Source organism: Paraburkholderia steynii (assembly GCF_900100565.1).
GTDB lineage: Bacteria > Pseudomonadota > Gammaproteobacteria > Burkholderiales > Burkholderiaceae > Paraburkholderia > Paraburkholderia terrae.
Genome location: NZ_FNDI01000002.1, coordinates 1 through 227,136 on the forward strand (window position 1 = coordinate 1; position 227,136 = coordinate 227,136).

At 62.8% G+C, this 227,136-nt stretch carries 210 protein-coding genes, 6 pseudogenes and 1 riboswitch (1 of these 217 only partly in view); of the genes and pseudogenes, 105 read left to right on the forward strand and 111 right to left on the reverse strand.

The features are described 5' to 3' along the window. Both BLT65_RS03900 and BLT65_RS03905 read left to right on the forward strand, forming a co-directional pair. Positions 1 to 235: IS30 family transposase (locus BLT65_RS03900; protein ID WP_143036479.1), on the forward strand; the 235-nt coding region annotated here is incomplete at its 5' end. A gap of 284 nt (positions 236 to 519) precedes the next feature. Beyond that, on the forward strand, positions 520 to 1,446 hold the full coding sequence (locus BLT65_RS03905) for a LysR family transcriptional regulator (protein WP_167306448.1): 927 nt from the start codon (positions 520 to 522) through the stop codon (positions 1,444 to 1,446). A 224-nt stretch (positions 1,447 to 1,670) separates the two neighbouring features. Here the strand turns inward: BLT65_RS03905 and BLT65_RS03915 are convergent, their stop codons facing one another. Continuing rightward, positions 1,671 to 2,627, reverse strand: coding sequence for a LysR family transcriptional regulator (locus BLT65_RS03915; protein ID WP_091774972.1), 957 nt, complete (start codon positions 2,625 to 2,627; stop codon positions 1,671 to 1,673). An 89-nt stretch (positions 2,628 to 2,716) separates the two neighbouring features. Between BLT65_RS03915 and BLT65_RS03920 the strand changes: the two genes are divergently transcribed. The 5 genes and pseudogenes from BLT65_RS03920 to BLT65_RS03940 all read left to right on the forward strand — a co-directional run. After that, the gene (locus BLT65_RS03920; RefSeq protein ID WP_091776075.1) at positions 2,717 to 3,778 is read left to right on the forward strand and encodes a Gfo/Idh/MocA family protein; all 1,062 of its coding nucleotides are present in this window, start codon (positions 2,717 to 2,719) and stop codon (positions 3,776 to 3,778) included. Positions 3,779 to 3,807: 29 nt separating this feature from the next. Next, complete coding sequence (gene aroQ / locus BLT65_RS03925; RefSeq protein WP_042308730.1) at positions 3,808 to 4,245, forward strand: type II 3-dehydroquinate dehydratase; 438 nt, start codon at positions 3,808 to 3,810, stop codon at positions 4,243 to 4,245. A gap of 120 nt (positions 4,246 to 4,365) precedes the next feature. Beyond that, positions 4,366 to 4,527 carry a DUF1328 domain-containing protein gene (locus tag BLT65_RS03930; RefSeq protein ID WP_007578949.1) on the forward strand — a complete coding sequence of 54 codons (162 nt, stop codon included), beginning with the start codon at positions 4,366 to 4,368 and terminating at the stop codon, positions 4,525 to 4,527. Between the two features lie 464 nt (positions 4,528 to 4,991). Further along, positions 4,992 to 6,905 carry an AAA family ATPase gene (locus BLT65_RS03935; RefSeq protein ID WP_091774975.1) on the forward strand — a complete coding sequence of 638 codons (1,914 nt, stop codon included), beginning with the start codon at positions 4,992 to 4,994 and terminating at the stop codon, positions 6,903 to 6,905. Between the two features lie 141 nt (positions 6,906 to 7,046). Continuing rightward, positions 7,047 to 7,236: pseudogene (locus tag BLT65_RS03940) on the forward strand (acyltransferase family protein); the annotation flags it as partial. Positions 7,237 to 7,510: 274 nt separating this feature from the next. Here the strand turns inward: BLT65_RS03940 and BLT65_RS03950 are convergent. From BLT65_RS03950 to BLT65_RS03970, 5 genes are read right to left on the reverse strand one after another with little or no spacing between them, the layout of a single operon-like run. Further along, positions 7,511 to 8,554, reverse strand: a complete 1,044-nt coding sequence (locus BLT65_RS03950; protein WP_091774978.1) for a YncE family protein — start codon at positions 8,552 to 8,554, stop codon at positions 7,511 to 7,513. Then, positions 8,551 to 9,786 carry an MFS transporter gene (locus BLT65_RS03955; protein ID WP_091774981.1) on the reverse strand — a complete coding sequence of 412 codons (1,236 nt, stop codon included), beginning with the start codon at positions 9,784 to 9,786 and terminating at the stop codon, positions 8,551 to 8,553. Before BLT65_RS03955 ends, BLT65_RS03950 begins: the two co-directional genes overlap by 4 nt. A 30-nt stretch (positions 9,787 to 9,816) precedes the next feature. Next, positions 9,817 to 10,551 carry a superoxide dismutase gene (locus BLT65_RS03960; RefSeq protein ID WP_244186410.1) on the reverse strand — a complete coding sequence of 245 codons (735 nt, stop codon included), beginning with the start codon at positions 10,549 to 10,551 and terminating at the stop codon, positions 9,817 to 9,819. A 37-nt stretch (positions 10,552 to 10,588) separates the two neighbouring features. After that, positions 10,589 to 11,773, reverse strand: a complete 1,185-nt coding sequence (locus BLT65_RS03965; protein WP_091774984.1) for a chromate transporter — start codon at positions 11,771 to 11,773, stop codon at positions 10,589 to 10,591. Beyond that, a complete protein-coding gene (locus BLT65_RS03970) occupies positions 11,770 to 12,750 on the reverse strand; it encodes a chromate resistance protein ChrB domain-containing protein (protein ID WP_091774987.1) in 981 nt (326 codons plus the stop codon). Before BLT65_RS03970 ends, BLT65_RS03965 begins: the two co-directional genes overlap by 4 nt. Positions 12,751 to 12,854: 104 nt before the next feature. On the opposite strand from BLT65_RS03970, the pseudogene BLT65_RS47785 reads away from it, so the two are divergent. Together BLT65_RS47785 and BLT65_RS03980 are read left to right on the forward strand one after the other, a co-directional pair. Next, positions 12,855 to 13,270, forward strand: a pseudogene (locus BLT65_RS47785) (cation diffusion facilitator family transporter); the annotation flags it as partial. Positions 13,271 to 13,444: 174 nt separating this feature from the next. Then, positions 13,445 to 14,998 carry a serine hydrolase gene (locus tag BLT65_RS03980; protein WP_091774993.1) on the forward strand — a complete coding sequence of 518 codons (1,554 nt, stop codon included), beginning with the start codon at positions 13,445 to 13,447 and terminating at the stop codon, positions 14,996 to 14,998. Between the two features lie 94 nt (positions 14,999 to 15,092). Here the strand turns inward: BLT65_RS03980 and ald are convergent, their stop codons facing one another. After that, positions 15,093 to 16,211, reverse strand: coding sequence for an alanine dehydrogenase (gene ald, locus BLT65_RS03985; protein ID WP_091774996.1), 1,119 nt, complete (start codon positions 16,209 to 16,211; stop codon positions 15,093 to 15,095). 467 nt (positions 16,212 to 16,678) lie between these two features. Between ald and BLT65_RS03990 the strand changes: the two genes are divergently transcribed. Together BLT65_RS03990 and BLT65_RS04000 are read left to right on the forward strand one after the other, a co-directional pair. Further along, the gene (locus BLT65_RS03990) at positions 16,679 to 17,206 is read left to right on the forward strand and encodes a DUF3574 domain-containing protein (RefSeq protein WP_244186411.1); all 528 of its coding nucleotides are present in this window, start codon (positions 16,679 to 16,681) and stop codon (positions 17,204 to 17,206) included. 316 nt (positions 17,207 to 17,522) lie between these two features. Continuing rightward, positions 17,523 to 19,340: a DUF4153 domain-containing protein gene (locus BLT65_RS04000; protein WP_091775005.1), complete on the forward strand. Its 1,818-nt coding sequence runs from the start codon at positions 17,523 to 17,525 to the stop codon at positions 19,338 to 19,340. A 96-nt stretch (positions 19,341 to 19,436) separates the two neighbouring features. Here BLT65_RS04000 and BLT65_RS04005 read toward each other — a convergent pair whose 3' ends face one another. Next, positions 19,437 to 19,631, reverse strand: coding sequence for a helix-turn-helix domain-containing protein (locus BLT65_RS04005; protein ID WP_091775007.1), 195 nt, complete (start codon positions 19,629 to 19,631; stop codon positions 19,437 to 19,439). Positions 19,632 to 19,744: 113 nt separating this feature from the next. On the opposite strand from BLT65_RS04005, the gene BLT65_RS04010 reads away from it, so the two are divergent. Further along, positions 19,745 to 20,977 carry an ABC transporter substrate-binding protein gene (locus BLT65_RS04010; protein WP_091775010.1) on the forward strand — a complete coding sequence of 411 codons (1,233 nt, stop codon included), beginning with the start codon at positions 19,745 to 19,747 and terminating at the stop codon, positions 20,975 to 20,977. Between the two features lie 355 nt (positions 20,978 to 21,332). Here BLT65_RS04010 and BLT65_RS04015 read toward each other — a convergent pair whose 3' ends face one another. The 11 genes and pseudogenes from BLT65_RS04015 to BLT65_RS04055 form a co-directional block, all read right to left on the reverse strand. Further along, positions 21,333 to 22,238: a PoNe immunity protein domain-containing protein gene (locus BLT65_RS04015; RefSeq protein WP_091775013.1), complete on the reverse strand. Its 906-nt coding sequence runs from the start codon at positions 22,236 to 22,238 to the stop codon at positions 21,333 to 21,335. Positions 22,239 to 22,303: 65 nt separating this feature from the next. Continuing rightward, a pseudogene (locus BLT65_RS48655) lies at positions 22,304 to 22,640 on the reverse strand (hypothetical protein); the annotation flags it as partial. A gap of 39 nt (positions 22,641 to 22,679) precedes the next feature. Continuing rightward, positions 22,680 to 24,271, reverse strand: a pseudogene (tnpC, locus tag BLT65_RS04020) (IS66 family transposase). Positions 24,272 to 24,329: 58 nt separating this feature from the next. Next, positions 24,330 to 24,788, reverse strand: coding sequence for an IS66-like element accessory protein TnpA (gene tnpA / locus BLT65_RS48660; protein ID WP_425273100.1), 459 nt, complete (start codon positions 24,786 to 24,788; stop codon positions 24,330 to 24,332). Between the two features lie 148 nt (positions 24,789 to 24,936). Continuing rightward, complete coding sequence (locus BLT65_RS04030; RefSeq protein ID WP_244186412.1) at positions 24,937 to 25,959, reverse strand: helix-turn-helix domain-containing protein; 1,023 nt, start codon at positions 25,957 to 25,959, stop codon at positions 24,937 to 24,939. Between the two features lie 358 nt (positions 25,960 to 26,317). Further along, complete coding sequence (locus BLT65_RS04035; RefSeq protein WP_042308706.1) at positions 26,318 to 26,773, reverse strand: RidA family protein; 456 nt, start codon at positions 26,771 to 26,773, stop codon at positions 26,318 to 26,320. 308 nt (positions 26,774 to 27,081) lie between these two features. Then, positions 27,082 to 27,459, reverse strand: a complete 378-nt coding sequence (locus tag BLT65_RS04040; protein WP_341865823.1) for a helix-turn-helix domain-containing protein — start codon at positions 27,457 to 27,459, stop codon at positions 27,082 to 27,084. Further along, positions 27,407 to 27,541, reverse strand: coding sequence for a hypothetical protein (locus BLT65_RS48375; RefSeq protein WP_279634443.1), 135 nt, complete (start codon positions 27,539 to 27,541; stop codon positions 27,407 to 27,409). The genes BLT65_RS04040 and BLT65_RS48375 overlap by 53 nt, the downstream gene beginning before the upstream one ends. A gap of 166 nt (positions 27,542 to 27,707) precedes the next feature. Then, positions 27,708 to 28,469, reverse strand: coding sequence for an SDR family oxidoreductase (locus BLT65_RS04045; RefSeq protein ID WP_091775022.1), 762 nt, complete (start codon positions 28,467 to 28,469; stop codon positions 27,708 to 27,710). Positions 28,470 to 28,511: 42 nt separating this feature from the next. Further along, positions 28,512 to 29,312 (reverse strand): SDR family NAD(P)-dependent oxidoreductase, encoded by an 801-nt coding sequence (locus tag BLT65_RS04050; protein ID WP_091775025.1) that lies wholly within the window; start codon positions 29,310 to 29,312, stop codon positions 28,512 to 28,514. A 334-nt stretch (positions 29,313 to 29,646) separates the two neighbouring features. Beyond that, positions 29,647 to 30,618, reverse strand: a complete 972-nt coding sequence (locus BLT65_RS04055) for a GlxA family transcriptional regulator (RefSeq protein ID WP_091775028.1) — start codon at positions 30,616 to 30,618, stop codon at positions 29,647 to 29,649. Between the two features lie 490 nt (positions 30,619 to 31,108). Between BLT65_RS04055 and BLT65_RS04060 the strand changes: the two genes are divergently transcribed. The 3 genes from BLT65_RS04060 (at position 31,109) to BLT65_RS04070 (ending at position 34,705) form a co-directional block, all read left to right on the forward strand. After that, positions 31,109 to 31,450: a DUF3331 domain-containing protein gene (locus tag BLT65_RS04060; RefSeq protein ID WP_244186434.1), complete on the forward strand. Its 342-nt coding sequence runs from the start codon at positions 31,109 to 31,111 to the stop codon at positions 31,448 to 31,450. 128 nt (positions 31,451 to 31,578) lie between these two features. Beyond that, positions 31,579 to 33,228 carry an FAD-dependent oxidoreductase gene (locus BLT65_RS04065; RefSeq protein ID WP_091775031.1) on the forward strand — a complete coding sequence of 550 codons (1,650 nt, stop codon included), beginning with the start codon at positions 31,579 to 31,581 and terminating at the stop codon, positions 33,226 to 33,228. A gap of 106 nt (positions 33,229 to 33,334) precedes the next feature. After that, positions 33,335 to 34,705, forward strand: a complete 1,371-nt coding sequence (locus BLT65_RS04070; RefSeq protein WP_091775032.1) for an FAD-dependent oxidoreductase — start codon at positions 33,335 to 33,337, stop codon at positions 34,703 to 34,705. Positions 34,706 to 34,961: 256 nt separating this feature from the next. Here the strand turns inward: BLT65_RS04070 and BLT65_RS04075 are convergent, their stop codons facing one another. The 7 genes from BLT65_RS04075 to BLT65_RS04105 form a co-directional block, all read right to left on the reverse strand. After that, entirely contained in the window at positions 34,962 to 35,654 is a 693-nt protein-coding gene (locus BLT65_RS04075; protein WP_091775033.1) for a ferredoxin reductase domain-containing protein, read from the reverse strand. Between the two features lie 413 nt (positions 35,655 to 36,067). After that, positions 36,068 to 37,573, reverse strand: coding sequence for a DASS family sodium-coupled anion symporter (locus tag BLT65_RS04080; RefSeq protein WP_091775036.1), 1,506 nt, complete (start codon positions 37,571 to 37,573; stop codon positions 36,068 to 36,070). A 289-nt stretch (positions 37,574 to 37,862) separates the two neighbouring features. Next, positions 37,863 to 38,174 carry a DUF4148 domain-containing protein gene (locus BLT65_RS04085; RefSeq protein WP_091775039.1) on the reverse strand — a complete coding sequence of 104 codons (312 nt, stop codon included), beginning with the start codon at positions 38,172 to 38,174 and terminating at the stop codon, positions 37,863 to 37,865. Positions 38,175 to 38,382: 208 nt separating this feature from the next. Further along, positions 38,383 to 39,369 carry a zinc-dependent alcohol dehydrogenase family protein gene (locus tag BLT65_RS04090; RefSeq protein WP_091775042.1) on the reverse strand — a complete coding sequence of 329 codons (987 nt, stop codon included), beginning with the start codon at positions 39,367 to 39,369 and terminating at the stop codon, positions 38,383 to 38,385. A 63-nt stretch (positions 39,370 to 39,432) separates the two neighbouring features. Further along, entirely contained in the window at positions 39,433 to 39,741 is a 309-nt protein-coding gene (locus BLT65_RS04095) for a hypothetical protein (RefSeq protein ID WP_091775045.1), read from the reverse strand. 190 nt (positions 39,742 to 39,931) lie between these two features. After that, on the reverse strand, positions 39,932 to 42,382 hold the full coding sequence (locus tag BLT65_RS04100) for a carbohydrate-binding family V/XII (RefSeq protein WP_091775048.1): 2,451 nt from the start codon (positions 42,380 to 42,382) through the stop codon (positions 39,932 to 39,934). Between the two features lie 117 nt (positions 42,383 to 42,499). Continuing rightward, positions 42,500 to 43,684, reverse strand: a complete 1,185-nt coding sequence (locus BLT65_RS04105; RefSeq protein WP_042308690.1) for a porin — start codon at positions 43,682 to 43,684, stop codon at positions 42,500 to 42,502. A gap of 402 nt (positions 43,685 to 44,086) precedes the next feature. Here BLT65_RS04105 and BLT65_RS04110 point away from each other — a divergent pair, with 402 nt between their 5' ends. The 3 genes from BLT65_RS04110 to BLT65_RS04120 all read left to right on the forward strand — a co-directional run bounded on the left by BLT65_RS04110 (position 44,087) and on the right by BLT65_RS04120 (position 48,874). Then, on the forward strand, positions 44,087 to 45,028 hold the full coding sequence (locus BLT65_RS04110; protein ID WP_052426880.1) for a LysR family transcriptional regulator: 942 nt from the start codon (positions 44,087 to 44,089) through the stop codon (positions 45,026 to 45,028). A gap of 75 nt (positions 45,029 to 45,103) precedes the next feature. Continuing rightward, positions 45,104 to 45,193: riboswitch (glycine riboswitch) on the forward strand. Between the two features lie 802 nt (positions 45,194 to 45,995). Then, a complete protein-coding gene (locus BLT65_RS04115; RefSeq protein ID WP_341865824.1) occupies positions 45,996 to 47,396 on the forward strand; it encodes a trypsin-like peptidase domain-containing protein in 1,401 nt (466 codons plus the stop codon). Between the two features lie 104 nt (positions 47,397 to 47,500). Next, on the forward strand, positions 47,501 to 48,874 hold the full coding sequence (locus BLT65_RS04120; RefSeq protein WP_091775055.1) for a M14 family metallopeptidase: 1,374 nt from the start codon (positions 47,501 to 47,503) through the stop codon (positions 48,872 to 48,874). Between the two features lie 13 nt (positions 48,875 to 48,887). Here the strand turns inward: BLT65_RS04120 and BLT65_RS04125 are convergent, their stop codons facing one another. The 3 genes from BLT65_RS04125 to BLT65_RS04135 all read right to left on the reverse strand — a co-directional run bounded on the left by BLT65_RS04125 (position 48,888) and on the right by BLT65_RS04135 (position 50,542). After that, entirely contained in the window at positions 48,888 to 49,175 is a 288-nt protein-coding gene (locus BLT65_RS04125) for a DUF1330 domain-containing protein (RefSeq protein ID WP_091775058.1), read from the reverse strand. Next, positions 49,172 to 49,798 carry a flavodoxin family protein gene (locus tag BLT65_RS04130; protein ID WP_091775062.1) on the reverse strand — a complete coding sequence of 209 codons (627 nt, stop codon included), beginning with the start codon at positions 49,796 to 49,798 and terminating at the stop codon, positions 49,172 to 49,174. Before BLT65_RS04130 ends, BLT65_RS04125 begins: the two co-directional genes overlap by 4 nt. Before the next feature lie 114 nt (positions 49,799 to 49,912). Then, positions 49,913 to 50,542 (reverse strand): cysteine hydrolase family protein, encoded by a 630-nt coding sequence (locus tag BLT65_RS04135; RefSeq protein ID WP_091775066.1) that lies wholly within the window; start codon positions 50,540 to 50,542, stop codon positions 49,913 to 49,915. 14 nt (positions 50,543 to 50,556) lie between these two features. Between BLT65_RS04135 and BLT65_RS48380 the strand changes: the two genes are divergently transcribed. The 3 genes from BLT65_RS48380 to BLT65_RS04145 all read left to right on the forward strand — a co-directional run bounded on the left by BLT65_RS48380 (position 50,557) and on the right by BLT65_RS04145 (position 52,180). After that, the gene (locus BLT65_RS48380; protein ID WP_255221889.1) at positions 50,557 to 50,679 is read left to right on the forward strand and encodes a hypothetical protein; all 123 of its coding nucleotides are present in this window, start codon (positions 50,557 to 50,559) and stop codon (positions 50,677 to 50,679) included. 5 nt (positions 50,680 to 50,684) lie between these two features. Further along, on the forward strand, positions 50,685 to 51,626 hold the full coding sequence (locus BLT65_RS04140) for a LysR family transcriptional regulator (protein WP_042308676.1): 942 nt from the start codon (positions 50,685 to 50,687) through the stop codon (positions 51,624 to 51,626). 269 nt (positions 51,627 to 51,895) lie between these two features. Next, positions 51,896 to 52,180: a hypothetical protein gene (locus tag BLT65_RS04145; protein WP_229516252.1), complete on the forward strand. Its 285-nt coding sequence runs from the start codon at positions 51,896 to 51,898 to the stop codon at positions 52,178 to 52,180. Positions 52,181 to 52,237: 57 nt separating this feature from the next. Here BLT65_RS04145 and BLT65_RS04150 read toward each other — a convergent pair whose 3' ends face one another. After that, positions 52,238 to 52,897 carry a TetR/AcrR family transcriptional regulator gene (locus BLT65_RS04150; protein WP_091775069.1) on the reverse strand — a complete coding sequence of 220 codons (660 nt, stop codon included), beginning with the start codon at positions 52,895 to 52,897 and terminating at the stop codon, positions 52,238 to 52,240. A gap of 145 nt (positions 52,898 to 53,042) precedes the next feature. Here BLT65_RS04150 and BLT65_RS04155 point away from each other — a divergent pair, with 145 nt between their 5' ends. Continuing rightward, complete coding sequence (locus tag BLT65_RS04155) at positions 53,043 to 53,447, forward strand: DUF3331 domain-containing protein (RefSeq protein ID WP_091775072.1); 405 nt, start codon at positions 53,043 to 53,045, stop codon at positions 53,445 to 53,447. 229 nt (positions 53,448 to 53,676) lie between these two features. Further along, positions 53,677 to 55,143 (forward strand): HDOD domain-containing protein, encoded by a 1,467-nt coding sequence (locus BLT65_RS04160; protein WP_091775076.1) that lies wholly within the window; start codon positions 53,677 to 53,679, stop codon positions 55,141 to 55,143. A 42-nt stretch (positions 55,144 to 55,185) separates the two neighbouring features. Here BLT65_RS04160 and BLT65_RS04165 read toward each other — a convergent pair whose 3' ends face one another. Together BLT65_RS04165 and BLT65_RS04170 are read right to left on the reverse strand one after the other, a co-directional pair. After that, entirely contained in the window at positions 55,186 to 55,869 is a 684-nt protein-coding gene (locus BLT65_RS04165; RefSeq protein WP_091775081.1) for an HAD family hydrolase, read from the reverse strand. A 105-nt stretch (positions 55,870 to 55,974) separates the two neighbouring features. Continuing rightward, entirely contained in the window at positions 55,975 to 57,141 is a 1,167-nt protein-coding gene (locus tag BLT65_RS04170; protein WP_091775084.1) for a porin, read from the reverse strand. Positions 57,142 to 57,656: 515 nt separating this feature from the next. Between BLT65_RS04170 and BLT65_RS04175 the strand changes: the two genes are divergently transcribed. From BLT65_RS04175 to BLT65_RS04270, 20 genes and pseudogenes are all read left to right on the forward strand, one after another. Then, entirely contained in the window at positions 57,657 to 59,060 is a 1,404-nt protein-coding gene (locus BLT65_RS04175; protein ID WP_091775087.1) for an MFS transporter, read from the forward strand. A 56-nt stretch (positions 59,061 to 59,116) separates the two neighbouring features. After that, positions 59,117 to 59,917 carry an N-acyl homoserine lactonase family protein gene (locus tag BLT65_RS04180; RefSeq protein ID WP_091775090.1) on the forward strand — a complete coding sequence of 267 codons (801 nt, stop codon included), beginning with the start codon at positions 59,117 to 59,119 and terminating at the stop codon, positions 59,915 to 59,917. Positions 59,918 to 59,931: 14 nt separating this feature from the next. Next, positions 59,932 to 60,717 carry an SDR family oxidoreductase gene (locus BLT65_RS04185; protein ID WP_091775093.1) on the forward strand — a complete coding sequence of 262 codons (786 nt, stop codon included), beginning with the start codon at positions 59,932 to 59,934 and terminating at the stop codon, positions 60,715 to 60,717. Then, complete coding sequence (locus BLT65_RS04190) at positions 60,707 to 62,092, forward strand: MmgE/PrpD family protein (protein WP_091775097.1); 1,386 nt, start codon at positions 60,707 to 60,709, stop codon at positions 62,090 to 62,092. The genes BLT65_RS04185 and BLT65_RS04190 overlap by 11 nt, the downstream gene beginning before the upstream one ends. Positions 62,093 to 62,122: 30 nt before the next feature. Then, positions 62,123 to 63,046, forward strand: coding sequence for an NAD(P)-dependent oxidoreductase (locus BLT65_RS04195; RefSeq protein ID WP_091775101.1), 924 nt, complete (start codon positions 62,123 to 62,125; stop codon positions 63,044 to 63,046). Positions 63,047 to 63,090: 44 nt separating this feature from the next. Next, positions 63,091 to 63,417 carry an NIPSNAP family protein gene (locus BLT65_RS04200; RefSeq protein WP_035996114.1) on the forward strand — a complete coding sequence of 109 codons (327 nt, stop codon included), beginning with the start codon at positions 63,091 to 63,093 and terminating at the stop codon, positions 63,415 to 63,417. A gap of 12 nt (positions 63,418 to 63,429) precedes the next feature. Next, a complete protein-coding gene (locus BLT65_RS04205) occupies positions 63,430 to 64,317 on the forward strand; it encodes an NAD(P)-dependent oxidoreductase (protein WP_091775104.1) in 888 nt (295 codons plus the stop codon). 19 nt (positions 64,318 to 64,336) lie between these two features. After that, positions 64,337 to 65,764, forward strand: a complete 1,428-nt coding sequence (locus BLT65_RS04210; RefSeq protein ID WP_091775107.1) for an aldehyde dehydrogenase family protein — start codon at positions 64,337 to 64,339, stop codon at positions 65,762 to 65,764. 124 nt (positions 65,765 to 65,888) lie between these two features. Beyond that, complete coding sequence (locus tag BLT65_RS04215) at positions 65,889 to 66,284, forward strand: carboxymuconolactone decarboxylase family protein (RefSeq protein WP_007579377.1); 396 nt, start codon at positions 65,889 to 65,891, stop codon at positions 66,282 to 66,284. 69 nt (positions 66,285 to 66,353) lie between these two features. Next, complete coding sequence (locus BLT65_RS04220; RefSeq protein ID WP_042308653.1) at positions 66,354 to 67,703, forward strand: MFS transporter; 1,350 nt, start codon at positions 66,354 to 66,356, stop codon at positions 67,701 to 67,703. Positions 67,704 to 67,734: 31 nt separating this feature from the next. Next, complete coding sequence (locus BLT65_RS04225) at positions 67,735 to 68,655, forward strand: NAD(P)-dependent oxidoreductase (protein WP_091775110.1); 921 nt, start codon at positions 67,735 to 67,737, stop codon at positions 68,653 to 68,655. Further along, positions 68,652 to 69,047: a cupin domain-containing protein gene (locus BLT65_RS04230; protein ID WP_091775114.1), complete on the forward strand. Its 396-nt coding sequence runs from the start codon at positions 68,652 to 68,654 to the stop codon at positions 69,045 to 69,047. Before BLT65_RS04225 ends, BLT65_RS04230 begins: the two co-directional genes overlap by 4 nt. A gap of 51 nt (positions 69,048 to 69,098) precedes the next feature. Then, complete coding sequence (locus tag BLT65_RS04235) at positions 69,099 to 69,890, forward strand: carboxymuconolactone decarboxylase family protein (RefSeq protein ID WP_042308648.1); 792 nt, start codon at positions 69,099 to 69,101, stop codon at positions 69,888 to 69,890. 7 nt (positions 69,891 to 69,897) lie between these two features. Then, a complete protein-coding gene (locus BLT65_RS04240; RefSeq protein WP_244186413.1) occupies positions 69,898 to 70,086 on the forward strand; it encodes a hypothetical protein in 189 nt (62 codons plus the stop codon). Positions 70,087 to 70,196: 110 nt separating this feature from the next. Then, on the forward strand, positions 70,197 to 70,877 hold the full coding sequence (locus tag BLT65_RS04245; protein ID WP_042308644.1) for a GntR family transcriptional regulator: 681 nt from the start codon (positions 70,197 to 70,199) through the stop codon (positions 70,875 to 70,877). Between the two features lie 739 nt (positions 70,878 to 71,616). After that, positions 71,617 to 71,829, forward strand: a pseudogene (locus BLT65_RS48665) (PQQ-binding-like beta-propeller repeat protein); the annotation flags it as partial. Positions 71,830 to 71,909: 80 nt separating this feature from the next. Beyond that, positions 71,910 to 72,461 (forward strand): c-type cytochrome, encoded by a 552-nt coding sequence (locus BLT65_RS04255; protein ID WP_244186414.1) that lies wholly within the window; start codon positions 71,910 to 71,912, stop codon positions 72,459 to 72,461. Between the two features lie 16 nt (positions 72,462 to 72,477). Continuing rightward, entirely contained in the window at positions 72,478 to 72,819 is a 342-nt protein-coding gene (locus BLT65_RS04260; protein ID WP_425273101.1) for an ankyrin repeat domain-containing protein, read from the forward strand. A gap of 631 nt (positions 72,820 to 73,450) precedes the next feature. Further along, a complete protein-coding gene (locus BLT65_RS04265; protein ID WP_091775127.1) occupies positions 73,451 to 75,274 on the forward strand; it encodes a S10 family serine carboxypeptidase-like protein in 1,824 nt (607 codons plus the stop codon). 75 nt (positions 75,275 to 75,349) lie between these two features. Then, complete coding sequence (locus tag BLT65_RS04270) at positions 75,350 to 75,745, forward strand: 2-oxoglutarate dehydrogenase (RefSeq protein ID WP_091775130.1); 396 nt, start codon at positions 75,350 to 75,352, stop codon at positions 75,743 to 75,745. 70 nt (positions 75,746 to 75,815) lie between these two features. On the opposite strand, the gene BLT65_RS04275 is transcribed toward BLT65_RS04270, so the two are convergent. Both BLT65_RS04275 and BLT65_RS04280 read right to left on the reverse strand, forming a co-directional pair. Further along, positions 75,816 to 76,751, reverse strand: coding sequence for a histone deacetylase family protein (locus tag BLT65_RS04275; protein WP_091775133.1), 936 nt, complete (start codon positions 76,749 to 76,751; stop codon positions 75,816 to 75,818). A gap of 167 nt (positions 76,752 to 76,918) precedes the next feature. Beyond that, positions 76,919 to 78,016, reverse strand: a complete 1,098-nt coding sequence (locus tag BLT65_RS04280; protein WP_042308635.1) for an AraC family transcriptional regulator — start codon at positions 78,014 to 78,016, stop codon at positions 76,919 to 76,921. A gap of 293 nt (positions 78,017 to 78,309) precedes the next feature. Between BLT65_RS04280 and BLT65_RS04285 the strand changes: the two genes are divergently transcribed. Together BLT65_RS04285 and BLT65_RS04290 are read left to right on the forward strand one after the other, a co-directional pair. Further along, positions 78,310 to 79,968, forward strand: coding sequence for an AMP-binding protein (locus tag BLT65_RS04285; protein ID WP_091776081.1), 1,659 nt, complete (start codon positions 78,310 to 78,312; stop codon positions 79,966 to 79,968). A gap of 129 nt (positions 79,969 to 80,097) precedes the next feature. Next, positions 80,098 to 81,885 carry a SulP family inorganic anion transporter gene (locus BLT65_RS04290; RefSeq protein ID WP_091775135.1) on the forward strand — a complete coding sequence of 596 codons (1,788 nt, stop codon included), beginning with the start codon at positions 80,098 to 80,100 and terminating at the stop codon, positions 81,883 to 81,885. A 16-nt stretch (positions 81,886 to 81,901) separates the two neighbouring features. Here the strand turns inward: BLT65_RS04290 and BLT65_RS04295 are convergent, their stop codons facing one another. Beyond that, positions 81,902 to 83,002 carry a PAS domain-containing sensor histidine kinase gene (locus tag BLT65_RS04295; protein WP_091775138.1) on the reverse strand — a complete coding sequence of 367 codons (1,101 nt, stop codon included), beginning with the start codon at positions 83,000 to 83,002 and terminating at the stop codon, positions 81,902 to 81,904. Between the two features lie 234 nt (positions 83,003 to 83,236). On the opposite strand from BLT65_RS04295, the gene BLT65_RS04300 reads away from it, so the two are divergent. Further along, positions 83,237 to 83,554 (forward strand): hypothetical protein, encoded by a 318-nt coding sequence (locus BLT65_RS04300; RefSeq protein WP_167306451.1) that lies wholly within the window; start codon positions 83,237 to 83,239, stop codon positions 83,552 to 83,554. A 26-nt stretch (positions 83,555 to 83,580) separates the two neighbouring features. Here BLT65_RS04300 and BLT65_RS04305 read toward each other — a convergent pair whose 3' ends face one another. The 8 genes and pseudogenes from BLT65_RS04305 to BLT65_RS04340 form a co-directional block, all read right to left on the reverse strand. Further along, the gene (locus BLT65_RS04305; protein WP_086914750.1) at positions 83,581 to 83,949 is read right to left on the reverse strand and encodes a DUF3564 domain-containing protein; all 369 of its coding nucleotides are present in this window, start codon (positions 83,947 to 83,949) and stop codon (positions 83,581 to 83,583) included. Between the two features lie 118 nt (positions 83,950 to 84,067). Further along, positions 84,068 to 85,099, reverse strand: a complete 1,032-nt coding sequence (locus BLT65_RS04310) for an Acg family FMN-binding oxidoreductase (protein ID WP_091775145.1) — start codon at positions 85,097 to 85,099, stop codon at positions 84,068 to 84,070. 26 nt (positions 85,100 to 85,125) lie between these two features. Further along, complete coding sequence (gene fnr / locus BLT65_RS04315; RefSeq protein WP_091775149.1) at positions 85,126 to 85,914, reverse strand: fumarate/nitrate reduction transcriptional regulator Fnr; 789 nt, start codon at positions 85,912 to 85,914, stop codon at positions 85,126 to 85,128. A 17-nt stretch (positions 85,915 to 85,931) separates the two neighbouring features. Then, positions 85,932 to 86,336 carry a response regulator gene (locus BLT65_RS04320; protein WP_091775152.1) on the reverse strand — a complete coding sequence of 135 codons (405 nt, stop codon included), beginning with the start codon at positions 86,334 to 86,336 and terminating at the stop codon, positions 85,932 to 85,934. A 123-nt stretch (positions 86,337 to 86,459) separates the two neighbouring features. Then, on the reverse strand, positions 86,460 to 87,107 hold the full coding sequence (locus BLT65_RS04325; protein ID WP_042308623.1) for a response regulator: 648 nt from the start codon (positions 87,105 to 87,107) through the stop codon (positions 86,460 to 86,462). Then, a pseudogene (locus BLT65_RS04330) lies at positions 87,104 to 88,321 on the reverse strand (PAS domain-containing sensor histidine kinase); the annotation flags it as partial. The gene BLT65_RS04325 and the pseudogene BLT65_RS04330, both read right to left, overlap by 4 nt. Before the next feature lie 330 nt (positions 88,322 to 88,651). Then, on the reverse strand, positions 88,652 to 89,485 hold the full coding sequence (locus tag BLT65_RS04335; RefSeq protein ID WP_091775159.1) for a universal stress protein: 834 nt from the start codon (positions 89,483 to 89,485) through the stop codon (positions 88,652 to 88,654). A gap of 25 nt (positions 89,486 to 89,510) precedes the next feature. Then, the gene (locus BLT65_RS04340) at positions 89,511 to 90,350 is read right to left on the reverse strand and encodes a universal stress protein (protein WP_091775163.1); all 840 of its coding nucleotides are present in this window, start codon (positions 90,348 to 90,350) and stop codon (positions 89,511 to 89,513) included. Positions 90,351 to 90,608: 258 nt separating this feature from the next. Here BLT65_RS04340 and BLT65_RS04345 point away from each other — a divergent pair, with 258 nt between their 5' ends. After that, the gene (locus BLT65_RS04345; RefSeq protein ID WP_091776085.1) at positions 90,609 to 91,649 is read left to right on the forward strand and encodes a zinc-dependent alcohol dehydrogenase family protein; all 1,041 of its coding nucleotides are present in this window, start codon (positions 90,609 to 90,611) and stop codon (positions 91,647 to 91,649) included. A gap of 67 nt (positions 91,650 to 91,716) precedes the next feature. Then, complete coding sequence (locus BLT65_RS04350) at positions 91,717 to 92,187, forward strand: universal stress protein (protein WP_091775166.1); 471 nt, start codon at positions 91,717 to 91,719, stop codon at positions 92,185 to 92,187. A gap of 66 nt (positions 92,188 to 92,253) precedes the next feature. Here BLT65_RS04350 and BLT65_RS04355 read toward each other — a convergent pair whose 3' ends face one another. Beyond that, on the reverse strand, positions 92,254 to 92,952 hold the full coding sequence (locus tag BLT65_RS04355; RefSeq protein WP_042308617.1) for a SagB/ThcOx family dehydrogenase: 699 nt from the start codon (positions 92,950 to 92,952) through the stop codon (positions 92,254 to 92,256). Between the two features lie 154 nt (positions 92,953 to 93,106). Here BLT65_RS04355 and BLT65_RS04360 point away from each other — a divergent pair, with 154 nt between their 5' ends. Together BLT65_RS04360 and BLT65_RS04365 are read left to right on the forward strand one after the other, a co-directional pair. Next, on the forward strand, positions 93,107 to 93,802 hold the full coding sequence (locus BLT65_RS04360; protein WP_091775172.1) for a CBS domain-containing protein: 696 nt from the start codon (positions 93,107 to 93,109) through the stop codon (positions 93,800 to 93,802). Between the two features lie 283 nt (positions 93,803 to 94,085). Further along, positions 94,086 to 94,832: a glucose 1-dehydrogenase gene (locus BLT65_RS04365; protein ID WP_091775175.1), complete on the forward strand. Its 747-nt coding sequence runs from the start codon at positions 94,086 to 94,088 to the stop codon at positions 94,830 to 94,832. 18 nt (positions 94,833 to 94,850) lie between these two features. Here BLT65_RS04365 and BLT65_RS04370 read toward each other — a convergent pair whose 3' ends face one another. After that, on the reverse strand, positions 94,851 to 96,242 hold the full coding sequence (locus BLT65_RS04370) for an aminotransferase-like domain-containing protein (protein ID WP_091775178.1): 1,392 nt from the start codon (positions 96,240 to 96,242) through the stop codon (positions 94,851 to 94,853). A gap of 396 nt (positions 96,243 to 96,638) precedes the next feature. Between BLT65_RS04370 and BLT65_RS04375 the strand changes: the two genes are divergently transcribed. From BLT65_RS04375 to scpA, 10 genes are read left to right on the forward strand one after another with little or no spacing between them, the layout of a single operon-like run. Next, the gene (locus tag BLT65_RS04375; RefSeq protein ID WP_012403844.1) at positions 96,639 to 97,121 is read left to right on the forward strand and encodes an MSMEG_0572/Sll0783 family nitrogen starvation response protein; all 483 of its coding nucleotides are present in this window, start codon (positions 96,639 to 96,641) and stop codon (positions 97,119 to 97,121) included. Positions 97,122 to 97,139: 18 nt separating this feature from the next. Next, on the forward strand, positions 97,140 to 98,165 hold the full coding sequence (locus tag BLT65_RS04380; protein ID WP_091776088.1) for a Nit6803 family nitrilase: 1,026 nt from the start codon (positions 97,140 to 97,142) through the stop codon (positions 98,163 to 98,165). Beyond that, complete coding sequence (locus BLT65_RS04385; protein WP_091775182.1) at positions 98,134 to 99,267, forward strand: MSMEG_0568 family radical SAM protein; 1,134 nt, start codon at positions 98,134 to 98,136, stop codon at positions 99,265 to 99,267. Before BLT65_RS04380 ends, BLT65_RS04385 begins: the two co-directional genes overlap by 32 nt. A gap of 2 nt (positions 99,268 to 99,269) precedes the next feature. After that, positions 99,270 to 99,833: an MSMEG_0567/Sll0786 family nitrogen starvation N-acetyltransferase gene (locus BLT65_RS04390; protein WP_091775185.1), complete on the forward strand. Its 564-nt coding sequence runs from the start codon at positions 99,270 to 99,272 to the stop codon at positions 99,831 to 99,833. Next, entirely contained in the window at positions 99,830 to 100,816 is a 987-nt protein-coding gene (locus BLT65_RS04395) for a sll0787 family AIR synthase-like protein (RefSeq protein ID WP_091775189.1), read from the forward strand. The genes BLT65_RS04390 and BLT65_RS04395 overlap by 4 nt, the downstream gene beginning before the upstream one ends. Continuing rightward, positions 100,813 to 101,985 (forward strand): MSMEG_0565 family glycosyltransferase, encoded by a 1,173-nt coding sequence (locus BLT65_RS04400; protein WP_091775192.1) that lies wholly within the window; start codon positions 100,813 to 100,815, stop codon positions 101,983 to 101,985. The genes BLT65_RS04395 and BLT65_RS04400 overlap by 4 nt, the downstream gene beginning before the upstream one ends. Before the next feature lie 23 nt (positions 101,986 to 102,008). Continuing rightward, complete coding sequence (locus BLT65_RS04405; RefSeq protein ID WP_091775195.1) at positions 102,009 to 102,293, forward strand: MSMEG_0570 family nitrogen starvation response protein; 285 nt, start codon at positions 102,009 to 102,011, stop codon at positions 102,291 to 102,293. A 20-nt stretch (positions 102,294 to 102,313) separates the two neighbouring features. Next, complete coding sequence (locus BLT65_RS04410) at positions 102,314 to 103,606, forward strand: MSMEG_0569 family flavin-dependent oxidoreductase (protein WP_091775198.1); 1,293 nt, start codon at positions 102,314 to 102,316, stop codon at positions 103,604 to 103,606. Between the two features lie 2 nt (positions 103,607 to 103,608). Next, positions 103,609 to 104,424, forward strand: coding sequence for a Pnap_2097 family protein (locus BLT65_RS04415; protein ID WP_208545735.1), 816 nt, complete (start codon positions 103,609 to 103,611; stop codon positions 104,422 to 104,424). Then, positions 104,421 to 106,502 carry a methylmalonyl-CoA mutase gene (gene scpA / locus BLT65_RS04420; RefSeq protein ID WP_091775204.1) on the forward strand — a complete coding sequence of 694 codons (2,082 nt, stop codon included), beginning with the start codon at positions 104,421 to 104,423 and terminating at the stop codon, positions 106,500 to 106,502. The genes BLT65_RS04415 and scpA overlap by 4 nt, the downstream gene beginning before the upstream one ends. 40 nt (positions 106,503 to 106,542) lie before the next feature. Here scpA and BLT65_RS04425 read toward each other — a convergent pair whose 3' ends face one another. Together BLT65_RS04425 and BLT65_RS04430 are read right to left on the reverse strand one after the other, a co-directional pair. Continuing rightward, entirely contained in the window at positions 106,543 to 106,869 is a 327-nt protein-coding gene (locus BLT65_RS04425; RefSeq protein ID WP_091775207.1) for a hypothetical protein, read from the reverse strand. A gap of 123 nt (positions 106,870 to 106,992) precedes the next feature. After that, on the reverse strand, positions 106,993 to 107,706 hold the full coding sequence (locus BLT65_RS04430; RefSeq protein WP_244186415.1) for a FadR/GntR family transcriptional regulator: 714 nt from the start codon (positions 107,704 to 107,706) through the stop codon (positions 106,993 to 106,995). A gap of 178 nt (positions 107,707 to 107,884) precedes the next feature. Between BLT65_RS04430 and BLT65_RS04435 the strand changes: the two genes are divergently transcribed. Further along, complete coding sequence (locus BLT65_RS04435) at positions 107,885 to 109,411, forward strand: UxaA family hydrolase (RefSeq protein WP_042308745.1); 1,527 nt, start codon at positions 107,885 to 107,887, stop codon at positions 109,409 to 109,411. A 136-nt stretch (positions 109,412 to 109,547) separates the two neighbouring features. Then, positions 109,548 to 110,525, forward strand: coding sequence for a 2-keto-3-deoxygluconate permease (locus tag BLT65_RS04440; protein ID WP_091775211.1), 978 nt, complete (start codon positions 109,548 to 109,550; stop codon positions 110,523 to 110,525). Between the two features lie 315 nt (positions 110,526 to 110,840). Here the strand turns inward: BLT65_RS04440 and BLT65_RS04445 are convergent, their stop codons facing one another. Next, positions 110,841 to 112,244 carry an aminotransferase-like domain-containing protein gene (locus tag BLT65_RS04445; protein ID WP_244186416.1) on the reverse strand — a complete coding sequence of 468 codons (1,404 nt, stop codon included), beginning with the start codon at positions 112,242 to 112,244 and terminating at the stop codon, positions 110,841 to 110,843. 307 nt (positions 112,245 to 112,551) lie between these two features. Here BLT65_RS04445 and cyoA point away from each other — a divergent pair, with 307 nt between their 5' ends. From cyoA to cyoD, 4 genes are read left to right on the forward strand one after another with little or no spacing between them, the layout of a single operon-like run. Then, positions 112,552 to 113,412, forward strand: coding sequence for a ubiquinol oxidase subunit II (gene cyoA / locus BLT65_RS04450; protein WP_091775215.1), 861 nt, complete (start codon positions 112,552 to 112,554; stop codon positions 113,410 to 113,412). Between the two features lie 5 nt (positions 113,413 to 113,417). Beyond that, entirely contained in the window at positions 113,418 to 115,421 is a 2,004-nt protein-coding gene (gene cyoB / locus BLT65_RS04455) for a cytochrome o ubiquinol oxidase subunit I (protein WP_091775218.1), read from the forward strand. A gap of 2 nt (positions 115,422 to 115,423) precedes the next feature. Further along, entirely contained in the window at positions 115,424 to 116,047 is a 624-nt protein-coding gene (gene cyoC, locus BLT65_RS04460; RefSeq protein ID WP_091775220.1) for a cytochrome o ubiquinol oxidase subunit III, read from the forward strand. Beyond that, entirely contained in the window at positions 116,044 to 116,427 is a 384-nt protein-coding gene (gene cyoD, locus BLT65_RS04465) for a cytochrome o ubiquinol oxidase subunit IV (protein WP_091775223.1), read from the forward strand. Before cyoC ends, cyoD begins: the two co-directional genes overlap by 4 nt. 57 nt (positions 116,428 to 116,484) lie before the next feature. Here cyoD and BLT65_RS04470 read toward each other — a convergent pair whose 3' ends face one another. The 14 genes from BLT65_RS04470 to sctU all read right to left on the reverse strand — a co-directional run bounded on the left by BLT65_RS04470 (position 116,485) and on the right by sctU (position 128,786). Beyond that, on the reverse strand, positions 116,485 to 116,892 hold the full coding sequence (locus BLT65_RS04470) for a DUF934 domain-containing protein (protein WP_042308584.1): 408 nt from the start codon (positions 116,890 to 116,892) through the stop codon (positions 116,485 to 116,487). Next, positions 116,889 to 118,679, reverse strand: coding sequence for a nitrite/sulfite reductase (locus BLT65_RS04475; RefSeq protein ID WP_091775226.1), 1,791 nt, complete (start codon positions 118,677 to 118,679; stop codon positions 116,889 to 116,891). Before BLT65_RS04475 ends, BLT65_RS04470 begins: the two co-directional genes overlap by 4 nt. 234 nt (positions 118,680 to 118,913) lie before the next feature. Beyond that, positions 118,914 to 119,375, reverse strand: coding sequence for an MEKHLA domain-containing protein (locus BLT65_RS04480; RefSeq protein ID WP_091775229.1), 462 nt, complete (start codon positions 119,373 to 119,375; stop codon positions 118,914 to 118,916). Between the two features lie 64 nt (positions 119,376 to 119,439). Further along, the gene (locus BLT65_RS04485; RefSeq protein ID WP_007579462.1) at positions 119,440 to 119,895 is read right to left on the reverse strand and encodes a CesT family type III secretion system chaperone; all 456 of its coding nucleotides are present in this window, start codon (positions 119,893 to 119,895) and stop codon (positions 119,440 to 119,442) included. An 83-nt stretch (positions 119,896 to 119,978) separates the two neighbouring features. After that, entirely contained in the window at positions 119,979 to 120,200 is a 222-nt protein-coding gene (locus BLT65_RS04490) for a hypothetical protein (protein ID WP_042308577.1), read from the reverse strand. 80 nt (positions 120,201 to 120,280) lie between these two features. Next, entirely contained in the window at positions 120,281 to 120,523 is a 243-nt protein-coding gene (locus tag BLT65_RS04495) for a type III secretion protein (protein WP_091775232.1), read from the reverse strand. Between the two features lie 2 nt (positions 120,524 to 120,525). After that, positions 120,526 to 121,776 (reverse strand): type III secretion protein, encoded by a 1,251-nt coding sequence (locus BLT65_RS04500; RefSeq protein WP_091775235.1) that lies wholly within the window; start codon positions 121,774 to 121,776, stop codon positions 120,526 to 120,528. Positions 121,777 to 121,912: 136 nt separating this feature from the next. Continuing rightward, positions 121,913 to 122,887, reverse strand: coding sequence for a hypothetical protein (locus BLT65_RS04505; protein WP_091775238.1), 975 nt, complete (start codon positions 122,885 to 122,887; stop codon positions 121,913 to 121,915). Then, positions 122,884 to 123,147: a type III secretion system export apparatus subunit SctS gene (sctS, locus tag BLT65_RS04510; RefSeq protein ID WP_091775241.1), complete on the reverse strand. Its 264-nt coding sequence runs from the start codon at positions 123,145 to 123,147 to the stop codon at positions 122,884 to 122,886. Before sctS ends, BLT65_RS04505 begins: the two co-directional genes overlap by 4 nt. A 30-nt stretch (positions 123,148 to 123,177) precedes the next feature. Next, entirely contained in the window at positions 123,178 to 123,834 is a 657-nt protein-coding gene (gene sctR, locus BLT65_RS04515; RefSeq protein ID WP_007579477.1) for a type III secretion system export apparatus subunit SctR, read from the reverse strand. Next, the gene (gene sctQ / locus BLT65_RS04520; RefSeq protein ID WP_091775244.1) at positions 123,812 to 124,996 is read right to left on the reverse strand and encodes a type III secretion system cytoplasmic ring protein SctQ; all 1,185 of its coding nucleotides are present in this window, start codon (positions 124,994 to 124,996) and stop codon (positions 123,812 to 123,814) included. Before sctQ ends, sctR begins: the two co-directional genes overlap by 23 nt. An 18-nt stretch (positions 124,997 to 125,014) precedes the next feature. Continuing rightward, positions 125,015 to 125,575, reverse strand: coding sequence for a type III secretion system protein SctP (gene sctP / locus BLT65_RS04525; RefSeq protein ID WP_091775247.1), 561 nt, complete (start codon positions 125,573 to 125,575; stop codon positions 125,015 to 125,017). Between the two features lie 8 nt (positions 125,576 to 125,583). Beyond that, positions 125,584 to 127,668 (reverse strand): type III secretion system export apparatus subunit SctV, encoded by a 2,085-nt coding sequence (sctV, locus tag BLT65_RS04530; protein WP_091775250.1) that lies wholly within the window; start codon positions 127,666 to 127,668, stop codon positions 125,584 to 125,586. Positions 127,669 to 127,712: 44 nt separating this feature from the next. Then, a complete protein-coding gene (gene sctU, locus BLT65_RS04535) occupies positions 127,713 to 128,786 on the reverse strand; it encodes a type III secretion system export apparatus subunit SctU (RefSeq protein ID WP_091776091.1) in 1,074 nt (357 codons plus the stop codon). 233 nt (positions 128,787 to 129,019) lie between these two features. Between sctU and BLT65_RS04540 the strand changes: the two genes are divergently transcribed. The 10 genes from BLT65_RS04540 (at position 129,020) to sctC (ending at position 138,605) form a co-directional block, all read left to right on the forward strand. Then, a complete protein-coding gene (locus tag BLT65_RS04540) occupies positions 129,020 to 129,625 on the forward strand; it encodes an HrpB1 family type III secretion system apparatus protein (RefSeq protein WP_091775253.1) in 606 nt (201 codons plus the stop codon). Between the two features lie 15 nt (positions 129,626 to 129,640). Further along, a complete protein-coding gene (locus BLT65_RS04545; protein ID WP_091775256.1) occupies positions 129,641 to 130,033 on the forward strand; it encodes a type III secretion protein in 393 nt (130 codons plus the stop codon). Then, positions 130,033 to 130,833 (forward strand): type III secretion system inner membrane ring lipoprotein SctJ, encoded by an 801-nt coding sequence (gene sctJ, locus BLT65_RS04550; protein ID WP_091775259.1) that lies wholly within the window; start codon positions 130,033 to 130,035, stop codon positions 130,831 to 130,833. The genes BLT65_RS04545 and sctJ overlap by 1 nt, the downstream gene beginning before the upstream one ends. Beyond that, positions 130,830 to 131,570: a type III secretion protein HrpB4 gene (locus tag BLT65_RS04555; RefSeq protein WP_091775263.1), complete on the forward strand. Its 741-nt coding sequence runs from the start codon at positions 130,830 to 130,832 to the stop codon at positions 131,568 to 131,570. The genes sctJ and BLT65_RS04555 overlap by 4 nt, the downstream gene beginning before the upstream one ends. Continuing rightward, positions 131,555 to 132,319, forward strand: coding sequence for a type III secretion system stator protein SctL (gene sctL / locus BLT65_RS04560; protein WP_091775265.1), 765 nt, complete (start codon positions 131,555 to 131,557; stop codon positions 132,317 to 132,319). The genes BLT65_RS04555 and sctL overlap by 16 nt, the downstream gene beginning before the upstream one ends. Beyond that, the gene (gene sctN, locus BLT65_RS04565; RefSeq protein ID WP_091775268.1) at positions 132,319 to 133,716 is read left to right on the forward strand and encodes a type III secretion system ATPase SctN; all 1,398 of its coding nucleotides are present in this window, start codon (positions 132,319 to 132,321) and stop codon (positions 133,714 to 133,716) included. Before sctL ends, sctN begins: the two co-directional genes overlap by 1 nt. Next, positions 133,713 to 134,210 (forward strand): type III secretion protein, encoded by a 498-nt coding sequence (locus tag BLT65_RS04570; RefSeq protein WP_091775271.1) that lies wholly within the window; start codon positions 133,713 to 133,715, stop codon positions 134,208 to 134,210. The genes sctN and BLT65_RS04570 overlap by 4 nt, the downstream gene beginning before the upstream one ends. Next, positions 134,207 to 135,064, forward strand: coding sequence for a type III secretion system export apparatus subunit SctT (gene sctT / locus BLT65_RS04575; RefSeq protein WP_091775274.1), 858 nt, complete (start codon positions 134,207 to 134,209; stop codon positions 135,062 to 135,064). Before BLT65_RS04570 ends, sctT begins: the two co-directional genes overlap by 4 nt. 244 nt (positions 135,065 to 135,308) lie before the next feature. Then, a complete protein-coding gene (locus BLT65_RS04580) occupies positions 135,309 to 136,763 on the forward strand; it encodes a helix-turn-helix transcriptional regulator (RefSeq protein ID WP_091775277.1) in 1,455 nt (484 codons plus the stop codon). 51 nt (positions 136,764 to 136,814) lie between these two features. Further along, positions 136,815 to 138,605, forward strand: coding sequence for a type III secretion system outer membrane ring subunit SctC (sctC, locus tag BLT65_RS04585; RefSeq protein WP_091775280.1), 1,791 nt, complete (start codon positions 136,815 to 136,817; stop codon positions 138,603 to 138,605). An 8-nt stretch (positions 138,606 to 138,613) separates the two neighbouring features. Here the strand turns inward: sctC and BLT65_RS04590 are convergent, their stop codons facing one another. Further along, positions 138,614 to 139,858: an NAD(P)/FAD-dependent oxidoreductase gene (locus BLT65_RS04590; RefSeq protein ID WP_091775283.1), complete on the reverse strand. Its 1,245-nt coding sequence runs from the start codon at positions 139,856 to 139,858 to the stop codon at positions 138,614 to 138,616. An 839-nt stretch (positions 139,859 to 140,697) separates the two neighbouring features. On the opposite strand from BLT65_RS04590, the gene BLT65_RS04595 reads away from it, so the two are divergent. After that, positions 140,698 to 141,753 carry an acyltransferase family protein gene (locus BLT65_RS04595; RefSeq protein ID WP_091775286.1) on the forward strand — a complete coding sequence of 352 codons (1,056 nt, stop codon included), beginning with the start codon at positions 140,698 to 140,700 and terminating at the stop codon, positions 141,751 to 141,753. A gap of 38 nt (positions 141,754 to 141,791) precedes the next feature. Here BLT65_RS04595 and BLT65_RS04600 read toward each other — a convergent pair whose 3' ends face one another. Further along, entirely contained in the window at positions 141,792 to 142,271 is a 480-nt protein-coding gene (locus tag BLT65_RS04600; RefSeq protein WP_244186418.1) for a CBS domain-containing protein, read from the reverse strand. A gap of 316 nt (positions 142,272 to 142,587) precedes the next feature. Here BLT65_RS04600 and BLT65_RS04605 point away from each other — a divergent pair, with 316 nt between their 5' ends. Further along, positions 142,588 to 143,337 (forward strand): glutathione S-transferase family protein, encoded by a 750-nt coding sequence (locus tag BLT65_RS04605; protein ID WP_091775289.1) that lies wholly within the window; start codon positions 142,588 to 142,590, stop codon positions 143,335 to 143,337. A gap of 32 nt (positions 143,338 to 143,369) precedes the next feature. On the opposite strand, the gene BLT65_RS04610 is transcribed toward BLT65_RS04605, so the two are convergent. Beyond that, complete coding sequence (locus BLT65_RS04610) at positions 143,370 to 144,236, reverse strand: LysR family transcriptional regulator (protein ID WP_091775292.1); 867 nt, start codon at positions 144,234 to 144,236, stop codon at positions 143,370 to 143,372. Positions 144,237 to 144,424: 188 nt separating this feature from the next. On the opposite strand from BLT65_RS04610, the gene BLT65_RS04615 reads away from it, so the two are divergent. The 3 genes from BLT65_RS04615 (at position 144,425) to BLT65_RS04625 (ending at position 147,324) form a co-directional block, all read left to right on the forward strand. Further along, complete coding sequence (locus BLT65_RS04615; protein ID WP_091776098.1) at positions 144,425 to 145,423, forward strand: NAD(P)H-quinone oxidoreductase; 999 nt, start codon at positions 144,425 to 144,427, stop codon at positions 145,421 to 145,423. A 347-nt stretch (positions 145,424 to 145,770) separates the two neighbouring features. Then, positions 145,771 to 146,400: a glycoside hydrolase family 19 protein gene (locus BLT65_RS04620; RefSeq protein WP_091775295.1), complete on the forward strand. Its 630-nt coding sequence runs from the start codon at positions 145,771 to 145,773 to the stop codon at positions 146,398 to 146,400. A gap of 300 nt (positions 146,401 to 146,700) precedes the next feature. Next, entirely contained in the window at positions 146,701 to 147,324 is a 624-nt protein-coding gene (locus BLT65_RS04625) for a hypothetical protein (protein WP_244186419.1), read from the forward strand. Between the two features lie 173 nt (positions 147,325 to 147,497). On the opposite strand, the gene BLT65_RS04630 is transcribed toward BLT65_RS04625, so the two are convergent. From BLT65_RS04630 to BLT65_RS04645, 5 genes are all read right to left on the reverse strand, one after another. After that, positions 147,498 to 148,424, reverse strand: a complete 927-nt coding sequence (locus BLT65_RS04630) for a DUF4231 domain-containing protein (protein ID WP_091775302.1) — start codon at positions 148,422 to 148,424, stop codon at positions 147,498 to 147,500. 577 nt (positions 148,425 to 149,001) lie between these two features. Further along, positions 149,002 to 149,217: a hypothetical protein gene (locus BLT65_RS47800; RefSeq protein WP_244186420.1), complete on the reverse strand. Its 216-nt coding sequence runs from the start codon at positions 149,215 to 149,217 to the stop codon at positions 149,002 to 149,004. Beyond that, positions 149,217 to 149,582: a hypothetical protein gene (locus tag BLT65_RS47805; RefSeq protein WP_244186421.1), complete on the reverse strand. Its 366-nt coding sequence runs from the start codon at positions 149,580 to 149,582 to the stop codon at positions 149,217 to 149,219. The genes BLT65_RS47800 and BLT65_RS47805 overlap by 1 nt, the downstream gene beginning before the upstream one ends. 103 nt (positions 149,583 to 149,685) lie before the next feature. Then, positions 149,686 to 150,264, reverse strand: coding sequence for a hypothetical protein (locus BLT65_RS04640; RefSeq protein WP_091775305.1), 579 nt, complete (start codon positions 150,262 to 150,264; stop codon positions 149,686 to 149,688). A 403-nt stretch (positions 150,265 to 150,667) separates the two neighbouring features. After that, positions 150,668 to 151,627 carry a LysR family transcriptional regulator gene (locus BLT65_RS04645; protein ID WP_091775308.1) on the reverse strand — a complete coding sequence of 320 codons (960 nt, stop codon included), beginning with the start codon at positions 151,625 to 151,627 and terminating at the stop codon, positions 150,668 to 150,670. A 131-nt stretch (positions 151,628 to 151,758) separates the two neighbouring features. Here BLT65_RS04645 and BLT65_RS04650 point away from each other — a divergent pair, with 131 nt between their 5' ends. From BLT65_RS04650 to BLT65_RS04660, 3 genes are all read left to right on the forward strand, one after another. Next, positions 151,759 to 152,925 (forward strand): mandelate racemase/muconate lactonizing enzyme family protein, encoded by a 1,167-nt coding sequence (locus BLT65_RS04650; RefSeq protein ID WP_007583786.1) that lies wholly within the window; start codon positions 151,759 to 151,761, stop codon positions 152,923 to 152,925. Between the two features lie 185 nt (positions 152,926 to 153,110). After that, positions 153,111 to 154,466: a C4-dicarboxylate transporter DctA gene (gene dctA, locus BLT65_RS04655; RefSeq protein ID WP_091775312.1), complete on the forward strand. Its 1,356-nt coding sequence runs from the start codon at positions 153,111 to 153,113 to the stop codon at positions 154,464 to 154,466. A 35-nt stretch (positions 154,467 to 154,501) separates the two neighbouring features. Further along, the gene (locus tag BLT65_RS04660) at positions 154,502 to 156,799 is read left to right on the forward strand and encodes an NADP-dependent malic enzyme (protein WP_091775315.1); all 2,298 of its coding nucleotides are present in this window, start codon (positions 154,502 to 154,504) and stop codon (positions 156,797 to 156,799) included. 232 nt (positions 156,800 to 157,031) lie between these two features. Here BLT65_RS04660 and BLT65_RS04665 read toward each other — a convergent pair whose 3' ends face one another. Continuing rightward, a complete protein-coding gene (locus tag BLT65_RS04665; RefSeq protein WP_091776101.1) occupies positions 157,032 to 157,490 on the reverse strand; it encodes an HrpB1 family type III secretion system apparatus protein in 459 nt (152 codons plus the stop codon). Between the two features lie 312 nt (positions 157,491 to 157,802). On the opposite strand from BLT65_RS04665, the gene BLT65_RS04670 reads away from it, so the two are divergent. Beyond that, complete coding sequence (locus BLT65_RS04670) at positions 157,803 to 158,510, forward strand: hypothetical protein (RefSeq protein ID WP_091776104.1); 708 nt, start codon at positions 157,803 to 157,805, stop codon at positions 158,508 to 158,510. A 70-nt stretch (positions 158,511 to 158,580) separates the two neighbouring features. Here BLT65_RS04670 and BLT65_RS04675 read toward each other — a convergent pair whose 3' ends face one another. After that, positions 158,581 to 159,087: a lytic transglycosylase domain-containing protein gene (locus tag BLT65_RS04675; protein WP_091775318.1), complete on the reverse strand. Its 507-nt coding sequence runs from the start codon at positions 159,085 to 159,087 to the stop codon at positions 158,581 to 158,583. Continuing rightward, on the reverse strand, positions 159,084 to 159,407 hold the full coding sequence (locus BLT65_RS46325) for a hypothetical protein (protein WP_143036481.1): 324 nt from the start codon (positions 159,405 to 159,407) through the stop codon (positions 159,084 to 159,086). Before BLT65_RS46325 ends, BLT65_RS04675 begins: the two co-directional genes overlap by 4 nt. A gap of 260 nt (positions 159,408 to 159,667) precedes the next feature. On the opposite strand from BLT65_RS46325, the gene BLT65_RS04685 reads away from it, so the two are divergent. Together BLT65_RS04685 and BLT65_RS04690 are read left to right on the forward strand one after the other, a co-directional pair. Continuing rightward, complete coding sequence (locus tag BLT65_RS04685) at positions 159,668 to 160,669, forward strand: phage tail tip lysozyme (protein WP_091775324.1); 1,002 nt, start codon at positions 159,668 to 159,670, stop codon at positions 160,667 to 160,669. A gap of 50 nt (positions 160,670 to 160,719) precedes the next feature. After that, on the forward strand, positions 160,720 to 162,612 hold the full coding sequence (locus BLT65_RS04690) for a hypothetical protein (RefSeq protein WP_091775326.1): 1,893 nt from the start codon (positions 160,720 to 160,722) through the stop codon (positions 162,610 to 162,612). 180 nt (positions 162,613 to 162,792) lie between these two features. On the opposite strand, the gene BLT65_RS04695 is transcribed toward BLT65_RS04690, so the two are convergent. The 5 genes from BLT65_RS04695 to BLT65_RS04715 form a co-directional block, all read right to left on the reverse strand. Further along, positions 162,793 to 163,512: a winged helix-turn-helix transcriptional regulator gene (locus tag BLT65_RS04695; RefSeq protein ID WP_091775328.1), complete on the reverse strand. Its 720-nt coding sequence runs from the start codon at positions 163,510 to 163,512 to the stop codon at positions 162,793 to 162,795. A gap of 332 nt (positions 163,513 to 163,844) precedes the next feature. Continuing rightward, a complete protein-coding gene (locus BLT65_RS04700; protein ID WP_091775331.1) occupies positions 163,845 to 164,897 on the reverse strand; it encodes a catalase family peroxidase in 1,053 nt (350 codons plus the stop codon). Positions 164,898 to 164,939: 42 nt separating this feature from the next. Continuing rightward, positions 164,940 to 165,914 carry an anti-sigma factor gene (locus BLT65_RS04705; protein WP_091775333.1) on the reverse strand — a complete coding sequence of 325 codons (975 nt, stop codon included), beginning with the start codon at positions 165,912 to 165,914 and terminating at the stop codon, positions 164,940 to 164,942. Positions 165,915 to 166,070: 156 nt separating this feature from the next. Further along, positions 166,071 to 167,006: an anti-sigma factor gene (locus BLT65_RS04710; protein ID WP_091775336.1), complete on the reverse strand. Its 936-nt coding sequence runs from the start codon at positions 167,004 to 167,006 to the stop codon at positions 166,071 to 166,073. Then, positions 167,003 to 167,551, reverse strand: coding sequence for an RNA polymerase sigma factor (locus BLT65_RS04715; RefSeq protein ID WP_091775338.1), 549 nt, complete (start codon positions 167,549 to 167,551; stop codon positions 167,003 to 167,005). Before BLT65_RS04715 ends, BLT65_RS04710 begins: the two co-directional genes overlap by 4 nt. A 289-nt stretch (positions 167,552 to 167,840) precedes the next feature. Here BLT65_RS04715 and BLT65_RS04720 point away from each other — a divergent pair, with 289 nt between their 5' ends. Next, positions 167,841 to 168,173 carry a DUF2322 family protein gene (locus tag BLT65_RS04720; protein ID WP_091775341.1) on the forward strand — a complete coding sequence of 111 codons (333 nt, stop codon included), beginning with the start codon at positions 167,841 to 167,843 and terminating at the stop codon, positions 168,171 to 168,173. A 5-nt stretch (positions 168,174 to 168,178) separates the two neighbouring features. Here the strand turns inward: BLT65_RS04720 and BLT65_RS04725 are convergent, their stop codons facing one another. Next, positions 168,179 to 169,663 carry an HD domain-containing phosphohydrolase gene (locus BLT65_RS04725; RefSeq protein ID WP_091775343.1) on the reverse strand — a complete coding sequence of 495 codons (1,485 nt, stop codon included), beginning with the start codon at positions 169,661 to 169,663 and terminating at the stop codon, positions 168,179 to 168,181. A gap of 187 nt (positions 169,664 to 169,850) precedes the next feature. On the opposite strand from BLT65_RS04725, the gene BLT65_RS04730 reads away from it, so the two are divergent. Continuing rightward, positions 169,851 to 170,594, forward strand: coding sequence for an alpha/beta fold hydrolase (locus BLT65_RS04730; protein ID WP_410856054.1), 744 nt, complete (start codon positions 169,851 to 169,853; stop codon positions 170,592 to 170,594). Between the two features lie 203 nt (positions 170,595 to 170,797). On the opposite strand, the gene BLT65_RS04735 is transcribed toward BLT65_RS04730, so the two are convergent. The 3 genes from BLT65_RS04735 to BLT65_RS04745 are packed head-to-tail and all read right to left on the reverse strand — an operon-like array spanning position 170,798 to position 174,207. Beyond that, a complete protein-coding gene (locus tag BLT65_RS04735; RefSeq protein WP_091775345.1) occupies positions 170,798 to 172,147 on the reverse strand; it encodes an MFS transporter in 1,350 nt (449 codons plus the stop codon). 47 nt (positions 172,148 to 172,194) lie between these two features. Beyond that, positions 172,195 to 173,352 carry a CaiB/BaiF CoA transferase family protein gene (locus BLT65_RS04740; protein ID WP_091775348.1) on the reverse strand — a complete coding sequence of 386 codons (1,158 nt, stop codon included), beginning with the start codon at positions 173,350 to 173,352 and terminating at the stop codon, positions 172,195 to 172,197. A gap of 45 nt (positions 173,353 to 173,397) precedes the next feature. Further along, positions 173,398 to 174,207, reverse strand: coding sequence for a citryl-CoA lyase (locus BLT65_RS04745; protein WP_091775350.1), 810 nt, complete (start codon positions 174,205 to 174,207; stop codon positions 173,398 to 173,400). A 159-nt stretch (positions 174,208 to 174,366) separates the two neighbouring features. On the opposite strand from BLT65_RS04745, the gene BLT65_RS04750 reads away from it, so the two are divergent. The 6 genes from BLT65_RS04750 (at position 174,367) to BLT65_RS04775 (ending at position 183,853) form a co-directional block, all read left to right on the forward strand. Next, a complete protein-coding gene (locus tag BLT65_RS04750) occupies positions 174,367 to 175,287 on the forward strand; it encodes a LysR substrate-binding domain-containing protein (RefSeq protein WP_091775352.1) in 921 nt (306 codons plus the stop codon). Positions 175,288 to 175,468: 181 nt separating this feature from the next. Continuing rightward, positions 175,469 to 176,467 (forward strand): 2-keto-3-deoxygluconate permease, encoded by a 999-nt coding sequence (locus BLT65_RS04755; RefSeq protein WP_042304973.1) that lies wholly within the window; start codon positions 175,469 to 175,471, stop codon positions 176,465 to 176,467. Further along, positions 176,464 to 177,723, forward strand: a complete 1,260-nt coding sequence (locus tag BLT65_RS04760; RefSeq protein ID WP_091775355.1) for a four-carbon acid sugar kinase family protein — start codon at positions 176,464 to 176,466, stop codon at positions 177,721 to 177,723. The genes BLT65_RS04755 and BLT65_RS04760 overlap by 4 nt, the downstream gene beginning before the upstream one ends. Positions 177,724 to 177,762: 39 nt before the next feature. After that, entirely contained in the window at positions 177,763 to 178,761 is a 999-nt protein-coding gene (gene pdxA, locus BLT65_RS04765; protein ID WP_091775357.1) for a 4-hydroxythreonine-4-phosphate dehydrogenase PdxA, read from the forward strand. Positions 178,762 to 178,870: 109 nt separating this feature from the next. Further along, complete coding sequence (locus BLT65_RS04770) at positions 178,871 to 179,638, forward strand: DeoR/GlpR family DNA-binding transcription regulator (protein ID WP_091775359.1); 768 nt, start codon at positions 178,871 to 178,873, stop codon at positions 179,636 to 179,638. An 81-nt stretch (positions 179,639 to 179,719) separates the two neighbouring features. Further along, on the forward strand, positions 179,720 to 183,853 hold the full coding sequence (locus BLT65_RS04775; protein ID WP_244186422.1) for an ATP-binding protein: 4,134 nt from the start codon (positions 179,720 to 179,722) through the stop codon (positions 183,851 to 183,853). A 25-nt stretch (positions 183,854 to 183,878) separates the two neighbouring features. Here the strand turns inward: BLT65_RS04775 and BLT65_RS04780 are convergent, their stop codons facing one another. Next, positions 183,879 to 184,664: an aldolase gene (locus BLT65_RS04780; RefSeq protein WP_091775362.1), complete on the reverse strand. Its 786-nt coding sequence runs from the start codon at positions 184,662 to 184,664 to the stop codon at positions 183,879 to 183,881. 19 nt (positions 184,665 to 184,683) lie between these two features. Then, positions 184,684 to 185,388 (reverse strand): haloacid dehalogenase type II, encoded by a 705-nt coding sequence (locus BLT65_RS04785; protein ID WP_091775365.1) that lies wholly within the window; start codon positions 185,386 to 185,388, stop codon positions 184,684 to 184,686. Positions 185,389 to 185,504: 116 nt separating this feature from the next. Between BLT65_RS04785 and BLT65_RS04790 the strand changes: the two genes are divergently transcribed. Beyond that, positions 185,505 to 186,353: a LysR substrate-binding domain-containing protein gene (locus BLT65_RS04790; protein WP_091775367.1), complete on the forward strand. Its 849-nt coding sequence runs from the start codon at positions 185,505 to 185,507 to the stop codon at positions 186,351 to 186,353. On the opposite strand, the gene BLT65_RS04795 is transcribed toward BLT65_RS04790, so the two are convergent. Then, entirely contained in the window at positions 186,350 to 187,690 is a 1,341-nt protein-coding gene (locus BLT65_RS04795; RefSeq protein ID WP_091775371.1) for an LLM class flavin-dependent oxidoreductase, read from the reverse strand. The two genes, BLT65_RS04790 and BLT65_RS04795, sit on opposite strands and share 4 nt — an antisense overlap. A 255-nt stretch (positions 187,691 to 187,945) precedes the next feature. On the opposite strand from BLT65_RS04795, the gene tauA reads away from it, so the two are divergent. From tauA to BLT65_RS04810, 3 genes are read left to right on the forward strand one after another with little or no spacing between them, the layout of a single operon-like run. Further along, the gene (gene tauA / locus BLT65_RS04800) at positions 187,946 to 188,977 is read left to right on the forward strand and encodes a taurine ABC transporter substrate-binding protein (protein ID WP_091775374.1); all 1,032 of its coding nucleotides are present in this window, start codon (positions 187,946 to 187,948) and stop codon (positions 188,975 to 188,977) included. Continuing rightward, positions 188,974 to 189,753 carry a taurine ABC transporter ATP-binding protein gene (locus tag BLT65_RS04805; protein WP_007583840.1) on the forward strand — a complete coding sequence of 260 codons (780 nt, stop codon included), beginning with the start codon at positions 188,974 to 188,976 and terminating at the stop codon, positions 189,751 to 189,753. The genes tauA and BLT65_RS04805 overlap by 4 nt, the downstream gene beginning before the upstream one ends. Then, complete coding sequence (locus BLT65_RS04810) at positions 189,753 to 190,637, forward strand: ABC transporter permease subunit (protein WP_091775377.1); 885 nt, start codon at positions 189,753 to 189,755, stop codon at positions 190,635 to 190,637. The genes BLT65_RS04805 and BLT65_RS04810 overlap by 1 nt, the downstream gene beginning before the upstream one ends. A 15-nt stretch (positions 190,638 to 190,652) precedes the next feature. On the opposite strand, the gene speB is transcribed toward BLT65_RS04810, so the two are convergent. The 8 genes from speB to BLT65_RS04850 form a co-directional block, all read right to left on the reverse strand. Further along, the gene (speB, locus tag BLT65_RS04815) at positions 190,653 to 191,603 is read right to left on the reverse strand and encodes an agmatinase (protein WP_091775380.1); all 951 of its coding nucleotides are present in this window, start codon (positions 191,601 to 191,603) and stop codon (positions 190,653 to 190,655) included. Between the two features lie 43 nt (positions 191,604 to 191,646). After that, on the reverse strand, positions 191,647 to 192,207 hold the full coding sequence (locus tag BLT65_RS04820; protein ID WP_333783742.1) for a cupin domain-containing protein: 561 nt from the start codon (positions 192,205 to 192,207) through the stop codon (positions 191,647 to 191,649). A 189-nt stretch (positions 192,208 to 192,396) separates the two neighbouring features. Next, positions 192,397 to 193,113 carry a DUF1989 domain-containing protein gene (locus tag BLT65_RS04825; RefSeq protein WP_091775386.1) on the reverse strand — a complete coding sequence of 239 codons (717 nt, stop codon included), beginning with the start codon at positions 193,111 to 193,113 and terminating at the stop codon, positions 192,397 to 192,399. 12 nt (positions 193,114 to 193,125) lie between these two features. Further along, positions 193,126 to 194,391, reverse strand: a complete 1,266-nt coding sequence (locus tag BLT65_RS04830) for a M20 family metallo-hydrolase (RefSeq protein WP_091775390.1) — start codon at positions 194,389 to 194,391, stop codon at positions 193,126 to 193,128. Continuing rightward, on the reverse strand, positions 194,388 to 195,230 hold the full coding sequence (locus BLT65_RS04835; protein ID WP_091775392.1) for an amino acid ABC transporter ATP-binding protein: 843 nt from the start codon (positions 195,228 to 195,230) through the stop codon (positions 194,388 to 194,390). Before BLT65_RS04835 ends, BLT65_RS04830 begins: the two co-directional genes overlap by 4 nt. Then, entirely contained in the window at positions 195,227 to 195,892 is a 666-nt protein-coding gene (locus BLT65_RS04840) for an amino acid ABC transporter permease (RefSeq protein WP_091775395.1), read from the reverse strand. The genes BLT65_RS04835 and BLT65_RS04840 overlap by 4 nt, the downstream gene beginning before the upstream one ends. Before the next feature lie 15 nt (positions 195,893 to 195,907). Further along, on the reverse strand, positions 195,908 to 196,570 hold the full coding sequence (locus BLT65_RS04845; protein ID WP_091775398.1) for an amino acid ABC transporter permease: 663 nt from the start codon (positions 196,568 to 196,570) through the stop codon (positions 195,908 to 195,910). A gap of 18 nt (positions 196,571 to 196,588) precedes the next feature. Then, a complete protein-coding gene (locus BLT65_RS04850; RefSeq protein WP_091775401.1) occupies positions 196,589 to 197,446 on the reverse strand; it encodes a transporter substrate-binding domain-containing protein in 858 nt (285 codons plus the stop codon). 387 nt (positions 197,447 to 197,833) lie between these two features. Between BLT65_RS04850 and BLT65_RS04855 the strand changes: the two genes are divergently transcribed. The 3 genes from BLT65_RS04855 (at position 197,834) to BLT65_RS04870 (ending at position 201,249) form a co-directional block, all read left to right on the forward strand. Next, positions 197,834 to 199,402 carry a methyl-accepting chemotaxis protein gene (locus BLT65_RS04855; RefSeq protein WP_208545728.1) on the forward strand — a complete coding sequence of 523 codons (1,569 nt, stop codon included), beginning with the start codon at positions 197,834 to 197,836 and terminating at the stop codon, positions 199,400 to 199,402. 393 nt (positions 199,403 to 199,795) lie between these two features. Next, positions 199,796 to 200,065 carry a hypothetical protein gene (locus tag BLT65_RS04865; RefSeq protein ID WP_091775408.1) on the forward strand — a complete coding sequence of 90 codons (270 nt, stop codon included), beginning with the start codon at positions 199,796 to 199,798 and terminating at the stop codon, positions 200,063 to 200,065. Between the two features lie 206 nt (positions 200,066 to 200,271). Beyond that, complete coding sequence (locus tag BLT65_RS04870; RefSeq protein WP_042304954.1) at positions 200,272 to 201,249, forward strand: LysR family transcriptional regulator; 978 nt, start codon at positions 200,272 to 200,274, stop codon at positions 201,247 to 201,249. 9 nt (positions 201,250 to 201,258) lie between these two features. On the opposite strand, the gene BLT65_RS04875 is transcribed toward BLT65_RS04870, so the two are convergent. The 6 genes from BLT65_RS04875 to BLT65_RS04900 all read right to left on the reverse strand — a co-directional run bounded on the left by BLT65_RS04875 (position 201,259) and on the right by BLT65_RS04900 (position 207,211). Continuing rightward, positions 201,259 to 201,942, reverse strand: coding sequence for an SDR family NAD(P)-dependent oxidoreductase (locus tag BLT65_RS04875; RefSeq protein ID WP_091775411.1), 684 nt, complete (start codon positions 201,940 to 201,942; stop codon positions 201,259 to 201,261). 34 nt (positions 201,943 to 201,976) lie between these two features. Further along, positions 201,977 to 203,314: an NAD(P)/FAD-dependent oxidoreductase gene (locus tag BLT65_RS04880; protein ID WP_091775414.1), complete on the reverse strand. Its 1,338-nt coding sequence runs from the start codon at positions 203,312 to 203,314 to the stop codon at positions 201,977 to 201,979. A gap of 24 nt (positions 203,315 to 203,338) precedes the next feature. Then, complete coding sequence (locus tag BLT65_RS04885) at positions 203,339 to 204,157, reverse strand: amino acid ABC transporter permease (protein ID WP_042304951.1); 819 nt, start codon at positions 204,155 to 204,157, stop codon at positions 203,339 to 203,341. 64 nt (positions 204,158 to 204,221) lie between these two features. Then, complete coding sequence (locus tag BLT65_RS04890; protein WP_091776115.1) at positions 204,222 to 205,040, reverse strand: substrate-binding periplasmic protein; 819 nt, start codon at positions 205,038 to 205,040, stop codon at positions 204,222 to 204,224. Positions 205,041 to 205,111: 71 nt separating this feature from the next. Next, the gene (locus BLT65_RS04895) at positions 205,112 to 205,837 is read right to left on the reverse strand and encodes an amino acid ABC transporter ATP-binding protein (protein ID WP_091775417.1); all 726 of its coding nucleotides are present in this window, start codon (positions 205,835 to 205,837) and stop codon (positions 205,112 to 205,114) included. Positions 205,838 to 205,870: 33 nt separating this feature from the next. Beyond that, complete coding sequence (locus tag BLT65_RS04900) at positions 205,871 to 207,211, reverse strand: NAD(P)/FAD-dependent oxidoreductase (protein ID WP_091775421.1); 1,341 nt, start codon at positions 207,209 to 207,211, stop codon at positions 205,871 to 205,873. Between the two features lie 139 nt (positions 207,212 to 207,350). Between BLT65_RS04900 and BLT65_RS04905 the strand changes: the two genes are divergently transcribed. Continuing rightward, the gene (locus tag BLT65_RS04905) at positions 207,351 to 208,313 is read left to right on the forward strand and encodes a LysR substrate-binding domain-containing protein (protein ID WP_091775424.1); all 963 of its coding nucleotides are present in this window, start codon (positions 207,351 to 207,353) and stop codon (positions 208,311 to 208,313) included. Between the two features lie 940 nt (positions 208,314 to 209,253). Here the strand turns inward: BLT65_RS04905 and BLT65_RS04910 are convergent. The 6 genes from BLT65_RS04910 to BLT65_RS04935 all read right to left on the reverse strand — a co-directional run bounded on the left by BLT65_RS04910 (position 209,254) and on the right by BLT65_RS04935 (position 218,180). Beyond that, positions 209,254 to 211,686: a beta-galactosidase gene (locus BLT65_RS04910; RefSeq protein WP_091775427.1), complete on the reverse strand. Its 2,433-nt coding sequence runs from the start codon at positions 211,684 to 211,686 to the stop codon at positions 209,254 to 209,256. Continuing rightward, positions 211,686 to 213,659, reverse strand: a complete 1,974-nt coding sequence (locus tag BLT65_RS04915) for a beta-galactosidase (RefSeq protein WP_091775431.1) — start codon at positions 213,657 to 213,659, stop codon at positions 211,686 to 211,688. Before BLT65_RS04915 ends, BLT65_RS04910 begins: the two co-directional genes overlap by 1 nt. Positions 213,660 to 213,704: 45 nt before the next feature. Then, a complete protein-coding gene (locus BLT65_RS04920; RefSeq protein ID WP_007583881.1) occupies positions 213,705 to 214,556 on the reverse strand; it encodes a carbohydrate ABC transporter permease in 852 nt (283 codons plus the stop codon). 27 nt (positions 214,557 to 214,583) lie between these two features. After that, entirely contained in the window at positions 214,584 to 215,486 is a 903-nt protein-coding gene (locus BLT65_RS04925; RefSeq protein WP_007583882.1) for a carbohydrate ABC transporter permease, read from the reverse strand. 118 nt (positions 215,487 to 215,604) lie between these two features. Then, positions 215,605 to 216,888, reverse strand: a complete 1,284-nt coding sequence (locus tag BLT65_RS04930; protein WP_042304946.1) for an ABC transporter substrate-binding protein — start codon at positions 216,886 to 216,888, stop codon at positions 215,605 to 215,607. A gap of 140 nt (positions 216,889 to 217,028) precedes the next feature. Then, a complete protein-coding gene (locus BLT65_RS04935) occupies positions 217,029 to 218,180 on the reverse strand; it encodes an ABC transporter ATP-binding protein (protein WP_091775435.1) in 1,152 nt (383 codons plus the stop codon). Positions 218,181 to 218,397: 217 nt separating this feature from the next. Here BLT65_RS04935 and BLT65_RS04940 point away from each other — a divergent pair, with 217 nt between their 5' ends. Together BLT65_RS04940 and BLT65_RS04945 are read left to right on the forward strand one after the other, a co-directional pair. Then, positions 218,398 to 219,402, forward strand: coding sequence for a LacI family DNA-binding transcriptional regulator (locus BLT65_RS04940; protein ID WP_042304909.1), 1,005 nt, complete (start codon positions 218,398 to 218,400; stop codon positions 219,400 to 219,402). A gap of 9 nt (positions 219,403 to 219,411) precedes the next feature. Beyond that, a complete protein-coding gene (locus BLT65_RS04945; protein ID WP_042304908.1) occupies positions 219,412 to 220,323 on the forward strand; it encodes a LysR family transcriptional regulator in 912 nt (303 codons plus the stop codon). A gap of 6 nt (positions 220,324 to 220,329) precedes the next feature. Here the strand turns inward: BLT65_RS04945 and BLT65_RS04950 are convergent, their stop codons facing one another. From BLT65_RS04950 to BLT65_RS04975, 6 genes are all read right to left on the reverse strand, one after another. Next, positions 220,330 to 221,706, reverse strand: coding sequence for an MFS transporter (locus BLT65_RS04950; RefSeq protein ID WP_091775437.1), 1,377 nt, complete (start codon positions 221,704 to 221,706; stop codon positions 220,330 to 220,332). Positions 221,707 to 221,816: 110 nt separating this feature from the next. Continuing rightward, positions 221,817 to 223,547, reverse strand: a complete 1,731-nt coding sequence (locus BLT65_RS04955; RefSeq protein ID WP_091775440.1) for a GMC family oxidoreductase — start codon at positions 223,545 to 223,547, stop codon at positions 221,817 to 221,819. A gap of 51 nt (positions 223,548 to 223,598) precedes the next feature. After that, a complete protein-coding gene (locus BLT65_RS04960; RefSeq protein ID WP_042304906.1) occupies positions 223,599 to 224,405 on the reverse strand; it encodes an enoyl-CoA hydratase/isomerase family protein in 807 nt (268 codons plus the stop codon). A gap of 5 nt (positions 224,406 to 224,410) precedes the next feature. Continuing rightward, on the reverse strand, positions 224,411 to 226,012 hold the full coding sequence (locus BLT65_RS04965; RefSeq protein WP_091775443.1) for an AMP-binding protein: 1,602 nt from the start codon (positions 226,010 to 226,012) through the stop codon (positions 224,411 to 224,413). Continuing rightward, positions 226,005 to 226,541, reverse strand: coding sequence for a (2Fe-2S)-binding protein (locus tag BLT65_RS04970; RefSeq protein WP_091775446.1), 537 nt, complete (start codon positions 226,539 to 226,541; stop codon positions 226,005 to 226,007). Before BLT65_RS04970 ends, BLT65_RS04965 begins: the two co-directional genes overlap by 8 nt. Then, positions 226,538 to 227,136: the 3' portion of an FAD binding domain-containing protein gene (locus BLT65_RS04975; RefSeq protein WP_091775449.1), read on the reverse strand. The gene runs 223 nt beyond the window's last position; 599 of the gene's 822 nt are visible here — the last part of the coding sequence; the start codon falls outside the window, past its right edge; it ends in the stop codon at positions 226,538 to 226,540. Before BLT65_RS04975 ends, BLT65_RS04970 begins: the two co-directional genes overlap by 4 nt.

Consider the following 227,136-nt stretch of genomic DNA (forward strand, 5'->3'; position numbering starts at 1 on the left):
CTTCTGTGACCCTCATAGCCCCTGGCAACGTGGCACGTGCGAGAACACCAATGGTCTGCTACGCCAGTATCTGCCCAAGGGCACCAATCTCTCGGTCTACAGTCAGGATGACCTTGACGCCATTGCCGATAGCCTCAACGCTCGCCCTCGTGCCACACACGCATTTCATTCGCCGTTCGAAGTCTTCTCCACCATGCTTGCACTTGCTTCCAGCCCCGATACTTCTGTCCACTAAGCCTTGTGTTGCACTTCACGTTTGAAACCGCCCCTACTTTTCTTTGCGGCGGCAAAGAAAAGTAGGTGCCGCCCCGCACAGGGGCGACGCTTGAAGCACGACAACAAAACGCGGATGCCAGCGAAACCACAAGCAAACCACCCAGCGTGCGCCACGCAAAAGCGAATACACACCGCGACTGCCACCAACACAGATTACCCGTTGCGCCGCACTGTTTGAATAGTCGCTGACTGCAAACGTCCGTTGCGTGGAGCGCAATCGTCTTCGTGGGCATAATCGCCCGCATGGACAAACTGCTCGCGTTGAACACACTGCTCGAAGTCGCCGATGCAGGCGGTTTCGCCAAGGCCGCCCAGCGCCTCGGCGTAGCGACGTCGTCGGTGACGCGGCTGATGGACGCGCTCGAAGCATCGCTCGGCACCGCCTTGCTCACGCGCACGCCGCGCAAGGTCAGCCTGACAGACGCGGGTACCGCCTACGTCGAGCAAATCTCGAAAGTACTCGACGATCTCGCCGAGGCCGACGAGAGCATCCTCGACAGCGGCGCCGCGCCCGTCGGCGCACTACGTATCACCGTGCCGTCCGCCTACAACCGCGTGCAGCTCGCGCCGCATCTCGCCGCGTTTCTCGCCGAATATCCGCGCGTCGCGCTCGATGTCGTGGTCGCCGATCACTATGCGGACCTCGCGCTCGATCGCATCGATGTCGCCGTGCGTATCGGCATGCTGACGCGCGATCCGAATCTCGTCGTGAAGAAGCTCGCGGACAATCCGCGCTATATCGTTGCGAGCCACGACTATCTGCAACGCGCAAGCACGCCGCCGACGCCCGCCGCACTCGCCGGACACGAATGTCTGCGCATCGCGTATGGCGGCAGTTATCGCGCGCGCCAGGTGTGGACGTTTAACCGGGGCGCCGAGCATGAGCGTATCGATGTGCGCGGACGGCTCATTTCGAACAGCCTGGAGATGCTGCTCGAAGCAGTGCTCGCCGGACAAGGGCTGGCATTGTTGCCGGACTGGCTCGTCAATCTCGAGATCAACGCAGGGCGTCTGATGCGCCTCTTCGCGGATTACGACGTGACGCCGCAGAGCGGAGAGGCCGTCGTCTATGCCGCGTATCTGCCCAATCGCCGTCATTCGAGCAAGGTGAAAGCGCTGCTGCGTTTTCTCGAAGCGCGCGTCGGCGGTGCGACGGAAAACGCGGTTTGAGCGCTTCGTTGACTAGCGGTTTTTTGTTTACTGCGCGCGTGCGCAATCCCGCATTCAACGCTTCGTGCATCAGCGTGAGCATTCCGCTCTTCAGGCGCAACGACACGCCTTTGGAAACGTATGTCGAGCCGTTGCGCGCCGCGTGTGCGTCTGTTGCCGAAAGACTCGGGCCCGCGCCATGTTCGGCGGGTTGAGGCCGCAGAACGCCGCACCACACGTTTCTATCAAAACCCGCCCACGCCGCGCGTTTTCAACGCGTACGGTCCGCGCGTCAACTGTTCCTTGAGAAAGTCCACACACACGCGAATCTTCGCGGACGATGACGCGCGCGCCGACGTCACGGCCCAGACATCGGCGGGCTGCTGGTGTTGCGGCAGCACGCGCACGAGCGCGCCCGATTCGAGGCTCGATGCGACGTCCCAGATCGACGCCATGATCACGCCATAGCCTTCGAGCGCCCAGCGTTGCACGATGTCGCTGTGATTCGATGCAATCGGACCTGTGACCTTGACCGACTTCTCGCCGTCCGGCCCCGTCAGGCGCCACACGCCGAAGCGCTGGTCGCGATCGCGAAACAGCAGGCAATCGTGCTGCGCGAGATCGGCGAGCGTGCGGGGCGTCCCCGCACGCTTCAGATAGACAGGCGACGCGCACAGGATGCGCGCGCTGTCGACGATCTTGTGCGCGATCAGATGCGGCTCCTGGATGTTGCCCACCCGCACGTCGATATCGAAGTTTTCGCCGACGAGATCGACGCGCCGGTCAAGCAGTTCGAGCCAGATTTCGAGTGCGGCATAGCGCTTTCTCAACAGCATGAGAATCGGCGATACGTGGTCGCGGCCGAGGCGCAGACTCGTGCTGATGCGGATCACGCCGCGCGGGTCGCTCTTCAGCCCGGCGAAAGCGTCGGACATGCCTTGTACGTCGTCGAGGATTTTTTGCGCCCACTGGAACGCCGCTTCGCCGTCGCTCGTCACGCTGACGCGGCGGGTCGTGCGCAAGAACAGCTTCACGCCTAGACTCTTTTCGAGCAAGGCGATGCGCTTGCTCACGTGCGAAGGCGAGATGCCCATTTCGGTCGACGCGGTGATGAAGCTGGCCCGGCGGGCAACGGTGCAGAACAACTGAAGGTCGCGCAGGAAGCCGTCATTATTGGCTAATAGCGCATGATGATTTTCCATTCGGCTGCATTGTGTTGGTGATTGGCACGAGTAATCTAGTCTCAATTCACAAAGACGTCCAATCCTTGGGCGATAAACACGACGAAATCATGAGACAAATGCAGCTTGCCGTCGCCGGCGCCGGGCTTATCGGCCGACGTCACATCGAATTGATCCAGCAGAGTCCGCGTTGCCGCCTTGCCGCGATCGTCGATCCGGGTCCTGCCGCGCAGGAAGTGGCGAAACAGGCCGACGTGCCGCTCTTTCGCACGCTCGGCGAACTGTTCGCCGCGAGCCGTCCCGATGGCGTGGTGCTCGCCACGCCGAACCAGTTGCATGTCGAGCAGGCGCTCGAATGCATCGGCGCGCGTATTCCCGCACTGATCGAGAAGCCCGTCGCGCATACACTCGATGAAGGCGAACGCCTGCGCGCCTCGGCTGATGAGGCCGGCGTGCCGCTTCTGGTCGGCCATCATCGCGCGCACAGCCCGATTCTCGCGAAGGCGCGTGAGATCATCGGGGAAGGGCGGATCGGGAGGGTTGTCGGCGTGATGGGCAGCGCCGTGTTCTACAAACCCGACGAATACTTCGACGCCGCGCCGTGGCGGCGCGAGGCGGGCGGCGGCCCGATTCTCATCAACATGATTCACGAGATCGGCAATCTGCGTTCGTTGTGCGGCGAGATCGTCGCGGTGCAGGCGTTCGCGTCGAATACGGCGCGCGGGTTTGCCGTCGAAGATACGGTGGCGATCAATCTGCGCTTCGAGAACGGCGCGCTCGGCACGTTTCTGTTGTCGGACACTGCGGCGTCACCGCGCAGCTGGGAACAGACCTCGCAGGAGAACAAAAGCTATGCGTCGTATGACGACGAAGACTGTTACGTGATTGCGGGCGACATGGGTTCGTTGTCGGTGCCCACGATGCGCCTGAAGACCTACGCTACTAAAGAAGACCGCTCGTGGTGGAAGCCGTTCGACGTATCCACTGCGAGCATCGAGCGCACGGACCCGCTCGAGCGGCAACTGGATCACTTCTGCGACGTGATTGAAGGCAGCGCGCAGCCGCTCGTCACCGTACGCGATGGCCTGCAAAACCTGCGCATTACGGAAGCCATCGCGGAATCGGCCCGCACGGGCGCGATCATCGATACTCGAGTCAGCGCGACGGTCTGACGCTCTGATCTCGAACCAACGGAGGAAACATGAAAAAAGTACTGATGCTGCATGGGATCAATCACAACATGTTCGGCAAGCGCGATCCGGTGCAATACGGCACGGTGACGCTCGCGGAAATCGACGGTGCCTTGCAGGCACTGGGGCGCGAGTTGAATGTCGAGGTCGAAAGCTATCAGACCAATCATGAAGGCGACATGTGCGAACGCATTCACCAGGCATTCACTGACGGCGCGGACGCCGTGCTGATCAACGCCGGCGCATGGACGCACTACAGCTACGGGATTCGCGATGCGCTCGCGATTCTGACCGTCCCTGTCGTCGAGATTCATATGTCGAACATCCATGCGCGCGAGGCGTTTCGTCATCAATCGGTTTTCGCGGAGATCGTGAAGGGCCAGATTTGCGGGTTCGGCGTGGACAGCTATCTGCTCGGTTTGCGCGCGGCCGTTGCCGCCATTGCGTAGGTTTCCGGCTCGTATGTTCAAGGCTCCGTTGTTTGTCGTCAGGAACACGGCTTGCTCAAGTGGTTGGACGTCGCCGCGCAAGCAGCCCGGGACCATAACTCAAGCAACGGAGGTCGGAACATGCTTTATTACGCCTTGGTTTTCTTCGTCATTGCGCTGATCGCTGCTGTATTCGGCTTCGGCGGGATTGCAGCGGGAGCGGCAGGGATCGCGAAGATTCTGTTCGTCCTGTTCCTCGTCATCTTTATTGTCACGTTGCTCATGGGTGTCGTGAGACGCTGACGTTTTCGGGTACAGGCGGACCGCTTCCGGTTCGCCTGTGCCCGATCTTCGTGACCGACCCTGTCGCGGATGCAACGTCCGCGTGATGTGTCTTCGCTGCCTTGCGAAGATAAAAGTGTTTTGCCATCCAAACATCAATTGGTACTTCTTCCCGCAATGCGCCTTCTATAAGGCCAATCGGTTCGATTGCGCGAATCAGCCCTTAAATACGCCCTTTTCTACCGTTTTGGAAATGGCATAAGCCTGGGCATAATGCGATAGACACACAGCGGTCGAAAGAGGGACGCATAAGCGTGTCTTTTTTACCGACGTCATTGCACGAAAGAACTGGTCCCTTCCTCGTTCGCGGCTGCGGCCACATTCCAATCCAGTCCCGTTACGCGCATCACGCGCGCGTGCTCCGTTTTATTTTGTCCGCGCTTTCGCGCGTTGGCCACGATGTGGCCCGTTTTAGGAATCAACTGATGAAACCGGCAAAGAACACGTTCTGGTCGCGCTACGGCCGCTATGTAATGCTTGGCGTGACCGCGACGGCCTTCGCGGCGCTCGTGACGTTCCTGCATCTGCGTCACGATCAGCGTAACGTGCAAGGCTCGCCGGTACTGACGGGCGTCGCGAGCGAAATGCGCAAGGACACGTCGGCGTGGACACATCAGGAGCGCGATGCGTCGGAGATGCTGCGCGACATTCGCGAGCACAACGTCACGGCAGTCGGCGTGAGTCCGAATGCGATTCTCGTGTCGACGGGTGATGGCGCGAAGTACTACGTCACCGATCACAACGGCGCCTTCTCGAATGCGCTGCTGCTGGGCGAAATGAAAGCGGACGCGCATTCGCCGTATCAAATGGTGTACCTGCCGGACGCCGATATTCACACCGGCTCCGCGCGCTGGATGGATGCTTTCGACAAAGCTCGTGACGCGATCAGTGTGCTGTTGCCGCTGCTGTTGATCGGCGGACTCGTGTGGTTCATGCGCCGCGAAATGACGAGCGGTGCGCGTTTGCTCGAAAGAACGCCGGCGCTTTCATTCGAAGACGTGATCGGCGCAGGCGAAGCGAAGGCCGCGCTGTCCGACATTCAGGCCTATCTGACCAATCCGAAACAGTTCACGGGAATGGGCGTGCGCGCGCCGTGCGGCATCCTGATGACGGGTGGGCCGGGCGTCGGCAAGACGCGTCTCGCACAGGCGCTCGCGGGCGAGTGCGGCGCGAACTTCATTTCGATCACGGGCAGCTATTTCAGCGCAAAGTACTACGGCGTTGGCATTCAGAAGGTCAAGCATCTGTTCGAACTCGCGCGCAAGAATGCACCGACCGTCATCTTCATCGACGAGGCAGACGGTCTCGCGAAGCGTACCGATACGGGCGGCGGCCCCGTCGAGGCCGAGAGCAATCGCGTCATCAACCAGTTGCTCGCGGAGATGGACGGCTTCGAATCGAACGAGGGTGTGATTATCGTCGCGGCGACGAATCACCCGGACAATCTCGATGAAGCGTTGCGCCGTCCTGGCCGTTTCGATCGCACGGTGCAGGTGCGTCTGCCCGATCTCGAAGATCGCGCGGACATCATCCGTTTCTATGCGGAGCGGTTGACGTCGAAGGCCGCGGATATCGATTTCAATCAGCTCGCGCGTCTGACCACGGGCCTGTCGCCCGCAACGCTCGCGATGGTCGTCAATCAGGCCGGGCTCGTAGCGCGCAAGGCGGGCGACAACACAGTGGCCGCGAAGCATTTCGTCGAAGCGATCAAGATTGCACGTATCGGCGATGTGAATGGCGCGGAGCGCGCGCTCACGGAAGAAGAGCGCACCCGTATCGCTGTTCATGAAGCCGGACACGGACTCGTTGCGGCCCTGCTCGGCACGGGCATCCTCGAAGAGGTGACGATTCTGCCGCGCGGCGGCGCGTTGGGTGTCGCGCTGATCACGAAGACGCAGGACAAGCACCTGTACCGCGAAACCGAAATGCGCAACGAGATTCAGGTTTTGCTCGGCGGGCGCAATGCCGAATTGCTGATGTTCTCGGAAGCGTCGAGCGGTGCCGCGTCGGACTTGCAGGAAGCCTCGCGTATCAGTCTCGACATGGTGTCGAAGTTCGGCTTCAACGCGGACGGCAATCTGTTCAGCCTGGCCGCGCTGCCTGCGCAATACGCGGGTTTGCAGATGAAGGGCGCCATCGAGCACGCGAACATCCTGCTCAAGGATCTGAGCGACGCATGCTATGCGCTGCTGCGCGACAACGAGCCCGTGCTGCGCGCGATTGCGGACCAGTTGCTCGAATCGGAGACGGTGCCGGGTGAAACGGTTTATCGGTTGATCGACGCGCACAAGACGAGCCGCGACGGCTTGCATCTGGCGGAGCAGCCGGAAGCGGCGTAAAGCGATTCACAAAGCTATTCACGTCTGTTTCTCCGCACTACACGACGCAGGCGAAAAAAGCAGGAACTCCCGCAAAGCACGATCTGTCCACGAACCTCGCGGCCTTGAAAGGCGCAGTCACCACGCGAGGAGGACAGTCGAATGGATAACGGACGCGTTGCCGCGCTCGACGCAGGTCGGGCGCTCGCGATCGTCGGGGGCGTTGCAGTACACCTGTCGTTTCAGTTTCCTTATCTTCCATATGCCGTCACGCTCGTGGCGCGCATGGGTCAAGACGGCCTGCAGCTATTTTTCGTGATCAGCGCGATCACGATCTTCGTGGCGCTTGAATCGACCAGTCAAAGCATTTCGAAGCTTTTCGCATGCACGATGGCATTCAGGCTGCTGGGGGGAAGTTTCTTTCGCAGTTGCCTTCGCACGATCTGCGTCCGGGGCTCCCTTTCCGTCGAACACGTACAAGGTCATCCCGTGCTCGTCGACCAGCCTGCCATCGCTCACGTGCGGGGCGGCAGCCATGGCGAAGGTTGCTGCGAGTAGTACCGCCAGCATGGGGACCGCTTTCATGGCTAACCTCCTGTTGCCATCGTTTCCGGTGACACAAAAACTCACCGTGGTGCCATCACACGGAGCACTGGACGACCGTCGACGTTCTTCAGCGGGAAAAAGACATGATGTGTCGATGGGTCGACACCAACCACGTGCGCGTTAGCGCCGATGCTCCCCTCGCCAGTCTTCGACACAGTCGACGACTCAACGGCGAACATCGACACGATGCCTGCTTCACCAGCAACATAAAGCGTGCTCCGACCGGGATCGAACGCGAGTACGTCAGGGTCCTCGCCGACGTTAAACGACTGGATGACGTTTCTCGTAAGCAGGTCCAACTCCAGTAGCCTGGCGTTGTCTTCGCAGGCGATAAACGCGAGGTGGAGTTGCGGAACGATGTACAGCCCGTGGTTGCCCTTAGCGCCCGGTAAATCGATCCGCGCAACGATCGCATCATTCGTCGGATCGATTTCGACAAGTTGTCGCTGTGACTGCGCGTTCACGAAGACGTGCCGAGAAACGGCGTCGTAATATGTGTTGCCGACGGTGCCGCCCAGCTGGATCGTGTTGGTGCGACGATTGGATTGGGTGTCGATCACTGTTTCGGTCCCACCCGTCTCGTCCGACACGTAGAGTTTATGAGTGTCCGGCGCGTAGGCCATCCCGTCCGGATAGATGCCACCCGGCATGCGTGCGGTGATCTTCAGCGTACGCTCGTCAATGGCAACGACTTCATTCGAGCCAGTTGCTGACGCATAGACGCGCGACAACTCAGGCACAACGAGTACGCCATGCACTTTGGCAATGTTGCCGATGCGAGCAACCACGCGCGAGTTTTGTGTATCGACGACGACGACTTCGCTGTCGCCCAGATGCGCGATGAACAGCAGATGACGAACGGGATCGAAGCTCTCATAGTCGAGACGGGTCGAGCGCCCGGGTAAGGGCACGTCAGCGACATGCGTGAGCGGCAAGTCAGCGGTCCCCGATGAGTGGGCGGCCTGAGGAACGCGATACACGAAAACGCCTGCGCCAGCGGACAGCACGCAGAGAACGACATACAAAAGCACGGCTCTGCGGCGGGACATCGGTTTGTGCGTCATGAAGACCCTCCGTCTGGCCGAACGCGGCGGAATGAGACGAGCAACGCAAGGTCATAGGCAATCTTGAGCAGACCGCAAGCGACCAACGGAGCGCCGAGCCATCCAAAGCCGAGAAGCATCCCGGATAGCGCGGGTGCGAGCGCTGCCGCGAGGCTTCGTGGCACTGCGGTAAAGCTGGCCGCAGCGGGCCGTTCAGCCGGCGTAACGATCGACATGACGTAAGCGCTGCGAGTCGGTACGTCCATTTGCGAGAGGGCGCTACGCAGAAGGAGAAGCGCCAGGGTCAACGCGAGCGATGGCGAAAACGCTGCGGCAATTAGACATACGCTCGACGGGATGTGTGTGAACACCATCGTATTGAGCAAGCCAATCCGGCGCGATAGCGGTGCTGCGGCTAGCTGGGAACCCGCGCTGAGCAATCCCGCCCAGAAAAAGAACTGACCTGCCGCGCCGAGCGACAGTCCAAACCGCTGGATCAACCACAAGGTCAGCAGGGAGTTGACGAGGAGACCACCAGCAAAGGCATCGACGCTAAATAGCAGCGCAAGGTGCGTGACGATTCTGCGTGACGGCCCAAGCGGTACGTGCGATCTGTCAGCCGACACATGGGGCGCGGGTAGATGCCGGTAAAGTACCCAGACGATGAACCCTGTTGTCGAGTAGGCGATGAACATCGCGCGCATCGCCATGAGCGGTGGGATCCCCACGTGTGCTGCGATCCAGTCGGGCAGTCCGGCCGCGAGGGCGCCGAGTGCGGCTGACAGCGCACCGACAAGGCTATAGCGCGCGAACAGGGCGGTACGCGCATCGCCTGTCGCCGACTCCGCGAGCCGCGCGTGTTCAAGCGGAAGAAACAGGCTGACATCGCCCGAACTCGGGTTCAGCGTGCCGACGAACGCAACGATGAGCAGTGGCCATAGCGATGACAGCCCCGCGAACGCCAGACCGGTGGCGATCATGAGCACTGCCGCGAAGCGCAGCAGACCTCGCGGCGCAAAGCGATTGCCGACGAGACCCACTAGCACAGTCGCTAAAGCCGAGCCGAACAGCGTGGTCGTGCTGATAAGTCCGACAGCCAGTTGTCCAAAGCCAAGCGCCAGCAGATAGCCGGGTAGCAGCACCGCGACAAAGCCGTCGCACATGCCGCGAAGCCCACGGGCAACTAGCAGGATCAAGGCACCGCGCTCGACTCCATCGGGAAGGAGCAAGGCCGGGCGAGTCAGGATACCCATGGCGGCCGCCGAATACGCTCGGGGTACATGTCAGGCTATTTTTTGAGCGGGCATCGCCGCCCGTAGCCTCGACGCGGCATTGTCCCAGTTGATGATGCTGAAAAGCTGGTTGACGTAGTCGTTGCGCCGGTTCTGGTATTTCAGGTAGTACGCATGCTCGAACACATCGAGGACGAGGACGGGCTGGATGCCCCACGCCGTGAGTTTCTGATGGTTCTCGCATTGCAGGATCATCAGCTTGCCGGTCGCAGGGTGATAGCCGACCACACCCCAGCCCGACGCCTCAACGGCGACCGTTGCAGCGATCAGTTGCCCCTTGAACTTCGCATAGGAACCGAAGTTCCTGTCGATTGCCTTTGCGAGTTCGCCCTTCGGTTCACCGCCTTTCCCCGAGATGCTCGTCCAGTAAACCGTATGCAGGATGTGGCTGGACAGCTGGAAGGCTAGCTCCTTCTCGTAGAACTTCACGAGCGCGAAGTCGTTCGAATCCCGGGCTTTCGCAAGTCCGTCTTCTGCCTTGTTGGCGGCGACCATTGCGGGCTTGTGATGAAAGTTGTAGTGCAGTTCGACGGTGCGGGCATCGATCGCGGGTTCAAGCGCGTCGTAGGCGAAGGGCAGCGGACCGGCCACATATTTGCCGTCCGGGTCGGTCAGCCTGTCGACAAAGCCGGGCTCGTCAGCCGCGTGTGCGTTTTGCGTCTTTGTGAGCAGAACTCCGGCGCCGACGGCAGCCGTGCTGTGGAGGAATGTACGACGTGTTGCCAAGACTGCTGTCCTCGGAGGTGTACGCACGCGCAGGCAATCAGACGGCGTGCGAGTGAATGAGCGGGTACACAACAAGACCGATGAGCGCAGCGGCGATAACGATGACCGGTTCCTGCAGCTTCTTGAAACGCCAGAGCAGCAGCGCAGTCGCGAACGCCAGCAGAATCGTCGGCCAGTCGACAATGGAGCGCCGCGCGATGACGATCACCGAGCCCGTGATCGCGCCAACAGCGGCGGCCGTGATGCCGTCGACGAATGCCTTGACGGAGGGCAGCTTGCCGTACTTCTTGAAGTACGGCGCGGGTAGCACGGTAAAGAGATAGCACGGCAGGAAGGTGCCGAGCGCCGCTACGCAGGCACCCGAAAGACCTGCGACCAGATAGCCGATGAAGCCTACTGTGATCACGACTGGCCCCGGCGTAATCATCGCAACGGCGACGGCATCGACGAACTGTTTGTCATTGAGCCAGTGATGTTCGGTGACGACACCGCCGTAAAGGAACGGCACGATCGCCAGCCCGGAGCCGAACACGAAGGCACCGGCCTTCGCGAAGAACAATCCGATCTGGCCGAGTAGCGGCCAGTCAATGCCGCCAAAAATTCCGCTCGCGACGGGCAATTGCGTTGCCGCAACGACGTTCAGGCCACCCTTCGCAAGCCATCTGGGCGGAGCCACAACGAACCAGTTGATGAGGCCACCCGCAATGAACAGCCACGCGATTTCGGATTCGGTGATGACGGTCACCGCAGCGAGCGTCAGGTAGATCGCCCACAGAAGCCAGTTTCTGCCCAAGGTCCTCGTCGTGAGCTTGTAGGCGCTCATTGCGATGATTCCGACAACGGCAGCACCCACGCCATAGAAGGCCGCCTGCATCCAGGAGAGGCCCCCGAAATGCGCGTAGGCCCAGCCGAGGCCGACGACCATCAGGAACGACGGCAACACGAACGCGATGCCAGCGAGCGTCGCGCCGACGAGGTGATAATGCACGTGGCCCATGTAGATGCCGAGCTGTGCAGCCAGCGGTCCGGGCATCATCTGCGCGAGCGCCAGGCCCTCGCGGTAATCCGACTCGCTGATCCAGCCACGCTGCTCAACGAGATCGCGGTGCATGTAGCCGACGAGCGCAACAGGTCCGCCAAAACCGAGCGTGCCCAGCCTTAGCATGTAGAGCACTAGCTGCCCCAGTGTGTAGCCGGGCGCCGTTACCGTCGTCGTGCTCATGATCGACCTTCAGCGTCGCGAGTTTTCGCAGCCGACGCAAAGTGTGTGTACAGACAATCCAGTACACGGGACATTTCATCGAGCAGTTGATCGTCATCGGCCACGCGCTCCCTGGCTCCTGACATCACGGCTTCAAAGCCGATCGCTTCGGGAACGAGGGCGCCACCAACGTCGAGGGTATGGACCATCTCGCCAAGCCGAAGCAGTGCCGGGTCCTCGTCGAGACCAAAGCTTGCAATCAGTACCTCAAAGGTCACGCGCTCACCGACATGAGTGAACGCCGCACCGTCGAAGTCAAAACCAAGTGCGTGGGCCGGGCAGGTGCCAGGCGATGTGAGCCAGATGAACCGGGCATCGCGATCGATGAAGCGCCGGATCAGCCAGGCGCTCGCCACACGATCGACCCACATGTGCTGGCGCGTGGCCCAGGTGCGGCCCTGATAGTCACCGACTGACAGCCTTCGGATGGGACGTTCGGCGGAATGGGGCTCGCCCGGCGACAGCACAGTGTCGATCAGACCGATGAAGTCCTGCCACGCAGCCTCGGTGCGGGTCGAAGCGTCGCCCGGAAAATAGTCGATCGCGACGATCGCTTCGTAGTCCTTGCGCAGCTTTCGAAGCAACTTTGTCAGATCTGTCGTCGACTGGCCGGAAACCGTCTTGCGTGCGTCCTTCAGTGAGCGCATGAACCCGGCGTGATCGTCACCGCGGTCGAAAAGCGCGCGGAACTCCTGTTCCTGCGCGGCATCGAGGCTCGGTGCGCGCAGCAGATGCGCGGTGCCACCACTATCCGCGATGGCGTTCGCCAGTTCGCGGAGCATCTGCTCGCGCTCTTCGGTGTAAGGCAGCAGGTAAATGCCGTCGCGCAGCACAGCACATCCCTTTGCTTTCAGTGTTCGCCAGAAGCGCATGCGCGCTGTGGCGTTCTCGGTTGGAAGCGTGAGAACCAGCAGGGACCAGATTGTCGATACGTTCATGTAGCGTAAACTACACTCGTGTAGTGAAATCTACAAACAGTATTTTTCGACGGAGTTGCGATCGGCGGCGCATTCCCTCAAGGGGACAGCGCGTGTTCTCGCCGGTTCGGATTCACTTTAGTGAGGCGATTCCCGTTGCGGTGTTCGGGTTGCTGGTGATTGTTGGTCTCCTGCTCGCGTGGCGGTTTGGCTGGGTCTGGATGGATCCTGCGGCCGGGATCGTTGGTGCCCTCGTGATGCGAACTGGTCTTATGGGCTGCTGCGCGACACGGGCGCAATCCTGCTGGATATGAATCACGACCGACGCCTGTCTGATGACGTACGCCGAACCGTCGAGAACGCCGGTGACACAGTTCTCGATCTTCATGTCTGGCGCCTCGGTCCCGGTCACATGGGCGCGGTCTTGTCGGTTGCGACGGACAAGACGCAGCATGGGCCAGCGTTCTTTCATGCGGCATTGGCCCATTTCAAAGGTCTTTCTCATGTGACTGTTGAGGTCAATCCGTCCGGAGCGACGTGATACCTTTCTTGCCGCTGGATCGATTCGTAGTCGCAGCGCGAACCAACGCCAAAGCGACGTTGGGCTTTCAACTCCGTTCGACGATGATCTATAACTGAAAGCCGGGCGCGGCGTGTACGACAGCGGCGTCGGCACGAGCCTTCGACCGTGGCAGCAGTCATCCGGAGATGTGGCATGACCTCAGGGCAAGGACGGCGGCGCTTTCTCGGCGCCGCGATGTGCGGGGCCGTCGCCGCGTGCGGCGGCTCCAGCGATTCGGCCAGCGGCAGCAATAGCGCTAACGCGGAAGCACCCGTGCCCGGCGCGCAGATCGATGCCGCCATCGCGCAACTCGACACGCTCGCCAACAACCTGATGACGTCCACAGGCGTTCCCGGCATGTCGGTCGCCGTCGTGCGCAATCTTCAGACGGTCTACGCGAAGGGCTTCGGCACGCGGCTCCTCGGTTCGGGACTCGCCGTCGATCCCGACACGGTGTTTCAGCTCGCGTCGCTGTCGAAGCCGGTCGGCTCGATGGTGGTCGCGCATCAGATCGGCATCGGCACGGTGTCATGGGACACGCCCGTGCGCGCGCATCTGCCGTGGTTCACGCTGTCGGACGCGGATGTGAGCGCGCAAGTCTCCATCGGCGACGTGTACTCGCACCGCTCCGGCTTGCCGGATCACGCGGGCGATCTGCTGGAGGACATGGGCTACGACCAGACGACGATCTTGCGGCGCCTGCGTTATCTGCCGCTTACGCCGTTTCGCCGCTCTTACGCCTATACGAACTTCGGTCTGACAGCGGGCGCGATTTCAGTGGCGTCGGCGGCGGGCGTCGATTGGGCGACCCTGTCGGAGCAAACGCTCTATCATCCGCTCGGCATGGCGAGCACGAGCTCGCGCTACGCCGATTTCATTGCGCGCGCGAACCGGGCCACCGGCCACGTGACGCGCAACGGCCAATGGGTGGTCGGCCTCGGTTCGATGCCCGACGCGCAATCGCCTGCTGGCGGCGTCAGCTCTTCTGCAAACGACATGGCGAAGTGGCTCACCATGATGCTCGGCAACGGTGTCTTCAACGGCAATCGACTCGTCGATGCGACGGCGCTCAATGCAGCGATCAGCCCGCAATCGCAGACGGCCCCGGCGGGCAACGGGCAGAGCGCGAGCTACTACGGCTTCGGCTTCAACGTCGGCACGACGGCGGCGGGCCGTGCGAGCTATAGTCATTCGGGCGCATTCGGCGCGGGAGCAGCGACGAACTTCGTCGTGGTGCCTTCGACGGGCTGCGCAATCGTGGTGCTCACCAATGGCTGGCCGATCGGCGTTCCCGAAACGCTCACCGCGCAGTTCTTCGATCTCGTGCAGTTCGGCTCGATCCAGCGCGACTGGTTCAAGCTCTATAACGACGCGTTAGCCGGTATCGCCAGGCCAGCGGGCTCGCTCGTCGGCGTAGCGCCGCCCGTGTCGCCATTCCCGGCGCGCGCGCTTTCCACGTACACGGGCACCTACAACAACGACTACTACGGGCCAGCGCAGATCAGCGACGCGGGCGGATCACTGCTTCTGACGATCGGCGCAACGCCGTTGCGCTTGCCGCTGTCGCACTGGGACGGCGATACCTTCACGTTCACGTTCGTCAACGAAAACGCGGCACCGGGGACGATTTCGAAGGTGTCGTTCCTGAGCAATCAGGTGACGCTCGAGTACTACAACGCGGAAGGGCTGGGCACGTTTGCGCGGTGATCGTCCCTTTTTCCCGATCGATGCCCGAACGGCAGCGAACAACCGACGGCCATCGTTCGCCACCATCGTTCGATAACCGCACTCCGTCTCTGGACTATCCAGCGACGACGACGCCTGCGTCTTCACAGGCGTAGCCCAGTGCTTCGGCGACTTCAGGACAGGTCACCGCGCCGAACGCCACATTCAGGCCGCGACGGAGATGCTCGTCGTCGGTGAGCGCCTTGCGCCAGCCTTTGTCCGCGATCTGCAGGACGAAAGGCAGTGTCGCGTTGTTCAGCGCGTAGGTGGACGTGCGCGGCACGCCGCCCGGCATGTTCGCCACGCAGTAATGCACGATCTCGCCCACCTTGTACGTCGGCTCAGCGTGCGTCGTGGCGTGTGCTGTTTCGCAGCATCCGCCCTGATCGATGGCGACATCGACGATCGCCGAACCCGGACGCATCGCTTCGACCATCTTGCGCGTCACCAGCTTCGGCGCGGCCGCGCCGGGCACCAGCACACCGCCAATCACGAGGTCGGCCTCGAGCACGTGTTGTTCGATGTTGTCCTGATTCGAATACACGGTGATCACGCGCGCGCCAAGCAGGCGGTCCATGCGCCGCAACACGTCGACGTTGCGGTCGATCACGACGACCTGCGCACCCGTGCCGACGGCGATCTGCGCCGCGTTCGAGCCGACCACGCCGCCGCCGAGAATGACGATTCTCGCGGAGGGCACGCCCGCCACGCCGCCGAGCAAGATGCCCTTGCCGCCGTGAGCGCGCTCCAGGCAAAACGCTCCCGCCTGAATCGACATGCGTCCCGCGACTTCGGACATCGGCGCAAGCAGCGGCAGTCCGCCAGCGGGCTGGGTGACGGTTTCGTACGCGATGCAGACTGCGTTGCTTTTCACGAGATCGGCGCACTGTTGCGGGTCGGGTGCGAGGTGCAGGTAGGTGAAGAGAATCTGTCCGTCGCGCAGCATCGCGCGTTCGACAGCTTGCGGCTCTTTGACCTTGACGATCATGTCGGCGGCCGCGAAGACCGCCTCGGCGCCAGGCAGCACGTCTGCGCCTGCTGTTTTGTACGCATCGTCGGATGCGCCGATGCCACTGCCCGCGCCCGTCTCCACGCTGACCTTGTGTCCGTGCGCAATGATCTCCCGCACGGATGACGGCGTGAGGCCCACGCGATATTCGTGGTTCTTGATCTCCTTCGGAACGCCTATGTGCATATAGCCTCCTGTGTGAACTGCATGTCTCACGCGAAATTATTTGATTTATGCGATTCGTCAGAGGCTCACCCAAACCCCGTGAGCCGCCGGCGCGCGAGGGTTTAGCCGACGCTAACGCACGCGGGTTGCGACGGATGCATCGAACCGGATGCGTGCGGAAATCGGGGGCGGCACGCATGAGGCGCGCCGGTATGTCCGCCGGTGTATAGGGGCTGCAGGCAGCATTTCCAAGAATAATATCGATGGTCTGGCAGTGGTTGTTAATGTAATTTTGTTCGGTTTTGGTTGAAACGCCTGCGGTGACCTGTCAGCGTAGCCGAGGCGAGACGCGATTGAACGAGCGTCCGGGACAGACGCTGGACTGCGAACGCCAGCAACACGGTTCCAGCAAACTATTGCGTCCATCGGTTGAATCCGCCAGTTGCTCCGTCGGTACTTTGAACAGATCACTTCGAGAAGAAACCACCATGCAGACTTTCCGGACCCGGATGCTCGTTGCGTCGTTGTCGTTCGTTGCGCTTACCGCTTGCCAGGTGAGCGGTCATCCCACGCAGATTGGCTCGGCTGCGAACGGACCCGGCGGCGACGTTGCGACTAGCGGTGCCCCAGCAGTTGTCGGCGCATCGGATGCAGCGGGTTCGGCACAATCGCTGTGCGGCAAGATCAATGGCACGAAGGAAATCGCCGCCGACCTGTTCTTCGGCCGCGACGTGAAGGGAGGACGTCCCGTTTCCGATGCGGAGATCAGGCAGTTTCTCGCGGACGTCGTGACACCGCGCTTTCCCGGCGGCTTCACCACGTGGCGCACACAGGGTCAATGGCTGGACCGGGACACGCGTCATGTCGTGCGCGAAGATGGCTTCGTCGTGAATATCGTCGCGACCGGCACGCAGGACACGCTAGATCATCTCGGCGAGATTCGCCGCGAGTACATCAAGCGGTTCCGTCAACAGGCAGTCGGCCTCGTGCTGACCGATGCGTGCGCATCTTTTTGATGTGCATGGCGCCGCGCACGGTGAGTCCACGCGCCGTGCCGTCGATTTGTCGATGTCGGCACGACGCTCGAAGCGGGTGGCGGCTGAGGGTCCGACTTCGGCCGACCGTATCGGGCGGCAGTCGGCCCAGAAGCGGTCAGTCGATCGCAACATCCTGATCGTCGAAATGACGCGTGTGCCCATCGACGCCTGGACACTGTGGCCAGAATCGGTCGCATATAATGGCTTTGAACTCGAACACGGCGTTTGCCCCGCCCGCAGGGGGCGGTCAGGCAGGCGCGAATGAAAAAAACATAATCGGGAAAGCGGGTTGGAGATGCAAAACAATCAGCAGGAGACACCGCAGGCTGCCCAAGGTCGAGATCTCTTCGCGCCGCGGCTCCTCACCGGCATTTTCCAGGGATTAGTGCTGTATCTGCTCATGAACGCTGCGCATAATCGCAGCGGCATCACGACTATCCCGCTTCTATTCTTTCCGCTGCTTCTCGTTACCCTATTCATCCCAACGGCGTTTATCGTGGGCCTGCGACGAATGAGGGGAGCCAGGCTCGCGATGTGGGCCACCGTGTTCGCCGCAGTCGTGGCAGTGCTTGGCTGTCACGACGCGTGGCGATCGGCAGGTGCTGACATTGTCGGAATGCAATCATTCGGCCGCGTCGGGGTTTCGTTGCCTTCAATGGCAGTGACCTTCTATAGCGGCGTGATCGTGTTCATCGCTTATTGCCTCGTTCTCTCCGGCGAGGCGGCAAGGTCGTGGTTTGCCCCCTACGAGTCGTACTTCGAATTCAGCTGGAAACTTGGGCTCCAGGTCTGGCTGTCCGGGTTGTTCGTATGTGCGCTCTTTCTTGTGCTCTGGTTGGGGGCGGCGCTCTTCGCGTTGCTGAAGCTGACTTTCCTCCAGCAACTTCTGCGCGAATCGTGGTTCAACATTCCCGTGAGCGCGATGGCGTTTGCGTCGGCCCTGCACATCACCGATGTGAGGCCAGACATCATCCGGGGTTCGCGCACGCTTGTGCTGTCGCTCCTCTCGTGGCTGCTGCTGGTCCTCGTTGTGATCGTTGGCGGATTCCTCGCATCGCTGCCGCTCACCGGACTCGGATTGCTATGGGCCACGCGGTCTGCTACGTGGATCCTGCTCGGCGTCGCGGCGCTGAAAATAGTCTTCGTGAACGCCGTCTTCAAGGGCGGCCCAGGGTCTGATCTGCCACCGCGAGTGCTGCGTCTCTGTATGAGGATTTCATGCCTGATGCTTCCCGTGCTGGTGATACTTGCGACTTACGCGCTCGCCCTGCGCATCAAGCAGTATGGGCTCACGCCGCACCGCATTTTGGCCTGTGCCGGAACATTCGTGGCTTATTTCTATGCCATCGGCTATGCATGGGCGGCGCTCGCTCGCACTGACACCCTCGCGAAGATCGCGCCTGTGAACGTGATCGCGGCGTGGGTATCAGTCGCTGTCCTCGTTGCTGTATTCACGCCGCTGGCTGACCCGGCACGTCTGTCAGTGGACAACCAGGTCGACCGTCTCCTGGCGGGAAAGGTTGAGCCCGAGAAATTCGATTACAACTTCTTGCGGTACAGATCCGCGAGATACGGGCTGCAGGCGCTCGCGCGCCTGCAGGGAGAGACTAAGGCACCTAATGCCGCGACCATTCGCGAACTGAGCGCGCAGGCTGCACGTCAGCCTGGTCAAGGCATTTTGGGGGCAACCCGCCCGGATGCCGCGATGCTCGCGCTCAACATAGTGTCGCGCACTCCCGGGCAGCCAGTTCCGGCGTCATTTCTCTCGACGGACTGGAAGCGGGTCACGCAAAACTGGATGCTTCCAGCCTGCCTGAACGTTGGCTCGGTGAAATGCGACGCTTACCTCGTCGACCTAACCGGCGATCACAACTCGAACGTTGTGCTCTTCCCGAACAGCGGAAGTATTGGATTCGTGTTTGATCAGGCCAGCGATGGAGCGTGGCAACTGGTGGGCAAGTTTTCGATCGCACCGAACTGTGCTGCGCTTCGTGATGCCTTGGCGAAGGGGACGTTTCAGCTCGTTGAGCCGCGGCTGCGAGACATTCAGGTCAATGGTGAACGCATCGAAGTAGAGACGACGCCGGCGCCCGACGCAGCGTGCTCGAGATAGCAGGGCAGTTGAGTATCGGCTGCGACACTGTTAATTCTCACTTGACAACGTGTCAACCAGATCGGCCTCGACAACAAGCGACCGTTCGTTCGAAAATCAACCCCAAACCTTCGCTATCCGTAGGTGTACCCAGGGTCTGGAGGATTGATCGTGAACTGCGCGGGTGTCACGTTCGAGCATCTTGAGCCGATGGCTGGTGTTGGAACGCGTCACGCCAAGGTTTAGCGCCGCGGCGCTCATGCTGCGTGAATCGGCGATTTCTACGAAAAGCCGGAACAGATCGCGGTCCATTGGTTTGCGCGAGCGTGACGCAGTAAAAGACGTGCCCATATTGAGGGCGTTGCGAGCGTTCGCGCCCACAACGCCACGCGGTTATTGACACCCGTGATGACAGGAGAGAGACGATGTGGAAACGAGGGAAAGCGGTCTTGCTGGCGACTTGTACGGCATCAGCGGCGCTCTTGAGTGCATCGGCAGTTGCTGCGGAGGCGAAGTTGTCGGATGGCGTGGTCAAGATCGGAGTCCTGACCGACATGTCGAGCATCTATTCGACGCTCGGCGGACGCGGGGCCGTGCAAGCCGTCAAAATGGCGGCGGACGACTTCATGAAGGAAAACCCCGACATCAAGGTGGAAGTCGTCTACGCGGACCATCAGAGCAAAGCCGACATCGCGGCGAGTAAAGCGCGCGAATGGTTCGACCGTGACAACGTTGACATGGTTACCGATCTGACGAACTCGAGTGTCGCCTTTGCTGTTATCGACCTGGCCCGTCAACGAAACAAGATTGCCATCGCGACAGGCCCGGCGAGTTCAGAGATCACCAATTCGAAATGCACGCCCGTCAGCGTTCAATATGTGTATGACACGTACGCCCTGGGCCGTACGACCGCACGCGAGATGATGCGGCAAGGCGGTAAGACCTGGTACTTTGTCGCGGCCGATTACGCGTTCGGCAAAGCATTGGTCGGCGATGCGTCGAATGCCATCAAGTCGGAGGGTGGCAGCGTTCTCGGGACTGCGTGGGCCCCGATGCATACCTCCGATTTCTCGACTTACCTGATGCAGGCGCAGTCCTCCGGTGCCAAGGTGATCGGATTGGCCAATGCGGGCGGCGATTTTGTCAATGCGATGAAAGCGGCTCAGCAATTCGGGCTCACGCGTACGGGTGGGCCCCAGATGGTGGGCTTGCTGGTCTTTCTTGCGGACGTGCATGCGATCGGGTTGCAAGCAGCGCAGGGCCTCGAATTCTCCACCGCGTTTTACTGGGATCGCGATGAGGAGACGCGCAAGTGGAGCAAACGGTTCTTTGAATCGGCGAAGCGTATGCCGGAGCAGACGGACGCGGGGGACTATTCGTCGACCTTGCATTACCTGCGGGCGGTAAAGGCCGCCGGAACCGACGAAACCGGCGTGGTCATGAAGAAAATGCGCGAGTTGCCGATCAACGACTTCTTTGCGAAGAACGGAAGAATTCGCGAGGATGGCCTGATGGTGCATGACATGTATCTCGTGGAGGCCAAGAAGCCTTCCGAGTCGAAATACCCATGGGATTACTACACCGTAAAGGCGGTCATACCGGGTGAGAAGGCGTTCAGGCCGTTGGCGGAAAGTGCATGTGCGCTTGTCAAGAAATAGTGTCGCCTGATGTTCGGCGAACGGAAAACTCCCACGCCGCATGAACGCTTCCGTTCGTTGCAATGGACGATATCGCCGAACTGGGCAGCAGCATTGTCGTAAGCGTTGCCCCTGCACCGTCTAGACCGATAGTGCCAAAAGCGCCCTGCTTGCGGATCGTGTCGGGCACGTCCGGCGCGATTGCATCGATGCGAAAGCGTAGTGATTCGGTGGGAAGCACGGGAAACCCGCCGGCCTTCGGTGCAGTCGAGCTGACCCGTTCGCGATATCAGGGCTGTGAGCGCGAGTACCCCCATCCTCTTTCTGGTTTTCATGGCTTGCGCTGATGCTTGGTTCGGAGCGGCGAACGAGACCATTACTCACCGGGTTTTCCGAGTATCTTTGAAACAATTCCTTTCAGTCCTCGTGCACTCCCCCCTTTTTCCTCACTCCTGTGGGAGCGATGAGTGCTGGGCCCATCAGGGCGCAATAAATCGCCAGGATAGTACTCCCGCCCTAGACACAGTTGATCGTCCAGCTGAAATGCTTTTACAGTCGCGACCGCTTCAATACACCACCGACCGAAATACGATCCAGACTCCAACGGGACTTTCCCTTGATCTCCGAAATCGTACCAGTAGGGCCGACAACTCGGCTCCCCCGAATTTTTCGGAGTTGGACGGTTCAGTTCGGAATACCAATTCTCGACAAAATCCAGCAGTAACGCCGCCTGCGTGTCTGGAGTCGCATCGACCGCCATCATCAGTCGCGAATAAGGTTTTGGATGTAGCAGTTTCTTGCCAATTCTGCGCTGTAGACTATGTTTTGCGATAACGCGGTCGAGCAGGAGGTCTCGCTCCTCGTCACCGATCAATGCAATCAGTCTCGACCATTGCTCCGTCGTCACATCCATCGCTAAGGCCAGGCCAACTAGCCAAAAGCAGTAGTTGTAGTGGTTCAGATTGGACAGATTGAAGTCCCAATCCCGGCAAGACGGTAGCCCACGGTCCAGACAAATCTGCGCTGCAAATCGATTTGACCGTTCCCAAGCATGGAGCAAACCATCAAAATAAACTGGCAATTCGCGAATCGCATCTCCGCGACAGTACCGCCGCAAGATCAGTCGCGTATAGTCTTTCGACAAGTCCCACGCAAATTGCGCTCGATAGGCCGGATTCCCCGATGGTCGGGTCAGGGCATCTTCAACTTTGCTGATTGCCTCTTCGTTGAAACTAATCCACTTATCCCAATAGCCTCGATCACCGGCTTTGTCGCGTATCACGTTTTCGCTCCCACTCCGTTCAAACCCGGGAATAATATCTTAGATGTATCCACAGCTTTAGGCTTCGCGTACATGCCGCCGAGACCACTCACGCCGATCGATACACCGGGCGCCGAGCCGTCCCGCGCGATGGGCCTGGCGTTGAGCGTATCGTGATTGACGCTGTTCCGCGCCCGTCACGACATTCAGGTTCCTGGCGTAGATCGCGGCGTTCGCCTGCGCGGCGCGCGAAATCAGACCCACTTGGTCGACGTTGGACGCGTTCGGGCCCGCGCCCTGAATATTGATGCTGCCGCCCGTGACGTTAAAGCCCGTGAGCGAACCATCGATGATCTTCGCGGACTGGTTCGCCCCGAAGTTCGGGTTGCCGTTGATGTACCCCGCTTGCTGCGTGTCGAATAAGCGTGTCGGCAGCGACGTCTTGACTGGAGAGCGCGATCTTCAGACTGCGCTGCGGAACTGATCGGCGACGACCCACGGGGCGAGTTCGTCGATGCGGTCAATCGCATGGTCGGCGATGCGTGCTAGCACGTAGCGCAGATACGCCTCAGGATCAATGCCATTGAGTTTTGCGGTGCCAACGAGGCTGTAGATGGCAGCGGCACGTTCGCCTCCAGAGTCTGCTCCAGCAAACAGATAGTTACGCCGACCGATGGCCACCCCGCGTAGCGCGCGCTCGACTGGCAGATTGTCGATTTCGAGCTGGCCGTCATCGCAATAGCGCGTGAGCGCTTCCCACCGGTTCAGCGCATAGAGGATCGCCTGACTCGTATCCGATTTGCGCGAGAGCGTTTCCAGCGTCGTGGTGAGCCACGCATGGAACCGATCGAGCAGCGGCCGCGCATGTTCCTGGCGATGCGCACGGCGCTCGTCGGGCGGTTTGCCCCGGATCGCTTCCTCAATCCTGTATAGCGCACCGACACGTTCGAGTGCTTCAGTGTTCAACGCATTGGGGCGCGCTGCGTGTAATTCATAGAACTGTCGTCGGGCGTGCGCCCAGCAAGCCGCCTCCGTGACGCGCCCTGTTTGGTAGATAGCCTGGTAACCACCATATGCGTCGGCTTGCAGCGTACCGTTGAATGACTCGAGGTGCTGCTGCCGATGGATGCCCTTGCGATCCGGCGTTAGGCAAACCAGACCGCTGGCGGCGTCATGTCGGCCGACGCACGATCATCGCGCAAGTACACCCACAAGCGGCCGGTCTTCGTCTTGCCATTGCCCGGTGCAAGCACGGGAACCGGTGTGTCGTCCGCATGCAGTTTCGTCGCCGACATCACGTGACGACGCAGAGTTTCAACGAGCGGCTGCAGCAGCGTCGCCGCGTGCCCGACCCACTTCGCGAGCAGCGAGCGATCAAGCTCGACGCCTTCCCGCGCGTACATGACCGACTGTCGGTAAAGCGGCAAGTGATCTGCGAACTTCGAGACCAGGACATGTGCCAGCAGTCCTGGGCCGGCGAGACCGCGTTCGATGGGACGGCTCGGTGCAGGCGCCTGAGAGATGTGGTCGCAACACACGCACGCAAACTTCGGGCGCACATGACGGATGACCCGGAAGCTTGCCGGTACGTACTCAAGCTGTTCGGCGACGTCTTCGCCCAGCGACTTCATCAGGCCACCACACTGCGTGCACTTCCCGGCGGATTCGGGCAAGTGTGTCTGGATATCACGCGGCAGATGTTCGGGCAGTGGCTTGCGCGGGGCCTGTTCGACGGCCGTGCGCGGCGTCTTCGGGATTTCGACCGGTGCCGCGCCTTCGTCGGTCTCAAGCTCTTCGAGACGCAATTCGAGTTGCTCGATCTGACGGTCCAGCTTCTCCGACTTGCGACCAAATTGCATACGGCGCAGCTTGGCAATGAGCAGCTTGAGGTGTTCGACTTCCGCTGCGCGCGAAGCTAACGCGGCTTGTTGCGAGTCGACCGTTTCTTGCAGTTTGAGCACTTGTGCGTCGCGCTCGCGCAGTGCCGCTTCCTGGCTGAGCAGCATGGCCTTCAGCGTTTCGACATCGTCGGGAAGTGGGTTCGCGCGCGTCATGCACGCATGTCTGTCACACCGGCAGCCAGCCACACACGCGTGCCGACAGGAAGACCAATCACGTTTCAGCCTCCGCAGCGGCACGCAACGTACGCAACACAACACGCAGCGTGGCTGCGTCGGGCGTGCCCTCGATACGCACGCGTGCGATGCCGACGCTAATCTCAATCACACCCGCGATGATCGGTTGAGCCTTGCTCCGCGACTGAACGGGCAACACAGCCGCGTTCTCAATCGTGCGTTCCTCGTGCACCACTTCTACGGGCAACAGTGTCGCCGGTTCATACTGCCCAGCCTGATAGGCTCGACGCCATTTGAACAACAGATTCGTATTGAGCCCGTGTTCGAGAGCCAGTCGTGCGACCGAGACACCTGGTTCACAGGCCAGCTTTGCGAGTTCTCGCCGAAACTCGATGGGGTGGTTGGGGGTGCCTCTACGTGTCCGTCTCGATGCTGTCGCAATCTCAGGTGCCAAAGTAGTCTCCACCACTCGTTTGGTGGGGCCTACTGTGTCCACTTTGGCACTATCGGTCTAGACGGTGCTGGGGCAACGCTTACGCATTGTCGTCGGTCGCTCTGTTCGCTGCGTGCAATCAGCGGGGAGACAACGGACAACGGCCATTGCTTCCCCGCCGTACTCTCTGGGCAGGCGCTAGTATGCCGGGTTACGGCTGTTCGGCATGACGATATCGGTAGTCGTTCAGACGCATTTCCTGGGGCGTCATCTCGTAGGTGCGCCGAAAGGCCCGCGCAAAGTCGGATGCGCTTTTGAAGCCGACTGAATAGCCAATGTCCTTGATAGGGACCTTTGGAAACCGAACGAGATCGTCCGCGGCGGCGCGCAAACGAAGATGACGGATGTAAGCACCAAGCCCGCCTTCATGTTCGAACAGCCGATAAATCGTGCTGCGCGGAAGCCCCAACGATTCGATTACGCTCTCGGGCGATAGCCCCGACTCATGCAGGTTGGCGCGAACATGCCGTCGTGCAGCTTCGAACATCAGCGCACGGCTAATGGCTCGCTTGCTGCCGCTCAAACCAGCTTCTTCCCCGAATGCGGCCGCAATCAGTTGAACGAGGTCGGTGACCCCGCGACGAGCGTCCTCGAACAGCATGTACCGGAAGTTCTCGACAAGCATCCTGGCGCGCTGGACGATAAGCCGCGTGCCATGCTTGTTTGGTTCGAGCATGCGGCCGTGTATTGCTCCCGGGTCAGCGAATACGTGCTCCAGTTGGTTGCGGGGCACAACAAGCGTGATGTACCGGCACGCGTGGCGTGCCAGGCGTATGGGTTGATCGAGATCCGTGGCAAATACGCTGCCCCCCAACACGGTGTACTCACGCTTCGTGGCGTGCGTCATTGCCGAATGGTTTTCACCATCCAGGAAAATCGTAAAACCGATGCCACGCGCGGCATCGCGCGAAATGCGGGCGATGGTGCGCTCGATCACGACATCATCCGTATAGGTGTCGCTCATGCGGAATTCGCCGATATCGTAACGGTCGTTAATGCAGATAAAGGGCTGTCGGAGCTGCTCATGCGACGGCACTACCTCGATAACCTGGCCAAGCTGTTCCCAATAAGCCAGAAGTTGCTGCTGAAGTGGCAGCCCGGCAACATCGAATCGGTTGTAAGCGATGCCATTCGCGCGCATAAACAGTGATCCTTTGACAACGTAGGGCGACACGCATGCAGTCCGGTAACGAGAGACTGGCGGTGGCGATCTCGCGATTGATTGCCAGGCGAGCGATGAGGGGGTACCCCGGCGCCTCGCCATCCCGTCAACCCTGTCAGCGGTGAAAGATTACCTCAATATCGCCCATTTTCACCTGCGCCAATTGGCGACGTGAAGTGGCTTCCCATTGTCGCCGATTGAAGTTAGCGACGAGCGGTTGCGGTGATTCAGCGCGGTCGTCGACAATCGCGATTAAGGTTGACTCAAACTTTGCACTCCCGCGTCGGTACCCGATCTGTAAACAGGACCGACACGAATGGACGGTCCTAACTGTCACGCAGGGCGAGGTATCGCGTGAATCGGCCCATCTTCATCGTTTCAATTCGAAGATGCTGTCGATCTCAACCGGGATGCCCATCGGCAACGTATGCACGCCAAGCGCGCTTCGAGCCGGAAGCTTGTCTTGTCCAAACAATGTCAGCAAGAGGTCACTGGCGCCATTGGCTACTTGCGGATGCTGGGTGAACGACTGTTCAGCACGCACGTAGACTGTCAGTCGGCTGCATCTCTCGACGTTGTCGAGCCCGCATGCCTGATCGACGCAGGCCAGGATCATGAGCATCGTCAGACGTGCTGCGTGCTGAGCCCTTTCCAGAGACACGTCGCCGCCGACTATTCCGACGATTGGCTTGCCATCCTCGAAGGGCCCGAGACCGGAGACATAGAGTTGACTCCCCGAAACGGAGACCGTTCGATAGGAGCCGAGCGGGTCGATGGGCGGCGGCAATTTGAGGCCCGCTTGTGCAAGGCGTTCGGATACGTTCATGTTCGGCTCAAAGTGACGTGGTGAAACAATAGAGTAACTTAGTCTTAGTCAGTCCTGTTCGACGCAATGGGTTCGAAAGTCCACTATAAAGTACGTCAACTGGTAGTTCAGGGTCGACTGGTGCCCGACGCACCGATCGATGGCCGACCACGGCGGCCGTTTTACGTCAGCCCGGGTTCGGCCAGGAGCATAGGTAATTGGGTCAGCAAAGCAACATGCCACTCCTGTGTCCGGTTGACGCACGGGAGCAGCCATCGTGAATTGGGGTGAAAAGGTCCGAGTCGATCAACAACGGAGAGCCGCGCCTGCTAACCGTTGACCAAATTCTCATCAGCCGGAAGACTGCGCGCCTCACTTCTCAACGATTGCGGGGCCGTTCCAAACGCCCGAACAAAAACTTCCCGGATAGGGCGTCCGTCACGAAGTCCGACTTCTCTCGCGATAGTTTCAAGCAAATAACGGCCACGTTCGATCATGTTTCTCGCCGCTTCGAGACGGAGTCGCTCGAGTGCTTTGGCCGGAGATTCGCCCGTCTTGGAAAGAAAAATGCGTCCGAATTGTCGGGTACTTGGACAAAGTACGCGAGGCTGAGAGTGCGAAGCGCGCGTCTGGTCGGCGCGGAAAATGGCGGGTTCATTCGAATGGTTCCAGGGTTCGGGTGCGCGGCAATCCGACACCGGGCGCATACCGGACGATATCCGCCGCGAGGCGAAGCGCGCCCACGACGAAGATCAGCAAGCCGAGCGTTTGACGCAGTGTGCGTGGCATGGGCGATCAGCCGTTCGCGAGCAGCGTGTAGCTGGCCGCTTTCGTGACGTCGGTCCGCGGGTCCGAAATGGTTTTCTCCATCACGCCGACGATCATCCCCGCTAAACCGAACGTTTTGAAATCGCACCGTTTCTGGGCGAACTGGACCGGAAGGGCGGCCCGAGCCTCAGGCGACGGGGATTGGGTTGTCGCGCAGTGAGAGGTTGAACTGGTCGACAAACGCGTGCTCATTGGGGCCCGCGTTGTCGCGCAGCGGCTGCGCGACGCTGACGACCACTTCGGTCGTAGCCGTGGCGAGCTTGTCCATTGTCTCTGCGATGAACGCGTCGAGCGGCATCGCGCGCGGGTCGCCGCTCTTGTGGACGAGATCGGTATCGACCCAAGGCGGCGTGATTTCGAGCACGCGAACGCTGGTGTCGCGCAGCATGAAACGCTGCGACATCGAGTACGAATGCAGCGCGGCCTTCGTCGCCGAGTAGAGCGCAGTGGTGGCGAGCGGCACGTAGGCGAGCACCGAACTGTTGTTGATGATGTACGACTCCGGTTGTTGCTTCAGATGCTCGACGAATGCCGCGCTCAGCCGTACAGGCCCGAGCAGGTTCGTGTTGATCAGGTGGACGGCTTGCGCGTCGTCGAGTGCGCCGCCCGCATCGTCGAACGGCATGATACCGGCGTTGTTGATGACGACGTTGAGCGTCGGGTACTTCGCGATCAGCTGCCGCGCGACCTGCTGGATCTGTGCGCCATCGGCGATGTCGAGTTCGATCGTGTCGATGCCCGGATTCGCCTTTGCGACTTCGTCCAGCAAGGCCTTGCGGCGCCCCGCGATGATGACCTTGTTGCCGCGCTTGTGAAAAGCTTCTGCAAGCGAACGGCCGATGCCCGACGTGCCGCCCGTAATGAATATCGTGTTGCCCGAGAGTTTCATGCTCACAATTCCTTTGAGATGACTATGTATCCGAGGTGAATGTCAATGTGTGGCTGTGTAGCGTGGCGCCGGAACATTGGTCGACAACAGGGAAGACATCGCGCGCCGCGCGCTTTCGTATCCGTCCCATTTCACGATGTCATGTAGCGAAGGAATCGTCACAAGCTCGCCCCGATCAAACCCAACTAGCGCGGCATCGACCATGTTTTCAGCGGACATCACGATCGACTTGTCGAGATTTTCGAGCGGCAGGCCACCCGTCTGCCAGAAATCGGTCGCTGTCGCGCCCGGCAGAACGGCCTGGATATGAATGCCTTTGCTGGCTAGCTCGTGATGCAGAGACTGGCTGAATGCCAGCACGAACGCCTTGCTGCCGCCATAGACGCCATTGAGTGCTTCCGGCGCAATTGCGACGATCGACGAGATATTGATGAGGGCTCCTTTGCCGCGCGACAGAAAGCCGGGTACGGCGGCGTAGGTGAGGCGCATCAGGGCCGTCACGTTGAGATCGATCATGCGCGACATCGCATCGACGTCACTGTCCGCAAGAGGCGTGTGGGTGCCGACGCCCGCGTTATTCACCAGCAGGGTGATCGTCGCGTCCTGCTTTAGCTTCGCCTCGACGATCGAAAGGCCATCCTTGGTACCAAGGTCTGCGGCGAGAATTTCGACGCTGCGTTGCGTTTGCGTCGTGATGCGGCTGGCAAGCGCGGCGAGGCGCTCACGGTTGCGCGCAACGAGTATGAGCTCATAGCCGCGTCGCGCGAGGCGCTCGGCGTACACCGCACCGATGCCAGACGATGCGCCTGTAATCAGCGCTGTGCCCAAGTGTGCTTGCGTCATCATGTCACTCCGTGTCGAAGACAATTGTGTGGGAGTGAATTGTGGTGCCGAAGGCCACCTGCTCAAATGACGTTTAAGGTCATGTTTTAGGACATTTTTAAAGCGGAGATGGCCAGCCTCGCGTTGAATGTCAGGCGGCGCAATAACGAGCAGGTAGAAGCGCACACTGGTGGTGCGAGCTATAGAGAGAATGAATCGCGAAGTGGGAGAATGGGTGAGGCAGTCGGTCGGCTTCAATCCGAAACCGACCAGGCCGGCACGAAATCCATCTCGTTGCAACGACTATAGAAGTTACGAAAAGCCGCGGTGCCTGCGGCGATACGTCATCAATGTACTAATCGTCGATCAGGCATTCATTTTGGGTCACATTACGAGACTCTCGCCTCAACGACTGCGGAGTCATTTGATAGGCCCGGGTAAAAACGTCCCGGAGGTGACGCCTGTCACGAAACCCTGTTTCGCGAGCGATGGTTTCAAGCGAATGACGGCCACGCTCAATCAGATTTCTTGCCGCTTCGAGACGAAGACGCTCGATTGCCTTGGCGGGAGATTCCCCGGTCTCGGAAAGAAAAATACGCGTAAATTGTCGGCTGCTGAGATGTGCCGCCTTCGCAAGATCGTCGACGCGAAGGGGCTTGGATAAATTAAGGCGTGCATGTTCAAGCGCCATCTGGATTCGATCCGACTTCGGTGCAAGCGCCAACATTTCAGAGTGCTGCGACTGTCCGCCTGAGCGTCTATGAGGCATGACCATCGCACGCGCCACCCTGATCGCGAAGTCCGCACCGAGATCCTTTTCCACCAGGCCAAGCGCCAGGTCCATCGCCGCCGTCAACCCCGCTGACGTCCATATCGCACCATCGACAATAAAGATGCGGTCGGCTTCGACCTGAATGCGTGGCCAGCGTGCTTGCAAGGCGTCTGCGAACGCCCAGTGCGTGGTTGCGCGCTTGCCGTCGAGAAGCCCGGCTTCAGCCAGAACGAACGCGCCCGTACAAAGGCCTGCCGTGCGCCGCGAGCGTGCGGACGCGTCGCTGATGAACCTGATTTCTTCAGCAGTCGTGGCGCGGCCGGTTGGATTGGCCACGCCGCTAATCATCCATGTGTCCGCAGTCGCGTTCGAATCGGCCCGCTTTGTGATGACAGAGACACCAAGCGACGAGCGAATTTCTCCGCCCTGGAGCGAGTAATTCGTCACATGATAAACAGGCTCGCGCGCGACGATGTTGGCGATTTCGAATACGGTCTGGGTCCCGATGGCCATAACCTGGAAGTCATTCGTCAAGAAGTAGCCAATTCGATGCATTAATTCCGCCAGCCGTCATGTCCGAAAAGGTGAGTATAAATGTCGTTGGAAAAAAATGCGTGTGGCGTGGATGATGAGCGCCTGTGAACCGTATTCGAAAAGGTAAATGCCGATATTGCGTTATTCAGAACCGGATTTAGGCAGTGGATAACAGTTTCGAACCAGTATCGCGTGAAAATTTCGTTAATCCATGACACATCTCCAGAAATAAGTTCGTCAATCAAAAGTGCGGCGCCGGAGGAACGCAAATCAACCGGATGCACAAAGTACGCTCGCGCCAACAGAACCTTCGACATTGATCAGTTGCGGCTCCCGCGCCGTTTTCTAACGCGTTATCAACCACCGGCAGTTTTATCTTATGAACATGCCAACGTCTATTGCGGCATCACCGTCGGACGACGGCCAGATTATCGAGCGGGCGCTGCTAAGTTTGCTTTCTCCGACGCCTTTGTTCCCGACTCCGCCTGTGGAGAGCTCGTTCAAAGAAAAGATGCGTCGGGAAAGGTTGCCGGCTGCGCAAAAGAATCACCGGGCCGAATGGATCCCGCTGCCAGCCCGGATTGTCGTGCAAGAAATACTATCGGCCCATACGCTTAGTATCTACTGGAGCGATTCCCAGACCGGACATTACGCAGAGCAGATCTGGCGTCTGGGTCTGGCACGGGATGATGGTTTTTGCGCGCTCTCGGGGCGCCCCATCGTTCGGGGCGACGAAGTGTTTCGCCCTCGACGCAGCATGACGCTCGTCCCGGCGAACTGGCGTCGCATGATTCTCGCGTCGGATGTGATTGCGACATTCGCTTCTACACAGCCCGAGAGAGCCGCCGCATAACGTCATACCGCTTTGCCGTGAGTGTTGCGCCGCGCATCCGGCATGACAGCGCTCCGTGTTGATGTAAAGAACACCCCAATACATGTGCATGAACCTATGCCACCGCTTACGTAACCGCAGAAACGCAAATGACCAGCTCGACATGGCTAGCGCCAGCTACTGACCGTTATGAACAGAAGTATCCGCAGCTGACCGATGCTGAAATAGCACGAGTACGTCAATACGGCGTTGTTCGTTCGTGGACATCGGAACGGATTTTTGAAGTCGGTGCGCCAGGATTTGGGATGTGCGTGGTGTTGCGCGGGATGATCCGCGTGAGTAGCCGCGACGCATTCGGGCGTCATGCTGTCGTTAGCGAGAATGGTCCAGGACACTTCGTTGCGGAAGTTGGGCAGCTATCGGGAGGACGATCCATAGTAGACGGCGATGCTGTCGGGGACGTATCGGCAATTCATATTGTCCCTGAGCAACTCCGCGCGCTTCTGATCGCCGAAGCGGAACTGGGCGAGCGCATTATGCGGGCTCTTATCCTTCGACGGGTCGCGCTCATCGAGCGAGGCAATGGAATCGTCGTAGTAAGTCAACCGCATAACGCCCGCCTCCACGCGCTGCAAAGTTTCCTGCGACGGAACAACGTTCCCCATGCCGTCATCGGCGCCTCGTCAGAAAACGACGAGACTGCCTGTTACGTAGCAAAGTGGGTTCGCGACGACTCAGACTACCCGCTCGTGCTGCATCCGAACGGGACGATTTTACGAGCGCCTGATGAAGCCGAGCTTGCCACGGCTTTAGGCTGGCTACCCGATTTCGATCCGGAGTACGTTTATGACGTTGCAATCGTGGGAGCTGGTCCGGCGGGTCTGGCGACGGCCGTCTACGCTGCGTCCGAGGGGTTGCGAGTTATAGTGCTCGATCATAATGCGCCTGGCGGACAGGCAGGCGCCAGTGCTCGCATTGAAAATTTCTTTGGATTCCCAACAGGGATTTCCGGGCATGCGCTCACCGGGCGCGCATACGTGCAGGCACAAAAATTTGGCGCCGACGTAGCAATTCCTGCTCAGGCGGAAAGTCTTGATTGCGGCACGACGCCGTTCACGCTGCGCTTGTCCTCCGCCGTGACCATTCGGTCGAGAACTATCGTTATCGCATCAGGCGCGTCGTACCGCAAGCCAGACATTCAGGGCTTGGAACGCTTCGAGGGACGAGGGACATATTATTGGGCTTCACCCGTCGAGGCAAAGCTTTGCGCAGGGCAAGACGTATTATTGGTTGGCGGCGGAAACTCCGCGGGACAAGCCGCCGTGTACCTCGCGTCGCGTGCGCGGCGAGTTCGTATGCTGATACGAGGAAACAGTCTGAAAGCCAGTATGTCGCAGTATCTTATCGATCGTATTGCCGCGCTGGACAATGTCGATGTGACATACGGCACACAGATTACCGCGCTTAGGGGTGACAGGACGCTAGAAGAAGTAGAGCTTTTAAGCGGGACCCAACGATCGATCGTATTGGCAGAACACGTGTTCCTGTTTACGGGTGCTTCGCCCAACACGTCGTGGCTTGTCGGCTGCGTCGTCGCTGTCGACCAGAACGGCTTCGTGCGTACAGGCGATGCCGCCGGATCTGGGTTGCAGGAGCACGAAACAAGTGTGCCTGGCGTGTTCTGCGCGGGGGATGTCCGATCCGGCTCGACCAAACGGGTTGCAGCGGCGGTGGGAGACGGTGCCGCCGTCGTTGCGCAGATTCATCGTCATCTGGAGCGAGCGGTCGCTCAAGCATAAGCGTCGTGAATGGATTGGCGTGCAACGCACGCGGCGTCTATTGCCGACTTTCAAGGTGCTGCCCATACCGGGCAATTTTAATCGACGAATAAAAAGGAACTCCGCGATGGCAACGATCGAGTATTTCGAATATGTGTTTCTTGGCGGTGGCAAGGGCGGAAAGACACTGGCGATTGAACTCGCGCAGGCGGGCCGCAAGGTTGCAGTGATCGAGCGAGGCATGATCGGCGGTTCGTGCATCAACGTGGCGTGCATTCCGACCAAGACGCTGATCCAGACCGCGCGCACTGAACACCTCCTGCATCGGCATGCTGGTGCGGCCGTCGACATGGCGAAAGTCTCGGAGCGTGTGAAGGCCGTGGTAGACGGTATGGTGGAGATCAATCGCAATGCGTTTCGTGACTCTGGCCTTGAATTCGTGTTGGGCACGGGCCGCTTTGTCGGACCGCGCCGGCTCGAAGTGAAAACGAATGACGGCAATCTGCGAGTGATCGAAGGCGAACATGCATTCATCAACACGGGCACGACGGCCGCGATCCCCGATGTGCCGGGGTTGAAGGCTGCTGGACCGCTGACGCATGTCGAAGCGCTGGTGCTGACGAGGCTACCCGAGAGCCTGATCGTGCTCGGCGGGGGATATATTGGACTGGAGATGGCACAGGCATTCCGCAGACTGGGCAGCAACGTCACGTTGTTGCAGGACGCGCCACGCGTGGCGATGCGTGAAGACGAGGACGTCACTCAGGCGATCGAAGCCGCGTTGAAGGAGGAGGGCATCGATATCAGAACCGGCGCGAAACCCGTCAACGTGACGGGCAAGTCGGGACAGTCAGTGACGGTTGCGCTGCAGGACGGCAGCACGGTGAACGGCAGTCATATCCTGGTCGCAACTGGTCGCACGCCTGTCACGGCCGACATCGGTCTCGACGCCGCGGGAGTCGAAGTCGACGTGCGCGGCTTCATCAAAACGGACGAACGTCTCGCGACGACAGCCGAGCGCACATGGGCGATCGGCGAGGTGGCAGGCACACCGATGTTCACGCATGCATCATTTGACGACTACCGCGTCTTGCGCTCCCAGCTTGCTGGCGGAAACGTGACGACCCGCGACCGCTTCATTCCGTATGCGCTTTTCATCGAGCCCGAACTCGGTCGTATAGGTCTCAGTGAAGCCGATGCAAAAGCGCGGGGGATAGCGGTGCGTGTTGCGAAGCTGCCGATGGCGGCAGTGCCGCGGGCACGTACGAATGGCGCGACGAAGGGCTTTATGAAGATGCTTATCGACGCGAAGTCGGACGATATCCTTGGCTTTGCGATGCTGGGCACCAACGCAGGCGACGTGGTGACCGCGGTGCAAATGGCGATGCTCGGCGGATTGCCGTATACCGCCGTGCGCGATGCGATCATTGCGCATCCCTTGATCTCCGAGGGGCTCAATATCCTGCTGGCGAAGGTGCCGCAACGCACCGGCCAGTGAAACAGGCGCGAGAATTCTCCAATCTCGCTGATAAATTCATCGAGAAGCGCGATCGCGGCTGCTAGATTTTGCGAACGTCGTCGCGCTCTATGACGACCGCTCTGCGGTTGAAAGCCGCCGTTAGGGCCGCAGTGGTTCGGGGGACCGCTTCGCGTCGTCGTCAGGCAGCGGACGGCGGGCGGCTTGCAAGACCGATGAGCGAATGTGCATCACCTGCGGAGAACGTGCCTCAGTCACCGTGCCGTCACACTGCCGCTTAGCATGCCGTTTGGTCGCCAAGGGCAATTTTATGAACGTTCGCTGCATACACCCATTCGCGGGCCTGGCGCTCAATGAGATCCATGAAAGCAGGGGGGCCGCTGCAGTAAATCTGTGTGTTGGCATGAGTCGGACTCATTGCGTGGGAACTCTTCTGCGCAAATAGATCATCGGACAGGCCGAAATGGTGATAGACCTTACCGTGACTTCGAAGCGCGTCAAATTCTTCTCGAAGAACTGCGCGGTCGGCCGATCGGGCGAAGTTGTGTACCTCGAACCTTTGACCCGCCGATGCAAGCCGCTTCGCGATTCCCACGATCGATGCTGCGCCTATTCCGCCAGCAAACAGGATAGATCGCGCACGATCGTCCAAAATTGTCGGCGGGCTTTGGGGAGAGCCGACAAACACTTCGTCTCGTTCATTCAACGGAAACCGGGATAGCAGACTACCCGTTCTGCCATCACCATCTTGTCTCGTGCCAACCACGTAACCATCTGACAGGGACGAAACACCGAGCAAGGGATAAATCCTTTCGTTGTCCCCAGTGCTATTCAGGCAGAGTGTGACACACGACCCATCGTTAAACGGCGGAAGCGCCGATTTTGACGTCGTACGAAGTTCAACGGCATGGTACCCGTTGGCAATTTGCCATTTCCGGCTAACGATGACGGGAATCAGGTTGTCGCGCATGTCTTCTCCAATAGGACCTGCATCACAGATGGAACTCTAGCCGATACCGTGTCAGTGATGGAAAAGGAAGGCGGGTGGTAGTGAATCCGCAGTGGTAGTCGGGCATCGAAACCCCCGCGGTTAAAGGCTTAGAGCGATTAGTGCAACGCTGGTATTTTCAGAGCGTACTTTCTGTATATGCTGCTGCTTTCACACCGATCCATGCACGATCGCCAATGATTAAATCTAGTCAATGCTCTTGTAACCTGGTGTGTTGCTTTGACTCTTCAATCTGCCCCTTGATTCAGCGAGCAAGGACTCTCCGACAGGGGCAATATGCCGCCACGAACTGGCGAGCCTCGCATCACCTTCTAATTGTTCCAGACGCATCGCGTCGTCGCGGTCAGCAGGCGGAAGCAGAACGGGCTACTGCTTCACCAGAAGCCAAGCATCTTCCACCAGAGGCTGCCGACCACCGCGAAGATCAGCAACTCCACCACACACATCACAAAGCCGACGCGCCACCAGGTTCCCATCGTGACATAGCCGCTACCGAAGATGATCGGCGAGGTGCCCGTCGCATAGTGGGTCAGCGTCATCATGATCGCCGAGCCGGCCGCCATCATCAGCATGAACGGCGCCACATACTCGGGTGGTATCAGATGGACGCCGACCGTCAGGAAGGCGAGCATCATCGCACTGATGTGCGCCGTCGTGCTGGCGAACAGGTAGTGTGACAAAACGAAGGCCAGTACCAGGATCGCGGCAGTGGCGCCCCAGCCGATGCCGCTGGCAACGATCGCGCTCTTCATGGCTTCCGAGAACCAGGTGATCACGCCTTGCTTGTTCAGTTGCTCGGCGAGCATGATCAGCGCACCAAACCACACCAGCGTGTCCCAGGCGCTCTTCTCCGACAGCACATCGTCCCAGTCAATGGTGCCGGTGATGATCAGCAGGAACAGGCCGACGAAGGCGACCACTGTCGGATCCAGGATGAACGACGGACCGAACACCATCGCCGGCACGTCGGCCCACAGCAGCAGTAGCAGCGCGAAGGTCCCCAACATGACCATTTCCTTCGGCGACATGGGGCCCATCTTCGTCAGTTCGGCGCGGGCATACGCTACCGCATTGGGGGTGGCATGGAGTTGCGGCGGCGCCAGCACATAGATCACAAGTGGCATGACCAGCATGCATAGCAGGCCGGGCAGCATCATGCATAGCGCCCAGCTCGTCCAGGTCAGATGCAGGCTCTGATTGGTCGCCTTGGCGATGTAATCCACCACCAGCGGATTGGGCGCGGTGGCGGTCAAAAACATCGCCGAGGTGATCGGGTTGGCGTGATAGTTGACCATCGCCAGGTAGGTGCCGACCTTGCCCTCGGTGCCCTTGGCGGGATCCGAGTCGAAAGCGTTGGCGATCGACTTCATGATCGGATGCACGATGCCGCCACCGCGCGCGGTATTGCTCGGTGTGAACGGCGCGAGCACCAGTTCACAGACGGCCAGGCCATAGCCGATGCCTACCGTGCGCTTGCCGATCAGTGAGATGAATATCAGGCCGATGCGACTGCCCAGGCCGGTCTTCTTCAGCCCGCGGGAGATCAGGATGGCCACCACGATCAACCAGATCAGCGGACTGTCGAAGGCGGTCAGCGCATCGGCGATCGCCCCCTTGGACGAGGTCGAGGTCACCTGTGACAGCGAGAGGACGACGATCGCCATCACCGCCATGACCCCGATCGGCATGACCTTCAAAATAATCGCAACGATTGTTGTCAGAAATATCGCAACGAGGCCCCAAGCCTTGGGCTTCAGCCCCTCGGGCACAGGTAGCAGCAGCAGGGTTACCAGCACGGCCGTTGTGATCAGCGCGGGACCAAGTCGGAACGGGACAACGCTGTTGAAGTAGCGGAACGTCGCTTTTAGTCTTGTGAGCATTCTGCGATCCTTCCCGAAATAGTTGGCCGCGTCCGCTGGAACATAGTTCAGAGAGGTCCGTTTGGCAATGGGCAGCTTGCCTCTCTCCCGCACTTTCGGGAAGGCGCAGACGCTGATGTGTCGTGACGCACACGCAGCATGCATACTGTTCAACGGATGCCGGAAGGAAACGCGATGCATGCAGCGATGGGTGGCCACCGGGTCGTTGGCGGCACAGCGCTGCGCTGCAATGCGACGCACAATTGCCGCGCGCTGAGTCAGAGAAGGTCCGTAGTGACTGCGGGGCTGCTCACCCGGGTTGAAGCTGCTTGCACTCGGTTTCGAACCAATGGTCGACCAGGCGCTGCGCGGCGTGTAGGTTCTCGGGGAACTTTGGGTCGTCGTTCCACGGTGACGGGTTGTAGCCCGCTTTCCTCAGGGCCGAGAGCTCGCTTTGTTGTTGCGCCCTCGTCGGAGGCGCGTTGGTTCTAAGCGCGGCAAGGTCACGGCACTCTGTTGGGCTCAGATGTGGGCCGCTTTGTGGCGCGCCGGCGGCGGCACATCCAGTCAGCAGGAGCGCCAACGCTGCAAGCGTCGAGCGGTTTCTCAGGAGCTTTTCCATAGCGCATCTCCACGCGTCCGATTGGCGCAACGCAAGCGGCGCGATGCCGCCGGTCGCGCGTGACTTCCGCGTTTATTTTGCCTTAGTCCAGTCACCGGAAGTCGCGCGCTATACAAAGAGTAGAACGATCGGCGATCGCCCGCCGGACGAGTGGTTGACCACCTGCACAGGTCGGTCGATCTTCTGATGGCGTTCGAACACTCCGCATTCAGCGCATCATCAACACCGCCGCGCCCGACAGCCGCCCGCTGCGCAGATCGTCGAGCGCGCGGTTCGCGTCAGCGAGCAGATAGCGCGTCACTTCGATATCGAGTTGCGTGTCACCGGCGATCTTCATGAACGCTGCGCCGTCGGCGCGCGTCAGGTTCGCAACCGATACGACGCGGCGCTCGCCCCACAAGAACGCATACGGAAACGCGGGAATGTCGCTCATGTGAATGCCGCCGCACACGACGATACCGCCCTTGACGACCGCCTTCAGCGCGGCCGGCACGAGCGCGCCGACGGGCGCGAAGATCAGCGCGGCATCGAGCGGTTCGGGCGGCGCATCATCGCTGCCGCCTGCCCATGTCGCGCCGAGCCTGCGCGCGAGTTGTTGTGCAGTATCGTCGCCTGGTCTCGTGAAAGCGTACACCGCGCGGCCCTGATGACGCGCGACCTGCGCGACGATGTGCGCCGCCGCGCCGAAGCCATAGATGCCGATGCGCTTCGCGTCGCCCGCCATGCTGAGCGTCCGGTAGCCGATGAGACCGGCGCACAGCAGCGGGGCAGCTTGCGCGTCATCGTAGCGCTCGGGCAACGGCAGACAATAACGGTGATCGGCGATCACCTGCTCGGCATAGCCGCCGTCGATCGTATAGCCGGTGAAACCGGGCGCGTCGCAGAGGTTCTCGCGGCTGCTCGCACAATACGGACAGACGCCGCACGTGCTGCCGAGCCACGGTACGCCGACACGGTCGCCGATATCGAATGTCGTCACGTCGCCGCCGCGCGCCGCGACCCGGCCGACGATCTCATGCCCCGGAATCACGGGCCGTTTCGGCTCGCTCAATTCGCCATCCACGACATGCAGATCGGTCCGGCACACGCCGCATGCCAGCACGTCGATCAGCAACTCTCCCGCTGATGGCGCTCGCTGGGGCAACTCGCGTTCGGCCAGCGTGGGACTCGATCCGTCGAAAACCATTGCTCGCATGTTCGATCCTCCTCGCGTGGAATCCGCCAATGCCGCATCAGAGACGCGGCGACGCGCGACAGTTCAACCGCGCGGCGCGGATGCCGCGTCATCCGTGAGCCGCTTTTCAGCTTCCTCAGACGGCTGAGTGGGCAGAGCAATCGACGGGAGCCACGGCTGCCACGCGCGCATCCACATCGACCACATCGAGAACATCGACAGCGGCGACGCGAGGGAGAAAAGATCCGGTTGCAGAAACCACCGCGCGGCGGCTTCGACCGATGGTACGGCGGTAATGTGAATCGCGACGCTCTCTGCATTGCGGTCGGGCAGTTTGCGTCGCGTAATTTCTATATCGACGGTGGGCAGGTGGGCGGTCAGTTTCGTCTCCATGCTCGGCCTCGCAGTGACGGATCAGGTGCTGGGAGCGGGCGTGTCCGCGAAGAGACGCCCGACGGTGACGCGTTCAGCAAACTCTATCATGCGGCACTGCGTGAACCATGTCCCGACTGCTGATGCAGCGGGCGAGGCGCGTTATGCGCGCGCCCACGCCCGAAGCGCCGCAGTGCCGCCCGCGTACCGCTCAGCGCCGCCCGCCGCGGAATCCGCCGCCGCCGAAATGCGCGCCGCTGAATCCGTTACCCCCGCCTCCGAAGTGCTGACCGCCAAATCCGTCGCCTCCGCCGAATCCGCCGGCATGCTGGCTGAAGCGCTGCTCGCCCGTCGTGCGCGCGTCACGCTGCTGGTCGAGATCGCTGCCTGTCCTTTGGTCCGGTTGGGCCGATTGCCAGCCGTTAGACGTGTGCTGCTCCCACGACCCGCCGTCCGATCGACGATAGACATTGCCGTCGTGTCCCGCGTAGACGTCCCCGTTGTTCCACGCAACGGCATTGCCGCGCGACTGGTTGGTCACGATGCCTTTGCTGGCGGTCTGGTATTGCCCCGTCTGCGCGTTGCCGGAAACGCCGAACTCAGCAGCGCCAGCGCGGCCCGTGCGGGCGTTGTAACCGGCGACCTGACGGCCAGCCGCATAGTTGCCGTTGTACTGGTTGCCGACGATACCGCCGCGACCCGCGCCTTCTCGCCCGGTGACGGGATTGGCGAACGAGCCTTGCCGGCCGGCTGCATAGTTGCCCGAGTACGGATTGAACGCGGCCCCGCGCGCGCCCTGAAAGTGCGCGCCCGTGGCGGGGTTATAACCAGCGCCCGCCGTGCCCCGCCATTGCGTACCCGTCCATGCATTCCAGCCTGCCGTGTGCGTCACGGTGCCCTGGCCCCAGCGGCCGTAGAAATTCGCCTGGTTGATGTTCACGTTGTTCCAGCCGCCGCCCCAGTATCCGCCGCCCCAGTACGGTCCCCAGTAAGGCGACGCACATCCCCAGATGGCTCCCGCTGCAAAGCCGAACGCAAAGCCCTCTGCCGCGCCCAGCGCGAAACTCGCGCCGTATCCATACGTCTGCGGGTAGCCGTAGTAATACGCGCCGACATACGGCGGATACACATAACCCGTGCCATAGACGACCGTGCCTTGCGTATCGACGACGACCCCGAGATACCCCGGCGTATAGCCGACGACGACGGTATCCGGCGTCACCGAATAGATGTGGACATACGTCACGTAGTGCAGCGGCGCGCTGATGGGAATCGTGTAGATCACGGGCGGGACCTCGGTTGCGACGGTCCAGCCGCCCATCGGCGAAATCGAGACGAACCAGACGCCGTTAGCTACGGCGTAGTAATGCGTCGAGTCGACTTCGATGACGGGCGTTGCCGTATTGACCGCATACCGCAGCGGCGTGCCCGCGATCGGCTCGAAGCGCGGCGCGCCATCGTACGAAACTTTGGTGGAGGCTTTCTGACGGGATATCGAGGCCGTCTGTGGAATGGAGGCAGCGATCGCTGCCTCTCGCGCTTGAGGCGTACCCGGAACGGACACCAGCACATTGGCCTTCGGATCGTTCGGAGAAATCTTCGCGAAGTCTGCAGGAAGCTGATTGCCCGGGACGTAAGTCCAGGGGCCGTTCGTCGTCGTGGCCTCGAACCAGCGCCCCGACACGAGCACGTAGTACTGGTTCGTCGTGGGATTCACGAACACGGCGTGATCGGTATTGGTGACGGTCAGCAGTCCCGTGCCGTCGACGGGCTTCAGCTGCGCGGGACCGTCCGTCACGATCAGTTCCGCCGGACGCGTCGCGACCAGCAGGGCGGGCGCCTGTGCAGCGGGCTTGCCGCTGGCGGGCAGCATCGGGTCGGCGGCGTTTTTTGCGGACGACTGCTTCGCGGCATCCGCGAGCGTATGCGACGGCGTTGCGAGGACGCTCCATGGTCCGTTCGTATCGCGCGCGTTGAACCAGTAGCCGGCCGCATGCAGATACAGCGTGCCGTCTGCATCACGCATCAGCAGCGCGCGGCTGTTCAGCGCGCGCTGGAAGCCCGTGCGTCCGACGTTTTGCCACGCAGGCGCGCCGTCGACCAGCACGAGCACGGTAGGCTGCGTGGCGAACACGATTTGTGGCGGGTCGTTTTTCACCGGCATGCGCATCGTTTGCGACAGCTCTTGCGATGCCGCGTAGCTCGTCTGCAGTTCGTCGAGCGGCACGCTCATGCCCGTTGCCGGCAGCCGCGCGAGCAACGATCGACGAACGCTGTCAGCGAGGTTTGCGTCGGTTGGAACTTCGACGCTATTGATCTGGATAGCAGTGAGATTGACCAGCCCCGATGGCTTGTCGATATAGGCATTGGCGGAGAAATGCGCGACGCCGAAGGTCGGCGTTCCGTTTTCCTTGCCGACGGCAACTGCGGCGCGCCCCGAGATGCGATTGCCGTCCCACTTCTCGATTTGTGGCTGATACATCTCAACATGCTCGCCACTCGCCTCAAAGTTGCGTGGCCAGTCAGCCTGCGTCGTGGGCACAGGGGCAGTCGCTGCGTACGACGGCGGGAGTTCCCAGGTGAATGCGGTGAGCGTCAACACCGACGCAACGATCTGAGTCAGCCTCAACTTCGCGCCGCGCGCTTTAAAGTCTGCGTTCATCTTCGAGATACCTCATCCAGTTATCGGTTGCTTGTCCAAAAGAAAAAAAGCCGCCCCTGAAAGGGGCGGTTAAAACTGGCGGAGACCAGAGAAGACTCTTAAAGATTGGTGAATCGATCAGAAGCGGTGCCGGATGCCTGCCGAAACGACGTATTGGCTCTTGCTCGTGGAGGGTTCCGAAGTGCCGTTGACTTGCGTCACGTTCGCGCCGACCTGATTGTCTGCACCGATCTGCATGACGCTTTCAGCGTAGATGTCGGTGCGCTTCGACAGCGCGTAGTCGGCCTGCACGCCAAACTGGTTCCAGTGAGCCGAGCTGTTGCTCGTCGCAGACGTACGCGGCGTGCTGCGCAAGCCTTGCGTGTACGTGTACGCCGCGCCGAAGCTCAGCGCAGGTGTCATGCTGTAGCGGGCGTGGATTTCGTGGTTGTTGTAACGCACGGAAGAATCGCCGATGTTGTCCTGATAGCGGGTCTGTGTGAACAGCGCGCCGAGCGTGAACGGTCCAATCTCATAGTTTGAGCCAAGACCCCAGGTACGCTGATTCTGAAGACCCGGAAGGTTCGTCATCGCCAAGGTCGGAAGGTTCTGGATCGCGCCCGAACTGTTGTTGGAATTCAGCCCCTGAATCTGCAGATAGGCGGCCGCGAAATGCACGCCGGCATACTCATAGCCAGCACCGACGCTGTACGCGCGGTTGTTCGCAAAACCACTCGCCGAGTTTGAGAAACCGTACAGTGCGTTGAACGAAGCGCCAGCGTAGTTCAGGCTTTGATACTTGACCGAATTGCTGATGCTGAACGTGCTGTTCAGGTTGTCGTTATCGCCGCGGTGGGCGAAGTACGTGCCGCCCCAGGTGCCGGCCGCGGAGACCGGGCCGAGGTAATCGACGACCGAGTCGTACTGGCGGCCGAGGGTCAGCGTGCCGTAATCGATAGCAGACAGTCCGACGTACGCCTGGCGGTTGAACAGGCTGTTATTGGACGCATTGTTATTGGCCAGACTGCCATTGTTCACGTTGAAGCCGCTTTCTAGGTTGAAGACGGCTTTCAGGCCGCCGCCCAGATCTTCCACTCCGCGCATGCCCCAGCGGCTTTGCTGCACATTGCCGCTTGTCATGCCGAACACTGCCTTGCCGTCAGTCAAGCCATTCGGCGTGATGGGCGAGTTGCGCGTGGCTTCGTTGCTCACGTACGTCAGGCCCGCGTCGACGAGGCCATACAGCGTGACGCTGCTCTGCGCGTGCGCCGCACCCGCAAAGGCCGCCGAAGCAGCCGCGAAAATCAAGGTGGTTTTTTTCATGTTCGTATTCCGTACTAAGCCTGACGACTTGAATGAAATGTGCTGTCTTCCGTGTGCGAGATAGCCGCGGTGCGTAGCTTTAAAAATTCACGGCACACATCGATCACGCAGGGCGAACTATAGAGGCCGAGTCGACGTTTCGTTACGTTTAATAAGTGAAAACTATTTTTTAGTAATTCGAAATAAATCGTATATTGAATGATAAAGCGATGTATATTCAAATGAAATTCATTCCGATATTTAAGTCGTACGCGGTACTTGATTGATAATATGTTGTGACGGCGCTACATGAGGGGTTTCTGTGGGTGACAATTGTATTTTCGTTGGCTGAAACTGAAGCTTTAAATGGGTGGGTAATTTAATGTTGATATATATGTCTAATCTGTTTTATTTCTGTTGACCATGCTGAATAAGCTGCAGGCAATACGAATATTCCTAAGAGTTGCCGAGAACAACTCCTTCAGTCGCGCTGCGTCGAGTCTCAATCTGTCAAATGCTGTCGTGACGCGCTATGTGGCGCTGCTTGAGGCGCATCTCAATGCGCGCCTCGTCAATCGCACGACGCGTAGTGTTTCGCTGACGGAAGCAGGCCGCGCCTATGCAAGGGGATGCCAGCAACTGCTGGAGCTGCTGGATTCGATGGAATCGGCCGTGACGGAAGAAGCGGGCGAGCCCTCGGGCACGCTCAAGGTCGCGGCGGCGGCCTCGTTTTCACTGGCGGCGCTGGCGCCTTTGCTGCACCGCTACCGGATACGTCATCCGAAGGTGAAGCTGGACGTCACGCTGTTGCATCAGTCCGTGGATCTCGTCGAAGACGGGTTCGACGTCGGCATCGTCGCATCGTGGCAGGTGAACGGCAGTACGCTGGTGAAGCGTCCTGTGCTGTCGGTGCGGCCCATCGTGGTCGCGTCTACCGGCTATATCGAACGGCACGGCGCGCCGACCTCGCTCGAACAGCTTGCATCGCACAGTTTCCTCGCGCCTTCGCGAGATATGCATGGAACCGAGTGGTCATTCGCGAGCGCTGACGGTCGCGAGGAGACCTTGAATCTCGACTCCGTGTGCAGGGTCAATAGCATGATCATGTTGCGGCAAATGGTACTCGCCGACATGGGTCTCGCTATCCTGCCCGAGGACTACGTCGTCGGCGACATTGCGAGCGGCGCGTTGCTGCGTGTCCTTGCTGAGTATCGGGTGACCAACGGGCTCAAGGAACTGTCGCTCGTCTATCCCGGTCGGCGCCATGTGTCGGCGAAAGTGCGCACCTTCGTGGACTTCACGATCGAATACTTCCGACGAGGTTTCTCCCCGGCTGCGCCGCGCGCCGACTTGACGGCGGACTGAACCCACGGCGGATCGTTGCCCGGAAGATGGGGGCTTGCCAGTTTCTTTATGCTTCGGCAAGGTCGCATAGTTCCACCGCGCAGCACGGGAGAGATCGTCCCCAGCGACGACGCCGACGGAGCAACCGCCCGGGAAACTCTCAGGCAAAAGGACGGTGCAGCAGGAACATCTGGAGAGCGGCGCCAGGCGCGCCCACCGTCGGCGTCGACACGATGGGCGCGCGTCGCTGACGAAACACGCAGGCGGGCGGTCTCGACTTTCGAAGTCGAAACGCGAAGCAGCGGACATGAGTGTTTTCGAGCATGCGCTGCTGCGAGCGTTTGGCCGCCCGCTTCATCGACGCAAAACTGACACAAACGGATGACGCATTTTACGTGACTGTAATCGCGTCACGACGGCGTAGCGACTGACGCTTAGTGAGCTAACAGCGCGAACTATCCACGCGGACTATCAGCGTACGGCCAGAGCCGCCATCGACGCACGCCAGGATTTGTACTCGCTGCAATTTTGCTGCCCGCTTTCTATAAATGAATCAGGACGAACGGGTCAACCGTTCGCGTCCCTGATTGTCCATCGCGGGCAAACATGCAACTGAATCTCACGTCGACTTCGATCCACCCAGACAGATACCAAGGGTCGATCGCATCCGTCTGCGCTCGCGGCTGGATTGCCATGCAATATGGTTTGCGTCGGCCGGATGGGTTCCCTTTCTTTTCGAACTATTCGGTGTGCTATGTCACAGTCGCCGGCCGCCACGCGTTAAATAATGTCTTCACAGTGCCAGGCATAACTAACGCCATGGAGGTGCGCTGTGTTTCACTCAACTCTATTCCGCACCTGGTTTTGCACCGCCGTGACAACGGCCTGCCTCACCGGATACCCCTACGCCAACGCCGAAGCGATCGCACCGCATGCTGCGGCTGCTTCCGCGCCGTCGCCTGCGTCCGCGCCAGTGAAAGAGAAGCGAATGGCGCCCGGGAATGCGAGCGCGCCGCTCGACTTTCCGGCGATCGTCGAGCGCTACGGGCCCGCCGTCGTGAACATCCGCGCGATCCTGCCGGAGAAGCCGCTGGCGGTGCCAACGCCGCCGGCGCCGGCTGCGCCAGCCGCGTCGCCTGCGCCCGCTTCGGGCGCGAGCTCCGAAGCGATCGACGGTGACGACCCGCTGTTCGCATTCTTCCGGCAGGTCATGCCGCAGTCGCAGGACGGGCAGGGCAGTTCACCGCGTGCCATGTCGGGTGTGGGATCGGGTTTCATCGTCAGCGCTAACGGATTGATTCTGACGACGGCGCATGTCGTCGACGGCTCCGATGACGTGACGGTGCGTCTGACCGACCGACGCGAGTTCAAGGCAAAAGTCGTCGCCGTCGATGGCCCAAGCGATGTCGCCGTGATCCAGATCGACGCGACGAAGCTGCCTGTCGTCAAGCTCGGCGATTCGACGCGGGTCCGCGTCGGCGAACAGGTGCTGACGATCGGTTCACCGGATAGCTATCAGAACACGGTGACGGCGGGCATCGTCAGCGCGACATCGCGCACGCTGTCCGATGGCACGGCGTTTCCGTTCTTCCAGACCAACGGCGCATTGAATCCCGACAACTCGGGCGGCCCGGTGTTCAATCGCGCAGGGGAAGTGGTCGGCATACACGTGCAGGTTTACGCCGACGGCGATCGTTTTCAGAGTCTGACTTTTGCCATCCCGATCGCGATGGCGAACAAGGTGCGCGCGCAGTTGCAGGCGCAGTCAAAGTCTCAGGACGGCGGAGACGCCGCGCGCGGCGCGTTCGGCATGCAGGTGCAGGACATCGATCCGGGGCTTGCCGGCGCGTTCGGTCTGCCGCGCGCGGCGGGCGCACTGGTGATTGCCATCGAGCCCGGCAGTCCCGCCGCCACCAGCAAGCTGAAGCCCGGCGACGTGATCGTGCAGATCGGCGACAAGCCCGTCGAGCACAGCGCGGATCTCACCGACCAGGATGCGGTGCCGCAGTCGGGCACGAAAGTCCCCGTGAAGCTGATTCGCAATCGCAAGCAGATGACGATCATGGTTAACCTGACGGCATCGGCGCAATACGCGAGCACGGGCGTGAGCGATGTCGGCCCGCTGGATCATCTCGGACTCAGCATGCATCCGTTGACGGACGACGAACGGCGCTCGACGGGCCTCGCCGAAGGGCTGATGGTCGAGGACGTGTCGGGCACGGCGGGCACCGCCGGCATCAAGCCGGGCGACGTGGTGTTGTCGCTGAACGGGACGCTGGTTGCATCGCAGGATGAACTGGCGGCGCTCGCGGCGAAGGCGGGCAAGAAGGCGGCGCTGCTCATCCAGCGTAACCACGCGCGCAGTTTCGTGACTGTCGATCTGAAGTGAAGCGCAAGCGCTGCGGCGGGACGATTGAAATGTCCGCCGCGTCCGCCGTTCTCGGTTAGAAGGACCGGCCCGTCTGGACCGGCCCGTCTGACGGGAGAACGAACATGTCTCGCTACCACGCACGCATCACAGGAAAAGATCAGGCAGCATTGGCCGATCTCGTGACGAAGCACAAGGTTACGGTCGCGCGCCATACGATCGAGAAGGTCCACGGCGGCTATCGCGTCGACGCGCACGCCACCAATGCGCAGATCAAGGCGCTCGAAGCGGACGGCTACCAGGTCGAGCGGCTGGAGGACGCCGAAGCGCAAGGCAAGGTGCGCCAGGCGGAGACGCGCGCGCAGCTGGCAGAGCCGCACGCGCTGGACGCTTTATCCGTCGCGGCAGGCACCGGCTATCTCGATGTTGCACAAATCGAGGCGGCACTTTCCGCCGCAAGCAATGCGCCCAACGATGCGTTCACGAAGCTGATCAAACTGCCTCATCCAACCTGGGAGAAGCGCACCTGCCACGCGCTGAAAATCGGCAAAGGCAGCGCAGCGGGGCGCCCCGGCATCTATTTCCTCGGCGGCGTGCATGCGCGCGAATGGGGCAGCCCGGATATCCTGATCCATTTCGTGCAACTGCTCGCCAACGCGTACGCCACGCACAAGCCGATCAAGATCGGCAGCCGCACGTTCAAGGCGGCGGACATCAAGCACGTGATCGAAAGCAAAGACCTGTACGTGTTTCCGCAAGCGAATCCCGATGGCCGCCACTACAGCATGTCGGCGGAATCGATGTGGCGCAAGAACCGCCGGCCCGCGCCTGCGGGGCATAGCAAGCCGCAATGCTGCGGCGTCGATATCAACCGCAACTACAATTTTCTGTGGAATTTCCCGCAGTACTTCGATCCCGAAAGTCCGATCGCCAATTCCACCGATCCCTGCGACTACGAGGTGTATATCGGTCCCGCCGCAGAATCGGAGCCCGAAACGAAGAACGCCGTGTGGATGTTCGACACCTACCCGAACATCCGCTATTTCGTCGATCTGCACAGCTATTCGGAAGACATTCTGTACAACTGGGGCGACGACGAGAACCAGAGCGGCCATCCCGACATGAACTTCCAGAATGCCGCCTACGACGGCAAGCGCGGCATTGCCAACGACAAGGCCTATCGCGAGTACATCGCGACGGCGGACAAGAAGATCGCCGTCGATCTCGCGCACGAAATGCGCGACGCAATCAAGGCGTCGCGCGGCCGCGTGTACAAGACCGAGCAATCGATGAGCCTGTATCCGACGGCGGGCACGTCCGACGACTATGCATTCAGCCGTCACATCGTCGATGCGAAGAAGGCGAAGGTGTTCTCCTATACGATCGAATGGGGCAGCCCCGACAACCCCACGCCGTTCCATCCGCCGTATGCGGAGATGAAGCAGATCATCGACGAGGTGACCTCGGGGCTGCTGGCTTTTTGCATTGCAGCGAAGTGACGGCGCTGCCGTGTCAAAGTCCTTCGATCAGCACGACACGGTGACGTGATCCTTTGAGCCTGTGTTGCGCGACTTGCTGATACGCATCGCTGTCATACCAGGCGCGGGCCGCCGTGAGCGACGGGAATTCGAGCACGACGGTCGCCTCGGCGGGATCGCCTTCCAGCACCTGTTGCGCGCCATACGCGGCGAGCACTTTGTGCGTGTACCCGTCGAAGGTGTCGCGCACCTTCGCGCGGTATACGTCGAGCGCCGCCTGGTCCTGCGTGCTTTCGCGCGTGAAAATCATGTATGCCGTCAAGACGGTTCTCCTTCGTGTGACAAGGTTTCGAATTCACGCGACGCGGCCCGTCCGCGCGCAAACTGAATGGCCGCTTGCGCGACGCGTTGCCCAAGGTGTCGTGCCGTGTCCAGGTCGGCTTGCGGCGGCGCGGCGTCCGCGCCTTCGTCGGCATTCGACTGCGCGGCCGCGCCGAGAAAGAAGCCAAGCCGGTTCGCATCCTGTTCGCTGCCGCTCGTGCTGTTGTTGCCGGGCGGCAAGCCAAGGCTGATCCAGTGCATGCCGTGCTGCGCCGCGAAGATCACGAACTGCATCAACGTCGCGAGCTTGTCGCCCGATCGCGATGCGGAGTTCGTGAAGCCAGCCGCCAGCTTGTCTTTCCACGCGCTTTTAAAGAACGCGCCGGAACTGGCGTCCATGAACGATTTGAACGCCGCCGACGCGCTGCCCATATATGTCGGCGCGCCGAAGACGATCGCGTCGGCGGATTCGAGCGCGGCCCATTCGTCTTGCGCCTGCTCGACGCTCAGCAGCAACGCCCTGGCGCCGGGCGTTTGCGCGACGCCGGCGCTGACGGCCTGCGCCTGACGCGCGGTGTGGCCATAGCCGCTATGAAATACGATTGCGATCGTGACTTCTTCCATGGTGGTTGTCGAATACATGTCGCCTGGTGGAGAGATGCCCGTCCGGGATTCGCGATCGGGCAACGGGTGAACGTGCTGCCACGGTCGCGGCAGCACGGTTTGTCATGCCGCGAATCACGCGGCGACGGAATCGACGGCTTCGAGAAACTCGGCAACGGTCATTGCGTCGTGGCCGAAGGTCGGATACGAAATCGACAGCGCGGCCTCGTGCGCCGCTTCCGTGAAGTCGGCGACCGCGTCGGTGATGAACGTCACGTGAAAGCCGGCTTCGAGCGCATGACGGCCGGTGCCTTCGATGCAGGTCTGCGATGTCAGTCCGGCCAGCACGACCTTCTCGATGCCGTTCGCCCTGAGTTGCGCTTCCAGATCCGTGCCGATGAACGAGTCGAACATGCGGTGATGACTCACCACGATTTCGCCTTCACGCGGGTGCAGCGGCGCGTAGAAGTCCGCGCCGTAAGTCCCTTTGCGCAGCACCTCGTTGGAGAGCGCCCATTGCATGCGCGGATGGACATGCTTGATGTCGTCGAAACTGTGCTCGTCGGTGCCGTGCGGCGCGAAGATGATCTTGACACCCGCTGCGCGCGCGCCTTCGAGCAGTTGTGCGACGTGCGTCACGAAACCTGTCTTGTCGAGCATGGGTGCAATCGACGCGTGCAGCTTGCCGTCGTCGGCGAGAAAGTCGTTCAGCACGTCGATGAGCACGAGTGCCGTGGTTTGAGCCGGATAGATACGATCGTTCATTTTGCAGATCCTGAATGAGTGCGCCAGCAGCGGTGTGCGTCCGAACCGTCGAACTGAACCGCCAGGCCGTTGGTGGCATCATGTACGAGCCGCGCGTGCCGCACTACGGGCTCGCGGCAAACAACACCTATTCGTGAAGCAAATGAGTGATCGATTCCAGGAACTGCATGTGTTCGTGCGCGCTGCCGAAACGGGCAGCTTTTCCGCGACGGCGCGCGAACTCGGGCTGTCGCAGCCTTCCGTGTCGCGGATCGTTTCCGAGCTCGAAGCGCGTCTCGGCACGACGCTGCTGTTGCGAAGCACGCGCAACATCGTGCCGACGGAGGCAGGCAAGGCGTTCCTGCTTAGAGCCCGCAAGCTGCTGCGCGAACTCGAAGAGGCCGACGACGAAGCGCGGCATGTCGGCGGCCTGAGCGGCGTGCTGCGCGTGGCGACGTCGGCCATCGTCGGCGTACGCACGGTGATTCCGAGCCTGTCGGTGTTCCTGAAGGCGCATCCGACGTTGCGCATCGAGCTTCTGACATCCGACAGCATTCAGGATCTGATCGCCGAAGGCGCCGATCTCGCCATCCGCTTCGGCGAGCTGGAGGATTCCGGCTTCGGCGCGCGCAAGATCGGCATGGTGCCGCGCATGCTGGTCGCTTCTCCCGCCTATCTGAAGGAGCGCGGCATCCCGGCCACGCTGGACGACCTCGCCGCGCACGACATCGTCACAGGCCCGTTGGGCCCGTCGCACGAAACGTGGACCTTCGAGCACGACGGCATTCCCGTCTCGATCAAGGTTCGCGCGCGCGTGTTTGTTGGCGCGGCGGAGGGCGTGATTGCCTGCGCCCGCGAAGGCCTCGGAATTGCGGTGGGGAAGCAATGGCTTTGCGAGCCGGAGCTTCGATCGGGACAACTGGTCACGGTACTGGACGACTACCGCCTGCCGCCCGCGCCGATTCATGCCGTCTTTCCAGAGGGCGCGCAGCCGTCGCAGAAGGTGCGGCTGTTCACCGATCATCTGATCGAAGTCTTCTCCGCACTGCACGGCGATACGCGCTTCGCGCCGTATAGAAAGTTCGCTGTCGAGCGGACTTCGTAGTTGGCGCAATCGTTTGCGACGTGCGTTTGCCTGCCTGCGTTGAAGGCAACCCCGCGCCAGATTTCTACCGCCCGCGCACCCAACTGAGACGCACGGTAAAGCCTCGCCGCCAAGCGAGGTTATCGTTGTTTGAAAAGAACCGGACAGGTCACGCGGCAGTGCGTCATGGAAATCGACGGCACCGTGCGCGCGATGATGCCGCTCCGCTGTCGCCGAGGACAGCCGGGCGCGGCCTGCCGGGCAGCTACAGGTGACGATCGGGGGCCAACATGGCGGTAACAAGAATGGAAGCGCCGACGGGTGTCGGGACGCTGCGCTCAGCGAGCCTGGCAGACGTGGAGCTGGAACATCTGGAAAGGATGGTTCAGTACGTGGTTCGCCGGACCGAAACGGACGACGTGTCGAAGCTCGACTACGAATACTGGGCGAAGCGCCTGCGCAAGCTCGCGCAGACCTACGATCTGGTGGCGACGCAACGGCAGCGGGTCATCGCGCTGCTCGATCTGCTCGAACGGGAAATGCTGTATCAGGCGCGCCGCGCGGCTGCCGTCTGAACGCGGCTTGCTTCGATCCGCATTGCGTCAATTTCGTCGCGCCGCTGCGCGGATCGACTAGGCAAGCATGGCCAGCGCCGTCTCCAGCACCATGCGCTTGAACTTCTTTTCATGCTGCGGCAGCGACGAGAACGCCCGCATCAGGTGGCTGTACGCGACCGTCTTGCTGATCGCGTTCAGCAGCATGAAAAACAGCAGTTCCGCGTCCTTAACCTTCAGATCGTCTTGCCGCGCTGCGTCGGCGAACAACGGCACCATCACGTCGTGATAAGGGCGCACCAGCCGCTCGATCAGCACGTTGAGCCGCTCGCCTTCTTCCGTCGCCGCCGTCGAAAAGAAAATGCCGACGTCGGGGTCGTCGAACACTTCGTCGATGAATCTCGCCACCGCCATTTCCACGCGCGCTCTCGCGCCCAGCGGCGCGCTCTGCAACGCTGACGTCGCGTCGATCATCGGCGCCATCTGCCCGGCGATCTGTTCGACGACGGCCAGCCATAACGTCTCTTTCGACCCGAAATGATGCGCGACGAGTGCCGCATCGACGCCTGAGTCGCGCGCGATCTCACGCACGCTCGTTGCCTCGAAGCCCCGTTTGCCGAAACTCCTGCGCGCATTGCGCAGGATCGCGTCCGGCCCGACCGATGCACTCGACGCCGGGCGTCCGCGCGCGCGTTTCTTGTCTTTGTGGGGTTCTGCTGTTGCCGTCACATCTTTCATTCGAATCAGCCTGCCGATCGTCAGATCAGGCGTGAGTTTAACCGAGCGTCCGGAACGGGGCCGCAGTGGTCCTCGCGGCACATTCGTTTGACACGCGCGCCCGGCGACGCTACGATCTCGATATTCATCACGTGTTGAATTAATCATGTCAGAGCGCATACGGATCGAAGAGCATGCGGATGTCTGGTGCCGGACCGTTGTGGCGATCCGCAACTTCGACGTCACGCCGGAACCCGTCAAAAACCCGCGCCCACCGCGCCCGGCGCGGCGCAGGCCGCGCACGGCCGCATGCTGGGACGGGCGAAGCCAGCCGACCGTGCGCGTGCTCGACAAGCCAACCGCGCAGACGCTGACGGTTTCATGGTGCGACGCGCGCACGGGTCACTACGGCTATCAGACATGGCGCGTGAACATCGCGCGCCGGGCCGGACAATGCGTGCTGACGGGCCGCACGATCGCGGCGGGCGAAACGGTCTACTGCCCACGCGCGAACGGCACGCCGCCGGGCAACGCGGGCGCGATGATCGTCGCGTCGGGCGTCGATATCTGACTCTCATAGGGCGTGGCAAGCCGCTGGTGGCGCCCGGCCAGGGTGGAATGTCGCGCAATGGAGACACGGTAAGGCTTCGAAATAATGCGCAATCGATGCGCAATCACGCAACAGGCCGACGGTTTGCAGGCTGTCTGAGGCTTGCCGGCACGATGATGGACGACGGGTTGTGTTTTAATCACGGGTACTGTGGTTGTCTTTCAACGTATCTGCTCTCCATCACCAATAGATGTCCCCCGTCGTCAAGTCCGAACTGCTGGAAAAACTGTGGGCGCGCATGAGCGAGCGCGGGGATTTCCCGATGCTCTCGCAGGCGCTGCGCACCACCGTGTCGGCGATGAATAACGACGATCTGGACTTCACGTCGCTTGTGCAGGTCGTGCTTTCGGATGTCGGCCTCACGCAAAAGGTGCTGCGGCTCGCCAATTCGGCGATGTATGTCGCCTTCGGCGGCAACATCACCACCGTGACCCGCGCGCTGATGGTGCTCGGCATGGATACCGTCGGCCATCTCGTGGTCGGGATGAAGATCGTCGATCACTTTCATCACAGCGCGCCGCACCGGATCGACGCGAAGCTCGAACTGAACCGCGCGCTGCTATGCGGAACGGTTGCGCGGCGCATCACGGAAGGCGTCGATCTGCGGGTCGCGGAAGAAGCCGTGGTGTGCGCGCTGATGCGTCAGGTGGGCAGGCTGCTGGTGGCGTTCTATCTGGAAAGCGAATGGGACCGGCTGCGCCGCACGGCGGCAACCGACCAGATCGACGATAGCGACGCCTGCGCGCAGCTGCTCGGCGTGAGCTTCGAGGACATCGGCAGCGAGGCGGCGCGCCGCTGGCGTCTGCCGGAAACGATCTCGGCGGGGATGCAGGCTATCGGCGCGGCATCGGACGAGCCGCTCTCGGAGCATGTGCGCTGGCTGCGGGCCGTCAACAGCTATTCGACGGAAGTGGCCAACCTGCTCGTCACCCAGCCGCCGGGCGACGAACTGGAACGCTGCCTCGCCGAACTCGCGAGCCTCTATAGCGACGCGCTGAAGATCGATGCGGCCAGGCTCGACGCGCTGAGTGCCGCGTTGATCGACGAAGAAAGCAACGAAGGGCTGATGCAGGAGATTTCCGAGCTGCGCGCGCATGCCGATGCGATCGTGCGTACCGGGAAGTCCGCGCAGGCGCGGCTTTCGGCGGGTCTCGAAGACTTGCGCGCGCTGCCGTCGAGCAAGGCGCTCTTGCCCGTGCTGACGCTCGCTTCCGAAACCATTCTGGCGGGCCTGTCGATGTCGCGCACGCTCGTGTTCGTGCGCCAGGCCGACGCGCGCTATCACGCGCGCATCGGTTTCGGCCCCGACATGGAACGCATGCTGCCGACGCTCAATTTCGGCGCGGGCTTCCAGCCCGACGTGTTCCATCTGGCGATTGCGAACCCCGTCGGCATTTTCATCGAGAACGCGCGCGAGCCGCGCATGGAAGCGCGTCTGCCTGACTGGTTCAAGGCGCATCTCGCCGATGCGCAGGCGTTCGTGCTGCTGCCCGTGAAGGCCAACGACACCACCGTCGCGCTCGCGTACGGCGACTGGACCGACGTGCAGGCCGTACACAAGATCACGCAACCGGAAATGGCGATCCTCAACGAACTCACGCGTGAGCTGAGCCGTTTCTTTTTCGGTGCGAATCTCGAAGAAGCTGAAATGCTTTGAGCTTGCCGTGCGCGACGCGGGCACGCGTCGACGCAAAGGCGTTCAGCGTTGCCAGCCTGCGAGCAGCGCGGGCAAGCGCGCCATCTCTTCGAACACGTCGGCGACGCCGACGGCTCTCAACGCTTCTTTCGAGCTATGGCCTTTTTCACTGGGACTGTAGCCGAACACCGTCGCGCCCGCTGCGCGGCCTGCCGTGGCACCCGTCACGGTGTCTTCGATCACCGCGCAACGCGCAGGGGCGACGCCGAGTCCCGCGGCTGCGGCGAGATAAACGTCCGGGTGGGGTTTGTTGCGCGGCGTCTCTTGCCCGCTGAAGATGCGTCCTTCGAAGTCGTCGAGCACGCCGGCTTTCGCGAGCTGCAAGCGGAGCTTGACGCGGTCCGCGCCGGATGCGACGGCGATCCGTCCATCGAGCCGCGCATGCAACGCAGCGACGGTTTCGACAATGCCTTCGATCGCCGTCACTTCACGTTCGAGCGCAGCGTTGCGGCGCTCGCGGAACGTTTCAAGCCAGGCGGGCGTGATACGCACGCCCGTTTTCGCTTCGATCAGCGGCGCCTCGTCCATCACGGTCTTGCCGACGAAGATCGACATCGCTTCGTCGACGCTCAGATGCCAGCCCAGTTCGCCGAGCATCGCTGCCAGCACGGTGTTGGTGATCGTTTCCGAATCGACGAGCACGCCGTCGCAGTCGAATAACACGGCGTCGAAGGGAAAAGCAGACATCGCGGTCCTTTGTGGGTCGGTCAAAACCCGTAAGGGTACCGCGATTGGAGACTGGATGCGCTGATGTGGCCGCGCGCCTTCGGCGCAGCGGCCACCATCACACGATCAGAAGCGGTGACGCAGACCGACGCGCGTCACGAACTGCGTGTTCGCGCCCGCATTGCCGATGAACGACGAAGACGAGCCGATCTCAGCCTGCACGGGCACGTTGCGGCCCGCCACGACGTTGCTGCCCGACGCCTTCTGGTAGATCCCCAGCAGGTAGACATCGGTGCGCTTGGACAGCGCGTAGTCGACCGAGCTGTTGATCTGATGCCACTTGCCTTCGAAGCGGTCGTCGAGCTTCGAGAACGTGTAGCCCAGGCCCGCCGACAGCGCGGGCGTGAAGCCCCAGCGGCCGCCGATTTCATAGTTGTTCAGCTTCGACGATTCACCCGAGAGCGGCTCGAACTTCGTGTGCGTCCAGTTCGCGAACACGAGACCGGAAGCGATCGCGTAGCGCGCGCCGACGCCGAAGGTTTCGAGGTCGCGCAGGCCGAGCGTGTTGACGTTCGCGATGCTCACGCTGAACGCAGGCGTCGCGCCGTTCGGGAAGCGGATGTTCGTGTACGCCGCGCCGATGCCGAACGGACCCGTCGCATAGTTCGCGCCGAAGCTGTACGTGCTCGACGAACCTTGCGTGGTCGTCGTGCCCGCCGTCGTGGTCGGCGTGCCGGCGAACTGCGTCGAGTTCGAGAAGCCGTACATCGCGCCGAACGTGAGGCCCGCGAAGTTCGCGCTGCTGAACTTCACTGCGTTGTTGATACGGCTCGACGTCAACTGGTCGAGATCGTTGATGTGATACGCGTAGTTGCCGGCGGGCGTCTGGCTGCCCATCGTGTAGTTCGCGCCGATGTAGTCGGTCGAGAACGAGTACTGACGGCCGAAGGTCACCGAGCCGATGCCGTCCTTCGTCAGTCCCACGAACGCCTGACGGCCGAACAGCGCGCCGCCCTGGCCCGACGTGCCGTCGCCCGTGCTGAAGCCGCTTTCGAGCACGAAGATCGCCTTCAGTCCGCCGCCGAGGTCTTCCGTGCCGCGCAGGCCCCAACGGCTGCCCGATGCGACGCCGTCGCCGTATTTGACGAGACTGTCATGTCCCGTCGAAGTCGCCACCTTGTTTGCGTACGTGATACCGGCGTCGAGCAGGCCGTACAACGTGACGCTGCTTTGTGCCTGCGCAACGATGCTGAAACTCCCGAGAGCCGCTGCGGCCAGGATGGTCTTTTTCATTCTCTTCCTTCTTGTAGTGAATGCCTGCGCGCCCGTTGGCGGCGGGCGCGCGGCATGGCGTGAAAACGTACTGCTAAAGGCGGCACGAAATGTCAAATCGAGCAGGGGCCTCATGCGTGGGCGCACGATTTCGCGTTTCGATGCCGGTGTAATCCTGCTGGCGCGGCGTGTCATGAGACAGCCGCGTGTGTTGCTGACGTCCTGTCTTCCAGTTTTTGTGGAGCGGACGGACTGCTTGAAGCACCGCTGGACTCACGTCCAGCAGCACCGTTGTGATCCGGGGAATATAACGAGATGTCAGCGGACAGTAAACGTTTGTGAGGTGAGTTGTAGCCTTTTGTCCACAAAAACGTCATGGGCAGATCAGTGAACGAACCTGAATCGTCTGCTTGACGGATTGTATGACAGGAATATAATCCAACCCATCGACCGGCCGCCTGCGTTCCGAAGCTCAGCGCAACATGGAACGCAAAAGCGGGTACACAAAAAAACGCGAACGTCACGGAGACAGCCTCATGCAGATGGATGCCAGTATCGGAGTGCGCCTGGACAGACTTCCTCTGTCCGGCTTCCATTGGCGTCTACTGGGCCTGATCGCGGCCGGCATGTATTTCGATTCGTTCGACATCTATATCGCCGGCACGGTCCTCGCCGCGATGATCCACAGCGGCGAATCCACACTTAGCCTCAACGCGACGTTCGTCTCCGTCACCTTCATCGGCATGATGACGGGCGCGTGGCTTTCCGGGCTGCTCGGCGATCGCTTCGGGCGCCGTTTCTGCTATCAGTTCAATCTCGGCATCTACGGCTTCGCATCGATTGCCGCGGCGCTCGCGCCGTCGATCTACTGGCTGATCTTCTTCCGTCTCGTGATGGGCGTCGGCATGGGTGCGGAGATCGTCGTCGGCTATGGCACGCTGAGCGAGTTCATCCCTGCCGACTGGCGCGGCCGCTTCGGCACCGTCCTCAATCTGATCATCAACACGTCGCTGTTTCTGTCGACCTTTCTCGGCTGGCTGATCGTGCCGCAATACGGCTGGCGCTGGATGTTCGCAATCGCGGGATGCGGCGCGCTCTTCGTGTGGTTCCTGCGCAAGTCGATGCCGGAGTCGCCGCGCTGGCTCGCGTCGCGCGGACGCGGCGACGAAGCGCGGGAGATCGTCGAGCGAATCGAGACGGCGTGCGGTAACGCAGTCAGCTATCCGGTCAATTCGCCTGAACCCTCCGCGCGCGAGTTCTATTCGAACGACACAGGCCGTCTCGGCGATCTGTTCTCGCGCCGGCTGCTCACGCGCACGATCACGGCCATCACGGTTCTCGTCGCGCTGTTCACGGTCAACTATGCATTCGTCAGCTGGATACCGACGTTCCTCGTCAAACAGGGACACAGCGTTTCCAGTTCGCTCGGTCTGACAGCCGTGATGTTTGCGGGCGGCCCGATCGGCTCGCTGATCGCCTTTGCACTCGCCGAGCATCTGGGCCGGAAGTGGGGCATCGTACTGTTTTCGCTGGTGTGCGTGGGCTTCGGCGTCGCGTATCCGTTTGCACAGTCTGCGGTTGCGATCACGGCGCTTGGGTTTGCGATCACCTGCTGCATCTATGTGCTGTCGTCGTTCAGCGTCGCGACGTATGTGCCCGAACTGTTCCCGACGGAGCTGCGCCTGCGCGGCTCGGGTCTCGCGAACACGGTGGGCCGCGCGGTCAGCATCGTCGTGCCGTATGCGGTGGCGAGCGCGTTCATGCGCTTCGGCATTGCGGGCGTGCTGACGCTGATCGTCTGCACGCTGCTGATCCAGGCGCTGATCGTCGGCGTGCTCGGCCCGGAAACGAAGCAGCGTTCGCTGGAATCGATTGCCGCCGATGCCGGTGTCACGAGCGCGGAAGCCATCGAAGGCGGCGCGACGGCGGCCATGAAATAACCGCCGCGCTGCATACGCCGCGACGGATCACTGTACAAACAAAGGACACTCGAGACATGTCATCGCCCACTGAGAACTACCGTATCTACGCAGTCAAGTATGCGCATTTCGAGCGCCGTTCGCGCGACAACTTCATCGGCGGCGATTCGCATGACGTGCCGATGCCGCTCGATTACTTCGTGTGGGCCGTGGTGGGCGAATCGCGCACGTTCATCGTCGATACGGGCTTCGACCAGGCAATGGCCGACAAGCGCGGCCGCACGATCACGAACACGGTGGAGCGCGGCCTGAAGCAGATCGGCATTCGCGCCGATGACGTCGAAGACGTGATCATCACGCACATGCACTATGACCACGCGGGCAATAGCACGCTGTTTCCGCGCGCTCGTTATCACCTTCAGGATCGCGAGATGGCGTATTGCACGGGGCGTTGCATGTGCCATCACGCGCTGAGTCATCCGTTCGAGCCGGAAGACGTGAAGTCCATGGTCGGCCGTCTTTTCGATGGGCGCGTGCAATTTCATGACGGCGCGTCGGAGATCACGCCTGGACTGAGCGTGCATTGGGTCGGCGGACATACGAACGGCTTGCAGGTCGTGCGCGTGCATACGGAGCGCGGCTGGGTCGTGCTCGCGTCGGATGCGTCGCATTTCTACGCGAACATGCAGGAACATCGGCCGTTCCCTGTCGTCTACAACGTCGGCGACATGCTTGAAGGCTATGAGGCTGCGCATCGGCTGGCCAGTTCGCCCGAACATGTGATTCCGGGCCACGATCCTGCTGTGCTGACGCGATATCCGTCGCATGATCGCGAGACGGAAGGCTGGATCGTGCGTCTCGACGCACAAGCGCGTTGAGCGGGGCGAAACTCATGATGTTGAAAGGCAAAGGCGCTTTAGTGACAGGTTCGTCGAACGGCCTGGGTCTCGCGATGGCGCGAGCGCTCGCGGGCGCAGGCTGCGACATCGTGCTGCACGGACTCGAAGCGCCGCAGCAGATGACGCGGACCACAGACGAGCTGGCATCCACGTTCGACGTCAACGTCGCGTACGTGCAAGCCGATCTCGCAACCCCCGCAGGCGTCGATGCTTTGATCGGCGCCGCGCGGGAACGCGTGAAGACACTTGACGTGCTGATCAACAACGCCGTCGTACGGCATTTCGCGGATATCGAATCGTTCCCGATCGAGCACTGGAACAACGCGCTCGCGGTGAATCTGACGGCCGCATTTCGCGCGATTCAACTGACCTTGCCCGGCATGCGCGAGCGCGGCTGGGGACGCATCTTCAACATGACTTCGGTGTACGGCGCGCGCGCCGTTGCGAATCGCATCGATTACGTGACGACGAAGACCGCGCTGCTGGGGCTTACGCGCTCGGTGGCAATCGAGACGCTGAATCAGGGCATCACGTGCAATGCGATCTGTCCGGGCTCGGTGCTGACGCCGAATATCGATGGACGCATCAACGCATTGATGGACGAGAGCGGATTGAATCGCAGCGATGCAGTGCGCGAGTTTCTCAAAGGCAAGCAACCGACGGGCGAACTGGTCGAAGCCGCGCATGTCGGCGAGATGGTCGTGTTTCTGTGCGGACCGGCCGCGAGCCAGATCACGGGCGCGATGATGCCGATAGAAGGAGGCTGGCTTGCAGGCTGATTCCATCGACGCCAACGCATTGCGAAGCGGCGTATTGACTCGCTCTCTTGCACGCTTCGTCGCCGGCACGCAGTGGCGTGACTTGCCTGCCAACGTACGCAACGAAGCGAAGCGCTCGCTCGTCAATTACTTCGCGGTCGCGCTGGCAGGCTCGCATGACCCGACACTCGACAAAGCCGTCAACGTCTATCAGCGTTTTCGCGCCGATGAAAACGCGAGCATCGTTGGACGCGGCGAGCGCACGGACATGCTGAACGCAGCCGCGCTCAACGCGATGAGCGCGAACGTCTACGACTTCGACGACACGCATATCCCGACCATCATTCATCCCACTGCGCCCGTCGCGGCTGCGTTGTTCGCGCTTGCCGAGTCGCGCGCGATGAACGGCGAAGCGCTGCTGCTCGCGTTCGTGCTGGGCGTCGAAGTGGAATGCCGGATCGGCAACGCGGTCTCGCCGGAGCACTATCAGCGCGGCTGGCACATCACGTCGACATGCGGTGTGTTCGGCGCGGCTGCCGCTGTGGCGAAGGCGCTTGAGCTTGATGAACAGCAGATCGTGTGGGCGCTTGGCAATGCATCGGTGCAAACGGGCGGACTGGTCGAAACGCTCGGCACGATGTCCAAGAGCATCAGTGTCGGCAATGCGGCGCGCAATGGACTGCTGTCCGCGCTGCTTGCAGAAGACGGCTTTTCGGGCCCCGAAGCGCCGCTCGAAGGCGAGCGCGGTTTTCTGCGCGTGACAGCGTCGCAACCAGTTTGGAGCGCGCTTACGCATGAACTCGGGCATGAGTGGGAACTGCTGAAGAACACCTACAAGCCGTATCCGTGCGGCGTCGTGCTGAACCCGGTGATCGAAGCATGCCTCGATCTGCGGCGCGACGCGCGCTGGTCACTCGACGATATCGAACAGATCGAACTGACGGGCCATCCGCTGCTGCGCGAGCGCACCGACCGGGCGGGTGCTCGAACGGGCCGCGAATCGCAGGTCAGCGCGCAGCACGCGGTCGCCGTGGTGTTGTCGCGCGGCAAGGCTGGCCTCGACGAGTTCAGCGATGCTGCCGTCGCCGATCCTTCGCTACGTGCGCTTGGAAGCCGCCTGCGTTTCATCGATAACGCGTCGTGGCCCGTCGAATCCGCGCAGGTAACGATCATTCTGCGTTCGGGCGAACGCGTCGCGCATCGCGTGCATGCTGCGCGCGGCAGTCTCGCCGCGCCGCTTGCCAATGTCGAGTTGGCCGACAAGCTGCATCAACTGGCCGCGTATTCACGCTCGGGCGTCGATGCGCAAGCGTTGATCGACAGATTATGGAAGTTCGAGACCGAGACGGACGCGGCCGCAGTGATGCGTCTCGCGCGTGCTCGCGGTTCGAATTGAAACGGAATTTTTTCATTCACGAGGATTGTCATGTCGAGTAGTCAGGCATCAAGTCAGCAACGCGGGCCGTCGCTCGGTTTCGTCGGCGTCGGCACGATGGGCCGGCCGATGGCGCGGCGGCTGATCGAAGCGGGTCACACGGTGATCGTGTACGACCGCGATGAAGCTGCCGTTGCGGAACTCAAGGCGGCGGGCGCGCAAGTGGCCGCGTCGGTGCGTGACGTCGCCAACAGCGCGCGCATCGTGTTTACGAGCCTGCCCACGCCCGCGATCTTCAAACAGGTCGCGCTCGGCGACGGCGGCCTGATCGACGGCAGCGCAATCAAAGTGCTGGTCGATCTGTCGACGGTCGGCTCGCGCATCGAAAAGGAAGTTGCAGAAGGACTGCTCGCAAAGGGAATCGAAACCGTCGATGCCCCCGTGAGCGGCGGCGCAGCGGGCGCGACGAAGGGCACGCTCGCGATCATGGCGGCGGGCAATCCCGTCGCGCTCGAAGAAGTGCGCGGCCTGTTCGACGTGCTGGGCAAAGTGTTCGTCGTCGGTGACAAGGCGGGGCAAGGGCAATTGCTGAAGCTGCTGAACAACATGTTGTCGTCGACGGCGTTCGCGATCACCTCCGAGGCCTTCGTCGCGGGCATGCGCGGCGGGCTCGACCCGGAAGTGATGATGTCGGTGATCAATGCGGGCAGCGGCAAGAACGGCGCGACGCTCGACAAGTTTCCGAAGCACGTGCTGCCTGGCACATTCGATTTCGGCTTTCCTGTCGGCAGCGTCTGCAAGGACATCGGTCTTGCCGTCGACGAATGCCAGGCGCTCGGCGTGCCGATGTGGGTGGGCAGCGTCGCGCGCCAGATGTGGAACTACGCCGCGATGCAGGACGGCGCCGCGCGCGATATGACGGAGCTCGTCAAGTACGTCGAACGCTGGTCGTCGGTCGACGGCCTTGAAGATTGAAGCAGTATCGAATCGAACACACAACACGAAACACGGAGAACACCATGATCGTTGAAATGCGCATCTATCACTGCGCGCCGACGCGCCTGCCGGCCTTGCTCGACCGCTTCACGACGCACACGCTCGGTTTCTTCGAGAAGTACGGCATCCAGCAGATCGGCTTTTGGACCACGCTGATCGGTCCGAGCAATCACGCGCTCACGTACATGATCCAATGGGAAAGCCTCGCCGAGCGCGAGCAGAAGTGGAACGCGTTTCAGGCCGACGCCGACTGGATCGCGACGCGCGCCGCGACGGAAGCGCAGCGTCCTATCGTCGAGCGCATCGAAAATCATTTCCTGACACCGACCTCGTTCTCCGCGCTGCGCTAGGAGATGGATGCCATGACACAGAAGAAGCGCATCGGTTTCATCGGGCTCGGCATGATGGGCGCGCCGATGGTGCAATGCCTCGTCAACGCGGGCTTCGACCTGTACATCGACGACGCGGATGCAGCGCGCGCCGACACGCTCGCCACGCAAGCGGGCGCGCAGCGTTTGACTCGCGACAACGCCGCGTCGCTCGAAGCATTGATCACGATGCTGCCGAACTCGGCCATCGTCGAAAGCGTGCTGCTCGGCGGCGGCGCAGAGGGTTGGGCGAGCCGGCTCGCGAAGGGCTCGGTCGTGATCGACATGAGTTCGTCGGAACCGGAACGTTCGCGCAAGCTCGGCGCGGCGCTCGAAGAACGCGGCCTCGCGTATCTGGACGCGCCCGTATCCGGTGGCGTGAAGAAAGCGAAGGAAGGCACGCTGGCGATTCTCGTCGGCGGTCGCGCGGAAGTGCTCACGCAGTGCATGCCTGTGCTCGAAGCGATGGGCAAGAGCATCTTGCATATAGGCGGCGCGGGCTCGGGGCATGCGGCGAAGGCGCTGAACAACTACGTGTCGGCGGCGGGACTCGCGGCGACCGTCGAAGCGCTGCTCGTCGCACAACGCTTCGGCATCGAGCCGGATGTGATGACAGACGTGCTGAACGCTTCGTCGGGCCGCAGCAATACGTCGGAAAACAAGGTCAAGCAGTTCATGCTGAGCGGAACGTTCGGGTCCGGCTTCGCACTGCAATTGATGAACAAGGATCTGAAGATCGCTCATGCGCTTGCGCAGTCGGTCGGTTATCCGATGACGCTCGGCGACACCGTCACCGCAGTGTGGGGCGAAGCCGCGCAACGTTCGACGCCCGCCACCGACCACACCGAAATGTATCGCCTGCTCGATCGCGATGCGCGTTGATTCTGCACAGGAACCTGCCATGTCACATGCAGCGCAGTTTTATATCGACGGACGCTGGGTCGAACCCGCATGCGCCCGCTGGTTCGATATCGTCGATCCAGCCACGGAAACACCGTTCGAGCGGCTCGCGCTCGGCAATGCGGAAGATGTCGACCGCGCGGTCGCTGCCGCGCGTCGCGCGTTTCCCGCGTGGTCCACGACGAGCGTCGCGGAACGTGTCGCGTTGTTGCGGCGCGTGCTGCAGGTCTACGAACGCCGCTACGACGAGTTCGCGGAAGCGATGCGCCGCGAGATGGGCGCGCCCGTCACGTTCGCACGCAACGGCCAGGCGGCGCGTGGTCCCGCGCATCTGAATGCGCTGATCGACGTGCTGGAGCGCTTCGAATTCGAAGAGCAGCGCGGCAGCACGCGCGTCGTACACGAGGCGATCGGCGTGTGCGGGTTGATTACGCCGTGGAACTGGCCCGTCAACCAGATCGTCGTGAAGATCGCGCCCGCGCTCGCAGCGGGTTGCACGATGGTGCTCAAGCCGAGCGAGTATTCGCCGCTCAGCGCGTTGCTCTTCGCGGAAGTGCTCGACGAAGCGCAAGTGCCCGCCGGCGTGTTCAATCTCGTCAATGGCGATGGTCCGGGTGTGGGCGAGGCAATCGCGAGCCATCCGGATATCGACATGGTGTCGTTCACGGGCTCGACGCGCGCGGGCGTGCTGGTCGCGCAGTCAGCCGCGCCGACCGTCAAGCGCGTCGCGCAGGAACTGGGCGGCAAGTCCGCGAACATCCTGCTCGACGACGTCGATCTCGAAGAGGCCGTCAAGCGCGGCGTGGCTGCGTGCTTCGTGAACTCGGGCCAGTCGTGCTCGATTCCGACGCGCATGCTGGTACCGCGTCATCTGATGAACGACGCCGCGCAGATCGCGAAGCGCGCGGCGGAAACGTATCGCGTCGGTCCGACCGACGATGCTTCGACGCAACTCGGCCCGCTCGTCAACCGCAACCAGTTCGAGCGCGTGCAGGCGTTGATCCAGAAGGGCATCGACGAAGGCGCGCGGCTGGTGGCAGGCGGCACGGGCTTGCCTGAAGGCATCGATAAAGGTTATTACGCAAAACCGACCGTCTTCGCCGACGTCACGCCCGACATGACGATCGCGCGTGAAGAAATCTTCGGGCCGGTGCTGTCGATGATCCCGTACGACAGTGAAGCGGACGCCATCGCGATTGCCAACGGCACGGACTATGGTCTCGCCGCCTACGTGCAATCGGCGGATATCGCGCGCGCCCGCAAGGTGGGTCGTGCATTGCGTGCGGGCGGCGTGCATCTGAACTATCCGCCCGCCGATTTCCATGCGCCGTTCGGCGGCTACAAGCGTTCGGGCAATGGCCGCGAATGGGGCGAAGCGGGTTTGCGCGAGTATCTGGAAACGAAGGCGATGGTTGGTTACGGCACTTAGCAGGTAACTGCGTCCGGAGCGGCCAAAAAATTTTGCACGTTTAGATTGTCGGACAATCATCGCGTCAGGCAGTCGTAACGTGTGAAGCAACTGAACGGGTTGAAGCAACAGAGAGGACCTCAAGATGGAAAGCAACGAACGTTTCGAAAAAGGCTTTGAAAACCGCAAGGAAGTACTTGGCGCGGGGCATGTGGAGAAGTCGTGGGCCAATGCCGACGACTTCAACCGGCCGATGCAGAAGTTCGTCACCGAAAGCTGCTGGGGCGATATCTGGGGCGACAGGACGTTGTCGTTCAAGACGCGCAGCATGCTGAACCTCGGCATGCTCACTGCGATGAGCCAGCATCACGAACTGGCCGTCCACGTGAAGGGCGCGCTGCGCAACGGCGTCACGAAGGACGAGATCCGCGCGGTGCTGATGCAGGCGGCTGTGTACTGCGGCGCGCCGCTGGCGCTGGCTGCGTTCCGCGTCGCGACGGAAGCGATCAAGGCGTACGAGGCGGAGACTTCGGCGGCTTGATGCTGTGACGACACTACACATGGCAGCGCGAAACCAACAAGCAATGCCGACAAAGACCTGGAGACAATCATGAAAACCCTGACTGCGACCGACATCGCACAGTCCGAAGGCGAGCAATCGATAGAAACGAAAAGACGCAATGCCATCAAAGGCGCGTTCTTCTCCGAGTACATCGACATGTTCGATATTTATCTGCCCGTCGTCGTGCTGTCGCCGGTGCTCGCGTTCTTCCAGCCGCCGCATCTGTCGAGCGGCATGGAGACGATACTTGCGTCGCTGGTGTTCATCACGACGCTGCTCGGGCGTCCTATCGGCGCGCTGCTGTTCGGCATGATCGCGGACCGTATCGGGCGTCGCAAGGCATCGATCTGGTCGGTGTCGGGCTTCGGCGTGGTCACGCTGCTGATCGCGCTGTTGCCGGGCTACGAGAGCATCGGCATCGCGTCGTATTGGGCGCTCGTGCTGCTGCGCTTCGTCGACGGGATCTTTCTGGGCGGCGGCTACACGGGCGCGATGCCGCTCGCCATCGAGTATTCGAAGAAAGCGCAGCGCGGGTTTGTCGGCGGCTTCATCATCGCGGGCTTTCCGGCTGCATACGTGTCGATCAATCTCGTCGCGATGCTGATGTTCACACTCTTTCCGCTGAACGGCATGAACTCGCCGTACGCGCAATGGGGCTGGCGCATTCCGTTTGTGTTGGGCGCCGTGCTCGCGGGCATTCTCGCGCTGTACTACGTACACAAGGTCGCCGAATCTGAAATCTGGAAAAGCGAAGCCGCCGACAAGGGCAATCAGCCGGAAAAGCTGCCGCTCTCCGACCTGCTGCGCGGCAAGAGCGGACGCAACCTGCTTCAGGTGCTGGTCATGATGACGGGCTTCTGGCTCACGCAGAACATCATCACGATCTACCTGCCGACGGGCCTGCTCGTGAAGACGCTGCATCTGACGGGCTTCCAGATGACGTCCACGCTGATGATCACGTACTTCGTGCTGTTCTTCAGCTACATCGGCTCGGGGCTGATTGCACAGTCGATCGGTCGGCGACGCTTCTTCGTGATCGTCGGCCCGCTGATCGCGACGGTCGGTGCAGGGCTGCTGTATGTGCTCGCGAACAACGACGGATTGTCTTTGCCGACCATCATCGCGCTGGTCTGCGTGCTCGCCGTGCTCGTCACGTCGCCGTGGGGCGTGATCGTCACGTACATCAACGAACGCTTCGTCACGGACGTGCGTGCGACGGGCTTCGGCGTCGGCTTCAGCCTCTCGGTGATCATCCCGTCGTTCTACGCGTTCTATATGAACTGGCTTGGCGCGTTCATGCCGTTGCGGATGACATCCGTGGTGCTGTTGTGCATCGGCGGATTGATCGGCGCGGTCGGCGCGATGATGGGACCGGAAACGAAGGACGTCGACTTCTGACGAATCAACTGACTGCAAGGGAAAAGCGCAAATGAACAAGGAACGGATCGGATTCATCGGTCTCGGCAACATGGGCGGCCGCATGGCGCGGCGTCTCGTCGATGCGGGCATTGCGGTGCTCGGTTACGACACCGCGCCCGAGCGTGTGAAGGCAGCGGGCGCGCAGGCCGCGCCTTCAATCGCGGACGTCATGAAGTTCGCCGACGTCGTGATGATGTCGTTGCCGGACAGCAAGGTCGTCGAAGCCGTGGTCGAAGGCGAAGGTGGTGTGCTCGCGCATTGCCGTGCGGGACAGATCGTCGTCGATCTGAGCACGGCCGCCGCGAGTTCGACGATACGGCTCGCGCGGCGCTTCACGCAATGCGGCGTGCAGTATGTCGATGCGGGCATTTCAGGCGGCGCGGCAGCAGCGGAGAAAGGCACGTTGACGCTGATGGTCGGCGGCGACGCGAGTGCCGTCGAAGCGCTCACATGGGCATTCGCGCCAATCAGTTCTAAGGTCGCGCACATGGGCGAGAGCGGCGCGGGCCACACCACCAAACTGCTGAACAACTTCCTTAACGCGGTGAGCCTTGCGGCGAGCGCGGAAGTGATGGTGGCGGGCAAGAAGGCGGGACTCGACCTGCATCTGCTGCTCGACGTGCTCAACAGCAGCAGCGGCGTGAACTTCGCGACGCTGAACCGTTTTCCGAAGATCGTCGACGGCGATTATCTGGAAGGCGGGCTGACGGGCAAGCTGATGACGAAGGATGTCGTGCTGTATGTCGATCGCGCGCGCGAACTGGGCGTGGTGTCGCTGAATGCGGCGGGGCCGCTCGCGAGCTTTGGTCTCGGTACGGCGCTCGGTTATGGCGACGTGATCAGCAATCGTGTCGTCGATGCGATCGGCGATGTGTCGGGCGGCGTGCGTCTGTACGACGGGAAGATTCGCAAAGAGGAGAAGCAGGCATGAAGGTATTTCACGGCAGGGCAGAAGGGAAGTTGTCGGAACTGCGCGGCGAGACGTTCTCGGGCACGGTATGGGCCGACCCCGTGATGCCGCCGACGGACGGCGTCACCATCAATACGGTGTTCTTCGCGCCGCGCGGCCGCACCTACTGGCATACGCACGAGCAGGGTCAGGTGCTGCAGGTGACGGCGGGCAAGGGCTGGATTTGCAAGGAGGGCGAGGCGCCGCAGGAAATCCGCCAGGGTGACATCGTGTTCATCGGACCGAACGAGCGTCACTGGCACGGCGCGAGCGACGGCAGCTATATGGTGCATATCGCGACGTCGATCGGCAAGGCGACGTGGCAGGAAGAAGTGGCTGAAGCGGATTATCCGCAAGGGCTGGTCACGGGCTGAGGCGGCACACGGCGCGGGGAAAGCATCATCGTCATCGGAAGGAGCAAGCGAATGAAGCAGGGAGAGCAGCCGGCGCGCGCGCATCGCGAGCCACAGCAGATCAAGGACGACTTCGTGCGCGTACACGGCGTCTGGAATGCCGCATGGGACAGCATGCTTCGTCTCGATGCGGGTTTTGTCGATGCGTACGTGCAGTTCTCCGCAGTGCCGCAGCGCAGAAACCATCTCGATGACAAGACGCGCGCGTTCATCGCGCTCGCCGCCGATGCGTGCGCGACGCAGCTATACGGGCCGGGCGTCGCGCATCATATCGAGCGCGCGCTCGGGTTCGGCGCGACGCGCGAAGAACTGATGGAAGTGCTGGAGCTGATCAGCACGATCGGCATTCACACGAGTAACGTCGGCGTGCCTGTGCTGCTCGAAGTGCTCGAAGAGGAAGGCTTGCGCGCGGGACCTGTGCCGCTCGACGAACGCCGCCGCGCATTGAAGGAAGCATTCGAGAAGAATCGCGGCTACTGGCATCCGACGTGGGAAGGGCTGCTCGAACTCGATCCCGACCTGTTCGAGGCGTATGTCGAGTTTTCTTCGGTGCCGTGGCGCACAGGCGTGTTGAGTCCGAAGATCAAGGAGTTCATGTATTGCGCGTTCGACGCGTCGTCGACACATCTGTACGTGCCCGGCCTCAAGCTGCATATGCGCAACGCGCTGCGCTACGGCGCGACAGCGGACGAATTGATGGAATTGCTGGAGATCGTCAGCACGACGGGCATTCACGGCGCAGAACTCGGCGCGCCGCTGCTCGAAGCGGCACTGGCAAAGCACCGAGTGGCCGTCGATGCATGACCGCGCGATGCTGAATCCCAACGTATTGAACGAGCACGTCACCCGTTCTGCGCGGCCGCTTCAAAACGCGAGTGCGCGCGTCCGCGATTCCCATTCGACGTTCCGCGCATTGCAGGCGCTGCCGCTCGCGCGGCTCGCAGCGAACGGCACGGACCACGCACATGTGCGGGCCGTGGCGATACTCGGCTACAACTGAAGTGCTACAGCGAGGCAACAATCAACGCGTTTTATGCGCAACGGAGGACGGAAAACGGCTGGCGGTGAAGTATCATAGCGACTGTAACTTTGTCGGACGGGAAGACAATAATGTCGACTGATATCGGGTTGGTCCGACCTGAGACGCTGCGTCATCAGGTCGAAAACGTGCTAAGGCAGGCCATCATGAGCGGGCGCTTTGCGCCGGGCGCGCGTCTGATCGAGCGCGAACTGTGCGAGTCGCTCGGCGTGAGCCGTACCTCGGTACGCGAAGCGCTGCGCAAGCTCGAAGCGGAAAAGCTCGTGCGCAGCGTGCCGCACAAAGGCCCGATCGTCGCCGTGATCTCGCAGCAGGAGGCGAGCGAACTGTACGCGTTGCGCGGGCTGCTGGAAGGCTTCGCGGCGCACGAGTTCGCCAGGCTCGCCAGCGACGCCGCGATTGCGCAGTTCGGCGAGGCCGCGAAGGAACTGCGCACGCAGGCCACGGCGCAGGACCAGGCGGGCGTGCTCAAGGCCAAGACCGCGCTCTACGAGGTGCTGCTCGACAATTGCGGCAATGCGCTGGTTAAGGAGGTTCTGAATAGCCTGTATTCGCGGGTGAATCTGCTGCGTGCCACGTCGCTGATGCATCCCGACCGGCTGCCGAGCAGCCTGCGCGAAATCGACAAGCTCTACAAGGCGCTCAAGGCACGCGATGCCGACGAAGCCCAGGCGCTCGCGCGCCTGCACGTGGCGAACGCGGAGAAAGCCGCGATGCGCATGCTCGGCGAGAGCGACGACGCGCAGGCGTGAGCCTTCCGGATGCGAAGCCGGAGGCCGGCTTCGCATCACTTCGATGCAGCGCACAAAGCGTGCGTCCACAAGCAGGTTATAAAGCCGGCACTACGCCCGTCCGTTCGTCAACGCGGCGCGAGCGGCCGTCAATCCTCATACGTGAACCAACCTTCATTTGCGCGGTAATGAGGCGCCAATGCGCTGCCGCGTGCCTGGAAAATCGGCATTGCTTCGCCTACGCTTAATTGAGCCGGCCTTGAGGGCGAGAAGTTGTACTCGCCGAATCTGCGCAGCCGACCCGTCCCGAAGCAATCAAACGGTTCCAATTTCAAAGCTTTTGTTGTTTGAGAGGGGGGCGCGACTGTGCCCCGTCCACGCGTTGTCTACGCGCGGACAGCCGCCGCACTCCCGCGCTCGCAAGCTCAAACGATAAAAAGCCGAGAAGACGCTCATGACGCCATCCCCGCGGTACCTCGCCGTCTTCATTCCCATGTTGTTCGCCGCGCTCGCATCGCCCACCTCGCGGGCCGCCGACGAAGTGCAGAACACGTCCACCACCACCTCGGCGCCGATGCCGTCGACGTTTGCGCCCGTCAGTCAGGCGCAACTCGACAGCGCCGCCGGCAATACGTCCGACTGGCTGCATTCGAACGGATCGTATGCGCAGACGCGCTTCTATCCGGGCACGCAGATCAACCAGACCAACGTGGCGAAGCTGCGGCCGGTGTTCATCTTTCAGGCGGCTGTCAACGAGTCGATGGTGTTCAACGGCGAAGGCAACGGGCTGTTCCGCGCGTTCGATGCAGCGACGGGCAAGAAGCTCTGGGAGTTCCAGTGCGGTGCGGGCGTCAATGCGCCGGCCGTGTCGTATAGCGTGCGCGGCAAGCAGTATGTGGCCGTCGCGGCGGGCGGCAACACGCAACTGGACTTCAAACGCGGCAACACGGTGCTGGTCTTCGCGTTGCCGTGATGACGCGAACCGGGACGTCATCGCTCACCGCGCAGCGCGCAGCGCGTATCGTCGCGCGCGCTTGCGCAGTGATTTTTTGTATGGGCGGTGTCACGTGGCCGCTCGCCGACGCACGCGCCGACGCGGAAGCCGGCAAGACGAAGGCGCAGACCTGCGTGGCCTGTCACGGCCCGATGGGCAATTCGACCGATCCGCAGTACCCCGTGCTCGCCGGACAGACTCCGCGTTACATGTACCTTCAGTTGAAGGACTTCAAGGAAGGCCGCCGCAAGGACCGGCGCATGTCGCCGATGGCGGCGAACCTGTCGAAAGATGACATGCAGAATCTCGCTGACTATTTCGCCGCGCAGAAACCCGTGCCCGTCGATTTCAAGGCCGACGGCGTCGCCGTCGAAGCGGGGCGCAAGAAGTCGGCTGCGGAGCTTTGCACGATGTGCCACCTCGGCAACTTCTCGGGGCAGAACGAGATACCGCGCGTGGCCGGGCAGCACTATCAGTACATCGTCAAGCAACTGCAGGACTTCCGTTCCCGCACGCGCACCAACGATGGGGGCAACATGGGCAGCGTCGCGCGCAATCTGACTGACGACGATATCCGCAACCTCGCCAGTTACGTCGCGAATCTGCAGTAGCGTCGGGGAGACGATCATGTATCACGCCGTGCGGTATGGGGTGACTGCGCTGTTGATGGCCTGCGCGCTTTGGGCCGCGTCGGGCGCTGCGCTTCCGGCGGCAGCCGAAGAAGCGGGCGAGGTGAATCGCACGCTGCTCGCCGCCGCGAAAGACAGCGACCGCGCAAGCGTGATCGCGGCGCTCGATCGCGGCGCAGCCGTCGATGCGATGACGAGAATCGGCGACACCGCGCTGCTTACGGCATGCAAGAAGGGCGACGCCGAGATAGCGCGCACAATGATTGATCATGGCGCGAACGTGAAGCACGCGAACGCGTCCGGCGTCACGCCGCTGATGGCGGCCGCGTATGGCGGCTAGGACGGTATCGCCGCGTTGCTGCTCGCGCGTGGCGCTGACGAATCGCTGAAAGACAATCGCGGCATGACGGCGAAGGATATCGCCGCACAGACGCAATCGAATCAGGTTGCGAATCTGTTGTCTGCGCATTAATTGCGGAGACAGCCGTTCTTTATCTGGCTCGTCGAAATCGATTCCGATTTAAAAGAAAAAACGTAATTCGCCAATCCGGCTTATAGATTGCGCGATAAAACATTACGCGAATGATTTAGACGCGATTCTCTCGACCCAAAACAATGGATGCGAACGCAAGTTTCGATCCTATTCATCGCGCATAGCCTGTAAAAACGGGCCTTGACAAAGCACCGCACGACCTCCTATTTTTCCTCTGCCACCAATCATTACCAAATCTTTCCTTAGCGGAAAGCAATAAAGAACCAGTACAACTTACCGGCATGGTTTCTCGTTGCGTAATTAGTGATCCGAATTATTAGAATATTCAGCAACCTGTATCAATGCTGTTAGAAACAAGAAAGTTTAATGTCAGCCGCTGTGAGTGCCGACGAGTTCTGCACCGCTGTCTGTTTCCTATGCGCCTCACCGGCGAAGGCGGCCTTTGTGTAGCGGTAACTTACCTATCACAGGGACAGAAATGAAACCAGACCGTAGCATTAGCGGCAGCCGCCCGCGTCTGGGGCGGCTAGCCGCGTCAGGCGCGATGATTCTCGGGTTGCTGGTTCTCGCGGGATGTGGAGGAGGCGATAGCAGTCCTGCTTCGTCGGCGACGAGCGCGTTGAGCCAGGCGGCCGCGAATCCGCAAGCGCTCGCGCAACAGCAGGCGCAGCCGCAGGCGGCCAACAAGCCGTACACCGATCCGATTCCCTATTCGCCGCATGCGAACGACGGCCTGGCGGCATCGCAGGTCGCGGAGAAAGCGGCCGTGATGCATTACCAGTGGAAGTCGGGCAAGACGACGGTCAACTACACGACGACGACAGGCCACCTGACAGCAGCCGATGCGAACGGCAATCCGGAAGCGACGATGTCGTACGTTGCCTATACGGCGCAGGGTTCGAAAGGCAAGGCGCGCCCCGTGACCTTCATCTATAACGGCGGCCCGGGTTCGTCGTCGATCTGGCTGCGGCTCGGTTCGTTCGCGCCCACGCGCGTCGCGACGCCCGACCCGCTTCTCACCAACTGGCCGAACTATCCGCTCGTCGACAATGCGGAGAGCCTGATCGACACCACGGACATGGTGTTCATCGATCCGCCCGGCACGGGTCTATCGGAAGCCGTCCTGCCTTATACGAACAAGCAGTTCTGGGGCGTCGATTCCGACGTCAACATCATGCGCGATTTCATCATCCGCTATCTGGCGGCGAACAATCGCGGCGATTCGCCGATCTATCTCTACGGCGAATCGTACGGCACGCCGCGCACCGACATGCTTGCGCTGGCGCTCGAAACGGCGGGCGTGCCGCTGACGGGCATCGTGCTGCAGTCTGCGATTCTCAACTACTTCGCCGACGCAATCGAAGCCGTGGCGATCTTCGGCACTAAGGAAGGTCTGCAGCTGGACACCGATACGCTCGCCGGTTACTACCCCGGCTACGCGGAGGTCGCGGCGTACTTCCATCAGGTGTCGCCGCCGCTGCTCGATCAGGGGCTGTTCGCGTTGCAATCGGAAATCTTCGCGACGGGCCAGTACAACCATTTCAGGCAGTACGCGGAGACATGGGTGTTGAGCCAGTTCGGACTTCCCGGTTACTTCGACCCGCCCGTATACCCGGCGACGCGCACGCTGCAATCATGGGAGTGGCCGTCGAGCCTCACGCTGCATGCGTTGCAGGCTTACTTCGATCCCAACTCGTTTAACCTGGCGCTGGTGCCGGGCTCCACGATCGGCCGCTACGACGGACGCGTGTCGCTGCCCAATTCGGACCCGCGCCTGCAGACGGATGGCGATCCGTCGGACATCCTGATCTCGCAGCCGTTCACGACGGCGCTCGCGACGCAGATGCCGGACTATCTCGGCTACACGGCGCCGAACGCGACGTACATGCCGCTGAACGACGAGATCATCGAGGTATGGGACTTCTCGCACGACGGCCAGGCGCTGCCCGACACGCTGCCTGATCTGCTAGGTGCGATCACGCTCAATCCGAAGCTCAAGGTGCTCGCCGAGAACGGCTTTCACGATCTCGCCACGCCGTTCTTCAAGACGGAAAAGGACCTGGCGCGTCTGCAGACGGTGCGCGGCCTGAATCCGGATCTGCAGGTCAACTTCTTCCAGGGAGGGCATATGATTTATCTGGACGACGTGGCGCGTCCGAAGATGAAGAGCGATCTGGTGGACTACTACAGCGGCCAGCCGATTCCGCTCGCGCTGTCGCTGTGGACGTTGCCGGCGCCGTGGAGCGACGAAAGCCCGGCGGGCACGCCGACCTCCACCGCACAGGCTGCGGCAACGCAGTAGGCTCGATGGAACAGGTCCCCGCTCGTCACTGTTCCGTGCGGGGACTCCCAGTTCATCTATTCAGGGCGAGTGATCATGTCTCCAATCGATAGGTTGTCGCGCGTTCTTTCCATCATCGTCGTTCTCGGCGCCGCGATGGGCAGCGCGCATGCAGCGACGCAGGCCGTTGCGCCCGTGACGCTGCCAAAGGGCGGTCATGGCGTCGATGGTCCGTTCTTCCCGACCAACCGCGTAGCCGCTGTTACGCCCTCCACAGGGACGCAACTGCAACAGCAGGCGCAGCAGCGCATCGACGCGCGCATGGGCGCGAATTCAGTGCTGGGCAATGGCGCTTCGATCACGAAAGCGCAGGCGCAAAGCAACGGCCTTGGTTTTATCGCAAAGCACTTCGATCAGATCGACACCGCGCATTCGGGGCGGGTATCGTTGAATGACGTCAAGCAGTATTTGCAGCAGCAACAGGGGCAATAAAGAAAGCCCGCGCATCGGCTGACGTCGATGCGCGGGCTGTCCTTGCAGATTCCAGATGCAGCGTCGCGGCTCAAGTCCCCATCAACGCGCGCACATGGGCGCGCGTGCCGCCCGACAGCCCCTCCATGCTGTATCCGCCTTCCAGTATCGACACCACGCGCCCCTCGCAGGTCTCGTCGGCGATGCGTACCAGTTCGCGCGTGATCCAGTGGAAGTCGTCATCGTCGAGGCGCAGCGCGGCGAGTGGATCGAGCCGATGCGCGTCGAAGCCCGCTGAGATGATGATCAGTTCAGGACGAAACTCGCGCACGGCGGGCAGCATATCGGCCTCGATGCGCGAACGGAACAGATCCGAATCGCAACCCGGCGGCAGCGGAACGTTGAGGATGTTGTGGCTCACGCCCGTTTCGGCCGACTTGCCTGTGCCGGGATAGAGCGGCGATTGATGACTCGATGCATAGAAGAGTTCGGGCCGGTCATAAAACGCGGCCTGCGTGCCGTTTCCGTGATGAACGTCGAAATCGACGACGGCCACGCGCTCCAGTTTGTGTACGTCGTACGCATACGCAGCCGCGATGGCCGCCTGATTGAAGATGCAAAAGCCCATTGCCTTGCCGGGCTCCGCATGGTGCCCGCACGGACGCGTCGCGCAGAAGACGTTGCGCGCGTCGTTGTTGAGCACAGCATCGACGCCCGCGCACGCCGCGCCCACGCAGCGCATGACGGCTTCCCACGAACCCGGCGACATGACGGTATCGCCGCCGTCGAGCGGCATGTAGCCATGCTTCGGCGCGATTTCCGCGACTTCGTCGATGAAGTCCTGACTGTGAATGAGTTGCACCTGTTCGAGCGTGCCCATCGGCGCATCGCGCCATTCGAGCGCGGCGAATTCCGGTGCTCGCAAGGTTTGCAACACGGTCTTCAGCCGTTCCGGCGATTCGGGATGATGCGGGCCGGGCTGATGGTTCAGGCAGGCGGCGTGCGTGTAGACGAGGGTGGGCGGCATGGGGTGCTGATGCCGGGAAGGCCGGGCATCGTCTCCTTGGTGTAGATGTTTTCGAATGAGGAGAACGCACTGTGCAGCGCTAGCGGCTCCGGAGTATTCGTCAAGTGTAAGGTCGCGGCTTTCGCGCCGAACAATAAAACAAACTTTGGCACGCCATACACGTTCGTTTATGGAAGCGTCGCGCTACGATCGCGCCGGACGTCGTTCGGCGTCTTGCCCGTCCAGCGCTTGAACGCATGGCGAAAGCTCACGGCGTCGCTGAAACCCAGCGTCAACGCAATGTCTTCGATGCTGAGTGTTGTCGTACACAGATAGTCGACGGCGAGCGCCTTGCGCACGCCCGTCAATAGCTCGCTATACGACGCTCCTTCCGCTTCGAGCTTGCGGCGAAGCGTGCGCGACGTCATGCACAGACTCTCCGCGATCTGTTCGATGTCAGGGAATTTGCCAGGCGTGCGCGTGAGTTCCTGATAGACGCGCCGCGTGACGCCTGCCTGCCAGCGGAACTGCTCCACCAGCCGCGCGCATTGCGTCGAGACTTGCGCGGCCGTGATCGGATTGGCGAGCTGTGGCGCGCGCGATAGCCACGCGGCGGGGTAGCTCAACAGGTTCTGCGGCTGGTCGAAGGCGAGCGGGCATTCCAGCACGTCCGACAGCAACGCCGCATGCGGCGGTTGCGCCTGCGTGAACATCGCGCGCGCCGGCACGCACCATGCGCCCATCACGTCCTTGATGACCGTCACGTGTACCGCGAACTGCAGGTCGATCAGAAAACGATACAGCGGCTCGCCGATGTCGGGCATGCGGACTTCGTCGCGATTCGGGAAGACCCACGATGCCGCGTCGTCATGCTCGAACCAGCGGATGTCGAGTATGCCGTTGGCGAGCTGATGGTATTTGACGGCGGTATCGAAGGTCTGCGCGAGCGCTTCCGAGCACAGCAACGCATAGCCGTACATGCCGTAGCTCGATGCATGCAACCGGCAACCGACACGCACGCCGAGATCAGGTCGCTCACATAGACGGACAGCATTGCCGGCCGCAATCAGAAATTGCAGCGACGAAGTCAGCGTGAACGGGTTGGCGACAGCCCCGGCGTCGAGTTCCGTGCCCGCCAGCACGGCATTCGCGTCGATGCCTGCTTCCGAGGTCACGTCGAGCAGCGCGACGAGCTTGGACGGCGCAAAGCGCTTTTCACGCCATCCGATGACGGACGGCGCGTGCTGATGGGTTGCCGCCGCCTGCGCGGGCGCGCGTTGCTGCATACGTGAGTGAGTCCTGTGTCCGAAAAGATACCGGTTGCGTGCCCGGAATTCTGCGCCCGAACGCAGCGGCTCGCCATAGGGTTGACCCTTATTCATCCTGCTGATGCCGCGCGCAAACGCGCATGAATGGCGGATAGCGTATCTGCCGACGGCGAAGCAGCTTGTCCGTTGCGATCACCATTTCGGCCTAGCCGATCATTTGCATCCGACCGTCCGCGCGCGATAGTTCAACCTGCATGAAAGATCGATCAGGAGACAGCGTGGACGACAGCCACATCAGCACCCGTTATTGCATGAAACCGTCCGTGGAAAGCCACGCCAGCAAACGACACTGGATCGCCTCGTACGGGTCGATCCCCGCGGAGATCGACGCCGACCGCTATCCGTCGATCAACGCGCTGCTGGAAGGCGCGATGCGCCAGTTCGCGGCCAGGCCCGCGTTTCGCGCGTTCGGCCACACGCTGACTTATGCGGACATCGACCGCTTGTCGTCGGCATTCGCCGCGTATCTGCAGAAGGTGGCGGGCGTCGGCAAGGGCGACCGCGTGGCCGTGATGCTGCCGAACGTGCTCGCGTTTCCCATCGCGTTCATCGCCATCGCGCGGATCGGCGCGGTACAGGTCAACGTCAATCCGCTCTACACGGCGCGCGAACTGGAGCATCAACTGAACGACGCGGGCGTCGAAACGATCGTCGTGTTCGACGGCTCGACGCGCACGCTCGCCGAAGTCGTCAGCCGCACGAAGATCAGGACGGTGATCACGGCGGGCGCCGGCGACGGCAGCGGCGCCACGCTTCCCGGTCCCGCCGCCGACCCCGCGCTGCGCGGCGCGATCACGCTGCCGCAAGCGCTCGCGCAAGGCGAGCGGCTCGCCGCCGATCCCGTCGACGTCAACGGCAGCGATCTGCTCTTTCTGCAATACACGGGCGGCACGACGGGGCTATCGAAGGGCGCCGCGCTGTCGCATCGCAATCTGGTCGCGAACATCGAGCAGTTCAAAGCCTTCATGCCCGATTCGCTGCGGCCTGGCGTTGAGGTCGTCGTCACGGCGATTCCGCTTTATCACATCTTCGCGCTGACGGTGAACTTCCTCACGTACTTCTCCGTCGGCGCGGAGAACTGGCTCGTGGCGAACCCGCGCGACGTCGAGCCGTTCATCGACGTGCTGAAGGCCGCGCGTCCGACCATCTTCGTCGGCGTCAACACGCTGTATGCGGGGCTGGCCGCGCATCCGCGCCTCGCGGAAGTGGACTGGTCGCGGCTCAGGCTGTCCGCGGGCGGCGGGGCGGCCGTGATCGATATCGTGTCCGAGCGCTGGAAGTCCGTGACGGGAAGCTTCATCCGCGAGGGCTATGGGTTGTCGGAGACGTCGCCGGTGGTGTCGTTCAATCCGCAGTTCATCGACGGCTTCACGGGCAACACGGGCCTGCCCGTGCCTTCCACCGACGTCAAGCTGCTCGACGACGACAACCGTGAAGCGGGCATCGGCGAGGCGGGCGAGATCTGCGTCAAAGGCCCGCAAGTGATGCGCGGCTACTGGCAGCAGCCCGAGGCCAACACGCGCGCTTTCACGGCGGATGGCTACTTCCGTACCGGCGACGTCGGTGTGTTCGACGACAAGGGCTTTCTGAAGATCGTCGATCGCAAGAAGGACATGGTGATCGTTTCCGGCTTCAACGTTTACCCGAACGAAGTGGAAGCGGTAGCGACCGCGTTTCCCGGCGTCGCCGAATGCGCGTGCATCGGCGTGCCCGATGAAAAGACGGGCGAGGCAGTCAAACTGTTCGTCGTCGCCGCGCCGGGCGCCGAGGTGACGCAGCAGGCGCTGATCGCGCATTGCCGCGCGAGCATGGCGGCGTACAAGGTGCCCAAGGCCATTCACTTCGTCGATGCGTTGCCGAAGTCGACGGTCGGCAAGATTCTTCGTCGCGAGTTGCGACGCGCCGAATGACGCGCGGATTGCACCGCCCCCATCTACGGGCATAAGCTGGTTCATGTGACATGCGGCAGCCGCAGGGCGACAGGCGCCTCGCGGCCGCACATTCGACGTGAAGCGCTTCTTTACTCGAGAGGGCGGACCATGAGCCGAACGACCACCGATCCGGATCATGCCGCCGCCCGCAGCCCTCATCCGCTACTGCGCCGCGTGCCGGGCATCGCGACGCTTCGCGCGTATCGGCCCGCGTGGTTCTCGCACGATTTGATCGCGGGCATCGTGCTCACCACGGTGCTCGTGCCCGCCGGGCTCGGCTACGCGGAAGCGGCGCGCCTACCGGCCATCACGGGGCTTTACGCCACCATCGCGGCGATCGTCGCGTATGCGGCGTTCGGGCCGAGCCGCATTCTCGTGCTCGGACCCGACTCGGCGCTGGCCGCGCTGATCGCGTCGATCGTGCTGCCGATGGCAGGCTCGCGCCCGGAGCAGGTGCTGGCGCTGGCGGGCATGCTGGCGATCCTGTCGGGCGTGTTCTGCATCGCGGTCGGCGTGTGCCGTCTGGGCTTTCTCACCGACCTGCTGTCGAAGCCGATCCGCCAGGGCTATCTGAACGGCGTCGCGCTGACGGTCATCATCAGCCAGGCGCCGAAGCTGCTCGGCTTCGGTGTCAAGGGCAGCAACCTGTTACAGGAAGCGGCCGGTCTGGTGCGCGGCGTAATGGACGGCAAGCTGAACGAGGTGACGTGCGTGATCGGCGTCGCGTGCCTGCTGGTCATTCTCGGGTTCAAACGCTGGATGCCAGTGGTGCCGGGGATACTCGTCGCCGTGGTCGGGGCGACGCTTGCCGTCGCGCTGCTCGACCTGGACGCGCGAGCGGGCGTGGCCGTGGTCGGCGACGTGCCGCAGGGTTTGCCCGTGCCGTCGTTCCCGTCCGTCTCATTCGATCAGATCGTCGCGCTGGTGCCCGGCGCGATCGCCATCGGGCTGATTTCGCTCGCGGATATCAGCGTGCTGTCGCGCGTGTTCGCGGAACGCAGCGGCGAAAGAGTCGATCGCGATCAGGAACTGGTTGCGCTCGGCGCGGCCAACATCGCCGCGGGACTGTTTCAGGGCTTCCCCGTGACGAGCAGTTCGTCGCGCACGCCCGTCGCCGAATCGGCGGGCGCGAAAACGCAGCTTACGGGGATCGTCGCCGCGCTGTGCGTCGCCGCCTTGCTGATTTTCGCGCCGACGCTGCTGCGCTCGCTGCCGGCCGCCGCGCTCGGCGCCGTGGTCGTCGCGGCGGGCCTGGGGCTGTTCGAAGTGAGGGACGTGATCCGTACGTTGCGCCTGCGCCGCAGCGAGTTCACGCAGTCGATGGCGTGCTTTGCGGGCGTCGCGCTGATCGGTCCGATTCAGGGCATCTTCATTGCCGTGGGTCTGGCGTTGATGGCGTTCGTCTGGCGCGCGTGGCGGCCTTACGATGCCGTGCTCGGGCGCGTCGATGGACGCAAGGGCTACCACGATATTTCGCGGCATCCCGCAGCGCGGACCATTCCGGGGCTGGTGCTGTACCGCTGGGATGCGCCGCTCTTCTTCGCGAATGCCGAGATCTTTCGCGACCATGTGCAACGCGCGATCGAAACAGCGGCCACGCCCGCCAACTGGGTCGTTGTCGCAGCCGAGCCGATCACGGACGTCGACGTCACGGCCAGCGAAATTCTGCGCGAGTTTCATGCGAGTCTGCGCGAGCGGCGTATCGAACTGTGTTTTGCCGAGATGAAGGGGCCGGTGAAGGACATGCTGCGGCGCTACGGCCTGTTCGACACAATGGGCGAGCAGCATTTCTTCCCGACGACGGGCGTGGCCGTGGATGCGTATCTGGAACAGCACGACGTCGAATGGCACGACTGGGACGACGATGCCGACGCGCAGCAAAAAGGCAAGCCGTGACGGGCGAAAACAGCGCTTACTGCACGGCAGCAGCAGGCACGCGAATCGAAATGTGAAAACCCGTGCCCGGCGAACTGGCGAATGAAACCGTGCCCTGTAGCTGCCTGACGCGCTCGCGAATGCCAAGCAGCCCGAACGATGTGCTGACAGGCGGCAGCGTGAGCGTCGCGCCCACACCGTTGTCCTCGATATCGAGCGAGACGTGATCGCCGATGCACGCCAGCTCGATGCGCACGCGGCTCGCGTTCGCGTGACGCGCGACGTTGGTCAGCGCTTCCTGCACGATGCGAAAAAGATTGGTCGAAGCAAATTCGTTGAACTGCGGCTCATCAGCTTCGATGTGAACCGTCGCGGCGACGCCGTAGCGTTTGCTGAAGTCTTCGGCGAGCCATTCGAGCGCGGCGGTGAGGCCCAGATCGTCGAGCAGCGGCGGGCGAAGATCGGAGGCGATCCGGCGTAGCGACATCGCCATCGCGTCGATCTCCTTTTGCACCGCCCGCGTTTGCGGCACGAGCGGCGCGGTCTCGGCCTTCGAGGCAAGCGTCGCTTCCATCAGCGCGACACTCATTTTCAGGGCGGTCAGTTGCTGTCCGAGGTCGTCGTGCAGTTCGCGCGCGATGCGCTTCTGCTCGTTCTCGCGTGTGATCTGCACCTGCGCCGATACCTCGCTCGCCCGTTCGAGTTCCGCGAGACGCATGCGGTCGGTCATGTCGCGCGTGACCTTGGCGAAACCGAGCAGCGTGCCGCTGGCGTCACGCACGGCGGAAATGGTGACGTTGGCCCAGAACCGCGAGCCGTCGCGCCGCACGCGCCAGCCTTCGTCCTCGACGCGCCCTTCGGCGGCGGCGATTGCCAGTTCGTGCGCCGGCTTGCCCGCGGCGATGTCCTCGTCCGTGTAGAACGCCGAAAAATGACGGCCGATAATCTCGTCGTGTGAATAGCCTTTGATGCGCTGCGCGCCCGGATTCCAGCTGGAGACATTGCCCGCCGGATCGAGCATGAAGATCGCGTAGTCCTGAACCGCTTCGATCAACAGGAAATAACGGTCCTCGAGCGGCACATCCGATGCGGACGCTGCTTTGTCGCTGCGGGACGGCTCGTTGCCCGGCGCGGTCATCGTGATTCCCGGCGGTTGGTGAAAGGACGGTTGAGTTATATCAGTTCGCGAACGGTTGTACCAGTTTGCCGGGCGATCGTGCATCGGGCGCGCCGGGCGTGTCCGGCGGCCGAAGCTTTGCCGCGTTGATATGGGTCAATCGCGCCATCACGCGGGGCCGGTACGCTGACGGCACGGATCTGCGCAAGACTTGCTCTACGCATCCAATGAAGCGGGCATCAATGGGAGGCGATGGTGGGCATCGGCATGCAGATTGTCTATCTGGGCTGCAGCGCGACGGCTGCGCTCGAAGCGGAGGCGGCGATGCAACTGATGCGCCTGCAACCGTTCGGCGCGTCGCTGTCGGACTGCCATCTGGCCATCGAAGCGCTGCGGCTGCGTTCGGGCAAGCCGCTCTACGATGTGCGCCTCGACCTCGTCACCGCGACGCACGAACTGAAGCCGATTGGCCGCCATGCGGCCGAGAGCGCGGAAGAGGCCGTGCGCCGCGCGTTCGACGCCGCGGAGCGCACGTTGCGGACAGAGGCCTTTGCGTTGGCGCCGCGCCGTTGAGCGCGCGCTGTTAGCGCGTCGCGCTTTCAGACTTCGTCGGCGAAAACGCCGTGCTCCGGCTCCGCATCGGTCCCGTCGATCCACTGCACATGCCATTGCCCGGCAATAGGCGCGCGACCTGCATCGCGATGCCAGAGCGCCTGCCCGGATTCGCCTTCGAACGGCCCATCCAGCGTGAGCAGATCGAGGCCCGACAACTCGCAGCAGACGCGATCGCCCGCCGCGTCCAGAATGCGCGTGGCATTGTTCGAAAGCGCCAGCGTTCCCCATTCAGGCAGATCGATCACGGCGTGTCCTTCGCGCGACCATTTGCGGGCGTCGCGGTCGAGCCAGAGAATGGCATAGACGGACGGCTCGATGCACTCGAACGTATCGAGGTGAAGGGTGATTCTCATCGACGGCTCCTTTTCCGGGTGGCGCACGCATTCAATCTAACGCGTGTGCGTCGCTGGAAATTGAGGCACGTCAATGGCCGCCGATATGCACATGCGGCAAAGTGCTGCTGCCATGACGTCAGGACACGACGTCGGCGAGAGGGCGTCGCGGCGAGTGCGCAGCCTGCGGGCCGCGTCCGACGCGCAGCAGCAGTTGCGGCGTCGCGTCGAGGTGCAGCAGGCCGCTGATCTGCACGCGCAGCGTGGTCACTTCGATCGGCTGGTTGAGATAGGACGCCGTCAATCCTTCGGAGACGGCGACCAGCAGCATGCGTTCGAGCGCCTGGCCGGCGGCGACCCATGCCTCGCGGTCGTTACGCAAAGTCGCAATGCCGACGATCAGCGGCGAACCGTCGACCAGATGCCGGTGCGTGGCAGGCGTTCCCGCGCCTGCGTCGAACACGCGGACCACGGCGGAGACGAGCGGCACCGCGAAATCGAGCAGCCCGCTCACGGCCGTCCCGTACGCCGGCATACCGTCGTCGCGGCGGCGCGGATGGGTCCAGACGGCAAGCTCGCGCCGAAAGCGCGGGTCGGCGAACTGGGTATGGTCGGCTTCGGCGACGAGGTACGCGATCGCCTGGCGATCGGCGCGCTCATGCAGGCAGCCTGCGAGCGCGCCTTCCGCGTCGCAGGCGTCGACCAGCTTCTGTTGCACGTCGGCGGGAATGGGTTCGTCGGCAAAGGGTACGCGCGTCGTGACGCGCCGCGTGATCGCGTCGAAGAGCGACGCCACGGCGGTGTCGCCTTGACCGTCACGCGACACCCGCACCAGCGCGACGACGTCGGGGTCCGCGTCCGAAGGAAACAGCGTGATCGCATAGGCGAACCCGAAGTGGCACAGCGCCACGCGCAGATTGAAGAGCGCGGCGCCGCAACTGATAATCAGCCCGCGATCGAACGGATCGACGACGGGCAGCGCCCGCAGCCTGTCCACGCACACCTGCACGGTGCTGCCGTCGATCATGAAGTGCCACGGCTGCGTATTGTGATTGGACGGCGCCAGCACCGCGTATTGCAGTGCAAAGCGCAGTTGCGCGTCGAGCGGCGCGGCAGGATCGAACTGCGTTTCGTCGATTTCCCATGCCGAACGCGGATTGGCGTGAATCATCTGGGTGTCCTCGCGCCAGACCCGCGCTACACGCGTGCGAGTCCGTCGTGATCGAGGATGCGGATCGTCTTGCCGTTCGCATCCACGAGCCGCTCGCGCTGGAACTTCGAGAACATGCGGCTCACGGTTTCGAGTTTCATCCCGAGGTAGCAGCCGATCTCCTCGCGCGTCATGCGCAGATGAAACTCCGCGGCGGAGAAGCCGCGCGCCTTGAAGCGTCGCGACAGGTTCAGCAGGAAGGTCGCCACGCGCTGTTCGGCTGTCATCGTGCCGAGCAGCATCATCTGGCTGGACTCGCGGACGATCTCGCTGCTCATCATCTGATAGATGTGATGCTGCATCGGCTTCAACTCGCGGCAGATCGCTTCGAGCTGCGCAAACGGAATGATGCAGACAACGCTGTCTTCGAGCGCGACGGCATCGCAGTTGTGCTGGCTCGCGCCGACGCCGTCTAGCCCCAGTGCCTCGCCAGCAATCTGGAAGCCCGTTACGTGCTCGCGGCCATCGCGATGCATCACGACCGTCTTGAACGATCCCGCGCGCACCGCGTAAATGCTCTGAAACGCGTCGCCCGCGCGATAGAGCGTGTCGCCACGCTTGACGGAACGTGTCGAGCAGATGACGGCGTCGAGCCTCGCCAGTTCGTCGGCGTTTAGTTCGGCGGGCATGCAGAGCGCGCGCATCGCGCACGCGGAGCAACGGGGCGCGCGATGTGCGGGCGGCTCGGCCCGCGAGACGGGATGAATCGGCACGACGCGCGCCGCGCGCACGGTCGGAAGGGCGCTGCTGAGGGCGGTTGCTGTTGCGGCAAGCATGGTCGGCTCCTGTTCGCTTACGGGGACGCGCGTTGCGCCCGGGCAATGCCTGCGATGGTTCGGCAGGCCGCATCGAATTCAGACGTTTTGTCGAAGAAGAAATCGGCGCCCGCCGCATTGCATGCGTCGCGGAAAGGTCGCGCGATGTGATTGGTCAGCACGATCTTGACGATGGCCGGGTGCAGCCGGGACAGCGTCTCGATGAGTGCGAGGCTGTTGCCGTCGGCAAGGCGCAGGTCGAGCACGACGATATCCGCGTCGCAGGCACGGATGCCTTCCAGCGCCGAGTCCCCGTCTTCAGCCTCGCCGGCGATCTCCACGCCCGCGATGGCCCCCAGCAGACACGCAAGACGACGCCGCACTTCGACGGCGGCGTCGACGAGATAGACCTTCGCGGCGAGGGCTGGCACGGCGGTATCCATGTCCAGCAGTATCGACGGCCCTATCTTAAAAATGTATAGGACACGATGGAACCGACCCTAGGAGTTTAGGTAGGCGTTATAGGAATATTCCTACTGACAGCGGCGGAGTCTTAAGAGTTGCGGCTAAATGTCGGCGCCGTCGTCGATCAGCTTGTGGCGGATCGCGTAACGCACCAGCCCGTTTTCATTCGGCATCTGCATTTTTTCGAGGATGCGGGTCTTGTGTGTGCTGATGGTTTTGACGCTCACGCACAGTTCGTGCGCGATTTCGGTGATGCTCTGACCGGAGACGATGCGCCGGAACACGTCGTACTCGCGGTCCGACAGCCGGTGATGCGGCAGCGCTTCGGCGGGTTCGTTCAGATGCTGCGCGAAGCGCTCGGCCATCGCGAGACTGACGTAGACGCCGCCCGACGCCACCTTCGTCACGGCGCCGACCAGTTCTGCGCTGGCGCTTTCCTTCGTCATATAGCCGGATGCGCCGGCCTTGAAGGCGCGCACCGCGTATTGCTGCTCCGCGTGCATGGTCAGCACGAGGATACGCAGCGCGGGTTTTTCGTCCTTGATCTGCTTGATCAGATCGACGCCGTTACGGCCGGGCATCGACAGGTCGAGCACCAGTACGTGGGCTTCCGTGGCGCGGATCAGCGCGATGGTCGTGCCGCTGTCGCATGCCTCGCCCGCCACCTCGAAGCCGCTCGCGGATTGCAGAATGTGGCGCAGGCCGTCGCGCACGAGCGTGTGGTCGTCGGCAAGCAATACCTTGATCATGGATGCGTATGGTCCTGTTGCACGGTTTGCAAGGGAAAGGTCACCGTCAACGCGAAGCCCTGGTTCCTCGTCGTGTCGATCCGAACCGAGCCGCCCAGCATATGAGCCCGCTCGCGCACGCCGATCAGGCCAAACGGCCTGTCCAGGTCCGCTTGCTCGCCCGTGCCGATGCTCGCGTCAGGTTCGGCGCCACGGCCATTATCCGCGATGCGCAGCACATAGTGTTGACTGCTCGCGTGCAGCGACAGATCGACGGCGCTCGCATCGGCGTGACGCGCGACATTGGTCAGCGCTTCCTGGACGATGCGGAACAGGGCTGTCGCCGCGTCTTTTGTAAAGACCGCGTCGCCCGCCTCGATGCTGCGTTCGACCGCGATGCCATAGCGGCTGGTGAAGTCGTTCGCGAGCCATTCGATGGCGGGCGCGAGGCCGAGATCGTCGAGCATCACGGGCCGCAAGTCGGCGGCGATGCGCCGCAATGAAGCCACCGTCGCGTCGATCGTGCGAGCCATGCCGTGCAGACGCGCAATGGCGTCGATCTGCTCACGTGTACCCGAACGCGACGTCAGCTCGGTTTCGAGCACCGAAAGCTCCATTTTCAGCGCGGTGAGCTGCTGGCCCAGATCGTCGTGCAATTCGCGGGCGATGCGTGTCTTTTCCTCTTCGCGCACGCTCTGCAGATTGGCCGACAGCCGCCGCAGTTCCTCGCGCGACTGCTTCAGCGCGTTCTCCGACTTCACGCGTTCAGTGACGTCGCGCAACATCACCGTGTACAGCTTGCCGGTGTCTTCACGTATCTGCGAAATCGATGCTTCCAGCGGAAATTCTTCGCCGTTTGAACGCAAGCCGAACAGAACCGGCTGCCGTCCCATCATTCGCTCGGAGATGCCCGTCGCGCCGAATTGCACGACATGCTGCGCGTGGGTGTCTCGAAACCGCTGCGGAATGAAGCGCGAGAGCGGCGTGCCGAGCGCCTGCGCGGCGGGTACGCCAAAGATGCGTTCCGCGGTCGGATTGAAGATCACGATGTTCTGCGCTTCGTCGATCGTGATGATCGCTTCCATCGACGAGCGGATGATGCCCATCATGCGCGCTTCGTCGCGGCTCGCGTTGCGTGTGGAGAGCGCCTGCGTGCGCGCGGCGGCGATCACGCTGACCACGGCCGCAGCGATGGACAACGCGCACAGCGCCGTGATCAGCGCGAGCGTTGCCGCCCCGTTCGACGCGACGACGGCAAGCACGACGACTGCGGCCAGGCCGCAGGCGAGCGCGGCAAGTTGCGCCCGGGCAACGCGTCGATGCGCGAGACACTTGCTGGCGATGTCGAGGTCGACTTTCATCCGTGCCTGCCTCGCGATAAAGACGGACGGCGCGCGACGCTTCGTGACGAATGCCGCCGTCATGCGAAGCGCGCTTGCGTGGCGCTGACATTGTGCGCGTTTGTGCGTGTTTGCATCCGTTCGCGCGCGGCGCGCTCCGCCTGCACGCTGCTGCGCTCGTCCGCCGCGTGGCGTCCCGTCCGCGACGCCATCTTCATACGCCCGTCAATGCGACATCAGCACGGGCACCGTCATCGATTCCAGCATCGTCCGCGTGACGCCACCGAATACGCGCTCGCGCGCGCGTGCGTGTCCATACGCGCCCATCACCAGCAGGTCCGCGTGCAGGTCGGATGCGCGGTTGAGCAGCGTCGCGCCCGCGCCGACGCCCGTATGAGGCGGCGTCGTCGAAAACGACGCTCGAACGCCATGTACGTCGAGCCATGCGGCGACGTCGATGCCTTCGGGCGCATCCCGGTCATGCTGCGCATGGTGCCGCACGATCTCGACGCCGACATGGCGCGCGCGTTGCAGCAAGGGCATCGCATCAGCGGCGGCGCGCGCTGCTTCACGGCTCCCGTCCCAGGCGACCAGCACATTTTCGCCGAGTGTCCGCGCGTCGCCCGCATACGGAACGACGAGCGCGGGGCGGCCTGCGCCCAGCACCAGATCGCCGACGAAGTGCGGCGCGACGAACGAAGCGGGATCGTTCGGGTCTTGCTGGCCGAGCACCAGCAGATCGGCGTGCCGCGCATGCAGCATCGCGACGTCGAGCGCGGGTCCGGGCGGCGCGCGCCATTCGGCGCTGCGGCCGGCGCGTTCGGCGGCGGCGAGAAAGGCGTTCTGCGCTTTCTCGCGGCGCTCGTCTGCGTGTGCTTCGAGCTGCCCGAACGACAGCGTCTTGTCCTGCCGGAAGATGGGCCTGAAGAGATCCTGGCAGACCACGTACAGGCCGATCAGATGCGCATCCCAGCGCTGCGCGAGTTCGAGCGAGAGGGCGATGCGCGTGTCGCTGCGGCGGCTATCGTCGATATGGACGAGCAAGGTCTTGTAGCTCATGTCAGTTCCTTTTTCAGCGAAACGCTCAATGCGACAGCAGCACGGGCACGGTCATCGACTGGAGCACGGTGCGCGTCGCGCCGCCCAGCACCAGTTCGTGCAACCGGGAATGCGCGTAGGCGCCCATCACGATCAGATCGCAGCCTGATTCCGCCGCCTGCGACAGCAGCACGTCGCCGATCGGCGTGTCGCCGCTGGTGGACACTTCGCGCACGTTCACCTTGACGCCATGACGCGCGATGGTCAGCGCAATGTCGGCGCCCGCAATGCGCCACAACGGCGGCTCGTCGCGCGTCGCGTTGACGGTGAGCAGCGTGACGTCGGCGGCGTGCGACAGGAAGGGCATCGCGTCGTGAATCGCGCGCGTCGCTTCGCGGCTGCCGTCCCACGCGACCAGCACGCGCTGGCCGAGCGTCGCGCGGGCGCCCGTCGACGGCACCAGCAGCACCGGGCGGCCCGCCGACATCAGAAGATGCTCGACGAACTGATCGGCGATGAACGATTCGGGGTCTTGCGGATCGGTCTGTCCGGCGATCACCAGATCGGCGAGATGCGCGTAGGGTGGCACGACGTCGTTTGCGTAGCCGGCCGCCGCGATCCAGCGTGCGTCCACTTTCGCGCGCGCGGCCTCCGCATGGAACAGGCGGTCGAGCGCTGCACACCGTTCGTGACGCTGACGTTCATGCTCCGCATAGTAGGAAGCCGTGCCCGCCATCACGAATAACGCGTGTGGATCGGGCAGGTAAGTCGTGAAGAGGCCCGTCAGCCTTGCATGAAACTGATGGGCGACACGTAGCGCGAGTTCGAGGCGCGGATGCGCGTGAACGCCCGTATCGAGTTGCACGAGGATGCTCTTGTAACTCATCGCCGTTACTCCAGAACAGAGAGACGTGGGGCGGGCATCAGCCCGCGATGAAAATGAGTCTACGGGGAGCATCGCCATTGCGATTGATGCAGATCAAGCGGTGTCGCATCGCGGATCGCGCGGCTGTTTCCGGGGCGATTGAGCGGCGTATTGTGCGACGTAATGAGCGACGTATTGATCGACGTCAAGCGCGAGGGCGCTCATGCGTCTAGATTGGTCTGTGTGAATTGCTTCATTCCTTCGATGGAGGACTTTGTCATGAAAGCACTCGTCTATCACGGCCCCAACGAGAAATCGCTCGACGAACGCCCGATGCCCGAACTCGCGGCGCCGACGGATGCCATCGTCAGGATGACGCGCACGACCATCTGCGGCACCGACCTGCACATCCTCAAGGGCGACGTGCCGACCTGCGAGCCGGGGCGCATCCTCGGCCACGAAGGCGTGGGCGTCGTGCATAGCGTGGGCAGCGCGGTGAGCGGCCTCGCGGTCGGCGATCACGTGCTGGTGTCGTGCATTTCGTCGTGCGGGCGGTGCGACTATTGCCGGCGCGGCATGTACTCGCATTGCACGACGGGCGGCTGGATTCTCGGTCATCGCATCGACGGCACGCAGGCCGAATACGTGCGCATTCCGCACGCGCAGACGAGTCTTTACCGGATTCCCGCCGGACTCGACGAAGAGGCGCTGGTGATGCTCTCCGATATCCTGCCGACCGGCTTCGAATGCGGCGTGCTCAACGGCAAGGTTCAGCCGGGCAGCACGGTGGCCATCGTCGGCGCGGGGCCGATCGGGCTCGCGTCGCTGTTGACCGCGCAGTTCTACTCGCCCGCGCAGATCATCATGATCGACCCGGACGCGAACCGGCTCGACGTGGCGCAACGTTTCGGCGCGACGGCCTGCATCGACAACAGCCACGCCGATGCCGTCGCGCAGGTCATGGCGTTGACGGAGTCGACGGGCGTGGATTGCGCGATCGAAGCGGTCGGCGTGCCCGCGACCTTCGAACTCTGCGAAGCGCTGATTGCGCCCGGCGGCACGATTGCGAACGTCGGCGTGCATGGCGTGAAGTGCGATCTGCATCTGGAAAAGCTGTGGGATCGCAACATTTCGATCACGACGCGTCTGGTCGATACCGTCAGCACGCCGATGCTGATGAAAACCGTGCGCTCGGGCCGCCTCGATCCGAAGCAGCTGATCACGCACCGCTTCGTGCTCGATGACATGCTCGCCGCGTACGAGACGTTCTCACATGCGGGGAGCACGCATGCGCTCAAGGTGCTGATCGAAGTATCTTGACGCGTGCGCTTTTTATTAACTAGCGGCCTCGCGTTCCAGCCTTTCGGGCATTCCAAGGAGAATCAACATGTACAGGAAGATCCTCGTCGCAGTGGACGGCAGCCACACATCGAAGCTGGCCGTGCAGGAGGCCGTGAAGATGGCATCGCTCACGAGCGGGACGGTGCATGCCGTCTATGTCGTCGATAAATCGCCCATCTTCAACTACGCCGGTTATTTCGACCCGACCGTGCTGACGGACGCATTGCGCAGCGACGGGCGCAACGCGCTGGAAAACGTCGAGGCCACGTGCAGGCAGTCGGGCGTCGCGTGCGCGAACGAACTGGTGGAAACCGAGCCGCTCAACGACGATATCGCGCAGACGCTGCAACGTCGCGCGGAGCGCCTGGGCGCGGAACTCGTGGTACTCGGCACGCATGGGCGGCGCGGCATGAAACGGATCGTGCTGGGCAGCGTCGCGGAACACTTCGTGCGGATTGCGACGTGTCCCGTGCTGCTGGTGCGCGGCAGCGACGAGAAAGATGAAGCCGGGCAGTAAAGCGTACTGCGATAGATGAATGAAGAAAGCGCCGTTCGCGTTAGCGCGAGCGGCGTGTTCGCATGGTCAGAAAAAGGTCGTCGCAAAGTCCTCATCGGACGGGCGGTGTTCGTGGCCCGCCGCGAAGTGCCCGACCGTCTGCGCGAGCAACGCGACCGATCCCACGGGCAGCTTGAGATTGACGGCGAGCGCCGTGCGATTCATCCAGCCGCGCGCGGCAGCCGCCAGCCCCGTCGATGCGCAGAACAGATACACGTTCTGCAGGATCGCGCCCGCGCTCGCCGATGCAAAGGCTTCGCGTTGCGCAGGCGGCACGTCCTGCATGCGTGTCAGGTCGGCGACATACACTAGATTGACGGGCGCGTGGCCGAGGAATTCCTGATAGCCCGTCATCGCGCGCAGGTCGGCGGCGGCGACGAGGGTAAGCGCATGCGCGACGGGATCGTATCGATACGCGCCGCTGGCGAGCAGCACGTAAACGTCGATCTCGTAGCCGGCCAGCGCCGACGGCGCGGTGCGACCGTTGCCGCGCGCGCGGTTGATGCCGTCGGCGGCCCACAGCAGATCGCCGAGCGTGCCGTGATCGAGTGGCGTGTCGGCGAACTCGCGCGACGTTTGCCGCGCGGCGAGCGCGTCGAGCAAGGGCATGCCGCCTGTGCGTTGCGGGGGCGCGAAGCCGATATACGGGGCAGGGGTGCCTTCGACGGGCCGCGGCGCGGGCGTGTTGAGCAGTGCAGAACCGATGCGGAAGAGAGGTTTGGTCATGGCGTGCCGTCCGCGCATGGAAGGCGACTTCCGCATGCGGACCTCCGAAAGAACGTGAGTCCATCGTCCCACGCTTCGGATCGCGCCGGTTGATACAGGTCAAGCGCTTCCGCTCCGGGAGGCACAAAATAGTCAGTGTGCCAAGGAGAAAACCATGTTAGCTATTGATGTCATGACACCGTCCGTCATCTGCGCGAAACCGGAAATGACCGTGCAGGAAGCCGCGAAATGTCTGGTCGAAAACAGGATCAGCGGCATGCCTGTCGTCGACGCAAACGGCGCGCTGGCGGGAATCCTGAGTGAAGGCGACCTGCTGCACAGGGTCGAGACGGGAACGGAGAAACGGCGTTCGCGCTGGCTCGAACTCTTTTCGTCGACGCGCGATCTGGCCAGCAGCTTTGTGAAGGAGCACGGGCGCATGGTCGCCGACGTCATGACCACGACCGTGGTCACCGTCGACGAGACAACGCCTGTCGCCGACATTGCTGAACTGATGGAGACACGCCGTATCAAACGCGTGCCCGTGATGCGTGACGGCGCGCTGGTCGGCATCATTACGCGCGGCAACCTGATTCGCGCGCTGGCGAGCACGGCAGCGCCGTCGCAGGCGCAAGACACGCCGTCTGCGGATGACCGCGAAATCGCCGATGCCATCGTCGCCGCGTTGAGCGACAAGCGTTGGGCCTTGTCGAAGGGAAACGTGATCGTCAAGGATGGCGTCGCGCATCTGTGGGGCGTGATCGAATCCGAAGCAGAGGAACGCGCGCTATGCATTGCTGCGCTCGAAGTGAAGGGCGTGAAGGAGGCGCGCGCCCATCTGAGCTATCCGACCATCATGCCTTTGATGTGACGATTGCATGACGTTGCAATCCGCCGCGATACGCGCGGCGAAGGGTCCGCAAACGTTTCGGGCCCTTCGCCGCGCGTTTTCTGTTTCCAGGGCTAGAATCCACAGCGGGCGGCTCCCAGTATCCAATCCGTTTTCGATTGTTCGCCAGATCCCGCAAGTCAATTCGCCTTGAGCCGCTTTATCGCGGCGAATCGTCTGTCTACATTCTCCCCATCGCAGGCCGGCTGGTTCGAAAAGCCGCCGGCCCCGTCAAACGGTATCGAATCGATTGAGGAAACAGATCATGAGCAAGCTTGCAGGTAAGGTCGCTGTCGTCACGGGCGCGTCGAAAGGAATCGGCGCTGCCATCGCCAAGGCGCTGGCAGCGGAAGGCGCATCCGTGGTCGTCAACTACTCCAGCAGCAAAGCCGCTGCTGATGCAGTCGTCGCCGACATCAACGCAGCGAGCGGCAAGGCGATCGCAGTCGGCGGCGACGTGTCGAAGGCAGCGGACGCACAAGGCATCATCAATGCCGCTGTTGAAACCTACGGCCGTCTCGACATCCTCGTGAACAATTCAGGCGTCTATGAGTTCGCACCCATTGAAGAGTTCACCGAAGATCAGTTCCACAAGCAGTTCAACATCAACGTGCTTGGCCTGCTGCTGACCACGCAGGCAGCAGTCAAGCATCTGGGCGAAGGCGCGAGCATCATCAACATCAGCTCGGTGGTGACGAGCCTCACGCCGCCGACCAGCGCGATCTACAGCGGCACGAAAGGCGCCGTCGACGCGATCACAGGCGTGCTCGCGCGCGAACTGGGGCCGAAGAAGATTCGCGTCAACGCGATCAATCCTGGCTTCGTCGTTACGGAAGGCACGCACGAAGCAGGGATTGCCGGCTCCGACTTCGAAACGAACGCGGTAAGCCAGACGCCGCTTGGCCGCGCAGGTCAGCCGCGCGATATCGCAGCGGTTGCCGTGTTCCTCGCATCCGACGATTCCGGCTGGCTGACGGGCGAACACGTTGTCACAAGCGGCGGTCTGCGCTGATTTAACTTCAACACGCGGTCACATCATCGGCATATGCAGATGATGTGGATCGCTCAAGGTTTCCGCGACGCGCTGCAACGCGTCGCGGCAATCGTTTCTGTCCTGCGGGCCACCCAGACACACGCGGATCGTATTGGGCGGGTTCCCATCGGTCGAAAACGCCGCGCCCGCTACCGCTCCCACGCCCTGATTGCGCAATTGCAGCGCCAGCTCCGGCGCGCTCCAGTCGCACTGAGGCGGAATCGGCAACCACAAATGAAAGCCGTCGGACTGCGCTTCGTAATGCCAGTCGGCGAGTTCCTGTGACGCAATCGCCTGGCGGGCGTTCGCTTCCTTGCGGATCGCGTCGAGCATCTCGTGCGCGGTGCCGTCGTTGACCCATTGGGTTGCCAGCAGCACCGTGAACGGACTCGGCATGACGGTCGTCGCGCGCAACGCGCCCGCGACGCGCTGCGTCTGTCTTGCCGTCGGCGCGCGCAGATAAGCGACGCGCAGCCCCGCGCCGAAGGTCTTCGAAAAACCCGTCACGTACCACGTCAGTTCCGGCGCGAGCGAGGCTAGCGCAACGGGCTTGTTCGCCGGCAGCCAGCCGTACGCATCGTCTTCGATGATGGGGACGCTGTAGCGCAAGGCGACATCGGCGAGCGCTTCGCGTCGCTGCGTCGAAAGCGTCAGCGTGCTCGGATTCTGCAAGGTCGGGTTGCAGTAGAACGCACCGGGCTTTTCGGTCTTGCACAGCGCTTCGAAGGCGTGCGGCAACGGTCCTTCTTCATCGCGCGGCAGCGGCTGCAAGCGCATGCCGAGTTGCGACGCGATCGCCTTGATGCCGGGATACGCGAGCGTGTCGAGGCAAATGGTTTCGCCTGGTCTCGCGAGTTGCGACACGAGCGCGACGAGCGCGCTATGAATGCCGGGGCACACCAGCACGGTATCGTCTTCGCAATCGGGCAAGCGCTCTTTCAGCCACGCGCGTCCTGCCGCGCGGTCGTCGGGCGTGCCGCCGAAATCCTGATAGCGCAGCAGCCGGTAAGGATCGGTTTGCGCAAGCAGATGCGCTGCCGACTCTCTCAATCGCGCCGCTAACTCTGGTGGCTCGGGCGGCATGTTCATCGACATCTCGACGCTGCTGCCGCCCGCGAGCGGCAAGGTCTGCGTGCGTCCGCGCACGAACGTGCCGCTGCCCGCGCGCGCATCGAGCAGGCCGCGTTTGCGCGCCTCCGCATAGGCGCGCGCGACGGTGGTGTAGTTCAACTGCAATGCACCCGCCAGATCGCGCAAGCCGGGCAGACGGTCGCGCGGACGCAGACGACCGCTGGCGAGATCTTCCTCGATCAGATCCGGTATCACGAGATACGCCGGTTTGCGGCTTTCCGTCAGCCGCTTGAGCCAGTGATGCGCGAGACTGTCCATGCTGTTATTTCCAATGCGGATAACTTAAAAGCGTTATTCAAGGTAACACGCGAATTCCGCGAAAAATAAATCGGTTTCCATTCAATTCGAAACTTGATCGCATTGATTGGATGAATGCACGCTTGCGGGGTATCGCGCACCATCCGCACGCAAAAGACGCTGCGACCTTGTGCGAAACCGGTGCGTGCGCATCGGTCGCCAATACCCGAAAACCCCCATCAGACAAGGCTCGCAAAGAAATTTTCGGGTCGCTCGAACAATTGCGATTTGATTGATTGGAAGTTGATTGCATGAACCGGGCCGGAAATTGGCATATCCGTTGCGTTATCTGATTCGCCAATCGGGATATTTCCCGTCGAGCAATCCGATCAATTACGCGACTTATTGGAGAGCGATATGCCTGCCGTCAACAAACCGCTGCATCAGAAAGGCGACTACCTGGTCGACTACGAAGAAAAGGTATTTCCCGACGTCAAGGCCGAACCCGGCGAGAAAGCACTCGTCACCTTTCATACGGTCGCATTCGAAGGCTCGATCGGTTTCGTCAACCTGCTGCAGGCCACGCGCCTGCAACGTAAGGGCTTCGATACGTCGGTGCTGTTGTATGGCCCCGGCGTCACGCTCGGCCTGCAACGCGGCTTTCCGACGCTCGGCGACGAAGCCTTTCCGGGTCATCTGAACTTCAACAAGCAACTCGTCAAGTTCATGGAAGAGGGCGGCAAGGTCTACGCATGCCGCTTCGCATTGCAGGCGCTGTACGGTCATGGCGAAGCGTCGCTGATCGAAGGCATCCGGCCGATCAATCCGCTCGACGTGCTCGACCTGCAGCTTCTCCATCGCAAGGAGAACGCGCTGATCATCCATACGTGGACCGTCTGAGCGCGCCGGGTGCCGATCATGTCCGAGCAGCGAATCATCCGTGCAGCGGCGGTGCAGATTGCGCCGGATTTCGAGCGTCCCGGCGGCACGCTCGACAGGGTATGCGCCGCAATCGACGAAGCCGCATCAAAGGGCGTGCAGCTGATCGTCTTTCCCGAGACGTTCGTGCCGTACTACCCGTACTTTTCGTTCGTGCGTCCGCCTGTCGCGTCGGGCGCCGAGCATATGCGGCTCTACGAGCAGGCCGTCGTCGTGCCGGGCCCTGTCACGCAGGCGGTGAGCGAACGCGCGCGCCGTCATTCGATGGTGGTCGTGCTCGGCGTGAACGAGCGCGATCACGGCAGCCTGTACAACACGCAGCTGGTGTTCGACGTCGACGGACGTCTCGTGCTCAAGCGCCGCAAGATCACGCCGACGTTTCATGAACGGATGATCTGGGGACAGGGCGACGCGGCGGGGCTCAAGGTCGCGCATACGGGCATTGCGCGAGTCGGCGCGCTCGCGTGCTGGGAGCACTACAACCCGCTCGCGCGCTACGCGCTGATGACGCAGCACGAAGAGATCCATTGCAGCCAGTTTCCCGGCTCGCTGGTCGGGCCGATTTTCGCGGACCAGATCGAGGTCACGATCCGTCATCACGCGCTCGAATCAGGCTGCTTCGTCGTCAATTCGACGGGCTGGCTCGGCGAAGCGCAGATCGAATCCGTGACGACGGACCCGAAGCTGCAAAAGGCGCTGCGCGGCGGCTGCATGACGGCGATCGTGTCGCCCGAAGGGCAGCATCTCGCCGAGCCGCTGCGCGAAGGCGAAGGGATGGTCGTCGCCGATCTCGACATGTCGCTGATCACGAAGCGCAAACGGATGATGGACTCGGTCGGCCACTATGCGCGGCCCGAGCTGCTGAGCCTTGCCATCAACGATCGTCCGGCGCTGCCCGTTGCGCCGATGGCGATGTCGTTCGAACGCGCGGGTGCGGACGCCGCGCCCGACGAAACCACGAGTGGAGGTCAGGATGAATGCCAGCGTACACCTGTCGCCGGTTGAGCCGCGCACGCAGCGCCAGTTGATGGAACTGCGCACGGAACTGCAGTCGGCGGGGCTACGCCTCGTCGATCCGAACGCGGGCGCCGCGAGCCGGCGCGGCGGCGCGGGTCCGTCAGACCACAAGGCCGTGACCGTCGACGGCGTGACGATCATGGTGCCCGTGCATACCAGCTCGGCGTGGAATTCGCCGTTCATCGCCGGCGCGCCGGATGAAGCGGGCGCGAGCGCGCTGATGCGCGGCACGATCCCCATTGCCAGCATCAGCTTTCCGAAAGCGCCGCGCTTCACGCAGTTGCAAACGCTCGACGGCGTGCCGTACTCGCACATCGCGACGCTGCACGGCACCGACGTGCTCGCCACGACGGTGCTGCAAACCTGCATCCGCTACGAGAGCCGCAAGAAGACCTGCAAGTTCTGCGCGATCGGCCAGTCGCTCGCGGCGGGTCGCACGATTGCGCGCAAGACGCCGGAACAGCTCGCGGAAGTGGCGCGCGCCGCTGTGCTGCTCGATGGTGTGAAGCACATGGTACTGACCACGGGCACGCCGCCGACGCCGGATCGCGGCGCGCAGATCCTGTGCGAAAGCGCGTTCGCGATCAAGGCGGCCGTCGATCTCCCGATTCAGGCGCAGTGCGAGCCGCCTGATAACGACGCGTGGTTCGAACGCATGAAGGCGAGCGGCATCGATACGCTCGGCATGCATCTCGAAGTGGTGACGCCGGACGTGCGAGCGCGTGTGATGCCGGGTAAGGCGAGCGTGCCCATCTCGCGTTACATGGAAGCGTTCAGGGCGGCCGTCGCGGTGTTCGGCAAGGGGCAGGTCAGCACGTATATCCTGGCGGGCCTCGGCGATACGGCGGAAGCCATTCTGTCAATCTCGCGCGAACTGATCGACATTGGCGTGTATCCGTTCGTCGTGCCCTTCGTGCCGATCAGCGGCACGCCGCTCGAAGACCATCCCGCGCCTTCGCCCGAGTTCATGAAGTCGATCCTGGCGCCGCTTGGCGCGATGCTGCGCGACGCGCAGATGCGTTCGGCCGATATCAAGGCGGGCTGCGGCAAATGCGGCGCGTGCTCGTCGCTTGCATCGTACGAGGACTGATCATGTTCTGCGAGACATTCGACGAACTGGATGCATTGCCGCTCGACTTCACGCCCGCCGAATATCGCGTGAAATGGGCGACGCTTCCGTGGGAAAGCAACGAAGCGCATGCGTTGCGGCGCGCGGTGTTCTGCGTCGAGCAGGGCATCTTCGTCGGCGACGATCGTGACGAGATCGACCATCACGCGAAGCTGCTGGTCGCGCTGAGTTGTATCGCGGGCGTGCCAGAGCAGGTGGTCGGCACGGTGCGGATACACGAAACGCAGCCGCGCACGTGGCTCGGCTCGCGCCTTGCCGTGCATGCGGCGTTCCGCTCGCACGGCAAGCTCGGCTCGACGCTGATCCGTCTCGCTGTCAGCAGCGCGCACGCGTTGGGGTGCGATACGTTTCTCGCGCATGTGCAGCGTCAGAACGTGCCACTGTTCAGACGGTTGCACTGGCAGACGGTCGCGGAGGAAACGCTGTTCGGCCGGCCTCATGATTTGATGGAGGCGGACCTCGCGCACTATCCGCCGTGCTTCACGCCGGAAAGCGGCTTCGTCACGTCGTCGCGAGGCCGCTCATGAGTCTGCAAGCGCTGGTCGACCGGATGCGCGCAAGCCGCGGCTTTCGACACAAGACGGATATAGCGGGCGTGGTGGCGTCGCTGGCGTCGCGTCTACCGAACGGCACGCGCGATCTCGCGCAGGCCGTTGCCGTGGGCGACGACTGCGCGGCGCTGGCCGATGGCGACGGCTATCTGCTGTTCGCGATCGAAGGGCTGGTCAGCGATTTCGTCGAGACGATGCCGTGGTTCGCAGGCTACAGCAGCGTGATGGTCAACATCAGCGACGTGTATGCGATGGGCGGTCGGCCACTCGCCGTCGTCGATGCGCTGTGGAGCGACGGTCTCGATGCGGCCGGGGAGATCCTGGCGGGTATCGCGGCGGCATCGAATGCGTATGGCGTGCCCGTTGTCGGCGGGCATAGCAACACGCGCAGCGCGGAGCCGCAGCTTGCCGTGTCGATTCTCGGCCGCGCGAACGCGTTGCTGTCGAGCTTCAACGCGCGACCGGGCGACCGTCTCGTGATGGCCGTCGATCTGCGCGGCCGTTTCGAAGATCCGTATCCGTTCTGGAATGCGTCGGTTGGCGCGCCCGCCCAGCGTCTGCGCGACGATCTCGAACTGTTGCCGCAACTCGCGGAAAACGGCCTCTGCGACGCGGCGAAGGACATCAGCATGGCGGGTGTGTTGGGCACGTCGCTGATGCTGCTCGAATGTTCGGGCGTCGGTGCGCGCATCGATCTCGATGCGATCCCTCGCCCGGAGCATGTCGATTTCGAACGCTGGCTCAGTGCGTTTCCGAGTTATGGCTTCGTGCTTTCGGTGCGCGATGAGCATGTGGATGAAGTGCTCGCGCGCTTCGCGCAGCGCGGCCTCGCGTGCGCGACGATTGGTGCCGTGGATGCGTCGCGCGAAGTGGTGCTCACGCAGCAGGGCGATTCGGCGTTGCTGTGGAGCTTCAAGGACAGTGCGTTTATCGGCGCGCCCGTGGGAGCGCAAGCATGAACGGCACCGCGATGCGCATTGCGCTGTTCACGCACTCCGTCAATCCGCGCGGCGGCGTGGTGCATACGCTCGAACTCGGGCGCGCGTTGCACGAAGCGGGGCAGGATGTGACGATCTTCGCGCCATCCGTCGATGGCGCGCCGATGTTCCGTGCGTCGCCTTGCCGTGTCGTGCTCGCACCTGTCGCGGCGCACGGCAACGATACGGTGTCGATGGTGCGGACGCGGATCGACGCTTTGAAAACCGCGTTGATCGAAGATGGCGCGTCCGGCTTCGACGTGCTTCATGCGCAGGACAGCATCAGCGGCAACGCGCTTGCGGAGTTGCGCGAAGCATGCGCGATTCGCGGCTTCGTGCGTACGGTTCATCATCTCGATACGTTCGACGATGCGCGGCTAAGCGAGTGGCAGCGACGTGCGTTCGCGGATGCAGATACGGTGTTCTGTGTGAGCGATGCATGGACGCGCAAGATGCGCGACGAATATGGCGTTGCGGCTTCGGTAGTCAATAACGGAGTCGACGTTATTCGCTTCCGTGCCTCAGGCGACCCAGACGTTTGCATGAAGCTCGGCGTTATCGGCAATCCGGTCGTACTGGCCGTAGGCGGCATCGAGGAGCGCAAGAACACGCTGCAACTGCTGCAGGCGTTTGCATTACTCAGGCAAACGCACGCCGACGCGCAACTCGTGATCGCAGGCGGCGCGAGTTTGCTCGAACACGATGCCTACACGCGCCGCTTCATCGCACGCTCCGCGCAACTGGGTCTGCGCATTGGACAAGGCGAACCGATCGTGGTCACAGGCCCGCTCGATGACGCAGTGATCCCCGCGCTGATGCAGTGTGCCGATGTCGTTTCAATGGTGTCGTTGCGCGAGGGCTTCGGTCTCGTCACGCTCGAAGCGCTGGCGGCGGGCGCGCCTGTCGTCGTGTCACAGATCGAACCATTCACCTGCTATCTCGACGAACGCGTCTGCTGCTGGGCTCAACCCGATGACGCCGCCAGCATCGCCGACGCACTCCGCCGTGCGTTGCACGAACGCGGCGGCATCGACTTCGAACATGCAGTACCCGAGCTACTTGCACGCTTCAGTTGGCACGCAAGCGCGCGCCGTCATATCGCGCTGTATGCGAGCCACGTGCAGCGCAACATGCAACCGCTCGGCGCCTGAATCTCTCAATCAAAGGAAACGTGATGCCAGTCACGCACTTCAAGGTCCAGTGGCCGGACGGCAGCGAGGCCAACTGCTATTCCCCTTCGACCGTAGTCGGCGAGTTTTTTGTTGCCGGGCAACGTTACGCGCTTCGCGATTTCGTCGAGCGAGCACGCGAGGCGCTGCATATCGGGTCCGAACGCGTGCGCGAGAAGTACGGCTTTGCGTGTTCGGCGGCGATGGATCAGCTTGCGCAGATCGAAGCACAGGCGCAGCGCTTCGCCACCGATCCGCAAGCGGAAGTCCAGGTCGTCGAACTTTTGTGAACCGAACGCAGGAAAGAATCATGTCGAACGCAAACACCATCGCTCCCGATGCAACGAACGCGGCTCCCCACCATACGGTGATCGTCGTAGGCGGCGGACAGGCGGGACTGTCGATCAGCTACTACCTGAAAGAGGCGGGCATCGATCATCTCGTGATCGAAAAGCACACGGTCACGCATACATGGCGCTCGCAGCGCTGGGATGCGTTCTGCCTCGTCACGCCGAACTGGCAATGCGCGCTGCCGGGTTATCCGTATCGCGGCGACGATCCGCATGGCTTCATGAAGAAGGACGAGATCATCGCGTATCTGGACGGTTTCATCGCGATGGTCGATGCGCCCGTGCTCGAACATACGGAAGTCCGCAAGATCAAGCGCCTCGCTTCGGGCGGCTATGTCGTCTCGACGTCGAACGGCGACTTCACGGCCGACCAGGTCGTGGTCGCCTCAGGCGGCTATCACACGCCCATCGTGCCGCGTATGGCCGAACGTTTGCCCGCTGATATCGTTCAATTGCAGTCGTCGCATTACCGCAATCCGCAGACGCTGCCTGAGGGTGCGGTGCTCGTCGTGGGTTCGGGGCAATCGGGTGCGCAGATTGCCGAAGACCTGCATCTTGCGGGCCGCAAGGTATATCTGGCCGTCGGTGAAGCGCCGCGTTGCGCGCGCTTCTATCGTGGCCGCGATGTGGTCGACTGGCTCGCGGATATGCGCTACTACGACATGCCGGTCGATCAGCATCCGCTGCGCGAGGGCGTGCGCGACAACACGAACCACTATGTCACGGGGCGCGATGGTGGACGCGATATCGACTTGCGGCGCTTTGCGCTCGAAGGCATGGAACTGTATGGCAGGCTCGACGATCTGCGCGATGGCCGTCTGCAATTCGCGCCGAATCTGATCGACGCGCTTGATAGCGCCGACGACACGTATAACCGGATCAATACGAGCATCGACGGCTTTATCAACAAGCATGGTATCGATGCGCCGGCTGGCGTGCCCTACGAACCCGTGTGGCAACCCGAAGGCGAACGCACGTCGCTCGATCTTGCAGAAAGCGGTATCACGTCAATCATCTGGTGCATCGGTTTCAGGCCGGATTTCAGCTGGATCGATGCGCCTGTTTTCAACGGACGCGGCTATCCCGCGCATGTTCGCGGCATCACGCCGCAAGCGGGACTGTATTTCATCGGGCTGCCGTGGCTGCATACATGGGGATCGGGGCGCTTCTCGGGTATCGCGCGCGACGCCGGGCATGTGGTCGACACGATCCGCTCGGCCATCGACGGAACGTCGACGAGTCTTGCGGCGTGAGCATGATTCAACGCTATCGCGCGGGCATGCCGCAACTGAGCTACACGGGGCTGTCGGAAAACTGGTTGCTCAAGGAGTGCGGGCATCGCCATTGGGAGGCGCTCGCCGCGCATGCGGGCCGCGAGCAAACCGACTTTCACGACGACAACGGTGGCCGTTCGTATGCGGCGTTTACAGCGATACGCTTGCACACAAGCGGCCTCGACTCGATCAGCGAAAACGACACGTTTGACATTCGCAGCACGCTGTGCAGAACGGGACCCGTGCGCCATTTCAGCACGCATCGCATCATGCGCGGCGAGTCGGAGATCGCGGAACTGTCGATGTCGTCGGCGTTCGTCTCGCGCGGCGAGCAGCGCAGCAACCGTTGCGTCGCGCGCGCGGCGCTTGCGGCATTGCGAGGCGAAGTCGAGCCGATGCCCGAACGTGCATTGCAGATGATGCAGATGAGCAAGCGCCTGCGTGCGGCGGACTGCAGCGCAATGCGGGACCTCGCGTCCGCGACGGACGAGCCGATCGAATTCCTGCCGTGCCCGAATAGCGATTTCAACGGCGCGGACTTTCTCTATTTCGCGAGCTTTCAGGCTTTTGTCGATCGCGCCGAATGGCAATGGCGACGCTTCGACGAGCCGCCTGTCATCGCGAGCCGTTCGCTGTTCTATTACGGCAATGTAGATGTCGGCGATACGTTGAGCGTGCGTGTGGTCGGCAGCGCCGAAGACGAACAGGGCATCCGGCACTGGACGGAAGTGCGCCGCAAGAGCGACGGCATGAAAATCGCCGATGTCACGACAGCAAAACGCTGGAGGCGCCGATGAGCACAACCCGCGCACGCCGCCGCGCCGTGCCGCTCAAGCGCGTCTATACGCGTGCGGATATCGAAGGTATCGCGCATCTCGACAGCATGCCGGGCGAAGCGCCGTTCGTGCGCGGGCCGTTCGCTTCGATGTACACCGAAAAGCCGTGGACGATACGCCAGTACGCAGGCTACGCGCAGGCCGCCGATACGAACCTTGCGTTCCGCACAGCATTGGCCGAAGGCGCGCAAGGTCTCTCTGTCGCCTTCGATCTGCCGACCCAACGCGGTTACGATTCGGACGACCCAACCGTCAGCGCCGACGTCGGCATGACGGGTGTCGCGATCGATACCGTCGAAGACATGGCACGTCTCTTTGAAGACATTCCGCTCGACCGCGTGTCGGTATCGATGACGATGAACGGGGCCGTCTTGCCCGTGCTCGCCGCATTCATCGTCGCAGCGGACGAAAGCGGTGTGCATGCATCTCAACTGCGAGGCACGATCCAGAACGACATACTGAAAGAGTTCATGGTGCGAAACACGGGCATCTTCGCGCCCGAACCATCGTTGCGCATTGCCGCCGATGTGGGCGCGTATCTCGCGCAACATGTGCCGCGCTTCAATGCGCTGTCGGTATCCGGCTATCACTTTCAGGAAGCGGGCGCGGACGCCGTGCTTGAACTCGCGCTGACGATGGCCAATGCAAGAACCTACGTCGACACGCTCGTCGCACGCGGCATGCAAGCAAACGAAGCATGCGAGCGCATGAGTTTCTTCTTCGGCGTCGGCACGGATTTCTATGTCGAGGTCGCGAAGCTGCGAGCCACGCGGCTGTTGTGGTCGGAGATTGCGGCGCAATGCGGTGCAACGTCGGACAAGGGTCGCGCGCTGCGCATGCATTGCCAGACTTCGGGGTGGTCGCTGACTGCGCAGAAGCCGATGAACAACGTCGTGCGGACAACAATCGAGGCGCTCGCGGCGGTGTTCGGCGGCACGCAGTCGTTGCACACCAACGCGTACGACGAGGCACTGGCGCTGCCTTGTGCGGAGTCCTCTCGGCTCGCGCGCGATACGCAACTGGTGCTTCAGCACGAGACGGGCGTTTGCGATGTGGTCGATCCATGGGCGGGATCGTACATGATGGAAGCGCTGACGGCGGATATCGCAAGCCGTGCGCGAACCATGCTCGATGAGATCGACGCGAGCGGTGGTGTCGTCGAGGCGATACGTTCGGGATGGATACGCGCGCGCATTCACGAATCGGCGCTGCGCGTGCAGGCAGACATCGAAAGCGGGCAACGCGTGATTGTGGGCGTGAACCGCTTTATGACGGATGACGAAGACGAGCCGCCTGTTACGCATGCACTGGACGCTGCGCAGATTCGCACGCTACAGGCGCGTCGCATCGCGCAGGTGAAGCGTTCTCGCGATACAACGCATGTGCGCGACACGCTGGCCGCGTTGCAACGGGCGGCACGCGATGGCGAAGGCAACCTGCTGGAACTGACCATCGAATGTATGCGTGTACGCGCGACGGTCGGTGAATGCACGCAGGCACTGGAGGCCGTGTGGCCGCGGCATGTCGTGGATTTGCCGATATCGGCGCGGATGTATGGCGAGATGCAGTCGTCCGACGCCGAATGGGTGACGGCCCGCGCAGCCGTGGAACGTGTCACGAAGCACTTGGGGCGTGCGCCGCGCATTTTGCTGGCAAAGCTCGGACAGGACGGCCACGACCGTGGCGCGCGTGTCGTTGCTGCCGCATTGACGGACGCCGGCTTCAAAGTGACAACGGGCGCGATGTTCGCGTCGGCAGAGGAGGTCAGCGAACTGGCGTTGAAGCATGACGTCGATGTGATCGGCGTGTCGTCGCTTGCGGGCGCGCATGTCGAACTGGTGTCGGGTCTGCTCGACGCTTTGCGAGCGCGGCGTGTGGGGATTCCTGTCGTGATCGGCGGAAACATCGACGCCGTGAGTTGGCATGCACTGAAGGAGCGGGGCGTCGCCAGATGCTTTCCGACAGGCGCCAGCATCCAGACAATCGTCACGGAACTGGCGGCGCACGTCTGCCAGATCGATTTCGAAGCGGTGTCATAGCGAAACGACTCGCCATGACACTCGCACGTGGGATGTGCTATCAATATCCGTAGCCGCCCTGACAAGGCACATAGGCGCGTTGATAGCTGTCGTAGCAAGCGGCCGACTGCGGTTGCGAATAAGCCGGTTGCGCGTACACGGGTTGTTGATAAACAGGTTGCTGATACACAGGTTGCGCGTACGCGGGCTGCGCATTCGCAACCGACGTCACGAGCGCACCGAGCACCGCGCCTCCGATCAGCGCCCCCACAATGGCGCCGCCATCGACCCCGCCGCCACGGCCCCAGCCGCCGCGCCCGTGCGCCGATGCCTGCTGGGCCACCGACAAGCTACCGATCATCAACAAGACAAGCGCTGTGCGTTTCATGATTTGATTCTCCGCTTTCCGTTTAACGGGTTCATGGAGATCATCATAATCAGCACTCGATGAAATAACTTATGCAGTTGGTAACCGCACATTTCCGCACTTACAAATACGGCAGCGGTTCGCTCAGACGTTGAACTGCCTTCCGACATAGTCGATGTGCATGTACATGGCCTGTTGCGCCGCATCCGGATTACCTTCACGAATCGCGTAGTAGATCGATTCGTGCTGGCGCAAGCGGCTGCGTGCCTGCTCGGCTGCATTCGCGTTGTTGACGGTGGCGTCGTACGTGTTGCTCGCAATGTGTTCGCGCAGCATGCCAATCACGCTCGCATAGAACTGATCGAGCAGCCGGTTTTGCGACGCTGCAACGAGCGCCGTATGGAATTCACCATCGGTTGCGGCTTCTTCATCGACGTCCTTGCCTGCAACCGCGTCGCGCATGCGTTCGAGCACAGCCTCGAAACGTTCGAGTTCCCGATGGGACGCACGTTGCGCAGCGAAACGCGCGGCGGCGCACTCGAACACCAGTCGGAACTCAAGCGTCTCCGAACGCAGCGGCGGGGTATCGGCGATGAGCTGAAGCCACGGCGCCGCCAGCGCCGCTGGCTTGCTGCGCAGCAGATAGGCGCCGCTACCGCGTCGCGTTTCCAGAAGACCTCGGGTTGCGAGGCGTCCGATCGCTTCGCGTACCGTCGCGCGCGACACACCCAACGACTCCGCGAGCGTACGTTCCGACGGCAAGCGTTCGTCAGGCTGCCAGCGACCTGCCTGAATGCCTGACTCGATGTGGCGGATTGTCTGCGCCAATGCGCCCGTTGCTTTCAAACGACTTTCCACTTTTCATCCTTCATCAGCCACACGGGAAGGGCCTGTTTTCAACCCCATCAAAAGTGGCCTGACCAGTTTGCGTGTCATACCGGGCCGACCGCAATATGAGTCCGCGCCGGCAAACGCTCCGCACTTCAGCAGAGAGCGTCGCCTGCCCTAACCCACAATCCGAAACAGGAGGACCATGATGAGCCAGGTCACACTCGCGATCAAACTGCACGACAACGACGATGTACTCATTGCGCGCGGCGCGCTCACCGCCGGCACTATTCTCGCTGATTTCGACAATCTCGTTGCATCGGCTGACATTCCTGCGGCACACAAGATCGCGTGCCGCGACGTTGCACAAGGTGCGCCCGTGCGGCGCTACGGCCAGATCATCGGCTTTGCGACGCAGCCGATTCGTGCAGGCGATCACGTACACGTTCACAACGTGTCGATGGGCGACTTCGCGCGCGATTACGCGTTCGGCGAAGACATGAAGCAGGTCGATGCCGCTACAGTGCCGCTCACGTTCAACGGCTTCCGGCGAGCAGACGGCCGCGTCGCAACCCGTAACTACATTGGCGTGGTCAGCACCGTGAACTGCTCGGCCACCGTCACGAAGCTGGTCGCGCAGCACTTCGCACAACCGGGCGCGCTCGACGCGTTTCCGAACGTCGACGGCATCGTGCCGATCACGCACAGCTTCGGCTGCTGTATCGACCATCATGGCGAGGGCATCCAGCAACTGCGCCGCACGGTTGGCGGATATGTGAAGCATCCGAACTTTGCGGGCATCGTCATCATCGGTCTTGGCTGCGAAGCGAACCAGATGGGCGCCATGTTCATCGCCGAGGGCGTCGAGCCGGGCCCGCTGCTGGTGCCGCTCGTGATGCAGGAAGAAGGTGGTACGCAAAAGACCGTCGATGCCGCCATCGCCGCAGTCAAAAACATGTTGCCTGTCGCAAACCAGGCCGTGCGTGAGCCGGTTCCCGTTTCGCACATCAATATCGCGCTGCAGTGTGGCGGCTCCGACGGCTATTCGGGCATCACGGCGAATCCGGCGCTGGGTGCGGCTGTCGATCTGCTGGTGCGGCACGGCGGTACGGCGATCCTGTCGGAAACGCCGGAAATCTATGGCGCAGAGCATTTGCTGACACGTCGTGCCGTGAGCAAAGAAGTGGGCGAGAAGATTGTCGAGCGGATTCACTGGTGGGAAGACTACGCGAAGCGCGAGAAGGGCAGCATCGACAACAACCCGACGCCGGGCAACAAGGCTGGCGGTCTCACGACCATTCTCGAGAAATCGCTTGGTGCCGTTGCCAAGAGCGGCTCGTCGCCACTGATGGGCGTGTACCGCTACGCCGAGCCGATCGATACACACGGACTCGTCTTCATGGACGCGCCGGGCTATGACCCGATGGGCGCGACCGGACAGATCGCGAGCGGCGCGAATCTCGTCGTGTTCACGACGGGGCGCGGCTCCTGTTTCGGCGCCAAACCCGCGCCGTCAATCAAGCTAGCGACGAACTCGACCATGTACAAGCGGATGGCCGATGACATGGACATCAACTGCGGCGACATCATGGACGGCACCGTGAGCGTGGAGCAGAAGGGCGAAGAAATTTTCCGGATGATCCTCGACGTTGCATCGGGCCACAAGAGCAAGAGCGAAGCGCTTGGCGTAGGCAACGAGGAATTCGTGCCCTGGATGATTGGCGCGCAGATGTAAAAGCCGCGCGCATCAGGTTGCGCGATGCGCATTCGTGCGGTGTAGCTGGAGCCTCCGGTTTCCGGCGCACCGCACGCCGCAAGACAAATGCTGGTCGGGCCATGTCGAACCCGCGCCAGGATCAAGGAGACTCGACATGAAAATCAAACAGGCTATCGAACGCTTTCCTGGCGGCATGATGGTCATCCCTTTGCTTTGGGGTAGCTTGCTCAACACCTTCGCACCGAAGGTGTTGGGTATCGGCAGTTTTTCGACCCAGCTCGCGCATGGCGCGCTGCCCATTCTCGCTGTGTTCTTCGTTTGCATGGGCGCCGAGATTCAACTGCGCACAGCACCGCGTGCGCTGAAGAACGGGGCTGCCATCACCCTCGCCAAGCTCGCGAGCGGCGTGCTCATTGGTTTGCTCGTCAGCAAGCTATTCGGGGCGAACGGGTTTCTCGGTCTCTCCGGCATGGCGATCATCGCCGCCGTGACGAACGCGAACATGGGACTGTACGCAGCGTTGACCCGGCAGTTTGGCGACGAGGTCGATCGGGGCGCGCTTGCGGTCCTGTCGATCCTGGAAGGGCCGTTCGTGACCATGCTCGCGCTGGGATTGTCCGGGTTGGCGAAGATCCCGGTTCTCGATCTCGTTGCAACCGTGCTGCCGATCGTCATCGGCATGGTGCTGGGAAATATCGACCCCGACATGCGCAAGTTCCTCAAGTCAGGCGGCGATTTGCTGATCCCGTTCTTTGCGTTCGGTCTCGGCGCGCAAATCAATCTGCACGCCATTCTCGGCGCGGGCTTGTCAGGGATCGTCCTTGGTCTGATTACGCTTGGGGTAGGCGCGGTATTCAACGTAATCGCATCGCGCCTGTTCGGCGGTTCAGGTGTGGGCGGCGTAGCGTCGGCTACCACGGCGGGCAACGCGGTTGCGACGCCGACTGCGATTGCGGCCGTCGATCCTCATCTCGGCGCACTGGTCGCCGTGGCGACGCCTCAGATCGCCGCATCCACGATCGTCACCTCGCTGCTCGCGCCATTGCTGACCGCCGCGTATGCACGCTGGCGCACGCGTCGGCTGGGCAGGGTTGCGGATGATGTAGCAGTCGTCGCGCACGCCGACGTGTGAACACAGCGGGCGCGTGCCGCGAAGGGGCGCGAATGCGCTAATGCTGTTGCTACATCGAGGCGCAATGAAAAAACCCCGACGCCTGTGGGCGCCGGGGTCTAGTGCTTGCCACGCTCGATACATAATTGCTGCAGGCTCTGCGGGTTGAAGGCCGAGGCCTCGGGCACTCGCGCAGTGATCCCAACGCGCTTCGTTAAAAGGAGGAAGGAAATGCTCGAAGCGCGTTGAGCGAATTATTCGTGTGCAGCCGTGTTTCGTACAGCAGCAGTTGACGATGATTTCAGCGCAGCAGATGCAATGAGTGAATGTGTCGTGCTAAACCAGCAAGCGGTTATCGGCGGAAGGCTTGCGTTCGACGAGCGCCGCGAGCCTGCGCAATGCCGACGTCAATTCCGTGCGCCGCGTGCAGCCGCCAAGCGAAATACGGATCGCGTTCGGCACGTCGCCGGTCTGGCAAAACGCGGAAGAGGGTGCGACCACGAGACCTTCCGTGCTCGCCGCCGCCGCAAGGCTTTGCGCCGCCCAGTGCGCAGGCAAGGGCTGCCACACGTGAATCGCGCCGCTGGACGCGGGCATGCTCACCGTCGACAGTATCTGGTTTGCCGCAAGCAGGCGCTCTCCCGATTCCTTCAGTATCCCCGCCAGCACGTCCGCTGCCGTGCCGTCGAGTATCCATTGCGTGACCAGTGCGGTGGTGAGTGGCGGCGACATCAGCGACAGCGAGCGCAGCGCCTTCAGAAACGCTTCCTGCGCTGCGGCGGCAGGCAACACGAGAAATGCGGCACGCAAGCCCGGCGAGATGCATTTGGACAACGTGGACAGGTAATACACCTGCTGCGGTGCGAGACTGGCGAGCGGCGCGGGCGGATCGTCGGCAAAGAGCCAATAGGGATCGTCTTCGACGACAGGCACATTGCGACGCGCCGCCACGGCCAGGATTTCCTTGCGGCGACGCTCAGGCATCGTATACGCGGTCGGGTTGCGGATGGTCGGGTTCAGATAGATCAGCCCACCCTCGGTGCGCGAGCAAGCGGCTTCGAGCGCGTCGGGCCGCATGCCGTGCTCGTCGGACGCGATCGTGTCGAGCGTGCGGCCTAGCTGCCGCGCGATCAGTGGCAAGCCCGGATAGATCAGCTGTTCGGTGAAAATGGGCGCGTTCTGCTGCGTGAGCGCCAGTATCAGCGCGGCGAGCGCCGAATGCGCGCCTGGTGTCACGACGACGCGCGACGGGTCCACGCGCCCGAGTATCGGCTTGAGCCATGCGGCGCCCGCCTGCCGGTCCGTATCGCTGCCGCCGCCCAGTTGATAGGTCATCAACAGATCGATGTCGCTGCGCACCAGCACCTGCGACAGTCCGCGCCTGAGCAACACCGCGAGATCGAGGTCAGCCGGCGGCGGCGGAATGTTCATGCTCAGATCGACTTGCTGCATGAACGTCGCTATCGGTGGCGCGATGAACGTACCCAGCGGGCCGCGCGATTCGATCAGGTTGCGCCGGTGCGCCTCGGCAAAGCCGCGCGTCACGGTGGTCAGATCGACGCCGATCATCTCAGCGAGCTTGCGTTGCGGCGGCAGCCGGTCGCCCGGATTCAGTTTGCCGTTCGCGACGCCGCGCTCGATCAGATCGACGATCTGCAGATAGCGCGCCTTGCCGTTGTCTGCGAAGTCAGTGATCCAGTCCGGCCGCCGCGCGGTGCGTTTTCTTGAAGATGAAGTCATGTGTGGCAACTTGTCGCGCATGTATGGTGTATGTCTTACTCTAGCATGCGCCGCCATAGCCTATGTATGTATCCGCCGCAAGGCCATAGCCATAGCGGAAGCTCGCGCGTGTACGACGGTTGGGGGATAGATGCATGGGGCTATGTAACCCGGCAACCAACCTGAAAGCATGCGCAACCCACCTACACACGGGGGTTCCCCCCAATCAGCGGGACGATGGTTCCGCTCCCCTCCATTTCGAAGGCAACTCGTACGCGCAGGCCGCGTCGCCGCGACCGGCGCGCTGAGCCTGCTCGGCGGCTGCAGCATGGTGCTCTTCAATCCGAAAGGCGACATCGGCGAGCAGGAGAAAAACCTGATCCTGATCGCGCTCGGCCTGATGCTGCTGGTCGTGATTCCCGTGATCGCGCTGACGCTGTATTTCGCGTGGCGCTACCGGGCGTCGAACACGAAGGCGAAGTACGCGCCAACGTGGGCGCATTCGACCACCATCGAAGTCGTCGTGTGGACCATTCCGTGCATCATCGTCGCGACGCTTGCGGTGCTGATATGGAAGACAACGCATAGCCTTGATCCATACAAGCCGATCGAATCGAACGTGAAGCCCGTTCGCGTCGAAGTGGTCGCGCTGAACTGGAAGTGGCTGTTCATCTACCCGGACTACGGCGTGGCCTCCGTCAACCAGCTTGCGCTGCCCGTCGATACGCCCGTCGATTTCCGTCTGACGGCGGAATCGCTGATGAATTCGTTCTTCATCCCGCAACTGGGCAGCCAGGTTTACGCGATGTCCGGCATGCAGACGCAACTGCATCTGATCGCGAACAGCTCGGGCACGTATGCGGGCCGCTCGTCGGCGTTCAGCGGGCCGGGCTTCTCGGACATGAACTTCGACACGGTCGTGACGAGCCGCGGTGAATTCGATGCATGGGTCGCGCGCGCAAAGGCGTCGCCACAGGCGCTCGACGTGACGGCCTACGACAGCTTGCAGCAACCGAGCAAAAAGAACCCCGTGACGCTGTACAGCAACGTGGCGCCGGGACTGTTCGACGGCATCGTCTATCAGTACATGCGTGACGCGGCAGGCCGCCCGATCTGCACGACGGCCAACGCTGACATGTATATCAAGCCGGCTCGCTTGCCTTCACACGCAGCTTTGGTATCGGAGTAGTGGATATGTTTGGAAAACTTACGCTCGATGCGATCCCGTATCACGAGCCCATCATCATGGGTACGCTCGGCGTCGTCATACTGGGCGGCCTCGCACTGCTCGGCGCGATCACGTATGTGGGCAAGTGGTCGTATCTGTGGAAGGAGTGGATCACATCCGTCGATCACAAGCGGATCGGCGTGATGTACATCATCCTCGCGCTCATCATGCTGCTGCGCGGTTTTGCCGACGCGATCATGATGCGCGCCCAGCAGGCCGTCGCGTTCGGCGACTCAGCGGGCTACCTGCCGCCGCATCACTACGACCAGATCTTCACCGCGCACGGCGTGATCATGATCTTCTTCGTCGCGACGCCGCTGATTCTCGGCCTGATGAACGTCGTCGTGCCGCTGCAGATCGGCGCGCGCGACGTTGCGTATCCGTTCGTCAATTCGCTGGGCTTCTGGCTGTCGGCCGTTGGCGCGGTGCTGGTGATGATCTCGATGTTCGTCGGTGACTTCGCGGCGACGGGCTGGGTTGCGTATCCGCCGCTGTCCGAGCTTGGCTACAGTCCAACCACGGGCGTCGACTATTACATATGGTCGCTACAGGTGTCCGGTTTAGGCACCACGCTGAGCGGCATCAACTTCATCGTGACGATTCTGCGCATGCGCGCACCGGGTCTGAATCTGATGAAGATGCCCGTGTTCTGCTGGACGGCGCTGATCACGAACATCCTGATCGTCGCGGTGTTCCCGGTGCTGACGGGCACGCTCGCGCTGCTGACGATGGACCGCTATCTCGACATGCACTTCTTCACGAACGAGCTGGGCGGCAACGCGATGATGTACATCAACCTGATCTGGGTGTGGGGCCACCCCGAGGTGTACATCCTGATTCTGCCTGCATTCGGCGCGTTCTCGGAAATCATCTCCACGTTCTCCGGCAAACCGCTGTTCGGCTACAAGTCGATGGTGTATGCGACGTCGTCAATTGGCGTGCTGTCGTTCTTCGTGTGGCTGCATCACTTCTTCACGATGGGCTCGGGCGCGAACGTCAACGCGTTCTTCGGCATCATGACGTCGATCATCTCGGTGCCGACGGGCGTGAAGCTGTTCAACTGGCTCTTCACGATGTATCGCGGCCGCATCCGCTACCACACGTCCACGCTCTGGACGATCGGCTTCATGGTGACGTTCGCCGTCGGCGGCATGACGGGCGTGCTGCTTGCCGTGCCGGGCGCGGACTTTGTGCTGCACAACAGCCTGTTCCTCGTTGCGCACTTTCACAACGTGATTATCGGCGGCGTGGTGTTCGGCTGTCTCGCGGGCATCAGCTACTGGTTCCCAAAAGTGTTCGGCTTCACGCTCGACGAGTTCTGGGGCAAGGTCGCGTTCTGGTGCTGGCTGGTCGGTTACTGGCTCGCGTTCACGCCGCTGTATATCCTGGGGTTCCAGGGTATGACGCGCCGCATGAATCATTACTCGGTGGCCGAGTGGCATCCGTGGCTGATCGTTGCGCTCGTTGGCGCCGTGATCGTCGGCATGGGCATTCTCGCGTTGCTGATCCAGTTCGCGGTGAGCATCCGCAAGCGCGAGCAGTATCAGGATCTGACGGGCGATCCGTGGGATGCACGCAGTCTCGAATGGTCGACGGCTTCGCCCGCGCCGTTCTATAACTTCGCGCATGTTCCCGTCATCACGTCGCTCGAACAGCATTGGGACAACAAGCAGTCGGGCAGCGCATACGCCCGGCCCACGAAAAAGTACGAAGACATTCATATGCCGCGCAACACGGCGGCGGGCTTCATCATCTCCGCGTTCAGCCTGTTGTTCGGTTTCGCGATGGTGTGGCACATGTGGGTGTTCGCGATCGTCGCGCTGATCGGCATGATCGGCACGTTCATCGCGCGCTCTTATGATCAGGATGTCGACTACTACGTGCCTGCTGCCGAAGTGGAGCGGATCGAGAACGCGCGTTACAGGAAGATCGAAGACGAGCGTGACGAAGAATTTGCGGAGATGGCCTGACCATGAGAAGTGTATCGACCTATCGGGCCGGCGAGCATCACGACGCGCACGGCCACGACCATGACCACGACAGCGGAACCCGCACCACGCTCGGGTTCTGGATTTACCTGATGAGCGACTGCCTGATCTTCGCGACGCTGTTCGCGACCTTCGGCGTGCTCGCCAATGCAACGGCGGGCGGGCCGACGGGCAAGCAGCTGTTCGAGTTGCCGTATGTGCTGGGCGAAACCTTGCTGCTGCTCGCCAGCAGCTTCACGTTCGGCATGGGCGTGCTGAGCATGAATGCGAACCAGCGCGGCAAGGTGGTCGGCTGGCTGGCCGCGACCTTCGTGCTGGGCGCGGCCTTCATCGGCATGGAAATCTATGAGTTCGCCCATCTGATCAGCGACGGCGCCGGACCGTCGACCAGCGCGTTCCTGTCGGGCTATTTCACGCTCGTCGGCACGCACGGCTTGCACGTGACGACGGGGCTGCTATGGATCGTCGTGATGATGCATCAGATCAGCCGCTTCGGTCTGACGCCCGTGACGCGGCGGCGCATTGCGTGCCTGAGCCTCTTCTGGCACTTCCTCGATCTCGTCTGGATCTGTGTGTTCAGTCTTGTCTATCTGCGTGAATTTCTATGAGCAAAACATCTGGATCGAATGTGACGCATGATCACGTTCATGATGCGTCGCATGGCAGCGTGAAGAGCTATGTGGTCGGCATGCTGTTGTCGCTGGTGCTGACGTTCGCGTCGTTCGGCGTGGTGATGACCCACATCGTGCCGCGTTCGATGGGGCTGACGGCTGTAGTCGTGCTGTGCGTCGTGCAACTCGTGGTGCAGTTGCGGTATTTCCTGCACCTGGGTTCATCCGCGGATCAGCGCTCGAACACGGGGATTTTCGTGTGTACGGGGTTGCTGATCGCAATCATCGTCGCGGGTTCGCTGTGGGTCATTCACAACGCGAACGTCAACATGATGCCGACGCAGATTTCGGTCGAGCGCGCGCTGGCACGCGACTAAAGAAGGTCTCCATGTGTTAGCGGCGCTTTGACTTCCGTCAAAGCGCCGCTAACAACTTCAATTCCCCGCTTCCACTTCCCTCCGCCTGAATGGCGCATCGCGCGCCACGTCACCCTGATAGAAGGCGGCGAAGCGATCGAGTTGGCGCTGCGCATCGGCGGGATCGACACCTTCGGCCAGCACAGCACTCGAAAATCCTGTGCGTTCCATCTGACTCAATTGATCCGCGAGCACGTCGCCCGTTGCGCGCAGATCGCCGCTGAAGCCGAGCCGGCGACGAATCAGATACGCCTGGCTGAACGCGCGGCCATCGGTGAAGTTCGGAAAGTGAAGTTCGACCCGTTCCGCTTGAGCGATAGCCTCGCCATAGGCAAACGGATCGGCGTCGTTATCGAGTGTGACGACATGCGTGACAGCGTCGGCGAGATGTTCGGCGGCAGCAAGAATACGGATACGCGATTTCATGCGGACACCTCCATCGGCGCGCGGGCGGCATTGGCGGCCGCCTTGAACGGATCGAGCCCGATACGCCGCACCGTTTCGATGAAACTCTCGCGGCGCGTCCCCGCGTCCGTTCTCTGTTCAACATACGCTCGCAGCACGGCCTCGATCACGTCGGGCACTTCGTGCGCGGAGAACGACGGTCCGATCACCTTGCCCGGTTGCGCAGCGCCACTTGCATGCGAACCGTCGGAGCCGCCGAGCGTGACCTGATACCACTCGGCGCCGTCCTTGTCGACGCCAAGAATGCCGATATGTCCGCTATGGTGATGCCCGCAAGAATTGATGCAGCCGCTGATGTGCAGATCCACTTCGCCAATGTCTTCCAGCTCGTCCATATCCTGATAGCGCTCGGTGATCGCCTCAGCGACAGGCAGCGAGCGCGCATTCGCCAACGCGCAAAAGTCGCCGCCGGGGCACGCGATCATATCCGTCAGCAGATGCACGTTGGCGCTCGCCAGTCCCACGCTGCGCGCGGTTTCCCACAGCGCGAGCAGATCGTTTTCATGCACCCAGGGCAGCACGATATTCTGCGTATGCGTGACACGCGCTTCGCCGGCCGAGAAGCGGTCGACGAGTTCGGCGACCTGATCGAGCTGATCGGCGGATGCATCGCCCGGCGCCTGCAACAGGCGCTTGAACGACAACGTGACGATGCGCAGTGACGGATTCCTGTGCGGCGCGACGTTGCGCTCCAGCCAGCGCGCAAATTGCGGAATGCTCGCGGACGCGTCGTGAATCGCCTTGCGAGCGAGCGGGTCCGACGGGTTGTCGACAGAGCCGGTTGACGGCTGCACGAAGTACGCGCTGACGCGTTCGAGTTCTGCTTGCGGAATGGTATGCGGTCCGCCGTCATGCTCGACGATCTGGCGAAACTCTTCTTCGACTTCATCGATGTACTTCTGGCCTTCCGCCTTCACGAGTATCTTGATGCGCGCCTTGTACTTGTTGTCGCGCCGCCCGTACTGGTTGTACACGCGGACCACGGCCTCGATGTAGTTCATGATGTGTTGCCACGGCAAAAACTCGCGCAGCACCGTGCCGATGACGGGCGTGCGTCCCATGCCGCCGCCGACCATCACGCGAAACCCGAGTTCGCCGTTCTCGCCGTAACGCAGCCGCAACCCGACATCGTGCCAATCCGTCGCCGCGCGGTCATCGCTTGCACCTGTAATCGCGATCTTGAACTTGCGTGGCAAAAACGCGAACTCGGGATGCAGCGTGGTCCACTGTCGCATGATTTCAGCGAACGGGCGCGGGTCCGCGATTTCGTCGGGCGCCACGCCCGCGCGCTCGTCGCAGGAAATGTTGCGGATGCAGTTGCCGCTCGTCTGGATGCCATGCATGTTGACGGTCGCCAGCAGGTCCATCACATCGGCGGCCTTCGAGAGCGGAATCCAGTTGAACTGCACGTTGGTGCGCGTCGTGAAGTGTGCGTGATGGGTCGGCAGCCGAACGGTGCCGAGCTTGCGCTGCGCATCCAGCGCCTGCCGATAGACATCCGCTTCCGGCGCGTCGTATTCCCGCGCCACACGCGCGAGCACGCGCAGCTGTGCGCTCGACAACTCGCCATACGGCACCGCGACGCGCAGCATCGGCGCGTGCCGTTGCACATACCAGCCGTTTTGCAGGCGCAGCGGACGAAAGGCGTCTTCGCTCAATCTGCCGTCCTGCCAGCGTTCGATCTGGTCGCGGAACTGCGCGGCGCGATTGAGCAGAAAGGCTTTGTCAAACTCGTTGTACTGATACATGGCTAACCTGGAGGGCGGCGAAAGCATGGTTTTCCAGCTTTCGCCTGGGGACGCGGAACGACGGCCGATAGCATCGGCATGTTCGCTTGAATCTACTGGCGCACGTATCCGCCGACAAGACGCAGATGACGCGAAAATGACCGCAGCAGATGAGAAAACCGGGCAGCGCGCGACAGGACGCGGGCTGCCCGGTTAGAGAGAAGAGGGGAGTTGGGGCTTGCTTTGAGGGCGAATTTATTCAGGCAGCGCCGTGGTATGCGGAATCATCGCGGCTTGGCCGTGCAGCTTGCCGTGCTCGTCGATGAGTTGCCACACGGTCGCGCGTTCGATCCAGAAACGGCGGCCCGTCTTCGCGATGCGTATGCCTCGATAGCCGGTGACGAAACCGTCGCGTGTCACCTGGTCGAGAAACGCCTGACGTTCGCTGCGTTCCGGCGCTTCGGCGGAAAGGCGTGACGGGAGTGCAGTGATTTCATCCCAGTCGTAACCGAACAGGGTCTGCACCCGGCGGTTTCCGTAGACGAACACGGGGTCGTCAGCGGTATTGTGCGCGAGCAGCCCGAAGGGTGCATCGTGATACAGCCACGCGACGGCATCTTCGGCGCGCTCATACTTTGGGACGAGTTCGGTGCCCAGCAGACGCGCATAACTCCCTGTGAGCAGGTTGAAAAAATTCAGGTCGGTGCGTAAATCCATTGGTTTTCCATCTTCAGGCCGTGTCGGAGGACATTCTAGCGTGGCCTAGTATCTCGTGAAGAAGTCATGCCCGTATCCACGAGAAGTTGCCCGACACGATCGCTTCGAAACGCTCGTCGCTGGCTTCAAGAATGCTCTGCTTCCAGTACGCGCCATGTTCCGAATAGTGGGCGAGCAGATCGGCGAGCGTTTCGCCCGTCGGTGCATCGGCGAATGGCACGCGCACGAGCAGCACGACGTTGCCGTAGTCGGAGTCGAGCCCGAGTTGCGCCTGGTCTTGCGCATACACGAGCAGATTCGCTTCGAGCATGAGCCGGTAGACGGTCGTGATGCGCCCCGCCGTCACCGCGCCGAAGTCGAAGCTCAGGTAGATCGCGTCCGGATCTTCGTCGAAGCAGTCGAGCCGCACATCGAGCCCACCCACTTCGATCGAATGTGTCTGCAACACGTGCTCGACGTCGGGCAAGCCGACCGCCTCGCACAGCGATGCAACGAGTTCTGCATAACGATCTTCACTCACGGTGCGAATACCCGCTCAAACAAAGGAGAATCCTGCAAGGCGTCAAACGGCTGGCCGCTGCGCGAGCGGCCAGCCAGCCTGCGTTACGATGCCTGCGCGGCCTTCTGGATGCTCGACGCACCCGACTTCATCGCTTCGCCGAGCGCCTGCAGCAGGCTCGCATTCGATTGCGCTTGCGCGATTTCGAGCTGCTGTTGGGCGTTGTTGTTGATCGTCGCTTCGGCGCTTGCCGTCGCGCTGCTCGAGTTGACGCCGTTCGTGACGGCGCCCAGTGCGGATGTTGCTGCCGTTGCAATACCGGGCATGGTGGCTCTCCTGGAAAGTTCCGGCAGACGGTATGTCGAACCGGTGGTTGAAAAAACGGAATGAAATGACGTTCGACGCGTCAGCCGCGCAACGCGTCCTCGCGCAACTGCCCGACGATGCGGCTCGCGGCGACCAGCCCGCGATAGATGCGGGCGCGCGCATCGCGGTCGGCGGCCGTGCCGTCTGCCGCGTGATTGAGCTGCTCGGCGCTCTCTTCGAGCGCCTTGCGCAGTTCGGCGACGCGCGCATCGGCGTCGGCGGCTGTCACGACGTTCTGCAACTGCATGAAGTGTTGCGCGTGGCGTTCAATGGCTTCGTACATGGTCATCTCCGTAACGTGTCGGCCGTCTGCGCGACGGACGCCTGGGGTGGATCGAGCACATGCCGCGAGGCGGCAGGTCCGGTGAGCTGTTTTGCAAGCGGCGAGGGCGGTTCGTTTGCTGCTTTCGAAACGGGTGGCGTGGCATCGCTTGCGGGTTGCTGGGTGTCGGCTGCTGCGGGCGCTGCGGGGTCGCTGGCCGCGGCAGGTGCGCTTGCGCTCGCGTCGTTGTCGAGGATGAAGATGTGCTTCACGCCATCGGGCGTTTGCGCATAGCGCACCGTATCCGACGAGACAATCGCGATATAGCTCGCGCCCGCCGGTGCGTCAGCCTGCTCGGCGCCTGTTGCGTCGATGCGGATGTCTTTCACGTTGGTGGGCAGATCCGGACGGATGCGCTTCACGCCTTGCTGCAACGCGTCCATGTCGACGTCCTTGCCCGCAATAGCGAACACGCCATTGCCGTCGTAATGCACGCTGATTCCCGCGACGGGCAAGCTCTCGCCAATGCTGCGCCGGATCACTTCGGCGATGCCGTACTGCGCCTGCACACGCGGCGACGTGATCGATGCAAGCAGGCGCCGCGCGGCGAGATTCTCCGATTCGCTCGCGACGAGCCCGCGAACTAGCACGCCGCCGTGACCATCGAGCGATGCTCGCAGTTCGTTCAGATGCGCAGCCGCGAACTCACGGTTCACGTTTTCCATCGCGGCGACGTCGTTGGGCAGCATCGATGCCTTCGCGCGCGTCGTCATCGACAAGGCGCTGACGCATGCGATTACAGCCAATGCAACACAAGCCGCGCCGAGTGCGACGAACGTGCGGCGCCGCGAGCGTTGCTGGCTGCGCTGGTCGTCCTCGGGCTGGGCGGGCTTTAATAGCGTCGACAGCAGCGCGAGATCGCTGGGCCATTCGACATCGTCAGGCCCGATGCAGATCACGCTCTGGTCGAACTGCATCGGTAGAAAGTCGAGCATGAAGATGGACGCGGTGTCTTCGACGCGTTCGGCCTCTACGTCTTGCTTGTCGGTTTCGTTGTGTGACGCTTCATCGCTTGCGTCAACCCCAGCCTCTTGCACAGCGAGCCGCCGCACGGTCACGACGTCGCTGTCGCCGACTTCGACGATTGCGGACGGCCCCGTCCAGTCGGTGATACGAATGTCGGCGTCGTCATCCGCGTCGATCCGGTAAAGACCGGGGCCGAGCGGTGCGGTCGCGCCAGCATGAATACCCGTCAGGATGCGCAGTTGTTTCATGAGTTCGGTCGGTCAGGCGGAGAAGCGGGGGCAGCTGTCACGCTGTTCCGCTTCCTTCGATGAGTCGCAGATTAATGGACGCATGGGCCGCGATAGGGGCCGCTTGCGAAGGCACTCGCGCGCACGCGAAGTGACTTCAGCTCGCGGATTCAGCGGTACCGGTGGCATCGGCTGGACGCGTGCCGCGCGCGCGTGCGATGCCGTCGAGCGCGGCGTTCGTGCTCACCGCGCGTCCTTCGCGACCCGGCAGAATTGGACCGCCCGCGGTCAGCGCAAGCAGCGGCGCAAGGACGTTGCGAGCCTCTTTAGATGTGTTCGTGCGCGCCGCTGTGCCTGCCGAAGACGCAGACGCCGGCAACGCTTCGCCCGCCTGCCGACGCGCGGCGGCACGCGCCGTGGCGTCCATCAGCGACTGGCGAACCTGGGCGAGCGATGCGAGCGGCAACGCGCCTTCCTGCCGCCGCAGCGCGCGCAATTGCGATAGCGCATCGTGCAGCGAGCGACCGGGCTTTAGCAACGCGTCGCACCAGGCACTCGCCAGCGCTTCACGGCGCGATGAACCGGCAAGTGTCAGCGCATGCGCGGCAAATTCAGGCACGACGCCCGCTGCGCGCTTCGTACCGTTCGCACCATCGAGCATGAGATCGTCATCGTGCTTGCCGTGTTGATCCTGCTGCCGTTGCTGTTGTTTCTGTTCGTCTTGCGGCTGCCCACCGCCGCGCGAGCCTCCGTTGCCGCCGTCGCGGGACACGCGCAGTGCGGGGTTTCGCTGACGGTCGGTGTTTCTCGTGTTCTGAGGCGCTCTCGTGCTGGTGCCTGAACGGCCCGTCGTTGGCCGGCGCGTCGCGGCAAAGCGCGTTGCGGCTGCCTTGCCCTGGCGCTTCCTTAAAAGCGCTTTGGCAAGACGCCGCGCATTCGCCGAGCGCGCCTGCCCCTGCAAATGCGCGTGATGCGCGTGGGCGAAGCGCACGTTATTGCGCAGCGACGTGGCAAAGCGCGCGCGTGCCTGTCGCCGCGCCGGTTCGGTCACGCCCCGTTGCGTCTGCGCGGCCTCCTGGGTGGCCGACGTGCCTGAAGTCCCCGTAGCCGGGCGCGAGTGAAGTGGGTTCATCGCTGTACAGCCGTCAGTAGCAACTGGTTCGCAAAGCGCAGGATCGCCGACGCACCGAGCGGCGCAACCACGATGAGCGCCACCACCACGGCAATCAGCTTGACGCCGAACGACAGCGTCTGATCCTGCAGCGACGTGATTGCCTGCAGGAACGACACCAGCAGGCCGACGCCAGCCGCGACGACGACGACGGGCAGTGACACGTACAGGCACAGCAGCAGCCCTTGCGTCGCGAGGCCGACGAGCGTATCGAGAGTCATGGCAAGTCCGTAGTTGAAAAGGCGCGGCGCCTACCGGTAGCCGAGAATGAGGCCATGCATCAGCGTGGACCAGCCGTCCATCGCGACGAACAGCAGCAGCTTGAACGGAATCGCGACGTTGGTCGGCTGCACCTGGTTCAGGCCCATCGCCATCAGCACGTTCGCGATCACGAGATCGACGACGATAAAGCCGATGTAAAGCAGAAAGCCGATCTTGAAGGCGTCCGTGAGCTCCGTCAGCGTGAACGCGGGCGCGAGCACGATCAGGTCGGTGTCCTTCAACGCCTTCGCCTGCTGCGCGGGCCACAAGGCCGTCGCGGAGCGCAGGAAGAACTGCCGCTCGCGCGATTGCGCATGCGCTTCGAGGAAGGTGCGGAACGGCTCGCGCGCGGCGGCGATGCCCGCCGTCACGTTCTGCGTGACGTTGCCGGGCGCCTGGTTGGCCTGCATGCCCTGCATCGCGGAGAACGCGACGGGCGCCATGATGTACACGGAGACGATGATCGCGATGCCGTTGAGCACCATGTTCGGCGGCACCTGCTGGACGCCCAGCGCGTTGCGCAGCAACCCGAGCACGACGACGATCTTCATGTACGACGTCACCACCATCGCGATGAACGGGATCACGCTGATCGCCAGCACGACGATCAGCAGCCCGGTGATGTCACCTGTCTGAATCGCCGGCATAAGCCATCCTCGTGATACGTACGCCCAGATGTTCGCCGACACAGACGATCTCGCCATAGCCGACCGTTTGTCCATGCGTGACGAGACGCACGGGCGTATCGAGCACGGGCGCAGGCAGTTCGATCACATAGCCGGGCCGCAGCGCGGCGAGTTGCGCGAGCGGCAGCGCCACGCTGTCGATTTCGAATTGCACGGGCAGATCGAGCAGGCCGATATCGAGTGGTGCGTCTTCTGTGTCGTGCTGCCAGTTGTTGTGCGCGTCGGGCTCGGCCGTTTCGTCGAGTGTGGCCGCTTCGGTTTCGTGCAGCGCTTCACCGTCTCCTGGCAGCGTATCGGGCCATTCGGCCTGCAAGGGTTCTTCGTTCATGATGGGTTTCTCTTCTACAGTGACCTGCGTGCCGTCGATCACGACACGCGCATGAATGCGCCGCATGCCCGTTGCCGTCGCGCCCCACATGGCACGTGTGGTGAACGTGGCGCCGTGGCTCAACGCCTGCGCGACAGAAGGAGCGAAAGCGCGCAGCACGACGTCGCCGGGACGAAGCGACTGCAACGCGGCAAGCGGAACATGCCGGGCGCCGAGCGCGATCGACCCAGCGACGCAGATGGGCGATGCTGAAGCGAACATTTCCGTTGCATGACGTGACGGCAATGCGGCGAGCCGCTTATGCAGCACATCGAGCGTCGCGCCGGTTGCGCCGATCGACAGCCGATGCACGACGCCTTCATGCAGCAACGCGACGTCGAAGCGTTCGCCGCTCACAACGCCCGCAGGAACGCGTTCCACCGACGCCACGCGCCAGCGCCCCAGGCCCGCAGCCTGAAAGCGCTGCACGAGCGGCGCGAGCAGCGCGTTGGCGAGCGTGCTGCGCAATGCGTGCCGTGCGCGGTCGCCCGCGCTGGCCGCTACGATCTGCAACGCGGGATAGCGCGCGAGATCGAGATCGATATCGAGCGTGCCTTCGAGATGCGCGAGTACGATGCGGCCCGCTTCGTCGAAGATCGTGTCATGCGCGACAGAGGGCGCGATTTCGAGCGCATCGATGGCGCCGAGCAGGCGCAACGCATCGAGATGACGCGCATCGCACAGAATGCGGGCGGCACGCGCCGCATCGGGCGTGACGCGTCGCAGCTTCTCTGCATACGGATGTTCGGTAGACACAGTGGACAAAGGCGTGAGCTAGTGGATTGTCAGTTCGAGCATGCGTGCTTCGCCTTGGGAAGCGAGCAACTGGCGCAACTCGCGTTCGAGCAGGCCGGCATGATGCAAGAGTAGTTCGCGCGTGTCGGCGGACTCGACGTCGAAGCGAAGCAAGAGAACCGAAGGCGAAAGCGTCAGATGCAACTGCGTGCCGGGTAGCCGCTGCGGATCGATGCGCATGGCCACTTCCCAGTGGCCGGCCTGGCGGATCGCGGAATTCGACGCGAACTCGACGACATGCCGCGCGAGCACGTGCGCAAGTTCGAGCATCTGTTGCTCGCGGCGCAGCACAGCCGCGACCACACGCTGACTCGCGCTGCCGATGCGTTGCGCAAGCGACTCTTCCGCATGATGTTCGTGCTGAGCCTCGTCGTTGAGCGACACGGCGAGAAGATCGTCGGGCGACGGTTTGTCGTCGCGTCGCAAGAGCGCCGCGAAATCCGCGTGCCGTGCGCGCCGCATGCGCGCGCCCGCCGAAGCGGGCGAGGTCTGCGCGGGCGCTGCGATCACGCGCACGGGACGCGATGTGGTTCTCGACATGCGTTGCCTCAGGCCGTCACGTGGCCGATCGGCTGCAGTTCCAGATGCCCGCCCAGTTCCTGATACGAATAGACGGAGAGCCAGCCGAGCCGTCCTTCGATCATGCGCCGCACGTAGCGCCGGATATCCATCGACGTGACGAGCGCGATGCCGGGACGCGGCGCCAGCCCCGCGAACGACTCGATGCTATCGACCAGAAAGTTGATCTGATCCGGCGGCAGCGCGAGGTAATTGCCCGTCGGCGTCTGCTTGATCGCCTGGCGGATATGCTGTTCGACGGGCGCGTCAAGCAGGATCGCGGGCAGGATGCGGGCGCCGAGTGCGGCCCGATGCGCAAGAAAGCGCGCGAGATCGCCGCGTACGTACTCGGTCAGCATCAGCACGTCTTTCTCTTTCGGTCCCCACGCAATCAGGCTTTCCATGATGTTGCGGATATTGCGGATCGGGATCTGTTCTTCGAGCAGCCGTCGCAGCACATCGGCGATACGCTGCGGCGGCAGCACTTTTTGCACTTCGGCGAGCAGACCGGGATACTCGATGCCAAGCTGTTCCTGAATCCACTGCACTTCGTTGACGCCGAGAAAGAGCGACGCATTGCGCCTGAGCAACTGCACGCAGACATGCGCGATCACCTGTTCGGCGCGCCAGCCGGACGTCTTGTCGGCGAGCGTGGCTTCGTCGTGCCAGTAGCTCGGCTGCGTTGTGCCGTCGATCGGTTCGCGTTGCTCGCAGCGTTCGGCGAGCGCCTGCGCCTGCGTGTCGTCGGGCTGTGCTGCCAGCCGTTGCGGCAGGTCGGCGAGCAGAACCTTGTCTTGCGGCAGTTGGAGTGTGAAGGACGGCACGTCGTGCATCAGGAACTCGCAAGTGGACGGCGCGAGCTTCTCGCTGATCCACATGTGAATGCCCGGAAACGGCAAACCGAGTTCTTCTTGCAGCGAAGTGCGCTCGGTTTCGAATGCGTGATTGAGCCGGTCGACGGCGAGCCGTCCGCGCAAGTCCGGCGCAAGGCGTACGCCGAGCGCGCAGGAAAATGCGGGCGGCACGCTGGAAATAGCGGGCGTTTCGCTCTTCGCGCCGGCGCGCTGCATCGAACGCACGGCTTCGAGGTCTTCGAATGCACGCGATGAACCGCGTTTTTTCAGCTTCCATGCAGTGAAGCCGAGAATGCCGCTCAACACCAGAAACAGCGGCCACGGAAAGCCAGGAACGGCGGCGAACGCAACCAGCAGCAGCGCCGCGAAGCCGAGCGCGGGCGCGCTGCCCATCAATTGCTTGCCGATCTCCGCACCGAGCGAGCGGGGTTTCTCGTCGCGATCGTCGGCGACGCGCGTGATCATCACGCCTGCCGCAACGGACAAAAGCAGCGCGGGCAATTGCGCGACCATCGCGTCGCCGACCGAGAGGATCGAAAAACGGTTCGCCGCCTCGCCCGCCGTCATGCCGTGATACAGCACACCAACGGCAAGACCTGCGACGATATTGATCATCGTGATGATGAGACTCGCGACGGCATCGCCCTTGACGAACTTCATCGCGCCGTCCATGCCGCCATGCAGCGCGCTTTCGAGCGCGAGCGTCGCGCGCTTGTGGCGCGCTTCGTCGGCTGTCAGCAGATTGGCGCGCAGGTCGGCATCGATGCTCATCTGCTTGCCGGGCATTGCGTCGAGCGTGAAACGCGCGCCGACTTCCGCGACGCGCTCCGAGCCCTTCGCGATCACGATGAACTGCACCAGCGTGATGATGATGAACACCACCATGCCGACCACCAGATTGCCGCCTACGACGAGCTTGCCGAAGCTGTCGATGATGTCGCCCGCTTCCGCATGTAGCAAGATCGATTTTGTCGACGCGATGCTGAGCGACAGACGGTAGAGCGTGGTGAACAGCAGGATCGACGGGAACGCGGACAGCGAGACGACGCTCGGCACATAGAGCGTGATCATCAGCAGCGTGACGGCCGTGGCGATGTTCAGGCCGACGAGTATGTCGATCATGAAGAACGGCAGCGGCAGGATCATCAGCGAAACGATCGCGACGATCATCACGAGAATGCCGATCTCGCCGCCAGCGGGTAGTTTGAGTGTCTTGAGCATGAGCGTGTGTGGAGCGATGCGGAAGTGTGTAGCAGGGCGTGCGTTCAGCCGGACAGCGGCGGCGCCGCATCGGGTTCACGCGACAGGGCCAGCGAATCGACCCAGCGCAAAATCGCGGCGACGGCTTCGAACAGTTCATCGGGAATCGGCTCGTCGAGTTCGACCTTGTAGAGTGCGCGCGCGACGGGCGGATGGCCGACGATCGGCACGCCAGCGAACTGCGCGTCGCGGCGCATCTGCAGCGCCGCTTCGTCCATGCCCTTCGCGATCACCACGGGCAGCGGGTACTCGTCGGGCGCGTAGCGCACGGCCACCGCGTAGTGCGTCGGGTTGACGACCACCATGCTCGCGGTCGCGATCTTGCGCGGCGCGGATGTCGCCAGTTCGCGCGCGAGCCGCCGCCGCTCGCCCTTGATGATGGGATCGCCTTCGTCCTGCTTGAATTCGCGCTTGATCTCATCCTTGCTCATTTTCTTGCCGCGAATGAAGAGGAATTTCTGCAGCTTGAAATCGACGCCGCCGAACACGACATACAGCGCAGCCGCGACCGCAAGCAACCGGATCACGACAAAGCTCGCGAGCTTCGACAACTCGGGCAGCGACTGGAACAGCGAGCCGGTGACGAGCGGCAGCAACCCCGTGATGGTCTTCCACATCACGATGGCGAGCACGATGCCCTTGATGGCCATCTTCGCGAGTTCGAGCAGCGACTTGAGCGAGAAGATGCGCTTGATACCCGCGATCGGGCTGATGTTCTCGAACTTCAGGCCGACGGCTTTCATCGAAATCACGATGCCCGTTTGTCCGGCGAGCGCGGCGACGGCGGCGAGAATCGCGGCGCCGATCATCGGGAGCAACGCGCCTGCCATGCGCGAGCCGATCTGGTTCACCGCGAGTAGCAGCGTCGTCATGTCGTGCGGCCCGGCGACGAACTTCAGCGCAATCGAAATGCACGAGCGCAAGCCATCGACCATCTTGTCGCCCGTGGCCATCAGCATGCCGACGCCCACGGCCAGCAGCGCGCCGTCGACGAGGTCCGTGCTCTTCGCGACCTCGCCGTCCTCGCGCGCCTTGCGCAGGCGTTTCTCGGTTGGCTGTTCGGTTTTGTCGTCGCTCATCGGGCGCTCCTTTACGTGCTGGCGCAGTGTAGGGCGCTCGTCATAGCGGCCGTCCAGGCGACGCGAAGCCCCGGGCTCGAACGCGAAGCCGGGCAAAACAGCACGCGCGATGCGCCACCAGGTTCGCTTTCGCGCGACTCGCTTCGGTTGCAGCACGAGCATTGCGCCACCGGCTTGATACCTTGCGAAGCGATGACGCCCCGCGTCCTGTTTTCATCAAGAGGGTCCACGCCATGCTCGCGAAATCATCACAACCTGGGTCACTACCTGCTTCCTCTCACGCCGCGCCGAACTATCTGCAGTGCGGCGATGCAACCTTGAACGCGCTGATCGAGATTGCATCGGCGGGTCTGTTCCGGCATTTCCCGCAAGCCAGCGCCGACACGACCGACATCGAACTGGTGCTCGACGCGCTGCGCGCGTTCCGCCCGAAGGTGGCCGAGATCGACACGCTCGCGGGCGTGCTGCACATCGTCAACGGCCGCTGGGACGAGGCGTCGCGCACGCTGCGCGACGTGATCGACGCGGCGCCTGCGTTTGCCTATGCGAAGGCGATGTACGCATACTGCCTTGCGGCGCAGAAGGACGCGGGCTGGCGTCAATGGGCCGACCAGGCGCTCGAAGGCGAGGCGGGCCCGGAGACGCGCGCGCTGGTCCGTGCGCTCACCGTGCGTGCCGATCTCGAAGCCGCGCGCGCGAACCATCGCGGCGGCGAGTTCGTGTTGCCGGAGTCGTATCGCGATCTCGCCGAAGAGCAGGAGAACGCGCAGACAAAGACCGCGCGACAGCCTTCGGGCGATGCGCCCGCGTTCGCGTCGCACGCTTTCTTGCGCGCCTGATAAGAGGAGCCATTCATGTCGATCTCCACGATTGCAGAAACCGCCGTGCATGCCGCCGCCGAGGCCGCAAAGCCCGAGACGCTGCCGCAGATGCCCGCGCCCGAATCCGTCAGCCGTTTCGAAGACCTGATGCAGCAGCCGCTCGCCATGCCAGGCAACGACGCGACGCAGCATGCGGGCAGTCATTTTGTCGACGCGATCCGCAAGCAGGACGGCCAGATGGAGGCCGCGCTCGAACAGGTTGAAACACTGAGCGCGAACGCCGGATCGCTCACGCCGACGCAGCAGATCGGGGCGGCTGCGCAGGTTTCGCTGAACCTGTCGCTCGCGCAGTTCGATTTCCAGACCAAGATGGCCGTGGTGTCGGCGTCGAAGTCGTCGGCCGAAACGCTGATGAAGAACCAGTGATGAGCATGAGAACCCTGTCTCCGCTCGCGAAACGCATGCTGATGGGCGGTGTGTTGATCGCATGCGCGCTGCTCGCGGGCTGCAAGAAAGAGCTGTACACGGGCCTTGCCGAAGAGGACGTCAACGAGATGACAGTCGCGTTGCTGGAACGCGGTGTATCCGCCGACAAGAGCACGCCGGACGGCGGCAAGACCTATACGCTTCAGGTCGATGACGGCGACATGGTGCGCGCGATGCAGGTGCTGCGCGAAAAAGGCCTGCCACACAGCAAGTTCGACGATCTCGGCAGCCTGTTCAAGAAGGACGGTCTCGTCTCCACGCCAACGGAAGAGCGCGTGCGGTTCATCTACGGGTTGTCGCAGGAACTGTCGGGCACGCTGTCGCACATCGACGGCGTGCTGGTCGCGCGCGTGCAGATCGTGATTCCGAACAACGACCCGCTTGCGCAGACCATCAAGCCGTCGTCTGCAGCCGTGTTCATCAAGTACCGGCCGGGCCTCGAACTCGATGCGCTGGTGCCGCAGATCAAGAACCTCGTCGTGCATAGCGTCGAAGGGCTGTCATACGACCAGGTCAGCGTGACAGGCGTGGCGGCGGATCAGGTGGATATCGATAGCCGCGTGCCCGCGCATGCGCCCGTCTGGCCGTTCGTGTTGAGCGGGCTGTTCGCGTTGATGGTGGCGGGCATCGGCGTGGGCTATGCGTTTCGCGCGCGGCTAAGCGGGATCGTCGCGCCGCTCAGGACGAGCCTCGCGTCGCTCGCGCGGCGTTTGCCGGGACGCAGGCAGAAGTCGGCATGACGACAGCGATGGCTGCATCCGGTGCGATGGCACGGCAACGGTCGACGAACGAGCCGCGTCTCACGCCCGCCGACGCCACGCAGATTCTGCTCGGCTGGCAACGCAATGCGCGCAGCACTTTGCAGTGGCTGCATCGGGACTGGCTCGCGCTTGCACTGGGCATTGATCGAGAGACGCACAGCGAAGATGCGCTAACCGCACTGCGCGACCGATGTGACGAAGCATGTTCGATTGCCGTGTTGCGCGTGCTGCTGCCCGCGCCGCCGACGCTCGAAGCATTCAGTGCCACGCCCGCCACACGTCTCGACGCGCTGCCTGTCGAGACGGGCTTGCGCGTGCTGCGGATGCTGGCGCTGCTGGCGCGTCGCGCGGAGGTACGGCGTCTGGTCGATCGAACCACGCGCAAGCGCCTCGCGGAATGGATTGGTTGCCCGCTTGACGATCTGCTCGGCAAGGCGGCGCCTGAAGCGCCGTCGCTTGCCGATGCGAAGCGCGAGCGCGCCGGAACACGCGCGCTCGGCTCGCTCGATGCCGATGCGCTCGCGCTCGAAGGGTTGGCGATGCTGCCGCTTATGGACACGCACCCAATGATGCTGCGGCTCGCGCTGCCACGTGAACACGACGAGCAGGCCTTGGCGATCGCAAAGCCTTCGGAAGACGACTGCGAAGACGCATTCGCATTGCTGCGCGAGCGCATCGGCCCTCTTTTGCCGGAGTATGCATGGTTATCTGGCTAAGCCGTCCGCGCGAAGCACACGCGACCAGCAACACGCGCAAGGACAAGAGCGAGCCGCGCGTCGGCCTCGTTGGCGATATCGTGCCGCGCGAAACCTTCGGCATGCTCGCGACGATCGACGATGTTTACGGCCGCGTCGAGGCCGAACGCCAGGCGATTCTCGCCGCCGCACAGATCGAGCGCGAGCAGATGCTTCAAGCGGCGCGCGATGAAGCAAAGGCCCTCGTCGCATCGGCTGCGCGCGAGCGTGAAGCGGCGTCGGAACGAGGCTATGCGGAAGGCGTCGCGCGAGGCGAGGCGCAGTGGATCGAGCGCGTTGCGGCGTTAAGCGCCGACGCGCAGCGCCTGCAGAATGGTATGCGCAACCGGATGGCCGAACTCGTGATGCTTGCCGTCGAGCAACTGGTGCGCGCCGAAAGCGCGCAGGCGTTGTTCGCGCGGGCGACGGACACGATCGACCGCATCGTCGAAGGCTCGGCGAACTTGCGCGTGAGCGTGCATCCCGCCGATCTCGACGCGGCGCGTGCCGCGTTCGGCGAATTCGACGCGCGTCTGCGCATGCTGGGGAGGCCCGTGCCGCTTGCCGTAACAGCAGACCCTCGCCTGGAACCCGGCGCGTGCGTGTGCGAATCGGATCTGGGCATCGTGGATGCAAGCCTGTCGACACAACTCGATTCGATGCGCGCGGCAATCGTGCGGGCGTTGAATACCTCGCTGAAAACGCACAGCGCGCAAGCAGAGACACACTGATGAGCACCACGGCTTCGAAAAATCAACCGCAAGACCCGGCGCTGGCCGACGTATTCGGCCTGCACGAGCACGGCCTGCGCGAACTGGGCGGCGCGATCGAGCGCGAGATCCGCGCGCTGTTGCCCGTGCGCCAGACGGGCAAGATCGCCGAAGTGGTCGGCACGCTGATCAAGGTCGCGGGCATCGACCTGAAGCTCGGCGAACTGTGCGAGCTGCGCACACCGCAAGGCAAGCTGTTGCAGCATGGCGAAGTGATCGGCTTCACGCGCGAGCATGCCGTCGTGTCGCCGTTCGCGCAGTTGTCGGAAGTGTCGCGCGCGACGCATGTGATCGGCTTGCAGCGGCCCTTGTCGGTGCCTGTCGGCGATGCGCTGCTCGGCCGCGTGATCGATGCGCTCGGCCAGCCGATGGACGGCCGTGGCCCGATCGAAGCGGAAGACAGCCGGCCCATTTTCGCCGACCCGCCGAACCCGATGACACGCCGCATGATCGAGCATCCGATGGTGACGGGCGTGCGCGTGATCGACGCCATGACGACGCTCGCCGAAGGCCAGCGCATGGGCATCTTCGCGCCAGCGGGCGTCGGCAAGAGCACCTTGCTCGGCATGCTGGCGCGCGGCGCGCAATGCGATATCAACGTGATCGCGCTGATTGGAGAACGCGGGCGCGAAGTGCGCGAATTCGTCGAGCTGATTCTCGGTGAGCAGGGCATGGCGCGCTCTGTCGTCGTATGCGCGACGTCGGACCGTTCGTCGAGCGAGCGCGCGAAAGCAGCCTACGTCGCGACCGCGATTGCCGAGTACTTCCGCGACGAAGGCAAACGCGTGCTGCTGATGATGGATTCGCTGACGCGCTTCGCGCGCGCGGGCCGCGAGATCGGCCTTGCAGCGGGCGAGCCGCCCGCGCGGCGCGGCTTTCCGCCTTCCGTGTTCGCGGAGCTGCCGCGTCTGCTGGAGCGCGCTGGGATGGGTGAGCGCGGCTCGATCACAGCCCTCTACACGGTACTCGCCGAAGACGAGTCGGGCAGCGATCCGATTGCCGAAGAAGTGCGCGGCGTGCTCGACGGCCACCTGATCCTGTCGCGCGAAATTGCCGCGCAAAACCGCTATCCCGCCATCGACGTGCTCGGCAGCCTGTCGCGCGTGATGTCGCAGGTGATGCCGCGCGAGTTCATGGCATCGTCCGCGCGGCTGCGAAAGCTGCTCGCGAAGCATCGCGAGGTGGACATGCTGCTGCAGATCGGCGAATACCAGCCGGGCACCAATGCGCTCGCGGACGAAGCGATCGCGAAGATCGACGCGCTCAAGGCGTTCCTGTCCCAGCCGACGGACGCCTACGCGGACCCGGCTGAAACCGAGGCCGCGTTGCACGAACTTGCGCAGGGTGACGCACAATGAGCGCACCGAAACGGCAAATCGCCGCGTTGTCGCGCGCCGTATCGCGCCGTCAGCGCTCCGAGCAGGACTTGCGTGCGCGGCTCGCGCAACTCGTTGCGGCGCGCTTGCCATTGGTCGAAAACGAAGCGCAGGCGCGTGGGCATGCAGCGGAACTCGAAGCGCAGGCGCGTTCGTATCGCGAGCGCATCAGCGCGATGATGGCTGGCGCGGAACCGTTTTCGATCGATACGTTGACGGCGATCCGCCTGTACGCGGAAGAAGTCAACCGGCACCACGCGACGGCATGTGAAGCTGTGAAAGCCGCGCAACACGCGCTCATCGAGCACGACGCCGGAATCGCAAACACGCGCCGCGAGATCGCGAAGAACCGTGGCCGCATCGACTTGTGCGAAAAGCGCATCGGCATATTGCAGCGCGTGCTCGACGGCATCGCTGCCGACGCGGAAGACGAAGACATCGAGGAGACGGCGCTCGCGCGCCTTGCACGCGGATGAACGAGCTGTTGCAGTTTTACGGCCCCTGGTTGCTCAAGCACCTTGCCGTGCTCGGCGTCTGCTCGCTGCGGCTCTACGCGATCATGACGCTGTTTCCGCCCACCGCCGACGGCGTTCTGCAAGGCCGCTTGCGCAACGGTGTTGCGTTGAGCTTCTCGCTGTTCGTCGCGCTGGCGCAGCCGGAGTCGTTCGCCGATTCGCTGACGGGCTTCGCGCTGGTGATCACGAGCTTGCGCGAAACGCTGATCGGCGTCGTGATGGGTTTCGCGGCGGCGACGGTGTTCTGGGTCGCGGAAGGCGCGGGCATCTATCTCGACAATCTGACGGGCTACAACAACGCGCAATTGAGCAACCCGATGCTGTCGCAGCAATCCACACCGTCCGCGACGCTGCTCGGCCAGATCGCGACCGTTGCGTTCTGGTCGCTGGGCGGCATGCAGTTTTTGCTGGAGGCGCTGTACGAGTCGTATCGATGGTGGCCGGTTGCATCGACGAAGCCGATGTCGACAGATTTTCTCGCCGTGTTCGCGATGCATCAGACGGACACGCTGATGCAGACCATCGCGAAGCTCGCCGCGCCGATGCTGCTCGTGCTGCTGCTGATCGACCTCGGTGCGAATCTCGCGTCGAAGGCCGCGCAGAAACTCGATCTGAGCGCCTTGAGTCAACCGATCAAGGGCGCGGTGACGGTGCTGATGCTGGCCGTCTTCGCGGGGCTTTTCGTGCATCAGGTGCAGGACCAGCTCGACTTGCGGCTCTTCAAGGAGCAGGTCCGCGCGATCGCGCAGATGAGCGACCGTGACACCGACCTGAAGCCGGGCGCGCAGCCGCCTCGCAACGATGTGTCGCCGTGATGTCAGCGGCCCGCCTAGAGGAAAAGAAGTGAGCTTTGTTGAGGGTTCTTGTCTGCCGCGCGCGTCAAATCTCAACTTTGCTCAAGCCTCAACGGTTTCCTCTGATTATTGAGCTTTTCACATTTCTGCCTGGCTACAGTGCATTCCGTCAACGCGACGTCCGTAGCAAAAACGTCGCAATCGTTTCAACGCGCTCACGCAGCGTCGCCCCGACTGCTGCGCGAGCCTTACGACGGAATCAGCCATGCTCGTTACCTACTACTTCCCGTATGTGTCGATGCTCAACGCAGCGTCGGTGCCTTCCAGCGTCGTCGACCTGATCCGCAACGGCCATGTGCATGCCGCGGCGGCGAACGTGCAGCGGCTCGTCGATAGTCACGACGATGCGCCGCCCGCCACGCTGCTGCAGTTGCAGGGCGATCTGCAACTGTCGCTCGGCATGGAGGTCGATGCTGACGACTCCTACCGCGAAGCGCAAAAGCGCATGCGCGACGACAAGGACGGCATGCGCTTCGCGTCGTGCCGCAACGCGGGCTGGCAGGCGCTGTTCCGTTACCGCTACGGCACCGCGATGTCGTGCTTCATGCAGATCGCCGATCATCCGCTGGCGAGCGTGGCGCTGCGGCTCGATGCGCTGTTCGGCGCGTTCGGCGTGCTGTTCAGCGTGGGCCGTCTGCGCGATGCGGATGCCGTGCTCGATACGCTCGAAGATCTGCTCGACGAAGCGACGTCGGACGGCGCGTTTCATCAGGCCGACGGCTGGCAGCGTCTGTTGAGCACGGTGCGCTTCGACGTCGAAGCGCAAAGCACGCTGCGCTCGCGCGCGGCGCTGTCCGATCACATCTACTGGCAAGTCGGTCTGACGGGCGACGCCGCGCCGCGCGTCGCGCCGCAACGGCCCGCCGCGCTGCGCTTGCTGACAGGTGCGATTGAAGACCAGTTGCTGCGTGGGCGCGTCGAGTTTCTCGATGGGCTTGCGCGATTGGCGGGCGGCGAGCGCGACCCGCAGCAGCAGATCGTCGCGCATGCGGAGTGGGCGGGCAAGCAGGGCATCCAGAACTATCAGAGCGCGGTGCGTATCGAGATCGTGCTCGCGAGTCTTGCGGGCGGTGTTTCGTCGCTGGCCGAGTCGGTGCTTGTGTTGCTGACGGCCGAGGTGCGCATGCCGCAGAGCCATCGGCAACTGGAGTATCTGTATTGCCTCGCGAAGCTGCGCCATCTGCAGGGGCGCAGCGGCGAATCGCTGGAGGTGTACACGCGCTATGCGCTGGCCGCTGTCAATTGCATTCGCGACGAAGCGGGCGCGCTCGCGCGCTACGGCCAGCGCATCGCGCGCGCGCCGGAACAGCTCGACGACATCGGCACGCGGCTGCCTGCGCGTTACCGGCGCGCCTATCGCTATCTGCTCGACAATCTGGAGCGCAAGGACCTGTCGATCCGCGAAATTGCCGCGCAGATCGGCGTGACGGATCGCGCGCTGCAGAGCGCGTTCAAGACGAGCCTCGGCTCGACGCCGACCGAGATCATCCGCCGCCTGCGCATGGAGCGCATCCGCGCCGAACTCGAAGCCGACGACAGCGCGCACGAGCAAGGCATTCTCGCGACAGCCGTGAAGTGGGGCGTCAGCAACCGCTCGACGCTCGTCAACAGCTACCGCCGCGAATTCAACGAATCGCCTTCGGACACGCTGAACCGCTGAGATCCTTTCGAGACCATTCCGCCAGAACCACACCTATATCGAGCGTCGATCATGAAACTCACATTCCGTCACCGCGCGATCGCGGCCGCCCTGCTGATGATGGGCCTGAACGCGGGCCATGCCGCACCGATCACGTGGCGGCCGGGCGAAGTGCATATTTCGGTGGAAAGCCGCGACCTGAAAGACGTGTTGCGCGACTTCGCGGCGAGCCAGGGCATCATCGCGACGATTGCGCCGAACGTGCAGGGCACCGTGTCGGGACGCTTCGATCTGCCGCCGCGCAAGTTCATCGACACGATGGCGGCAACGTTCGGCTTCGTGTGGTTTTACGACGGCAGCGTGCTGTCCATCAGCACAGCCGACGACGTGACCACCAAGGTCATCAAGCTCGACTTCGCGGGCACGCAGAGCCTGCGCTCGACGCTCAAGCAGATCGGGCTCGACACCGACCGCTTCCCGATCGTGTACGACCCGGAGCAGGGCGTCGCGCTGATCACCGGGCCGCATCGGCTGATCCAGCTTGTCGACGAGGTGGCCGCGCGCCTGGACCAGAACGCGAACCGCCGCACGGGCAGCGAAGTGCGGGCGTTCCCGTTGCGCTACGGCTGGGCGGCGGATCATACGATTACCGTGAATGGCAAGACCCAGGTCGTGCCCGGCGTCGCGCATGTGCTCGCGAGTCTCTATCACCCGGATCGGGACAGCGATCAGCAGGGCACGTCGCGCGCATCCGCCGACGGCACCGCGAACCTGCAACAGGTGAGCCCGTATGCGGACGTGCAAGGCGGCACGAATGGCGGCTCGCCCTACAACAACAGCGGCGTGAATCCGCCGCTGCCCGATGTGTTTGCAGGCGTGGCGGCGGCAGGCGGCGGGCCGGTTGCGATGCCGGGCGTGGGCGGCACGGCGGGCGGCGCATCGGGCAGCGGTCCGCAGAGCGCGGGGCGCGGGGCAACGGCGGCCGTGCCGGACGGCGCGGGCTCGCTGCCCGTCATCCAGGCCGACGCGCGGACCAACTCGGTGTTGATCCGCGATCTGCCTGATCGCGTCGGCCAGTATCAGCAACTGATCGACCGGCTCGACGTGAAGCGCAGGATGGTCGAGATCGAAGCGCACATCATCGAAATCGACGACGGCGCGTTGAAACAACTGGGCGTCGACTGGCACGCGCATTCGAGTCACGTCGATTTTCAGACGGGCAGTGGCAGTGCCAACGCGAACAACTTCAACGGCAATGTGAGCCCGACGTTTTCTTCGCTCGACACAGCCGGCAATCTCGTCGCCACCGCGACGCCTACGGGCGGCTCGCTCACGGCCGTGATCGGCGACGCGAGCCGCTATCTGCTGACGCGTATCGACGCGCTGGAGCAAAACAACCTCGCGCGTATCGATGCGAGCCCGAAGGTCGCAACGCTCGACAACGTCGAAGCCGTGATGAACAACAAGACGCAGTTCTTCATTCCCGTTTCGGGCTTTACGTCGAGCAATCTGTTCAGCGTGCAGGTCGGCAATACGCTGCGCGTGCTGCCGATGGTGGTCGATTCGAACGGCGCGCAGCAGATCAAGCTGCAGGTTCACGTCGAAGACGGCCAGCCGACGGGCGGCAGCGTGAAGGACATTCCCGAAATCCGCACCAGCGAGATCGATACGGAAGCCGTCGTTGCCGAAGGGCAGAGTCTGCTGATCGCCGGTTACCGGATCGACAGCGATTCGAATCTGAATACGGGCGTGCCTGTGCTGTCGAAGATTCCCGTACTCGGCGCACTGTTCCGCTCGCGCACGCATCAGAGCAGCCATATGGAACGGCTCGTGTTGCTGACGCCGCGCGTGATCGAATTCTGAGCGTGGGTTCAGTCCGCGCCACGGACGGTGTAGGGCGGCGCCTGCACGACGGGCGCCGCCGCTTGCAGGATGTCTTCACGCCGCTTCGTGCTGGGCGGATAGATGCGCTCGCAATTGATCGTGCGCTTGGTCTGTTTCGCGGCTTCGCCTTGCGACGCGAGGCGGCGCTCCCAGCCTTCCGTGTAGACGGCGCCCCACGGGCCGAGATCGAGAATGGTCGTGTACCAGTCGATGCATAGCGGCAGCATCGCGAGGCCCAGCAGGTCGCAGACGGCATTGTGGCCCGCGTGGCGTCCCATCGGGCGGCTGTGCTGGCAGGACATCACGGATGGGCGCTTGCCGTCGATCAGGATGCGCGCGCAATCGCCCGCTGCGAATACGTCGGGCACGCTGTCGACGCGCAGGAACGCATCGACGGGAACGCGTCCGAATGCGTCGAGCGACACGGGGAATTGCGCGGTCAGCGGACTGGCGCGCATGCCGCCGCACCAGACGACGGTCGCGGCGTCGATGTGTTCGCCGCCCGTCAGTTGCACGCCGTCGCGTGTGACAGTTTCGAGCGACACGCCCGGCCGAAGCTCGACGCCTTGCGCGCGCAGCGCTTCTTCGATCACTGGCTGCGCGCCGCCCATCGCCTGACCGATCTTCGCGGAGCGGTCGGCGAGAATCACGCGCACCTCGGCGCTTGCTTTGTCGCCGACGATGCCGCGCAGCCGCGCCGGTAATTCGGCGGCGAGTTCGACGCCCGTCAGGCCTGCACCAACTACGATCACGGTGTAGCGTCCCGGCGCCTCGGGCCTTTCTGGCAAGGCGAGCAGATGTGCGTGGAGCTTCGAGGCGCCGTCGAATGTATCGACGTCGAATGTGAACTCGTGTAGACCGGGAATGGCCGGACGCGCCAGCTCGCTTCCCGCCGCCAGGATCAGGCGGTCGTAGCCGAGCCATTGTGTAGATGAATTGCCGGATTCGAATCCGACGCGACGGTTTGGCAGATCGATCGAGCGGACTATGCCCTGAATCCGTCGCACGCCTGCTGGATCGAGCACGTCGGCAAGCGGCACGAGCGTGCTGTCGAGTGGCTGCTCGTAGTTGCGCACGCGAATGCTGTGAAACGGCGTGCCATTGATGACGACGACCTCCACCTGATCCGCCGGCATGCGCAGTTCGTCGAGCTTGCGCGCCGCGCCCAGCGCGCTCCACAGCCCGGCAAAGCCGGCGCCGATCACTACGATCCGCTTCGTGTCCGTATCCATGTCGGGCGTGCTCCTTGGACCAGGATTAACCGTTGTAAGGTGGCGCGAATTCGAGTGTAGTTGGCTCAGGGGATGACCGCTGGAATTTTCTTCTGGATGGTTGGGGCGCCGTGGGGCGGATGGGCGTCGGGACAGCGCGCTGCTGCGCTGCTGCTTGCGTCGGCATACCGCCAGGTCGCCTTTCCGATAGTAAGCCTCGCTGGCGCGAGTCCATCAATCGTATGTGCGCGCGCGAGCGGTTGAATCCGCACTCAACGCGTGCGCGTTTCCCAGGTAACAGACACTGAGACACTGCCAACCGACAATGATGTCATTGGTTGCGTATGAATCTATCTGCATACAAACACCTGCGTCCGGTAATTTTTGCGTTTCCCGTCGAGCTTCTGTGCGGCGCCTAACAGTGGCGTCTTCGCGTGGACATTACCATCACCAGGAGTGGACGGTCGCGCACCATTATTTGTGGCCCGTCTGCCGCTTTATGTGTTGGACCTCGCGCTGATTCGACTTCGATACGCTCCATGTTCGGGTTCGTTGGTACCGCGATCGCAAGACAGAATTGGACGCTTCGGGTGGAATACCGCCGTCTTCAATTACAAACTCCAGTTCAAGCGATGAAACGATCGCGCATCCGGATCGCGCGAGCGTTTCGTTTGCGCAGATGTTTCTCTCGACGGAGACACACGGAGGCGGCGATGCACCGATTTGACGATGCAAGACTTCGTAAGGAACACCGGCAAAGGCACGATACCCCCGGCGATCTGGTGATCGCTGCGACGTATCGCGGGCCTCCTCGCGCCTGGAGTACAGCCAGGTACGGTTTACTCATCAACGGGTGAGCGATGCGCAGGCTGAATTCAATAAGAATCCTTCGCGCAGTGACAGCGACAACTGTCGTCGTACACCATGTCCTGATACAGGACGGTCGGGTGTTCGGTGAATTCCGCGTCGACGTATTCTTCGTACTGAGTGGCTTTGTGATCGCACTCGCGCTCGAAGCCGGCACGACCAGCGTGCGCGACTTCATCGCAAGCCGCCTCGTGCGGATCGTGCCGCTCTATTGGCTCGCGACGTTGCTGGTGTTCTTCGGCGCGCTGCTTAGGCCCGATCTCTTCAATTCGACGACTGCCAACGTCCCGGAGCTGCTGAAGTCGCTCTTTTTCATTCCGTACAGGAAAGCGAGCGGCCACATGTTCCCGATGCTGTTCGTCGGATGGACGCTGAACTACGAGATGCTGTTCTACGCGACGTCGGCGTTTGCGCTGTGGCGGTTCCGGGGGCATGTCCAGTTTGTATTCGCGGCGATCACGCTGATGCTCGCCGGGGCGTTTCTGATTGCGAGTCTCGCGCATTCGAACCGGGCGATCGTCGAATTCCTCGCCTACACCCGGTTGCTCGAATTCCCGTTAGGCATCGCCGTATGGTTCGTATGGAGGAAAGGGCTACGCATTCCAGTCCCGCTGGCTGCGTTCGGGGCCATCGCGATGTATGCGCTGATGACCTGTATCGAACGGGTATGGCCGGACGTCCCCCCGCTTGTGGGAAATGGCGTGCCGACCTGTCTGCTGCTGATCAGCACGCTGAGTCTCGAAGGCCTCGTGGTAGACAGCGCGCTCACGCGCGGATTGCTGTATCTGGGCGATGCGAGCTATGCGACCTATCTCAGCCACCCGTTCGTCATCGAGGCGATGCGCAAGCTCGTTCCTAAAGTCGTGCATGGTTTCGATGTGCGTTCGCCAACGGGAGTGATTATCGCGATCGTGGTGGCTTCAGTGGTGGGTTGCCTCGTCTATCGCTACATTGACAAGCCCTTGCACCGCGCGATCGGGCGCCTGATTAAAGTCAAGCGCGTCGTCAATCCGCCTGCGAGTGAGGAAGCGCCTTGTCGTGTGACTTGAGCGTGGGTTGGTTGCCACGCCTGGTCGCGCGCGAATGGTCAATAGGCACCGCCCGTATCGATGGTCAGGTAGAGCATGTCGTGTTCGAGAATGCTGATGAAATGTTCGTCTTCCTGAATCAGTTCTTCGAGCACGTCACTGTTGGATAGCACGCCGATGACCTTTCCGGAATCGATCACGGGCAGATGCCGGATCCTTCTTATATGCATCAACGCCAGACACTGTTCACAAGTGTGCTCGGGCGTGACGTAATACACCTGGGTAGTCATGATGTCGCCCACCGTCGTCCCGGCGGCACTGCGGCCGGCCAGTTCGACCTTGCGGGCGTAGTCGCGCTGCGACAGGATGCCGACAAGATTGCTGCCCTGCAACACCAGCACGGTGGTGACATCCTCGTCGGCCATCAGATGCAGCGCCGTTAGCACGGCGTCCGCGGGGCCGACCGAAATCACGTTCCGAGGGTTCTCGGACAGAATTTGCCGAGCGGTCTTTCTCTCCTTTTTCATGATCGTCTCCATTAGAGAACGGACGTTTGCGCGCGCAGGTGCCATCAATCTGCGTACGTGCCTGTCCATTTTTCAACTATGGTTGATTCAAGTGTAGTCCGCTTCGTGGGCGTGCGGATTCGGTGCGGTTCGAGCCGCTCGTTCGCATTCTTCAACCGTTCGTTTTCTGTTCAATCTACGTAAATTGCCGCTGGTGCGACGTTGTCGCGAGGTTCAGACTGATGGGTCTGAGCGGCCTGAAAGGCCAATTGGTCGGCGCTGCACGTTTGGACGGGCAAAAACATCCGTCCATATCGGTCAACGCGGTCCGTCAATCAAGGGGGCCAGGATGCGCAAGCTGTTCTTCACGACAGGATCGCCTTTCGCCCGTGCCGTCCGCATCGTGCTTGTCGAGAAGGGACTCGATTTCGAGCGTGAGGAGACCTTTACGACGCCCAGCGTCGAAGAGCGTGCGAAGGTCGCGCCGACCCTTCAGGTTCCTACCCTGGTAGACGGCGACCTGACGCTTTGGGATTCATCGGTGATCATCGACTACCTCATGTCCAGCTATCCAGGCGTGCCCGCGCCGGAGGGTATGGACCCGCTGGCAAGTGACTATGTGCGCGCCACGCAAAGTTGGCACGACAAACTCGTTCTGGCGACGTTACAGACGTTCGGCGTGTCGACGACGATGGTGTCGCAACTGCAATGGTCCGGGGTCAGGCATGAAGAAAATGTTCATGCGGCGCGATGCGCCATGCGCAACCAGTATCTGCTCGACTGGTTCGAGACTCAGCTTGTCGGCGCTGACGGCGCTTTCGTCCCCGGCGTGATGTCGGCTCAGGACATCTTGCTCACCTGCATCTGTCAGTTCATTGAAACACGCCCGTTGCGATTGTCCTGGCGTGCTGCTGGCCGACCCAAACTCGCGTCGCTGGTCGCTCGAATGGAAAGACGCCCCTCGTTCCAGCAGGAACCCGTACTTTGGTGGGAGCCCGGCGTGACGTATGCCACTGCCGCCGAGGTGGAATGGGCAAGACATAAAACCATTCATGATGGGCCCAGCTTCAGCGAATGGTCATCGGGGTCTGAAAGCTGAAGTAATGGACGACACGTGCAGCGCATGCGCTGCTATCGATCGAACGCCAAGACGATCTCGTCGATCGTCACGCGGATACGCGCGGTGTGTCGCAGATCCTGATGCGTGACGAGCCAGATTTCATACCGCGCGTCGTTTGAGCGGTCCGGCCAGATTCGCACGAGGCCGTCGCGTTCGGCCATCGGCACGGGTAGAGGGCTGATGCCGAGCCCGGCTCTGAGCGCCGCGCGCAACGTCAGGTTCGTGTTCAGGCGCGCGACGATGCGGCCGTCCGTCAGCGGTTCCCCGAGAAATTCCGGCGCGCGAGCCTTGGCAAAATACGGCTGGTAGACCACGAGATCGTGTCCCGCGAATCGCTCGCCCGGCGCCGGTTCGCCATGGCGCCGCAGATACTCCGGCGACGCGAACAGTCCCACTTCCCAACTCGCCACGCGGCGGGCAAGAAGATCCGGATTGCGCGGCTTGACGGTCCGGATCGCGATGTCGGCTTCGCGCTTCGCGAGATTGAGCACCTGGGTCGTCGTGTCGAGCATCACCGATACGTCGGGATGCTTCATATGCAGGCGCTCGATCGCCGGCATGACGAACTCCTGGGCAAGCGCATCCGTCGTCGAGAGCTTCACCTCGCCGGCGAGGCGCTTGTCCACGCCTTGTGCGTGGCGGACGAGATCGTGCGCGGACTGTTCCATCGCCTCGGCGGCGCGGATCGCGATCTTGCCGACGGGCGTGAGCTCATATCCGCCCGATGTGCGCAGGAACAGCGTCGCGCCGAGCGTGTGCTCGAGCGCGGCAAGCCTGCGGCCCACCGTTGCCTGATCGATGTCGAGCGAGCGGGCGGCCGCGCGCAAGGTCCTTTCCCGATGGAGCGCGACGAAGATGCGCGCGTCGTCCCAGTTCATATCGCCTCCCGCGTGATGCAAATTTGCATCATACGATCGGCAATTCGCTGCGGGTCAAAACCCGGCTGCGCCGCTACACTTTTTTCAACGGATGCAGCGATTCAGCAGGTTGACCGAATCCGCGGCGCATCTGGCATTTTGAAAAGGATGAAGTCGTGTCACACGAAACCAAAGCGATTCCCGCGGCGATGACCGCGATCGATATTACGCAGCCGGGCGGCCCGGATGTGCTCGTGCCCGTCGAGCGGCCCGTTCCGACACCCGCCGACGACGAAGTGCTGATCCGCATTCATGCCGCCGGCGTAAACGGTCCTGACGTGATGCAGCGCAAGGGCTTGTACGATCCGCCGCCGGGCGCGTCGGACATTCCCGGGCTCGAAGTTGCGGGCGAGGTCGTGTCCGTCGGGCGCGGCGTGACGCGATTCGCGGTCGGCGATCTCGTCTGCGCGCTGGTCCCGGGCGGTGGCTACGCGGAGTATGCGGTCGCGCACGAGAGCAACACACTGGCGATTCCCGACGGTCTCTCGGTGGTCGAAGCGGCCGCGATGCCCGAAACCTTTCTGACGGTATGGCTGAACCTGTTCCAGCGCGGCAATTTTGCAGCAGGCGAAAGCGTGCTGATCCACGGCGGCGTATCCGGCATCGGCACCACCGCGACGATGCTCGCGAAGGCATTCGGCGCATCGAAGATCATCACGACGGTCAGCTCGGACGCGCAGCGTGACGCGAGCATGGCGCTCGGCGCCGATGTCGCAGTTGATTACCGGAACGAGGATTTCGTCGAGGCGGTCATGCGCGAGACGGGCGGCCGCGGCGTGGACGTGGTCGTCGATATCATTGCGGGCGACTACGTCGCGCGGAACTACGCGGCGGCCGCGATGAATGGGCGCATCGTGCAAATCGGCATCATCAAGGGCCCCGCGCCATCACTCGACCTGTTCCCGATGCTGGCGAAACGCCTCACGCACATCGGCTCGACGTTGCGCTCGCGCACGCATGAGGAAAAGGCGGCGTTGATCGAGGATCTCGAACGAAAGGTGTGGCCGCAGATTCGAAGCGGCGCGGTGAAGCCCGTGATCTATCGAACCTTCGATCTCGACGATGCGCGCGGCGCGCATGCGCTGATGGACTCGGGCGTGCATATCGGCAAGATCGTGCTGATGACGCGGGCGGCGAGTACGGTCTGATGCGCGGCGGCGGCGCGTAGTTGGCGCGCTGCACGTCGGCACGCTCGCGCGTGCCGACGTGACGGGTGTATGCCAGGTCAGCGTCCAGGCGATAGCGGTCGTCCCAGCCCGCGTATGCTCCACACTGAACAGATAATTCGCCCCGGCAGCCGGAACCCGCATTGAGCCGCTGACTTCTGCGTTCATATGTTGGGGCTCGCACACAACCATTCTTGCTTTCAATTGGCTCACAAACTATCTTCGATTTCACAATGAAAGGTGGCACTCTGCATTGCCGGCAATCACGCTTCGTTAGCTGAAGCACTCACCGGCATCCACCGTGCAATCATTTGCGTATCGGAGGAACCATGTTGGATGCCAATTCCCTCAAGCGTGCCTTCCCGCGCTGCGGCGATCCTGTTGGCTGGGCGGCCAGCCTGAATGCTTCACTGCCGAAATTCGGCATCGATACGCCGGATCGCATTGCAAGTTTTCTTGCGCAAACGGGCTACGAATCGGGACAGTTCAACAGACTCGAGGAGGCACTGGGCTATACGGCCGCGCGTCTCATGAAGGTCTGGCCAAAACGGTTTCCTGATGAAGCTGCCGCAGCGCCCTATGCGGGGAATCCGATCAAACTCGCGAACTTCGTCTACGCCAACCGCATGGGCAACGGCAATGTGCAAAGCGGAGACGGCTATCTTTTTCGCGGACGAGGCATTATCCAGCTTACCGGGCGCAGCAACTACGAGGCGGCTGGAAAAGCCATTGGCGTGAAACTCGATGAGCAACCCAACTTGCTCACGAAGCCGGAAAATGCGTGCGCGGCGGCCGCCTGGTATTGGCAAAGTCGCGGTCTGAATGAACTCGCGGACGATCGCACCGACGACAACGACCTCGAAGATTTCAAGGAAATTACCCGTCGCATCAACGGGGGCATCATCGGACTCAACGATCGATTTGCATTGTTCAAGCAAGTTCTCTCCGTACTTCATTAAGGGAATGACTTTGGATCCCATTCCGGCCTTCTGCTTTTCTTTGTTCTTGCATCTCGAAGAGAAAGGCGGCGTGTCGACAGGCAACGCATGTACCTTGGGGAACCGAACGTGAAAGAACCACGGCACTTTATCCACTACATTCCGCGGCGGGTGGTCGTGAATTTTCCTCGTGACCCTCGCGCACTATGGTTCGCTGATGCGCAACATGCGTCCGCAGGTTTCCGAAGACCCGTATTTCACAAGACGCGCTCGCAGACGGGCGCCGCTACGAGAGTGCGCAAAGGAGATGTGATCTGGATAGTGAGTCAGCTGGATTCCCCGTGGGGACGGCTGCCGCCTGGCATTGATGCACGCTTGTGCGTGCGTCATATCGAAAGAGACGGCGACACTAAAGAAATACGTTTCGAGGCAAGCTCGCGCTCGGTATGGTTGCCGCTCGCCGATGCGAGCTCTGTTCTCGCAAACCTTCGTACTCTCAGCGCACAGGGGCGGACCAGCACGCCACTGTGGCCGCATGACGAGCTTGGGCATCGGATTGGTCACTACCTTCAGTCCATGCGGGAACTGGAGTCCGCAGCGCCCCTCATCGCATGGGAGAAGAAGCTTGCCAGGCGTCCTTTGAGTTTCGTGAGCTACCGCATTTGCGACGGGACGAAACATGCCTTTTTAAAGTCAAAGAAACTGCTGGAACAGGGAAGGGCGGTGTTCTGGGACAGGTGGTGCCTGCCGCGGCGCCTCGCGGAACGACGGGAAGTGGTGTCGGACGCAGCGCTCGACCGCTATTTGATGATCCAGTTGAAGGCTTGCGCGACAGTGTTCGGTATTGAGTCGCCGCTCTATTCGGAGCCGTCGAGCTACTCGGCGAAGGAGCGTGATGCCGCCCGCCATCTCGGCACCTATCGTTCCGTCGGTGTTGCGGGCTGAGTACGTCTGGTGATTCGGCCAGTCAGTCCTCACGACGCACGAGCAGCATTCCGGTTAACCGTGGGCGGCGAGGCCGGATCTTTTCTTTGCGTTATTTCTATTTAACCAATCCCGAATAGTTGGTTGCCCAGTCTCCGAGACGTTTTCGTTGTGACAAACCCTTCCGTATGAATTCAGGAGTTCAGTGTCGCCGTCGACGATGTCGCCGGGCGCTTCAGGAAATCTGTGACCCATGCGTCGTTTTCGCCGTTCATGATTCCTTCTGCATCGAGTATCAGTGCGTTATCCGCTTCCGGATCGGGGCGTGCCTGCGTGGTGATCTTCCACATCGCAAGGCGCAATTTCAGTCTCTCTGCGGCGAGACGGTAAGTGGCGGCAAGCCGCTGGTAGCGCTGAGCCAACGCATAAGCACCAATCGCGGTGGTAATCGCACTGAGCGTGGCCACCCAGGCTTCGATTTGCGCTCCCGCATGGATGGCACCCAGAGCGGCCAGCGCGGCCGCAATGCCGCTCAGCACTTGTATTGCCAGCGTGCAGCGGTGCGCGTTTCCTTCATTCTTATTCGCCTTATCGGAGTAGAACGTGACCTGGTCGCCGATTCGCACCGTTGCATACTCCTGCACAGTCAGCGGATGCGCGGGGCAACCCTTGCGGGCGTCTTCGCCCTTGACCTCCAATGCGGGCAAGTCTTCGCCCTCGGTCATGAGTTCCTTTATTTTTTCGAGCAGCTTCTCACTCTTGTCGCCACTGTCGTACGGCGGCACGCGCGTGGCATAGCGATATCCTTCTGACTTGGCCCGCTCGGCGAGCGCACGTGTGCGAATCCAGTCTTTCTCGTACGTCGAGTCGAGCATCGAGCGGGCAGTCCAGGCCGCGAGCGCCATGGCGACCGCACTCGCGGCGCTCAGGATGCGCGTGACGATAGTGAGATCCGCAAACCAGTTGGGAAGCTGTGCGGCCAGCGTCGCCAGCACGGCGCCCGTCACGGTAAAGGCCAGTGCGTACAATCTCCACCGGTCAAGCTGACTCCGGATGGCCCGCGCACGTGAAGCCCAGCCACGGTATTGGCTCCAAACCAGTTCGAGGGCTGCGTCGTCCATCTCATACTCCTCAAGTCGTGGCCCGGACCGGAATGCGTACAGTCCGCGGTGGCACCAAGGCAACTACGTTTAGCGGATCACTCCAGGACGGGCGGGTGCGAGACCCCACCGGCTCTCAGATCAACTGCTTCGTGTCGATGTTTGCGAGCGCGAGATTCGGCTCGACATCGTCAGGACGCGCGCTTTTGAGCGTCTCCCAGTTCTATGGCCGGGGTAATGAGGTCCGCGTCGTGTATTTGACAACTCGATGGATGATGCGGCATACCGTGTCGGCCAACGAGAGGGAAATGTTCGCTACCGCACATTGGCATTCCCCATTTGAATTGGGCGTTTGGATAAACACGACAACGCTTGAAAACGCGCTTTTTAACCTCAACAGAGAGCACGCACATCAGGCAATGTCGACAAACGTGCAAATACGCGGTGAATTCAGAACGGAAACTGAAATAGTCTTTGTGTGCCAGTCTTTAAGTGGCAATGAAAAGGTCTTGCCAATTCATTCTACTTTTAAGTCACACGGTGGTTTATCTGGCAGCTCGAACCCGCACTTTATTCGCAGGGAAACAGCAGACCTGGGTCATTTTTTGCGCGCTTCCAGATACTGGTACAGCGAGCCTTTGAAGTTCGATGGCGCGGGTTCGCCTTTGCGTCGCGCCTTGTCCATCGACAAGTTGTGATTCATGTCGGCGGCCTCGAAGTGCAACTGTTTGCCAAGCCGTTTCGCGTAATCGTATTCGTCCCGCGCGATGTCTCCGCCTCCGATAAAGATCAATACGTCCGAGGCTTCGACCATCACTCTCGATGTCGGTGAAGGCGTATCTGTCTTTTCGATGTAACCGCCCCAGCGACGTCTTCAATGACGAATACGGTCTCGACGTCTTCCGCAAACTTCACTTGCTCCTTCACCGCGTTCGAGGACACGATACCGATAGTCTGGAATCCGCGTGACGATGCAAGCGCGTACGAGGCGCCGATACCCATCGGCGTCGCGCCGGAACAGACGATGTCGGCGAGCGGGTCCAGCGTGTCGAGCCAGCCCGACAACATTCGCTCGACGGATCGTTGATCCTCGTAGCCTGCCGAAGAGAAACCCGAAAACGTCACGACCCGGCGATTCAGAGCTCGGATCTCACGCAGCGCTTCGTCGATATCGCTCATGTGATGGATGTGTGTTTCGCTATGGTCAATCATCTGTTATCGCTCGTGGACTGGGATCCTGGGTATCGGGTCCGTTTTACCGCAGCCGAGTTACGCCGATGCTTCAAGTCGTTCGAACAGCCTTGCGGCGCAGCTGGCCGACCGATAGCCACACCGAAGAAGCGAGAAAGTAGACGGCGCCCACCGCCGCGTAGCCGGCCACTGTGACAATGGCAGGATGGATTGGCGCGCGGCTTTGCGCCAGAAAAAATGCCCCTGCCAATGCCGACTGTCCGCCGCTTAAGACCATCGCCCATTGCGCGCCCAGGCGCCTCCAACGACGGACGGCGGTGGCGAGCTGAAGCAATCCGGAAAGTATGGCCCAAACGCCAAATACGCCCAGCACCCAGTTCAATCTCAATGCGACGATCACAGCAACCGTTGTAGTGGCACTGATGATGACGTTGATGGCCTGGGTACGATTTTCAGCCAATCCGCCGCTATGCGACGCGTCGATGTAATTGGCCAGAGCGTCCCATGCGGGATACACAACCAGCAGTGCAACTGCGCCGGCCGGGAAGTGCTGCCCGACGGAGAAAGCAAGTACGGCCCAGAGCGCGGAAAACGCGGTACGGACAAAATAGTAGCGCGTGAGCCAGCGTTCGTCCTGAGCTCGAGTGATATCTTCCTGGCGATCAACCATTGCAACTCCCTAAAGGATTTTAATGAACGTGCCGAAGGGAAGGATCGCACTGGGCTTGCCTCGGTGGCATCGGTCAAATGACCGACCGTGAACGACTAGCGCGTGTGGGCCGATCCGCTGGTCAATCACGCGCTGCGTGATGGCGAGAGAATCAGTAAAGAATTCGTAGCGGTTATACCGGTTGCATCTGAATAGTGCCGCGCGTGGTTGTCCGATTGACATCGGGTTCGTCGGTTAAAGGGGACGTCCAGCACGCGAGGTTGAACGTCGCCTCTCGCTAGAGCGGAAGGGCCGTTGAGGGGCCTGTACGCGCTCATCGCATCATCCCAGACTCCACCACAAAGCGTCTTTCGATAATGCAACGCGAAAGGCCGCAGTGGTCAGCCTGACCAGGACGCAAACCTCACGTCTTCCGTCCCCCTCTCTTCTTCTGAGCATAAATCGCAGCCCCCGTTTCTACCGGAATAAACGGCGCCTGAAAATGATCGATCAGAAAATCGATAAATGCCCGTGCGCGCGCCGTCTGGTTCCGCTGGCTGGGATAGTAGACAAACAGATCCGCCGACGGCAGTACCGTATCCGGCAGAACCAGTTTCAACCTGCCGCTCTGAACGTACTTCGCCAGATCCCATTCGGAACGAATCAATATCCCATGTCCGTCAAGCGCCCACCGCAGCACGATATCGCCGTCATTGCTTGAAAGCGCGCCTTTGACTTTCAGCGCTTCGGTGTGGTCGCCCTGCATGTACCGCCAGACGCCATACGCATCATCGTTCTGGCGATGAATGATGCAACGGTGCCGAACCAGATCCTCCACGCGCTCCGGTGTCCCGAAACGTTCGAGGTATTTGGGTGAGGCACAGAGAAACCGGCGATTGCTCATGATGCGCCGTGCGCTAAGCCGGCTGTCGGGAAGCTCGCCAAAACGGATCGCCATGTCGAATGCTTCCTCGACCAGATCGATGGGCCGGTCGGTCACTTCAAACTGGATTTCCACATTGGGAAACCGTTTCGCGAAATCGGACACGAGTGGCGCGATGGTCGTGCGCCCGAAGCCGAGCGTTGCATTGATCCGTAGTAGCCCATGCGGGTCGGACCTGGACCCGGATATCTCATCTTCCATCTGCCGGACTTGCCCGACGATCTGCGTCGCGTAGCGCAGGTAGGTCTCGCCTTCCGGCGTGAGGCTGACACTCCGCGTCGTCCTGTTGACCAGGCGCGCCCCCAGTCTCTGCTCGATCAGCCCCAGCCGTTTGGTCGCCGCCGGCGGGGTGAGGTCGAGCGCGCGCGCCGCTCCCGACAGGCTCTTCAGCCTGGCGATGAGGATGAAAAACTCGAAATCGGATGCCGAGTCGGTCGTCACTTCGTTTTGTTCACCAAAAGTAAAAAATGAAATGAATTCAGGTGAATTCTAACGCCTCATTCCGCGGATAAGCTAGTTTCCATTGCAGCCAGACGCATGCAAAACGTGCCCAAAACTCAGGAGACGCCATCATGAGAATCGTTGAAATCCGCGAAAAGACCGTTCCGATCAGCTCGCCGATCCGGAATGCCTACATTGACTTCAGCAAGATGACGCTGAGTCTCGTCGCCGTGGTGACGGATGTCATCCGGGACGGAAAGCCGGTGGTGGGTTACGGCTTCAATTCCAATGGCCGTTACGGTCAGGGCAAGCTGATGCGCGAGCGCTTCATTCCGCGCATCCTCGAAGCCGATCCCGCCACGCTCGTCAACGATGCCGGCGACAACCTCGATCCGCACAAGATCTGGGCGACGATGTTCACGAACGAAAAGCCGGGCGGCCACGGCGAGCGTTCGGTTGCCATCGGCACGATCGACATGGCGATCTGGGATGCGGTGGCCAAGATCGAAGGCAAGCCGCTGTTCCAGTTGCTGGCGGACCGTTATGGCAATGGCCAGCCCAATCGCAAGATCTTCGTGTATGCCGCAGGCGGCTACTACTACCCGGGCCAGGACCACGAGAAGCTGAAAGACGAAATGCGCAGCTACATCGACCGGGGTTATACGGTCGTGAAGAAGAAGATTGGTGGCGCTTCGCTCGATGAAGATTTGCGCCGTATCGACTCGATCCTGAGCGTGCTGCAAGACGGCCAGAAACTCGCCGTCGATGCCAACGGCCGCTTCGATCTCGACACCGCGATTCAATACGCGAAGGCGTTGTCGCAATACGACCTGTTCTGGTACGAAGAACCCGGCGATCCGCTCGACTTCGAATTGCAGGCCACGCTGCGCAACTACTACGACAAGCCGATGGCGACGGGCGAAGACCTGTTCTCGATGCAGGACGCCCGCAACCTGATCCGTTATGGCGGCATGCGCCCCGATCGTGACTGGCTGCAGTTCGACTGCGCGCTCAGCTATGGCCTCGTCGAATACCTGCGCACGCTCGACATGTTGCATCAGCACGGCTGGTCGCCGAGCCGCTGCATTCCGCACGGTGGACATCAGATGTCGCTGAACATCGCGGCAGGCCTTGGTCTCGGTGGCAACGAATCCTATCCGGACCTGTTCCAGCCGTACGGCGGCTTCCCCGATGGCGTGAAGGTGGACGGCGGCTATATCACCATGCCCGATCTGCCCGGCATCGGCTTCGAAGGAAAAGCCGATCTCTTCGCCGAGATGCAAAAGCTCTCTGCATAAGCCGCTAGTCGGCAAACTCGCGAGAAATGTGCCGACAAGCGCGCCGAACAGCGCGTCGGCGCAGCGTTCATAAAAACAGATAAACGGAACGCAGGCGAAATGAGGCCGTACACGCCGCAGCGCTACATGCCGCTGCGGTACACAGCCTTACTTTCATTAAAAGATGCCACGCATAGGAGACAGTCATGCGGGTTTCAAAGATCGGAAAATCGCTTTCCAAACTCTACGTCCAGGTTCTGATTGGCATTGTTGCCGGTGTCCTCGTCGGACATTTTTTCCCTGACATCGGCTCTCAACTCAAACCCCTAGGTGACCTGTTCATCAAACTGATACGGATGCTGCTCGCTCCGATCATTTTTGCATCCGTCGTGGTGGGGATTGCCCGCATGAATGACCTTCATGAGGCCGGTCGGGTTGGCGTCAAGGCGGTCGTCTACTTCGAAATTGCATCGACGATCGCGCTTGCGGTCGGCCTCGTGGTGGTGAACGTGATCAAGCCGGGCAGCGGCATGAACATCGACCCCGCGCATATCGATAGCTCCGCGATTTCCACTTACACCCACGCGGCACAACAGCACGGCATGCTTGAGTTCTTCATGAGCATCGTTCCCAACAGCATTGTTGGAGCGTTTGCGAATGGAGAGATTCTGCCGATTATCTTTTTCTCGCTGCTGCTCGCCATCGCGCTCGCGAAGCTCGGTCCGCGCACCGCACCGTTTGTCGACATGCTCGATATGTTCCTTCAGGGCATGTTCGGGGTCGTGCGAATCGTGATGTATGTCGCGCCGATCGGTGCGTTTGGCGGCATGGCATTCACCATCGCGAAGTATGGGATTGGCACGCTGGCTTCGTTTGGTCAGCTGATGCTGTGTCTGTACCTGACCTCGATCTTCTTCGTGGTCGTCGTGCTCGGCCTCGTCATGCGCCTGAGTGGGCTGTCGTTGTGGAAGTACCTCCGTTATATCAAGGACGAGATTTTCATCACGCTCGGGACGGCATCGACGGAAGCCGTCCTCCCGCAAATGCTCATCAAGATGGAAAAGCTTGGGTGCTCACGCCCCGTGGTCGGGATGGTGTTGCCGACGGGCTATACCTTCAATGCCGATGGCACGGCGATCTATCTGACGATGGCCTCGATGTTCGTTGCGCAGGCGATGAACATCCACCTGACGATCTGGGATCAGTTGTTGTTGCTCGGCGTGCTGTTGCTGACGTCCAAAGGGTCGGCGGGTGTCGCCGGAGCGGGATTCGTGGCACTGGCGGCCACGCTCGCCACGATGCACAAGATTCCTGTATCCGGACTGGTGCTGCTGCTTGGCGTCGACCGTTTTCTCAACGAGGCGCGTGCGGTGACGAATCTGATCGGTAACGGCGTGGCGACGATCGTGGTTGCTCGCTGGGAGGGCGCGCTCGACATGAACAAGGCCCGCGCGATGCTCGACCGCTCTGACACGAGCCTCGAAGCGCTGGAGACTGCCGAAGACGCGTCGATGGACCTGCCGCACCCGAACGACACCATTTTCCGGTCCCACACTCACTGAGTCGTCAGGCCAACCTTTTTGTGAGCACCGCCGCCATGACAAAACCATCCGAGACAACCAGCTTCCGCCAGGCAGCCCTCGACTATCACGAGTTCCCGACGCCGGGCAAGCTGACCATCGCCCCGACGAAGCAGATGATCAACCAGCGTGATCTCTCGCTGGCCTACTCACCCGGGGTTGCGTTCGCGTGCGAGGAAATCGTCGAGAACCCGCTGAATGCCGCGCGCTTCACTGCGCGCAGCAACCTGGTCGGTGTCGTGACGAACGGTACGGCAGTGCTCGGCCTGGGCAACATCGGGCCGCTTGCATCGAAGCCGGTGATGGAAGGCAAGGCGGTGCTGTTCAAGAAATTCGCCGGTATCGACGTGTTCGATATCGAGTTGAACGAGTCAGACCCGCACAAGCTGGTGGACGTGATCGCGGCACTCGAGCCGACTTTCGGCGGCATCAACCTCGAGGACATCAAGGCGCCGGACTGTTTCGTCGTCGAGCGGGAATGCCGCAAGCGGATGAAGATTCCCGTCTTCCACGACGACCAGCACGGCACGGCAATCGTCGTCGCGGCGGCGATCATCAATGGTCTGAAAGTGGTGGGCAAGCACATCAAGGCGGTGAAACTGGTGGCCTCGGGCGCTGGCGCCGCAGCGCTCGCGTGTCTCGACCTGCTTGTCGACCTCGGCTTGCCACTCGACAACATTCTGGTCACGGATCTGGCGGGTGTGGTCTACAAGGGCCGTGTCGAACTGATGGACCCGGACAAGGCGCGTTTTGCGCGCGAAACGAGCGCGCGTACGCTCGCCGAAGCGATCGGCGATGCGGACGTGTTTCTCGGCCTGTCGGCGGGCGGCGTGCTCAAGCAGGACATGGTCAGGCAGATGGCCGCGAAGCCGCTGATTCTTGCGCTCGCCAATCCGACGCCGGAGATTCTGCCGGAACTCGCCCTCGAAGCACGGCCGGATGCCGTTCTGGCGACGGGCAGAGCCGACTTTCCAAACCAGGTCAACAACGTGCTGGTGTTTCCGTTCCTGTTCCGCGGCGCGCTGGATGCGGGCGCGACGACGGTCACGCGCGAGATGGAAATTGCGGCCGTCCATGCGCTTGCTGAACTGGCGCGGCAGGAACAGAGCGACATCGTCGCGACGGCTTACGGCATTCGAGATCTGTCGTTCGGTCCTGACTATCTGATTCCGAAGCCGTTCGATCCGCGTCTGATCGTCAAGCTCGCGCCCGCTGTTGCGCAGGCCGCGATGGATTCGGGCGTCGCCACGCGTCCGATCGAGGACATGGAGGCGTACAGGCAGCATCTGCAGCAGTTCGTTTATCAAAGCGGCACGACCATGAAGCCGATCTTCCAGCTGGCGCGTCGCGTCGAGCCGGAGAAGAAGCGCATCGTGTTCGCCGAAGGCGAGGAAGAGCGCGTGCTGCGCGCGGTACAGATCGCCGTCGACGAAAAGCTCGCGAAGCCGATCCTGATTGGCCGTCCGGCTGTGATCGAGCAACGTATTGCGAAATTCGGCCTGCGGCTTGTCAACGGCCAGGACTACACGATCGTCAACACCGACCACGACGAACGCTACCGCGACTTCTGGCAGACGTATCACAAGATGATGTCGCGCAAGGGCTTCACCGAGCAGATGGCAAAGCTGGAGATGCGCCGCCGCACCACGCTGATCGGCGCGATGCTGGTGAAGCGCGGTGAGGCGGACGGCATGATCTGCGGCATGGTGAGCACGACGCACCGGCATCTGCACTTCATCGATCAGGTGATCGGCAAGAAGAAAGGCTGCAATGTCTACGCAGCGATGAACGCGCTGGTGCTGCCGGGTCGGCAGATTTTCCTGGTCGATACGCACGTGAATGTTGATCCGACCGCGGAAGAACTGGCCGAGATCACGATCATGGCAGCGGAAGAAGTGCGGCGCTTTGGCATCGAGCCGAAGATCGCGCTGCTGTCGCATTCGAACTTCGGCACGAGCAACGCGCCTTCTGCGAAGAAGATGCGCGATGTGCTGGCCATCTTGCAGGAACGCGCGCCACACTTGCAGGTGGACGGCGAAATGCACGGCAGTCTCGCGCTCGACCACACGTTGCGCCGCGAAGCGATGCCGGATTCGACGCTCGAAGGCGACGCGAATCTGCTGGTATTGCCGAACATCGATGCCGCCAATATCTCGTACAACCTGCTGAAGACGGCGGCGGGAAACAACGTCGCGATTGGCTCGATTCTGTTGGGCGCCGCGCAGCCGGTCCATGTGTTGCCCGCATCCGCTACGGTGCGACGCATCGTCAATATGACGGCGCTGCTGGTGGCGGATGTGATTGCGCAGAACTAGCCGCGACGTTCGAACACCAGCATCGCTTTTTATATGCTTTCTGCCAATCTCCGTGTTGGCAGAAAGAGAAGGGCGATGCTCCCATTCCGCCTGAGGGGCACTCTGGCAATTTCCGTCTTTCCAGCCTCACGACAAGCGCCCCAGTCTCGCGAATACCGTTCCTCTGCAGCAGACGCGCGACCCGTGCCCGCCAAGGTCAACGCAATCGCACTGACACTCGCTGCCATCGCCATCAACTATGCTCCAGCGCGCGATTTGTCTCGATTGCAGCGAGCACGCGCGTCGAGAGTTCCGGGCCATGAACGCTCGCAGCTTCGTCATTGTGTACGTTCAGGAACCGCGCGACGATCGCGATAGCCGTGTCGTTGCCCGTATCGACGGCGTCCGTCGCGGCGCGGCGCCACTCGTCGTCGTGCTGCATGAAAAGGCACAGCGCATACAGGGCCGACACGACGGGCAGATTCGCGTGACGACTCGTCACGTGGCGCAGCAGGCTCGCGGCTTCGCGCCATTCCGTCTGGTTGATCAGCAAACGCGCCTCGCACACGTCGGCAAGCGGGCTGTCCGGCTGCCACGCGCGCAACGCCCCGAGCACGTCATGCAGCTCGGGCATGGCGCCGATGCGCATGCCGCCTGAAAACACCGACATCATCGCGTTGAGCACGGATGGACTGCATTGAAGATTCGACATGGCGGTCTCGCATGAACGGTTGACGATCGAAAGCGGGCACACGCCCGACACTGCATTCTGTGTGCGGCGTCGCTTCCGGTCTTTCCAGTGCGCGAAGCATCGTGCCGCGTGCCGAAGCGCGTCCTCGACGCGTTTGAAGAGTGGACAACGTTTCAGCACGCTGCAGCGAGTCAACTGCATGCGTCATTCGCGACGCGTCACGCGGCTTCGCGCCGCATGGGTGTGGAGTACTCGCATGAATCTATCGTCGAGGCTGAATCGGGATCGGGCAAAGATCGCCGGTTCGTCTTCTTTTTAACCAGAGAGAATTCGATGAACTCCATTACCCAATCCTTTCTCAACCCCGTGAACTACACGCCTGTCGGCGGCATGACGGGCGGCGCGTCGCAAGCCGTGCCGGGTCAGGGCGGCGACGTCGGCAAGCTGCTGCAGGATCTGTCGCAACTGATCGACGGCCAGCAGAACAACGCGGGCGGCGGGAACAACGTCAGCCAGTTCCTGCAGGATCTGGCGGGCGTGCTCGGCGGTCAGCAAGGCGCGCAGGGTGCGCAAGGCGCGCAGAATCCCGCTTCGCCGATGGGCGGTCAGCCCGGTTCGATGCCGCCGACGGGCTCGGCCACGGGAACGCCCGCTGGTTCGGCGACGGGTTCGCCGACGGGCGCGGCGGCCAGCAACGGCCTGGGCACGGCCGGCCAAGGCATGCACAACATCAAGATCAACAGCAAGGCGGGCGGCGACGCGCTGCATCTGCAGGAAGACTCGCAGGGCAACCTGTACAACGCGAGCGGCAACAACGTCGGCCATATGGGCGCGGACGGCTCGGTCACGTTGAACTCGGGCGCGACGAAGGAAGCCGCGATTCTCGAAACGGGTCATTCGAACGGCAAGATGAACATTGCACAGGTGTTCGGCGGCGGCGGACTGACGAAACCGGACACGGGCGATGGCGGCAACAAGGTGTTCGATTCGTCGCAGGTGTCGGTGTCGTCGGGCGATCTGAACCAGAAGAACGACGTCTGATCGAAGTCGCGATGCGGCGCGCGAGATTCGTCGGACGCGCCGCTGTTTTGCTAACGGCTTCGCAGTACGCTCAACGCGCGGCCAGCGATGCCGCCGTCACCGGTACCGCATGCGCAGGGTCGCGCCGCCAGCGTTCGATGATCGCGGCAATGCGGCGCGCGTAATCGTCGCGCAGCGCAGGCGTCGACGAATGATAGGCGCCCACGGCCGTCCACGTGTTGCCGTAGCGGACCACCTGTTTGCGCAGATGCCACGCGGCGATATAGACGTTCTTGCACGGCACCATCAGCGCGTCGCGCCGGATGCCGTATCGCTCGAGTTCCGGCAGGTGGATCGAGTTGATCTGCATCACGCCGTAGTCGGTCGAGCCGTTGGCGTTCGCGTGCGTCGCGTCGGCGTTGTTGTGCGATTCCTGCCACGCGATCGCGCGCAGGATCAGCGGATTCAGACGTTGCCAGGCGGCGGCATCGTCGAAGCAGTCGGCGTGGGCCGCGGGCGTCGCAAGTGCAGTCGACGCGCACAGCAGCGTGCTGGCGATGCGCAACGCGCGGCGGTTCGTGCGGCGGCCTGGGTTCATGGCGTCATTCCATCGCGCGACCGCATTTCGTGCCAGTGGGCGAGCCACGCGTTGTACGCGTCGATGCGCGCTTCGCGGCGTGCTTCAGCGAGTCGTTCCTGTTCGAGACGCGCGTCTTCGCGATGTGCTTCCTCGCGATGTGCGTCGAGACGCCTTTGCTCCGCGCGCGCTGCTTCCAGATGTCGCGCTTCGATCCTGTCGTCGTCTGCGTTCACGTGAAGCAACCCGTCGTGCTGTGCGTTTTGCGCGGACGCGTGAGCGCAGAACGCGACTGATAGCGACATGGATAACGTAATAGCGGCGCGTCCAGAGAGGCGCATTGACTGGCTCCTTTATCAGGCGGAATGAGCGGGCGGGATGCGATGCCAACGAGGATACGAGCCACGCCGCATCCAACGTCCGCGCGACGCGAAGTATCAGTACGGACAAACGAAGCACACGGCGGCACGCTGCGCTTTCGTGTTTGCGCATCTGGCTTCGTGCGCCGCGCGGTCCGACAGCTGAAGGGCTTTTATCGTGACGCCACCAGGTCGACGCAATCGATACGGCGCATCGTCGGCCTTCTCCTTAGAGGACTCGGATGAACACTCTTTCTCTTCTCAACGGCGTAGGTGGTGTGTCGGGGCTGTCGCCCGTTGCGGGCGTGCAGGGCAATGGCGCGTCTCAGGACGCGTCGGTTGCGAATCTGCTGAGCGATATTGCGAAGCTGATCGACGGCGGCGGGGCCGCACAAGGCACGGGGCAGAGCGCGGGAACTGCGGGTGCATCGGCGGGCAACAATAGCGGTCTGTCGCAGTTCTTCGCCGATCTCGCCGCCATGCTGCGCGACCCTGACGGTACGGGCGCGCAAGGCGGCGCGGGTGGTGCCCCAGCGGGTGCGCCGTCTGGCGGTTACGATAATTTTGCAGCGATGCCCGGCAGCGGGACGCCTGTCGGCGGCTATGGCGCAGGCGGTGGTGGCAGTGGAGCGGCCGGCTTCGGCAATAGTGGCGCAATCAACAACCCCGCAGCCAATGGCGCGAGCACTAACGGCGCAGCCGCTTCCGCGTCATCTTCAACGCCCAGCGCATCTTCCGGCGCATCACCCGAAGGACTCAGCACCGCGCCGCAAACACAAGCCTTGTCGCCTGCGCAAAGCAAGCAAACCGCCGATGCCTACGTCAGCAATCTGCAAAAGGACTTCGGGCTCACCAAGGATCAGGCGGCGGGCATCGTCGCGAACCTGTGGCACGAAAGCGGCGGCATGAACTCCGGCATCAACCAGGGCGGCAAGATCGGCGCGCCGAGTTCGAACATGGCCGACGACAACGCGAACGGCTACGGCATCGCGCAATGGGGCGGCACGCGCAAGCAAGGTCTGCTCGACTACGCGCGCCAGCACAACCTCGATCCGTCGAGCGAGGCCGCGAACTACGGTTATCTGAAACAGGAACTGCAGACCTCGCAGGCGGGCGCGATCGCGGCCGTCAAGGGAACGAATAGCGCACAGGCCGCGACGCAGGCGTTCTGCAATGCATTCGAGCAGCCTTCTGATCCGCAGATGGCATCGCGTCTCGGGTATTTGAACCAGATTCTTGCGTAAGGCATCACGCCGCGTGTTCGCATTCCAATCCACTGCCGACGAGCCTTGCCATGCTGAAAACGACGAACCTCTCCCCGCATGTCACGACCTGCACCGCGACGGATACTGCCGCCGATAGCCCGCGTCCGCGGCAGCGAACCGCGAACTCGCCTCCACCGCCAGCGGGTCCGCGTCCGATGCCCGCGCCGCTCGCGCAGCTGAGATCGCACGCGTCTTCGTCGACGAACGGCGACGCACGGGTGGGCCGCAATGGCGCGACGTTCTCAGCCAGCACGGCCAGCGCACACGATGAGCAGCGGCCACGCATTGCGGCAAAAGCACCCGATAAGCCGTTGCCCGCGTTGCCGCCGGCATCGGACGAAGCGGGGCCGTCTCATGCAGCACCTTCATCAACTGCATCGAAGATAAACGCTCCTTCGCAACCGCCGTCACGCACGCCTTCCATCGCGGAGGCCACCGACACCACGCCCAATGATGCCCCGCAAGATCCCGGCTTCAGACTGCCCGCACGTTCGCAGCGTCTAGGCCAGCCCGTCTATCGCGACAAACCCGGCTTCTCGCTGCTGGAGACCAACAAGCTGCGTCCGGAGGCGTCGGTGGCGGGTGCGATCGGCATCGGCACGCACACGACCGCGGGCGCGGCGACGGGCGCTGTGGTCGGCGGCAGTTTGACTGCCGCGCACGAGGCCGTCGGCGCGCTCGTCAACGGCCACGCGTTCTTCGCCGCGCGAGAGCGCAAGCAGCGCTATGGCGAACAACTCAACAGCATGCTGCAGGACGATCTGAAGAAATTCCAAAGCGATATCGACAACGGCGTGCCGTTACGGCCCGAGACGATGATCCTCAAGCGCAAGAACGGCATTCAGAAAACCAGCGATCTCTTCACCAAGCCGGGAGGCACTGCGCCAGAAAATGCACAGACAAACGCAAAAACGAAGACCCGCCCCAACGCCGAACTCGACTACGACATGGACGCGGTGCGCAAGCTCGCCGCATCCGACGATCCCGAACTGAAGCAGCAAGCCGCGCACGCGAAGAACGTGCTGCTCACCGCCTTCCTCAAGGACGACGTCGCCGCCAAACAGGGCAATCGCGCGGCCTACGAATTCATCCGCAACACGGTCGCGATCGGCGCAGCGACGGCGACAGCCGTGGGCACGCATGGCGCGTCGGTGGCGGCTGCGGGCTCGCATGCGGCGGCGACAGCAGCGAGCGAACGCATCGCGGGCAGCGCGCTCGCGGGCGCCGGTGCGCTCGACGTCGCCAAGGGCATCCGCGGGCTCAAGCAGCGCATGCGCGACGAGAAGGCGGAAGTGGCGGGCAGCTACGAGTTGCACAAGCGCAAGGCGTTCGCCGATTCCGTCGTCGGTGAAAACGCGGACCCGCAGATGAGGCAGGCCTTCGACGATCTCGGCGATGCGCGCGGCAAGCTCATCAAGGACACACACCTTGCGTTCCGCCAGCAGGCGCATACGCAGGCCGGGCAGGAGCGCTACGGCAAGATTTTTCCCGGCACGATGATCGACGAGCGGAAGTCCACCGCCGCGAAGAAGGAAACGCGCGATCTGGTCGGCAAGCATGCGCATGCTGTCATCGAGTATCAGATGGGCCTTGGCGACCCGGTCAAACAGAAGACGATCGCAAACCAGTGGAACACGATCATGCAAAGCGGCGGCACACGGCAGACGCGCGCGCGACAATTCGCCAAGGTGATCGACGCCGATCCTGGCATGAAGAACGCGTATCAGTTGCTGCGCGATACGGGCATGGGACGCAGCGAGTCGATTTACACGATGCAGCGCATGGTCGAAATGTCGATCGAATCGAAGCTGGCGAAAGACCCGGACATGGCCACGTTCGGCGGCAATGCCGACTTCGCGAAAGACGACGCCGCGCAAAAGGCGACGACGAGCCGTTTGACGTCGGCGTTCGCACGCCGTTGACGCATGCGCGAAGGGTGGCTCGCATGCGTGAACGGGCGCGTGACAAAGAGCATGGAGAAAGGGCATCGGTTGCGGGCGGTTTGCCGCATCGCCGGGCGCGTGCATCGTGTGCCGCGCGGGCCGCATTCGTCCAGTACTTTTGCCTCTTCACAGTCGACACTGTGTTGCTCGAAAACCCGCTCACGCGGCCATCGGCTGTCGACTGTCGGCCGCCTCGTCATGCCGCGCGATAAAGACATAGCCGAGCGAGTAGACCGTTTTCAGTTGCGACCCGTCGCGGCCATCGAGCGCGAGCTTCGAGCGCAGCTTGTAGATGTGCTGTTCGAGCGAGCGTCCCGCAAGGTCGGCGTCCTTGCCCCACACGGCGTTTGCCAGTTGCTCGCGGCTCATCAGCGAGCCCGCGTTCATCAACAGCAGCCATGCGAGGCTCAGCTCGCGCGCGGTCAGCGCCACGCAGCGCTCGCCGAAGCTCACCGTGCGCGCTGTCCGGTCGATCGTATAACCCGCCACCGTCAGCCGGTCGACCACGCGCGAGCCGCGGCAGCGCGCAATCGAGCGCCGTGCGCGCGCCATGATTTCGTCGACGCTCGCGGTGCCGATCACGACTTCATCGACGCCCGCATCGAGCGCCTCGATCACGGCTTCGCTGTCCCACGAACGGCCGATCATCATCACGGGCAGATCGGTGCGGAAATGGCAGGTGCGCCACTTGAGTGTGGCGAGCGCGGGAATCTGGCTCTGTGTTGCGTCGAAGATGACGAGCGCCGCCGAATTGCGTTGCAGGAAGCGGATCAGCGAAAGCTCATCAGTGAAACGGGTGCAGGATGTGCCGTTCTGTTCGAACGTTTCACTGATCTGTTTGAACAGCACGTCGCTGAAAGTGAAAAAGGCAATTCGCATGTGTACTCCATTACCATCGCGGCGCGACCCAGGCGCGCCGATATCCCCCGTCGTTCTGGTCTGAGGCGCCGTCTATGTTTTTGCAGCGCTCTCGTCATACAGAACACCTGATAGTAAGGGGCTATTCCATCCGTTTCTCAATCGGCTGCGAATGCGAATGAACACGCGAAAAATGCTTGTGGGACAAAGGTTTGCGGGGCGACATGCGCTGCATCGAAAGACGCTACGCAAAAATTTTTTTGCGCTTTAACGCGGCGAAGAACCGTTCGATCGAACGAAGCAACAACGAAACTTGATCGCGCACGCGCCCACTATCTGGGTGAGTCGCGTGCTTACTTGCCTGCCGCGTAGCGTTGCTCTTCATGCACGCGGCGTTCATGCGATTCCGCATACGCGGCGGAACGTGCCTTGAGCAATGGATCGTCGGACGGAGCGATACCGTCGGGCAGCTTCAGCGGATCGAAGCTGATGTCGCGGCATGGGCCGTCGATCTGCGGCTCTTCACGCTGCACGACGAGCGTGCCCACGTCGATCTGCGTGCGGTTCGCGGGCCATTGGCGTGTCGCATCGTTGGTGACGTCGCCGGGTTGCGCGAGCGTGATGACCATGTGCCAGCGCACGGGACCTTGCCGCAGGCGCTCGGCAAGACCGCGCTCCAGAAAATCCGTATCGTGCGTTTGCGCATCGGCGAGCGGCGTATAGGTATCGTCGGGTTCGACGCGCCAGCGCACATCCTGCGCGTGCCCGTCGCGATCGATCAGCCGGAACGCCGAGACGCTGTAGTACGCGGCATTGTCGAAGCCCGATGAAGGCGGATGATCGCGCAGCCATTGATCGAAGCGCGCGGCTTCGGGATGCGTCTTCATGAACGCATCCATGCCGGGGTTGCCGCCGTACGTGGTCGCGTCGTGCGCCTGCCGCGAGGCCGCGAGCATCTCGACCAACGCTTCGGGGCTGCGCACGGGGAAGATCGGCGCGGAGTTCATCGCCGTGCGCCATTCGCCGCCGCCCGGCGTCACGATGCGCAGCGCGAGGCTGCGCACGTTCGACGCGCCATCGGCCTGCGCGGGATTGCCGCCGCCGATCGACAGGCGTCCCACTACCTGCGATTTGCCCGCCGCGAACACGCCTGCGCGCGAGAGCGGCGCGGCGTTGCCGTTGCTGTCGAAATAGCCGGTCACGCACACGCCTTTAGCGTGATTGCGCCGAAAGCCCGGGTGTTTGCCGGATACGGCTTCGAAGCCGTCGACGATCTGGTTCGCCGAAGGTTGCGTGCCGAGCAGGCCGCCGAGGCCATGCGAGTACGCATAAGCGCCAGCTATCGAGCCAAGCGTGACGACGGTGAGCGCGCCGCCCGCGACAATGCGGAAGGGAAGTCTGGACATGAATCGACAACGGGTGCAACGCGCGCTACTGCGCGCGCGGCATCAAACTGAACCAAACAGCGGATCGAAACGGCGTTCAGCGATCTCTTTGCCAAGCGGCGCGAGATCGCCATTGCTGGTTGCGCCGATCAGCGCATAGCCGAGATTGGACTCGCGCCACGTGACGACGTTCATCGTGTCGATGCTTTGCGACGCGACGGACTGATTCGCCTTGTTTTCCTTGATCACGCAAAGCGCGACGGGATCGCCTTTCTGCGGCAGATAGATGATCTGCACGAGGGGGCGCCCGTGGAATTTCAGGCGCTGCACGCGGATGAAGCGTAAGCCTGCCTTGCTCAAATCGGGCACGCGCAGCGCAATGCCGTCTTCGTTGCGGATCTCATTGACGGTGCTTTGCGCGTCCGATGAATCGGGCCATAGGTGCGCGACGGTATCGCGCGAATAGAGTTGCTGATAGCTGGCTGCGACCTGTACCCACGGCAGCGAGCCCATCGTCGCGGACGCGACCGTAGTGGTGTTGCCGGACGGCTTACCCGCCTCGTTGAAACCGACGCCGGGCGCGAGCCGCAACACGACTCCGCAGCAGAACGCGCCGCCGACGAACGCAACGGCAAGCCACGCCGGCGCGATGCGCATGCGCGAGCGCACGGGCGCGGAACGCGGCATGTGCGCGTCGTGTTCGATCGCGGGGTCGTTCGCGCTTTGCGCGTTGTCGCCTTGCGCAGCGGCGGGTGTCACTGCCTGTTCGGCCTGTTGGGCTTGCGCGGTGGCGCGCAGCTTCGCGGCTTCCGTATGCGCGCGGATCAGATCGTCGACCCGCTTGACGAGGCTCGCCGGAACGGGCGGCAGTGTCTGCGCCGCGAACGCCTCGCGATACGGCAGGCGCGACGCCTGGAAAAGGGCGACCTTATCCGCGAGCTCCGCGTGGTCGCGAAGTTCGTCTTCGATCTGCTGACGTTCCTGTGGCGATAGTTCGTCGTCGACATACGCCATCAGCACGGTATCGTCGACTTTCATACGCTCGGGCCTTGGTCGGGAGTGCCGCAACACTCGAAATCATTCATGTCACAGCGCTGTCACAGCTATCTGACTCTTAAGTATAACGTCCTGTCCGCACATGCGGGCAATGCTCCGATTTGATGTGCTTCCGCGCGAAGAACCTTGCATGCGCTGTCAACTTTCTACGGGTCGTACGGGCAACGGCGCCAGGCTGAACATCGCATCGACATCGCGCTTCGCGATCAGCTTGCCGAGCTGGCCGAGATCGACCTGGCCGGCTGTGCCGATCAGCGCGTAGCTCAGCTCCGACTGCCGCCACGTGACGACGTCCATGTCGTCGATCTTCTGCTGCGCGAGCGACTGGTCGGGCTTTGCATCCTTCACGACGCACAACGCGACCGGGCCGCCCGTTTTCGGCAGATAGACGATTTGCACGAGCGGCTTGTCGTGAAAGCGCAACCGTTGAATGCGCTTGAACGTCAGTCCTTGCGCGCTGAGATCGGGCACGCGCACGGGCAATCCGTCGATCTGATGGATATCGGCGACGGTTTTTGCCGACACGGCTGCGTCCGTCGCGACGGCCACCGTGTCGCGTGAATAGAGCGCCTGATAACCGGCGGCGGCCATCACCCAGGGCGAAGCGGGTGGTGCTGACGCGACCGTCGCAGCGCCGCCTGGCAAGCCGGTAAGGCCCGGCAACAGCCGCAAGCCGACCACGCAAGAGAACACACCGGCAGCGAACGCGGCGGCAAGCCACGGCGCGGAAAAGCGCATGAGCGAGCGCACGGGCGCGGACGGTGGCAGGCCAATGTCCGGCGGCGCGATGGCGTCGTTCGCGGCGGGTTCGGCGGCGGGGCCGGGCGGCACGGGCGAGGTCGCGCTCGCATGCGTGCGCGAGAGTTCGGCGATCTTGCGCGTCAACGATTCGGGCACGGGCGGCAGTTTCTGCTGCGCGAACGCATCGTGATACGGCAGGCTCGATGCGCGGAACAGTTCGATGCGCTCCGCCAGATCCGGCGAGTCGTCGAGCTCGCGTTCGATCTCGCGGCGCTCCTCGATGTCGAGCTCGCCGTCAACGTAGGCCATCAGCGTGATGTCGTCGACTTTCATGACGCTGAGTCCTTGCCGAAGGTGGCCATTTTCATCGACGGGTTTGGCTTGCTGGCGAACAGCGCGCCGATCGCCTGACGCGCGCGCGACAGCCGGCTCATCACGGTGCCGATGGGAACGTTCAGCGTTTCGGCCGTTTCGCTGTAGCTGAGGCCTTCCACAGCAACCAGCAGCATCACGGCGCGCTGCGCGTCGGGCAGACGCTGCACGGCCTCGATGATCTGCGCGTTCATCGTGATCTGTTCCGGTGTGCGCGCCTTCGGGTCCTCGACCGTTTCGAGAAAGTCGTCGTCCCATTCCATGCTGGAGCGGCTGCGCACCGAACGCGCGCGCAACTCGTTGATCCACGTGGAGTGGACGATCGAGAACATCCAGCTAAGCGGCGCGGTGTCCGCCTGCAACTGATGCGCGCGTTCCAGCCCGCGCACGCAGGCACGCTGAACGAGGTCTTCAGCGTCGTGCTGGTCGCCGGAAATGCGCAATGCGAAAGCCCATAACCTTGGAAGCATCTCGGGCAGCATGCTGGACAAGTCTGCGCCTGTCATTGAAGTCGTTCCTTGCTACTGACTCGTTGGTCTGCCTTCGACGAAGGCATGAGGCCGGTGCGCGGCAAACGTTGGCGCGCCTTAATCTATACGGACGGAGTTCAAGCCGATAATTTTAACGTCGATCCGACAATGTTGCTGACGAGCGTTTTCGGCGCGCTGCGCGTCCGTTCGGGGCCGAAGCGGAAAGGCGAGTGAAAGACGGTCACGGCATGCAAACCCTGGAGCCGCGCAGTCAATCGGCTAAGATACGGCCCGCCAGTCATTTTCGAACCATGGAGTGTTTTCAGTGATTCAACCGGGCAACGTATTCAAGGACAACCTCGCGCAACTGCCGGGCATCGACGGTATCGAACGGATCGATCTCGTCGACGGCAAGGGCGCCGTGGTCGCGAGCATCGAGAACAAGCCGGGCAAGCAGGGCTCGGTTGCCGTGTACCACTATTTGCGCAACGCGTTTGGCACGCTCGACGCGAAGGCCGCCGAACATGGCCTCGCCGTGTTCGCCGAACATACGGCCGACGCGTGCAACCGTCCGGGCGCGCATCCGAATGTCGACCGGCTGCTGGAAATTGCAGCAGGCGGCGAAGCGCTGCGCATCGACGTCGTCGCAGCGGCCTGAGCGCGTCACAGCACGCCTAGCGCCAGCGCCTTGAGCGTGGCGGCTGCGCGCGTCGAGCAGTCCAGCTTGCGAAATACGCTTTCCACGTGCGTGCGCACGGTGCTCGGACTCAACGACAGATCGCGGGCAACTTCCTTGTTGCTCGCGCCGCGCGAAATGCCGCGCAGCACGTCGACTTCACGCGCGGAAAGCCGCGCCGTCTGCGCGCGCGGATTCACTACGCGCCGCTGCGCGACACGCTCGTCGATCAATGCGTTGACGACATCGGCGTCGAAAAGGCCTCGTGCGGCTTCGTCGTGCAACAGCTTCGCCGCTTCGTCGTGCGTGAGCGCTGCACGCCACGGACGCGCCGCGCGCAACGCGACCCACGCGGCGCTCGCCGCGAGAATGCGTGCTTCCATCGACAACGCAGCGCCCGACGCGCCGCGAAAATAGCCCGAGCCGGTGAGCCGTTCATACGCGTATGAACCGAGTTCGGCCGCCTCGGCGAGCGAGCCTGTCTGCTTGCCCGCGCGCGAGGTCCAGTACGGCACGAGACGCGCTTTCTCCCACGCCGCCTGCGACAGACGGGCAGGCGCGTCCCAGACGGGGTTCGGCACGGCCGCGCGCCCCATGCCATGAACGAGACCTGCGCAATAGAGCCGGTTTTGCGCGTGCGCATCGAGCGCAAAGCGCGCCGCGCACGATGCAGCCGTCGCCGCGACACTGCGCGAATAGCCCGTCATCCACGGCAGTTTGAGATCGATGATGTCCGCGACCAGTTCGACGGGCGTGACGTCGTTCATCTGCTGCGTCGACAGCGTGGCATCGATGGACGCCGCGTCGGCCTGTGCGAGTTCGTCGAGCCATTGCGGTGCGAGCCGGACCGCAAGCCGTGCGAGCTTGTCCGGGTAGCGCAAATCGGCGCGCTGGCCGATCAGCGCACTCGCGCGTTCGATCCCGTACGTGCGCGAAAAAATCTCCAGTTCGCCCGCCAGCGCGACCACGAACACGGTGGGGGGCACGTCGCTGCCGGCCAGCCGGTCCGGCGTGCCCGTACCGTCCCACGATTCGAACACATGCCGCAGCGTGGCTTGCGTGTCTTGCCCGAGACCGAGCATGCGCGCCGCTTCGCCCGACACTTCGCAGTGAATCCGCGCGAGCGGTGTCATGACCGCGCTCACATCGCCTTGCAATTCCATCGGGCGTGCCCAGTCCGGCTTGAGCGCGAGCATCGCTTCGCGGCTCGCGACGTCGTCGCCGAGCGCTTCCGCGAAGCCCGACGCGTTCGCCGTGCAGCCCGACCAGCGCAGCAGCGACGCCTCGCACACGGCGACGACGGCCGCTTCGCCGAGTTCGGCGGCCTGTGCGAGGCGTACGGCGAGCCACGCGGTGCGGACGGAGTGGTCGGTTGGCTGGCCCATGCTCAGATCGCCGATGAAGGCGAGCGCCTTCACGGCATCGAAGACGCGAACGACGGGTCCGCCGGATGAGCCTGACGAGGTCTGCATAAAGGTGCGCTGCGGGTCTTTTATCGAGCCTCACTATACCGTGCGCGGTTTCGCGCGAGATCGGTCATTTGACCGATACCCGCGCGCATGGGCGTCTGCGAAGCTTCGTTCCATTCGATAACCCGGTTTGACACATATGGACAGCTCGCTCATGAACTCGCTTATCAGGAAGTGCATCGCCTCCGCCATGCTGGCGGGCGCCGTGTTTTCGTTGCAGTCCGCGCACGCCGCGCAGCCGCAGGATCTGAAGGGCAAGAACGTCGTGCTGGTACACGGCGCGTTCGCCGACGGTTCAAGCTGGGAGAAGGTGATTCCGCTGCTCGAAGCGCGCGGCCTGCATGTGGTTGCCGTGCAGAACCCGCTCAGTTCGCTTGCCGACGATGCCGCCGCCACGAAGCGCGCGATCGACGCGCAGCAGGGTCCGGTGGTGTTGGTCGGCCATTCATGGGGCGGCGCTGTCATCACGCAGGCGGGCAACGACGACAAGGTGAAGGCGCTCGTCTACGTGGCTGCGTTCGCACCTGACAGCGGCCAGTCGATCAACGATGTTGTGAAGGGCAAGCCCGCGCCCGCATGGGCGAGCGAGTTGCAGAAGGACTCAGGCAACTTCCTGACGCTGTCGTCGAAAGCCATCGACAACGACTTTGCGCAGGACCTGAGCCCGGCGCAAAAGCGCATCGTCGCGGCGACGCAAGGCCCGTGGTTCGCCGGCTGCACCGACGACAAGATAACGGACGCCGCGTGGCACACGAAGCCTTCGTACTTCGTCGTCGCGAATCACGACCGGATGATCGATCCGCGTTTGCAGGACGCGATGGCAGGGCAGATCAAGGCGAACGTGACGCATGTCGACACGAGCCACGTGCCGATGCTCAGCAAGCCCGAAGCGGTCGCGAATGCGATCATTGCGGCGGCTGCGAAGGCGCAGTAACGACGTCACGTTGTGCAATCGCCGCGACGCGCCCGGATGCGCGTCGCGGTTTTTGTTTCAGCGTCATCGCGGAAAAATCTCCGCGATCCATTCGACGAAGGCCTTCACGGCCGCGCTCGAATGCGTGCGGTTTGGATACAGGCAGTCGCTTCGCTTAACAGCAGCGGCCAATCAAAAAAGCCAATCGACCGCTGCCTTCAGGCTCAACGCTTCATATTGCGCATCGCCACCGCGATCACGACCGCACCGCATGCAAGCACGGCTGCAGCCAGATAGGAGCCCGCGCTGATATCGTGCGTGGCCGCCGTCAACGCGCCGATAGCCGTCGGCGCGCTCAAGCTGCCGAGCTGCCCGATGCTCGATATCAGCGCAATCGAACCCGCCGACGCGGTGCCTGACAGAAACGTCGCCGGTATCGTCCAGAAGATTGCTGTACAAGACAGATAACCGATCGCGACCAGCGCCAATCCGGCGATTGCCGGCGTGAACGAAGCGTGCGCCGTGCCAAGCAGGACCGCGCCCGCAGCCGACACCAGCGCGCAGCCCGCGAAATGCAGCCGCCGTTCTTTGGTCGCATCCGAGTGACGGCTCGCGAGCACCATGCCGATCGCGCCGATCAGATACGGAATCGCCGACACGAGCCCGATATGCCACGGGTTCGCGACACCCGCTTGCCGGATCACGGACGGCGCCCAGAAGTTCAGCACGCTGCCTGCCCACGTGATCGTGAAATAGCCGAACGCGCACACATACACACGCCAGTTCTTCAACGCTGCGCCGAAGTGATCGATGCGATGTTCGTTCCCATGGCCCTCGCCTTGCAACTCGCGGGCGACAAGCGCCTTTTCCTCAGCCGTCAGCCACTTCGCGGTCGCGGCGGAATCGGGCAGATACCAGAGCGCGACCAGACCGACCAGCACGGGCGGAATCCCTTCGAGCAGAAAGAGCCATTGCCATGCGTGCAGCGTGTGCCAGCCATCGGCGTTGCTGAGAATCCATCCGGACACGGGACCGCCCGTGATACCCGCCACGGCGATGCCAAGCACGAAAGCGGACAGCACCTTCGCGCGATGACGATCCGGAAACCACGACGTGAGGTAATAGACGATGCCAGGAAAGAAGCCCGCTTCGGCAATGCCGAGCGCAATACGCGCGATATAGAACTGCGTCGGATTGCGCACGAACATCATCGACACCGACACGAGACCCCACAGCACCATGATGCGCGCGATCGTGCGGCGCGGGCCGATGCGGCGCAACAGCAGATTGCTCGGCACCTCGAACAGCACATAGCCGATGTAGAACACACCGACGCCCAAGCCATACGACGCTTCCGTCAAGCCAAGGTCCGCGCGAAACTGCAAATGCGCAAAGCTAATATTGACCCGGTCGATGTAGTTGAGCACATAGCAGAGGAACAGAAACGGAATCAGCCGCCGCGCGATGCGTCCAAACAGCTTCTCCGTATCCACCTGCACACTGTCGCTCTTCATCGATTCGGACGGCGGGCCGTCCAGGCCGCTGCGCGTCAGCGCACCGTTGGTCGTTTCCATTACGAGGTCTCCAATATAGTCGTCATTTGATATGTCGGCCGTGCTGCCTACGCGGCTTCGCTCTGCTTCAACGCGCTACGCAACGGCGCCAGCAATTCGGCGTTGTGCTCGCCGAGTGTCGGCGGCGCGATCACGTCGGTCGTGCGCTCGCCGTCGAAAGAAACAGGCGGCCGCACCGTGCGAAAACGCCCCATCTCCGGATGCGATGTTTCAACCAGCAATTCGAGGTGCTTGGCCTGCGGATCGTCGAGCGCTTCGCTGGCGTCGTACATTGGCGCATGCGGCACATCGTTCGCTTCGAGTCGCGCGCACCAGTCGGCGCGGGTACGCTGCGCGAAGGCCGCGCCGAGCAGATCGATCAACGCCTCCTGATTCGCGATGCGTCCCGCGCGGTCGGCAAAGCGCGGGTCTTGCAGCAAGGTCGGCTGTTCGATGGCATCCGCGAGACCCAGCCAGAATTTTTCCGGCGACGACATGTGCAGCGCGAGCCATTTGCCGTCCGCGCACTTCATCACGTACGACTGCGACACGCTCGGACGGCTGTATGGGCCCATCAGTTCATTGGCCGAGTAGTAGTGCGTGAACGCATCGAGATTGAAGTGGCTCATCGCTTCGAGCATCGACACTTCGACCTTGCGTCCGACGCCCGTCCGGTTGCGCTCGTGCAGCGCGCCGAGAATGCCGTACGCCGCATAGAAGCCCGTCAGCGAATCGGCAATCGCGGGACCGACCACGCGCGGATTCTCGGGATTGATCAGCAGGCCGAGAAAGCCGCTGGCCGCCTGTGCGACGGTGTCGTACGCGGGCCGCGTCGCTGCCGGGCCGGTCTGGCCAAAGCCGCTGATCGCGCAATAGATCAGACGCGGATTGATCTCGCGCAAACGCTCGTAGCCCGCGTTCATCCGATCCGCCGCGCCCGGCCGGAAGTTCTGAATGTACACGTCGGCGTCGCGGATCAGCGCGTCGAACAGCGCGAGATCATCAGCGTCTTTCGTATTCAGCGTGACGCTGCGCTTGTTGCGGTTGTAGGTCTGATAGTGCGGGCTATAGAGGCCGCCCTTGAACGCGCGGAACGGATCGCCCGAGCCCGGCTGCTCGATCTTGACGACGTCGGCGCCCAGATCGCCGAGCAGCATGCCGGCCGCCGGCCCCGTGATGAAGGTGCCTTGCTCCAGTACGCGGACGCCTTCGAGAACTTTGGTCATGCAACAACTCCAGAGATTCGCCGCGAAGCGGCTCAGAAGAAACGCTCAGATGCCGGGCTCAAAGCCTTCGGGCGCTTCGCCGTCGTACACCACTTCGCGCGTGGCCTGATACGACAACGCAAAGCCGATCGAGTGGGCCAACTCTTCCGTCAGATGCCCGATCAGTCCAGCGGTACGCGCGAGAATCGGCACGCCCTTGAGCGCGGCAAGCGGAAAACCGACGCCCAGCAACACAGCAGGAATCGCCGCCGACACGTTCAGCATCAGCGCCTTGCCGAACACATCCGGCAACACGGATTCGATCGCTTCCGCGATGCGCACGTAGGTCATATCCGCGCCGCTGCGTTCGGCGACGGCGAACAGCGCGTCGACGCGCGGGTCGCGCTCTTTATGCAGCGGATGGCCGTAGCCCGGCACGGCGCGTTTGTCCGCGCGATAACGCGTGATCACCGTGAACGCCGCCTCGGACAGATCGCCGCCCGTTTGCGCCGCGCACTGCCGCACTTCGTCGAGCAGCTTTCCACAGGACTCGGACGCGCCGAGTATCACCGAGCCGCAACCGAGAATCCCGGCGGCCACGGCGCCTTGCAGCGCATCGGGCGCGGCGGCGAGCGTCATGCGGCTTGCCTGCACGCTCGGCACGAGTCCATGCTCGGCGATCGCGACGAGCGTCGCGTCGAGCACGGCGCTGGCGGCCGGGCTGGGCGTTTGTCCCGTGACGAGCAGGAAGAAGTAGTCGGTGAACGAGATCTTGCCGATCAGTTCGTTCGCGAGGTCGCGTCCTCGCACGACGATGGTGTGCGTATTCGAGGTCGAGATCGACGTGCGCGGGATAGTCTCTTTGCCGATTTTCATGGGTGCTTCGCGGGTCCGTTGAGCATCGCGTCGAGGTCTCCTCTCGCTGCGATCGTTGATGGCGAGGCCAGTGTAAGGCAGGCAATCTATCGATAAAAATGGTATTTTTCGCTGATTATCTATCGATGCCATCGATTCAAAAGCGCCCCACGAGAACCCATGGAACTACGACATCTGCGCTACTTCGCGGCCCTTGCCGAGCAATTGAGCTTCACCGTCGCCGCGCAAAAGGTCCACGTCACGCAATCGACGCTGTCGCATCAGATCCGCCAGCTCGAAGAAGAACTCGGCTGCCGGCTGTTCGAGCGCGAAGGCCGGCGCGTGACGATGACGGAAGCGGGCGAGCTGTTTCTGGAGCGCGTGCGCAATGCGCTGCGCGAAGTCGACGAAGGCGTGTCGACCGTGCGCTTTGCCGCTGAGGAAATGACGGGCGTCGTGCGCATCGGCGCGACGCACACGTTCAACCTGCACATCATTCCGCGCTGCGTGTCACTGTTCCTGGACCGGCATCCGTCCGTGCGCGTCGACGTGCTCGAAATGACGGGCGACGGCATCGCGCAGGCGCTGCTGCGCGGCGACCTCGATATCGGCGTGACGTACAAGCCTAACGACGCGTTGCCGCTGCGTTTCGAGCCGCTCTACACCGAGGAGATGATGCTCGCCGTCGGGCTGCGGCATCCGTTCGCGAAGCGGCGCTTCGTGCGCGTGTCGGAGCTTCATCTGCAGCGCATGGTGCTGTTGCCGCGCAGCTTTTCCACGCGCGTGCTGCTTGACGAATCGTTCCGGATGGCGAATGCGGCGCCCGTCGTCGTCGCGGAAATGAACGCCATTGCGCCGATGATCGAACTGGTCAGAGAGACCGACATCGCGACGATCGTGTCGACCCACGCGCTGCGGCGCGAGGACGTGAAACTGATTCCGCTCGAAAGTCCGACGCCCGTGCGTTCGCCCGGTTTGCTGTGGCGCCGGGACGAGGCGCGCACGCCTGCAGCGCGTTCGTTTGCGTCGATCGTGCGCAGCGTGAGCGACAGCGAGAGCCGCGACACGCGACGGAATACGGTGCGCGCCGCGCGCCGGTAACGGCCACGGGCGCGGCATTGAGCGCGCCGTCCGCGAAATGATCGTTTTGCGCAAAAATGTGATCGGTTTGCGCAATTCAATCAAACGGTCTACACTCCGAACTGATCGATTCGATCGAGTGATGACTGTTTCAATCAAAATCGCGGACAGACGCGGCGCCCAATAAAGCCAGGAGACTCGCATGGTTCAGATTCCCATCAAACGCTCGATCGAGCGCATCCCCGGCGGCATGATGATCGTGCCGCTGCTCATCGGCTCGCTGGTGGCGACGTTTCTGCCCGGCATGCCCAAGTTCTTCGGCTCGTTCACGAATGCGCTGTTCACGGGCGCGCTGCCTATCCTTGCCGTGTTCTACGTCTGCATGGGCGCGAGCATCGACGTGAAGGCGACGCCGTATCTGATGAAAAAGGGCGGCGCGCTGCTCGTGACGAAGGTTGGCGCGGCGGTGATCGTCGGTGTGATTCTCGGCCATGTGCTTGGCGAGCATCCGGTTTCGTCGGGCCTGTTCGCGGGCATCTCGACGCTCGCCGTGGTCGCCGCGATGAACGACACCAACGGCGGCCTCTACATGGCGCTGATGGGCCAGTATGGCCGCTCGGAAGACGTCGGCGCGTACACGTTGATGTCGCTCGAATCGGGTCCGTTCCTGACCATGGTGACGCTCGGCGTCGCGGGTCTGTCGGCGTTTCCGTGGCAGACGCTGGTCGGCAGCATCCTGCCGCTCGCGCTCGGCATGCTGCTCGGCAATCTGGACCGCGAAATGCGCGACTTTCTCGCGAAGGCCGTGCCCGTGATGATTCCGTTCTTCGCGCTGGCGCTCGGCGCGGGCCTCGATCTGCACAAGGTCTGGCAAGCCGGGCTGCTCGGCATCGGTCTCGGCATCGCGGTGGTGATCGTGACGGGCATTCCGCTGTACTTCGCCGATCGCCTGACGGGCGGCACGGGCGTGGCGGGTGTGGCAGCAGCCAATACGGCGGGCAACGCAGCGGCTGTGCCGGCGCTCGTCGCGGCAGCGAACCCGGTGTACAACGAAGCGGCGCAGAGCGCGACGCTGCTGGTGGCCGCATGCGTCGTGGTCACGGCGATCCTGTCGCCGATCCTGACCGCGCAGGTGGCGAAGCGCTATCAGCAGCGCCAGGAAGGCGCGCGCACGAAGAATCGCGAAGGGCTGGCACGATGAAGATTCTGATTCTCGCGGACGACCTGTCGGGCGCTGCGGACTGCGCGATCGGTTTCGCGAGCGCGGGCCATCGCACGGTCGTCACGCTGGAGGCGACGCGTACACTCGCGCATGACGGCGCGGACACGATCGCCGTCGATACCGACACGCGCCGTCTCACGCCTCACGACGCATCAGTGCGCACGTCATCGGCCTATGCCGAGATGAGCGCGCGCGACCAGCGGCTCTACAAGAAAATCGATTCGACGCTGCGCGGCAACTGGGCGGCGGAAGTGGCGGGCCTGCAGGCGCTCGCGGGCATGGCGATCGTCGCGCCCGCTTTCCCGGCGACGGGGCGCACGGTGCGCGACGGGCAGGTGTTCGTACACGGCGAGCCGCTCGAACAGACGGCGACATGGAAGCTGGAGCATGCGGGTGTTCCCGCCGGCATCGCAGCGCAACTCGAAGCAGCCGGTTTGGCAACGGACCGGCTCGACGCCGAAGCACTCGCCGACGAACCCGAAACGCTGGCCGTGTGCATCGGCGCGATGGCGGCGAACGGCGTGCAGGCGCTGATCGTCGATACGCAAAGCGAGAAGGCCTTGCGCGCGCTCGCCCGCGCCACGCTGCAAAGCGACGCGCCGTTCTTCTGGGTCGGCTCGGGCGGGCTCGCGCGCGAGATCGCGGCGCTCAATCCGCGCGGCGACGCTGAAGAACGCAAGTCCAGCGGCGACAGATTTCCCGGCGGCCCGATCCTGATTCTGGTCGGCAGCCTGTCGGCCGTCAGCGAGCGTCAATGCGCGATGCTGCGCGAGCGCGGCGGCGTCGAAGAACTGATCGTGCCGCCCGTCGTGCTGCGCGAAGGCAAGAGCCATCGCGACTGGCGCGCGTGGCAGGACCAGGTCGGCGTGTCGCTGAAGGCGGGTGTCGATCTGCTGCTGCGCATCGGTCGCGACGACGCGTTCGATCCCGCCGAAGGCGCGCAACTGTCGGCGGCGCTTGCGGCGCTGGTCGAGCCGCACTTCACGAAAACCGGCGGCCTGATCGCGACGGGCGGCGAGACCGCGCGCGCGATGCTGGCGGCCGCGCGCATCGGCAATCTGCAATTGCTGGCCGAAGTCGAAGCGGGCGTCGCGGTGGCGAGGCCACTCGACGCCACCCGCACACATTGCCCCGGCGTCGTGACGAAGGCGGGCGCATTCGGCACCGATCACGCGCTGTATGCCGCATGGCTGACCCTGCGCAATGAAACCGAGCGCGACGTCGCTTCCCACTGACGTCCGCGAATGAAAAGCAAGTACCCACGAGATCACATCATGAGCAACTACCTTCCCGTAATCGGCATCACGATGGGCGATGCAGCAGGCGTCGGCGCAGAAGTCGTCGTCAAGAGCCTCGCGCATGCGTCGGTCTACGCGCAATGCCGTCCGCTCGTGATTGGCGACGCGAAGCGCCTCGAACGCGCGAACCAGATCGTCGGCGGGACGATGAAGATTCGCCGCATCGAGGACGCATCCGATGCGCGCTATGAGCAGGGCACGATCGACTGCATCGACCTCGGCCTGATTCCCGACGACCTGCCGTTCGGCCAGTTGTCGGCACTGGCGGGCGACGCCGCGTATCAGTACATCAAGCGCGCCGTCGAACTCGCGCAGGCGGGCAAGATCGACGCGATCTGCACGGCGCCGCTCAACAAGGAAGCGTTGCATGCGGGTGGCCACAAGTACCCGGGCCACACGGAAATGCTCGCGCATCTGACGGGCGTCGACGAAGTGTCGATGATGCTGGTCGCGCCGCAACTGCGCGTGATTCACGTGACGACGCACATCGGCATCATCGACGCGATCCGCAAGATCGAGCCGGGCCTCGTGCAGCGGACCATCGAACGCGGCAACGCGACGCTCGTGAAGGCGGGCATCGAACATCCGCGCATCGGCGTGTGCGGCATCAATCCGCATGCGGGCGAAAACGGCCTGTTCGGCTATGGCGAAGAAGAAGAGAAGATCATCCCCGCCGTGAAGCTGCTGCAGGAACGCGGCCTCGACGTCACGGGCCCGCTACCCGCCGACACGCTGTTCTTCCGCGCCGGCCGCGGCGACTTCGATCTGGTGGTCGCGATGTATCACGACCAGGGCCATGGCCCGGTGAAGGTGCTCGGTCTCGAAGCAGGCGTGAACGTGACGGTGGGGCTCGAAGTGATCCGCACGTCGGTCGATCACGGCACCGCGTTCGATATCGCGGGCAAGGGTGTGGTCGACGAAGGCAGCCTGCTCGAAGCGCTGCGCCAGGGCGCGGAACTGGCGACGCGCCGCTGAACGCCGACGGCGGCGAGCCGGCGCAGCAGCAACGCCGCACGTGCCCGCCGTCGAATGGGCGCAAAGGGGCTGGTGTAAGATCGAGCCCCATTCCCGGACTCCCGCAGACGTGAAAAAAACGACCGACCGTCATCAGGCGATTCTCGAACTCGTGCGCACGCGCGACGCCAACGTCGAGGCGTTGTGCGCCGCGCTGGGCGTGTCGGAAGCGACGATCCGCCGTGACCTGACGGCGCTCGCGAAGCAGAAGCGCCTGGTGCGCACTTACGGCGGCGCGACCGCTCGGGTCGGCGTACACGAGCCGGAAGCGTCGCTCGAAGAACGCAAGTCGGCGCAGCGCGAGCAAAAAGAACTCATCGCGCAGGCGGCCGCCTTGCACGTACACGACGGGGACACGGTGCTGCTCGACGGCGGCACGACCTGCGCGCAACTCGCGTGGCATCTGTCGACGCGCGAAGACCTGCATGTCGTCACCAACAATCTGCTCGCGGTCACGGCGCTCGCCAATGCGCCCGGCGTGCGCCTCACGCTGATCGGCGGCGAACTGCGCGGCTCCAGCATGAGCACGCTCGGGCCGCTCGCGGAACTCATCCTCAGCCGTTTGACCGTCGACCGTGCGTTTCTCGGCGCGGACGGCGTGGTCGCGGGGTTCGGGCTGTGCGAAGCATCGGCGCAGCAGGCGTATCTGAAGGAGTGCATCGTGTCGCGCGCCGCCGAAATCATCGTGCTCGCCGATTCCGACAAGCTCGGCCGCGCGCGCCAGCAGCACTGGACGCCGCTGCAGCGCGACTGGCGGCTCATCACCTCGGCGCTGGCCGACGAAGCGCTGCTCGCGCCGTTTCGCGCGCTCGATGAAGTGATCGTCGAACTGGCCTGAGCGACTTTGCTCCACGAACCGTTTCGATCAGCAACCTTGCGCGTTCGATCCAGGTCCCGAACAGGCTGGCGGGGCACTATCATGAAACTCAGCAACGTGACGCCAGCGCCGTCTGCGCCGGTCTTCGTTTCCCTGACAGCCATGAACAACATCCGCAATCGCTGCCTCAGGCTGTGCCGGTTTTTATGCGTGATGCTTGCGTTGGCATCGGTCGACGCCACCGCGCAGGCGCAATCTCACCCGCACAAGCCTGCAAGCCTCACGGTGGGCGTCCCCGAAGGCGGCTGGCCGCCGCTTCTGATCGTCAACAACGGCCAGCTGTCCGGCGCCGCGTTCGATATCCTCAAATCCGTTCTCGACCCGTCCGCGCAACTGCGGGTCCGGGTGTTCCCCGACTACGCGTCGTTGAGCGCTGCAGCCTGCGCCGGCTCCGTCGACGTCGTGCTCGCCGTGCAAAAGCCGATCGAGGCGAGGCGCTGCCTGATACTGTCCGAGCCGTACTACGATGCCGATTTCGTCGTGGTCGGGCGCGCGTCGGATGCCGCGCGCGACGGCGAGCCGCCACGCCTCGCGGGCAAGCGCATTGCCGCAGAGGCAGGCTCGTACATCGAGCAGGTGTCGCACGAGCGTTACCCCGATTCCGTCTTCGTGCGTACACACAGTCCGCAGGAGGGTTTGCGCGATGTGCTGCAAAAGAAGGCGGACGTCTACATCACGTTGCTGCCCGTCGCGGACTACCTTTTGTCGCAGCCGGAGTTCGCCGGGCTGGCGGAACTGAATCGCTATCGCGAAACGGAAAGCGGCGTGCGCTTTGGCTTTCCGCGCACGCAACAGGCGTTGCGCGATGGTGTCGACGAACGGCTGAACGCGCTGCCCGAGTATGCCCGGCAGCGCATCCTGAGCAACTGGATGACTACCGGACCGATTCAACCGGAGTCGTCCGCGCCGTTTCATCTGAGCGACGAGGAGCGCGCATGGCTGCGCTCGCTGCCGCCGCTGCGCGTGGGCGTGGACAGCGGGCTGCCGCCGTACAGTTATGTCGACGACAGCGGGCAGACGCATGGCATGGCGCAGGACTATCTGCGGTATCTGGCGAACCGGCTGGGGATCGGTTTCGTACGCCAGCCCGAGCCGGGCTTCGCCGCCACCGTGGATGCCCTGCAAGCGGGAACGCTCGATCTGGTCGCCGTCGCCATTCTTCATGACCCCGCGTTGCGCGGTACGCCCGTGTCGCGCCCGTACGCGACGTTTCCGGTTGTTGCCGTCGGCCGTAACGATGCGCCTGCGCTTGGCCAGTTACGCGATCTGAACGGCAAGCGCGTTGCCGTCACCGACGGCGGCGGTCTGCGCTGGCTGGTGACGGGCGCAGCGCCGCAGGCGCGCATCGTCGTCGTGCCGGATGTCGGGACGGGCATGAACGCGGTCGCCGAAGGCAAGGCCGATGTCTACGTGGACGATCTGGCCACGGTTCACTACATGCTGCAGCGCATGCATGGCGACACTCTGCGCATCATCGGCTCCGCGGGCCGTTCGCTGCAGACGGGCTTTGCCGTCTCGCCGAAGCTGGCGGCCCGGCTCATGCCGATCATCGACCGCGCGCTCGCGGCGTTGCCGGACTCCGAGCGGCTCTCGATCCAGAACCGCTACTTCGGCGCGAACTACGAACTGGGTCCGTCGTGGAAAGACATCGCGCTGAGGTTCGCGCCCGTGGCGCTCGCGCTGCTGGCCGTGATTGCGGTGCTGTGGCGCTCGCGCCGCGCGTTGCACAAGGAGGCGCGTGAACGCCGGGAAGCAGAGCTGAGGCTGATCGACGTGACCAGCCAGTTGCCGGCGACTGCGTTCCAGTATCGACAGGCTAGAAACGGCGACTCGCGGATCATCTGGCTAAGCGGCAATACCGTCGACATGTTCGGCAAGACCAGCGCCGAGCTGCAAGCCATTCCCGGATCGGTGCTCGCAGCCGTTCATCCCGAGGACCGCGCCGCGCTTCTGACCGAGGCGTACAAGGCCGAGCAGACGCTGGCGCCCGTGAGCCGCGAACTTCGCGTGCAGCGCCGCGGCGCCTACCGGTGGACGCGGCTGCACGCCGTGCCGCATCGGGTCGAGCACGACGATCTCGTGTGGACTGGCTACTGGAGCGACGCCGAAGAGCAGCATCAGCATGCCGTCGCGCTCGCCGAGGCGCGCGATGCGGCGCAGCAGGCGTCGCGCGCGAAGAGCGAGTTTCTCGCGGCGATGAGCCATGAAATACGCACGCCGATGAGCGCCGTGATAGGACTGATCGAACTGCTCGCTCACAGTAACCTGCGCCCCGACCAGGCGGTCAAGGTGAAGCTGATCTCGCAGGCAGCCGAGTCGCTGCTGCAGATCCTCAACGACATTCTGGACTACTCGAAGATCGAAGCCGGCAAGATCGCGCTGGAGCGGGCGCCTGTCGATATCCGCGATCTGTGCACGAGCACGTTCTCGCTGTTCTTCTGGCGCGCACAGGAGAAGCGGCTGAAGCTGGCGCTGTGCATCGACGCGGCGATTGCGCCCGTGGTGTGGAGCGACGGCGTGCGGCTACGGCAGATTCTCTTCAACCTGCTCAGCAACGCGATCAAGTTCACTACGGAAGGCAGCATCCGGCTCGACGTCGAACTCGCGGGCCAGGACGACGAAGGTGACGGCACGCAAACCATTGTCTGGCGCGTGAGCGACACGGGAATCGGCATCAGCCCGGATCAACGGGCACGCCTCTTTCAGCCGTTCGTGCAGGCCGAAGCCTCGACGACGCGCCGCTATGGCGGTACAGGTCTCGGCTTGACGATCTCGCGGCGGCTGGTGGCCATGCTGGGCGGCACCATCGGCATGGAAGGCGAAGTGGGGCGTGGCACCCAGGTCGAGTTCCGCCTGCCGCTGGAAGTGAACCAGCGCGAGTTTCAAAGCTATCCGCTGGCTGGCGTCACCGTCGGTCTTTGCGTTCGCGATGCGTCTGTGCTGTGCAGCCTGACGCAAGCGTTGCGCACTTTCGGCGGTACTGTGGCGATTCTCGATCCAAATGCAGCGCTTTCCCCGGATGGCTTGCCAGCGGAGTGCCGGCTGATCATCGACGACCTGCTGACAGCGGAAAGTCCGTCAGCGGACCAGCCTCTCACGCAAGCCCAGCAGAAGCCCCTAGTTCAAATACAGGTGGGCGGCGTCCCCGTCGTTCCCACGACTGCGACCATCAAGACGGGCGGATATGTCCGCATGGGGGACATCTGCTATCTGTGCGTCTATCCCGTGACGCTCGAGGGCGTGGCTGCCGTCTGCAATGCCGTCTTGCACGGGGACGCCGAACTCGGACTGGAATCTGCGGCATCGGCGCTCACGCCGGCTGCGCCGCGCAGCCGCGCCGATGCGCTGCGCGATCACGCGCTGATCCTGATCGCCGAAGACAACGGGATCAATCGGCATCTGCTGCGGCAGCAACTGGAACTGCTCGGCTGCACGTGCGACACCGTCGAAGACGGCGTGCAGGCGCTGAAGGCGATGGAGTCGGCGGACTATGCGCTGCTGATCACAGACTGTCACATGCCCGAGATGGACGGCTACACGCTGGCAACCCGCGTGCGCGAACGGACGGATGACAGGCCGCGCATCTCCATCGTCGGACTGACGGCGAGCGTGGGGCGGGAAGAACGCGAAGAGTGTCTGGCCGCCGGCATGGACGAGTGCCTGTACAAGCCGGCCAAGCTCAGCGATCTGCTTGCGTGCCTCACCCGCTTCGCGCCGCAGTGCCTGCAGGGGCACGGCACGCCCGCGAGCGACGCACGGCCCGCGCCGCAGGTGGACGCGCCGCGTGCCACGCCTCACGTGGCTGGACCCGCCGCCGTACCTGCCACAGCGACGGAACCCGGCGAACTGCCCGATCTCGACTGGGACGCGATCAATCAGAATTTCGGCAGCACGGGGCGCGACGAGAAGCTGATCGACATCATCGTCCAGACCATGACGACCGATGCCGACGAACTCGAAGGCATGCTCGGCGAGGCCGATCCGGCTGTCCTGCGGCAGTGGATTCATCGCGTCGACGGCGCGGCTTCCGTGCTCAGGTACGAACCGCTGAAGCATGCGCTGCAGACGTTCCGTGCGAGCGTGCTGACAGGCGACCGGGCGCTCTATATTGCCTCGGGCGAGCAGATGCTGCACAAGCTGCGGCAGATCACCGATCACGTCGCGCGTCAGGTATAGCGGCGATCGCGATGTATCGCGTGCTTCATGTCTCGAAGCGGTTGCCCGCGTCGCGCAGACGCCTGATGCCGCTGTCGACGTGCGCTCGCGCGCTTTCCTTGTCGCCCAGCCGCATCTGCTCATACGCGCGCTGCGCGATGTCGTGCGGCACGGGCTTGAGCGGGCGGTTGCTCTGCATCGCCTTGAGTTGCACTTCGGCGGCGCGCTCAAGGTAGTACAGATCGTCCCAGGCCTCGGCGATGCTCGCGCCAGCCACCATCACGCCGTGGTTCTTCAGGAACAGGATGTCCGCGTCGCCCATTGCAGCCGCGATGCGGTCGCCTTCGGATGTATCGAGCGCGAGGCCGTTGTAGTGCTCGTCGACGGCGGTGCGGCCGTAGAACTTCAGCGCGGTTTGCCCGAGCCACAACAGCGGCGGTCCTTCGATGAGGCACAGCGCGGTCGCGTTCGGCATGTGCGTGTGAAACGCGGCCTTCACGCGCGGCATGGCCCGATGCAACTGCGCATGAATGTAGAACGCCGTCGCTTCCGGGCTGCCGTCACCCTCGATCACGTTGCCGTCGAAATCGCAGATCAACAGGCGCGATGCCGTGACTTCCGAAAACGCGTAGCCATACGGATTGACGAAGAACAGATCGTCATGTCCCGGCACGACGGCGGAGAAATGATTGCACACGCCTTCTTCAAGGCCATGCTGTGCGGCAAGCTGAAAACACGCGGCCAGTTCGATGCGGGCCGTGTGTACCGCGTCGGAATCGAGCGCGGCGCGACGCGAGACAGCGGAGGTGTTGACGTTGAGCGTATGAGCCATGACAGGTCCTTTGCACGTTTCACCAGCCGACCGACGCGAACAGCGGCGGCACCTTGTCGAGCGTCGCGAGGGTGGCGTCGGGCGTGTAGTCGGGCAGGCGCTGGCGGCCCGTGCCGCGGTCGATCCACACGCAGCGAAAGCCGATATCGCGCGCCGCTGCGTGATCCAGATGCGGGCTTGCGCAGATATGCACCACGTCGTCGAGCGATACGCCTAGCTGTTCGTGAGCATAGTCGAAAAGCCGCCGGTTGGGTTTGTACGCGCCGGCCTGCTGCGCGGTGATCACGCGGTCGATATAGCCGCCAAGCTGCGCGACGTTGCCGGCGATCACGTCGTCATCGGTATTCGACACGATGCACAGCCGGTAGCCCGCTTCCTTCAGCGTGCGCAACGTATCGACCACTTCGGGGAAGGGCGGCATCGCGGAGATGCGGCTGGTCAGCAGGCGGATGTCGTTGTCGTCGGCGTGCAGGTCGAATTCTTCGAGCGCGATGCGTAGCGCTTCGCCCGCGACTTCGCGGAACGAGCGGTGCGGCGGCGTCTGTTCCAGCGCGTGCTCGTGCCTGTCATAGACGGCGATGAATTCGCGCGGATCGATGGCGGCGGCGTGCTTGCCGGCGAGGATCGCCGTGACGGCCTCCAGCAGCCCTTCGTCCCATTGAATCAGCGTGCCGTAGCAATCGAAGGTCAGCCACGACGGGCGCGGTGTGTTTTCAAGTGACATGAGAGGCTCCTTTCCGGTGACGTCGATATGGAACACAGACTATGCCTCGCGCCGCATATTGGGAAATTAAATTAAAATGGCATGCTTAGTGGAATCGTAAATATGAGGCGCCCGTCATGCTCGATCTCGAACTTCTGAAGACGCTGGTGTGCGTCGTCGACGAAGGCAGCTTCACACGGGCCGGCGACCGCGTACACCGCACCCAGTCGACGGTCAGCCAGCAGGTGCGGCGCCTCGAAGAACTGGTTGGCCGTACGCTGTTGATGCGCGACCGCACGGGCAATCAGGTGACGGCGACGGAGCACGGCGAACTGCTCACGCAATATGCGCGCCGCCTGATCGCGCTGTCGCAGGAAGCACAGGACGCGCTCGCGAGCGACGTATGGCGTACGCCGATCCGCATCGGCGTGCCGGAAGACTTCGACGCGAAGCGCATGGCTTCGATCCTGTCGGGCTTCGTCAAGGCGCGGCCCGAAGCGCGGCTCGAAACGGTCGCGGGCATGAGTTCCGATCTGCACCGCAAGCTGTCGGGTGGCGAGATCGAGATCGCGCTCGTCAAACGGGAGCCGGGCAGCGGGCCGTGTCTCGCGTCGTGGCCCGAATCTCTGGTGTGGGTACGCGGGCGCATGATCGAAGTGCCGCCCGAAGATGGCGAGCCGATTCCGCTCGCGCTGTTTCCGCAAGGCTGCGTGTACCGCAAGCGCGCGATCCGCAGCCTCGATCATACGCAGCGAAGCTGGCGCGTCGCGTTCGGCAGCCATAGCCTGACGGGCATTCAGGCCGCCGTCGCTTCCGGCCTTGGCATCACCGTGTTGCCGACCACGGCCGTGCTGCCCGAGCATAGCGTGTGCTTCGACCTGCCGCGTTTGCCGCCCACCGAACTCGCGCTCATCGGCTCGGGCGGCGCGATGAACGCGGTGCAATCGGCGCTGGTGGATTTCCTGCGCGAAGCGGTGTCGGTCTAGTCGCCGCTGCGCCGCGCGAAGAAACGGTTCTCCGGGCGCGGCAAGCCGAGATGGTCGCGCAGCGTCGTGCCTTCGTACGCGCGGCGGAAAATGCCGCGCCGTTGCAGTTCGGGCACGACTTTATCGGCGAAATCGTCGAGACCGCCTGGCAGATACGGGAACATCACGTTGAATCCGTCGGAGCCGCGCTCGACTAGCCATTGCTCCATCTGATCGGCGATCGTCGCGGGCGTTCCGACCATTTCCAGCCCCGAATAACCGCCGATCCGCTGTGCAAGCTGGCGGATCGTCAACTGGTCGCGACGCGCCCAATCGACGACACGTTGCCGCGAACTCTTGCTGGCATTGCTCTCGGGAATCTCGGGCAGCAGCGAGTCCGGGTCGAGTTGCGAAACGTCATGGCCGAGCGCGATCGAAAGCGATGCGATACCGCTGTCGTAATGCACGAAGGTATCGAGCAACGCGCGCTTTTCTCGTGCTTCGTCGACGCTATCGCCGACCACCACAAACGCGCCCGGCAGTATCTTCAGATGCTCCGGGTCGCGGCCCGCGCGCTCGACGCGGCTTTTCACATCGGCGTAGAAGCGCTGCCCTTCGGCGAGCGAGGGCGGCGCGGTGAACACGGCGTCGGCTGTTTCGGCGGCGATCTGGCGTCCCGCTTCCGACGATCCCGCCTGCACGACGACGGGCCAGCCCTGAACCGGCCGCGCGATGTTCAGCGGCCCGCGCACCGACAGATGCTCGCCTTTGTGGCCGAGTACATGCATCCGTTCCGTGTCGACGAAGACGCCGCTTTCGACGTCGCGGACAAACGCGTCGTCGGCCCAGCTATCCCACAGGCCCGTGACGACGTCGTAGAACTCGCGTGCGCGGTGATAGCGCTCGCCGTGCTCGACATGGGCTTCGAGACCGAAGTTCAGCGCCGCATCGGGATTGGATGTCGTCACGAGATTCCAGCCGGCGCGGCCACCGCTCAGATGATCGAGCGAAGCGAAGCGGCGCGCGACGTGATACGGCTCGTCGAACGTCGTCGACGAGGTGGCAATCAGCCCGATGCGCTCCGTCACCGACGACAGCGCGGCGAGCAGCGTCAACGGCTCGAACGATGTCACGGTGTGGCTGCGCCTGAGCGCGGCGGGCGGCATGTTGAGCACGGCCAGATGATCGGCCATGAAGAACGCGTCGAAGCAGGCGCGTTCGAGCGTCTGCACGAAGCGCTTCAGATGCGAGATGTTGAAGTTGGCGTCGGGAAAAGCGCCGGGAAAGCGCCACGCGCCCGTATGCAGGCTGACGGGACGCATGAAAGCGCCGAGATGCAACTGACGGGATCGGGTCATGATGGAAGCCCTTGCCGAAAAGGTAAGCGGATTGCAAAGCGTGCGCGAAATACGATACGACAAGCGCGCAAATCCGGCTGGCCGACTGCACAAACCGGTCTGTGCAGCGATATCAGCGGTATTCGCTGTTTCCGCATGAAAAGCAAAGCTGCAACGGCGTAATTTGCTACGCACGAAACATTCGAACGACGGCGGCGAGAAGTGCCTATAGTCGGAAGCCTCATGCAGTTTCCATAACCAGCACGCAACCTTCCGATGAACCACACTCTCTCCCTCCTGCGCCGCGCGTTGCACGCCGCCGCGTTCGTCGTGGCGGCGGCCGCGATTGTCTCGCCCGCTCACGCCGAAACCCGCGAAGTCGTAATCGGCTATCAGGACATGGTCGTGCCGTGGCGCTACGCCCAAGTCACGGGCGCCGTCGAAAAAGCGACCGGCTACAAGGTCACGTACCGCAAGCTCGGCAGCGGCGCGGACGTGATCCGCGCGCTCGCGTCGGGCTCCATCCAGCTCGGCGAAGCGGGCTCCAGCCCGATCGCGGCGGGGCTGTCGCAAGGCGTGGACCTGTCGCTGTTCTGGATTCTCGACAACATCAACGACGCCGAAGCGCTCGTCGCGCGCGACGGCTCGGGCGTGACCAAGCTCACCGACCTGAAGGGCAAGACGATCGGCCTGCCGTTCGTGTCGACGTCGCATTTCCATGCGCTCGTCGCGTTGCAGCAGGCGGGTGTCGATCCGTCGACGGTGAAGATCCTGAACCTGCGTCCGCCCGAGGTCGCGGCTGCATGGCAGCGCGGCAACATCGACGCGACGTACATCTGGGACCCGGTGCTCGCGAAGGTCAAGCAGAACGGCAAGGTGCTGATCACATCGGGTGAAGTCGCGAAGGAATCGGGCAAGGCGACCTTCGACGGCTTCGTCGCCGCGCGCCAGTTCGAGCGCGACAACGCCGCGTTCATGACGGGCCTCGTCAAGGTGCTGGCCGAAACGGATGCGCAGTATCGCGATCACAAGGCGGCATGGACGCCCGCTTCGAAGGAAGTGCAGGCCGTCGCGCAAGAGTCGGGCGCAACGCCCGCCGACGTGCCCGCGAGCCTCGCGCTGTACGCGTTCCCGACGCCGGCGGAGCAGGCGTCGCCGACGTGGCTCGGCGGCGGCAAGCAGTCGGGCGCGGCGGCATCGCTGGCGGCGACGGCGGCGTTCCTTAAAACGCAGGGCACGATCCAGAACGTGCTGCCCGACTACTCGGGCGCCGTGAATCCTCGCTTCGCGCAACAGGCCGCGCGATGAGCGCGCTGGAAATCCGCGGCGTCGGCGTGACCTATGACGGCGCGGATGAGCCCGCGCTCGCGGGTGTCGATCTGCGCATCGACAGCGGTGAATTCGTCGTCGCATTGGGCGCGTCGGGTTGCGGCAAGACGACGTTGCTCAATTGCATTGCGGGTTTCGTCGATCCCACGGAAGGCGAGGTGCGCCTGAATGATGCGCCGATCGAAGGGCCGGGCGCGGAGCGCGGCGTCGTCTTTCAGAAGCATGCGTTGATGCCGTGGCTCAACGTGCTCGACAACGTCGCGCTCGGACTTCGCTTTCGCGGCGTGGCGCGCGACGAGCGGCACGAAATCGCGCGGCGCACGCTGGCGCTCGTCGGACTGGAGCGGCATGCGAACGCGAAGGTGTACGCGCTGTCGGGCGGCATGCAGCAGCGCGTGGGCATCGCCCGCGCGTTGGCGAGCGACCCACAAGTGTTGTTGATGGACGAGCCGATGGGCGCGCTCGATGCGCTTACGCGCGAAACGGTTCAGGAACTCGTGCTCGACGTGTGGTCGCGCACGCAAAAGACGGTGTTCTTCATCACGCACAGCGTCGAAGAGGCGCTATTTCTCGCGACCCGTCTCGTGTTGATGACGCCCGGCCCGGGACGCGTCGCGGAAGTGCATGAACTGCCGTTTGCGCGCGAATACCTGGCGTCGCGCGATGCGCGCGCGGTGAAGTCGTCGGCGGCGTTTATCGAGTGGCGCGAGCGTTTGACGCGCCGCTTGCATGAGACGGTGCGGGAGGCCGCCTGATGAACTCGATCGATTCTTCGCGCCCGAGCGTAGCGGGACGCCTGCGTGCCGCGCGTCGCGGCAACGCCGACGCGACACCTACACGCAAGCGCAAGACCAATCGCGGCATACCCGGCGAAGGCCCGACCGCCGCGCTCAGCACGCTGTGCGTCGCGGCCTTGCTGCTGTTGTGGTGGGCCTCGTCGCATTTCGGCTGGGTGCCGCCGCTGTTTCTGCCATCGCCGGACGCCGTCTGGCGCGCATTCGCCGATGCATGGAACGGCCGCATTCAGGGCGGCCTGCCGTTGTCGGAACACTTGATGTGGAGCGCGATCCGCGTGTTCGGCGCGTTTGCGCTCGCGTGCGTGACGGCCGTGCCGATCGGCGTGTTGATGGGCGTGAGCCGCGTCGTGCGCGGTCTGCTCGATCCGCCTATCGAGTTCTACCGGCCGCTGCCGCCGCTTGCGTATCTGCCGCTGGTGGTGATCTGGTTCGGTATCGATGAAACGGCGAAGCTCATCGTCATTTGGCTCGCCTGCTTCGCGCCCATTGCGATGGCCGCGCGCGCGGGCGTGCGTAGCGCGACCGTCGAGCAGATCAACGCCGCCTGGTCGCTCGGCGCGAACTTCAGGCAAGTCGTGCTGCACGTCGTGCTGCCCGCTGCGTTGCCGGAGATTCTCACCGGGCTGCGCATTGCGATCGGCTTCGGCTGGACCACGCTCGTCGCCGCCGAGATGGTCGCAGCGACGGCAGGCCTCGGACAGATGGTGCTCAATGCGTCGAGCTTTCTGCGTACCGATGTCGTCGTGATGGGCATCGTGCTGATCGGCGCGATTGCGTGGCTGTTCGATCTCGGCATGCGCGCGCTGGAGCGCAAGCTCGTGCCGTGGAAGGGCAAGCAGTAGCGCGCTGGCGGCGCGCTACCGGTTTCCATCGCTCGCGCGCTTCGCGAGCAGGCACAGGATTTCGTACATCAGCGTCGCGGCGACGAGCGCGGTGTTGCCGCTCGGATCGTAAGGCGGCGACACTTCGACTACGTCGCCGCCCACCCAGTTGAGCCCGTCGAGACCGCGCAACAACGCCTGCGTCTCGCGGGTCGTGAGACCGCCCACTTCCGGCGTGCCCGTGCCCGGCGTAAACACAGGGTCGAGCCCGTCGACATCGAGCGAAAGGTAGACGGGCGCATCGCCGACAATGCGTCGCGCTTCGGCTGCGACAGCAGCCGGCCCAAGTTCGTCGAACTCTTCGATAAACACCACGCGCATACCGTGATCGAGCGAATAGCGCCAGCCTTCGTCCGAATTCTGCGCACCGCGAATGCCGATCTGAATGGTTCGCTTCGGGTCGAGCAGACCGGCTTCTACCGCGCGCCGAAATGGTGCGCCATGCGTAAACTTCGAGCCTTTGAACGTATCCCAGGTGTCCGTGTGCGCGTCGATATGCACCAGCGCGATCGGCTCGCGCGGCGCCAGCGCCTGGAAGATGGGGTAGGTGATCGAGTGATCGCCGCCCGCCGTCAGCGCGAGTTTGCCGGCGCGGAACACAGGTTCGAAGAAACGACGGATGTCCTCGTGCGCGTGTTCGAGGTGATAGAGGTCGGTGAACGGCACATCACCGATATCGGCGACGCGACAGGCGTCGAACGGATTGAAGCGCGTCACGTGATGGATGCCGCGCATCATCGTCGACATGTTGCGGATTTCACGCGGGCCGAAGCGCGCACCCGGGCGCGCTGTGACGCCGCCGTCGAAGGGCACACCCGCAAGGGCGATGTCGAAGGTGCTCAGGTCCGTGCTGAACGGCACGCGCATGAAGGTCGGGATGCCCGCGAAGCGCGGCTGCTGCATCTGGGTCAGATCGGTTCCCGTCACATTGAACTCCTGTGTCACTTTCGTTTGGCGCCAACTGCCCGCTTTAGAACGTCGGCGGTGTATTGATCCACAGCACGCGGGTGATGCAGTCGCCGGGATTGCGGTAACTGTGCGGCTCGGTGCTCGGGAAGTAGAAGGAATCGCCCGCCTGCAGCCGGTAGCATTCGCTGCCGAGCGTGAGTTCGAGTTCGCCTTCGAGCACGTAGCCCAGTTCTTCACCCGCATGGCTGATCTGCTCGTCGCTGCGCGCAAGCGGTTCGAGCACGTGAATGTCGCCTTGCAGCAGTTGCCCGGGGCCCGCCACGACGAGCCGTTCCAGCATGATCGAGCCGCCCGCGCGGCCATGTCGTCCCGAGGTTTGCTGCACGCCCGGAAAGCGCACGGAAGGCCGTTCGCTTGCGCGCTGCACGGGCGTGACGTTCGCAACGGGACCGGACACCAGTGCAGCGATGTTCGTGTCCAGCGCGAGCGCGATCCGGTGCAAGGTTGCAAGCGAGGGCGTCGCATGGCCGCCCTCGACTTTCGACAACAGACTCTCCGAGCAGCCCGCCTGCTCCGCCAGCGCCTTCAGCGTGAGCTGTTGCACCATGCGTGCGTGCCGCAGCCGAGTGCCAAGCCCTTCGGCTGCCGCGCCTTGTGCAGAATGAGGGGCGGCTGTGCGGGGCGCTTTCGCGGCGCGCCGCGGCGCAAGTGAGGACGGCCTGCGGGAAGCGCCGTTGCCGGACGTGGGGGTTTTTCTGGTGGCCACCGTATGCGTTCTGTCGATCAGCGTAAAGGACCGGTCTGGCGAGTATCAGGCGAGAACCGTGAACTCGACTTCGACCGGGTTGAGGGCGTTGATGGGAATGATATCCTGCGGACACGCCGACATCACGACGATGCAATCCATCGCCGCCTTGATGTCCACATGGTCGCCCGCTTTCGACACGGGCGGCAGCCAGTCGACCGTGTAATCCGGCTTGACGGGGATGTTCATCCACAGGTTGAGCGGCTGCGGCACTTCCCGCGTACGCAGGCCGATCGCCTTCAGCGCCAGCCGCAGATTGTCCGCGCAGTTGTCGTGATAGCTCTCCACTCCCAGATTCTTGTAGCGGTACAGATCGCAGGCGGCCATCAGCGTGTCGTGTATGCCCGGCGACGTATCGGCGACCAGTTCGGCGATCGGGCGGCGATGATTCGTCACGAGCGGGTCGCCCGGCTGCGGAATGATCTTGTCGATATACGCGCGCGTGTGTTCGAATGAAAGGAACTCGTTCAGGTGCGTGGCATTGAAGATCCACGTATCGCAAACCTGCGTGCCATGCGGGTTTGCGATGCGGATGGTTTGCCCCGCCTTGACGCGCACGGCGCGGCCGCAGCGAGCGGGCACTGTGTAGGTCTTGCCGGGCTCGGGCGTGCCGTCGGCGGAAATCGGTTCGTGCAAGGTGGCGTTCTGGCCGAGTTCCATGCCGTTGTCGTCGCCCGGATGGGTATGTGTGTGCGTATGCGTGTGGGTGGCGGTCGTGCTCATCTGGGTTCCTTGTCAGTCGTTGCAAAGAGTGGTGAGGGTGTGCGCGAGCGCGCGTGCGCCCAGCACGAGGTGACGGGCGTCGGTGGCTTCAGCGGGGTTGTGGCTGATGCCGTTGCGGCTCGGCACGAACAGCATGGCCGTTGGGCAGTGCTGCGCGAGATACATCGCGTCGTGAAAGGCGCCCGACGTGAGGCGCAGCGCAGGCGCGTCGAGCGCGTGGCAGGTGGCGTCGAGCCGCGCGAGCACCGACGCATCGAAACGCACCGGCGCGTGAGTGAAAAGCGGCGCGATGCGCGCGCCATGGCGCTCGGCGCAAGCCGATACCTGCTCGTCGAACGCATCGAGCACATGGGCGTCGGGATGACGGAAATCGACGGAGAAGGTCACGTCGGATGGAATCGTGTTGATCGAATTCGGCGTGACGCTCCAGCGGCCGAACGTGATGCGCGTGTACTCGCCGCCCAGTGACGTGGCGATTTCTTCGATCGACGCGCGCAGCGTGACGGCGAGCGTCATCGCGTCGCGGCGCATCGGCATCGGCGTGGTGCCGGCGTGCGCAGCCACGCCTTCGCAGTGGAATTCGTACCAGCGCACGCCCTGAATGCCCGTGACGATGCCGAGCGGCACGTCTGCATTCTCCAGTTGCGGACCTTGCTCGATATGCAACTCGACGAACGCATGCGCAGGCGGTGCGTCGTCACGTAACGGCAGTTCGGGCAACGCGCGCCGATAGCTCTCCAGCGCGGCGCGCAACGTGACGCTGTCGGCGTCGGCGGCGTCCAGGTAGGCGGGCATGCGCGCGGGCTCGACAAATGCGCTCGATCCCATTGCGCCGGGTGCGAAGCGTGTGCCTTCTTCGTTGGTCCAGATCGCGACTTCGAGCGGCCGACGCGTGCGGATGCCCGCATCGTTGAGCGCGGCGATGCATTCGAGCCCGGCAAGCACGCCATAGCAGCCGTCGAGCTTGCCGCCCGAGGGTTGCGTGTCGATATGGCTACCCGTGATAACGGAAGGCACATCGTCGATGCCGGGCCGGCGGATGAACAGGTTCGCGCATGCGTCGGTGGAGACGGTGCAGCCCAACGCGTGCGCATGCGCGACCAGATGGCGCCGCGCATCCAGATCCGTTGCACTGAGGGCGGGGCGGTTCACGCCGCCATCGGACCGCGCCCCGAATGCCGCGAGTGCCTCGATCGACGCGAGCAGGCGTGTCTCGTCAATACGATTTGCGGCGCGCAGTGCATCGTCATCTTGGCCAGGTTGACCGGCGCGCATCATGACGACACTCCCGATGTCTGCTCCACGCTGTCCGTTCTTCCTGCCGGTGCGCTAAAGCTCAGACTACGATCGAACCACGGCTTGAGAAACTGTTGAAGACGCGGGGTGCGCGAGTTGCCGAACAGCTGTGCGGGCGGCCCCGACTCGACGATCTGGCCAGCTTCCATGAACACGACCTTGTCGGAAATTTTCGCGGCAAAGCTCATTTCGTGGGTGACCATGACCATCGTCATGCCGTCCTGTGCGAGCGAACGGATCACGTTCAGCACTTCTTCGACGAGTTCGGGATCGAGCGCCGAAGTCGGTTCGTCGAGCAGCATCACTTCCGGCTCGATGGCGAGCGCGCGCGCAATGCCGACGCGCTGCTGTTGTCCTCCGCTCAGCCTCGCGGGATAGACGTCCGCCTTGTGCTGCAGGCCGACCCGCGCGAGCGCCGCGTGCGCCTTGGCGCGCGCGTCCGCGCGGCGCATCTTCTTGGACAGCACGAGCGGCGCGGCAACGTTGTCGAGTACGCTCATGTGCGGCCACAGATTGAACTGCTGGAACACCATCGACACCGGGCGCCGTACCTCTGCGACGCTTGTCTCGCTGTCGCGATCGCGCAGCGTGCGGCCAGCGGAGCGATAGCCGAGCAGTTGGCCCTTGATCCAGACTTCGCCTTCGTCATAGGGCTCGAGGAAGTTCATGCAGCGCAGCGCCGTCGTCTTGCCCGAGCCGGACGGCCCGATCAGCGTGACGATCTCGCCGCGCATCACGTCGAGGTCGATGCCCTTGAGCACGCGGGTTGCGCCGTACGACTTGCCGACGGCGCGCAGCTTGAGTATGGGTTGAGCGCTCATGTGGCTTTATTTGCGGTGTTCTGCAGGAAAGGGATCGTCGCCGTCGCGCGCTGCGCGAGCAGCGACACGGCCTGCGTGAGCAACCAGTAGCTCACGATCAGCAGCGCATACGGACCGATGTACGTGTAAGTGGAGGCGACGATGTCGCTGGCCGTCATCGTCAGTTCGGGGACCGTGATGATGGAAGCCACGGCGCTCTCCTTGATCACGAGAATGATCTGGTTCGCGAGCAGCGGCACCGCGAACGCGAGCGCCTGCGGCAGCTCGATCGCGCGGAACGCGGCCCAGCGGCTCACGCCGAACGCCTGCGCGGCCTCGATCTGACCGCGCGGCACGCTGGCCCATGCAGCGCGAAAGATCTCGGCGAAATACGCGCTCGCATAGATCGCGAGCGACACGACAGTCGCTTGCACGGCCGTCATCGTGATACCGAAAACGGGCAGCCCAAAGTAGACGATCATCAGTTGCGACAGATACGGCATGCCGCGAATCAGCCAGACGAACAGGCCGTAGGGCGCGGCAAGCACGCGGACATAACGCAGGCGTAACGCGTTGAGCGCGAAACCGCCGGCCATGCCGAGCACAGCCGCGATCAGGCTGACTTCGAGCGTGACGAGCATCGCGTCAGCGAAGCGTGGAACGAGAGCGAGCAGGTTATCCATGCGAGTGATCCCCGGTCATGCGCGCGACGCCACGCGGCGCTCGTAGCAATGCGCGGCGAAGGACAGCAGCGTCGTGATGGCCAGATAGAAGAGCGCGGCGCACGTGTACACCTCCAGCGGCCGGTACGTCGATGACGACAGCTGCTGGCCGACGCGCATCAGGTCCGTGACGGATATCACCGACACCACAGCCGACGCCTTGACGATATCGATCATCTCCGACACGAGCGCGGGCAGCGTCACCCGCACCACCTGAGGCACTTCGATGTGCCACAGCACCTGACGGCGAGTGAGATTGAACGTGACGGCTGCTTCGATTTGCCCGCGGGCGATCGAGCGAAAGCCCGCGCCGAGAATCTGCGACTGATACGCGGCCGTGTTCATCGACAGTCCGATGGCCGCCGCGACGATGCCGGGCACCGCGAGCCCGAGCGCCGACGGCAGGTAATACATCACGAGCAGTTGCGCGAGCACGGGCGTGCCGCGAAACACGCTGACATAGACCCGCGCGCCGCCCGCGAGCAGCCGGCTATCGCTTGCCGACATCGTGTAGATGAAGATGCCGGCAAAGAAGCCGCAGAACACGGCAGCCGCCGACAGCCACAGTGTCGTCAATGCGCCGTCCAGCAGTTGCGGCAGATAGCCGGTGCAGCGTGCGAGCAGATCGGGAGCGTTCATCTATCGAATCGCGGCAAGTCAGATCGAGGGCGCGGGGACAGCGTCGACGGGCACGTCCATCGTCGAGCCGAACCACTTCTCCTGCAGCTTCTTCATCGTGCCGTCGCGGTTCGCGCGCGCGATGCCGTCGCTAAAGAGCTCGACGAGCGCGGCGCTGTCGCTGTCCTTGCGCGCGACCCACGCGAAGTAGCTCTTCGGCCCGATCGTCTGCGGCAGCAGCGTGAACACGCCGGGGCGCGATTTCATCAACGGCCCCAGATTCGCGACCGATTGCGCGACGGCGTCGAGCCGTCCCACGGCGAGGTCGGCATAGGCTTCATCGAATGCGACGTACTGCTTGATCTGCTTGATGCCGGGGCCGCCTGCGTCTTTCAGCTTCTTGTCGAGCGCCTGCAATGCCTGCAACTGAGCCGAGCCCGTCTGCGAGCCGACGATCTTGCCGTTCAGGTCGTCGGGAGACTTGATGCTCGTGTCGCCGTTGCGCAGCAGCACGCCTGTCGTCGCGTCGGCGATGGGCAGGGTGAACGCGAAGTGGCTCACGCGATCCTTGTTGACGGTAACGGCAGTCACGACGATGTCGAAGCGCTTGGCGTCGAGTCCCGGCAACAGCCCCTGAAACGGCAGGTCCAACTGCTTGACCTTCACATCGGGTATCGACTTCAGCACGTAGGCCATCAGGTCGGCGTCATAGCCGACGATCTTGCCGTTGTCGACGTACTCGAACGGCGCGTAACGGGCCTCCGTCGCGATGGTGATTTCCTTGTTCGCCTTGATGCGCGCCAGCAGATCGTCGGACTGCGACCAGCCCGGCGTGGCGGTGACGAGTGCGAGCGCACCGAGCAACGAGAAGACCAGACTGCGAAGAGGCTTGTTCATGACGCTTCCTTGTGAAAGGCCCGTGGCCGAGTATGAAAGTGAAAAGAATTAAATTCAAGTTACTTGAATGAAGTTCAATAAGCATGAGGCGTGCCATGCGGCGCGGCCCTGTCGGGCAGGGAAGGAGGTCAGCGTGATGCACCGGAGCAGGGAGTTTTCGGGCGGCCGAAGTCGCGCGCGGCGCACGATGCACCGTGCTGGGGAGTTGCGCCGCGTGCCGATGTCGCAATTGGTCACATCGGTGTCGCGCTGGCATCTCAGAAGCCAGGCGGTGGCGCCGTTAGTCCTGTTGACGGCCTGCGATCGCATGGCCGGCCCGTTTTCGTTCTGACTACTGGAGAAACGCTGCGCGCGCCGCATTTGCGGCGCGCCCGCTGCTTTGCGCTCATGTTCAGAAACACCACGATTCGCGGCGGGCTCGCCGCCACCATCTCGGGTTGCACGCTGCTGTTGATGCTGGTCATCGCGGCGGCCGTGTTTGCGCTCTTCAAGAGCAACGCCGCGCTCGACGCGATGTATCGGGACGACACCGCTTCCGTCGTGCATCTGAAGACCAGCTCCGAGCGGCTGCTGGTGTTTCGCACGGGGCTCGCCGACGTCGAGCAGCTGATCAGTGCGGGCAAGCCAGCTGCGGCTGAGATCAAACAGCTGCACGTGCTGCTCGCCGAGAGCAATCGGGAGCTCGACGCGTACCGTGCGCTGCACGCGCCAGACGCGCAGGAAACGACGCTGCTCGCGGCGATGACGGACAAACGCGACCGTCTGTTGACGCAGGCCTTTTCGAAGGCCCTCAAACAGCTCGACGAAGAAAATCTGGTCGACTTCCTGAGCACGCAGCGCGAGATGCCCGTCGCGCTGTTCGACGAATACCAGAAGGCGCTCATCGCGCTGGAGGACTTTCAGGTGCAGCGCCAGCGCATGCGCTTCGATCACGCGAACGAGCGCTTTCAGATGACGCTCTGGGGCTTCGGCGCGGCTGGATTGAGCGCGCTGATCGTCGGGATGCTCGCGCATCGGGGGCTGACGCGGGCGATCGTCACGCCCGTCAACGCCGCCGTCGAATACTTCGCGAAGATCGCGGCGGGGGACCTCACGGCTGTCGTGAAAACGGAACGCCGCAATGAAATGGGTTACCTGCTCGACGCGCTAAACGACATGCAGCAAGGTCTCGTCGCCGTTGTGCGCAAGGTGAGGGCGGGGACGGACGCGATCATGCACGATGCGCGTGCGATTGCCAGCGGCAACCGCGATCTGTCGATGCGTGCCGGCGATCAGGCCGCCTCGCTCCAGCAGGCGGCCGCCAGCATGGAACAACTGACGGCCACGGTGCGGCAGAACGCCGACAACGCGCACGACGCGAGCGCGCTCGCCACCCGTGCATCCGACATTGCGACACGCGGTGGCGAAGTGGTGCGTCAGGTCGTCGACACGATGGATGCGATTTCAGATAGCTCGGCGCGCATCGTCGGCATTGTCGGCGTGATCGAGAGCATCGCGTTCCAGACCAATATTCTTGCGCTGAACGCAGCCGTCGAAGCGGCGCGCGCGGGAGATCAGGGGCGCGGCTTCGCGGTGGTGGCCAGCGAGGTGCGGCATCTGGCGCAGCGCAGCGCCACGGCCGCCAAGGAAATCAAGGAACTGATCGGCAATTCGACGTTGAGCGTGCGAGCGGGGAGCGAACTGGTCTTGCGCGCGGGGTCGACGATGGATGACATCCTGAAGGCCGTGCAGAGTGTGAACGCCATCATGGCGGATATCAGTCTTGCGTCGCGCGAGCAGACGGCGGGTATCGAACTGGTCAACGCGACCGTCGTGCAGATGGAAGCGATGACGCAGAGCAACGCATCGCTCGTCGAGTCGGCGTCGACCACGGCGGCTTCGCTGGAAGCGCAAAGCGAGCATCTGCACGGCGCCGTAGCGATATTCCGTGTGAGCGGGGATGAGCGAGCCGGGTAACGAAGCGCTGTGCTGATCGGTCTGTTGGGTCGCCTCGCGTAGCGGATGAGCAAATGTTGGCTGCAATCCGTCATTGCGGCGGTTCAATCTGGCTGCGCCAATCCTTACCGTTGACCGCGAAACCTTGACTGGCGGGCCTTCAGACGTTCGCCAACGGTTCTGCAAGCACGATTGGCATAGCCCATGCAGTTGTCGCTGCGGGCGCAACGACGATCGTTGTCGCGCGATCCGTGGCGCTCTGTCGCGCGGATCGATCCCGCGAAACCGTGTTGATCGTTTGAGCCTTCAATTGCGCGCGGGCATGCTCTCGCGCGCTCCATCGGATCGCACGAAGCGCGCCGAAGCACATGGCTCGCATGCATTCGATTGCTCAACGAACTCAAGGGAGTCCACATGAACGCGAAACTGATTGGCGCGCTGTTGCTGGCGTGCGTGACATCGTTTGCCCTGCCAGCCTTTGCAGGCGATGACGGGCCCGCTTCCAGTCCTCGAACAGGCGGCGTCGTGAAAGCGTCGCACGCCGGGCACAGCGATCAAATGGCTTTGCCGGACAAGGCCAGGCCCGGCAATCACAGCGGCGTCGGCGGTGTTGAATCGGGGAAATCGCAGTCCGGCAAACGCGAGCAGCCCGACAGCATCGATCCGATGTATCGCGGCGGTTGATTGGCGTGTGCGGCCTCGTTGTTTGTGCCGAACATGAGGCCGCCTTCAGGTTCGCGTCAAAATTGCCTGACGATAAGCGTTATCGTCGCGCTATTTCACGGCAGGCGCATCCAACTGTTCGCTAAATCCGGCTAATTGCAGTGTTTGCTTGTTTTTGCCGGTCCGCGCGTTTTATCCTTATCGTTTGGTAGCCGAAAGGGGATAGCGTGGACCGCATTCAGGCAATGGAAGTATTCACTCGTGTGGTCGATGCGAACAGCTTCACGCGCGCCGCCGAGCAGATGGGCATGCCGCGCGCGACGGTGACGACGACCATCCAGAACCTCGAAGCCGTGCTTGGCGTGCGTCTGATGAACCGCACCACGCGGCGCCTCTCGCTCACGCCGGAAGGCGCGGCGTATTACGAGCACAGCATACGCATCATCACGGACATCGCGGAAACGGACGCGAGTTTTCAGGCGGGCAATCGCAAGCCGAGCGGGGCGCTGCGCGTCCACATGCCGAGTTCGCTCGGGCGTTATCTGGTGATTCCGGCGTTGCGCGGCTTTCACGAGCGCTATCCGGACATCTCGCTCGATCTGGGCCTGTCGGACCGGCCCGTCGATCCCGTCGAGGAGGGGATCGACTGCATGGTGCGGGCGGGCCCCCTCGAAGATTCGTCGATGGTTGCGCGGCGCGTCGGCACGCTCAAGCGCGTAACGTGCGCTTCGCCCGACTATCTGCAGCGCTACGGGTCGCCGAAGAGCATCGACGATCTGGCCATGCATCAGGCCGTGAATTTCCGCGTCGCGCACAACACGCGGCCGATGCCGTGGATCGTTCTCGTCGACGGCAAGCCAACGGAAGTGCGGATGAACGGTGTCGTCACGGTCAACGACTCGGAAGCGTACGTCAAGTGCGGACTGGAAGGTTTCGGCCTGATCCAGCCTATGCTCTTCATGGTCGCGCAGAAACTGCGCGACGGATCGCTGCTCGAAGTGCTGCCCGACTTCAAGCCGAAGCCCAAGCCGGTGTCGATCGTGTATCCGAACAACCGCCACCTGTCCGCGAAGGTGCGTGTGTTCGCAGACTGGATTGCCGAGTTGTTCGAATCGACGCCCGCGCTGGCGGACGGCGACACACGGCGGGTGGTGGTGCCGAAACGCGAGACGCAGCAGGCGGATCATGGGCCGATTGCGGCGTGACGTTCGTCGTCACAGCATGTCTTCGTGACGGCAATTGATGAGCAGTTCGGCCATGCTCGCCGTGTTCGGCAATTCGAGCGTGTTCACGACGATCGATGCGATGTCGCCCGGTTGCGTCATCGCGTCGGGCGGCAGATCGGCGAGTCCGGCCGCCATGTCGGTATTGACGAAGCCGGGACAGACGGCCGTTGCGCGCACGCCGTCGTCCCAGCCCGCACGTCGCACTGCATGGGTCAACGCGATCACCGCGTGCTTCGACATCTGATAGCCGACGTTCAGGTTCTTCACCCGCTTGCCCGACAGCGACGCGAGTTGCACGAAGCGTCCGTTGCCAGCGCGCCTCAGATGCGGCAAGGCGGCCTGCGCGAGCCGGAAGGGTGCCTTCACGTTGATGTCGAGCGTTTCGTCGAGCAGTTCGCTCGCGTCGTCGTCGAACGTGACCATCTTGCAGATCCCGGCGTTGCTGACCAGCACGTCCAGACGGCCGAAACGATCGATGGTCGCATTGACCCACTGGCGGGCGGCATGCCCGTCGCGCGCTTCGTAGGCGAAGAGGAACGCGTCGAGGTCGTTATCGAACGATGACGGATCGCGCATGCCGAGCGACAGCCGATATCCGCGCCGATGCAACTCCAGCGCGATTTCGCGGCCGATGCCGCGATTCGCGCCTGACACCATCGCTACCTTGTCCATATTCTGTTCCCGCTGACGATGTGATGTGCGGCGCTTAGAAGCCCGCGTCGATGGTGATTTTCGTGCCGTCGCTGAAGCGTTCGAGGCGAAACGCGCGCGGGTCGACAAGCGGCGTGTCGTTATTGACGAGATCGGCCATCAGCTTGCCTGCGGCGGGTCCAATGCCAAAACCGTGCCCCGAGAAGCCCGTGCCGATGAACAGCCCCGGCACTCGCGCGGCGCTTGAGATGACGGGAATCGCATCCGGCGTCACGTCGATATAGCCCGCCCAGCGCTGCGCAATCTTCGCGCCGGCGAGATGCGGAAACGCCTTCACGAACTCGCGCAGACCGTTATCGACATACGGCACGACGGGATCGGGATCGAGCGTGCGGATGGCTTCGAAGATGGTTGGACGGTCGAGCGCCCAGCGACGCGGCCGCTTCAACTCATCGAGAAAACGCTTGCCGACGCGGATCTGCAACGCGCCCATCTGGCTCTTCAGCGCCTCGATGTATTTGAAGAAGAGGCGGAACGCATCGGGCGTGAGGTCCGCGTGCGTGCGCAGTCCATAGGCGACCGTGTAGCCGCCGTCGGCGCGCTTACGAAATGCGAACTCCTCGTTGTTCGCGCTGCACGTCGGGCCGCCTTCGAGCGGCTCGGTACGCAGCACCGAAGCGCGCGTCAACAGTTGCGGCAGTTCGACGCCGAGATTGCCGCAGAAATAGCGCGTCCAGGCGCCGCCCGCGACGACGACGGCATCGCAGCGGATCGTGCCGTGCTCGGTGACGACGGCGCTGACGTGTCCGCCGCTCGTTTCAATGCCACGTACGGCGCACGGCGTGAGAATCTTGACGCCTCGCTTGCGCAGCGCATTCGCGATGGCGGGCGCGGCTTTTTGCGGTTCCGCGCGCGCGTCGCCCGGCGTGTATATGCCACCCTTGAAACTGCGGGTCGATCCGGGCAGCAGTCCGGCAATCGCTTCAGTGTCGACTTCGCGCGTGTCGAATGCGTCGCCGGCAATCTGCCTCGCGCGCGCGAGCCAGTCGCGATGCCTTGCCAACGTCGCGTCGTCGTTCGATACATACAGAATGCCGCACTGATTGAAGCCCGTGTCGATACCCATCGTGCGGTCGAGCGTGCGCCACAGCTTCAGGCTTTCGATGCTGAGCAGCAGTTCGCGCGGGTCGCGGCGCGTGACGCGCACCCAGCCCCAGTTGCGGCTAGATTGCTCGCCGGCGATGTGTCCTTTCTCGCACAGCGCGACCTGCAAGCCTTTCTCGCTCAAATACAGCGCGGTGGAAACGCCGATGATCCCGCCGCCGATCACAACCACATCGGCGCGCTCGGGTAGCTGGATATCGTCGGCTACGGTATCGACTTTCGGTCCCATGTTCGTGTATTGAGTTGGATGGGTTCAAGGCCGGCGTTCGGCGATACCGGCTGCGGCGGCCTGCGTGTTTGCATGAGATTGCAGCGCTGCCTCGCGCCGCGCTGCGCGCAGGCTGCGCGGCGCCTGCTTGCCGCCGCGCGCGCCGGGGTTCGAGAAACGGTTGGTCCAGCGGTCGATGTGGTTGATCGCATGCGTGAGCGGCACGGTGATCAGCAGATACACGACACCAGCCGCGACGAGCGGCGACAGGTTCGCCGTATTGACCGCCGTGTTTTGCCCGATCGTGAAAAGATCGCGTTGCGACGTGAGCAGCCCGAGAAAGTAAACGAGGCTCGAATCCTTGACGATCGAAATGAACTGGTTGGCCAGCGCGGGCAGAATGCGCCGCACGCCCTGCGGCACGATGACATGCCGCATGCCGCTCCAGTACGTCATGCCGAGCGCCTGGCACGCATACATCTGGCCGCGCCCCACGCTCTGGATGCCCGAGCGGAAAATCTCGGCGATATACGCGGACGAGATCAACGCGAGCGCAACGATCGCGAGGGGATAAGGGTTCGGCCCGAAGATCGACAGCCCGATGGGCGCCAGCCCCTGGCCAACCACGAGAATCACGAGCGCGGCGGGCAGCCCGCGAAACACGTCGATGAACACCTGCGCGGGAAACGTCAGCCAGCGCGTGTTGGACACGGCCATCAGCGCCAGCACCATGCCCGCGACGATGCCGAGCACCGTCGAGAACAACGACAGCACCAACGTGTTCACGAGACCCGTCCCCAGCAGCGCCGGCAACGAATCGACCAGAAGCGGCCAGTCGAGGAAGTTCTGCAAAAAGGCGTCCATGTGCGCTCTCCGGGAGACGAAACGTGGTCGATGAAGTGCGGTTGGCGGGCGGTGGCCGTGTCGCTCAGGTGCCTGACTTCATTGCGTACGGCGGCAGGTCGGCAGGCTTCGGATAGCCGGGATGGAACTGCAGATAGAGCTTCATCCACGTGCCGTCGGCCACCAGTTCGCCGAGCGTCTTGTTGAGCGCGGTTTCGAGCTTGACGTTGCCCTTGTGAACAGGAAAGCCCGCCGGCAGATTGACCGCGGATATGTCGAGCTTGTCCGCGATGTTCATCTGCGGGTACTTGCCTTGCAGGCCTTCCACCAGGGTCTTGTCGACGAAGTAGCCGTCGATGTACTTGTTGCGCAGCGCGAGGAACCCCGCGTTCAGATTCGGAAAGCGCACGATCTGCGCACTGGGCAGATAGCTGTCCGAATACGTGTCTTCGATGGTGCCTTGCACGACGCCGATCCGCTTGCCCTTGACGGACGCGACGTCGCTCGAAATCGTGCTGTCCGGCAGGGTCGCGACGCTCAACAGGCCTGTCAGGTAGCCCTCGGAAAAGTCGACCATCTTGAGCCGTTCTTTCGTGATCGAAATGGAGCCGGCGGCGAGATCGATCTGCTGGTTCGCGACGCTCGGCAACAGGCCGGCGAAGTCCTGCGCGCGGAAGTCGGCGGACAGGCCGAGCTTCGCGGCAATTGCGCGAATCAGCTCGACATCGAAGCCCGTCATCTTGCCGTTGTCGATGTACGAATAGGGCTTGTTGTTCGCGTCGACGCCGGCGACGATCTTGCCCGGTGTGAGCGTGCCCACGTCTTCCGCATGAGCGGGCGATACGGCTGCGACGCATAGCGAAGCAGCCAGCGCGAGACTGCGTGCAAAGTGAAGAAAACGCATCATGAGGCTCCTCTCGAAAGGAACGGCGGTGAACGGAAAGGGAACAGCAAGGCGAACGCGGCGTGTGCCGCTCAATGCAGAATGCGCGACAGAAACTCGCGCGCGCGCTCGGAGCGAGGGCGCGCGAAGAACTGTTCTTTCGAGTCGTCCTCGACGATGGCGCCGTGATCCATGAACAGGATGCGGTCCGCGACGCGCCTGGCGAAGCCCATTTCGTGGGTCACGCACAACATCGTCATGCCGTCCTGAGCGAGCGCGCTCATCACGTCGAGGACTTCGTTGACCATCTCCGGGTCGAGCGCGGAGGTCGGCTCGTCGAACAGCATGGCGACGGGGTCCATCGACAGCGCGCGGGCAATCGCCACGCGCTGCTGCTGGCCACCCGACAACTGCGTCGGGTACTTGTCCTCGTAATCGCGCAAGCCTACGCGCCGCAACAGCGAGCGGGCCTTGTCGGCGGCTTCGTCGCGGCTGCGTCCGAGTACCGTCATCTGCGCGAGCATCAGGTTGCGCCGCACGCTCAGATGCGGAAACAGCTCGAAATGCTGGAAAACCATCCCGACCTTCGCGCGCAACCGCGCAAGGTTCGCCGTTTTCGCCGTCACGTCCATGCCGTCGACGACGATGCGACCATCCTGCACGGGCTCGAGTCCATTGACCGACTTGATCAGCGTCGACTTGCCCGAGCCCGACGGCCCGCAGATCACGACGACTTCGCCGCGTTCGATCGTCGCGGAGCAGCCGGCCAGCACGCGATGCTCGCCAAACCATTTCGACACGTTGTGCAGATGGATCATCGGGGCTCCTCGTATCCAGTGACGCGATGAAGGTCAGGACAGCGCGACGCGCACGCGTCCGCGCCACAGGTCGTCGAGTTGATAGAGCGCGGTGCCGAGCGGCACGGCGAGCTGGCTGGCGATACCCGCGCCGCTCAACGGAAATTCGCCTTCGCCGAAGGCGCCTGCGTCGCGATCCACGCCGAGCATATGGCGTGCGACGCGGTTGCCCAGGTAGCTCATCAGCGCGACGCCATTGCCGTTGCAGCCGAGCGCGTAATGAATGCCGTCGTGTACGCCGATGTGCGCGAGCTTGTCGCGCGTCATCGCGACATAGCCTTTCCATGCGTGCGTGATGCGCACGTCGCGCAGCGCGGGCCATAGTTGCAGCATCTTTCCGTACAGAAGGCGGGCCGCTTCGCGTTCGCTCAGTTCGCGGATCGCCGGGCGCGATCCGAACAGCATCCGCGTACCGTCTGGAGACGGACGCGTGTAGAACAGATTGCGCTTTGAATCGCTGATCATCCGCGCGCCGGGGTTGAGCGCGTGCATCAATCCATCGGGCAGCGGCTCCGTCGCGATCTGATAGCTCGCGACGGGCAGCACGCGGCGCGCGAAGAACGGCAGTAACGGGCCCGTGTAGCCGTTGGTCGCGACCAGCACGTGACGAGCGTCGAGCGCACCGCGCGCCGTGTGTACGCGAAAGCGCACGCCGTCGGGCGCGTTGCTCGCGATCCGCTCGATACGTTCCGCTTGCGCGTGCGAATGGAGGGTGACGCCACGCCGCCTTGCAAGCTCGCGCAGTGCGCGGTGATACTTCGCCGTATGCAGCCCGCCGTACTCATCGACGAGGATGCCGCCATAGTAATAGTCCGAGCCGATCATTGCGCGCTGCGCGTCGCGCTCGATCACATGCACGGTGACGCCCGTTTTGTCCCGCAGCAACTCGCCCTGGCGACGCAACTGATCGAAATGACCGGGCGTGTACGCGCCGAAAAAGCGGCCGGTGATTTTCAGATCCGCATCGAGCGATTCGTCGGCGACGAGGCGCTTCAGGTAATCGAAACTCGCCATCGATTCGCGCATCAGCCGTACGAGCCGCTCGGCGGAGACGCCCGCGATCGCGTTGGTCAACGCGAGTTTCTGGCCGCTCGACACCATTCCGCCGCTGCGCGTGCTGCCGCCCGCGCCGATCTCACCCGCATCGAGGACGGCCACGCGCGCACCGTGGCTGGCCGCTTCCGCAGCCGCCGACAGCCCGCAATAACCGCTGCCGACAATCGCGATGTCCACCTGGCCTGGCAACGGCGTCCGCGCGGTTTCGGGCGGCGCAGCGTCCCACCAGTATGGGTCGCATCGAAAGGCTTCATGGAACAGCAGAGAATCAGGGCGCATGAGCGTGTCGGGTTCTGCGTAGTGAGGCCAGTCTAGGTTCGTGCGGCTTATCCGGTCAAATAGCGACAAAAAGGGCTTCTATTCATTTCTGATATGGCAAGCTAAGGTCTCTGTTCACGGCGGGCGGACGGGAGAGGCGATGAATCAGAGGCAAATCGAGGCATTCCGGCTGGTCATGCTGCGCGGCTCGATGACGGCGGCAGCCGAAGAGCTGGGCACGTCGCAACCGAGTATCAGCCGGCTGATTGCGGAGTTGGAGACGGCGACGGGGCTCACGCTGTTCGTGCGCAACGGCGGGCGCATCCACGCGACGGATGCGGGGAGCGCGTTCTATCGCGAAGTCGAGCGCAGCTTCGTCGGGCTGGAAAAACTGGAGAACTCGGCGCGCGAAATCCGCCAGTTGGGCAGTGGACGTCTGCGGATCGTCGCCGCGCCCGTGCTGGCGCTGTCCTTTCTGCCTGCCGTGATCGAGCAGTTTCTTGCGGCTTACCCGCGGGTGATCGTCTCGCTGGAGATGAGAAGCGAAGGGACGATCCAGCGGTGGGTGTCGTCGGCGTACTGTGATGTCGGCTTTGCGACGGCTACACCGGACGCGTTTGGCGTGACGAGTGCTGAGTTGTATCGTTTGCCGGCGTTGTGTGCGCTGCCCGCGCGGCATCCGTTGACTGCACGTGACCGGATCGAAGCGGGCGATTTGCGCGGCGAACGCCTGATCTTGCCATCGTATGCGGACGATACGCGCAGTCCTCTTGATCGCGTGTTGCGGTCCGCTGGCGCCGGCCAGGTGCCCGCGATCGAAACGCCGTATGGCGCGACGATTTGTGCGCTCGTTTCGCGCGGGCTTGGGATTGGTATTGTGAATCCGCTTGCAGCGGTTGATACCAATCCGAAGCGCATTGTGTTTCGGCCTTTTGTGCCTCAGATTATGTTTCGTGGGTTCACGCTGTGTCCGCAGTTGCAGCAGCCGAATGCTGTGGTTCAGATTTTTCTTGATCTGGTTCGGACGATGATGGCGCGGGAGATTGATGGATCGTGTGGCGATTGGCATGCGAGTGGGCCTTTCTCGCGTGGGCGGAAAGCGTCGTCGTTGGCGAGGGGCTAGTTGAAGGCACGATGAGCCTTTGCGCTGGCATCCGCGATTTGTTAGCGTGCTGCACGCGTTGCCGTTCGGTGTTTTGGGCTTTGCGCTGGCATCCGCGCTTTGTTAGCGTGCTTCACGCGTTGGCGTTCGGTGTTTTGGCCTTCGCGCTGGCATCCGCGATATGACTTCGTGCTTCACGCGTTGCCCCTGTGCGGGGCGGCACCTACTTTTCTTTGCCGCCGCAAAGAAAAGTAGGCAAAAGAAAGCGGCTAACACCGCAAGCGCTAGTTCTTGCCTGAGGGCCCCCAACCGGTCTTCCGCTTCACGCGGCAATCACGTGACCCATGTTCGTTGCCAACGCTCTTGCGGTGCGCCTCACCCGCTTCATATGTCCGCGTTGCAGCAAGCCGTGCCAGACAGTCCACTGCCGCCCAGGTGGCAAACTGTGTGTAGGCCGTAGCACCTCACATGCCTCACTTCGAACCGATAGCGCACGCGTTCCACCCTGTAAGAGCGCCAGGCTATACGCCGCGACAACCTACACACAGTTTGCCACCTGGGCGGCGCAAACTATTCGCTGCCGCTCGCCCATGCACGGGTATTCGAAGCGGGTGAGGCGTTCATTCAATGCGTTGGCAACGAACGTGAACAGAAATGCTGCCGTGTGAAGCGTAAGACCCTTTGGGGGCCCTCAGGCAGTAACAAGAACTGGCGGTGTTAGCCGCTTTCTTTTGCCTACTTTTCTTTGCGGCGGCAAAGAAAAGTAGGTGCCGCCCCGCACAGGGGCGACGCGTGAAGCACGCTAACGTAACGCGGATGCCAGAACAAAACACAAGCAAACCATCCAGCGTCGCAGACAACCAGAAGTAGCTGCCGCCCCGCGTGAATGGCAAACACCGTAGCGCGGATGCCAGCACAATGGCAAAAAAAAACGAACCGGATGCCAGCAAAAGAACCAGAATCACCCGCCTACGTGCCGGGAAAAGACCACTTCATACTCCGGCACCCAGCTCACGCCAAGAACCTCAGCAACCTGATCGCTAATAGCAGACCTGGGATCATGCCGCGCATCGAGATAAACAGGCGCATCTGCCCGCATGGGCAGCACAGTCAACATCAACGATTGCTGCGGATCGATCGTCACATTGCGCACGCCAATCTGCCACGGCAAGCCATTATAAAAATGATCATCGATCAAATCGGCGCCCGAGAACAGCCGCGCGACATCGCCCGAATATCGGATTGAAAGATAGGCGTTGCTCAAACCGGGCGCGCTCAACGCCTCTTCGGGAACATCGATACGCCAAGCGGCGGCCTTGCCAAAACTCTCTGGCGTAGGCTCGACGGCAGCCCGCGCTGCACCGCCTGAAGCAATAGACGGCACCCTCTGCGCGAAACGCAAACGCGTAACACCAACATCGAACGCGACTCGTGGCACGGATACCGCGAAGCGCTGAAAAACACCTTCTATCGGCGCCTCTACGAACGCGTGTGTCGCAATAGGGGCATGCTGCAACGGCGGATACACATCTAAATCAAACGAAGCGACACCCGTAGAACGCAACACGAGTTCACCATCGCGTTCAAACGCCAACGCATCGGTAAGAACCAGTCGACGCTGTCCATCGAATGGCAACACACTGAGCCGTTCAATATCCTCGCTCGCGAGTGTGATGATAGTGATACGCGTGTCGTCGCTGCACGTCGCGATGAATACAGAGCCGGGCGTAGGGCGTGCGACCAACACACCATTCACTTCATCTGTCGTCAATAAAGAACGAGAGTCCGCGGCCGCGATCCGCGTCACGCAACCTGGCTCGAACGCAAACTCAACTGTGATCCCATCCGTTGCAGAGAACACATACGTTTCGCCGTCAGGCGTCGAAAGCCGCGTAACGGGCTGCGCAGTCGCATAACGCAAGCGCGCGCCACCGAGCGCAAGTCCAATAGGCCACACGAACCACGTTCCCGACGTAATATCGATCGGCTCCGCAGGCAACATGACCGTGCGAGTCGCGAGTTTGACCGCAAACTGCACGCCTTGCCGCGCGGACATCCGATGCTGCCGCACATGATTGTTGAAAAACAGAAAGCCACGATCTCCGTCCGCGCGCACGGAAAATCGCGGCGTCTCAAGATCGTCCGCACCGCGAGACACAAGCTCCGGCGCATACACATCGCATGTCGCCAGTTCGCTGCCCCATTGCTGAAGAAACAGATGCAACGGCCTCAGCTTGCCAAGCACGGGATGCGCTTCGCCGTTCGCGCCGAACGGCGCCTGAAAATCGTAATTGACGATGGGCAGATCGTTATAGCCGCCCGACGCCGTCGATTCCTGCCCGTCCACATCGCCAGGCGGATTACGGCCGCCATGCAGCATGTAATAGCCGTACAGGTTCACACCGGAACCAAGCTGCACGGGCAGCATCGCCGCAATATCGTCGGGGTCGAGCACGGGACGCCGCCGATACATCGTCGGCACACCCCCGCCGAATTCCGCGCCTAGAAAAGGCGTCTCGTCCGCTACAGCATCCGCATCGCCAGGCTCACTGTTATGTGTCTGCGCGCCAAGATCGCCGCCGACGCGGCTCGTAAAACGAAACCCATACACTTCGCTCGGCGTCGACATCGCCGTCGATGTCCCCCACGGCAAATCCGCGTAGCCGCCAAAAACAGGCGCCACTTCGCGTCGCGGAAACACGGCGTTATCCCAGCCCGTTACCGTGTACAACGGCGTGTCTAGTCCCGCTTCGCGCGCGAGGCGCTTGAGTGTCGCGATGTGCGCGGGCCCTTGCTGCGGACCCGTCAGGTTGTATTCGTTTTCGAGCTGGATGCCGATCACGGGGCCGCCATCTTTCCAAAGCAAGCCCTTCAACTGCGCGGCAATTTCAGCAAAGAACCGCTGCACATACTGCAGATACAGCGGATCGTCGCTGCGCGTCGGCACCTGATCGACGACCCACGCAGGGATGCCGCCATAACGGACTTCCGCATGCACCCACGGCCCAATGCGAACGAACGCGTACAGCCCGCGCTTCGCACAGTTTTCGACGAACCGACGCAGATCGAACCGTGCATTCCAGTCGAACTGCCCGGGACGTGGCTCGTGATAACGCCAGATCACATACGACGACACGATATCGACGCCTGCAGCCTTGATCTTCGCAAGCGCGTCGTCCCATTGCGCCTCGGGCACGCGCGCGTAATGCAATTCGCCCATGACGGGCAGCCACGGCTCGCCGTCGCGCGTCAGATAACGGCTGTTGATGCCGATCGTCCTTCCATCGGGCGATGTGTTCGCGCCCATCCGCAACGTATCCGCGCGCGGCGTAGTGGCAGGGTGGCTAGCATCGACGGTCAGCGTCTTCGTCGGCATATCGCGCGGGCGATTCATCACGCGGCGATCCACGCGCAGACATCGGCGGTGCCGAGCGTGCGCTGACCCAGCACGAAACGCGCGTTATCGGGCGCGGGCGCATCGACAGCCGTTGCGCCGAAGTTGAACGCGAACGTGATCTCGCCGCGACGGCGAACGCGCAACCCTTGCGGAAGATGCGTTACAGCAAGACCCGCATCGCGCGCCGCGCCTTCGAGCAACGCGCGATGCAATGCCGCATCGAACCACGCGCTCGCATAGCGCACATGTCCGCGCGCGACGATAGCGGGCCAGTTGTCATCGAAACGCGCGAGCACGTCGAGACCGTCGCGTGTTTCGATATGCTCGCGCCAGTGCAACGCGATGCCCGTCACGCCGTTGAATGTCGTCGTCGGCTGCAGCGTTGGACGCAACGAATCGACTTCGAGCACCTTGAACGGCAGAACCGTTTGCAGCGCGCCCGGCGGCAACTGCGCGGGGATCGCGAAGTCTGCCGTCTTCGAACCTGTGCGCGGGCCGATCACCCATTGCGCGGAAGATTGCTCGACGCTCTTCGCAAAGCCCGCCGGCAGCGCCGCGAGACCCGGCACAACGATCAGCTTGTAACCCGAAAGATCGGCATGCGCCGATACGATATCGGCGTCGAGCGCCATTTCGCGCAGCGTCCGGTAGTACTCGAACGCGAGCGTCTGATAATCGAAACCCTTCGCATGCCGCTGGATTTCGAACATCCATTGCGTTTCGTAGTCGAACACGAGCGCGACTTCGGCGCGTGGCGCGGGGCCGCTTTGCGCGAGCTTCGTGAGCGCGTCGGACTGCGTGATCTCCTGCGCGGCGCGCGCCACTTCGCGCCCACCCGGCGAGAGCGTGTTGTCGGGCAGATTCAAACCCGAATGCATCTGCTCCTGTGCAAACGGCGCCTGACGCCAGCGGAAGTACGACACAAGTTCGGCTCCATGCGCGAAGGCCTCGTAGGCCCACAGACGCACCATGCCGGGCGCAGGAACCGGGTTCCACGGCGCCCAGTTCACCGGACCCGCTTCCTGTTCCATCACCCAGAAACGGCCTTGTCCGATCGCGCGATAACGGTCGTGATCGAATGCCGATACGTCGGGGTGCCCCGTGCGTGCATAGCGTGCCTTGTCCTCTTCGCTCAACGCGATCACTTCCGTGCGCGCGATCGGATAGCTGTCCCACGTCGCGACGTCGATGCTGTTGTTCGCGGCGAAGCGATAGTGATCGAAAGTCGTGAAGAAGCCCATGAAGTTGTGCAGCATGTCCGCGTTCGGCGCGTAGCGTCGCAGCACATCGACCTGCTCGCGGTGGAAGCTCGTCACTTCGTCGGACATGAAGCGGCGGAAATCGAGCAGATGAATCGGGTTCGCGTCGGTCGGCGTCAGGTTCGGCAATTCGATTGCATCGAACGATGCGTATTCCATGCTCCAGAACACCGTGCCCCAGCGCTGGTTCAGGTTGTCGACGGTCTCGTAGCGACGCGCGAGCCATGTCTGGAAGCGCGCGCGGGCCGCCTTCGAATAGCTCGGCACGGTTTCGTGACAGCCGAGTTCGTTATCCGTTTGCCACGCGATGACCGCGGGATGCGAACCATACCGTTGCGCCATCGCCTCGACGATACGCAGGCATTCGCGTCGATACGGCTCGCTGCAAATGTCGTAATGACGGCGCGAACCGGAATTCCACGTCGTGCCGTCGGCACGCACGGGCAGCATCTCTGGCATCGAATCGACGAGCCACTTCGGCGGCGATGCGGTGGGCGTGCCGAGCACAATCTTGAGGCCTGCGTCGGCGAGCGTGGTCACGGCGCGGTCGAGCCACGTCCACTCATAGACGCCCGCGCGCGGCTCCATGCGGCTCCACGCGAATTCGGCGATCCGCACATGCGTGATGCCGAGTTCGACCATCCGGCGCGCGTCGTCGGCCCACAGCGTTTCCGGCCATTGTTCGGGGTAGTAGCAAACACCCAGTTGCATTGTCGATTTCTCCAGAGATCAGTAGTGTGCGGTCGGCCTTGCGCGTCAGCCTTTGCTTGCGCCGAATGTCAGTCCCGCCACGAAGTGCTTTTGCATCAGGAAGAACATCAGCACGGAAGGCAGCGCGGCCAGCACCGAACCCGCCGCGACGAGATTCCACGCGGTCGTCCATTGCCCCTTGAGCGCGGCGACGCCGACCGTGATGGGCGCGGCGTCGTCGCCTTGCGTGAGGCACAGTGCCCAGAAATAGTCGTTCCAGACGAACGTGAAGACGAGAATGCCGAGCGCCGCGAGTGCAGGGCGGATCAGCGGCAGAACGATGCGCGCGTAGATCGTCCATTCGCTCGCGCCTTCGACACGCGCCGCCTCGATCAACTCGAACGGCAACTGCTTGATGAAGTTGCGCAGAAAGAGCGTGCAAAAGCCGGTCTGAAACGCGATATGAAAAATGATCAACGCCCACACGGTATTGAACAGTCCGACTTTCAACGCCATGTCGCGCACGGGGATCATCAGGATCTGCACGGGCACGAAATTGCCGGCGACGAACGTGAACAGCACGACGATGTTGCCGCGAAAGCGATACGTCGCGAGCGCAAAGCCCGCCATCGACGCCAGCAGGATCGCGCCGAGCACGGACGGCACCGTAATCAGCACGCTATTGGCGAAGTAATGCAGCATCGGCGTTTGCGTGAGCGCGGCGCCGTAGTTGTCGAGCAACGCGAAGTGCTTCGGAAACGTCCAGTAATCGCCTTGCGAAAGCTCATCGGACGAGCGGATCGATGTGACGAGCACAGCGAGCATCGGCAGCAGCCACACGAGCAGCGCGAGCGGCAGCGATGCCTTGTAGATCGCGCGATTCCAGGGTTTCCAGCGTTCGACGGGAAGCGGATACATGAGAGTTCTCCTTGCGCGATACGTGAGTCAGCGTTCTTCGCGCAGCATCCGGCGCAGATGGAACACGATGTAGACGAGCATGATCGCGAACAGCACGACGGCAATGGCCGCCGAATAGCCTTCGCGGTAGTACTTGATGGCCTGGTCGTACATGTAATAGGCGAGCACCGTGGAACTGTCGAACGGACCGCCGCCGCTCATCACCGCGATCAGGTCGAAGCTGCGCAATGCGCCGATCACCGTCAGCACGACTGCCATGAAGGTGGCCGGGCGCAGTTGCGGCAGGATCACGTGCCACAACAGACGCCAGCCCTTCGCGCCTTCCATGCGCGCGGCTTCCACCACTTCGGGGTTGATCGACGTGAGGCCTGTCAGATAGAGCACCATGCAGTAGGGCGTTTGCGGCCAGAGCGCGGCGAACACGATGCCGAACGTCACCGTATGCGCATCGCCGAGCACGGGAATACCGTGACCGACAATCACCTTGAGCAAACCGAAGGTCGGGTCATAGAACCAGCTGAACACGAGACCGACGACCACACCCGACAACACGAACGGCGCAAAGAACAGCGACTTCACGACGCGCATGCCCTTCACCTGCTGGTTCAGGTACAACGCGAACAGCAGGCCCAACGGCGGCGCAAGCAGGAAGAACACGAGCCAGATCAGGTTGTTCTTCAGCGCGACGTAGAACGTATCCGCCTGGAACAGCTCGGCGTAGTTCGCAAGGCCGATGAAGGTCTTTTCCGTCATGCCGTCCCAGTTGTAGAAACTGAGCGCGATGCTGCTGAAGATCGGATAGATCACGCACAGCGCGAATAATGCGCAGCCCGGCAGCAGAAAGAAGAACGCCGCGCGATTGCGCGCGCGCCCGGACCTGGACGTGCGGCGGCTGCGCGCCGAAGGCAGGCGAGCGATAGACGTGGACATGACGAAAACCTCGTTCGATGCGGCTCACCCGTTGCGGCGAGCGGCAGGTGATTCGTGGGCGCATCGATTGCGATGCGCCCGGCAGGCAGCCGCGTTTCGGACGGCCGCCTTCAGGACATCACTTGTGATAGATGCGCTTGCGGGTCGCTTCGAGACGGGCGAGCAGCGAGTCGATCTGCGACGGATCGTTATAGAACTGCTGCATGGCCTTCATGCCTTCGTCGGCCATTTCCTTCGTCATGTCGCGGTCGTAGAACTGCGCGATGCCGCCCGTCGTGCTGGCGAGCGTCTGGAAGCCGACCTTCGAAATGGGATCTTCCGGCTCCGTCGCCTTGCTGTTCGACGGCAACTGGCCCCAGCCGCGCGCGAGATCCGCGTTGATTTCAGGCGTTTCCATGAACGCGAGCAGACGCCGCGCGTCGGCCTTGTTCTTGGCCTTGGCGGGAACCAGCAGCACGTTGACGGGACCGTCCTCCGCCATCGGCACCTTCGGATCGATCACCGGGAAACGCATGAAGCCGATCTGATCCTTGACGCTCGACGGAATGCCCGCTGAGAAGAACGTGCCCATCAGCATCATCGCGGCCTTGCCATTCGCGAGGAACGGGCCGATCGAATCGAGATCGTACGACAGCGCGTTGTCGATGTAGTAGTGATCGTCCATCAAGGTCTTCCACGTCGTGTAGACCTTCTTCACACGCGGATCGGTGTACGGCACTTCGCCTGCCATCAGCTTCTGGTGAAACGCGTTGCCGTTGATGCGCAAGTCGAGATAATCGAACCATGCGGCAAGCGTCCAGCTGTCGCGCGCGGCGACGGCGATAGGGGCGACACCGCTTGCCTTGAGCTTCTTGCAGGCGTCGAGGAATTCTTCCCACGTCTTCGGTTCGCTCTTGATCCCTGCCTTCTCGAACAGGTCCTTGCGATAGAAGAAGCCGTATGCGTCATAGCCGAGGGGCGCCGCATACTGCTTGCCGTTATACGTCGATGCTTCCTTCACCGATGCGTACTGCTGGTTCCAGCCGTTCTTCGACCAGTCGCCGGACAGGTCTTCGAGCAGGCCGCGCTTCGCGTAGTAGGCCATGCGCTCGCCGTCGTGCCACGACACGACATCGGGCGGATCGGTCGCGAGCCAGCCGCCCATCTGCACCTTGTACGCTTCTTCGGTGATGTAGGTGATCTTCAGATCGACATCGGGATTGGCCTTCTTGAACTTGTCGAACGCGTCCTGCCATGTCGAGCGCTGGTTGCCGCGCGCCGACACGTTGACGTTCAGCTGACCGGCGTCGGCATCTGCGACGAAGCCCGACAGCAGCGCCGCCGAGACGGCGAGCGCAGCCGTCACGGAGCGCGTGTTGAACGAGGCGAGCCCGGCAATGCGGCTCAGGTGCTTGTTGATCATCGTGGAGTCTCCTTGAACTGCGTTGTTGGCCGGCCGCTCGACGCGGACAGCGGTCTTCGTGCCCACCGCGCCGGCTCTATGGCCGGCTGTTGAGATCGGCGAACCCGGCAGGCGCGGTTCGCGTCGTTGCGAAGCTGCGCTTACGACATGTGCAGAGCGACGGCTTGCGCTTCTGTCTCGACCGTACGCGCGAGGGCGATCCCTTCTTCATCGAACAGATGGCATGCGTCGGCGGGCATGCGCAACGCCAGGGGCTCGCCGTTGCGAATCGACACGTCGCCGGGCGCCTTCGCGATCAGCATGCCGTCCGGGCATTCCACATGCACGTAGCTGTGCTCGCCGAGTTGTTCGGTAATCAGCGATTTGACCGCGAGTGTTTGCGCGTCGCCGTCAAGACGGATGTGCTCGGGACGAATACCGACCGTGACAGTCTGGCCGCGCGTGAGACGCGCGCCGTCGACCTGCACGCGCAGCGTCGTGTCGCTGCGTTTGAGTCTGACGTGTACCCCGTCGCGCGCAATCGCGTCGACTTCGCCGTCGAGGAAATTCATGCGCGGCGAACCGATGAAACCCGCGACGAACCGCGAGCGCGGCCGATGATAAAGCTCGAGTGGCGCGCCGATCTGCGCGATGCTGCCGAAGCGCTGCGTATCCGCGCCCGCGTGCAGCAGCACGATCTTGTCGGCGAGCGTCATCGCTTCGATCTGGTCGTGCGTCACGTAGACCACGCTCGCCTGCGCGAAGCGCTGATGCAGCCGCGCGATTTCGATGCGCGTCTGGCCGCGCAGCGCCGCGTCGAGATTGGACAGTGGTTCGTCGAACAGAAACACGCCCGGCTCGCGCACGATCGCGCGCCCAATCGCGACGCGCTGGCGCTGCCCACCCGACAGTTCACGCGGCTTGCGTTCGAGCAGCGTATCGAGCTGCAGCACGCGCGCCGCTTCGCGCACCTTCCGGTCGACTTCGGCCTTCGGCGTTTTCGCGAGCTTCAAGCCGAACGCCATGTTTTCGTAGACCGACATGTGCGGGAAGAGGGCGTAGCTCTGGAACACCATCGCGACGCCGCGCTCGGCGGCGGGGACACCGTTCATCGACCGGCCGCCGATCGCCACGTCGCCGTCGGTCTGGTCTTCGAGGCCGGCGACGATGCGCAGCAACGTCGACTTGCCGCAACCGGACGGTCCGAGGAACACACAAAACTCGTGCGCGCCAATTTCCAGATTGAGATTGCGGATGACGGGCGCGTTGGCGCCGAAGGTCTTCTGAATGTTGGTCAGGGAGATGGCGGACATGGTGTTTTCCCTGGATTTAAACGCTTAAATTTGCGTGGAAAAAAATCGCGCAGAGGCTTGCGCGGTGGGGATTTAAGCGTTTAAATTCGGGTGTACACGACAGTGCGTTCATGTTTGTCTCCAATATCCTTTCGAGCAAAGTTATCAAAGCCTGCGGTAGATGCGCAACATCTGATTCGCAGTCTCTAAATATGGGATCTTTCCTAATCTTTCTGGCATGGCGACATTAACCGACGTCGCGCGACGCGCGAAGGTCACGGCAGCGACCGTTTCGAACGTGTTGCGCAATCCGGACAAGGTACGACCCGAAACCGCTGAGCGCGTGAAGCGTGCTATCCGCGAACTGGGCTACCGGCCGAACCTTAACGCGCGCGCGTTGGCGGAAGGGCGCTCGCCGACGCTGGCCCTGATGCTGTCGAGCATCGCGAATCCGTTTTATCCCGAGTTCGTGCTCGCGGCCGAACGCGCGGCGCGACGCGCCGGCTACTTTCTGATGGTCTGCAACACGGACGACGATGCGGAAATCGGCCGTGCGTACCTCACGCAGATTGCGGGCACGCTTGCCGAAGGCGTGCTGGTGCTCAACACGGATATCGCGATCAACGAACTGTGCGAGTCCGCGGCCGTCGGCGCGCCGATCGTGTTGAGCCTGTGGGAGCATCCCGAGCAGTTGCCCGCGCTGCCCTGCGTGGCGGTCGATTTCGCGCATGCGGGCGCGCTCGCGGCGCGACATCTGCTTGAACTGGGGCATCGCGATATCGGCATGCTGGTCGGCGACGGTTGCGGCGGCCTGCAAGATGCGCGCGCGACGGGTTTTCGCGAGGTGATGCGCGAAGCCGGTCTGGAACCGGACGATGCCGCCGTGCTGCAGATTCCCGATACGATCGACGCGGGCTTTGCTGCATGCGTGGAGTTGATGGAGCGCGAGCCGCATCTGAGCGCGCTGTTTGCGACCAATGATCTGCTTGCAATCGGCGCGTTGCAGGCGCTGGCGACGCTAGGCCGTAAAGTGCCCGACGATGTCTCCGTGATCGGCATCACGGACATTCAGCTGGCGCATCAGGTGCGGCCGTCGCTGACGACGGTGGCGATCAATACGGAAGCAATTGCGCAGGCGTCGATTGAATTGCTGATACGGTTGATTCACGAGCCGCGTGGTGACACGCAGCCGCCTGCTGTGATTGCGCCTTTGCCGACGTTGGTGAGAAGGCAGTCGACGTAGAATGGCCGCATGGACCTCAAACAAATCCAGTACTTCATCGCACTCTTCGAAGACGGCTCGGTGACGCGCGCGGCGAAGCGCCTGAACATCGTCCAGCCGGCGCTCAGCATGCAGATTTCGAAGCTCGAAGCGGAACTGGGGCAGGCTCTTTTCGAACGCGGTCCGCACGGCATGACGCCAACCGACGCCGCGCGCCAGATGTATCGCCTATACACACCGATCATGCGCGACATCGAGCACGCGCGCGTCCAGTTGAGCCGTCAGGATGTGATCGTCACGGGCCGCGTGTCGCTCGGCATGGTCGCCTCGGAAACGGAAAGCGTGCTCGCCGAATCACTGGCGAAGTTCAATGCGCTGTTTCCTCAGGTCGAGGTATCGGTGGCCGATGGATTCAGCGCGCAGTTGATCGACGGCGTCGAAGCAGGGCGCCTCGATGCCGCGATCATCAACAAGCCGCGCGGCCGGCTCACGCTCGACATGCAGCCGCTGCTCGTCGAAGAGATGGTGTACGTGACGGGCATGAAGTGTGTTGCCACATTGCCGGAAACCATCGATCTTTCACAGCCGCCCGCCGTCGAACTGGTGCTGCCGACCCGACGCAACGGCTTGCGCGGCGCACTCGATGCCGCGTTGATGGCCGCCAATATCGTCATCAAGCCCACCTTCGAAATCGATCTGCTGAGCACCATCGTGCAGTTCGTCGAACAAAGCAGCGTCGCGACGATCCTGCCGCGTGTGGTCGTGCAGCGCAAAGTGGACGAAGGCACGTTGCGCGCGCACCGCATTACGACGCCGTCGATCTTGCGGCACATCGTTCAGGTCTCGCATCCGAAGCGCCCGATCGGGCCCGCCGCGCAAGCCCTGATCGACATCATCGCGGAGGAAATCCGCCGCGTCACGAAGAGCGCGGCGGACGAATGAGACCGCTCAGCTAGCGTTGCGCGAAGCGGGCTGATCGAGCCGGCCACGCGTCTCCGGCACGATGAACGCGCCAATCAGGAAGATCACACTGATCGCGCCGACGAAGATCGCGAGCATGACGGGCAACTGGCTCGTTTCCTTCGCGACCAGCGAGACGAAGGTCGGCATCATGCCGCCGATCGCAAAGCCGATGTTCCATGACAGACCCGTGCCCGTCGCGCGGATCGCCGTCGGAAAGCGCTCGTTGAGGAAGATCAGGATCGGCGCGTAACCGGCGCTGCCCAGCGCGCTCAACACGACTGCGTAGATGCCGAGCGTCACGATGTCCGTGGCCGTGGGCAGCAGCAGAAAGATGCCCGGCAGCGCGACGAGGCGAATCAGCCCGATCCAGATGAACGCCGTCTTGCGGCCGATGAACGTGCTCAAGTGTCCCGCCGCCACCGACGCGATCACGACGGCGACGCTGCAGATCATCAGGATCGCGGCGGCGGCACCATTGGGCGCGTGGCTCACGACCTTCAGGAACGTCGGCAGATAACCCGAGGTCAGGTAGTAGCCGCTGCCGCCGCCGATGGTCAGCAGCAGATTAACGAACAGGATCGACCGATAGTCGCGCGAGAACAGCGTTTTCAGCGGCGAGCGCACGATCTCGACGGCGGCATCGCGCTTTTGCGCCGCGGCTTTCGCTGCTTTTTCTGCGGCCAGCTTGCGCCACAGCGGTGATTCTTCGAGGCTGTTGAACACGAAGAGGCCGAGCACGGAACTGATGATCCCCGTGAAGAACATGCAGCGCCAGCCCCACACGTCGAACAGTTCGCCCGGAAAGAGCGACGACATCAGCAGGAACGTCAGCGAAGCGAGCAGCGCGCCCATGCCCGCGCCACCGCCGCCGATCAGCCCCGACACGGCGCCGCGATATTTCGGCGCGACGGATTCGGTGCCGATGGTATGCGTCGACGCGACCACGCCGCCGACGAACACGCCCTGCACGAGCCGCAGAATCAGAAACAGCACGGGCGCGACCAGGCCGACCGTATGCACGGTTGGCAGCAGGCCGAAAGCCGCCGTCGATATGCCGACGCCAACCACGGCAACGATCATCGCGCCCTTGCGTCCGTGACGGTCGGCGTACGAGCCGAACAGCGCGGAGCCGAGCGGGCGCATCAGCAGCGTGACCGCGAACGAGGCGTAGACGCCTGCGAGCGACAGCATCGCGTGATCGGACGGGAAGAACAGACGCCCGACGACGGGCGCCACGTACAAGAGCACGAACAGGTCGAACAGATCGAGTGCCCAGCCCAGACATGAGGCGAACACTGCGCCCATGACCTGCCGCTGGTCGATAGCCGGCACGGCGGCGCCGTTTTGCGCTGCTACGGACATCATTCATCTCCTTGAATGGTCACCGTCCTGTCTCTGTATCAGTCCGGTGAAAGTGGCACCTGTCGATTGCGTGCTCTGATTGGCGTTAATGAAACCGTCGGTTGAATTCGCTAAGGCGTTGAAACGAGTGGCGCTACGTGCGTCGCGCCCGTTGCATGTCGATGCTTGACCATGGCATCCGCAATCTTCTCGGCGATCATGATGGTCGGGATATTCGTGTTGGCCGATGGCAGTCGCGGCATCAGCGATGCGTCGACCACGCGCAGCCCTTGTGCGCCATGCACGCGGCCTTGTGTATCGGTCACGCTGTCGTGCTGGTTCGCGTGCCCCATTCGGCATGTGCCGCTCGCATGCCACACACCGAACACATTCGCGCGGATGAAGTCCGCAAGCGCGTGTTCGTCGGCGAGTAAAGCGGACATGCGCTTGCCGCGCGTGAAGAAGCGTTCGATCAACGCGCGCCGCAAAGGCGCCGGCGTATCGAGCAGCGTGCCGAGTATCGAGGTCAGCATCGCATTGCCTCTCCCGACGCGGCTCAACGCTTTCACGCGCGGCGAAAACGCGGCAGGAAAGAAGTCGCGTGCATCGTGACCGAGGCCCGAAGCATCGACGACGCGCGCAAGCATTCGCACGCCGGCAGCGAGCCGTTCGAGGTCGCGAGCGTCATCGAGCAGATTGAGTTCGACGCGAGGCGCAATGGATGTATCGGGAGAGACCAGTTGCACGCGGCCCCGCGAATAGGGCCGGTTGCACCACAGAAAGAACAGGCCGAGCCGGTTGCCGAGCGCGTGCCACGCGGCACGCGTTGCGCTCGACAGATAGAGATCGGATGCTTCGCCGCCGTCCACGCCCGAAGTCAGGCGCGCCGCCATCATGCTGGCGCGCCGCCGCGACAAAGGCATGCGAAAACGCGGCGCGAGAAAATGACAGAACGTCAGCGACGGATGATCCTGCAGATTGCGTCCCACACCAGGCAGATCGACGCGGCATGCAATGCCGAGCGCGTCCAGTTCCTGCCGCGATCCAATGCCTGCACGCAACAGCATCGCGGGCGACTGCAACGCGCCAGCGCACAGAATCACTTCGTTCGCGTCGAACTGCACGCGTTCGCCGTTGTGTGCCACGGCAACGACGCCGCGCGCAACCGTGCCGTCCATCACCATGCGCTCGACGCGCAGTTCCGCGAAGATGCGCAGATTGCCGCGCTTGCGCGTCGCGTCGTCGAGATAGGCAACAGCCGTCGACACGCGTTTGTCGTCGGTGTTCGAAAACGCGCCGGGGAAAAACCCATCGTCGAACTCGGCGTTCTGATCGCGCAGCATTACGAGGCCTTGAGCGCGCAGTCCGTTCGCAAACGCATGGCAGAACGGCGGCCAGTCTTCGGGCATGATGCGGCGAATCGGCACGGGGCCGTCGTGCCCGTGCATGTCGCCGCCGGGAAAATTCACATCACGTTCGAGCTTGCGAAAGTAGGGCAACACGTCGCGCCAGGCCCAGCCCGTCGCGCCGTTCGCGGCCCAGTCGTCGTAATCGCGCGGCAGGCCGCGATTGGCCGACTGCACGTTGATGCTCGATCCGCCGCCCATCACCTTGCCTTGTTCGTAGACACGCGTGGCCGCGCCGCGCGTCGCTTGCGCCTTCAGCTCGGGCCAGATGTACCTGTCGCCGCAAAACACTGGCATCGGATAGCTGTCGAGAATCTCGCCGGGCACGGCGCCCGGCGGCGTGTCCACGCCCGCTTCGATCAACGCGACGCGCAGCGACGGCACGGCCGACAACCGGTGCGCAAGCACGCACCCAGCCGACCCGCCACCGACGATCACGTAATCGAAGCGTTCCATGAACGTTCTCCCAAACCTTTGTCGTGCGCTTTGTTATCGCGCGTTTACTGTTTATTGCCCGCGAAACACGGGCTTGCGCTTCGCGTGAAATGCTTCGACGCCTTCGCGGAAATCGTCGGACGAACGCAGGCGGCTATAGCAGTGGCCTTCCAGTTCGATCGCAATCGACAGCGGCGCATCTTCCGTATCGTTGAGCAGCTTCTTCGCGGTGCGTTGCGCGAGCGGCGAGAACGCGCGCAACTCATCGACGAGCGCATCCGTTGCAGCTTCAAGCTCGGCGTCAGCGACACATTCGACGGCGATGCCCCAGTCATACGCCTGCTTACCGGGAATACGGCGCGAGCGCATCACGATATCTTTCGTGCGGCCGATGCCGACCATCTGTTGCAAGCGCGCGGAACCGCCCGAGCCCGGAATCTGACCGAGCTTCTGTTCGGGCAGCGCGTAGAAGGTCGTATCAGTGGCGATGCGGAAGTCGCATGCGAGCGACAGCTCGAAGCCCACGCCGAAGCAGAAGCCGCGATTCGCCGCGATCACCGGCTTCGAGCAGCGCGTGGGCGCCGCAATATTCCACGCGAGCTTCGACACGCGTTCCGGCGATGCTTCGAGAAAGCCCTTGATGTCGCCGCCGCTGGAAAAATGCTCGCCCTTCGCGCGCACGACGATCACACGCACGCGGTCGTCTTCGTCGAGGGCTTCGAAGGCCACGCGCAACTGGTCGCGCGCATGCATCGAAATCACGTTGAACGGCGGGCGGTTCAGAATGATGTCGGCGCGTTCGCGTTGGGCGTCGATTTCGACGTCAAAGCCGTCGAGGTCTTGAAGCAGCGTCTGGCCGCGGTGGGTCAGGTCGGTCATGAGTGTCACTCCTTCGTGATTTCAATGTGTTGATGCAAAGCGTCGACCGATGCGGCCGGGCCGCGCTCGTCGCGCAGGTATTCGCCCGCCTGGAGCTTGCGGCGCAGGATCTTGCCAACCGGGGATTTCGGAATGTCGTCGACGAACACGTAGTCGCGCGGGCGCTTGAAGTTGACGAGATCGGACGCGCGGCACCATGCGTCAAGCGTGTCGCCGTCGACGTAATCGCTTCGCTTGACGAAAGCGACGACGCGCTGTCCCCAGCGTTCGTCCTTCACGCCTGCCACGGCCACTTCGTCGACGCACGGATGCAGCGACAGCACCGATTCGATATCGACAGGCGAGATGTTCTCGCCGCCGCTGATGATCATGTCGTCGACACGGCCGGACACGTAGAGATCGCCGTCTTCGTCGAAGAAGCCGGTGTCGCCCGTGAAGTACCAGCCGTTGCGCAGGGACTTCGCGTTCGCATCGGGCCGGTTCCAGTAGCCTTCGAAAGCTTCGTCACCGAGCAGGTCGGCGATGATCTGGCCTTCTTCTCGCACGGCGGCGACGTCGTCCGGCGACTGCGCGTCGAGCTTCACGACGCGCAAGCGGGTGTTGATGCCTGCGCGTCCGGCGCTGCCGGGCTTGAGCGTCGCGTGCTGGTCGATGCTGACCGTGTAGACCTCGGACGACCCGTAGTGGTTGACGAACAGTTCAGGTTCGAAGGCAGTGGACAGACGCTTGAGCAAGCCATCGCTCATCGGCGCGCCTGCAAAACCGAGCTTCGTGACGGATGACGTATCGATATCGCCGAACGCGCGATCCGCGAGCAGATCGTGATAGAGCGTCGGCACGAGATAGAGACACGAGAGCTTGTATTGCGCGATCGAATCGAGCGCGAGGCGCGCATTCCAGCGGCGCACGCAGACGAACAGGCCATCGACGAGCGCCATCGAAAGCAGCGAGCGCACGCCCATCGTGTGATAGAGCGGCATCACGCCCAGCGTGCGTTCGCCATGCCGATAGAGGTTCTGTGCCACGTGTGCGAGCGCTGCGGCGCGTTCGTGCCGATGTCGGCGCGGCACGCCTTTGGCCTTGCCCGTCGTGCCGGACGTGTAGAGGATCAGCGAGTAGTCGTCGGCAGAGGCGTGCGTCGGCGTCGATTCGGTGGTTTCGTCTGCGTGAGCCGTTTGAACCGCGAGCAGCACGTTGATCGATGCGGTGCGTCCCGGCGCATCATCTAGCGCGATGCGTGCCACACTCTGCGCGGCGGGGCTTTGCATCACGGCTTCCGCGCTGACGGGTTCGTAGACGATCGCCTTCACGCCCGCGTCGGTCACGCAATAGTCGAGTTCGTCGGGCTTCGCGCGCCAGTTGAGCGGCACGATGACGATGCCCGCAAACTGGCAGGCCCAGTGCAGCGTCGCCATTTCCCAGCGGTTTTGCAGCACGACGAGCAGACGGTCGCCATGCGCGAGACCCAGCTCGCGCAGCCCGTGCGCCGCTTGCAGAATCAGCTGGTGCCATTGCGCGTAAGTGACGCGAAACTCGCCGTCGACGAGCGCCAGCGCATTCGGGCTGCGCTCCACGCTTTGCAGAAACGTGCGGCCGAGATCAAGCATGTTCGGCCTCCGTGTCCGCGCACGGCGCTTTGCGCCGCGCCGCGCAGTCGAGCACGGCGGCGACGATCGGCGTATAGCCCGTACAGCGGCAGATGTGCCCCGACAGCATCTCGCGCACCTGCTCTTCCGTCGGATCAGGCACGCGCTGTAAAAAGTCTGCGCACGACATCAGGATGCCCGCCGTGCAGAAGCCGCACTGCAACGCGTGATGACGCGAGAACGCCTGTTGCAGATCGCCGAGCGTCTGCGCGGGTGCGAGCCCTTCGACGGTATCGACGCGCCGGCCGTCGGCTTGTACCGCGAGCATCAGGCACGAACGCGCCGCGACGCCATCGACATGCACGGTGCATGCACCGCACACGCCATGTTCGCAGCCGACGTGCGTGCCCGTCGCGCCGAGTTCATGACGCAGAAAATCGGACAACAACTCGCGGGTTTCGCAATGGCCGCTGCGTTCGCGGCCATTGAGCGTCAGCGTGACGGCGTGCTGCTCGCCGTGCCGCATGACATACGGTGTGGACTTGCTCACTTGGCCTCCTCGATCACGCGCCATCCGAGTTCGCGAACCAGATGACGGCGGTACTTCGCGCTGATATGCGCATCGTCCTGCGCGCCCAGTTTCCAGCTCAAATCGTTCAATGCGCCGCGCAGGTCGACGCCCTGCAGACGTGGCCAGCACTCGACTTTCGGCCGGTCCGCGACGCCGCCCACGGCGATCCGTATCGCGTCGTCCGTGACGACGGCGGCGCACGCAACCATCGCGAAGTCGCCGTGACGTGCGGAGCATTCAGCGAACCCAAAGCGCTCGCCCGGCTCCTTCAGCGGGAAGCGCACCGCTTCGACGAGTTCGTCCGGCTCGCGCGCCGTCATCAACATGCCCTGAAAGAAGTCGTTTGCGGACACGGTGCGTTGTTTCTTTTTCGAGCGCAGCAGCACCTCGCCGCCGAGCGCCGTCAGTACGAGCGGCAATTCCGCGCTCGGGTCCGCATGCGCGATCGAGCCGCACACGGTGCCGCGATTGCGGATCTGAAAGTGTGAGATGTGCGGGAAGGCCTTCGCGAGCAACGGCACTTCGTCACGCAGCGTCGCGCGCCATTCGACGCTGCCTTGCGTCGCCGCTGCGC

Excerpts from the sequence above, each read along its gene's own strand:
- BLT65_RS03905 (WP_167306448.1), top strand. The coding sequence starts at position 520 with ATGGACAAACTGCTCGCGTTGAACACACTGCTCGAAGTCGCCGATGCA.
- BLT65_RS03915 (WP_091774972.1), bottom strand. The coding sequence starts at position 2,627 with ATGGAAAATCATCATGCGCTATTAGCCAATAATGACGGCTTCCTGCGC.
- BLT65_RS03920 (WP_091776075.1), top strand. The coding sequence starts at position 2,717 with ATGAGACAAATGCAGCTTGCCGTCGCCGGCGCCGGGCTTATCGGCCGA.
- aroQ (WP_042308730.1), top strand. The coding sequence starts at position 3,808 with ATGAAAAAAGTACTGATGCTGCATGGGATCAATCACAACATGTTCGGC.
- BLT65_RS03930 (WP_007578949.1), top strand. The coding sequence starts at position 4,366 with ATGCTTTATTACGCCTTGGTTTTCTTCGTCATTGCGCTGATCGCTGCT.
- BLT65_RS03935 (WP_091774975.1), top strand. The coding sequence starts at position 4,992 with ATGAAACCGGCAAAGAACACGTTCTGGTCGCGCTACGGCCGCTATGTA.
- BLT65_RS03950 (WP_091774978.1), bottom strand. The coding sequence starts at position 8,554 with ATGACGCACAAACCGATGTCCCGCCGCAGAGCCGTGCTTTTGTATGTC.
- BLT65_RS03955 (WP_091774981.1), bottom strand. The coding sequence starts at position 9,786 with ATGGGTATCCTGACTCGCCCGGCCTTGCTCCTTCCCGATGGAGTCGAG.
- BLT65_RS03965 (WP_091774984.1), bottom strand. The coding sequence starts at position 11,773 with ATGAGCACGACGACGGTAACGGCGCCCGGCTACACACTGGGGCAGCTA.
- BLT65_RS03970 (WP_091774987.1), bottom strand. The coding sequence starts at position 12,750 with ATGAACGTATCGACAATCTGGTCCCTGCTGGTTCTCACGCTTCCAACC.
- BLT65_RS03980 (WP_091774993.1), top strand. The coding sequence starts at position 13,445 with ATGACCTCAGGGCAAGGACGGCGGCGCTTTCTCGGCGCCGCGATGTGC.
- ald (WP_091774996.1), bottom strand. The coding sequence starts at position 16,211 with ATGCACATAGGCGTTCCGAAGGAGATCAAGAACCACGAATATCGCGTG.
- BLT65_RS03990 (WP_244186411.1), top strand. The coding sequence starts at position 16,679 with ATGCAGACTTTCCGGACCCGGATGCTCGTTGCGTCGTTGTCGTTCGTT.
- BLT65_RS04000 (WP_091775005.1), top strand. The coding sequence starts at position 17,523 with ATGCAAAACAATCAGCAGGAGACACCGCAGGCTGCCCAAGGTCGAGAT.
- BLT65_RS04005 (WP_091775007.1), bottom strand. The coding sequence starts at position 19,631 with ATGGACCGCGATCTGTTCCGGCTTTTCGTAGAAATCGCCGATTCACGC.
- BLT65_RS04010 (WP_091775010.1), top strand. The coding sequence starts at position 19,745 with ATGTGGAAACGAGGGAAAGCGGTCTTGCTGGCGACTTGTACGGCATCA.
- BLT65_RS04035 (WP_042308706.1), bottom strand. The coding sequence starts at position 26,773 with ATGAACGTATCCGAACGCCTTGCACAAGCGGGCCTCAAATTGCCGCCG.
- BLT65_RS04040 (WP_341865823.1), bottom strand. The coding sequence starts at position 27,459 with ATGCGCCCGGTGTCGGATTGCCGCGCACCCGAACCCTGGAACCATTCG.
- BLT65_RS48375 (WP_279634443.1), bottom strand. The coding sequence starts at position 27,541 with ATGCCACGCACACTGCGTCAAACGCTCGGCTTGCTGATCTTCGTCGTG.
- BLT65_RS04045 (WP_091775022.1), bottom strand. The coding sequence starts at position 28,469 with ATGAAACTCTCGGGCAACACGATATTCATTACGGGCGGCACGTCGGGC.
- BLT65_RS04050 (WP_091775025.1), bottom strand. The coding sequence starts at position 29,312 with ATGACGCAAGCACACTTGGGCACAGCGCTGATTACAGGCGCATCGTCT.
- BLT65_RS04055 (WP_091775028.1), bottom strand. The coding sequence starts at position 30,618 with ATGCATCGAATTGGCTACTTCTTGACGAATGACTTCCAGGTTATGGCC.
- BLT65_RS04060 (WP_244186434.1), top strand. The coding sequence starts at position 31,109 with ATGCGTCGGGAAAGGTTGCCGGCTGCGCAAAAGAATCACCGGGCCGAA.
- BLT65_RS04065 (WP_091775031.1), top strand. The coding sequence starts at position 31,579 with ATGACCAGCTCGACATGGCTAGCGCCAGCTACTGACCGTTATGAACAG.
- BLT65_RS04070 (WP_091775032.1), top strand. The coding sequence starts at position 33,335 with ATGGCAACGATCGAGTATTTCGAATATGTGTTTCTTGGCGGTGGCAAG.
- BLT65_RS04075 (WP_091775033.1), bottom strand. The coding sequence starts at position 35,654 with ATGCGCGACAACCTGATTCCCGTCATCGTTAGCCGGAAATGGCAAATT.
- BLT65_RS04080 (WP_091775036.1), bottom strand. The coding sequence starts at position 37,573 with ATGCTCACAAGACTAAAAGCGACGTTCCGCTACTTCAACAGCGTTGTC.
- BLT65_RS04085 (WP_091775039.1), bottom strand. The coding sequence starts at position 38,174 with ATGGAAAAGCTCCTGAGAAACCGCTCGACGCTTGCAGCGTTGGCGCTC.
- BLT65_RS04090 (WP_091775042.1), bottom strand. The coding sequence starts at position 39,369 with ATGCGAGCAATGGTTTTCGACGGATCGAGTCCCACGCTGGCCGAACGC.
- BLT65_RS04095 (WP_091775045.1), bottom strand. The coding sequence starts at position 39,741 with ATGGAGACGAAACTGACCGCCCACCTGCCCACCGTCGATATAGAAATT.
- BLT65_RS04100 (WP_091775048.1), bottom strand. The coding sequence starts at position 42,382 with ATGAACGCAGACTTTAAAGCGCGCGGCGCGAAGTTGAGGCTGACTCAG.
- BLT65_RS04105 (WP_042308690.1), bottom strand. The coding sequence starts at position 43,684 with ATGAAAAAAACCACCTTGATTTTCGCGGCTGCTTCGGCGGCCTTTGCG.
- BLT65_RS04110 (WP_052426880.1), top strand. The coding sequence starts at position 44,087 with ATGCTGAATAAGCTGCAGGCAATACGAATATTCCTAAGAGTTGCCGAG.
- BLT65_RS04115 (WP_341865824.1), top strand. The coding sequence starts at position 45,996 with ATGGCGCCCGGGAATGCGAGCGCGCCGCTCGACTTTCCGGCGATCGTC.
- BLT65_RS04120 (WP_091775055.1), top strand. The coding sequence starts at position 47,501 with ATGTCTCGCTACCACGCACGCATCACAGGAAAAGATCAGGCAGCATTG.
- BLT65_RS04130 (WP_091775062.1), bottom strand. The coding sequence starts at position 49,798 with ATGGAAGAAGTCACGATCGCAATCGTATTTCATAGCGGCTATGGCCAC.
- BLT65_RS04135 (WP_091775066.1), bottom strand. The coding sequence starts at position 50,542 with ATGAACGATCGTATCTATCCGGCTCAAACCACGGCACTCGTGCTCATC.
- BLT65_RS48380 (WP_255221889.1), top strand. The coding sequence starts at position 50,557 with ATGAGTGCGCCAGCAGCGGTGTGCGTCCGAACCGTCGAACTGAACCGC.
- BLT65_RS04140 (WP_042308676.1), top strand. The coding sequence starts at position 50,685 with ATGAGTGATCGATTCCAGGAACTGCATGTGTTCGTGCGCGCTGCCGAA.
- BLT65_RS04145 (WP_229516252.1), top strand. The coding sequence starts at position 51,896 with ATGGCGGTAACAAGAATGGAAGCGCCGACGGGTGTCGGGACGCTGCGC.
- BLT65_RS04150 (WP_091775069.1), bottom strand. The coding sequence starts at position 52,897 with ATGAAAGATGTGACGGCAACAGCAGAACCCCACAAAGACAAGAAACGC.
- BLT65_RS04155 (WP_091775072.1), top strand. The coding sequence starts at position 53,043 with ATGTCAGAGCGCATACGGATCGAAGAGCATGCGGATGTCTGGTGCCGG.
- BLT65_RS04160 (WP_091775076.1), top strand. The coding sequence starts at position 53,677 with ATGTCCCCCGTCGTCAAGTCCGAACTGCTGGAAAAACTGTGGGCGCGC.
- BLT65_RS04165 (WP_091775081.1), bottom strand. The coding sequence starts at position 55,869 with ATGTCTGCTTTTCCCTTCGACGCCGTGTTATTCGACTGCGACGGCGTG.
- BLT65_RS04170 (WP_091775084.1), bottom strand. The coding sequence starts at position 57,141 with ATGAAAAAGACCATCCTGGCCGCAGCGGCTCTCGGGAGTTTCAGCATC.
- BLT65_RS04175 (WP_091775087.1), top strand. The coding sequence starts at position 57,657 with ATGCAGATGGATGCCAGTATCGGAGTGCGCCTGGACAGACTTCCTCTG.
- BLT65_RS04180 (WP_091775090.1), top strand. The coding sequence starts at position 59,117 with ATGTCATCGCCCACTGAGAACTACCGTATCTACGCAGTCAAGTATGCG.
- BLT65_RS04185 (WP_091775093.1), top strand. The coding sequence starts at position 59,932 with ATGATGTTGAAAGGCAAAGGCGCTTTAGTGACAGGTTCGTCGAACGGC.
- BLT65_RS04195 (WP_091775101.1), top strand. The coding sequence starts at position 62,123 with ATGTCGAGTAGTCAGGCATCAAGTCAGCAACGCGGGCCGTCGCTCGGT.
- BLT65_RS04200 (WP_035996114.1), top strand. The coding sequence starts at position 63,091 with ATGATCGTTGAAATGCGCATCTATCACTGCGCGCCGACGCGCCTGCCG.
- BLT65_RS04205 (WP_091775104.1), top strand. The coding sequence starts at position 63,430 with ATGACACAGAAGAAGCGCATCGGTTTCATCGGGCTCGGCATGATGGGC.
- BLT65_RS04210 (WP_091775107.1), top strand. The coding sequence starts at position 64,337 with ATGTCACATGCAGCGCAGTTTTATATCGACGGACGCTGGGTCGAACCC.
- BLT65_RS04215 (WP_007579377.1), top strand. The coding sequence starts at position 65,889 with ATGGAAAGCAACGAACGTTTCGAAAAAGGCTTTGAAAACCGCAAGGAA.
- BLT65_RS04220 (WP_042308653.1), top strand. The coding sequence starts at position 66,354 with ATGAAAACCCTGACTGCGACCGACATCGCACAGTCCGAAGGCGAGCAA.
- BLT65_RS04225 (WP_091775110.1), top strand. The coding sequence starts at position 67,735 with ATGAACAAGGAACGGATCGGATTCATCGGTCTCGGCAACATGGGCGGC.
- BLT65_RS04230 (WP_091775114.1), top strand. The coding sequence starts at position 68,652 with ATGAAGGTATTTCACGGCAGGGCAGAAGGGAAGTTGTCGGAACTGCGC.
- BLT65_RS04235 (WP_042308648.1), top strand. The coding sequence starts at position 69,099 with ATGAAGCAGGGAGAGCAGCCGGCGCGCGCGCATCGCGAGCCACAGCAG.
- BLT65_RS04240 (WP_244186413.1), top strand. The coding sequence starts at position 69,898 with ATGCTGAATCCCAACGTATTGAACGAGCACGTCACCCGTTCTGCGCGG.
- BLT65_RS04245 (WP_042308644.1), top strand. The coding sequence starts at position 70,197 with ATGTCGACTGATATCGGGTTGGTCCGACCTGAGACGCTGCGTCATCAG.
- BLT65_RS04255 (WP_244186414.1), top strand. The coding sequence starts at position 71,910 with ATGGGCGGTGTCACGTGGCCGCTCGCCGACGCACGCGCCGACGCGGAA.
- BLT65_RS04260 (WP_425273101.1), top strand. The coding sequence starts at position 72,478 with ATGTATCACGCCGTGCGGTATGGGGTGACTGCGCTGTTGATGGCCTGC.
- BLT65_RS04265 (WP_091775127.1), top strand. The coding sequence starts at position 73,451 with ATGAAACCAGACCGTAGCATTAGCGGCAGCCGCCCGCGTCTGGGGCGG.
- BLT65_RS04270 (WP_091775130.1), top strand. The coding sequence starts at position 75,350 with ATGTCTCCAATCGATAGGTTGTCGCGCGTTCTTTCCATCATCGTCGTT.
- BLT65_RS04275 (WP_091775133.1), bottom strand. The coding sequence starts at position 76,751 with ATGCCGCCCACCCTCGTCTACACGCACGCCGCCTGCCTGAACCATCAG.
- BLT65_RS04280 (WP_042308635.1), bottom strand. The coding sequence starts at position 78,016 with ATGCAGCAACGCGCGCCCGCGCAGGCGGCGGCAACCCATCAGCACGCG.
- BLT65_RS04285 (WP_091776081.1), top strand. The coding sequence starts at position 78,310 with ATGAAACCGTCCGTGGAAAGCCACGCCAGCAAACGACACTGGATCGCC.
- BLT65_RS04290 (WP_091775135.1), top strand. The coding sequence starts at position 80,098 with ATGAGCCGAACGACCACCGATCCGGATCATGCCGCCGCCCGCAGCCCT.
- BLT65_RS04295 (WP_091775138.1), bottom strand. The coding sequence starts at position 83,002 with ATGACCGCGCCGGGCAACGAGCCGTCCCGCAGCGACAAAGCAGCGTCC.
- BLT65_RS04305 (WP_086914750.1), bottom strand. The coding sequence starts at position 83,949 with ATGAGAATCACCCTTCACCTCGATACGTTCGAGTGCATCGAGCCGTCC.
- BLT65_RS04310 (WP_091775145.1), bottom strand. The coding sequence starts at position 85,099 with ATGATTCACGCCAATCCGCGTTCGGCATGGGAAATCGACGAAACGCAG.
- fnr (WP_091775149.1), bottom strand. The coding sequence starts at position 85,914 with ATGCTTGCCGCAACAGCAACCGCCCTCAGCAGCGCCCTTCCGACCGTG.
- BLT65_RS04320 (WP_091775152.1), bottom strand. The coding sequence starts at position 86,336 with ATGGATACCGCCGTGCCAGCCCTCGCCGCGAAGGTCTATCTCGTCGAC.
- BLT65_RS04325 (WP_042308623.1), bottom strand. The coding sequence starts at position 87,107 with ATGATCAAGGTATTGCTTGCCGACGACCACACGCTCGTGCGCGACGGC.
- BLT65_RS04335 (WP_091775159.1), bottom strand. The coding sequence starts at position 89,485 with ATGAGCTACAAGACCTTGCTCGTCCATATCGACGATAGCCGCCGCAGC.
- BLT65_RS04340 (WP_091775163.1), bottom strand. The coding sequence starts at position 90,350 with ATGAGTTACAAGAGCATCCTCGTGCAACTCGATACGGGCGTTCACGCG.
- BLT65_RS04345 (WP_091776085.1), top strand. The coding sequence starts at position 90,609 with ATGAAAGCACTCGTCTATCACGGCCCCAACGAGAAATCGCTCGACGAA.
- BLT65_RS04350 (WP_091775166.1), top strand. The coding sequence starts at position 91,717 with ATGTACAGGAAGATCCTCGTCGCAGTGGACGGCAGCCACACATCGAAG.
- BLT65_RS04355 (WP_042308617.1), bottom strand. The coding sequence starts at position 92,952 with ATGACCAAACCTCTCTTCCGCATCGGTTCTGCACTGCTCAACACGCCC.
- BLT65_RS04360 (WP_091775172.1), top strand. The coding sequence starts at position 93,107 with ATGTTAGCTATTGATGTCATGACACCGTCCGTCATCTGCGCGAAACCG.
- BLT65_RS04365 (WP_091775175.1), top strand. The coding sequence starts at position 94,086 with ATGAGCAAGCTTGCAGGTAAGGTCGCTGTCGTCACGGGCGCGTCGAAA.
- BLT65_RS04370 (WP_091775178.1), bottom strand. The coding sequence starts at position 96,242 with ATGGACAGTCTCGCGCATCACTGGCTCAAGCGGCTGACGGAAAGCCGC.
- BLT65_RS04375 (WP_012403844.1), top strand. The coding sequence starts at position 96,639 with ATGCCTGCCGTCAACAAACCGCTGCATCAGAAAGGCGACTACCTGGTC.
- BLT65_RS04380 (WP_091776088.1), top strand. The coding sequence starts at position 97,140 with ATGTCCGAGCAGCGAATCATCCGTGCAGCGGCGGTGCAGATTGCGCCG.
- BLT65_RS04385 (WP_091775182.1), top strand. The coding sequence starts at position 98,134 with ATGAATGCCAGCGTACACCTGTCGCCGGTTGAGCCGCGCACGCAGCGC.
- BLT65_RS04390 (WP_091775185.1), top strand. The coding sequence starts at position 99,270 with ATGTTCTGCGAGACATTCGACGAACTGGATGCATTGCCGCTCGACTTC.
- BLT65_RS04395 (WP_091775189.1), top strand. The coding sequence starts at position 99,830 with ATGAGTCTGCAAGCGCTGGTCGACCGGATGCGCGCAAGCCGCGGCTTT.
- BLT65_RS04400 (WP_091775192.1), top strand. The coding sequence starts at position 100,813 with ATGAACGGCACCGCGATGCGCATTGCGCTGTTCACGCACTCCGTCAAT.
- BLT65_RS04405 (WP_091775195.1), top strand. The coding sequence starts at position 102,009 with ATGCCAGTCACGCACTTCAAGGTCCAGTGGCCGGACGGCAGCGAGGCC.
- BLT65_RS04410 (WP_091775198.1), top strand. The coding sequence starts at position 102,314 with ATGTCGAACGCAAACACCATCGCTCCCGATGCAACGAACGCGGCTCCC.
- BLT65_RS04415 (WP_208545735.1), top strand. The coding sequence starts at position 103,609 with ATGATTCAACGCTATCGCGCGGGCATGCCGCAACTGAGCTACACGGGG.
- scpA (WP_091775204.1), top strand. The coding sequence starts at position 104,421 with ATGAGCACAACCCGCGCACGCCGCCGCGCCGTGCCGCTCAAGCGCGTC.
- BLT65_RS04425 (WP_091775207.1), bottom strand. The coding sequence starts at position 106,869 with ATGAAACGCACAGCGCTTGTCTTGTTGATGATCGGTAGCTTGTCGGTG.
- BLT65_RS04435 (WP_042308745.1), top strand. The coding sequence starts at position 107,885 with ATGAGCCAGGTCACACTCGCGATCAAACTGCACGACAACGACGATGTA.
- BLT65_RS04440 (WP_091775211.1), top strand. The coding sequence starts at position 109,548 with ATGAAAATCAAACAGGCTATCGAACGCTTTCCTGGCGGCATGATGGTC.
- BLT65_RS04445 (WP_244186416.1), bottom strand. The coding sequence starts at position 112,244 with ATGACTTCATCTTCAAGAAAACGCACCGCGCGGCGGCCGGACTGGATC.
- cyoA (WP_091775215.1), top strand. The coding sequence starts at position 112,552 with ATGGTGCTCTTCAATCCGAAAGGCGACATCGGCGAGCAGGAGAAAAAC.
- cyoB (WP_091775218.1), top strand. The coding sequence starts at position 113,418 with ATGTTTGGAAAACTTACGCTCGATGCGATCCCGTATCACGAGCCCATC.
- cyoC (WP_091775220.1), top strand. The coding sequence starts at position 115,424 with ATGAGAAGTGTATCGACCTATCGGGCCGGCGAGCATCACGACGCGCAC.
- cyoD (WP_091775223.1), top strand. The coding sequence starts at position 116,044 with ATGAGCAAAACATCTGGATCGAATGTGACGCATGATCACGTTCATGAT.
- BLT65_RS04470 (WP_042308584.1), bottom strand. The coding sequence starts at position 116,892 with ATGAAATCGCGTATCCGTATTCTTGCTGCCGCCGAACATCTCGCCGAC.
- BLT65_RS04475 (WP_091775226.1), bottom strand. The coding sequence starts at position 118,679 with ATGTATCAGTACAACGAGTTTGACAAAGCCTTTCTGCTCAATCGCGCC.
- BLT65_RS04480 (WP_091775229.1), bottom strand. The coding sequence starts at position 119,375 with ATGGATTTACGCACCGACCTGAATTTTTTCAACCTGCTCACAGGGAGT.
- BLT65_RS04490 (WP_042308577.1), bottom strand. The coding sequence starts at position 120,200 with ATGCCCGGTATTGCAACGGCAGCAACATCCGCACTGGGCGCCGTCACG.
- BLT65_RS04495 (WP_091775232.1), bottom strand. The coding sequence starts at position 120,523 with ATGTACGAAGCCATTGAACGCCACGCGCAACACTTCATGCAGTTGCAG.
- BLT65_RS04500 (WP_091775235.1), bottom strand. The coding sequence starts at position 121,776 with ATGAAACAACTGCGCATCCTGACGGGTATTCATGCTGGCGCGACCGCA.
- BLT65_RS04505 (WP_091775238.1), bottom strand. The coding sequence starts at position 122,887 with ATGAACCCACTTCACTCGCGCCCGGCTACGGGGACTTCAGGCACGTCG.
- sctS (WP_091775241.1), bottom strand. The coding sequence starts at position 123,147 with ATGACTCTCGATACGCTCGTCGGCCTCGCGACGCAAGGGCTGCTGCTG.
- sctR (WP_007579477.1), bottom strand. The coding sequence starts at position 123,834 with ATGCCGGCGATTCAGACAGGTGACATCACCGGGCTGCTGATCGTCGTG.
- sctP (WP_091775247.1), bottom strand. The coding sequence starts at position 125,575 with ATGTCGAGAACCACATCGCGTCCCGTGCGCGTGATCGCAGCGCCCGCG.
- sctV (WP_091775250.1), bottom strand. The coding sequence starts at position 127,668 with ATGCTCAAGACACTCAAACTACCCGCTGGCGGCGAGATCGGCATTCTC.
- sctU (WP_091776091.1), bottom strand. The coding sequence starts at position 128,786 with ATGAGCGACGACAAAACCGAACAGCCAACCGAGAAACGCCTGCGCAAG.
- BLT65_RS04540 (WP_091775253.1), top strand. The coding sequence starts at position 129,020 with ATGCTCGCGAAATCATCACAACCTGGGTCACTACCTGCTTCCTCTCAC.
- BLT65_RS04545 (WP_091775256.1), top strand. The coding sequence starts at position 129,641 with ATGTCGATCTCCACGATTGCAGAAACCGCCGTGCATGCCGCCGCCGAG.
- sctJ (WP_091775259.1), top strand. The coding sequence starts at position 130,033 with ATGAGCATGAGAACCCTGTCTCCGCTCGCGAAACGCATGCTGATGGGC.
- BLT65_RS04555 (WP_091775263.1), top strand. The coding sequence starts at position 130,830 with ATGACGACAGCGATGGCTGCATCCGGTGCGATGGCACGGCAACGGTCG.
- sctL (WP_091775265.1), top strand. The coding sequence starts at position 131,555 with ATGGTTATCTGGCTAAGCCGTCCGCGCGAAGCACACGCGACCAGCAAC.
- sctN (WP_091775268.1), top strand. The coding sequence starts at position 132,319 with ATGAGCACCACGGCTTCGAAAAATCAACCGCAAGACCCGGCGCTGGCC.
- BLT65_RS04570 (WP_091775271.1), top strand. The coding sequence starts at position 133,713 with ATGAGCGCACCGAAACGGCAAATCGCCGCGTTGTCGCGCGCCGTATCG.
- sctT (WP_091775274.1), top strand. The coding sequence starts at position 134,207 with ATGAACGAGCTGTTGCAGTTTTACGGCCCCTGGTTGCTCAAGCACCTT.
- BLT65_RS04580 (WP_091775277.1), top strand. The coding sequence starts at position 135,309 with ATGCTCGTTACCTACTACTTCCCGTATGTGTCGATGCTCAACGCAGCG.
- sctC (WP_091775280.1), top strand. The coding sequence starts at position 136,815 with ATGAAACTCACATTCCGTCACCGCGCGATCGCGGCCGCCCTGCTGATG.
- BLT65_RS04590 (WP_091775283.1), bottom strand. The coding sequence starts at position 139,858 with ATGGATACGGACACGAAGCGGATCGTAGTGATCGGCGCCGGCTTTGCC.
- BLT65_RS04595 (WP_091775286.1), top strand. The coding sequence starts at position 140,698 with ATGCGCAGGCTGAATTCAATAAGAATCCTTCGCGCAGTGACAGCGACA.
- BLT65_RS04600 (WP_244186418.1), bottom strand. The coding sequence starts at position 142,271 with ATGGAGACGATCATGAAAAAGGAGAGAAAGACCGCTCGGCAAATTCTG.
- BLT65_RS04605 (WP_091775289.1), top strand. The coding sequence starts at position 142,588 with ATGCGCAAGCTGTTCTTCACGACAGGATCGCCTTTCGCCCGTGCCGTC.
- BLT65_RS04610 (WP_091775292.1), bottom strand. The coding sequence starts at position 144,236 with ATGAACTGGGACGACGCGCGCATCTTCGTCGCGCTCCATCGGGAAAGG.
- BLT65_RS04615 (WP_091776098.1), top strand. The coding sequence starts at position 144,425 with ATGACCGCGATCGATATTACGCAGCCGGGCGGCCCGGATGTGCTCGTG.
- BLT65_RS04620 (WP_091775295.1), top strand. The coding sequence starts at position 145,771 with ATGTTGGATGCCAATTCCCTCAAGCGTGCCTTCCCGCGCTGCGGCGAT.
- BLT65_RS04630 (WP_091775302.1), bottom strand. The coding sequence starts at position 148,424 with ATGGACGACGCAGCCCTCGAACTGGTTTGGAGCCAATACCGTGGCTGG.
- BLT65_RS47800 (WP_244186420.1), bottom strand. The coding sequence starts at position 149,217 with ATGGTCGAAGCCTCGGACGTATTGATCTTTATCGGAGGCGGAGACATC.
- BLT65_RS47805 (WP_244186421.1), bottom strand. The coding sequence starts at position 149,582 with ATGAGCGATATCGACGAAGCGCTGCGTGAGATCCGAGCTCTGAATCGC.
- BLT65_RS04640 (WP_091775305.1), bottom strand. The coding sequence starts at position 150,264 with ATGGTTGATCGCCAGGAAGATATCACTCGAGCTCAGGACGAACGCTGG.
- BLT65_RS04650 (WP_007583786.1), top strand. The coding sequence starts at position 151,759 with ATGAGAATCGTTGAAATCCGCGAAAAGACCGTTCCGATCAGCTCGCCG.
- dctA (WP_091775312.1), top strand. The coding sequence starts at position 153,111 with ATGCGGGTTTCAAAGATCGGAAAATCGCTTTCCAAACTCTACGTCCAG.
- BLT65_RS04660 (WP_091775315.1), top strand. The coding sequence starts at position 154,502 with ATGACAAAACCATCCGAGACAACCAGCTTCCGCCAGGCAGCCCTCGAC.
- BLT65_RS04665 (WP_091776101.1), bottom strand. The coding sequence starts at position 157,490 with ATGTCGAATCTTCAATGCAGTCCATCCGTGCTCAACGCGATGATGTCG.
- BLT65_RS04670 (WP_091776104.1), top strand. The coding sequence starts at position 157,803 with ATGAACTCCATTACCCAATCCTTTCTCAACCCCGTGAACTACACGCCT.
- BLT65_RS04675 (WP_091775318.1), bottom strand. The coding sequence starts at position 159,087 with ATGAACCCAGGCCGCCGCACGAACCGCCGCGCGTTGCGCATCGCCAGC.
- BLT65_RS46325 (WP_143036481.1), bottom strand. The coding sequence starts at position 159,407 with ATGCGCCTCTCTGGACGCGCCGCTATTACGTTATCCATGTCGCTATCA.
- BLT65_RS04685 (WP_091775324.1), top strand. The coding sequence starts at position 159,668 with ATGAACACTCTTTCTCTTCTCAACGGCGTAGGTGGTGTGTCGGGGCTG.
- BLT65_RS04690 (WP_091775326.1), top strand. The coding sequence starts at position 160,720 with ATGCTGAAAACGACGAACCTCTCCCCGCATGTCACGACCTGCACCGCG.
- BLT65_RS04695 (WP_091775328.1), bottom strand. The coding sequence starts at position 163,512 with ATGCGAATTGCCTTTTTCACTTTCAGCGACGTGCTGTTCAAACAGATC.
- BLT65_RS04700 (WP_091775331.1), bottom strand. The coding sequence starts at position 164,897 with ATGTCCAGACTTCCCTTCCGCATTGTCGCGGGCGGCGCGCTCACCGTC.
- BLT65_RS04705 (WP_091775333.1), bottom strand. The coding sequence starts at position 165,914 with ATGAAAGTCGACGATACCGTGCTGATGGCGTATGTCGACGACGAACTA.
- BLT65_RS04710 (WP_091775336.1), bottom strand. The coding sequence starts at position 167,006 with ATGAAAGTCGACGACATCACGCTGATGGCCTACGTTGACGGCGAGCTC.
- BLT65_RS04715 (WP_091775338.1), bottom strand. The coding sequence starts at position 167,551 with ATGACAGGCGCAGACTTGTCCAGCATGCTGCCCGAGATGCTTCCAAGG.
- BLT65_RS04725 (WP_091775343.1), bottom strand. The coding sequence starts at position 169,663 with ATGCAGACCTCGTCAGGCTCATCCGGCGGACCCGTCGTTCGCGTCTTC.
- BLT65_RS04730 (WP_410856054.1), top strand. The coding sequence starts at position 169,851 with ATGCTGGCGGGCGCCGTGTTTTCGTTGCAGTCCGCGCACGCCGCGCAG.
- BLT65_RS04735 (WP_091775345.1), bottom strand. The coding sequence starts at position 172,147 with ATGGAAACGACCAACGGTGCGCTGACGCGCAGCGGCCTGGACGGCCCG.
- BLT65_RS04740 (WP_091775348.1), bottom strand. The coding sequence starts at position 173,352 with ATGACCAAAGTTCTCGAAGGCGTCCGCGTACTGGAGCAAGGCACCTTC.
- BLT65_RS04745 (WP_091775350.1), bottom strand. The coding sequence starts at position 174,207 with ATGAAAATCGGCAAAGAGACTATCCCGCGCACGTCGATCTCGACCTCG.
- BLT65_RS04750 (WP_091775352.1), top strand. The coding sequence starts at position 174,367 with ATGGAACTACGACATCTGCGCTACTTCGCGGCCCTTGCCGAGCAATTG.
- BLT65_RS04755 (WP_042304973.1), top strand. The coding sequence starts at position 175,469 with ATGGTTCAGATTCCCATCAAACGCTCGATCGAGCGCATCCCCGGCGGC.
- BLT65_RS04760 (WP_091775355.1), top strand. The coding sequence starts at position 176,464 with ATGAAGATTCTGATTCTCGCGGACGACCTGTCGGGCGCTGCGGACTGC.
- pdxA (WP_091775357.1), top strand. The coding sequence starts at position 177,763 with ATGAGCAACTACCTTCCCGTAATCGGCATCACGATGGGCGATGCAGCA.
- BLT65_RS04775 (WP_244186422.1), top strand. The coding sequence starts at position 179,720 with ATGAAACTCAGCAACGTGACGCCAGCGCCGTCTGCGCCGGTCTTCGTT.
- BLT65_RS04780 (WP_091775362.1), bottom strand. The coding sequence starts at position 184,664 with ATGGCTCATACGCTCAACGTCAACACCTCCGCTGTCTCGCGTCGCGCC.
- BLT65_RS04785 (WP_091775365.1), bottom strand. The coding sequence starts at position 185,388 with ATGTCACTTGAAAACACACCGCGCCCGTCGTGGCTGACCTTCGATTGC.
- BLT65_RS04790 (WP_091775367.1), top strand. The coding sequence starts at position 185,505 with ATGCTCGATCTCGAACTTCTGAAGACGCTGGTGTGCGTCGTCGACGAA.
- BLT65_RS04795 (WP_091775371.1), bottom strand. The coding sequence starts at position 187,690 with ATGACCCGATCCCGTCAGTTGCATCTCGGCGCTTTCATGCGTCCCGTC.
- tauA (WP_091775374.1), top strand. The coding sequence starts at position 187,946 with ATGAACCACACTCTCTCCCTCCTGCGCCGCGCGTTGCACGCCGCCGCG.
- BLT65_RS04805 (WP_007583840.1), top strand. The coding sequence starts at position 188,974 with ATGAGCGCGCTGGAAATCCGCGGCGTCGGCGTGACCTATGACGGCGCG.
- BLT65_RS04810 (WP_091775377.1), top strand. The coding sequence starts at position 189,753 with ATGAACTCGATCGATTCTTCGCGCCCGAGCGTAGCGGGACGCCTGCGT.
- BLT65_RS04825 (WP_091775386.1), bottom strand. The coding sequence starts at position 193,113 with ATGAGCACGACCGCCACCCACACGCATACGCACACACATACCCATCCG.
- BLT65_RS04830 (WP_091775390.1), bottom strand. The coding sequence starts at position 194,391 with ATGATGCGCGCCGGTCAACCTGGCCAAGATGACGATGCACTGCGCGCC.
- BLT65_RS04835 (WP_091775392.1), bottom strand. The coding sequence starts at position 195,230 with ATGAGCGCTCAACCCATACTCAAGCTGCGCGCCGTCGGCAAGTCGTAC.
- BLT65_RS04840 (WP_091775395.1), bottom strand. The coding sequence starts at position 195,892 with ATGGATAACCTGCTCGCTCTCGTTCCACGCTTCGCTGACGCGATGCTC.
- BLT65_RS04845 (WP_091775398.1), bottom strand. The coding sequence starts at position 196,570 with ATGAACGCTCCCGATCTGCTCGCACGCTGCACCGGCTATCTGCCGCAA.
- BLT65_RS04850 (WP_091775401.1), bottom strand. The coding sequence starts at position 197,446 with ATGAACAAGCCTCTTCGCAGTCTGGTCTTCTCGTTGCTCGGTGCGCTC.
- BLT65_RS04855 (WP_208545728.1), top strand. The coding sequence starts at position 197,834 with ATGTTCAGAAACACCACGATTCGCGGCGGGCTCGCCGCCACCATCTCG.
- BLT65_RS04865 (WP_091775408.1), top strand. The coding sequence starts at position 199,796 with ATGAACGCGAAACTGATTGGCGCGCTGTTGCTGGCGTGCGTGACATCG.
- BLT65_RS04875 (WP_091775411.1), bottom strand. The coding sequence starts at position 201,942 with ATGGACAAGGTAGCGATGGTGTCAGGCGCGAATCGCGGCATCGGCCGC.
- BLT65_RS04880 (WP_091775414.1), bottom strand. The coding sequence starts at position 203,314 with ATGGGACCGAAAGTCGATACCGTAGCCGACGATATCCAGCTACCCGAG.
- BLT65_RS04885 (WP_042304951.1), bottom strand. The coding sequence starts at position 204,157 with ATGGACGCCTTTTTGCAGAACTTCCTCGACTGGCCGCTTCTGGTCGAT.
- BLT65_RS04890 (WP_091776115.1), bottom strand. The coding sequence starts at position 205,040 with ATGCGTTTTCTTCACTTTGCACGCAGTCTCGCGCTGGCTGCTTCGCTA.
- BLT65_RS04895 (WP_091775417.1), bottom strand. The coding sequence starts at position 205,837 with ATGATCCATCTGCACAACGTGTCGAAATGGTTTGGCGAGCATCGCGTG.
- BLT65_RS04900 (WP_091775421.1), bottom strand. The coding sequence starts at position 207,211 with ATGCGCCCTGATTCTCTGCTGTTCCATGAAGCCTTTCGATGCGACCCA.
- BLT65_RS04905 (WP_091775424.1), top strand. The coding sequence starts at position 207,351 with ATGAATCAGAGGCAAATCGAGGCATTCCGGCTGGTCATGCTGCGCGGC.
- BLT65_RS04910 (WP_091775427.1), bottom strand. The coding sequence starts at position 211,686 with ATGAATCGCCCGCGCGATATGCCGACGAAGACGCTGACCGTCGATGCT.
- BLT65_RS04915 (WP_091775431.1), bottom strand. The coding sequence starts at position 213,659 with ATGCAACTGGGTGTTTGCTACTACCCCGAACAATGGCCGGAAACGCTG.
- BLT65_RS04920 (WP_007583881.1), bottom strand. The coding sequence starts at position 214,556 with ATGTATCCGCTTCCCGTCGAACGCTGGAAACCCTGGAATCGCGCGATC.
- BLT65_RS04925 (WP_007583882.1), bottom strand. The coding sequence starts at position 215,486 with ATGTCCACGTCTATCGCTCGCCTGCCTTCGGCGCGCAGCCGCCGCACG.
- BLT65_RS04930 (WP_042304946.1), bottom strand. The coding sequence starts at position 216,888 with ATGATCAACAAGCACCTGAGCCGCATTGCCGGGCTCGCCTCGTTCAAC.
- BLT65_RS04935 (WP_091775435.1), bottom strand. The coding sequence starts at position 218,180 with ATGTCCGCCATCTCCCTGACCAACATTCAGAAGACCTTCGGCGCCAAC.
- BLT65_RS04940 (WP_042304909.1), top strand. The coding sequence starts at position 218,398 with ATGGCGACATTAACCGACGTCGCGCGACGCGCGAAGGTCACGGCAGCG.
- BLT65_RS04945 (WP_042304908.1), top strand. The coding sequence starts at position 219,412 with ATGGACCTCAAACAAATCCAGTACTTCATCGCACTCTTCGAAGACGGC.
- BLT65_RS04950 (WP_091775437.1), bottom strand. The coding sequence starts at position 221,706 with ATGTCCGTAGCAGCGCAAAACGGCGCCGCCGTGCCGGCTATCGACCAG.
- BLT65_RS04955 (WP_091775440.1), bottom strand. The coding sequence starts at position 223,547 with ATGGAACGCTTCGATTACGTGATCGTCGGTGGCGGGTCGGCTGGGTGC.
- BLT65_RS04960 (WP_042304906.1), bottom strand. The coding sequence starts at position 224,405 with ATGACCGACCTGACCCACCGCGGCCAGACGCTGCTTCAAGACCTCGAC.
- BLT65_RS04965 (WP_091775443.1), bottom strand. The coding sequence starts at position 226,012 with ATGCTTGATCTCGGCCGCACGTTTCTGCAAAGCGTGGAGCGCAGCCCG.